The sequence below is a fragment of the Mycobacterium sp. pR1184 genome (genome assembly GCF_041287235.1).
GTDB lineage: Bacteria > Actinomycetota > Actinomycetes > Mycobacteriales > Mycobacteriaceae > Mycobacterium.
The window spans coordinates 1-209946 of the sequence record NZ_JBGGKR010000013.1; the positions used below are offsets into that span (position 1 = coordinate 1).

The window sequence follows — 209946 nt, forward strand, 5'->3', positions numbered from 1 at the left end:
TGGCCCGCAACACCGTGTCCACTCGACCCGGTGTCAGCGACGCGATCAGCCCGTCATCGAGCACCCCGGCAGCATGGAATACGCCCTTGAGCGGGTACCGCGCCGGCAACCCGGTGATTAACGCCGCCAACGCATCTCGATCCGCGACGTCGCAGGCCACCACCGACACCTGCGCCCCAGCAGCCGTGAGTCGATCCACCAACTCCGGCACGCCCTGGCCATCGGCCCCGGTGCGGCTGGCCAACACGACATGGGCCACCCCGTAGCGCGCCACCAGGTGCGCGGCCACCGCCGAGCCGGCCATCCCGGTACCGCCGCTGATCAGCACGCTGCCACCGGCCAGCCCGCCGCCGGCCCCGGTGAGGACCGAGTCGCCCGGGCCGTCGGGCAGCGTCAGCACCACCTTGCCGGTGTGGCGGGCCTGGCTGACGAAGCGATACGCCGCCGTGGCGCAACGCACGTCAAAGGTCTTGACCGGCAACGGCTTCAGTACGCCGAGGTCGAAGAGTTCGATCAGGTCGGACAGCATCGAGGCGGTGAGGTCGGGGCCGGCCTCGATCAGGTCGAAGGCGCGGTACAGCACGCCCGGTGCCATCGATGCCGGGTCGCGAAGGTCGGTCTTGCCCATCTCGATGAACCGTCCGCCGCCGACCAGCAGGCGCAGCGAGGCGTCCAGAAACTCCCCGGCCAGCGAGTTGAGCACCACATCCACCCCGGCACCGCCGGTGGTGGCCAGGAACTTCTCCTCGAAATCCACGGTTCGCGTGTCGCCGATGTGGTCGTCGTCAAAACCCATCGCCCGCAACGTATCCCACTTGCCCCGACTGGCCGTGACAAACACCTCGGCACCCCAATGCCGGGCCAGCTGCACGGCCGCCATGCCGACCCCGCCGGTGGCGGCGTGCACCAACACCTTTTCGCCGGCTTTCAGCCCGGCGAGCTCGGAAAATCCGTACAGAGCGGTCAAGAACACCACCGGCACGCTGGCGGCCTGCGGCAGCGACCATCCGGCCGGCACCGTGGTCACCAGCCGCGCATCCACCACGGCCTCGGATCCGACCACCCCCAGCAACCCCATTACCGCATCGCCGACGGCCAGCCCCTGAACTCCCGGACCAGTCTCGACGATCACGCCGGCGCCCTCGACGCCGAGTTCGCCGCCACCGGGATACATGCCCAACGCCACCAACACATCCCGGAAGTTCACCCCGACCGCGGCGACCGCCACCCGCACCTGCCCCGCGGCCAGCTCCGCGCGCGCAAGCGGGCGCACCACGAGATCTTCCAGGGTGCCGCCGCCACCCACGCTCATCCGCCACTGCCCCGCCGGCAACGTCGAGACCGACCGGGACGGGATCAGCCGCGCCGCGTGCGCGACGCCGGAACGCACCACCAATTGCGGTTCGCCGCAGGCAATCAACTCGGCGACGTCCAACGATCCGTCGGTATCGACCAGCAGCACCCGGCCCGGCTGCTCGGCCTGCGCCGAACGCACCAACCCCCACACCGCCGCACCCGCCAAATTCGTGACATCCTCGCCGGCCAGCCCCACCGCGCCGTGAGTGCGCACAACCAACGGCCCCGCATCGCTACCGGCCAGCCACGACTGCAACACACCCAACGCCTCATGGGTGGCCGCATACACCGACTCGACCGCAGCGCCCGGGCTCGGCTCCCACACCGTAACATCTTGTCCACCAACAGCATTGGACTCCAGGGCAACCGGCGACCAGGCGAGTTCGTACACTCCGCCACCGCCACCGGCGGCCGCGGCCAATGCGGCCGACAGCGCACCGACCGAGATCGGCCGAACCACCAGCTCGCGCACCGACAACACCGGCAAGCCCGTTCCGTCGGCCAGGTCCACCGACACCGCACTCACCCCGACCGGGGCGATCCGCACCCGCGCCCGGGACGCGCCGGCGGCATGCAAACACACGCCCTGCCAGGAGAACGGCAGCATGGTCTCGGCCTGGTCGCCGACCACGCCCATTGCATGCAACGCGGCATCGACCAGCACCGGATGGATTCCGAAACCGTCGACCCGCATCCCGGCGACCTCGGGCACAGCGACTTCAGCGAAGACCTCATTGCCGAGGCGCCACAGGGCTTGTAAGCCTTGGAACGCCGGACCGTATTCGTAGCCCCGCCGGTTCAGTTGCTCGTACGCATCGGCGACGTCCACTGCCGTCGCCCCGACCGGTGGCCATACCGACAAGTTCGCGCCCGCATTGTCCGCGCCGCGCAACGCACCCTCGGCGTGCAGCGCCCATTCGGAATCAGGTTGCATGCCAAGGGAATACACCGATACGGTCCGGCGGCCCGAGCTGCCCGCGGGCCCGACCACGACCTGCACCGCGACGCTGTCCGACGCTGGCAACAGCAGCGGGGAGGACAGGGTCAGCTCCTCGACCACCGAGCAGCCGACCTCATCGCCAGCCCGCAACGCCAACTCCACGAACCCGGCGCCGGGGAACAACACCACCCCGGCCACCGCGTGATCGGCCAGCCACGGCTGCGCGGCCAGCGACAGTCGGCCGGTCAGCACCACGCCGCCGGAATCGGGCCGCTGCACCACGGCGCTCAGCAAGCCGTGCTCGGCTCCGGCCAATCCCAATCCAGCGGGATCGCCGCCACCAATGCCCATCGGGGGCAACCAGAATCGTCGGCCCTGGAATGCGTAGGTCGGCAACGGCACCTGGTGGGCGCCGGAGAACACGGGGCGCCAATCCACCGTCACACCGGCGACGTGCGCCTGTCCCGCGGACAACCAGAACCGGTCCAGCCCCCCATCGTCGCGGCCCAGCGACGGAATGACCACGGCATCGTCGGCGACGCTGCCCTCGATGCCGGCAACCAACACCGGATGCGGGCTGGATTCGATGAACACCCGGAAGCCGGCGTCGCTGGCGGTGCGCACCGCAGCCGCGAATTGCACGGTCTGGCGGATGCTGCGGTACCAGTAATCGGCGTCCAGCCCGGCGGTGTCGAGGGGCTCACCGGTGACGGTGGAGAAAAAGGTGACCGCGCAGGATCGGGGCTCAATGCCGCCCAGGGCCTGCGCAAGTGGTTCACGAATCGCGTCGACCTGCGCCGAATGCGAGGCATAGTCGACGTCGATCCGGCGGGCACGCACACCGGCACCCTCACAGCGGCGCATCAACTCCTCGAGGGCGTCGACCTCTCCGGAGACGACGACGGCCGAAACACCGTTCACCGCAGCGATATTCAGGCGATCACCGGCGGGCGCCAACAGCTCGTGCGCCTGGTCCTGGCCGCACGCCAGCGAGACCATGCCCCCGGCCCCGGACAGTTGCACCAGCAACCGGCTACGCAGCGCCACCACGCGGGCCGCATCCTCCAGCGACAGCGCACCGGCCACATAGGCTGCCGCGATCTCGCCCTGCGAGTGGCCGATGACCGCGTCGGGCCGCACACCCATCGAGCGCCATAATTCGGCCAGCGACACCATCATCGCCCACAGCACCGGCTGCACGACGTCGACCCGATCCAGCCCCGGGGCACCCGCCGCGCCGCGGATCACATCGATCAGGGACCACTGCACGTACTCGCCGAGCGCCTTCTCGCACCGATTCAGCTGCTCGGCGAATACCGGTGCGGTGTCGAGTAATTGGGCTCCCATGCCGACCCACTGCGAGCCTTGACCGGGAAATACGAACACCGTCTTGCCGACGGCCTGTGCGCGCCCCGTCACGACGTTGGCGCCCGGCTCCCCGGCCGCCAGGCCGGCCAGCCCGGCCATCAGCTCGTCGCGGGCACCGACGACCACGGCCCGATGGTCGAACACCGAACGGGTCGACGACAGCGACCACCCCACGTCGGCAATGCCGAGCCGCGGATCTGCCTGCACATGTGCCAGCAGTCGCCGCGCCTGACCCGCCAGCGCCTCGGGCGACCGCGCAGACAACACCCATGGAGCTGCCGGCATGTCGCGTTCAGCCGCAACGCTTTCCACCACCGGAGACTGCTCCAGGATCACGTGCGCATTGGTGCCGCTGATCCCGAACGACGACACCCCCGCGCGACGCGGCCGATCCAGCGCAGGCCACGCCCGCTGCTCGGTCAGCAACGACACCGCACCCGCCGACCAATCCACATGCGGCGTAGGCACATCCACGTGCAGCGTCTTGGGCATCACACCGTGCCGCATCGCCTGCACCATCTTGATCACCCCGGCCACTCCCGCCGCCGCCGACGTGTGGCCCATGTTGGACTTGATCGAGCCAAGCCACAACGGCCGATCGGCCGGCCGGTCCTGGCCGTAGGTCGCCAAGATCGCCTGGGCTTCGATGGGATCGCCCAGCGTGGTGCCGGTCCCGTGGCCCTCCACCACATCCACGTCCGCCGTGGCCAACCGGGCACTGGCCAGCGCCGCCCGGATCACCCGCTGCTGCGCCGGCCCGTTGGGGGTCGCCAGCCCGTTGGACGCGCCGTCCTGATTGACCGCGGAACCGCGCACCACGGCCAACACCCGGTGACCCAGGCGCCGCGCGTCGGCCAGCCGCTCCAGCACCAGCGCGCCGACGCCCTCGGAGAAGCCGGTTCCGTCGGCCGCACCGGCATAGGCCTTGCACCGACCATCGACAGACAGCGCCCGCTGACGGCTGAACTCCACAAACATCGCAGGGGTGGCCATCACGGTCACGCCGCCGACCAGCGCCGCATCGCACTCACCCGAGCGCAGCGAACGTGCTGCCAGATGCAACGCCACCAACGACGACGAGCACGCCGTGTCCACCGATACCGCCGGGCCCTCCAGGCCCAGCGAATACGCCACCCGGCCCGACGCGACACTGAGCGTCGAACCGCGCAAGCCGTACCGCTCCAGATCCCCCGGGACGCGGCCCTGACCGCCATACGAACCGTGGAAGATACCGACGAACACGCCCGTGGCCGATCCCCTCAGCGTGATCGGGTCAATTCCGGCCCGCTCCAACGCCTCCCACGACACCTCGAGCAGCAGACGTTGCTGAGGATCCATCGCCAGCGCCTCACTCGGCGCGATCCCGAAGAACGCGGCGTCGAAATCGGCGACGCCGGAAAGGAATCCGCCGCAGCGGTTGTACGACTTGCCGGTCGCGTCCGGGTCGGGGTCGAACAGCTCGGCCAGATCCCAACCGCGGTCGGCCGGAAAGTCCGTGACGACGTCGCGGCCCTCGGCGACCATCTCCCACAGGGCTTCCGGTGAGTCCACCCCGCCCGGATATCGGCAGGCCATCCCGACGATGGCAACCGGCTCGGACGCTTCCTTGGTGAGCAAGGCCAGGTAATCGCGGTTCTCCCGCTTCAGCCGCTCGTTTTCCTTGAGCGACGCACGCAGCGCCTTGACCAGCTCATCAGGAGTGCTATTCATGGGGCTACGAGACGAGCCAGGATCCATACGCCCGCATCAGTGCCAGCGCAGCAAGACGAGCTCCGAGCAGAAGCCGGGCCCCATCGCGAGCATCAGACCCGGGCTTCCGCTGGGCGGTTTCTTGGCGATGGTGTCACGCAGCACGTGCAGCACCGACGCCGACGAGAGGTTGCCGATCTCGCCGAGCGATCGCCAGGTGAGTTCCAGGGCGTCCGGCGGCAGGCTGAGTGCCGCGGTGATCGCCTCGATGACCTTCGGACCGCCGGGGTGACTGACGAAGGCGCCGACATCGGTCGCGGTCAGGCCATGCGCCCCCAGGAAGCCGGTGACGTCGTCCTCGATGTACTGCTCGACCACGGCCGCGACGTCCTTGGACAGCACCAGCTCGAACCCTTCGGTGCCGACGTCGTAGCCCATGGTGCGCAGCGAATCGGGGTAGAGATGGCTGCGCGAATCCAGGACGTCCGGGCCGCCGGCCCCGATCTGCGCCGCGCGGTCCGCGCCGACGGCAACCACGGATGCGGCCCCGTCAGCAAACAGGGCGCTGCCGACCAGACCGGCCAGCGAGGGCTTGTACCCCGGGTAGGTCAAAGAGCAGAGCTCGACCGAGATCAGGGCCGCCACGCCGTCCGGGTCGCCGCGCAGATAGTCGTTCAGCCGGGCCACACCGGCCGCCCCGGCCACGCAGCCCAGGCCGAACAGCGGCACCCGCCGCACGTCGTCGCGCAGCCCGAGCCGCCCGGCGATCCGGGCGTCGATGGACGGGATCGCGAGTCCGGTGACCGTCGTCGTGAACAGCACGTCGACGTCGCGTGGCTGCAGGCCGGCATCGTCGAGCGCGCCGGCAAGCGCCTCACTGCCCAGCTCAACGGCATTGTCGATGTAGATCTGATTCGCGACGCCGAAGTCGGTCAGCCGGGGATAACGCTCCAGCGGGATGACCAGATGGCGGCTGTTGACCTTGGCGCTGGTGTGCAGCTGCCGAACGATGTCCTCGTAGTCCTCGAAGCCGGGAATGCTGAGGAAGAACTCGGTGAGCTCTCGCTGGGAATAGCGATACGGCGGCAACGCACCGAAAACTCCTGCGATGACGCTCATTGGTCCCACCCCTTGGTGACGAACATGCAGGTCGACGGGTTCAAGCCTGTGGTTACGAGCAGCAAGTTTATTCCTTTTGTGCCAGCACCGCCGCAATACGGCTCTGACCTGAGAGAATGGCCACAGCAAACCGCGGTTACGCGGGGTAAGTCATCTCTCGATCTGCGCGGCCAGCCGCGACCGCAGCTCCGCGCAGCTTTCCAGGACATCGCGTAGCTGGTCGGCGACCCGGTCGGGCGCGGTGCCACCGCGGGCGTCGCGGGAGGACACCGAGCCCTCGACGGTCAGCACCTCGCGGACGTCGGGCCGCAAGGTGGGGCTGATGGCCGCCAGTTCGTCGTCGGTCAGCTCCTCGAGGCCGACACCGCGGCCTTCGGCCGTGCGTACGGCCGCACCCGCGGCCTCGTGCGCGGACCGGAACGGCACCCCCTGCCGCACCAGCCACTCCGCGATATCGGTGGCCAGGGTGTAGCCGGCCGGGGCCAGCGCCGCCATCCGCTCGACGTGGAACGTCAAGCTGCCGACCAGCCCGGCCATCGCCGGCAGCAGCAGCTCCAGCTGGGCGACCGAATCGAACACCGGTTCCTTGTCTTCCTGCAGGTCGCGGTTGTAGGCCAGCGGCTGTGCCTTCAGCGTGGCCAGCAGCCCGGCCAGGTTCCCGATCAGCCGCCCCGACTTGCCGCGGGCCAGCTCGGCGATGTCGGGGTTTTTCTTCTGCGGCATGATCGAGCTGCCGGTCGACCAGGAGTCGTGCAGCGTGACGTAGCCGAACTCGGTCGAGCTCCAGATGATGATGTCCTCGGCGAGCCGGGACAGGTCGACTCCGATCATCGCGAAGATGAACGCCGCCTCGGCGGCAAAGTCGCGGGCGGCCGTCGCGTCGACGGAATTGGCGGCGGCGGTGGCGAAACCCAGGTCCGCGGCTATCGCGTCCGGATCCAGGCCCAGCGACGAGCCGGCCAGCGCTCCCGAGCCGTACGGCGACACCGCCGCGCGTTTGTCGAAGTCGGCGAGGCGGTCCACGTCGCGCAGCAGCGGGTGGGCATGCGCGAGCAGGTGATGGGCCAGCAGGATCGGCTGGGCGGACTGCATATGCGTCTTGCCCGGCATGATCGCCGTCGGATGGGCGTCGGCCTGGACGGCCAACGCAGCGACGACGTCCAGCACGCCGGCGGCGACGCGGCGGATCGCGTCGCGAAGCCACATCCGGAACAGCGTGGCCACCTGGTCGTTACGCGACCGCCCGGCCCGCAGCCGTCCGCCCAGCTCGGGGCCGACCCGGTCGATCAGTCCACGCTCCAGCGCGCCGTGCACGTCCTCGTCGGTGACCAGCGGGCCGAAACTGCCGTCGGCGATGTCTGCGGCCAGGCTGTCCAGGCCGGCCAGCAGCCCGTCGCGCTGTTCCTCGGTGAGCAGTCCGGCCCGGAACAGCACGATGGTGTGCGCGCGCGACGCGGTGATGTCGTAGGGCGCCAGCACCCAGTCGAAGTGCGTCGACTTACTCAGCGCGACCAGTGCATCCGACGGGCCGTCGGCGAACCGTCCGCCCCACAGGGATCCCTCGTTGGTGGTCACCGGGCGCTCACTCCGCCCTCACGCCGCGGCGAGTGTGAACCCTGCGACGGTTCGACGGCGTGTCTCGGCGTGAAATTCACACTCACGCCTCGGCGGCCAGGTCTCGGCGGGCCGACAGCTTGGACGACAATCCGTGCACGTAGACGAAGCCCTTGGCCGCCGACTGGTCGAAGCTGTCGCCCTCGTCGTAGGTGGCCAGGTTGAAGTCGTAGAGCGATTCCGAGCTACGCCGGCCGTTGACCGCAATGTGCCCGCCGTGCAACACCATTCGTATTTCGCCTGACACATGCTCCTGGGTCTTGGCGACGAAACTGTCCAGGGCGACCTTCAGCGGCGAGAACCACAGCCCGTCGTAGACCAACTCGGCCCAGCGCTGGTCGGTGTGGCGCTTGAATCGGCCCAATTCGCGCTCGAGGGTGACATGTTCGAGCTCGGCGTGCGCGGTGATCAACACCATCGCGCCGGGCGCCTCGTAGATCTCGCGACTCTTGATGCCCACCAGGCGGTCCTCGACGACGTCGAGGCGCCCGACCCCCTGGGCGCCGGCCCGTCGATTGAGCTCCACGATCGCCTCGAGCACCGACACCGGTTTGCCGTCGATCGACACGGGGACGCCCCGCTCGAAGCCGACGATCACCTCGTCGGGCGTGCTCCAGTTGAGGGTCGGGTCTTCGGTGTAGTCGTACACGTCCTTGGTGGGCGCGTTCCAAAGGTGTTCCAGGAAGCCGGTTTCCACCGCGCGACCCCATACGTTCTGGTCGATGGAGAACGGTGAGCGCTTGGTGACGTTGATCGGGATCGCGTTCTCCTCGGCGAACGCGATCGCCTTCTCGCGTGTCCACGCGTAGTCACGGACCGGCGCGAGCACCTCCAAATCCGGTGCCAGCGAACCGAATCCGACCTCGAAGCGGACCTGGTCGTTGCCCTTGCCGGTGCAGCCGTGTGCGACGATGCTGCCGCCGTACTCGCGAGCCGCCGCGACCAGATGCTTGGCGATCAGCGGCCGGCTGATCGCGGACACCAGCGGGTAGCGGTCCATGTACAGCGCATTGTTCAGCACCGTCGGCAGGCAGTAGCCCTCGGCGAACTCGTCACGGGCGTCGACGACGACCGCTTCGACCGCACCGCAGTCCAGCGCCCGCTGGCGCACGAGTTCCATGTCCTCGCCGCCCTGGCCGAGGTCGATTGCAACCGCTACGACCTCGCGGCCGGTCTCCTTGCCTATCCAGCTGATGGCCACCGAGGTGTCCAGACCGCCGGAATACGCCAGGATGACGCGCTCTGACATGAATCAATCTCCTAGATTTACTTGAGGTTTTCTAAAGTTCGGGCCAGCTCGGCGCCGGTCATCGGTTCCCGAGCGGCCACGAACAGAGTGTCGTCTCCGGCGATGGTGCCGACGACGTACGGTAACGCCGCGCGATCGATTGCGCTGGCCAAATAGTCAGCCGCGCCCGGCGGAGTGCGCAGCACCGCGAGGTTCGCGCTGGCATCGGTGGACACCAGCAGCTCGCTCAGCAGTCGCGACAAGCGCGCGGTGCCGCCGGAGACGCCCCGCACCGGACTGCCGTCCTCCGGGACGACGTAGACGCCGACGCCGCCGTCGGCGCCGCGCAGCTTCACCGCGCCGAGCTCTTCGAGATCGCGCGACAGCGTGGCCTGGGTGACCTCGATGCCCTCGTCGGCGAGCCTGGCCGCCAGCTCGCTCTGGCTGCTGATCGACGAGGACGACAGGATCGCGACGATGCGGGCCTGACGCCCGGCCCGGGTGATGTCGGCGGTGGCCTTGCTGCGCGTCATCGCGACCGCTCCAGCAACCACACCAGCAGCGCCTTCTGGGCGTGCAGCCGGTTTTCGGCCTCGTCGAAGACGACGCTGGCCGGCCCGTCCATCACCTCGTCGGTGATCTCGTCGCCGCGGTGGGCCGGAAGGCAGTGCAGCACAATGGCTTCCGGCTTCGCCAGCCCCAGCAAGCGGGCGTTGATCTGGAATGGCCGAAACGGTTTTACCCGGTCCAGCCCATCGGCTTCCTGGCCCATCGACGTCCAGGTGTCGGTCACCAAGACGTCGGCACCCGCGGCGGCCGCGTCGGCGTCGCCGCTCACGGTGACCGAAGCGCCGGTCACCGCGGCGCGCTGCTCGGCGGCGGCCAGCACGGCCGGATCCGGCGTGAAGCCCTCCGGCGCCGCGATCGTCACATGCATTCCGGCGGTGACCCCGCCGAGCATCAGGGAATGCGCCATGTTGTTGGCACCGTCGCCGAAGTAGGACAGCGACAACCCGCTCAGCGACCCTTTGTGCTCGGCGATGGTCTGCAGATCGGCCAGCACCTGGCAGGGGTGGAACTCGTCCGAGAGCGCGTTGACCACCGGCACCGTCGCGGTGGAGGCCATCGCCTCCAGCCGGTCCTGCCCGAAGGTCCGCCACACGATCGCGTCGACGTAGCGGGACAGCACCCGCGCGGTGTCCTGCAACGTCTCGTCGCGGCCCAGCTGGGTGTTGCTGCTGTCGACGACGACGGGGTGTCCGCCCAGCTGCGCGATACCCACCTCGAAGGAGAAGCGCGTCCGGGTGGAGTTCTTGTCGAACAACACCGCGACCCCGCGCGGCCCGTCGAGCGGGCGACGACTGAACGGGTTCTTCTTCAGCTCGGCGGCCAGCTCAAGGACCTCGGCCTGTTCGGCCGGAGACAGGTCGTCGTCGCGCAGGAAGTGCCTCACGCCGCGGCCTTGTCGAGGATCGCGGGCAGCGCGGTGAGGAAGCTGTCGATCTGGGCCTCGGTGATCACCAGCGGCGGCGCCAACCGGATGACGTCAGCTCCGGTGGCATTGACCAGGAATCCGGCCTCCCGCGCGGCGGCCTCCACCTCCTTGGCCTTCGGCGCGGCCAGCACCACGCCGCACAACAACCCGCGGCCTCGGGTGTGGTCGATCAGCGGGTGGCCCAGCGCTTCGATGCCGTGGCGCAACGTCTTTCCCAGATCCTCGGCGTGCCGGACCAGGTCGTCGTCGACCAGCACCCGCAGCACCGCGCGCGCGGCGGCGGTGCACACCGGGTTGCCGCCGAACGTGCTGCCGTGCAGGCCGGGGGTCAGCAGGTCGGCCGCAGGCCCGATGGCCAGCACCGCTCCGATCGGCAGCCCCCCGCCGAGCCCCTTGGCCAGCGTTACCACATCGGGGGTGATGCCGTCGTGCTGGTGGGCGAAAAAGGCTCCGGTCCGCCCGATTCCGGTCTGCACCTCGTCGAGCACCAGCAGGGCGCCGTGTCGTGCGGTGATCTCGCGGGCCGCGGCCAGGTAGCCCGGGGGCGGGACGACGACGCCGCTCTCCCCCATGATCGGCTCCAGGAATACCGCCGCGGTCTGGTCGTCGACGGCGGCCGCCAGCGCATCGGCGTCACCGTAAGGCACGTGCGTGATGTCGCCGGGCAACGGCTCGAACGGCGCCTGCTTGGCCGGCTGGCCCGTGAGCGCCAGCGAGCCCATCGTTCGGCCGTGGAAACCCTCTTGCGCGGCAACCAGATTGGTGCGGCCGGTGAGCCGCGACATCTTGAACGCCATCTCGTTGGCTTCGGTGCCCGAGTTACAGAAGAACACCCGGGTGGTGGCGTCGGCTCCCAGCAGGGCTACCAGTTCTTCGGCCAGCGCGACGCCGGGTTCGGTGGCATACAGGTTCGACGTGTGCCCCAGCGTCGAGAGCTGTTGCGTGACCGCCTCAATGACGGCCGGGTGGCCGTGGCCGAGCACGTTGACCGCGATGCCGGCGAGCAGGTCCAGGTAGCTCTTGCCGTCCACGTCGGTAACCACCGCGCCCTCGCCACTGGCCAGCGCGATCGCCGGGGTGCCGTAGTTGTTCATCATCACGGCTTCCCACCGCTGCCGCATGGTGTCAGTGTTACTCACGCCGCCACCACCTTCCCGAATGTCACGCCAGCGTGGCTTTCGGCGCCCAACGCCACGCTGGCGTGACGCTCGGCGACAGGAAAGGTCCTCACGCCGCCACCACCTTGGTGCCGGTCCCGGCGTGGGTGAACAGCTCGACCAGCACGCAGTGCTTGACCCTGCCGTCGATGACATGTGCGCTGGGCACGCCCGCGGTGACCGCCCGCAGACACGCTTCGACCTTCGGGATCATGCCCGCCTCCAAACTGGGTAGCAGTTGCGCCAATGTGGCGGTGTCGATTTCGCTGACCAGCGAATCGCGGTCCGGCCAGCTGGTGTACAGGCCTTCGACATCGGTGAGCATCAACAGCTTTTCGGCACCCAGCGCCTCGGCCAGCGCGGCCGCGGCGGTGTCGGCGTTGATGTTGTGCACCACACCCTCGGCGTCGGGCGCCAGCGTCGATACCACCGGAATACGCCGCGCCGCAATAAGATCCAGCACCGCGGCGGTGTTGACCTTATCGACGTCACCCACCAGGCCGATGTCAGTGGCCACGCCGTCGACGGTGACGCTGCGCCGCACCGCCGTGAACAGCTGGGCGTCTTCGCCGGTGATGCCGACGGCATAGGGTCCGTAGGCGTTGATCAGGTTGACGAGTTCCCGGCCGACCTGTCCGAACAGCACCATCCGGGCCACGTCGAGCACTTCCGGTGTGGTGACCCGGAATCCGCCTTTGAAGTCACCCTTGTCGATGCCGAGCCGGCGCAGCATCGCGGTGATCTGCGGGCCGCCGCCGTGCACGACGACGGGATGGATTCCGCAGTTGCGCAGGAACGCCATGTCGGCGGCGAAGGCCTGACGCAGCGACTCGTCGGTCATCGCGTTGCCGCCGTATTTGACCACGACGATCTTGCCGTGCAACTGGATGAGCCAGGGCAGTGCTTCGGCGAGCACTTGTGCTTTGACTTGAGTGGACAGTTCGTCGGTGCTGATGTTCGCCGTCATGTGCTGTAGGCCGAGTTCTCTTCGACGTAGGCATGCGACAGGTCGGTGGTCCGGATCGACGCTTCGCCGTCGCCGAGGCCGAGGTCGACGATGACGTCGATATCGGTCCCGGACAGATCCACGTCGCGTGAGCCCGGCGCCCCGGTCCCGTTGAGGCAGACGGTAAACCCGTTGAAAGACACGGTGATTCGATCGGGATCCACGAACACCCCCGGCGCCAGGCCGACGGCGGCCACCACCCGGCCCCAGTTGGGGTCCGAACCGAACATCGCCGTCTTGACCAGGCTGTCGCGGGCGACCGCGCGGGCGGCCGTCACGGCGTCGGCCTCGCAGGACGCGCCGGTCACCGTCACGGTGACGCGCTTGGTCACCCCCTCGGCGTCGGCTTGCAGCTGACGACACAGGTCGTCGCAGACCTGCCGCACGGCGTCGTCGAGCTCGGCCTGAGACGGCGTGATCCCGCTGGCGCCGGAGGCCAGCAGCAGCACGGTGTCGTTGGTGGAGCAGCAGCCGTCGATGTCGAGCCGATCGAAGGTGCGCGCGGTCGCGGCGCGCAGTGCGTGGTCGAGTGCCGCGGAGTCGGCGACCGCGTCGGTGGTCAGTACACACAACATGGTGGCCAGTGAGGGCGCGAGCATGCCCGCTCCCTTGGCCATCCCACCGACCGTCCAATTGCTTTGATGGTGCAGCGCAACCTTTTTCGGCACCGTGTCAGTGGTCATGATCGCCTGGGCGGCCTCGTCGCCACCGCTGAGCCCGCCGTGCATCTCGTGCACGATGTGCGTGACACCGTCGAGCACCTTGTCCATCGGCAGCCGGTCGCCGATCAGCCCGGTGGAGCACACGGCGATCTCCACGGCCCCGGTCTCGGTTCCCCAGTCCGACAATGCGCGAGCGACCGCCTCCGCGGTGGCGTGCGTGTCCTGGAAACCGCCGGGCCCGGTGCAGGCGTTGGCACCGCCGGAGTTGAGGATCACCGCACGCAAACGGCCGGTGGTGAGCACCTGCTGAGTCCACAGCACCGGCGCGGCCTTGACCTGGTTGCGGGTGAACACCCCGGCGGCCGCGTAGTCGGGTCCTTCGTTGAACACCAGCGCGAGGTCGCGTGCACCGGAAGCCTTGATCCCGGCGGCGATTCCGGCCGCCCGGAAGCCGGCGGCCGCGGTGACGCCCTGGGTGCGCACCAGCCGCGCAGCGGATGCCTCGGTGGGCTCTTCGGGAACGACGTCAGTCATGGCGCCACCCCGACCACCGAAAGTCCTTGGGTCTCCGGCCAACCCAGCGCCAGGTTCATCGACTGCACGGCGGCGCCGCCGGTCCCCTTGACCAGGTTGTCGATCGCGGCGATCGCAACGAGCGTCTCGGCGTCCTCGTCGACCGCGACGGCGACGTGCGCGGCGTTGCTGCCGATCACCGAGCCGGTGCGGGGCAGCTGTCCCTCGGGCATCAGGTAGATGAAAGGTTCGCCGTCGTAAGCCTTTTCGTATGCCGCCCGCACCTGCGACAGTGGCGCCTTGGTGCGCGCGGTGCAGGTGGCCAGGATGCCGCGGGAGGTGGGGATCAGCACCGGGGTGAACGACACCGTGACGTCGCGATCGGTGACGGCCCGCAGCCCCTGAGCGATCTCGGGCGTGTGCCGGTGAGCGCCGGCGATGTTGTAGGCCCGCGCCGACCCGATCACCTCGGAGCCGAGCAGGTCGGGTTTGGCGGCGCGCCCCGCTCCTGAGGTGCCGCTGACCGCGACCACCGTGACGGCCGGTTCGACCAGGTCCTCGGCCACCGCCGGCAGCAATGCCAGCAACGCCGCGGTCGGATAGCAACCCGGCACCGCGACGCGGCGGGTGCCGCGCAGCCGCTCCCGGGCGCCGGGCAACTCCGGCAGGCCGTAGGGCCAACTGCCCGCATGCGGGGATCCGTAGAACCGTTCCCACGCGGCGGGATCGGTGAGCCGGAAGTCCGCACCGCAGTCGATCACCAGCGTCTCGGGGCCGAGCTGTTCGGCCAGCGCCGCCGAATGTCCGTGCGGCAAGCCCACGAAGACCACGTCATGTCCGCGCAGCACGTCGAGCTCGGTGGGCTCGACCACCCGCTGAGCCAGCGGTGTGAGATGCGGGTGGTGCTCGCCCAGCGCGCTGCCTGCGCTCGCCGCAGCGGTCACCGAGCCGATCGTGAGCCGACCATCGGCATAGGCGGGGTGCCCGAGCAGCAGGCGCAGAATCTCCCCGCCGGCATAACCGCTGGCACCGGCAACCGCCACCCTTATTACGTCGGCCATTTCGTCGATTCTGCATGGTTATGCGAATCATTGCAAATTCATACTCAGCTGCCATGGGTTCGGGCACGACAACCGGTCGTTGCCTCGTCGCGGGGCCTGCAACTCGCGTCTCGTCTTCGCTTGTCGTGAACGTTGGCGTTACTCGGCGCGGGTATCTGGGATGGGTGCGCCTGCCGACCCCGGAGTCCGTGTCGCGGAACCCCAAGCTGCGCCGGCTCGTGGTGGGGCGCTTGCTGGCGACGGTCGCCGAGTGGATGTGGTACACCGTCACGACGGTGTACGCGTTCACCCTCTCCGGGGTGGGCGCGGTCGGGGCCATCAGCGTCGCCGCCGTGCTGCCGGCCGCGCTGCTGTCGCCGACGCTGGGCTACGTCATCGACAAGTACCCCCACGAACGCATCCTCACCGGGGTGTTTGCGATGCGCTTGGTCTCGATTGTGGTCACGGCGATCTCGGCGGCATTCTTCCCGGCGGTGTCCATCCTGGTCGCGGTGATCGGGGTCGAGGGCACCACCACCATGTTCGTGCGGCCGACGACCGCGGCGCTGCTGCCGTCCATCACCCAGCGACCCCAGGACCTGGTTCGCGCGCATGCGGCACTGGGCACCACCGACAAGATGGGCATCCTGATCGGGCCGGTCACGGGCGGCCTGATGCTGGCGTCCACGTCACCCGCCGCGGCGCTCAGCGTCTCCGCCGTCTTCGCGCTGGGTGCCGTGGCCGCGGTGATGGCCGTGCGGGTGGACCTCGCGGAGCGCCTGCACGGCGCCACCGGCAACGGTCCCCGGCATGCGCTGAGCGAAACCGCCAAAGGGGTCCGCACCGTCGCCGGACCCCACGTGCGTTCGATCGTCGTCATGACTGCGCTGGCGTTCCTGATGCTGGCCGCGAGCGAAGTTTTCGTCGTGCCGTTGGCGATCGACCTCCTGCACTGGGGCAAGGCCGGTCCCGGCGTGCTGACCGCCCTGATCGCCGGCGGCGGATTGCTCGGCGGGTTGGGACTCGGTGCGATCGGCAAGCGCCGGCTGGGCCCGTGGTTCGTCGTCGCCGGGGCCGTCATGGCCCTCGCGCTGACGCTGATGGCGGCCGCCCCGCACTATGCCGTCGTGCTGGCCTCCACCGTCGCGTTCGGCGCCGGGAGTGCCCTGGTGATGATGGCTGGCCAGGTGCAGATCCAAAGTCTGATCCCGCTGTCCGCGGGTGGGCGGGTGCTGGGCGCGGTGGAAGGCCTGAGCCAGTTCGCGATGGCCGCGGGCGCGTGGGCCACCACACGCGTGACCCAGGGCTGGTCGTTGCGCATCAGCCTGCTGGCCCTGGCCGTGCTGACGGTGTTGGCCATGCTGGCGGTCGCGCGCTCGTTGCTGCGCACCGACGCCAGGGTCGCGGCGACCCGTGAGCGGGTGGGTGCCCTCGACGAGATCGAACTGTTCGCTCCGCTGACCAACGTGTTGCGGGAACGGATCGCCACTCAGATCTACCGCGAAGAGGTCGGCGGCGGCGAGGTCGTCACTTACCAAGGTGAGTACGGCGACTCCTTCTACATCGTGGAGTCCGGCACCCTCGACGTATGCGTCGACGGGCGCCACGTCCGCTCGCTGACCGCGGGCGATTTCTTCGGCGAGCTCGCCCTGCTGCACGACACCACCCGCAGCGCTACCGTGCGCGCGACGTCGGGGTGCCGGCTGTGGGTGCTCCCGCGACGGGCGTTCCTGACGGTGCTGACCGGCTTTGACCCGACGGGTCAGACCATCGACGCGGCGTCCGCCGAGCGACAAGCGAACATGCCCGCGACCGCGAACGGCCGCGACGCCGCGCTGGCGAGTGCACCACTGCTGGCCGCGCTGCCCGCAGAGACCATCCGCGACCTGGCGGCCTCGGCGACCACCGAGGGATATGACACCGCCACCGTCGTCTTCGGCGAGAACGACCCCGCCCGCGACGCGTACTTCATCGTCGACGGGCGCGTCGATTTCGAGCGGGCCGGCGAACGCATTCGCGCGCTGGGCCCGGGCCGGATCTTCGGCGAGGTCGCCGTGTTGCGGCCAGGCGCGACCCGCGCGGCCACCGCCACCGCCGCCCCGGGCACCGTGTTGTGGCGACTACCCGGCGAGCAACTGCGGGCGGCCGTCAGCCAAAGCTGAAGCCTAGGCGCGCATTTCGGCGCCGACGGCCTCGGCGGCGCGGCGCACCGCGGCGTCGCGGGCCGCGCTGGCGTCGTCCTCGGTCAGCGTGCGGTCCGGGGCGCGGAACCGCAGCGCGAAGGTCAGCGACTTGCGATTCTCGCCGATCTGCGGGCCGGTGAACACGTCGAACAGCTGCATGTCTTCCAGCAGCTCGCCGGCTCCCTCGCGCACCGCGTCGGCCACCGCCTGGGCCGGTACGTCGGCGGCCACCACCAGGCTGACGTCCTGGAAGACGGCCGGGAACGGTGACACCCTGGGCGCCGGCAACAGCTCGCTGATCGGCAGCGCGTCGAGGTCGAGCTCCAGGGCGCAGGTCCCCTTCGGCAGCCCCGACCGCTCGATGACCGCCGGATGCAGTTGACCCGCGTGGCCGATGACGGTGTCGGCGACGACAACCTCGGCGCAGCGGCCGGGATGCCATGGCAGGTACTGCGCCGCACGCAAGGTGACGTCGATTCCGCTGGCGCGCGCGATGATTCGCACCGCCTCCAGGGCGTCGGCGGCGTCGGCGGCGCGGCCGGGGCCCCACGGGCCCCGGGGTTCGCGCAGCCCGGCCAGCACCGCGGCGACGTGCTGGGGCTGGCGGGGCAGCGATGTGTCCAGCGTCGCGATCTCGGCGTCGGTGGGCCGGCGGTGGACCGGGATCAACTCGACGCCGCGGGTCTGCTCGGTCGGCCGCACCACCTGCGCGATCGCATACAGCGCTACGTCGACCAGGCCCCGGGATACGTTGCGCCCCAACGCTTCCAGTAATCCCGGCAGCAGCGTGGTGGCCAGCTCCGGGCGGTCGGCGTCTAGCGGGTTGAGCACCCGTGTCGCGGTGCGCCGCGGATCGTCGGCCGGTAGGCCCCACAGGTCGAACACACCGGCCGGCAAGAACGGGGTCGGCAGGATCTCGACATACCCGGACTGCGCGAGCGACTTCCCGATCGCGCGGCGGCGCTTTTGCACCCGCGTCAGGCCGCGCCCGGCCGGCGCCGGCGGCAGCAGCGACGGAATGACCTCGAGGCCCTCGAGCCGCAGCACCTCCTCGACGAGGTCGGCAGGCTGCAGCAGGTCGGGCCGCCAGCTCGGCGGGGTCACGATCAGCGTGTCACCGTTTTCGGTTACCGCGGCACCGATTTGGGCCAACCGCCGGGTCGTCGTACCCGCGGCGTACGCCACACCGGCGAAACGGTCCGGCAGGTCGGCGGCAATCGAGATCGCCGGCTGCGACCAGTCGTCGCGGGGCGGATCCCCGCGCCAATCGGTCAGGGTCGGCGATACTTCTGCGCCGGTGATGTCGGCCAGCAGCGCAGCACAGCGGTCCAACGCGGCCACCGAAATGGCCGGGTCGACGGCGCGCTCGTAGCGACGCGCGGCCTCGCTTGGCAGGTGCAGTCGCCGCTGGGTGCGCGAAATGGCGGCCGGATCCCACACCGCGGCTTCCAACAGCACGTCGGTGGAGTCGTCGCGCACCTCGGTGCTCGCCGCGCCCATCACGCCGCCGATCGCCGTCGTCGCGACGTCGTCGACGATCAGCACATCAGCCGGATCGAGTTTGCGCTCAATGTCATCCAGCGTGACGACGGTCTCGCCGGGCTGAGCGAAGCGCACCTTGAAGCCCCCGGTGATGCGGTTGCGGTCGTGGGCGTGCATCGGGTGGCCAAGTTCGAGCATCACGTAGTTCGTCACGTCCACGGCCGGGGACATCGCGCGGATGCCGGACAGCAACAGCCGGCGCTGCAGCCACCATGGTGAGACCGCGGCCGGATCGATGCCGGTGACCGGGCGCAGCGCGAACCGCTGCACACCGGTCTCGGCCTGCACGGTCAGCGGCCACGCCTCGCCGTCGGCCGGCAGTGGCTTGACGGCGCTTTCGGATGCCGGGTCGACGAAATTCAGGTCGTAGGCGCAGGCGATCTCGCGGGCCAGGCCGCGCACCGACATGCAGTAGCCGCGGTCCGGCGTGATGGCCAGGTTGAAGACCACGTCGTCCAGCCCGAGCACCTCGGCGCCGCCGGCACCGGGTTCGGCGGTTCCCGGCGGCAGCACCAGAATTCCGGAATGGTCTGAGCCCAAGCCGAGTTCGGACGCCGAGCAGATCATTCCATCGGAGCTACGGCCGTAGGTTTTGCGGGCGGTGATCGCGAACCCGCCGGGCAGCGTGGTGCCGGGCAGCGCCACCAGCACCAGATCACCCACTGCGAAGTTGGTTGCGCCGCAGATGATTCCACGATCATCACCCTCGCCGACATCGACCAGGCAAGCGCGGATCGGCTTCTTGAATTCGGTGAGCTCCTCGATCGCGGTCACCCGGCCCACGGTCAATGGACCTTCGACCGGGCCCAGGGTGAGGACTTCCTCGACCTCGTGGCCGATGCGCACCAGCGTCTGCTCGAGATCGGCGGCGGCGACATCCCAGCCCGGCGCCCCAGCGGCAACCACCTCACGCAGCCAGCTATACGGAATACGCATTACAGCCCCACCCCGAACGGCAGCGAGAACCGGATGTCACCTTCGACCATGTCGCGCATGTCGGGGATGCCGTTGCGGAACTGCAGGGTGCGCTCCAGGCCCATCCCGAATGCGAAGCCCGAGTAGACCTCGGGATCAATCCCGGCGGCGCGCAACACATTTGGATGAACCATGCCGCAGCCGCCCCATTCGACCCAGCCGGCACCCCCCTTCTTGCCGACGAACCACACGTCGACCTCGGCGGAGGGCTCGGTGAACGGGAAGAAGTGCGGCCGGATCCGGGTGCGCGCCTCGGGGCCGAACTCCGCGCGCGCGAACGCATCCAGGGTCCCGCGCAGGTGCGCCATCGACAGGCCGCGGTCCACGGCGAGGCCCTCGACTTGGTGGAACACCGGCGTGTGGGTGGAGTCGAGTTCGTCGGTGCGGAAGGTGCGGCCGATCGAGACGATGTAGACCGGTAGTTCGCGCTCTAGCAGCGTGCGCACCTGAACAGGCGAGGTATGGGTGCGCAGCAGCTGGCGGGAATCATCCGGCGCGACGTAGAAGGTGTCCTGCTCGCTGCGCGCCGGGTGGTCGGGCGGGAAGTTCAGGGCGTCGAAGTTGAACTGCTCGGTTTCGACCTCGGGCCCCTCGGCCAGTTCCCACCCCATCGCGATGAAGGTGTCCGCGACGTGTTCGGCCAGGATCGTGATCGGGTGCCGGGCGCCGGGAGGTTGGCGGGTCGAGGGCAGTGTGACGTCGATGCTTTCGGCGACCAGCACGGCCGCGTCGCGCTCGGCACGCAGCACCGCCAGCCGTTCGTCGTAGGCACTTTGCACCTCGCCGCGAGCGGTGTTGACGCGCTTGCCGGCCTCGGAGCGCTCCTCCTTGGGCAGCGCGCCCAGCGACTGTCTCGCCAGTGCGATCGGCGAACGGTCGCCGAGGTGCTCGGTCTTGATCTGCGCCAGCGCTTCCAGACTGCCGGCGCCGGCCAAAGCCCCGCGGGCGGCATCGACGGCCTCGGCCAACGCTTCCGGCGACAGGTCGACGGGTTGATCACCCACGCGGCGACACTCTCCTTGCTGACGAGGCGGTAGGGGCTGCCCGTATTGCCAGCGCGCGGTGCTGAAAAACAGGCACGGGTCGAGTGCCGATCATATGTGACCGAGCCTGGTGAATTGAACGCGCTTCGCCGGGCAGCGATGGATTAGCCGACCAGGGCCGGCTGCAGCGCGGTGGGCGCTTCTCCGGCGTCTGCCGCCGAGACCGGCGCTGTGTTGCGCGACGCCCTGAGCTGGGCGAGCTTGTACGCCACGAAGGCGCCGAGGGACCCGACGACCGGAGCCGCGGCCATCGTTCCCCAATGGTGAGCCAGGACCAGGAAGCCGAACCCGGACGACGCCACCAGCATCGCGATCAGCACCGGCGTCCAGCGGATCGGTTGACGGAACCGGGCCGACACCAGCACGCCCAGGATCACGGCGACGGTGTGCCCCGCGTCGGTGAAGTCGGCACCGATGATCGCCGAGGCCAGGCCCGCCGAGATCCACCAGCCGATCCACGCCGGACGCCACCGCTGCGGTATCGCGGCCGTCATCGCGCCGAGCACCGCCAGGGCGCCATAGCTCATCCCGACGTCGCTGGCCCGCGAGATCGAAATCGGCAGCCAGCCGAACTCGACCGCGGAGGCGAGCGCGGCGGCCACCACCAACGTCGCGCCGATGTGACCGACTACGAACGCGATCACCAACCGGATGGTCTGCAGATGCAGCTCAGCCAGCGCCAGCAGGCAGGTCAGGAACGGCAACCAGAACCACAGCGGACCGGCGTCGACGACCAGCGCGCTGCCCAGCAGGGTGCCGATGTGTCCGTGCGCCAGATTGTGCAGGTTGGTGCTGGCACGCGCGACGATGACGTCGTGCGCATGCTGGCCGAGCATCAGGATGGCGCAGCTCACGGCAAGCAGCACCGCGGCATACCCCACGGTGAAACGGATCCGGCCGAGCCGGGAAAGGAATCCCCCAAGCATTGAATCCATTATGAGGGCTAAATTGTTTCGTCCTCGTGATGGGACGCTGTGACTTCGCTAATAGTATTCCAGGCGGTATATCGCCAAGTCCGGCGGGATGCCCGGGGTCTTGGGCGTAAACATGGATTTACGTGCGCGTTTAGCGACGACACCCAAGGCGTCCAGCTCGTTCTGCGGGATCAGATCCAGCGCCGCACCCGAGATCATGATGCCGCCCTTGGTGGCACGATCCATCACGCGAGCGGCGATATTGACGTCGACACCGAGCCAATCGGCGGCCAGCCGCTGCGGCCGCCCGGTGTGGATCCCGACCCGCATCCGGGGGCGATAGCCACCCACCTCGACCTCCCGCATCGCGGCATCGGCCTCGACCACGGCCCGCACCGCGACGTCTGGACGCCGGAACACCGCCATGATGCCGTCGCCCATCCGCTTGACGATGTGGCCGCCGGCATCGAGCAACGGCGGCTCCACCGCGCGGGCCACCTGGCGCAACAACGTGAGCGCCGCATCGTCACCGGCCTGCAGCGACCACGTCGAGAAGCCGACCAGGTCGGTGAAGACGAGCGTCACCTCCGGCTTCGCCGGCCGGCGCGACACCGCTTCGGTCAGTGCCTGCCAGACCTGCAGCACGCCGAGACTGACTTCGCGCGACACCGCGTCGCGATCCCCCAGCAGCCGATCGGCGGCGCGGGCCGCCGCCCGCGGGCCGCCATCGCCCGCCGTCGACAGCGGATCGCCGAATTCGGGATCGCCCGGCAACATCCGCCGCGCCCGCCGGATGAAGGCCACCGCGCCCGGGCTGCGATTGGCGGTCTGCCACCACTGGATCGCGGTGTCTTTCGACACCGGAGGTCGTCCCGAGGAAAAGGTGGAGCCGGGAGGCGTCACCGTCGTCACCGAATCCGAGTCCTCTTCATAGGACTCGCCCGGATCCGGATCGCGCGGCGCGAGTTCCACCTGGCAAGGGTAAGTAGTTTCGGGGAAGCCGGGCAATGACGCCTGTCCGGTTTGTGTCACACATCGCATCAAACTGACTGATCACGACGCTGCCACGCGTGCGTGGAATCTCGGTAACGGCTTCGCGTGGCGCGCGCCGAAACGCGGACAACACGCGTTGTCAGAGTTATCGTGAGCTCACTGCGCAAGTAGGAGGTCGTGATGACAACCGCATCGACCACACCCGCTGATCCTCTTGGGCCAGATTCCCTTACCTGGAAGTACTTTGGCGACCTGCGCACCGGGATGATGGGCGTCTGGATCGGGGCGATCCAGAACATGTACCCGCAGCTCGGCGCTGGCGTCGAGGAGCATTCGATCCTGCTGCGCGAGCCGCTGCAGCGGGTGGCCCGGTCGGTGTACCCGATCATGGGCGTGGTCTACGACGGCGATCGCGCGCCCCTGACGGGCGAGCAGATCAAGCACTACCACGACACCATCAAGGGGATTGATGCCGAAGGTCGTCGCTACCATGCACTGAACCCGGAGACCTTCTACTGGGCGCACGCCACCTTCTTCATGCTCATCGTCAAGGTCGCCGAATACTTTTGCGGCGGCCTGACCGAGGCCGAGAAGCGCCAGCTGTTCGACGAGCACGTGCAGTGGTACCGGATGTACGGCATGAGCATGCGGCCGGTGCCGGGGTCCTGGGAGGAATTTCAGGAGTACTGGGACCGGGTCTGCCGCGACGAGCTGGAGATCAATCAGGCGACCCTGGACATCTTCCGGATCCGCATCCCGAAGCCGAAGTTCGTCCTGATGCCCACGCCGATCTGGGACCAGATCTTCAAGCCGTTGGTCGCCGGGCAGCGCTGGATCGCGGCCGGGTTATTCGAGCCGGCGGTGCGCGAGAAGGCGGGCATGCGCTGGACGCCGGGCGACGAAATCCTGCTGCGGGTGTTCGGCAAGCTGATCGCGCTGGCGTTCCTGGCGGTGCCCGACGAGATCCGGCTGCATCCGCGGGCGCTGGCCGCCTACCGCCGCGCCGAGGGCCGGGTTCCGCTCGATGCGCCGCTGGTCGAGGCACCCGAGTTCATGGCGCCGCCACGGGACCGCCGCGGGCTGCCGATGCACTATTGCCCCCCGGGTTCCCTTCGCACTAAATCGCTGATCGAGCGGGCCGGGTCGCTGGTGCACACCACGCTCTCGCTGGCCGGGCTGCGCCCCGCCGGTGGGCGCAAAAGGGCCGCTTAGAAACCCTGCAGCACGCCCAACGCCTGGGCGCTCTGGTACAGGCAAATCGCTGCGGCGGCAGCCACATTCAGGCTCTCGGCGCCGCCCGACATCGGGATGCGCACGCGATGGTCCGCCTGGTCGGTGATCTCCTCGGGCAAGCCGTGCGATTCGGGGCCGAACAGCCATGCCGTCGGCCTGCTCAGCAGCTCGTCGGCCTCGTCCAGCCGCGTCCCGCCGTCGACGGTGGTGGCCAGCGCCTGGAGTCCGGCGGCGCGCACCGCGCCCAGCACCGCGTCGACATCAGGGGCGGCGACGACCGGAAGCGAGAAGATGCTGCCGGCCGACGCACGCAGGCACTTGCCGTTGTAGGGGTCGACGCTGTGCCCCGCGAGAATCACCGCCGCAGCGCCCATGGCGTCGGCGAGACGGATCAGCGTGCCCGCGTTGCCCGGCTCGCTGATCTCGACGGCAACGGCGACCAGCCGCGGTGAGCCGGCCAGCGCCTGCTGCAGTCCGGTTGCCGGCATGTCGCAGACCGCGACCAGCCCCGCCGGAGTAACGGTGTCGGACAAGGCTTTTGCGGCACGATCGGTGACCACGTGGACCGGACCTTGCTGGGCGGCCAGCAGGGTCGCGTGCCGCTGCGCGGCCAGTTCGGTGACGAACACCTCGCGGACCAAGCCGCGCGACGACGCGGCCTCAACCAGATTTTGGCCTTCGGCCAGGAACTGGTTCGCCCGTCGCCGCACGATGTGGCGATGCAATTTGACCGCCGCGGCCACCCGGGCCGAGCGCTCGGTGAGCACCGGGGTTAAGCAGCTTCTCCGGAGGGCGCGTTGACGTCCTTGGGCAATGCCGCCCGGGCGACATCGACCAGCGCGGTGAACGCGGCCGGATCGGTGATCGCGATGTCGGCAAGGTTTTTGCGGTCGACTTCCACGCCGGCGGCCTTGAGGCCATGGATCAGCCGGTTGTAGGTGATGTCGTTGGCGCGGGCCGCCGCGTTGATCCGCGAGATCCACAGCTTGCGGAACTCACCCTTGCGGGCGCGGCGGTCGCGGTACGCGTACTGCAACGAATGCAGTTGCTGCTCTTTGGCTTTGCGGTAGAGCCGTGACCGCTGGCCGCGATAGCCTTTCGAGGCCGTCAGGACGCTGCGCCTCTTCTTGTGGGCGTTGACTGCCCGCTTCACGCGTGCCATGGATGTTCCTACTCTCGTTCAGACGTAACTGGTCTTAGGTGCCGTGCCGGGTTCGGTGTCTGCCCGGCCGGCTCTCGGTGTGGCTGAGGTCAGCCGTTCAGCATCGCGTTGACACGCTTGGTGTCGTTGGCCGCAACCTCGGTGCGGCCGTCGAGCCGCCGGGTGCGCTTGCTCGGCTTGTGCTCGAGCAGGTGTCGACGATTGACTTTCTGGCGGACGATCTTGCCGGTCCCGGTACGCCGGAATCGCTTGCTCGCCCCGCTGTGGGACTTGGCCTTGGGCATGTTTCCTCTGGTTCTTACTGTGTTCGCGGTTTGGCTGTCAGGTCAGTTCGGTGCAGCTGCGTCGTCGCCGGTCTCGTCGGCGGCCGGCTCCGGCGCGGGTCTCGGGTCATCCGGGTGCTGCGCTTTGGCACGGGTTTTCGCGCCGCGGTGCGGTGCCAGCACCATCGTCATGTTGCGGCCGTCCTGCTTGGCCGACGTTTCGACGAATCCGTACTCGGCGACGTCCGCGCCCAGACGCTGCAGCAATCGGTAGCCCAGCTCGGGCCTGGACTGCTCGCGTCCGCGGAACATGATGGTGACCTTCACCTTCGATCCCGCCTCCAGGAAGCGGATTACGTGGCCCTTCTTGGTCTCGTAATCGTGATCGTCGATCTTGGGTCGCAGCTTTTGCTCTTTGACCACGGTCTGCTGTTGGTTCCGGCGGGATTCGCGCGCCTTTTGCGCCGCCTCGTACTTGAACTTGCCGTAGTCCATGATCTTGCAGACCGGCGGCCTGGCGTTCGGGGCGACTTCGACGAGGTCGAGATCGGCGTCCGCGGCGACGCGCAATGCGTCTTCGATGCGCACGATGCCTACCTGCTCCCCCCCTGGGCCGATCAGTCGGACTTCAGGTACGCGGATGCGCTCGTTGACGCGGGTCTCAGTGCTGATGGGGCCTCCCTTGTTGGGCTTTTCGTCGTCTCGCAACGACCGGTGACTCGGGCCCGTCGGGATTCAGTGGTGGAAACGCCACACCATCAGCAAAAAAGCCCTGCAGAAGCAGGGCCCAATGCCGACCGATCACGGCCGAAACGCATTCAGGCCGTTCGCGCCGTGCGCGAAACAGGCACCTTGCGGTGCCGGTGACCGGACCGCTACGCCTTGAAATACTTCGCGGCTAGCGGTGGGAGTGGGACTCCACTTAACTGTCCCAGGCCAAAGCCGGGATGGTCGCGGAGCAAGTCTAGCAGCCATCGGGCGTCTCCCTGCATTTCAGCTGCCGGAGACCACCCCGGGCGGGCGTCCGGAACCGAGCGATCGCGCCGGGCCCGAGACCGATAACTAGTCTCGACCTGATTGGCGCTTCGCCAGGCATTTCACGGTTTAAAGGCTTATCCTCGCGGTCTGTGACTCTCGCTTCTGCTGCTTCGGGGCCTCGTTCGGGCAGCCGGTCGAATTCCCGGTACCGGTGGGTACCGGCGGCGGCCGGCTGGACCGTCGGCGTCATCGCCACCCTGTCCCTGATCGGCAGCGTGTCACCCCTGATCCGGTGGTTGATCAAGGGCCCGCGGGAATTCATCAACGACTACCTGTTCAACTTCCCGGACACCAGCATCGCGTGGTCGTTCGTGCTGGCGCTGCTGGCGGCGGCGCTGACCGCCCGCAAACGCATCGCATGGTGGGTGCTGCTCGGCCAAATGGTGCTGGCCGCATTCTGGAATGCCGCCGACATCGCCGCCGGCGACAACACCGCCGCCGAAACGTTCGGCGAGAACCTCGGGTTCGCGATGCATATCGTCGTGATCGTCCTGCTGCTGTTGAGTTATCGGGAGTTCTGGGCCAAGGTGCGCCGGGCGGCGCTGTTCAAAGCGGCCGCCGTCCTGGTCGTCGGGGACGTGATCGGAATCCTGTTGTCCTGGGGTCTGGTCGAGCTCTTTCCCGGATCGCTGGCCCGGCAGGATCGGCTGGGCTACGTGGCCAACCGGGTCGTGGGGTTCGCGCTGGCCGACCCCGACCTGTTCACCGGCAAACCGCATGTTCTGCTCAATGCGATCTTCGGGTTGTTCGGCGCGCTCGCCCTGATCGCGGCGGCGATCGTGCTGTTCCAATCCCAGCGCGCCGACAACGCGCTCACCGGCGAGGACGAGTCCGCGATCCGCGGACTGCTCGAGCTGTACGGGAAGAACGATTCACTCGGCTACTTCGCCACCCGACGCGACAAGTCGGTGGTGTTCGCCCATAGCGGCCGCGCCGCGATCACCTACCGAGTCGAGGTGGGCGTCTGCCTGGCCAGTGGCGATCCGGTCGGTGACCCCCGGGCCTGGTCGCAAGCCGTCGAGGCATGGCTGGGGCTGTGCAAGACCTACGGCTGGGCACCCGGCGTGATGGGCGCCAGTTCCCAAGGAGCCCAGTCGTATCGGGAGCGCGGCCTCAATGCGCTCGAGCTCGGCGACGAGGCCATTCTGCGGACCGCCGATTTCAAGCTGTCCGGCCCGGACATGCGCGGGGTGCGTCAGGCCGTGACGCGGGCCCGCCGGGCCGGGCTGACGGTCCGCATCCGCCGGCACCGCGACATCAGCGCCGAGGAGATGGCCGAGACGATCGCACGCGCCAACGCCTGGCGCGACACCCAGTCCGAGCGCGGGTTTTCCATGGCGCTGGGTCGACTGGGTGATCCCGCCGACGGGGAGTGCCTGCTGGTCGAGGCACTGGATCGGGACGAGCAGGTGGTCGCGATGCTGTCGCTGGTGCCATGGGGAAGCACCGGGGTCTCCCTGGATGTGATGCGCCGCTCCCCCAACTCGCCCAACGGCACCAACGAATTCATGGTCAGCGAACTTGCCCTGAACGCCGAAGGGCTTGGTATCAACCGTGTTTCGCTGAACTTCGCGATGTTCCGATCGGCGTTCGAGCAGGGCGCGCAACTCGGCGCCGGCCCGATCGCGCGGCTGTGGCGGGGGCTGCTGCTGTTCTTCTCCCGATGGTGGCAGCTGGAGACGCTGTACCGCTCCAACATGAAGTACCAACCCGAATGGGTTCCCCGCTACGCCTGCTACGAAGACGCCCGGCTGATCCCGCGGGTAGGTGTCGCCTCGGCCATGGCCGAAGGCTTCCTGGTGTTGCCGTTCAGCCGGCGCGACAAGGTACACACCGGGCACCACTCGGCCGTGCCGGCCAGGCTCGCGGAATCGGGGTTGCTGCACGAAGACGGATCGACTCCCGACGTCAGTGGGCTCAAGCGGGGCGACGAAGTCGACTCCGAGGAGTACCGGCGACGGCTACCCGAACAGGTACGGGTCCGCCTAACCAAGCTGAGAACGCTGCAGCGCAATGGAATTGACGCCTACCCGGTGGGATCTGCGCCCAGCCACACCATCGCGCGCGCCCTCGACAGCGACGACCAGGACACGGTTTCGGTAGCGGGCCGGATCTTGCGAATCCGCGACTTCGGCGGCGTGCTGTTCGCCGAACTGCGTGACTGGTCGGGCGAAATGCAAGTGCTGCTGGACAATTCGCGCCTGGAGTCCGGCCGGACCGCCGATTTCACCGCGGCCATCGACCTCGGCGACCTGGTCGAGATGACCGGGCACATGGGATTCAGCAAGCGCGGAACCCGCTCATTGATCGTCAGCGACTGGCGAATGGTCGGGAAGTGCTTGCGGCCGTTGCCCAATAAGTGGAAAGGGCTGACCGATCCGGAAGCGCGGGTGCGCACCCGCTATGTCGACCTGGCGGTCAATGCCGAGTCACGCAATCTGGTGATGGCCCGCAGCAGCGTGCTGCGTTCGGTGCGGGAAACGTTGTTCGCCAAGGACTTCATCGAGGTGGAAACCCCGATCCTGCAGCCGATTCACGGCGGGGCCGCGGCCCGCCCGTTCGTCACGCATATCAACACCTACGACATGGACCTGTTTCTGCGCATCGCGCCCGAGCTGTATCTGAAGCGGTTGTGCGTCGGCGGCGTGGAGCGAGTGTTCGAACTGGGCCGGGCCTTCCGTAACGAAGGTGTCGACTTCAGCCACAACCCAGAGTTCACGCTGCTGGAGGCCTACCAGGCACATGCCGACTACCGGGTGTGGATCGACGGCTGCCGCGAGCTCATCCAGAACGCCGCCGAGGCGGCCAACGGCACACAGACCGTGCTGCGGCCGCACCCGCACGACGACGGCCGACTCGAGCCGGTCGACATTTCCGGGGAGTGGCCGGTGAAGACCGTGCACGACGCGGTCTCCGACGCACTCGGCGAACGCATCAACCCCAACACGTCGCTGAGCGCGTTGCGCAAGCTGTCCGACCGCGCCCGCATTCCGTATCGGGATCACTGGGACGCCGGCGCAGTGGTGCTGGAGCTCTACGAGCACCTGGTCGAGGGCAGGACCGAGGCGCCGACGTTCTACATCGACTTTCCGACGTCGGTGTCACCGCTGACCCGGCCACACCGCAGCCAGCCCGGCGTCGCCGAGCGGTGGGACCTGGTGGCCTGGGGTGTCGAGCTGGGCACCGCCTACAGCGAGCTCACCGATCCGGTGGAGCAGCGCCGCCGGCTGCTTGCGCAGTCGCTGCTGGCCGCCGGCGGTGACCCCGAAGCCATGGAGCTCGACGAGGACTTCCTGCAGGCCATGGAATACGCGATGCCGCCCACCGGCGGGCTCGGGATGGGTATCGATCGGCTCGTGATGCTCATAACTGGACGCAGCATCCGCGAGACACTGCCATTTCCGCTGGCCAAGCCGCATTAGCCCAGTTATCGGGGCCTGCGCGACGGCGGCGCCGGGAACATCGGTTGAAGATGTTCCGGGATGGTTAACAATCGATCACAATGGATCGCGTGACACCGCCGGCGCCGGATGCCACCGGACAGTTGTTGGCAAGTAGCCATACTTCCCTGATGCACGGCTGGGTGCCGCTCACGGTCCAGGTCGTCACCGCGCTGGTGCTGACGCTGGCTGTCGGCTGGCGTTCCCAGCGCTGGCGGACGGTCTGCCTGCCCCTGGCGGCCGCGACCGGTGTTGCCGTGGCGTACGGAACGCATTGGTACGTCGTCGATCAGGGTCTGTCTGAGGAACCCGCGCCGGCCGCGCTGTGGTTGTGGACCGCGGTCGCCGGCATGGCCGCAGCGGTGCTGCTGCTGGGCTGGCGCGGCGCTCCGGGCTGGCGGCGCGGCGCGGCGCTGGTCTCGGTACCGCTGTGCCTGCTGTGCGTCGCGCTGATGCTCAATCTGTGGGTGGGCTACTTCCCCACCGTGCAGGCCGCGTGGGGTCAGTTCACCTCCGGCCCGCTGCCCGACCAGACCGATCGGGCGACCGTTACCGCGATGGCCGCCAAGGGAACTCGGCCGGCGCACGGCAGTGTCGTGCCGGTGGTGATCCCGTCGTCCGCCTCGCACTTCAAGCACCGCGGCGAGCTGGTGTACCTGCCGCCCGAATGGTTCGCGACCAGCCCGCCGCCGGCGCTGCCGACGGTGATGATGATCGGCGGGCAGTTCAATACCCCGGCCGACTGGACGCGGGCGGGCAATGCGATCAAGACGATCGACGACTTCGCCTCGGCCCACCACGGCCAAGCCCCGGTGCTGGTGTTCGTGGATTCCGGCGGGGCTTTCAACAACGACACCGAATGCGTCAACGGCATCCGCGGCAACGCTGCCGATCACCTCACCAAAGATGTTGTCCCCTATATGGTTACCAGCTTCGGCGTCAGCGGGGACCGGGCCAACTGGGGCGTGACGGGCTGGTCCATGGGCGGCACCTGCGCGGTGGACTTGACCGTCATGCACCCGGACATGTTCAGCGCGTTCGTCGACGTCGCCGGCGACTTCTTCCCCAACGCCGGCAACAAGGCGCAAACCATCAGCCGGCTGTTCGGCGGAAACGCTGACGCGTGGGCGTCGTTCGACCCGAGCACGGTGATCAACCGGCACGGCCGGTATCACGACGTGTCCGGCTGGTTCGCGATCTCGTCGGACGACCGGCCTGCCACGCACGCGATCGCGGACACCGCGGCACTGCGGCTGGCGCAGCGCGATGCCGCCGCCAACCCGAGCGACCAGACCGCGGCCGCCTATTCACTGTGTGCGCTCGGCCGTGCCAATGGCATCGACTGCGCGGTGCTCCCCCAGCCGGGTAGGCACGACTGGCCATTCGCCGATCGGGCCTTCGCGGCCGCGCTGCCGTGGCTGGCCGGCCAGCTGGGCACGCCCGGCGTGCCGCGGGCTCCGTTGCCCGGCACGTCGCCTGGCGAGGCGACTCCGGTCGCGCCGGTGGTGGTCCCGGCCCAGCACGCCAACACCGCGCCAAGGTAACTGCCGGTGGCGTCTATTGCGCGGCTGCGGCGGGCGCTGTTCGCCCGGCACTGCAACCCCTGGAGTGCGTGGACGCGTTGGGCCAGCGCGCCGTTGATCCTGGTGCCGGCCTGGACACGGCGGCGCAGGCACGCGGTCTGGCTCGCGGTGTGGATGGCGGCCAATCCGTTCGTCTTCGGCAAGCCCCGGCAACTGCACGGTTGGTCGACCCGGGCGATGCTCGGCGAGGAATTGTGGATCAGCCGGCGTCCCCTCGACGGTGCCACCGTGGTCAGCGGGCTGACCTCGGTGACGGCACTGGTCGCGCTGGTAGCCGCCCGCCGCCATCGGTTGCTGCTCGCGGCGGTCGCCACCAGCCTGCAAATGTCGCTCACCCTGGTCTATTGGGAGCAAATGGTGCGTTATCTCGAGCGCCAGCGGCAGGACGCAGCCACGCCGCAGTAGCGTGGCAACATGCCCGACGAACCAGCAAACCCCGCACCCGATCCCGGGTACGACAGCGCGGGTGTACCGACCTTCGACTCGGTGCGTGAGAAGATCGAAACCCGCTACGCGGCGTCCCTGGGCGACGCGGAACTCGACGCCGAATCCCCGCCCGTCGACGAGCAATACGAGGAGCGCCAGCGCGCCGCGGCCGAACGGTTGGCACAGATCCGGGAGTCGATGCGCGCGGATGAGCAGTAGGGCTGTTGGCTTGACGCCGGGGGGACATCGATGAGTGAAACGCGCGTTGGTAGCCGGTTCGGGCACTACCAGCTGCGCCGACTGCTGGGCCGCGGCGGGATGGGCGAGGTCTACGAGGCCTACGACTCCGTCAAAGACCGGGTGGTGGCGCTGAAGCTGGTGTCCGCGCAAGTGAGCTCCGACGACGTCTTCCGCCGGCGCATGCAACGGGAGGCGCAGACCGCGGGACGGCTGGCCGAACCGCACATCGTGCCGATCCACGACTACGGCGAGATCGACGGTCAGCTGTTCATCGACATGCGGTTCATCGAGGGCGAGGACGTCGGCTCGGTGCTGCGCCGCAGCGGGCCGCTGCCCCCGCCGCGCGCCGTCGCCATCGTCGAGCAAATCGCGTCCGCGCTCGATGCCGCGCACCGCTCGGGTGTCATCCATCGCGACATCAAGCCGGAGAACATTCTGCTCACCGAGGGCGACTTCGCCTACCTGGTCGACTTCGGCATCGCCGCCGCTGCCACCGATCAGCGGGTCACCAAAACCGGTGCCGCCGTGGGCAGTTGGAACTACATGGCACCGGAGCGGTTCGGCAAGCAGGACCCCACCTACCGAGTCGACATCTACGCACTGGCCTGCCTGCTGTACGAATGCCTCACGGGCGCAACGCCTTTCCAGACCGACAGCCTCAGCAGCCTGATGGCCGCGCACATGATGGAGCCGATCCCGCGGCCCAGTCAGCGAAACCCGGCAGTCCCGGCAGCATTCGACGGGGTCATCGCCCGCGGTATGGCCAAGAACCCCGAGGACCGGTATGTCACCGCCGGCGATCTGGCGCAGGCCGCCTTGCACGCGCTCAGCACCCGTGACCAGGACCGGGCGACCGACCTGATCCACCACAGCCAGCACTTCGCCCCGCCGCCGCAACCATGGACCCAACCGGCAACCATGCCCCCGACCTGGGTCGCCAACCCGCCACCCTGGACCCCGGCCCCGCCACCCAAGCGCAGGCTGGGGCTGATGATCGCCGCGATCGCGGTCGTCGTCGCGGCCGTTGCCGGCACCGGGATCTGGGCGGCCGTGCGCAAGCCCGGCGCGTCGCATCCCGACACCGCGCTCAGCACCACCACCGCCGTCACCACCACCGTGACACCGACCACCGCGCCTACCAGCGCTGCACCGACAGTTACTCCCGCACAACTGAATTCAATCCTGGCGCCGATCGACCTGGTCAACGTTCTGATGGGCACCACCGGAATGATCGTCGACCACAGCGTCACAGAGATGGCAGACCACGGCCCCGACAGCACATTGTCGGATGACAAATGCCTGGGAGCACTCATCGGCTTTCAAACCAAGACCTACAAAGGCAGCGGCTATACCGCGATGCTTGCCCAGCTGCTGGAGAAGCCGCAGAGCGACCCCGGTTACGTCGTGGTGCAGGGCGCTGTGATTTTCGCGTCAGCCAACCAGGCCCAGACATTTGTGGCGGCGCAGGTCGATGCCTGGCGAAGCTGCGCCGGCCGAACCGTGACCCAGGTCAACAAGGGGGTCACGTCTGAGTGGACCTTCCGGGAGGTCAGCGGCAATCCGCCGGACATCGCCCTGCAGCACACGTTGGCCAACAGCCCGGTGGCGTGCCAGCACGTGCTGTCCGCGGTCTCCAATGTGGTTCTCGACGTCAACGGCTGCGCGCCCGGAATCATCAACCAACCCCGGCAGATCGCCAACGACATGGCGACACGGATGCGCGGCTAAACCGTTGCGGTGCAAGCGAACAGCGCGCCGGAGGACCTGACCGGCGGCAGACGCGATTGGCGCATCCATGGCCACTGGCGCAGTATTGGCTTATGAGACGAGACGTGGGCGTAGAACTCGAAGTCGAGATCACTGCGGCCACGACGTTGGAGTTTCAAGTCGCCGTTGCACCGCATCCACTCGCGCAGGTCTTCGAGTCGCTGCGCTTCGTCCTGAACGGGGAACAGGTTCACCCATTGGAAATCAGCGGTGTGCACGGAAACCGTATCCACAAGTTCGATGCGGCGACCGGCACGTTGAAGGTCGACTACTCGGCAACCGTAGTGGGCCAGACCAGCCCCGCGCCGGTGACCGAATACGACCAGTCGATGTATCTGCGACCCAGCCGCTATGCCGAGGCCGACAAGTTCTATGGTTTTGCCGCAACCGAATTCGGTAATTACCACGATTCGGCAACGCTGCTGGAGCACGTGAGTTCGTGGGTGGGTACCAGGCTGAACTATGTGCCCGGCTCCAGCGATCCGATTGACGGCGCGGTGGAGACGCTGCTGGCGGGCAAAGGTGTGTGCCGCGACTTCGCGCACCTGGTCGTGGCACTGCTTCGAGCGGTCAAGGTCCCCGCCCGCCTGGTATCGGTGTACGCACCCGGCTTGTCGCCCATGGACTTCCATGCGGTGGCCGAGGCTTTCGTCCGGGGACAGTGGCGAGTCGTCGATGCGACGCTGTTAGCGCCGCGACAAACCTTGGTCCGCATCGCCACGGGCCGCGATGCCTCCGACACCGCGTTCCTCGATAACCACAAGGGCGCGATCACACTCACCAAGCTGCTGGTGACCGCCGTCGTCGACGGTGACTTGCCCGGGGATTCGATCGATCAGCTGGTTTCTATCCTCTGATACCTGGGAAACAGACACCGAGCGAGCATCCGCAACTGCGCTGAGACCGGCATTCGTTCTGGATTGCTGTGCGCGACAATCACTTCCAGCGATTAGCGCTATTCGGCAGCCGGAATCGAAGTCACGCCGGGAAACCGGTGCCGAGCACACCTCGCGACCTTGCGGCGATTCGCGCCTTGTCCATGGACGTGAGGGAGTTATGCTCGTGGTGTCGTGGGTTTGTCGAGCACTGCCTCCTCGGGTAGCCGTCTGCGATGACAAAATTCGTAGACGGGAGCGTCACTGTGGCGCACGTTTCGCCGGTTCCCTCCAGCCCCAACCGATTGACACTGTGCGAACGCGACCTCACGCAGGGCGCCGTAGACGGCGTGTGGTGGCCGAAAAGCCTAGACCTGAGCGCAGAGCTACCCGACCTCGTTACGGTGTTCAACTTATGGCTGGACCGGGTGCGCCGAGTCGTCTACGACCCGACCGCATGGTTGCCCGCCCCGTCGCGAGTGATCCACCGCAATGAAACGGTCTCACTCGACCCCTACCGGCTGGTTTTCAGCGACACCATTTATCTGAAGGGGACCAGGTCTCGCGACGCCGTTCTTTTTGTCCTGTCGCCTTCCTGTTCGGGGGACCAGGCGAAGGACTTTCTCGGTGAGGTCGCGGCGTCAGCACAACCGAAGAATGCCAGTGTGTTACGGCAAATGGCTCCTCGGCGCGCAGTGAGTTCTGGTGGTGCGTTGAACGCATCTGCCGCCGAGTCAGCGCTGGATTGGACGCCCGGGCGCTAGGGCGCCGGGACGCCGGCGAAAGCCGCTGGCCCGAACGTGGCGTACACTGGAAAAATTGGGACCATACAGGCCCCCATTGAAGGGCCGTGATGTCTGCTGAGTCTTCCTCCCAAACCCTGACGAAAAATCGTTGAATCGATAGCCCGTCGAATTCCACCGACCGCTGTTGACGTGCGGCTTTACCTGCGCACACCACGGCCGGACCCGAATCATGGATGCATCCTCATTGCAGCCAGTTGAAAAGAGAGAAAAAGAATGACACAGGGAACTGTGAAATGGTTTAACAGCGACAAGGGCTTCGGCTTTATCGCACCGGACGACGGCACCAACGATGTGTTCGTCCATCACTCCGAGATCCAGGGCGGCGGTTACCGTTCCCTTGAGGAGAATCAACGAGTGCAATTCGAGGTCAACCAGGGGCCCAAAGGCCCCAAGGCCGTGCAAGTGACCGCCGTCTAACCTTTCAGCGCAGCACCCCTTGGGACGGAACGGATCTCGTCCCAGTCCGGCGGCCCGGCAACTGTCGCGGTCAACCCTTGGGGTTCGACCACAGCACGCCGACGCCATCGTCGGACCACTGCGAGCGCTGTCTTGAGGCCGCGGCGACGGCCGGTCGCTGGATCGGTGCCGGCGAAACCCGGCGCCAGTCCAGCGAACATCCGCTCGCTGCGCGTCTCCGCTGCGTTGTCGGCGGTATCGCGCAAGTAGCGGTCCGGCAGTGACAATTTCGCGATGGTGCGCCAGGTCTCGCCGCATTGCACCAGGAATGAGCCTGTGGTGTAAGGCAAATCGTACCTGTCGCAGAGCTCGCGCACTCGCACCGCAATCTCGCGCAACCGGTTGCTCGGCAGATCGGGGTACAAGTGATGCTCGATTTGGTAGCACAGGTTGCCACTCATGAACCGCAGTACTGGGCCGGCGTCAAAATTGGCACTGCCCAGCATCTGGCGCAGATACCAGTGCCCTCGTGACTCGCCGATCATGTCGGTCTTGGTGAACTTTTCTGCGCCATCCGGGAAATGCCCACAGAAGATCACCGCGTCGGCCCAGAGGTTGCGGATCACATTGGCCACGAGATTCGCCTTCAGCGTCGACTTGTAGCTCGCCGCGGGCGAAAGCGAGGTGAGCCCCGGGAACGCGAGATAGTCCTTGACCGCCTGGCGCCCCGCCTTGACCGCCGACTCCCGTATCTGCAGCGCGGTCGTATCACGGTCCGGGCCGGCCCTGAGCAATTTGCCGAATTCGATGGGCTGGAAGCCAATTCCCCACTCGAATCCGAACGCCAGAACCGCGTTGAAAACCAGGTTGCCGATGTTGTACGGCTTCCACGGCTGGTCACGAGTGACTCGCAGGAGTGCGTAGCCGACATCGTCGTCCATCCCGACGATGTTGGTGTATTTGTGGTGCTGATAGTTGTGGGTTGACCGCCAGTGTTTCGACACGCCAATCATGTCCCACTCCCACGTTGACGAGTGGATCTCGGAGTCGTTCATCCAGTTCCACTGGCCGTGCATGACGTTGTGGCCGATCTCCATGTTCTCGATGATCTTGGCCAACGCGAGGGTCACCGTTCCCGCCCACCACGCGAAGCGTTTCGAACTACCGGCCAGCATCAGTCGGCCGGCCGCCTCGACAACACGCTGTGCGGCGATGGTGCGCCGGATGTAACGCGCATCGCGCTCGCCGAGGGACTCCTCGACGTCCGCCCGGATCGCATCCAGCTCGGCGGCCAGTGCCTCGATCTCGGCGCCGGTCAGGTGAGCGAAAGCGGCGATATTGCTGATCGCCATGACTTTCCTTTCGGTTAGGGCAAAGCTGTGCGGCGCAGCCGGTATGTGCGGCCGGCGCCTGTCGGCAACCGGAACCGCTCCCGCGACGGCTTCATCGCGATACATTGCTGGGCGGCTGTCTGCGCCCAATTGATTTACACTCCAAGGCTATTCGTAGCCTCGGCGAAGAGTTAGTGGCGGCCGTCGCCGACCGCGAAGCCCATCAGATCCATCATTGCGACGAAAAGAAGGGCCTCCCGAACCAAAACGACGTGGGCTTGGTTCAAGTCTGGACAACCAGTACGTTACACGGCCCGGGCTTGATGGGCCGGACACGGTGGCGCACCATGACCGGATGGCTGCTATTGAAACGCTGGACGGGTGAACGCAGGATGACCGAATCTGGCACCACCCGCGTCGCGGTCTACCTCGACTTCGACAACATCGTGATCTCCCGGTACGACCAGGTGCACGGGCGCAACTCATTCCAGAAGGACAAAGCCAAGGGGCTCGAGACGGACCGGCTGCAGTCCGCGACCGTCGACGTCGGCGCCATCATCGACTTCGCGTCGTCGTTTGGCACACTCGTGCTCACCCGCGCCTACGCGGACTGGTCCGCGGACGTCAACGCCGCCTATCACGGTCAGCTGGTCGGCCGCGCCGTCGATCTCGTTCAACTCTTTCCGGCCGCCGCTTACGGCAAGAACGGCGCCGACATCCGGCTAGCCGTCGACGCGGTCGAGGATATGTTCCGGTTGCCCGATCTGACGCACGTGGTGATCGTCGGTGGCGATTCGGATTACATCGCATTGGCGCAGCGGTGCAAGCGCCTCGGCCGATACGTCGTCGGGATCGGGGTGGCCGGTGCCAGCAGCCGATCGCTGGCCGCCGCCTGCGACGAGTTCGTCACCTACGATGCACTACCCGGAATACCCACTGCTGCAGTGCAATCCGTCGATGATAAGAAACGCGGCCGACGGCAGGACACGCCCGAGTCCGACGACGAACAGCCACTTGCCGATGCTCAGGCCGCCGCCACCGGGTTGCTCGAACGGGCACTGCGCATAAGCCAGGAAAAGGACGACACCGAGTGGCTCCATAATTCCGCGGTCAAGGCCCAGATGAAGCGGATGGACCCGTCGTTCAGCGAGAAGGCGTTGGGCTTCAAATCGTTCAGCGACTTCCTGCGGTCTCGCTCCGAGCTCGTCGACCTCGATGAGAGCAGTACCACGCGGTTGGTCCGGTTGCACAGCCCGCCGAGCTAGCGCCTGTCATGTTCGGCGCCAAGCGGCAACGACTCAGACGCTGACTTTGCGCCGCCTGCTGGGCCGCGGCTTGGCCACCGACGGCGCACTGCGCCCGACCACCTCGGCGAGAAACTTACCGGTGTAGCTTTCGGGCACCGCGGCGACGTCCTCCGGAGTGCCTTGGGCGACAACGGTTCCGCCTTCGGCGCCACCCTCGGGGCCCATGTCGACGATCCAGTCCGCGGTTTTGATCACGTCCAGATTGTGCTCGATCACGACGACCGTATTGCCCTTGTCCACAAGGCCGTTGATCACATTGAGCAGCTTGCGGATGTCGTCGAAATGCAACCCGGTGGTCGGCTCGTCGAGGATGTAGATCGTGCGCCCGGTCGAACGCTTCTGCAGTTCGGAGGCAAGCTTGACCCGCTGCGCCTCACCACCGGACAGCGTCGGTGCGGGCTGACCGAGCCGGACGTAGCCGAGGCCGACGTCGACCAGCGTGCGCAGATAGCGGTGAATGCCGCTGATCGGTTCGAAGAAGTCGGCGGCCTCCTCGATCGACATGTCCAGCACTTCGGAGATGGTCTTGCCCTTGTAATGCACCTCAAGGGTTTCCCGGTTGTACCGGGCGCCCTGGCACACCTCGCACGGCACATAGACGTCGGGCAGGAAGTTCATCTCGATCTTGATCGTGCCGTCCCCGGTGCATGCCTCGCAGCGGCCGCCCTTGACGTTGAACGAGAACCGGCCCGGTTGGTAGCCACGGACTTTCGCCTCGGTAGTCGCGGCGAACAACGTGCGGATCTTGTCGAACACCCCGGTGTAGGTGGCCGGGTTGGACCGCGGCGTGCGCCCGATCGGCGACTGGTCGACGCGAACGAGCTTGTCCAGCTGGTCAATTCCGTTGACGCGGGTATGCCGACCCGGGACCTGCCGGGCCCCGTTGAGTCGGTTGGCCAGCACTGCCGCCAGGATGTCGTTGACCAACGTCGACTTGCCCGAGCCGGACACGCCGGTCACCGAGGTCAGCACGCCGAGCGGGAACGACACGTCGATGTCGCGCAGGTTGTGCTCGCGCGCCCCGACGACGGTGAGCTGACGCTTCTTGTCGACGGCACGCCGATGTTTCGGTGTGGCAATGCTTTCCCGGCCCGACAGGTACGCCCCGGTGATCGAGTCCTGGTTGCTCAGCAGCTCCTGGTAGGTCCCGCTGTGCACGATCTTGCCGCCGTGCTCGCCGGCGCCGGGCCCGATGTCGACGATCCAGTCGGCATGCGCGATGGTGTCCTCGTCGTGCTCGACGACAATCAGCGTGTTACCCAAAGCCCGCAGACGCGTGAGTGTTTCGATGAGACGACGGTTGTCGCGCTGATGCAGCCCGATCGACGGCTCGTCGAGCACGTACAGCACACCGACCAGACCGGAACCGATCTGGGTGGCCAGCCGAATGCGTTGGGCCTCACCGCCGGACAGCGTGGCCGCTGCCCGGGACAGTGACAGGTACTCCAGTCCGACGTCGAGCAGAAAGCCCAGCCGCGACTGGATCTCCTTGAGCACCTGCCCCGCGATCGCCTGCTCACGCGCGCCGAGGGTGAGCGCGTTGAGGAAGTCGGCACAGTCGGAGATGGACAGCTCGCAGACCTCGGCGATGGACTTGGCGCCCCGGTCGCCCCCAGAGCCTCCCGTCAGCGACACCGCGAGGATCTCGGGCTTCAGCCGCGTCCCCTCACACACCGGGCAGGGCACGTCGCGCATGAAGCCCTCGTAGCGTTCCTTCATCTGCTCGGACTCGGTCTGTTCCATCTTGCGCTGCAGGAACGCCAGCACACCTTCGAAATCGGCGTAGTACGAACGGGTTCGGCCGTACCGGTTGCGGTACCGTACGTGCACCTGATGGTCGGAACCCTCGAGGATCGCCTTGCGGGCCTTGGCCGGAAGCTTGCGCCACGGGGTGTCGACGTCGAATCCCAGCTCCTCGCCGAGCCCGGCCATCATCCGGGTGAAGTACTCCGCGGTGTGGCCGGCCGACCACGGTGCCACCGCGCCCTCGGCCAGGGTGCGCTCCGGGTCGGGCACCACCAGGTCGGGGTCGACCTCTTTGCGGATGCCCAGTCCCACGCATTCGGGGCAGGCGCCGTAGGGCGAGTTGAAGGAGAACGAACGGGGTTCCAGGTCGTCGACGGCCAGCGGATGCCCGTTGGGGCAGGCCAGCTTCTCGGAGAAGCGTTGCTCGCGCGGGTGGTCGTGCTCGTCGCGGTCGTCGGGGAATTCCAGCACCACAATGCCGTCGGCCAGGTTCAGCGCGGTCTCCACCGAGTCGGTGAGGCGCTGCTTGGCGGCGGTCTTGACGGTGAGGCGATCCACCACCACCTCGATGTCGTGCTTCTCCTGCTTTTTCAGCTTCGGCGGATCGGACAGCGGGTGCACCACGCCGTCGACCCGCACCCGGCTGTAGCCCTGCGCGTTGAGCTTGTCGAAGAGGTCGGCGAACTCGCCCTTGCGGGTGCGGACCACCGGCGCCAGCACCAGGAAGCGGGTGCCCTCCTCCATCGCCAGCACCTGATCGACGATTTGCTGCGGGGTCTGGCGGGCGATCCGCTCGCCGCAGATCGGGCAGTGCGGGGTACCGGCGCGCGCGTAGAGCAACCGCAGGTAGTCGTAGACCTCGGTGATGGTGCCGACGGTCGACCGGGGGTTGCGGTTCGTCGACTTCTGGTCGATGGACACCGCCGGCGACAGACCCTCGATGAAGTCGACGTCCGGCTTGTCCATCTGCCCCAGGAATTGACGCGCGTAGGCCGACAGCGACTCCACGTAACGGCGCTGGCCCTCGGCAAAGATGGTGTCGAAAGCCAGGGACGACTTGCCCGATCCGGACAACCCGGTGAAGACGATCAACGAGTCGCGCGGCAGGTCGAGATCGACACCGCGCAGGTTGTGCTCACGGGCACCCTTGACGATTAGGCGGTCAGCCACGCTGCCCCTCTCACTGAGTCTTTGCTCGCCTGACGGCGGTTACTGCGCACGGCGCATTCCATGCTAGGTGCCCCCACCGACAAGACACCCATCCCAGCCGACGGAGCAGTAACGTGGCCGTTATGACCCGCGCCGGCGACGATGTCCCGGCGCACGCCGGGACCGAGGAGTGGCGCGCGTGACGACCGTGGACGACAACTACACCGGACACGTCGAGCCTGGTAACGCCGCCCGTCGCACCCTGCCCGGGGCCACCATCGTCAAGGCGTCGGTCGGCCCGATGGACAACAACGCCTACCTGGTGACATGTTCCGAGACCGGGGAAACGCTGCTGATCGACGCCGCCAACGACGCGGACGTGCTGATCGACCTGGTCGAAACCTACGCCCCGAAGGTGTCGCTGATCGTGACCAGCCATCAGCACTTCGATCACTGGCAGGCGCTGGAGGCCGTCGCCGCCGCCACCGGCGCGCCGACCGCCGCCCACGAGATCGACGCCGAACCGCTGCCGGTCAAGCCGGATCGGTTTCTGGCTAACGGCGACACCGTGCAGATCGGCAAGCTGACGTTCCACGTGATCCACTTGCGCGGCCACACCCCGGGGTCGGTCGCGCTGGCGCTCGACGGCCCGGCGACGGGCGGCGTCACGCAGTTGTTCACCGGCGACTGCCTCTTCCCCGGCGGGGTGGGAAAGACGTGGCAGGAGGGCGACTTCGCCCAGCTGCTCGACGACGTCACCAGCCGGGTGTTCGAGGTGTATGACGATTCCACCGTCGTCTATCCGGGCCACGGCGACGACACGGTGCTGGGCGCCGAGCGCCCGCATCTGAGCGAATGGCGCGAGCGAGGCTGGTAATGGGCTGCGTGGGGCGCGAAAGCCCCGACATATGTGCACCCCACAACACGTACCACTTCCATTGCAGCTCTTCGCAATTCGCTTCTACTGGGGTTAGCTTCGGTGCATCACAACTGCTATGAGCTCCCTGCCCGTCTTCCGGCGAACCGCTGCCACCGTCGACTGCGGAACCTCCCACGTCACGCTTGCTGATGCTGTGCGACGACGCGTACGCCTGGCCTAGATCGACGGACGCGCGAAAACGGCAGACTGCGCATCCTCAGCTGCCGAGCACGAGCGGCGTCGGATGCCCCGCAGCTGTCCTGGGCCGGGATCATTATCTGGTCAATCCCCACCAGCTAGCATTCGTGTTTCCCCTACGGTGTGTCCATGACACCGACCGAGACGGTTCAACCCGCATCGATGCCCCTGGCTCGCAAAGTGTTGTGCGCCGTGTACGCGCTAATCGCGCTCTTGGCGCTTGTTGCGACATGGAGCCAGACCGTCGCTTACACACACAGCGGCGCCGCCTTCTTCGGCACCTTCTGGCAGGACACCAAGGTCAACGGTGCGTCGCGCAACATCACCGCCGACGTGCTGATGCTCAGCGTGTCCGTCGTCATCCTTATGGTTGTCGAAGCCAGGAAATACGGAGTGCGATACGTCTGGCTCTACATTGTCGGCGGATTCTTCGTCGCCATCAGTGTGACGGTCCCGCTTTTCCTTATCGCTCGCGAGATTCGGATCGGCGCTGCAGAATCTCCGCGGCTTCGCCCTTTCGATGTGGTCCTACTGGCCGTGTCCGTCGCTGGGGCTCTAGCCCTGACGACCTGGGTCGACATGGGCTGAATTTGCCCTCGGCCTCGGTCCGGGCGCCGGCGCGTTGCTGCCGGGCAGCTTGATGGCCGCGGCGGCAGGCGGCGGCGGCGCGGCGGGCGGTGGGTTCGCGGCCACCCGCGCCGGCGCGGCGTCCCAGCGCGGTGCGACGCCAGCCGATCGCGGGACGCCGGCTCGATACGAGATCAACGAGCTGCGCAAACAGATTTCGGACTTGGCGCTGGAGCGCGATGTGCTGATGCGGTCCCTGGCCTTGGGGGCCAGGGGATCCGCGGAGTAGCGAAGAACCCGTCCGTCAGGACGTGGTGTGCACGATCAACACGTCGACCTTGGCCCGACGTGACACGTTGGCCGGCACCGAGCCGAGCAAGCGGCCCGCGATCGTGCTCAGGCCCACGTTACCGACGACCAGGAGGTCGGCCTTCACGTCTTCGGCCAGGCTGACCAGGGCGTCAACGGGGGCGCCGACGATCGGGCGCTCCTCGACGTTCTTGGCACCGGCCTTGTGCGCCCGCTCCTTGGCGTCCTGCAAGATCGCGTAGATCGGGGCGGTGCCCGAAACCTTGTAGCTCTCGTCCTTCAGCACGTCGGCGGCCCGGCCGTCCTGGTGCTGCGGCAGATACGCCGACGCGACGATCAGCTTGGCATCCGCCCCGGCGATGGTTGCCGCCCGTTCGACGGCACGCAACGATGAGTCCGAGCCGTCAGTGCCGACCACCACGGTCCGATAAGCGGACATTTACCCTCCCAGGATCGTTTGCCAGGCCAACCTCAAGACAGTAGCGCGTTGTCCGATCTGGATGGGTCAGATTACCCACACCGAAGTGGTGTGGCGCAAGACTGCATTTACCGCGCCACGCTGCAGCAACGGCCTCGATTCTTGATAATGAGGCCATGGAAGGTCTCCGCCCCGGCCGGAAGGCCTTGCGTGGCGGCGCTTTCCGGAAACCGCGGACCCGGCACGGGCGGTCCGTCCGGGATGCCCGGATATCCCGGGCCGACCGGGCGTACCGCTGATGACCAGGTCGATCGGGTGCGCCTTACAGTGACAGGCATCATGGCTACGTCCGCCCTCGAGCAGCGCTCCCCGGATGTCAACGCCGAGTCCGGGACCGGGCCCGCGCGGGGCAGGTTGCTCGACCCGTGCGCGATCGCCGTGCTGGCTGCCGTCATCAGCGGCGCCTGGGCGTGTCGGCCTTCGCTGTGGTTCGACGAAGGAGCCACGATCTCGGCCGCGGCGAGCCGAACTTTGCCCGAACTGTGGCGACTGCTGGGCCACATCGATGCCGTGCACGGCCTGTACTACCTGGTGATGCACGGGTGGTTCGCCATCTTTCCGCCGACCGAGTTCTGGTCGCGAGTTCCCAGCGCGCTGGCGATCGGGGTGGCTACCGCCGGTGTCGTCGTATTCACCAGGCAATTCATCCCGGGACGCGGCACCGCGGTGTGCGCGGGCGTCGTCTTCGCCATCCTGCCGCGCACCACCTGGGCTGGTATCGAGGCACGCCCGTATGCCATGTCGGTGGCCGCGGCGATCTGGTTGACCGTATTGCTGGTCACCGCGGTACGGCGCAATCGGCGTGCTCTGTGGGTGGGTTACGCCGTAGCGCTGATGGTGTCGATCCTGCTGAGCCTCAACCTGGTGCTGCTGGTGGGTGTCTACGCGGTGATGCTGCCGCTGCTGGCGCCCAAGGGATCCCGGAAGTCGCCGGTCATCTGGTGGGCGGCCAGCACGGCCGTCGCGCTGGGCGTGATGACGCCGTTCATCCTGTTCGCGCACGGTCAGGCATTTCAGGTCAACTGGCTGTTCCCGGTCAGCTGGCACTACGCCTTCGACATCATCCAGCGGCAGTATTTCGACCACAGCGTTCCGTTCGCGGTGCTCAGCGGGGTGATCTTGGTGGCCGCGATCGTCGCCCGACGGTTCGGTGCGCCCGGCCCAGGCGGCGACGTGCGTCGCCTGTTGACCATCTGCGTCGTGTGGATCGTGTTGCCCACCACCGCCGTCGTGGTCTATTCGGCGATCGGCGAGCCGATGTACTTTCCCCGCTACCTGATCCTGACCACACCCGCGATGGCCGTGCTGCTGGCGCTCTGCATCGTCACGGTGGCGCGACGGCGGTGGGCCATCGTCGGTGTGGTGCTGCTGTTCGCGGTTGCCGCGGTGCCCGACTACCTGTTCGTGCAACGCTGGCCGTACGCCAAGGAAGGCTGGGACTACAGCCAGGTTGCCGACCTGATCAGCTCGCATGCCGCTCCCGGCGACTGCCTGCTGGCCGACAACACGGTGCCCTGGCGGCCCGGCCCGATCCGCGCACTGCTGGCCACCCGGCCCGCCGCGTTTCGATCGCTGATCGACGTCGAGCGCGGGGTGTACGGTCCCAAGGTCGGTTCGCTGTGGGACGGCCACGTCGCGGTGTGGCTGACTACGGCCAAGATCAACAAGTGCACCACGCTGTGGACGATCACCAACTACGACAACTCGTTCCCCGATCATCAGTCCGGGCAGTCGTTGCCGCCGGGCGCATTCGGCCGCACGCCGGCGTATAAATTCCCCAGCTACCTGGGCTTCCACATCGTCGAGCGCTGGCAGTTCCACTACTCGCAGGTCGTCAAATCCACCCGCTGACCAGGAATGAAAATTCCGTCACCGGGCAAGAAGCGCTGCACTGCTGGGTGGTGACGCACCGAACTCGACCCTCTCTGTCGCGCAAATGGGAACGGCGCCAAGCACTTTCGCCGAAATCGACGGCGTACTGGCCGTCCTGCGCGCCGAGGACGAGGTGGACTAGGTGTAGCGGTCGTCGCGGGCGGCGCGATACGACGCCACCACGCCGCTTGCGGCCAGCACCGCGAAAACGAGATACAACGCGCGGGCCGCCGCGGCATCGTCGGCCTCATTCAGGTTGACCACCACGCCCGCCAACCCGCCCCCGAACGCCGCGGAGACCAGCTGGACGGTGTTGATCGCCGCAGCCGCCGCACTGCTTTGCTCCGGGTCGTCGGAATCCATCGCACGAACCACCAGGTGCGGCCAGGCGATCCCGATACCGGCCCCGGTGATCAGCAGCGCGAGCGCCCACAGCGCGACAAACCCGAGCGGGGCGTACGCGCGCTGGGTCACCGCCGCCAGCGCCAGGCCCGCGGCCATCACCAACGGACCGGCGACGACGAGGCGCCGGATCACGCGTCGGTCGGTCAGTGAAGCGCTGATGATCTCGCTGCCGGTCCACCCGGTGGCCAGCGCCGCAGCGAGAAACCCGGACTCCACCGGGCTCAGGTCAGCCAATTTCTGGCCGAACAGCGGCACATAGATATTGGCCATCGCGGCGGCCATCTCCACCGCCATGACGATGAAGATCCACTTGGCCGGCCCCGGCCCAAATACGCTGCGCGGCAACACCGCTACCGGCATTCGCCCGTCGACGACGACGAAGACAAAGACCAGCAGCCCGGCGGCGAGCAGCAACCCCAGGTTCTGCACCAGGTGATGCGGAAGCGCCGCGATGCTGACGGTCAATGCCGCCGAAGCCATCAGCAGCAGCGACCAGATGGGCACCTTGCGGACCGGCGTCAGCGGATTGTGGACGACGTGGCCGGGCTCCATAACGGTCAGCACCACCACCGTCATCAGCACGGCCCCGATGCCTGTCGCGGTATGCCCCCACCGCCACAGCCCGAGTTGGGCGAAGAGCCCGCCCGCCACCGGGCCGATCAGCGTCGATACTCCCCACATCGCGGACACCAGCGCCGAGCCGCGGGTCCACAGCGAGCGCGGGAGGGCGGTATTGATCAGTGCGTAGCCCAAACCGGCCAACAGTCCGCCGGACAAACCTCGCAAGGTGCGCCCGGCGACAAGAACCGCCATGCTCGGCGCCAGCGCGTTCACCACGCTGGCGAGGGCAAACACGCTGAGCCCGATCAGGTAGGCCCGTCGCGCCCCGATGCGCTGCAGGATCGGGTGGACGGTCGAGGCGGAGACGACGGAGCCGATCAGATACAGCGTCGTCGCCCAGGAAAACAGCCGCGCTCCGCCAATGTCGGCGATGATGCTCGGAAGCATGCTGACGGTGAGAAATTCGTTGGTGGAGTACAGCAGAACGCCGCCCGCCAGAACAGTGGACATCCCGAGGTGCTCGCCGAACAGCTCGCGCCAACTACCGGTCTCATCCTTGGTGACGGTCACTGGTACACCGTATGGTGCCAATCCCCAGTTTCGTCAGCAAAGCATCAGTGCGGTGCGTGACGATCGCGCCGGCTGGCAAAAGTGGACGCGAGGACGGCCGACGCCGCTAGCACGGCGATGGCGGCATATAGCGATCGGGCCGCCGCGAGGTCCCCGCCCGCAGCGTTGTTGACGACCACGCCCGCTAGCCCGGCCCCGAAGGCCGCGGAGATCAGTTGGACGGTATTGATCGCCGCGGCCGCCGCGCCGCCCTCGGACGGATCGTCGACGGCGTCCATCGCACGCATCGAGAGATGCGGCCACGTCATCCCCATCCCGATACCGGCGATCAGGAATCCCACCGCCCAGACCATGACGACCCCCGCCGGTGCGTCAGCACGCTGAGTTATCGCGGCCAGGGCCAGACCCGACGCCATCACCAGCGGCGCCACCGCGATCACCCGGTCGACGATGCGAGGGTCAACCAGCGAGGCGCTGGAGAGCTCGGCGATGGTCCACCCCATGGCCAGCACGGCCCCCAGGAATCCCGCAGCGACCGGCGTCAGATGGGCCAACCGCTGACCGAACAACGGCACATAGGTGTCGACCATGACGGCGGCCATCTGCACCGCCATCGTCAGGTAGATCCATTTCAGCGGACCGCGCTTAAACACGCTGGGCGGCAATGCTTTTGCGTACATCCGGCAGTCGGCCAGCACGAATACAATGATCAGCACCACACCAGCGACCACCAGGCCCACCATCGCAAAGACGTTGCGCGGCAACTCCGCAACGCTGACCGCCAGCGCGGCGGCACCCATCAGCAGCAGGGACAGCACCGGCACCTTGGTAATCACCGTCTGCTCGCCCGGGCCGATGTCAGCGTTGGTGAGAACCCGCGGCACCAGCACCGCCATCAGCGCGGCGAGAATGGCGATGGCACCAAATGCCCACCGCCACAATCCAAATTGGGCAAAAAGGCCGCCTATCGCCGGCCCGATCAGGGTTGCTACCCCCCACATCGCCGACACTAGCGCCGAGCCGCGAGTCCACAGCGAGCGCGGGAGGGCGGTGTTGATCAGCGAATAGCCCAGGCCGGCCAACAGGCCACCGGCCACGCCCTGCAGGGTGCGTCCGCCGATCAATACCTCCATGTTCGGCGCCAGCGCGCATACGATGCTCGCGACGCCGAAGACGGCCAAGCCCCAAAGGAATGACGAGCGCGCACCTATGCGCAGTCGCAGTGTGTTCACGGTGGCGGCCGCGACGACGGAACCGACCAGGTACAGGGTGATCACCCACGCGTACAGCCGGCTGCCGCCGATTTCGGCGACGGTGCTCGGGAGCAGGCTGGCGGTCAGAAACTCGGTGGTGGCGTACAGCAGAACACCACCGGCCAGCACGGTCGACGTTCCGAGATAGCCGCCCAGCAGTTGGCGCCAGCTGCCGGTCTCGCTCGTCGTATTCGCCACCCCTACACCGTATTAGGCGCCGCGGGTCACTTCAGACCGGCGGCGTCCATTCCGCGCAGTTCCTTTTTGAGGTCGGCGATCTCGTCACGGAACCGGGCTGCCAGTTCGAATTGGAGGTCGCGGGCCGCGGCCATCATCTGCGCGGTGAGGTCCTTGATCAGGTCGGCCAATTCGGCGCGGGGCATGCTGGCGGTATCGCGGCCCTCGATGATGCCCGCGCTCACGGCGCGACCGGGCTCCCCCTGCGCGCGCCGGCCGCGCGACGCGTTGCGGCCCGACCCGCCGATCTGGACGTTTTCGGAGTCGTCGGCCTCGCGGTAGACCTGGTCGAGGATGTCGGCGATCTTCTTGCGCAGCGGCTGCGGGTCGATGCCGTTGGCCTCGTTGTAGGCGATCTGCTTGGCGCGCCGCCGCTCGGTCTCGTCGATGGCCTCCGTCATCGAGTCGGTCATCTTGTCGGCGTACATGTGGACCTCGCCGGAGACGTTGCGGGCGGCGCGGCCGATGGTCTGGATCAGGCTGCGCGCCGACCGCAGGAAGCCTTCCTTGTCGGCGTCGAGGATCGACACCAGCGACACCTCGGGCAGGTCCAGACCCTCGCGCAGCAGGTTGATGCCGACCAGCACGTCGTAGTCGCCGAGCCGCAGCTGGCGCAGCAGCTCCACCCGGCGCAGCGTATCCACCTCGGAGTGCAGGTAGCGCACCCGGATGCCCATCTCCAACAGGTAGTCGGTGAGGTCTTCGGCCATCTTTTTGGTCAGGGTCGTCACCAGCACCCGCTCGTCGGCCTCGGCCCGCTTGCGGATCTCTCCGATCAGGTCGTCGATCTGCCCCTTGGTCGGCTTGACCACGACCTTCGGGTCCACCAGGCCGGTCGGTCGAATCACCTGCTCGACGAACTCGCCGGCGGCCTGGCCGAGCTCATAGGGCCCCGGGGTGGCCGACAGGTACACCGTCTGCCCGATCCGGTCGGCGAATTCCTCCCAGGTCAGCGGGCGGTTGTCGACCGCCGACGGCAACCGGAATCCGTACTCGACGAGGTTGCGTTTGCGCGACATGTCGCCCTCGTACATGCCGCCGATCTGCGGCACGGTGACGTGCGACTCGTCGATGACCAGCAGGAAGTCCTCCGGGAAGTAGTCCAGCAGCGTCGCCGGAGGCGAGCCGGCGCCCCGGCCGTCGATGTGGCGCGAGTAGTTCTCGATGCCGGAACAGAACCCGACCTGCCGCATCATCTCGATGTCGTAGTTGGTGCGCATCCGCAGCCGCTGGGCCTCGAGCAGCTTGCCCTGGCTCTCGAATTCGGCGAGTCGCTCCTCGAGTTCCTGCTCGATGGTCGAGATCGCCTGCGCCATCCGCTCCGGACCCGCGACGTAGTGGGTGGCCGGAAAGATCCGCAGCGAGTCGACCTGACGGACTACGTCGCCGGTCAACGGGTGCAGGTAGTAGAGCGCCTCGATTTCGTCGCCGAAGAACTCGATGCGCACCGCGAGTTCTTCGTACGACGGGATGATCTCGACGGTGTCGCCGCGCACCCGAAACGAGCCGCGGGTGAAGGACAGGTCATTGCGGGTGTACTGCACGTCCACCAGCAACCGCAACAGCCCGTCGCGGGGCACCTCGGTGCCGACCCGCAGCTCGACCGAGCGGTCGAGGTAGGACTGCGGCGTGCCCAGGCCGTAGATGCACGACACCGACGCCACCACGACCACGTCGCGACGGGACAGCAGCGACGACGTAGCGGAGTGCCGCAACCGCTCGACGTCGTCGTTGATCGAGCTGTCCTTCTCGATGTAGGTGTCGGTCTGAGCGATGTACGCCTCCGGCTGGTAGTAGTCGTAGTACGAGACGAAGTACTCGACTGCGTTGTGCGGCAACATCTCTCGCAGCTCATTAGCCAGCTGGGCGGCCAGCGTCTTGTTCGGCGCCATCACCAGGGTGGGCCGTTGCAGGCGCTCGATCAGCCAGGCGGTGGTGGCCGACTTTCCGGTGCCGGTGGCCCCGAGCAGCACCACGTCACGCTCCCCTGCCCGAATCCGTCGCTCCAGCTCGTCGATGGCGGCGGGCTGGTCACCGGCGGGATCATGCGGGCTGACCACTTCGAACCGGCCACCCGCGCGCACGACCTGTTCGACCGCGCGGTACTCCGAATGCGCGACGACGGGGTGCTCAGTGGCAAAGGCCATGTCCCCAGGGTAGAGGCGTGCACCGACAAGTTGTGTCGACGCCGGTCTTAGGATCGATTCGATGACGGATTCTTCGGAGTTGGTAGCAGTCGATCTCACCGACAGAGAACGCGAGTTCGTTTGGCATGCGCTGCATGAGTGGCAGAACTCGGCGGCGTGGAAGCCATTCCCAAACGAGGTGCTGGGATAGTCGAATTGGGATGAGTTCGACCAACTAACAGGGCGTCTAGCTCGCGCTGTGACCGAAGGGCAGTCGCTGACTTCACTTGACGGGGCGCGGGTGCTATATCTAACCGAATCGTCCTGGGCCAGTGGCCTCGTTGGGGCGGCACTCGATTTTTCCATCGTCACAGGGTTTTCCGACGCCGAAGGACTGGCTTTGCTTCGTGGGCTGCAGCGGAAAATCGGCGGGATCGACAATGCTGACATCCTGTTCCCCGGTCGCGGGCGGTTCCGCCCCGTCGAGGAGCGGAAGCGCGAGAGCGAACGAATAATCCGCGAGCAGCAGGGCCGGCAGTATCCGCCTGGACTGTAAGCCGCGCACACCACGCCACCTGAATCTGATCTAGTCCGGCGGAATCCGCCAATAGTGCTGGCCACCGGTGGGACACGCACGAAATGCCACGACGCTGGCTTTAGAATCACTTCGATGACGGATCCTTCCGAGTTGGTGGCAGTCGATCTCACCGATCGAGAACGCGAATTCATCCAGCAGGCTCTGGAGCAATGGGCGTTGTCGGCAGCGGACGCGCCGTTTCCGTTTCAGGTACTCGGGTTGTCGACGTGGGATGAGTTCGGCCACCTCACTGTCCGGCTTAAGCGGGCAGTGACCGATGGCGAGTCGCTCACAGACCTGGACTGGGCCCGAGCACTATTTATAACCGAAATCACCTGGGCCAGCGGCCTGGTCGGCGCGGGCTTGGACTTCGCGACCGTCACCGGGTTCTCAGACAGCGAAGCGGTGAGCTTGTTGCGCGGCCTACAGCACCGCCGCAAGATCGGCGGGCGCATGCGCGCAAAGTTATTGTTTCCCGACGGGGGGCGCACCCGCACCGCCGCGGACATTGAGGAAGAAAATCTCTACTGGGAGAAAGTCCGCGCTGATCAGCAGGGGCGCCAGTATCCGCCCGGACTCTAGCGTCGTCCGGGACCTCAACTTCCCAGCCGTAGTTCACTCCCCGTGATCCCATGGGTCAGGGTCCATATCACCAAGCACTGGCGGGTGGTGATGACCGGCATGGGGCGGCTCGACCAATCTCGGTCCGAAAGGCGTCGCGGGTCCGCCGCCAAAGCCTGAGCCACCTTTTACGGGCGGCGACGGCTTCGGCACCTGAGGCGTCTCGACTGGTGCGGGGGCCGCGGGCCGTGCTGCGGGTGCTGTCGGTGACCCGGGACTAGGAGGTGCCATTTCTCCTGGCGTGAGCGGCGGTAAACGCCCTGGTGTGGGAGGCGGTAGGGGCTCAAACACTCTGGTGTTCCGCTCAAAGTATTCGGACGGGGTCCGCCACGAGTCGCCGGGAAGTGGTTTGGGGACGAACGCAGTTCCGTAATCCCCATCTTGCGGATTGATAAAAATCACCTGGCCATCTCGAAGAAGGGCTAATCCGCCCGATTTCGTGCTCGTGCCAACTCGAGTAGTCGGGTCATTCATAGCGTCGTATATCCACCTAGCCAGGTCTTGTGGTGATTTTCCCGGAAAGTGTTCCAAGGCATGACCGTGGGCAATCTCCGCTGCCACCTGAGCCTTTTGCTCCTCGGTCCAGCCCGCGAACGGGTTGCCCGGCGGTCCAGGTGGCGGTGGAGGGGCTTCTTTGAAGGTGTGGTTATCGACTGCTTGGATGTGTCCGTCTTTTGGAGGCGCATGGGACTCCGGATCTGGCGGGAAGGTATCGCGGACCCCGGCGATGGCCGCCGTAACTTTGCCAGCAACCTGTTGATCGAGCGCGACAAGTTCCGCAGCGCGTTGGCGGATATCGGCTGCCAAGGCTTGCGCCTGGACTTGACGGGCAGCTCGTTGCGCGGCCGACCCACCAGCCGAGCGATCGGTGACTGAAAGATCCTCTCCCACAACGAAACCTGCCGCACGAGCATCCTCGTCCACGTACCGCATCCGCGAGCGCCCCGCATACAGTTCGGAGGCGCCGCTGCGGGCCACTTTGGCCGCCACTTGCAGCTGGTCGACAGCCGCGCTGGTGGTTGACAAATCGGCGTGGGCTGCGGCGCGCATCGCGTCGGCGCCTTCCCCCTGCCAATCGATCGATAGCGCGTCCCGCCAAGTCTGTTGAGCCAAACCATAGCTCTGTTCGCCGACAGCCTCCCAATGCGCGGCGCCATCCGTGAGATGTTGCGTCGGCCAAGTCAGCAGCTGCGAGAGGCCGGGAAAGCCGGCGACCGCGGCCATCTACACGCCTATCACCGGCGGGGCGACAGCCTCGATCGCGTTGGCCGAGTGTGATTCGTTGGCGACGTAGCGAGTATCGGCTGCGGAGACGCCAGTTGCGCGGGTACTAATCCGTGCAGCCAGCGCGGATGCGAAAGCACCGACGTCAGCGTGGGCGGCGCTAATCGCCACGGCGCTGGCTTGACATGACAGCCCGAGCCCCGCCGGAGCTGTCATCCCGCCTAACTGGCCCGCCGAAGCGCCCCACCGACTGGCCATCGCTTGCAGAGCCGCGGTGTCCACACGCAACTGCTCCATGAGCGAAAGTTTAGGCCGACTGTCACGCAGCGAAAGTCAGTCAGATCACTGAACCACACCCGTCACACAGGCACCGTGGGGAACCACGACTCCGGCGCGCCAGAACCTCAGTGCCGGGTCCACATCCGGGTGACCGGGTCGCACTGCAGCAGATAACCGTCGTTCGACGTGGACATCGCGAACACCGGGACATCGGGTAGGTCGCATGAGCTGCCCGCAGCGTGCACCCCGGTCGCGATCGGCGCCTTGTCCCAGGTGTTGCCTTCGCACACGACCTGCTGATTGCTGGTCGGGTCGTAGGCGAGCTTGTCGACGTCGGTGCACAACCCGCCGAGCACGGCCGGCGCCGGGTGTGCGGGGGTGGTCGAGGTGCTGATCACCTGATTGGGATCGGCCACCGTGACGCCCGCCGGCACGCCACCGACCCGGGTCGCCACCACCGGGACCCGCACCACGGCGCCCTGCGCGGCGCACTCGTTGCTCAGCACCGTTTCGGTTTCGGTGCCCCGCAGCGTGCCGTCCGGTTGCGGCGCCAACGACCAGGCGACGGTCTCCTGTTGCGTCGCCCTGACTTGCCCATTGGGCTGGCGGCACCCGACGCGCTCCTGCTGCGGCGCGCCCTGCCAATACCCGCCCAGGTAACGCCAGGTGTCGGTCTCGCCGCCGTCGGCAGTGCTGGCCACTTGATGGTTGTTGTCGTCGAGCTTCGTTCCGCTGGCCGCGCACCCGTTGGTAGTGCACACGGAGCGGAACGCCCACCAGTTTGTGGCGGAGCCGTCGTGGCGGATCGGGACACCGTTGGTGGTCCGCTTGGTCCGGTCGTAGGTCAGTTGGTAGGTGCCGTCGAGCACCGGTCCCCCGGGCCTTGGCGCGACGCTGGCGGCGGGCGCGGACGGTCGCGAGGCCAACGCGGGATTGGGCTGCGGACTTGCCGGCGCGAAGGAGTACAGCGTCGACCAGGTTGCCGCGACGGCGATCAGCACCGCGCACACCAGCGCGGCCGACCAGCGAGCCCGTGACGAAAACCTATGGTAGGCAGCCGAAACGAGGCCACGAGCGCCCCGCCGGTGGTGCGGCAAGACGATGCCGTCGGCGTCCCGCACGGTTTCCGCGACGGCGTCGACCCGTTCGGCGACGGCGGCGGCGAATGCGCGACAGCGCTCGAAGCGCTCCGCGGGTTGCTTGCCAAGAGCTTTGAAGAACAGGTCGTCCAGGTAGGCCAGGTCCGGGCGGTAATCGCTGAGCCGGGGCGGATCCTCGTGCAGATGCTGACTGATCACCGCGATCGGATTGGCATGCTGGAACGGTGGAGCGCCGGTGAGGAGATGAAATGCGGTGGCGGCCAACGCATATTGGTCGGCACGCCCATCGATGTTCGATCCGGTCAACTGCTCGGGCGCCGCGTAAGCGACCGTGCCGACGGCGACGTTGGTCTCGGTGATCCCGCTGATGTTACCCAGGTGTCGCGCTACACCGAAGTCCGCCAACAGGATTCGCTGGTCGTCATCACCGGGATGGGTGAGCAGGATGTTGGCGGGTTTGACGTCGCGGTGCAGCAGGCCGCGATCGTGCGCGTAATCCAGTGCGCCCGCGACGGCTTGCAGAATCGCGCACACCTGCTCGATCGGCATCCCTTCGCAGTAGCGCTCTTTCACCAGCCGGGATGCGTCGGTGCCCTCGACGTAATCCATCGAGATCCAGAGCTGACCGTCGAACTCGCCGCGATCGTGGACGCCGACGATGTGCGGGTGCCACAGCGTGGCAGCGAGATCGGCTTCCCGGTTGAACCTTTCGCGGAATTCGCTGTCCGCGGTGACGGCCTCGGCGAGGACTTTGATCACGTCGCGACGCGGCAACCGCGGATGCAGAGCCAGATACACCTCGGCCATCCCCCCGGCGCCCAGCGGTCGCAGGATGGTGTAGCCCGCAAACGATGCGCCATTGACCATCGCCGGGCGTGAGCCGCTGACCTGCTCGACGGCGAGCTGGGGGTCGGGGTCCGGAATCGACGGGGGGACGCGGCGAAACAGGTGGGCGACGGTCATTGACGGCCGCGGATGAAATCCGGCGCGTAGTGCCGCACGGGCCTGTCGCGGATTAGTCAGCAGCCGCCGGCCGCTGCCGAGGCGCCGGGTCGGGCGCTTCAGCTCGTCCATGTGTGATGGCCCCCTCGTTAGTCAGCATTCGTGCGCGCGTCGGCACAACTCCCCGTCTCGCATCCTGCCGCACCCGGATAGGCGAAAGGCCGTTAGACGCTATGAGCCAGCTATGAAGCCGGCGGAGGAGACAAAGCTAAGTCACAGGCCAGTCCAATGGGAGGCACTGACTCCGTGCACCGATACTTGAGTAGTGAATCGACCCGCCCCTCCTGTCCTGACGATTCGGCACGACGGGTCTCAACGAACCTTCGCCGCAGGCCAAGAAGTGATCGTCGGACGCGATCAGCACGCCGATCTGCGCATCGCCGACCCGCGGATATCCCGGGCGCACCTGATCCTGCGCTTCGACCAAGGCCGCTGGCTGGCAATCGACAACGGGTCGCTGAACGGGACATACGTCAACGGCTATCGGATGCCGGTCGTCGACCTGCACGACGGCCAGAGCATCCACGTCGGAAATCCCCAGGGACCCCGGCTGACCTTCGCCATCGGACCGCAACAAGCCCACTCCAACCGGCCGCCCCGGGCCAGGCCGAATCCGGATTCGGGCCCGCCCACCATCGCCTGGTCCGCGATGCCCGACGCTGCGACCACCACGTCGCAGCCAGTCCCGCCGCCGCGCCAGCCACTCCGGCGTTCGCAACCTCAAATGCCGGGCCCGCCAAGGCATCCCGGCACACATCCGCGTAAGGCTCCGCCACGGATGCCACCGCCGCCGCGCGCGACACCTCCCGAGGAACTCACCGTCGTCAACGCCGAATCATTGCGCACGCCGGCCCCGGTGGACGAGGCACCGCCCGCCCAGTCCACCGTGATCGACGCCAAGACCGCCGACGTGTCCAACCTCGCGACACGGTTTGTGAAGTTGCTCTCACCGCGTTCGTCGTCGGCCGCGGGTACCGCCGGCGCGATGACGATCGGGCGCGCCCCCGAGAACGACATCGTCGTGTCGGACGTCCTGGCCTCGCGCCAGCACGCCACGTTGGTGCCGACGTCGCTGGGCCTGGAGATCCGGGACAACAGCATCAACGGAACCTTCGTCAATGGCACCCGGGTCGGCTCGGCCATCCTGAGCGACGACGACGTGGTCACCATCGGCAACGTCGACCTGGTGGTGCGCGACGGCACCCTGACCAAGCTGAGCGAGGCCGCGACCCGTTCCGGCGGCCTCGAGGTGCGCGACGTCAAGTACGTCGTCGACAACGGCAAACAGCTGCTGGACAACAACTCGCTGACCGCCCGTCCCGGGACATTGACCGCCGTCATCGGCGGATCCGGCGCCGGGAAGAGCACGCTGGCCCGGCTGATCGCCGGCTACACCACGCCCAGCTCCGGGTCAGCCACGTTCGAGGGCCACAACATTCACGCCGAATATGCGTCCCTGCGCAGCAGGATCGGCATGGTGCCGCAGGACGACGTCGTGCATCGTCAGCTGACCGTGAACCAGGCGCTGGGCTATGCCGCCGAACTGCGGCTGCCACCTGATACCAGCAAAGCCGACCGCGCCAAGGTCGTCACGCAGGTGCTCGAGGAACTCGACCTGACCAAACACGCCGAAACCCGAGTCGACAAGCTGTCGGGCGGCCAGCGCAAACGCGCCTCGGTGGCGCTGGAATTGCTGACCGGTCCGTCGCTGCTGATCCTGGACGAGCCGACGTCGGGCCTGGATCCCGCGCTCGACCACCAGGTCATGATGATGCTGCGCCAGCTGGCCGACGCCGGTCGCGTGGTGATCGTGGTGACGCACATGCTGTCCTACCTCGAACTGTGCGACCAGCTGCTGTTGGTGGCGCCGGGCGGCAAGACGGCCTACTGCGGCCCGCCGGACCAGATCGGTCCGGCGATGGGCACCACCAACTGGGCCAAGATCTTCACCAAGGTGGGCGCCGATCCCGAGGAGGCCAACCGGCGCTTTCTGGAACGCAGCGAGGCCCAGCGCCGGAAACCGGTGGCGGCCAGGGACGATGAGCCCGCAGCACTGGGCGAGCCGGTCCATACCAGCGTGCGGCGCCAGATCTCGACGATCGCGCGCCGGCAGATCCGCCTGGTCGTCGCCGACCGCGCCTACTTCGTCTTCCTGGCGCTGTTGCCGTTCATCCTGGGTTCGCTGTCGCTCACCGTTCCGGGCTCGAACGGATTCCATCTGCCCGGGACAAACGCGGGCACACCCGACGAAGCCGCCCAGATCCTGGCCCTGCTGATGCCCGCCGCGGCGTTCATGGGCACCGCGCTGACGATCCGCGACCTGGTCGGCGAGCGCGCCATCTTCCAGCGCGAGCAGGCCGTAGGTCTGTCCACGACCGCTTACCTGCTGGCCAAGACCGCGGTCTTTTGCGGGTTCGCGATCGTGCAGTCGGCGATCATCACCGCGATCGTGGTGATCGGCAAGAGCGCCCCGACGCGAGGCGGCCTGCTGCTGGGGCACGGTGCCGTCGCGGCCACCGTCGAGCTGTTCGCGACCGTCGCGGCGACCTGCGTCGCGTCGGCCATTCTCGGCCTGGCGATTTCGTCGCTGGTCCGCTCCAGCGAGCAGATCATGCCGTTGTTCGTGGTGGCCGTGATGGCGCAGCTGGTGCTGTGCGGTGGCATGGTCCCGGTGACCGGGCGGCTCGGGCTCGATCAGCTGTCGTTCGTGATGCCGGCGCGCTGGGGTTACGCCGCGGCGGCCGCGACGGTCGACCTGCGGCACCTGGTGCCGGATTCGCTGCTCTCCCAGGACCGCTTCTGGCAGCACACGGTGAAAACCTGGCTGTTCGACATGGGCATGCTCGGCGGCCTGTCGTTGTGTTATCTCGGTTTCGTCCGGTGGAAGATCCGGCTGCGACGCTGAGGGCCGCTATCCCGGTAAGGTGACGCCATCCACCCTCCGAAGCACGAAACGTTCGACCTGCGCGCCCGCACCAACACCGATCCCAAAGGCATTGTGCGGGCGGTCGACGAGTATGCGGTGCACCCGTGGGGGCTCTATATCGCCCGGCCGACCCCGGGCCGGGCCCAGTTCCACTACCTGGAATCGTGGCTGTTGCCGTCACTGGGATTGCGCGCCACGGTGTTCCACTTCAACCCGGGCCATGAGCGTGACCACGACTACTACCTGGACGTGGGCGAATATGTGCCCGGCCCCGACGTGTGGACCGCGGAGGACCACTACCTCGATATCGAGGTGCGCACCGGCTCCGGCGCGGCGTTGGCCGATGTCGATGAGCTGCTCGATGCCGTCCGGCACGGCCTGCTGGCTCCCGAGATTGCCGACCAAGCGGTGCGTCGCGCCGTGCACGCCGTCGAGGGGCTGGCCCGCAACGGCTATGACCTGCAGCGCTGGCTGGGCGGTGACGGCATCGAACTCACCTGGCGCCCGCGGCGCCAGTTTTCGCAGCGGGCACCGGGGTAACTCTGCGGTATGCCTTTGAGTGAGTACCGGCGTAAACGGCGCTTCCGGCGCAGCCCAGAACCGCGCGGGCGGCTGGGGCGTCGACGTCGTACCGGCACGACCGAGCCGTCCTTCGTGATCCAGCACCACGCCGCCCGCAGCGACCACTACGACCTGCGCCTGGAGATCCGGGGCGTGCTCGTCTCCTGGGTGATCGCCAACGGGCCGTCCGCGAACCCCAGAGACCGGCGGCTGGCACGCCGGACCGAGGATCACCCGCTGGACTACGCGGAATTCGAAGGCGTGATCCCCGAGGGCGAGTACGGCGCCGGCCCGGTGATCGTCTGGGACCGGGGCAGCTACACCAATGCGACCGGATACGAGATGGCCGAATGCCTGGATCGCGGCCATCTTTCGTTCCATTTGCGGGGCGAGAAGCTGACCGGCGGTTTCACCCTTACCAGGGTTCGTGACGGCGCGGACGAGACCTGGCTGCTGATCAAACGCAAAGACGAGGGTGCCGACCCTCGCCGCCAGCCGGTGAAGAGTCGACCCGAGTCGGTGTTGTCCGGCCGCACCCTGGACGACCTGGATGAATCGCCATGACCGATCTCGCCGGCCTGCCCGACTCGGTGCGCGAAGCGTTGCGCGACGAGTCGGTGCCGGACTGGCGAGCTCCGACGCTGGCCACCCTGACCGATAAGAGATTCTCCGACCCGAACTGGATCTTCGAGCGCAAGTTCGACGGCATGCGTTGCCTGGCGTTTCGCGACGGTGACCGCATCCGGCTGCTGTCACGAAATCGCCAGCCGCTCAACGGAACCTACCCGGAGCTCGTCGACGCGCTCGCCGCGCAGCAGACCACCCGATTCGTGGTGGACGGTGAGGTTGTGGCGTTCCAGGGACGCCGTACCAGCTTTGCCAGGTTGCAGGGACGGCTGGGCATCACCGATCCGGACGTGGCCCGGGCGTCGCGAATCCGGGTCTACTACTACCTTTTCGACCTGCTGCACCTCGACGGCAAGTGCACCACCGAGCTGTCGCTGACGTGGCGTAAACGATTGTTGCGCGAGGCGATCACCTTCGGTGATCCGTTGCGCAACACCGCCCACCGCGTCGGCGATGGCCTCGCCGCCTACCAGGCCGCATGCCGGCGCGGCGACGAAGGAGTGATCGCCAAGCTGGCCGACTCTACCTACGAAAGCGGCCGCTCGAAGAATTGGCTGAAGTTCAAGTGCGTTCGCGACCAGGAATTCGTCGTCGGCGGTTACACCAGTCCGAGCGGTAGCCGAATCGAGTTGGGCGCGTTGCTGATCGGCTACTACGACGGCAGCGACCTCGTCTATGCCGGCAAAGTCGGCACCGGCTTCGACGAGGCCACGCTGCGCAGCCTGCACCAGCGGCTCTCGCCGATCGAGCAGGACACTCCGCCGTTCACCCGAGGGTTGGTGCGCCAAAACGGCGCCCAGTGGGTGCGTCCGGAGTTGGTGGCCCAGATCGGGTTTACTGAGTGGACGCGCGACGGCAAGCTGCGCCATCCGCGTTACCAGGGACTACGGACCGATAAGGACCCCGGCGATGTGGTACGGGAGACACACTGATGCCACGCATTGACGTCGAGATCACCCATCCGGATCGCGTCTTGTTCCCCGAGACCGGTACCACCAAGCGGGAGCTGGCCGACTACTACGGCGAAGTGGCCGACGCGATGCTCCCGCACCTTAAGGGCCGCGCGGTGACCGTGCAGAGGTTTCCCCGTGGGATTGGTGAAACAGGTTTCGTACAACAAGATTTCGCTGACACCCTGCCAGAGTGGATGCCCGGCGTCGAAGTCGCCAAGGAAGGCGGCACCCTGGTGCACCCACTGGTCGAACGCCCGGAAGCCCTGCGCTGGCTGGCCAACCAGAGCTGCATCACGCTACATATCTGGCAGTCGCGCAAAGATCGGCTACACCATCCGGACCGATTGGTTTTCGACCTCGATCCGTCGGACACCGACTTCGCGGTGGTGCGCGCGACCGCCCGCGCGATGGCCGACGTGCTGGACGACCTGGGATTGGCACGCTATGTGCAGACCACCGGATCGCGCGGACTGCACGTCGTGGTGCCGCTGCGGCCCGAAGCCGACTTCGATACCGCTCGGCAGTTCGCCCGGGACGTCGCCGAAGTCGTCGTGGCCGACGACGACGCACACCGCACCGTGGAAGCCCGAAAGGACAAGCGCGGCGACCGGGTATACCTCGACATCATGCGAAATGCCTACGCGCAGACTGCTGTTGCGCCGTATTCGGTCCGAGCTCGACCCACCGCCCCGGTGGCAACTCCGCTGGAGTGGGACGAACTGGACACACGCGGCCTGCGAGCGGACCGGTTCACCATCCGCGACCTGCCCAAACGACTGAGCGGCCAAGGCGATCCGTGGGCAGACATGTACCGGCACGCCCGTTCACTGACCGGACCGCGAGAGCGGTTGGCGAAGCTGCGTGCCTGAACTACCCGACGTCGAGGGGTTCCGGCGCGAGTTGGCAAACACCTTGCCCCGCCGCCGTATTCAGCGCGTGCAGGTCCGCGACCCCGGCATTCTGCGCAACACATCTGCCGCGGCACTCGGCCGCCGCCTCGACGGGCACCGCTTCCGCACACCGCGTCGCCACGGCAAGTGGCTGATACTGCCCACCGACGGCCCGACGCTGGTTATCCACAGTGGTATGACCGGGCACCCGTACTTCGCCGACGCCGGGACCGAGCGTGAGAAGTACGAACGCCTGGTGATCTCGCTCGACAAAGGCGAACTGCGCTACGCGGACCTGCGCAAACTGCGCGGGGTGTGGCTGGCCGACAACGACGACGATCTCGCGGAGATACTCGGCCGGCAGGGTCCCGACGCGCTGGGCATGAGCCTGAGGGTCTTTCGCGACGTGCTCGGCGCACGGCACGGCCAGTTGAAGCCGACACTGATGGACCAGTCGGTGATTGCCGGCCTGGGCAATCTGCTGACCGACGAAATCTGCTGGCGGGCCAGGTTGCGACCGACCCACCCGGTCGCCGGGCTCGCGGCCGGCGAGGTGAAGCGCCTGCATACCGCGATGACCCAGGTGTTGCGCACCGCCGTCCGGCACGGCCGGGTGCCGGGACTGCCCCGATGGCTGACCAGGGTGCGTGACGAACCAGATCCGGCGTGCCCGCGCTGCGGGACGCGCCTGTGCCAGCGCCGGGTGGGCGGCCGGATGTCGTTGTGGTGCCCGAACTGCCAGCGTTAGCGGCTGGGCGTAATCTCTGCAGCTATGACCCCTCGTAAGCGCTGGTCTATGCCGGTGGTCGCGGTCAGCGTCATCGGCTCGCAGCTGATTCCCGTAACGGCCCATGCCGACCTGCACAACATCACCTATCGCGCCAGGATCGACGCCCTGACGACCGGCAGTCAGGCCACCTTTGTCACCAACGGCGGCCAGACCAACACCACGAACCTTCCGTCGATGCCGGGCAACGCGTTCGAGGCCAACACCGTGTTGCCCGACCCGGCCCAGGCCGGCCTGCGGATCGTGCTGCACTTCCCCTACGCGGCGAACGTGCACTGCGAGATCGACGTCGACGACACCGTTTTCGTTCAGGCCGACCAAATGGTCCGGCCCACACCCGGCAATTCCGACCCCAATAACGGTGCGCTGCAATGTGGAGCACCGCTGCCGACGTAGCAGCTACGGCCGCCAGCCGGTGAAATCCGCCCACTCCCAGGCCCGGCGGTAGGCGTCGGCAAACCATGGCTCCTTGGCCTCGACGTAGATCGCCGTGTCACCGTCGGCGGGCTTTTCGGCCTCGTGTTTGACGGCCAGGTAATCAGCCCGTTCCTCGGGGTTGGCGGCCAGCCAGTCGACGAACAGCAACGCGAACTGCTGATTGGGCCAGCCGGCCACTCTGATGTGCACATTGGTGGGGCGCCCAGGATCGGCCGAAGCATGAATGCGCTTGCGCCACAGTGTCGGATCGTCGCTGTGGTCGTAATCGCTGACCGTGCTGCGCGCATCGGCCTTGACGTCGTCCTGCTCGATATGCTCGATGCGCGGGTAACCAGCCGTGAGCAAGGCGTCGGTGAGTTCATCTGCCACCGCGAGGGATTCGACGGTGATCTGGATGTCGATCACGTCCTTGGCGTCGAACTCCGGCACCGCGGTCGATCCAATGTGGTCGACACGCAACGCCTTATGGCCGCAGGACGCCGCCAGCCGGTTGACGATGCGGCGCGCCTGGTCCGGCCAGGTCGGATCGGCCGGCACCACGCGCGCCGGTGCACGAACGAACCGCCGCTCGGCCAGATTGTGCGCGAACGGCACAATCCGGTCGTTCCACACCTCATGGGCCCGCTTGACCAAATCCTCTTGACTGCCGGAGTTATCCAGCCAGATGTCGGCGACGGCCTCACGCTGCTCGTCGTTGGCCTGAGCCGCGATCCGGGCCCGGGCATCGTCCTCGGACATGCCGCGCTGCTCGACCAGCCGGCGCACCCGTAGTTCCACATCGGCGTGCACGATGATCACCAACGGAAACAGCGGCGCCATACCGGATTCCACCAGCAGCGGAATGTCCTCGACGACAACCGAATCCTCCGGGACCGAGGCGATGATCTCCTCGCGCCGCTTGCCCACCAGCGGATGAACAATCGAATTCAGCTTCTGGCGAGCCTCGTCGTCGGCAAAAGCCTTGGCGGCCAACGCCGGACGATCCAACGATCCGTCCGGCTGCAGGATGTCCTCACCGAACGCCTCGACGAGCGACGCCAACCCCGGGGTGCCCGGCTGGACAACCTCCCGGGAGATGACGTCGCCGTCGACGATGATCCCACCGCATTGCGCGAACGTGGCGGACAGCGCCGATTTCCCGGCGCCGATGCCACCGGTCAACCCGATGCGCAGCATCGAGAGTTAGGCGTTGCCGGCGAGCTTTTCGCGCAGCGCGGCCAGCTGAGCGTCGCTGGCGAGCGAGCCGCCCGCCTCCTTCTGCGAGGACGCACCGTTGCCCGGCGCGTGATCGCTGTCGGCGTGCCCGGCGGCTTCGGCAGCGGCGAACTTCTCCATCTGCGCGGTGTGCATCTTGTGCCGGCGCTCGGCCTCGGCGTAGCGGGCCTCCCACTCGTTGCGCTGAGCGTCGAAGCCTTCGATCCACTCGTTGGTTTCGGAGTCGAAGCCCTCGGGGAAGATGTAGTTGCCCTGCTCGTCGTAGCTGTCGGCCATGCCGTACTTGGCGGGGTCGAACTCGTCGGTGTAGTCCTCGTTGGCCTGCTTGAGCGACAACGAAATTCGGCGGCGCTCCAGGTCGATGTCGATGACCTTGACCATCGCGTCGTCGCCGACGGCGACCACCTGGTCGGGCACCTCGACGTGGCGCTCGGCCAACTCCGAGATGTGCACCAGGCCTTCGATGCCCTCCTCGACACGCACGAACGCGCCGAACGGCACCAGCTTGGTCACCTTGCCGGGAACGATCTGACCGATGGCGTGGGTGCGGGCGAAGTGGCGCCACGGATCTTCCTGAGTCGCCTTGAGCGACAACGAAACCCGCTCGCGGTCCATATCGACGTCGAGCACCTCGACGGTGACCTCGTCGCCGACCTGGACGACCTCGGACGGGTGATCGATGTGCTTCCAAGACAATTCGGAAACGTGCACCAGACCGTCGACACCACCGAGATCGACGAACGCGCCGAAGTTGACGATCGACGACACCACACCCTTGCGGATGGTGCCCTTCTGCAGCTGGTTGAGGAACTCGCTGCGCACCTCGGACTGGGTCTGCTCCAGCCAGGCGCGGCGGCTCAGCACCACGTTGTTGCGGTTCTTGTCCAGCTCGATGATCTTGGCTTCGATCTCCTTGCCGATGTAGGGCTGCAGATCGCGCACCCGGCGCATCTCGACCAGCGAGGCGGGCAGGAAGCCGCGCAGGCCGATGTCGAGGATCAGGCCGCCCTTGACGACCTCGATGACGGTGCCCTTGACGGCCTCGTCCTTTTCCTTGAGCGCTTCGATGGTGCCCCAGGCGCGCTCGTACTGCGCGCGCTTCTTGGACAGGATCAGACGGCCTTCTTTGTCCTCCTTGGTGAGAACAAGGGCCTCTACCTCATCGCCCACGGTAACGACCTCGTTCGGGTCGACATCGTGCTTGATGGAGAGTTCGCGGGCGGGGATGACCCCTTCGGTCTTGTAGCCGATATCGAGGAGCACCTCGTCCCGGTCCACTTTGACGATCGTGCCTTCGACGATGTCGCCATCGTTGAAGTACTTGATCGTTTTGTCTATTGCGGCGAGAAAGTCCTCGCTCGAGCCAATGTCGTTGACGGCTACTTGCGGCGAGGTGACGGCGGGACTCGGCATATTGTTGGGGTGCTCCGGACAGGTTGGGTCGTAGGGATAAAACTGGGATTTAACTGATAAGGCTACTCGACAGGGCACACGCTGGACAAACTCGACCGGCGCGCCACGTCGGGCCACGCCTAATATTCGGCCTGCGGCACCCTTCGCGCAACCCCGACTTTGACGTCGATTGTTGTCATCATGCCGGTCCCGAATACTCGCCGGGCCTGCGCGGGGACGGCTGGTGCGCCATTTCGCCTTGTCAGAACTTGGCGATCAGCACCACTCCGCCCACCATCAGCACGCCGCCCAGGGCCCGCGGCAACGTGATCGGATGATGATCCAGCCGTAACCAGCCGAAATGGTCGAGAAGCAACGACATGATGAGCGCCGACGTGACGGTGAAGGCCATGAAGGTGCCGGCTCCGACCCGGTTGACCAGGGTGAGGCCGGCATAGACCTGGACCGCTCCGACCAGTCCACCGATCACGGCCCACCACGGCATCGACGCGATGTCCCGGGCGGTGGGCAGCGGCTTCGGCATCAGCAGGAACGCGGCGATGAAGAAAACGGTGATGACCGCGAACGAAATCGCCGACGCCAGCCATGGGTTGATCATGTGCTTGTAGAGCTGGCCGTTCATGGCGGCACCACAGGTCTGAAGCGCACCGCCCAGGATGATGAAAGGGATGATCCAGGCGGCGTTCATGCCACTCCTTCTTCTGGTGAGCGCTTCTAGTGCGCGGCGGCGTCCCAGGAACGGCCGTAGCCGACGGAAACCTCCAGCGGGACGTCCAGCGAGTAGGCGGAACCCATCTTGTCGCGCGCCAGCTTCTCGACCTGTTCCCGCTCGCCGGGCGCGATCTCGAACAGCAATTCGTCGTGTACCTGCAACAACATTCGGGATTTGAGCCCGGCCTCTTTGATCGCCTTGTCGACCTCGATCATCGCGACCTTGATGATGTCGGCCGCGCTGCCCTGAATCGGCGCGTTGAGTGCCGCCCGTTCGGCGGCCTCGCGCACGTTGCGGTTACTGCTGTCCAGCTCGGGCAGGTAGCGCCGGCGGCCGAACACCGTGGAGGTGTAACCGTCCTTGCGGGCCTGTTCGACGACGTCGCGCAGGTAGTCGCGGATGCCGCCGAATCGGGCGAAGTATTGGTCCATCTGCTCTTTGGCTTCTTCGGTGGAGATCTTGAGCTGGGCGGCCAATCCGTAGGCGCTCAATCCGTAGGCCAGCCCGTAAGACATCGCCTTGACCCGACGGCGCAGCTCGGGGGTGACTTCCTCGATCGGCACTCCGAAGGCCCGAGAGGCGACGAAGGAGTGCAGGTCTTCGCCGGTGTTGAACGCCTCGATCAGGCCTGCGTCCTGCGACAGATGCGCCATGATCCGCATCTCGATCTGGCTGTAGTCGGCGGTCATCAGCTCCGCGTAACCGTCACCGACCACGAACGCGTCGCGGATGCGCCGGCCCGCCTCGGTGCGGATCGGAATGTTCTGCAGATTCGGCTCGGTCGACGACAACCGGCCCGTCGCGGCAATGGTCTGGTTGAACGTCGTGTGGATACGTCCGTCGGAGGCCACCGAATTCAGCAGCCCGTCGACGGTGACCTTGAGCCGGGTGGCGTCCCGGTGGGCCAGCAGATGCTGCAGGAACGGATGGCCGGTCTTGTCGAACAGCGACTGCAGGGCGTCCGCGTCGGTGGTGTAGCCGGTCTTGGTGCGCTTGGTCTTCGGCATGCCCAGCTCGTCGAAGAGCACCGTCTGCAACTGCTTTGGCGAGCCCAGGTTGATCTGCTTGCCGATCACCTCGTAGGCCGCTTCGGCCGCGTCGCGGATCTGGTGCGCGAAATCACTTTGCAGCTCGGACAGTTTCGGCAGATCCACCGCGATGCCGACGTGCTCGAGCCCGGCCAGCACGCGTTGCACCGGCAGCTCCATGCCTTCGAGCAGTGCGGTGGAGTTGATCCGGGCCAGCTCCTCGTCCAGCGCATCGGCCAGGTCCAGCACCGCCACGGCGCGCAGGATCAGCGTCTGCACCGCCTGGTCGTCCACGCCTTCGGAATCGTCGAGAAGCGAAAGCTGTTGCTGCTCAGCTGTTTCCGCGCGCAGTTCGCGGCGCAGATAACGCAGCGACAGGTCGTCGAGGGAGAAGCTGCGCTGCCCGGGCCGCACCAGGTAGGCCGCCAGCGCGGTGTCGGAGGTGACACCGTTTAACGTCCAGCCCCGCCCGGCGAGGTCGTGCATCGCCAGCTTGGCTTCGTGCAGCGCCTTGGGCGGGCCGGGATCGGCCAGCCAGGACGCCAGTGCCGCCTCGTCGTCGGGATCCAGCGCCGAGGTGTCGATGTAGCGGCCCTCGCCGTCGGCGGACACGATCGCCAGCGCGGTGGCGTCGGCGTCGTAGGCCAGGTGGGTGCCGACGACGGCCAGGCCGAACCGCTTGCCGGAGCTGTGTTCGGCCAGCCACACGGCCAGCTGACCGGGTTCGAGCGCGCCGCCGCGAACATCGAATCCCTCGTCGACTTCGGGGTCCACCGAGGCCAGGGTTTCGAACAGCCGGTCGCGCAGAACCCGGAACTCGAGGTCGTCGAAGAGCCGGTGGATCTGGTCGCGATCCCACGGCAGCATCCGCAGCGTGTCCGGGGTCTGCGCCAGCGGCACATCCTTGACGAGGTCGGTGAGCTCGCGGTTGCGGATGACGTTGGCCAGGTGGGTCCGCAGCGCGTCGCCGACCTTGCCGCGCACCGAGTCGACGTTGTCGACCAGGCCCTGCAGCGACCCGTACTCGACGATCCACTTGGACGCGGTCTTCTCCCCCACGCCCGGGATGCCGGGCAGGTTGTCGCTGGGATCGCCCCGCAGGGCGGCGAAGTCGGGGTACTGCGCAGGTGTCAGCCCGTACTTCTCGACGACCGCCTCCGGAGTGAAGCGGGTGAGCTCGCTCACTCCCTTGCGCGGATAGAGCACCGTCACGTCGTCGCTGACCAGTTGCAAGGAGTCACGGTCGCCGGTGACCACCAGGACCCGGTAGCCCTCGTTCTCCGCCTGGGTGGCCAGCGTCGCGATCAGGTCGTCGGCTTCGAATCCGGGCTCGGCGAGCACCGTGATGCCCAGTGCGCCCAGCACTTCCTTGGTGATGTCGATCTGGCCGCGGAACTCGTCGGGCGTCTCCGACCGGCCGGCCTTGTACTCCGGGTAGCGCTCCAGCCGGAACGTCTGACGCGAGACGTCGAACGCCGCGGCGATGTGCGTCGGCGCCTCGTCGCGCAGCAGGTTGATCAGCATGGCGGTGAAGCCGTAGACCGCGTTGGTGGTCAGGCCGCCGCGGGTCTTGAAGTTCTCCGCGGGCAGCGCGTAGAACGCCCGAAAGGCCAGCGAATTGCCGTCCAGCAACATCAGTGTCGGCTTGGTCTGTTCCTGGCTGGGAATTGTGGTCGCGACGGGCACGGCTTTCACTCTAGGCATCCGCTGTGACGAGTCACCCGCCCCGGCGGAACTGCAACACGTTTCAGTTTTGTGTTTGAGCTGGGTAGTCTGGCCCAGTGCCAGAGGTCACCAGTACACAACCCGCGATCGACGGGTGGTTCGCCACCGACTCGACCACTGACGGGGCCGGAATTACCCATCTGATCGGCAGCAAGTGCCCAGCGTGCGGGACGTATGTCTTCCCGCCGCGGGAGAACAACTGCCCCAACCCGGCCTGCGCCAGCGACAGCCTGGACCCCGTCCCGCTGTCGACCCGCGGAACGCTGTGGAGCTACACCGAAAACCGGTATCCGCCGCCCGCGCCGTACCCCGCCGCGGATCCCTTCGAGCCGTTCGCGATCGCCGCGGTGGAGCTGGCCGACGAGGGAATCATCGTGCTGGGCAAGGTGGTCGAGGGCACGCTGGCCGCCGACCTGAAGGTCGGCATGCAGATGGAACTGACGACCATGCCGCTGTTCACCGACGACGACGGTGTCGAGCGCATCGTGCACGCGTGGAGGATCGCATCCGGCGGCGACGATGCAGAACGCAGCGATGAGGAGGAGCGCCGATAATGACGACGAGCACACCCGAACCGCTCTACATCCTCGGCGCCGGCATGCACCCCTGGGGCAAATGGGGCCGCGACTTCACCGAGTACGGCGTCGTCGCCGCGCGCGCCGCGCTGGCCGAAGCCGGGCTGGACTGGCGGCAGATCCAGCTGGTCGCCGGCGCGGACACGATCCGCAACGGCTACCCGGGCTTCATCGCCGGGTCGACCTTCGCGCAGAAGCTCGGCTGGAACGGTGTGCCGGTCAGCTCGAGCTATGCCGCCTGCGCCAGCGGATCGCAGGCGCTGCAGAGCGCACGGGCCCACATTCTGGCCGGGTTCTGCGACGTCGCGCTGGTGATCGGGGCCGACACCACGCCGAAGGGGGCGTTCGCGCCGGTCGGCGGCGAACGCAAGAACGACCCCGACTGGCAGCGGTTCCACCTGATCGGCGCGATGAACCCGGTGTACTTCGCGCTGCTCGCACGCCGGCGGATGGACCTGTACGAGGCGACGTCGGAGGACTTCGCTCAGGTGAAGGTCAAGAACTCGCAGCACGGCCTGCAGAACCCGAATGCCCGCTACCGCAAGGAATCTTCGGTCGAGGACGTGCTGGCCAGCCCGGTGGTCTCCGACCCGCTGCGGCAGCTCGACATCTGCGCCACCTCCGACGGCGCCGCGGCGCTGATCGTGGCGAGTGCGGACTTCGCGCGCAAGCATCTCGGCTCGCTCGACGGTGTGCCCTCGGTGCGCGCGGTCAGCACGGTGACACCGCAGTACCCGCAGCATCTGCCCGAATTGCCGGACATCGCAACGGATTCCACCGCCGTGGTGCCCGGACCCGAGCGGGTGTTCAAGGATCAGATTCTCGACGCGGCCTACGCCGAAGCAGGCATCGGACCCGAGGACGTCAGCCTGGCCGAGGTCTACGACCTGTCCACCGCGCTGGAACTCGACTGGTACGAGCACCTGGGGCTGTGCCCCAAGGGTGAGGCCGAGCAGCTGCTGCGCAGCGGCGCCACCGCCATCGGCGGTCGGGTGCCGGTCAACCCGTCCGGCGGCCTGGCCTGCTTCGGTGAGGCCATTCCTGCTCAGGCGATCGCCCAGGTCTGCGAGCTGACCTGGCAGCTGCGTGGCCAGGCCACCGGCCGGCAGGTGGAGAACGCCACGGTCGGCGTCACCGCGAATCAGGGCCTGTTCGGCCACGGTTCGTCGGTGATCGTGGCCCGCTAGGGCTCGTCAGCCCTATGCCCGTCTCGTCGGGTGTGCGTCCAGGGTTTTCGGTGTGCGCTAAGAGCGGGTGTCGCGGCATGCCGCCGCCCTGAGCGCACACTCAACGCCGCGGCGGCACACTCGCCGCCGTCCCCGCTCACTCGACGGCACCGGGGTCCCGAGCGGCTAGCTGGACTCCTCGTCGGACTCGCCGCCGAGGGTTTCCAGCACGACCTCGGCCACCCGCTTCATCGTGGTCCGCCGATCCATGGCGGCCCGCTGAATCCACTTGAACGCCTCGGGCTCGGTCATGCCCTGCTTGGACTGCAGCAGGCCCTTGGCGCGCTCGACGACCTTGCGTGTCTCCAGCCGATCCGACAGCGTCGCGACTTCGCGTTCCAGCTCGGTGATCTCGCTGAAGCGACTGACGGCCAGCTCGATGGCCGGGATCAGATCGCTGATCGTGAACGGCTTCACCAGGTACGCCATCGCGCCGGCGTCGCGCGCCCGTTCGACGAGGTCGCGCTGGCTGAACGCGGTCAGCACCACGATCGGCGCGATGCGTTTGCTGGCTATCTCGGACGCGGCGTCGATGCCGTCACGGCGCGGCATCTTCACATCCATGATCACGAGGTCGGGCTTATGAAGCTCGGCCAGCTCAACGGCTTCCTGGCCGTCGCCGGCCTCGCCGACGATGTCGTAGCCCTCCTCTCGCAGCATCTCGGCCAAGTCCATTCGGATCAGCGCTTCGTCTTCCGCGATCAGGACCCGGCGCGGCACAGCGGCGTCGGTGTCGGTCTTGGGGCCTGTCATGACGGACATTCTCTCGTGGATCGCGACAACCAGCGACATCGGGGGCGGTGAGAGCGAACGACGGCACCGATCCTCTATGGTGGGAGGCCGCAAAAGGTAAACACCAAGTAGGCCCTCGTATCCCAACTGGCAGAGGAAACGGATTCAAAACCCGTCCAGTGTGAGTTCGAATCTCACCGAGGGCACCATGCCTGACCCGGTGCAGACCGGAGCCAAGATCGCGTTTGCGCAACGCCGCAATAACGCGTCAATCCCGAAAGCAACACGCTTGGTTCGCGACACGTTGTTCGCTTGTTCAACAGACGTACAGTAAGCACGCTTTGCCCCGTTCACTCAGAATGGAGTTTGTCGTGTCGCGTTTTAGCAAACTGTTTGTTGCCATCGTTATCGTGCTGACCCCGCTCACCACTTCGGGATGCGGAAGCTTCTGCATTCCCGGCGGATCCTGCATCAGCATTTAGGCTCGGCGACTATCCACCCCTGTTCCGCAGGGGTGGATAGTCATGTCACGGGCCGCCGGTCGACAACCGGGATCGCCTGTGCACCAACATATTTAGTCAAACCCCAGGTTACATAACCCGACCTCAGTAGTATTCGGGCGTGCCGTGACAAGCGGTGCCTTCTCGTGTGGGAGGTTGTGGCGTGGACCTGCGACGCGATCGCCAGGAACCGTTGGCGGACATCGTCATTGAATTGGACGATCCCACCGAATTGTTCGCCGTCGACCCGCGAGCTCTGTTATCCGGCGCGCACCGAATCGACAGCGGCATCGACGAACTCGTCGAATTACTACTGGCCCAAAAGAGGCACTCCCGCATTCAGCGCATCGTGCTCGACATCGCCGGAGAATGCTCGCAGGACGAGGCCGAGAATTTGGTGGCGTCGGTCCGCCGCTACGGCGAGTTATCCGTGCGCCGGGCCAACCGGCAGCACGACCTGATTTGGCGCCAGGGAATGCGATCGCTGATCAGCGGCTCGGTGCTGTTCGTGGTCGGCATCGGGCTGTCATACCTCTTCACGCGCCCGATGGTGGGCGAAGTCGCGAGCGAACTCCTCGGCAACGGCGTGTTCCTCGTGGTGGCCTGGGTCGGCCTGTGGTACCCGCTCGACGTGCTGTTCATCGCCCGGGAACAAGCGAAGCGCGAAGCCCGGGTGTCGGCCACCATGGCGACCATGCCGGTCGTGGTCCGAACCCACGCCGGAGCGGTGCATGTCGCCCACCTGCCCGCGTTGCCGACGAAGCCGCCCACGGGGCATCGATCGGGCCGCCTTCGTGACAAGCACATCCACTTGCGCGGTGCGCCGTCGGCCGGGGCACCCGGCCACAGTTAGCTCACCGCAGCGTTGGGGAATGCCCTGGCAAACGGTTACGCTCTTAACGTGGTGCCTAGGAAATGCGGGGCCCCGCCAAACTCCTCAGATGGCTCGGCGCGACCGGACTGCAAAGCGGCGGTGCGGGCCGAGAATCGCGCCCGCAAGGAGCACTACGCGGATAGCCACGACCGTCGCGCCCGGGTGCTCAACATCAACGCGATGATGGCGGTGGTCGTCAGCCTGCTCTTCGGGATCCTGGGCATCTGGGCCGGATCCTTTGCACAGCAAACCCAGGTGATCACCCTGGTCGCCGCGATGATCTTTCTCACCGTCCCGTGGCTGCACCGCTTCGGGGAATTGGTTGCGCCGCTGACCTACATCGTCTCGGCGTATCTGGTCATCTTCGCCATCTGCTGGGAGGTCGGCACGGGCTCCGGCGTCCAGTACTACTACATCGCCAACGCGAGCCTGGTGGTGTTGCAGCTCGGCATCGAACGAATCGGCCTGGCCGCGCTGCTGGCAGGCATCGGCGCCGGGCTGGTGATCACCCTGCAGTTCCTGGTCCCCCGCTCGACCGGGCTCGAAGAGCCCTGGGCCGAGCGGACGAGCTTTGTCATCACGACGATCTCGGCCTGCACAATGGCGGTGGTGACGGTGTGGTTCGCGCTGCGCGACACCAAGCGCGCCGAAGCCGTCATGGAGTCGGAGTACGAGCGATCGGAAGCCTTGTTGGCCAACATGTTGCCGACCAGCGTCGCGGACCGGCTCAAAGAACCCGAGCGCAATGTGATCGCCGACCGATACGAAGAGGCGTCGGTGCTGTTCGCCGACATGGTCGGTTTCACCGAGCGCGCCAGCTCAACCGCGCCATGCGACCTCGTCAAGTTCCTCGACCGCGTCTACAGCGCTTTCGACGAATTGGTGGACAAGCACGGGCTGGAGAAAATCAAAGTCAGCGGGGACTCCTACATGGTCGTCAGCGGAGTCCCGCGGCCCCGGCCCGACCACGTGCAAGCACTGGCCGACTTTGCCCTCGACATGGTCGCGGCCGCCGCGAAAATCAAAGATGCACAAGGTCTTTCGGTGCCGCTACGAGTGGGCTTCGCGACGGGCACCGTGGTCGCGGGTGTCGTGGGATCGCGACGCTTCTTCTACGACGTGTGGGGCGACGCGGTCAATGTCGCGGCCCGGATGGAAGCGACGGACTCGGTGGGTCAGATTCAAGTGCCCGAGGACGTGTACGAGCGCCTGAAGGACGAGTTCGTGTTGCGCGAGCGTGGCCGCATCGAGGTCAAAGGTAAAGGCGTGATGCACACCTGGTACCTGATCGACCGCAAGCCGGCCGCGGCCGAACCCGGTGAAATGACGGCCGAGGAACCGCGAACGACGCACGGCGCCACGGTCTAAAGCCCCTATTTTCGGCTGCGCGGTTGTGCCACAGTGAGGCTATGCAGCCCAGCTCTGTTCCAAGCATGTTGCCGCATCTGTGGAAATCCACGCTGATATCGGGCGTCCTGACGCTGATCCTCGGTGCCCTGGTACTGGCGTGGCCGGGAATCTCCGTCCTGGCCGCGGCGATCGCTTTCGGTTTCTATCTGCTGATTACCGGTGTCGCGCAAGTCGTATTCGCTTTCAGCCTGCATGTTTCGGCGGGCAGTCGCATCCTGCTGTTCGTCAGCGGCGCCGCATCGTTGATCCTGGCCGTGCTGGCATTTCGCCACTTCGGCCAGGGATACGCGGTCCTGTTGCTGGCCATCTGGATTGGCATCGGATTCGTCTTCCGCGGAGTTGCCACAACGGTTTCCGCGATCAGCGATCCGACGTTGCCGGGACGCGGCTGGTCGATTTTCGTCGGCGTGATCACACTGATCGCCGGCGTTGTCGTACTGGCCTCTCCGTTCGCGTCGATCATCACGCTGGCGATCGTCGTCGGCATTTGGCTGGCCGTCATCGGCGTCTTCGAAGTGATCGCGTCGTTCGGAATCCGCAAGGCCTCTAAAGAACTCGGGAATGGCGCCGGAAGCGCCTAACTACTACACTGTGTCGTAGAACGCTGCAGTCACGGGAGATGACGGATGAATGTCGTCGACATTTCGCGGTGGCAGTTCGGTATCACCACCGTCTACCACTTCATCTTTGTGCCGCTCACGATCGGTCTGGCCCCGTTGGTGGCCGTCATGCAGACCGTCTGGGTGGCCACCGGTAACACCGCCTGGTACCGCCTGACCAAGTTCTTCGGCAAGCTGCTCTTGATCAACTTCGCGATCGGGGTGGCGACCGGGATCGTGCAGGAGTTTCAGTTCGGCATGAACTGGAGCGAATACTCGCGGTTCGTCGGCGACATCTTCGGCGCCCCACTCGCGATGGAAGGCCTGGCCGCCTTTTTCTTCGAATCCACCTTCCTGGGCTTGTGGATCTTCGGCTGGAGCAGGTTGCCGCGACTGGTGCACCTGGCCTGCATCTGGATCGTCGCGATCTCCGTCAACGTGTCCGCGTTCTTCATCATCTCGGCGAATTCGTTCATGCAGCATCCGGTTGGGGCGCACTACAACCCGGCGACCAAGCGCGCCGAGCTGGACAGCATCGGGGCGTTCCTCAGCAATAACACTGCCCGCGCGGCCTTTTCACACGCGGTCAACGGCTCGCTGCTGACCGCCGGCACCTTCATCGCCGCGGTGAGCGCCTGGTGGCTGATTCGCGCACAAAAGACAGGCAATGTCGATCTCGGCACCGTGTTTCGACCCGCGGCGATCCTCGGGTGCTGGGTGGCACTGTTGGCCACCGTCGGGCTGTTCTTCACCGGTGACCAGCAGGGCAAGTTGATGTTCCAGCAGCAGCCGATGAAAATGGCATCGGCGGAATCGTTGTGCAACACCGAAACCGATCCGGACTTCTCGATCCTGACGGTGGGCTCGCACAACAACTGCGACAGCATCACCCGCGTGATCCAGGTGCCCTACGTCTTGCCATTCCTGGCGGAGAGCAAATTCACCGGCGTGACCCTGCAGGGCGTGCGCAACATCCAGCAGGACTCTCAGCGCAAGTTCGGGCCAAATGACTACCGGCCCAACCTCTTCGTCACCTACTGGTCGTTCCGCATGATGATCGGGTTGATGGCGATCCCGGTGTTGTTCGCGCTGGCCACCTTATGGCTGACCCGTGGCGGCCGCACTCCCACCCAATCGTGGTACTCCTGGTTCGCGCTACTGACCATCCCCACCCCGTTCCTGGCCAACAGCGCCGGATGGGTGTTCACCGAAATGGGCCGCCAGCCATGGATTGTGGTGCCGAATCCGACCGGCGATCAGCAGGTCCGGCTGACGGTCGGCCAAGGCGTATCGGATCACGCGTCCGGCATGGTCGTCACCTCGTTGGTGACATTCACCCTTGTCTACGCGGTGCTCGCGGTCATCTGGTTCTGGCTGCTGAAGCGCTACGTCGCCGAGGGGCCGATGGAACACGATGCGGAACCCGCACCGCCGAAAGCACCCGGCGATGACGAAGTGGCCCCGCTGTCGTTCGCCTACTAACCCGGGAAGGAGTTGACCAATGGCGCTGCAAGAGTTGTGGTTCGGCATCATCGCCGTACTGTTCCTGGGTTTCTTCATCCTGGAGGGTTTCGACTTCGGCGTGGGAATGCTGATGGAGCCGTTCGCTCGGGTAAGCAGCGGCGATCCGGAAGTCCACCGGCGCACGGCACTGAACACGATCGGCCCGGTGTGGGACGGCAACGAGGTCTGGCTGATCACCGCCGGCGCCGGGATGTTCGCCGCGTTTCCCGGGTGGTACGCGACGGTGTTCTCCACCCTCTACCTGCCGCTGCTGGCGATCCTGTTCGGCATGATCGTGCGAGCCGTGGCGATCGAGTGGCGCGGCAAGATCGACGACACAAAATGGCGTACCCTGGCCGATTTCGGGATTGCGGCGGGGTCCTGGCTGCCCGCGGTGCTCTGGGGTGTCGCGTTCGCGATCCTGGTGCGCGGCCTGCCGGTGGACGCTAACGGCCACGTCCAGCTTTCCATCGGCGACGTGCTCAACGCCTACACACTGCTGGGCGGGGTGGCCACCGCCGGGCTGTTCTTGTTCTACGGCGCGGTGTTCGTCGCGTTGAAGACGGCGGGCGCGATCCGCGACGACGCGCACCGATTCGCCAAACAACTGTCACTACCGGTCACGGGACTCGTTGGCGCCTTTGGGCTCTGGACGCAGCTGGCGTACGGCAAGGACTGGACCTGGCTGGTGCTGGCGGTGGCGGTCGTCGCACAGCTTGCCGCGGTGGCGCTGGTGTGGCGCCGGGCGTCCGACGGCTGGGCGTTCGCCAGCACCGCACTGGTTGTGACGGCGGTGGTGATTCTGTTGTTCGGCGTGCTGTATCCCAATTTGGTGCCCTCCACGCTGAACAAGCAGTGGAGCCTGACGATCTACAACGCGTCGTCGACGTCTTACACACTGAGGATCATGACGTGGGTGACCGCATTCTTCGCCCCACTGACGGTCGCGTACCAGGCTTGGACGTATTGGGTTTTCCGGCAACGGATTTCGACTGACCGGATACCTCCGTCGATCGGGCTGGCAAGGCGTCCGTCCTGAGCACACGCACCTCCCGGGCCCCCCTGGACCCGCGACTGTGGCGGGCATCGAGCGCGTTGCGTCGCTACCTGGTCGCCACGGTGAGCTGCGGAGTGGTGATCTCCGGCTGTGCGATCGGATCGGCGATCGTGCTGGCCGGCATCGTCGCGAAAATCATCACCGATCCCTCGGCTCATGGCCTGCGGGGCTGGCTGGGACCGCTGTCGATCCTGTTGGCGCTGTGGGTCGTTCGCACGGTGACGCATTGGTGGCAGGCGCGCCTGGGCCAGCGCGGCGCCAGCGCGGTGATCGCCGATCTCAACGATCAGGTGCTGACGGCGGTCACCGCCCGGCAACCCAACGAACTCGACGCGCAGCGAGATGCGGCCGCGGTTGTGGTAACCCGCGGCCTGGACGGCTTACGTCCGTATTTCACCGGTTACGTGCCCACCTTGCTGCTTGCCGCGATCCTGACTCCGGCGACCGTGGCCGTGATCGCGCTCTATGACCTGAAGTCGACGGCGATCGTGGTGATCACGCTGCCGCTGATACCGATTTTCATGGTGCTGATCGGGCTCGCGACAGCGGAGCGATCCGCGGCCGCGCTGGCCGCCATGACCACGCTGCAGGGCCGGCTGCTGGACCTGATCGCGGGCATCCCCACGCTGCGGGCGTTGGGCCGCGCTTCGGGGCCCGAGCATCGCATCGCCGAACTCGCTGCGGCTCATCGCCGCTCGGCGATGGCGACGCTGCGCATCGCATTCCTGTCGGCGTTGGTCCTCGAATTGCTGGCCACCTTGGGCGTCGCGCTGATCGCGGTCGCTATTGGTCTGCGCCTGGTGGTCGGCGAGATGACGCTGAGCACCGGATTGACCGTGCTGCTGCTGGCACCCGACGTGTACTGGCCGCTGCGCCGCATCGGCGTGGAATTCCATGCCGCTCAAGACGGCCGGACCGCCGCCGACGAGGCGTTCGCGCTGATCGGCGATTACCCCGTGGCCGCACAGCGCGACCGAACGGTGGTCGCGAGCGGGACGGAGATCCGGCTCGAGCAGCTCAGTGTCGCCGGCCGAGACGGCAATTCGCCCTGCGAGCTGACGGCGGTGATCCCGCCGGGCCGCGTGACGGTGCTGACCGGGCACAACGGCGCCGGCAAGAGCACCACGCTGCAAACCATCGCGGGACTCACGATGCCCTCATCCGGTCGGGTCCTGGTCGACGGGGTCGACGTCGCGGAGTTGGAGCGCAGCGCGTGGTGGCGACAACTGTCCTGGCTGCCGCAGCGCCCGGTGCTGGTCCCCGGCACGGTCCGCGACAACCTGGCCCTGTTCGGCGAGCTGAAGGACCCCGAACATGCCTGCGCGGCAGCAGGATTCGATTCGGTTCTGGCTGAGCTGCCGGACGGGCTGGAGACCGTGCTGGGGCGCGACGGCGCGGGGCTGTCGCTGGGACAGCGCCAGCGGCTGGGCTTGGCCCGCGCGCTCGGCTCACCGGCTCCGGTGCTGCTGCTCGACGAGCCCACCGCCCACTTGGATGCCACCACCGAGCAGCGGGTGCTGCGGGCCATTGTGGAGCGGTCACGCGCGGGGTCGACCGTCGTGGTCGTCGGCCACCGGCAACCCGTCGTGGCAATCGGTGACCACGTGGTCGAGGTGGTTTCGGACGGCGAGGTGCGTTGTGCGCGAGTCTGATCCGCTCGTTGCGGCGTCAAGTCTGTTGCGGCCGCGGCTGCCCCGCATCCTGGCCGCCATCGCGTTGGGAGTGCTGTCGCTGGGCAGCGCGCTGGCCTTGGCCGGGGTGTCAGCCTGGCTCATCACGCGGGCCTGGCAGATGCCGCCCATCCTCGACTTGTCGGTCGCGGTCGTCGCGGTGCGCCTGTTGGCGATCTCGCGCGGCGTGCTGCACTACTGTGAGCGACTGGTCACCCACGACACCGCGCTGCGCGCGGCCGGCTCCGCGCGGTCCCAGATCTATCACCGGCTGGCGCACGGACCCGCCGCGGTGGCCGTCCGGCTGCACAGCGGTGAGCTGGTGGCGCGCGTCGGCGCAGATGTCGACGAACTCGCCGACGTCCTGGTGCGCGCCCTGATCCCGATCGGTGTCGCATCCGTGTTAGCGGTGGCCGCAACGGTCGCGGTCGCGGTGATCTCGCCGGCGGCCGGGGCGGTGCTGGCGATTTGCCTGCTGATCGCCGGCGTGCTGGCTCCCCTGCTGGCGGGCAGGGCGGCGGCCACGCAGGAAGAGGTTGCCCGTCAATATCATTCGGAGCGCGACACCGCGGCAATGATCGCCCTCGAGCACGCGCCCGAGCTTCGTGTCGCCGGCGTCCTGCCCGGCGTCATCGCAGAATCACATCGTCGCCAGCTCCGCTGGAGTGATGCGCTGGACGCGGCCGCCAGGCCGGCCGCCCTGGCCGAGGCCATGCCGACCGCCGCGGTCGGAGCCAGCGTGCTCGGCGCGGTCGTCGCCGGCATCGGGCTCGCACCCGCGGTGGCCCCGACCACCTTGGCGGTCTTGATGTTGTTGCCGCTGTCCGCATTCGAGGCGATGACTCCCCTACCCGGGGCCGCCATTCAGTTGACGCGTTCACGGATCGCCGCGCGCCGTCTGCTCGATCTGGCGCCGTCGGTCCGCAAGGCCGAATCCGAATCCCCCGCGCCGATACCGGCCGGCACCGCGAGGTTGTCGGCCGACGTGCGATCCGGCCACACGCAGGCGTTGTCGCACCGGGTGACCGTCGACCTCGAGCCGGGCGCACGGTTGGCCGTCACCGGCGCCAGTGGCGCCGGGAAAACGACGCTGCTGATGACACTGGCTGGGCTGGTGGCGCCACTGCACGGCCACGCGATGTTGAACGGAACTGAGGTGAGCCGGTTCGACGAGCATGAATTGCCCAGCGCGGTCTGCTTTTTCGCCGAGGACGCGCATATCTTTGCCACCACGGTTCGAGACAACCTCCTGGTCGCCCGCGGCGACTGCGACGACGACGAACTGCGAGCAGCGCTGGACGCGGTCGGCCTCGGTGACTGGCTCGCAAGTCTTCCCGAGGGACTGTCGACGGTGCTGACCGGCGGCGCGCAAGCGGTCTCGGCGGGTCAGCGACGCAGGCTGCTGCTGGCCCGGGCGATGCTGTCGCCGGCCCGCATTGTGCTGCTCGACGAGCCCACCGAACATCTCGATGCGGTTGACGCCGAACGGATTTTGACCGATCTGCTGGCCCCGGCGTCCGGGCTGATCAGCAGCGAGCGAACGGTTGTGGTGGCCACGCACCACCTGCCCACGGCAGTGCGCTGTTCCGAGCTGCACATCGGGTAAGCGCAGATGGTGACGTGCATGGCCCACTGGTATTCGCAGGCGGAGCCACTCGCCCCTGCCCGCGGGACTGCTACGAGCCGGCCGGCAGCGCGGCTGTCGGACGCCCCAGTTCGTGCCAGTGCACGATCAGTACGTTGTCGCCCGTCACTGCCACCTCGCGCCTCCATCAGTCGCCGCGACCGCGGCCTTTTTCCGGCACCCGCGAATCAGGCCGCCGTCGCACCCTCGCTCGGAATGTCCGCGGCATCCTCGACTACGTCGGATTTCAGCAATGGCCAACCCTTACGCAAGACATAGTCGAGCCACGCGCCGGCAAACTGCGAAGTGAGGACCGCCGCGACCACGAGCGTGGTGTAGAACTTTGAGCTGATGATGCCGGCGTCGAATGCAACGCTGGCCAGAACAATTCCCGGACCGCCACGGGCGTTCGTGGTGATACCAAGGTTGACCAAATCGAGTCCCCGAAATCCCGCAAAGCGTCCTGCGAGTGATACCGCCAGTACTTTGACCGCGCACGTCGCAAGGATAAAGATGACGATCATGGGCACCGAGAGGCCCCGGATGAGATCCAATTTCAACCCGACGACCGCGAAGTAGATCGGCACAAAAAAGGCGAACGATACTTTACTGATTGCGTCGAGCGCGTCGGCGAAAACGTTGTGCTGCTTGTCCACAACTGCGAAGCCGGCAAGAAATGCGGCGAAGACGAGGTTGACGTCGAGTGCTCCGGCAACCGCGCAATACGCGAGCAGGACCCCGATCGCATAGCCGGTGGGTGAATGTTGCGCGAAAGTATTCCAACGAGCCACATTGATGCGTTTGACGATCCGCGGGACGAGCGTGAGGCCCAACAGGAAATACGCCAGGGTCACTATCAGGTGCACCGTGAGTTGCTCCGCATTCAAAGACGCGTGCGCTGCGACTGACGTCGCAACAGCCAGCGCCAGCCACAGGACGATATCCTCGAGCACAGCGACACCGAGAACGAGCCGCGCGAACCGGGTGTCCAGAATTTCCAGGTCAGCGAAGATCTTCGAAACCACCGGCACCGAGGTGACGGCGATACCGACCGCGAGAATGATGATGAGCGAGACGCGATTGCCATGCGGACCAGCCAAACTCGGGCTAATCAAATGTGGGCCGAAGATCAAGCCGAGCATGAACGGGATTCCTGTCCCGACGACGACAAGCCAACTCACCGAGCGTCGTTCGCCCCGGCCGAACAACTGCTGCGTCTCGGCGCCGGAAACAAACATCAGCAGCAACAGGCCAAGCCAATACACGAACGTCAGGATGTGATTGGCATGCCTGGCGCTGTCGAAGGTGTGCGCGATAACGGGCAGCCGGCCGAGCAGCGCGGGACCCAATACGATACCGGCCAAAATTTCACCAACCACTTTAGGTTGGCGAAGCTTCATGAAAAGATACCCTAGAAGTTGGGCCAAACCCACAAGTAGCAACAGGGTCATAATTACTGCGGTTAATTCACTGTTCGACACCAGGCACTCCTCGTGTTATCAGGACATCGTTTCGGCCAGCGGCCGGTGCCGACACCATCGTCGGTAAATCAGAAAGCTGAGCGTTAGAGCCACTGTCCCGACGGTCACGGCGACAGGGTATTTCAAGCCGGGGGAATTGATGATCAAGGGCAGGATCCCGATTGCCAGCGCCGGAGGCATGTGAATTTGCAGAAGGCGAAGAATCATTATGCCGGCCGTCATGCTACATCCGGCCGCAAGACCACCGATTCCCAGAAGGCTCACAGCCAGGCAACCTACGGAGGAGGTCAGAAAGCATGCAATCGGAAATGCGACTGGCTTGCGGGCCCACGGACATGATGTGGGATTGGAAAACATCTCGTATGCGATGACGACAAGTGGTGGAATAAGCAGGAGGCGAAGGCCAAATGCTGTCGCACACAAGGCCATGAGCACAACGAACAGCGCGAATGGTACAACCCACCGGTATCCGACCGGCGGTGTTTCAAGCACGTCATCGATCCCGTCAGTGGCATCTTCGAGCACGGCGCAGTACCTATTGCGATAACACCAGCGCCACGGCAAAAACACGATGATCAACGCGGACAGCCCTACCATGACCAATATCGGATAACGCCCGCTGGTGATATCCAAAACGAGCGGAAGCATCCCGGCGGCGATCGTGGGCGCAATATTCGATTTGAGCGCGAACAGCAGAATCAAACATAGTGCAGTGACGACACATACCGCGACAACCCCATAACCGAATTGTCGTGCGAACATTGTGCCGATACCAGCACCAATGGTGGGCGTGATAATCACCCGTCCGGGTTGACTGGCCCATTTCCCCCACGGTCGCGTCAAGACGTCAGCTGAAAGCGCGGCAAGTGCAGGGAAAAGTAGATAATGCCAACCGCTGTGCTGTGCCACCGCCGCGATTGCGACGACGTACAGCACCGCGGCGGCTTCCATTGCCATACGATCGCGGGGCGTGAGAGCTGCACGAGTCATCGATCCTCAAATTTCGATGCGGGGAACTGGAAATTTCATTGTGGCGACTCCGCGATGAACCGCTCCGTGACTTCAGGCAGCAGCAGCGGCGGCTCTCGGTTGGCTGGCAGTCTGTTCGGCCTGGCCTGTGGTAGCGCTGAACCAACCCGCATACGGTACGACGGGCGCAGCCATCGCTGCCGACGTCGGACCGCGCCATCCAAACGTCAACGCCGACACCGCCGACGAATAGAAAGAAGCAACTGGATCCAGCTCTGCGGCCAAGTCCTCCCAACCTCCCGCCAAGGCCAGCATCGGCCTCGTTCCCGGGACCGCGTAAATGCGACCGGAGGTGATCTCCGGCGGAAGCATCCCGAAATCGATTGTCATCTATACCTCCTCCCCGCCTCCCGCCGTATCAATGAGCCCAGTCCACAGTCGCTCTACCAGATTCGGACTAACGGTTGTGCAGACAATCTCCAAATCGACTAATTTGCGGCGTATTTCGGCTGTTGCACCGTTGCGAAGCCCACCTCACTTCGCAACGGTGCAGCGGCAGTTAGCTCGTGACCGGAACTTGACCCGTCTCCAGCCACTGGGCACATTCCGCACCCAGTTTTTCCAGGGCCACGCGATCGAAGCGCTCGGCCTGCGCCGGCGTCAGTTCGCTGCGGTAATCGCGCTTGGGCCCTTTGTGGAAGAAGGCTTTGGCACTGGACATGTGCTCGCCGTTGAACGGCGCCATCTTCTCGGCGCGGCCACTCATGTACTCGAACGAACTGTGTTTGACGATGTCATCCATACGTAGCGACGCGGGATCAATGCCGAAGAATTCTGCGAGGCGGACGATTTGACCTGCCAAGTCATCCTTCAACTGCTGATAGTGCAGCAGCAATACGTTGGGCTCGTCTCGGAGCTTCCACCACGACTGCATGATGTCGAGCAGGTCGCAGCAACCGTAACCGCCCGTGTCGAGCCACAAATCGAAGAATGCCTGCATGTCCTCGGGAATCACGAGCGGAGTCGAGTCTCCCGACCACTCGGCGTGGATCCGGTTGATCGCCGACATCGTCGATTCAGAAAAGTTGTAGAGGTAGTTGTGGAAGCTGATCCCCAAGTCTTTGCCGTTCCTGCCGACGAACACATAGCGCGCCTCCGGGCCGATAGGCAGGGCATCGGCAGGCAGATGGGACTTCATCACTCGTCGGTTACCAGCTTCGCGCTGTTGCTTGAGCACGTTCAGCATGCCGGCATGGTTGCCCCAGCTGGAATCGAGCCAAGGTGAAGTGTCTGAGAGTCCACCTTCATTCTCGACCCCGTTGTGCAATATCTGCTGGACGATGCGCTGGGTCCAGGTCGTGCCGGCCTTGAACGGGTCGGCAACCACGATGTCCCCCTCGACGAAGCCGCCCTGCGCCAGGAAATCCGCCCATACCGAAGAGTCGGACAGGTAGTCCCGCAGAACTCTTGTCGGAGCAATCAGTTGTTTTGTCATACAAACCACCTTTCTATTCGAAATTTCGACACTTCGCGTTTAGCGTTGAACTTATTTGCAAACTTCAAACATGTGAGTTAACGAATCCCCTAGATGACGACAGCTTTCTTTTCGGTTTGACGATGGCCGATTGTCCGGGTGATACCTATTTTCTCTAGGTAAGAGATCACTTCGTCCGCTAACGAATCAGCACTCTTGTTTGCCCCATCCAGATGCAACTCCGGCTTCAGCGGGGCCTCGTAAGGAGCGTCAATACCGGTGAATCCCTTGATGGCTCTCGCGTGCACTTTCTTGTAGAGACCTTTAGGATCACGCTGCTCACACACCTCGATCGGAGTGTCAATAAATATCTCGATGAAATCGCCAACGGCAAAAGTAGCGCGAACCGCATCACGATCGCGTCGGTACGGACTGATGAAAGCCGTCAATGTCACGATGCCTGCTTCGCAAAATAGCTTGGATACCGCTCCAATCCGTCGAATGTTTTCCTTACGGTCTTCGGCCCCGAATCCGAGGCCGAAGCGCTTAGCGAAGTCCTCACCGTGGCGTTCTTCAAGAAGATCAGGACTGGCATTGAGTTCGCACCGAACGTTGTCACCATCCAATAGGAAGCTGTGCACCCCCCGCTCATAGAGTTTTTGGTCAACGAGATTAGCGACCGTACTCTTACCGCTGGCGCTGAGCCCGGTCAGCCAGATAACACGACCCGGGTGGCCATTTAAGCTTTCTCTCTCGTCCCGCGAAACTCTGTGGTCGTGCCAAGCAACATTAGAAGTCATGTTCCATCCTCAATACCGACCGCATTCGGACTTATGCGCCCAGGAGTTTGCATTGATATTTCTAATCGTGCCGCGGCCCCAAAGCTGCGCCGCACTCATTTGATTTTGGAGTTGGCGGGATGAAAGGTTCCGCGGCAGCGGAAACGAAACACCTAAGCCGGAGCTGTTGCCGAGCGGGTCGGTCCCCATGGCATCCGACGCTGGTAGCCGCCTGCATAGACTTTTACTCATTGTGATTTTAATTATCGGCACCTTACCTTACAGTGAGCTGTACTTCATCTACCTAATTGCTGGTTATTATTTAGTTATGCTCCGGATTATGAGCGGTTTCGCCAGAGCACAGGAAAAGGCGTAGCCGTAGGTGCTGGAACCGTGCGGCTACATGAAGCCCAACACAAATCCCTCATTCTTCAACTCAGGCTTGTTGTAGGTTATCGATGATTTACGCTGAGCCTTCCTGAGCGAGTTTCGGTAGATACAATCGCCTGCCGCCACGTCCCACTCCATCGTGGGATTCAACCGTGGGTAAATATCAGCAAGGCCCTCCGCAACAAGACAGAATTTCAGCGAACTCCCCGCCGCGAGACGATCTTTGACAAGAAAATCCTTCAAGTAGAAGTTCAGCTCCGGGGACGGATGCGATTTACTCTCGACGACCGTGATACCTCTAGCGAGATCCGGCAGCGAAGAAAATATTCTGACGGGTGGGTGTTCCCCCACCTGTTTCCAGCTTCCACGTCCCTTTTCTGCATAGTAGAGGAGGTCTTTCTCCGGGACATAGACCACCCCGGCAACCGGCTCTCCATTCTCGATGAGGGCTATGTTGACAGTGAACTCACCGCTGCCGCGTACGAACTCTTTAGTCCCGTCCAGGGGATCAACCAGCCAGAATCGATGCCACTGCTTTCGGACCTCATAGTCGGGAAGTTCCGACTCTTCCGAAACTATTGGTATCCCGGCATCTAAAAGCTTCAGATGCTTGGCTATATATTGGTTTGCTGCCAAGTCGGCATCAGTGACCGGTGACGTGTCGTTGTCGTGATCGCCCTTTTCTGCGCTGCGAAAATTGTGGCGATAGGTCAGAATCAGCTTTCCTGCTTCGACGGCGATAGCTGTCACCTCAGCCAGATCTGGGATGCCTGAAGACTCGCCAACCAGTTGAGTCTTTCCGTCTGCCATCTTCTTCGCCCTCCGATTACTCCACGACTCGTGCCATTACTCAGAAACTCCAGATGACCCCCTCGCCGGGTCAGTCACGTCTTGACCGACTCCCCTGCAATGGATGGCGTCGGTATGTTGATTGACACCGGCGTTCTCCGCGGCCGCACATATCGCGTCCAGGTCAGCAACGCCGCCGCCACGTAGCACATCAAGAAGATCCATAACGCTGGTGTCGCAGTGCCGGCGCTCGAATACGACTGCCGCAGCGCCAGATTGATCCCCACACCACCCAGTCCCCCGAACGCACCCGCAACGCCGATCAACGCTCCCGACCTGACCCGCGCCCAATTGCCACGTTCGGGGTCGCTTAGGTCAAGATCGCGGCTGCGCACTTCAAAAACTGCCGGAATCAGCTTGTACACCGGGCCTTTCCCGGCGCCGCAGAAGATGAAGAGCGCCATGAAGCCCACGATGTAGCCCGTCATCGTTAGTGCTGTCACAGCATCACCGCGGCCGCGGACGTGATCGTCATGTGTGCTCACCGCGACAAGCAATCCGCCGGCCACTATCGCGCCCAGGAAGACACTCAAAGCCACGCGACCGCCACCGAAGCGATCGCTCACCTTGCCGCTGATCATGCGCGCCAACGATCCCAGCAGGGGACCGATAAAGGCGATTTCGGCGGCGTGCAACGACGCCTGCGCATGAGTTTGTCCACCGGCGATGAAGTTGTGCTGCAGGACCTGGCCGAACGCGAAGGCAAAACCCAGGAACGACCCCGACGCACATAGATAGAGGAAGGACAGTGCCCAGGTGTCAGGCACCGAGAGAACTGCACGCACGTTGGTTAGGGACAATCCATTCCGATGCGCGACGATGTCGTCCATGAACAGCGCGGCGCCAGCCCCGCCGAAGGCCAGCAGCACCAGATAGATCGCACACACCCAATAGGGCGCCGCATGGCCCGCGGTGGCGAGCGCTATGAGCCCGACGGCCTGGATCGCCGCAGACCCCAGGTTAGCCATGCCACCGGTGAGCCCCAACGCAAAACCCTTGAGCCGCTGCGGAAACAACCCGTCCACCTTGGCGAGCGACGCTGAGTAGTTGCCGCCGCCCAGACCCGTGAAGGCAGCGCACACTAGGTATGGCCACAGCGGCAGGCCGGGATTAGCCAGCAAGATGATGGTACCCGCGGTGGGTATGAGAAGCACCAGCGTTGAGAAAGTCGTCCAGGTGCGGCCGCCGAACCAGTTGGCGGCCATCGAATAAGGGATGCGCGCAAGTGCGCCAACCAGTGACGCCGTCGCGTCCACCAATAGTTTGTCACCGGTCGAGAAACCGTAGATGGACTCCGGCATGAACAGCACCATCACCGACCAGAGGTACCAAACCGAAAAGCTGATATGCACATTCACGATTTGCCACAGCAGGTTGCGCGACGCGATGGCGTGGTTGCCGCCATACCATGTCTCGGCGTCCTCTACATTCCAATCTGCGATGCGCATTCGCGCCATGCGGTACAACCTTTCACGGATGAGAGTTGGCGTCACTACGGACCCAGCCGCAGGTGGGGAAGCGGAATGCGTTGGACTTATTAGCAATTCATTGGGCCTCGATCAGACGAACGACGCTTCTATGTTGCCCAAGTGCCCGATGGGTAACGGACCGTCGCCAGACACCGCCCGCTCTGTCAGGTAAGTGATCGCCCCGGAGCCCCGCAGCGGTGACCCGCAAGTGCTAGGACGATGCCGTTCAGACGCGCACGCCCTCCTCGTCCGCACCCGCCGATCTGTCCTCGGCCCGTCGGCACGTACCCTGACCCTGCGTCGCCACGAGTACCCGAAATCGTCTGCCTTACAGCTCAACTCGTCTGGATCTAGCTTATCGGGCGATACGTGCAGGAGCACACCCGGGCACACTGGTCTGGCATCAGCTGAATCCGCAGAAGCCGCCGAGGCGGCTGGGCTACCGGATCCAGTGATGTCGATCGTGGATATCGCGCAATATTCAACGGCCACGTACGGTCCTTTGCGTCGTATTCGACTGGACGGTCGCCCAGACGATTTCCGATCTGCTCCGCAGGGACCGTTGGCCGTCGATTACGTGACGCGCAGTTATGGCGAGCCCCACCGCCTGGTCGCACCGGCATGGCGATGCAACCTTAAAAACTCGTCTGATGTGATTGTTTGACAGTCAATCCGACTTGCGATCGGACCGCAACGCCAAGGCGCCGATGTACAGTAACTTTCCAGCTACCGCGCGGCCGGTTGGCATTTTCCAAATGGTTGACGAGGCGGGCGGGGACAACACAGTCTTGTGTGTACCGGCCGACGACCCACGATGGGGACCACATCAAAGACATTACCGATGTGGCGAGCCCCACCGCCGTGATGCGCTGAACTCGACAGCGCAATTCATGCTTCCACGACTGGATATATCGACCGTAGAACTCACTCATGGGCGGTCACAACCTAAACCGTTGCTGTGCAGGAGATTGCCGGCAGAAGTCGCCGATACTCACAGCCGGCGTCCTCTCCTCTGAACTGTCGACGAGCGACTGCTACGTCGCCCAACCAGCTGTCCCGCAGCGACGGAGTTGCCGAACCCGAACTGCGCGCGGACTCGGCAGGAACATCACTGATGCACAGGATATTTCCAGGTGGCTTCACTGGCAGGCGGAGTTGACCGTGTGGCTTTGTCATGATGCGGTCCAACACCCTGAGTCAGGGACACACGAGCTGCCCATGTCAGCTCAGAAGGGCCCATCAAAAGCGAGAATTGAGGACTCCATTGCGTAGATCGGTGAAACGCCAACGACCGCTTGCCTACTGGAGCTTCCTGTTCGGTCAGAACACCTGCCGCGAATACCGGCCACAGAACCTTCGCCCCACCCGTCGGCATCACATGGTCACCCATCACGTCCACGCAGCGAGTGGTTGTGGAACTTGCTGCTCGCCGACGTCGAGGAGCAGCCATGGATGAAGACTGCCTGAAGCTTACCGTCTATGTAGCTGAGCGCCGACGGACCGGCGATGGGTTTGTCTCCGATTCACTGCTCAAATTGTTTGAACAACAGCGCATTTCCAGCAGCGTCGTGCTTCGTGGCATTGGCGGCTTCGGTACAGGCCGTCACCTTAGAACCGATGAGTCTTTGACACTCTCTGAAGACCCACCCGTGGTCGTGGAAGCCGTCGACGCCAGATCAAAGATCGAAGCACTGTTGGACGACACGTTAACCATCAAACAACGAGGCCTGGTTACCCTGGAACGCGCCCGGTTGTTGCGCGAGGACATCATGCCCGTCGAGTTGCCAGACGAGTTGAATGAAGCCATCAAGCTGACTGTCTATGTAGGGCGTAAGGAACGCGTATACGGAGTGCCCGCATTCATCGCGATCTGCGAGCTGATGCACCGGCGCGGACTGGCCGGCGCGTCGGTATTCCTGGGCATCGACGGCACCTCCCACGGACATCGCCAACGCGCCAAATTTTTCAGCCGCAACCCCGACGTCCCGATGATGATCGTTGCCGTCGGCTCTGGCCACCTGATCGGGCGGGTGTTGCCCGAGATCGGCGGATTGCTTCGGCGGCCGCTGATTACTGTTGAACGAGTTCGTGTTTGCAAGCGCGACGGCGAATTGCTCAAGCGACCACACGCTTTGCCGGGAACCGATGAACATGGCCTACCACTGTGGCAGAAGTTGATGATCTATACCTCCGAATCGGCTGTCCACAACCGCATGCCGATTCACCGGGGGCTGATCTACCAGCTTCGCAAACAGAAAGCACCCGACGGTGCGACCGCGATACGCGGAATCTGGGGCTTCCACGGCGATCACCAACCCCACGGCGACAAACTATTCTCGGTCACCCGCGACGTTCCGGTGGTTACGGTGATCATCGACACCCCGGCCAACATTGCCGAATCCTTCGACGTCGTAGACGAATTGACCCAATGCCAGGGATTGGTCACCAGCGAAATGGTGCCGGCGTTGGTGTCCGACAGTGACGACGATCAGGATGGGCTCCCGATCGCCAAGTACCGCTACTAGCGAGCGTGGTGAGAATCGTGAAGCACGCGTTAACCACCGCGCCGTAGGTGGCGCCGGCGTGGCGTGAATTCCAGTGTCAGCAAGGCGAATGCCAGCGGCATCAGCTGCGTCAGTGATATCAACGCATAGCGGCGGGCGTCCAGCGCATGGAACTTGTGCACGTACCGGTACAGCGACTCGAGCGCGATCAACGGGTCGAGCAGATGGATCAACCGGTAGAACACCCATTGCAGCCAGCCGCGATCCTCGTCGTCGAAGATCTCCGGGAACGCTGCAAAAGACAGCGAAACCCGTTGGGCACCAGCCTCTTTACCGGTCATGATCATGTCGACGCTGAGCCGCTCGTCGATCCCGTTGGGCGCGCCGCGCCGGCGCCACGGCACATCAAGGGTGATCTCGCTGCCACCCCCCGCCGTTGCATATCGATGAAAGCCCTGGACCCGCCCTTGGGCGTCCCTGGCGATAATCAGGTATATCCCGGGGAATCGGCCCTCCAGCACGCCGTCGAGGTTCATGTGGAAGCCGCGATCGGCGTGCGCCCCGCTGGGCGATGCGCGAACGACATCGATCAACTCGGCCCGCAGCTGGTCGTCTAGTTCTTGCTCCGCAACGATTTCCGTGGTGATGCCGGCGTTGTGGGTGCGCTGCACCGCCTGACGCAGGTTGCGGAACTTGCGGCCGACCATGTCGAAACCGGACACCTCGACGACGACATCGCGGCCGATCGGCACCGCGTGCAGCGATTGCCGCACCACCGCGCGATCATGCCACAGCGCGAGCCGGCGCTCGCTACATCCCATTACCGCGATGCGCCAACCGTGGGCGTGACACATCGCGGCGAAATCGGCTATCAGTTCCGGGAATTGGGTCTCGTCACCGATCGGGTCGCCACCCACTACCGCAAACCCCAGCCGGGTCCGGTAGGCCAGCGCGGCGGTGCCGTCGGCGGTGAAGTGATAGCTCTTGCCCGTTTGCATCGCGAACGGGGCCAGCGGGTCGTCGGTGGTGGCGTTGATCAATGCCCATGCCCGCGCCAGATTTTCGGGTTGCGGATGAGATGAGGTGGGCCACATCAGCACCAACCCCGAGGCGGCGATCAGCACGTCACCAATCAGGTCGAACCCCACCACATGTGAGCCCAGGCCCGCCACCACGCACAGCGCGGCCATGGCCGCATGCATGGTCGTCACGGGGCGGCCCAGGAAAATTCCGCGGGCGATCAACGCCACCGCGGCCAGTACCGTCAACGACCAGCCCAGCCGATCGGAGTAATGCCATTGCGGCTGATAGCGATGATGGACGACGATCGCTACCAGCCAGCACCCGGCGCACAACAGGGCCAGGGCGCCGATACAGCGCGCTGCGAGCGAATCGACGTGAACCACAACACGTTCGCGCGCGCGCAGGGTGGGGAGAAGATCTGCTGACGAGCCCTTCATAGTTCACCTCCCGATGGGCGTAGCGCTGTCCCATCGAATACCCGGCTCAATCGAAGTTACGCTCGATTGCGGCCCCGCAGAACCGAAATCGGACGGATGCCCGGTAACTATTCGATAACCGTTATCGGTTAGGCGACGGAAAGTACTTCAGCACACCCTCTTGCGCCACCGTGGCGACGATGTGGCCGAAACGATCAAAGAAATGGCCGGTGCCCAGACCGCGGGAATCCGCGGCCACCGGCGACGACGTCGAATACAGCACCCAATCGTTGAAGTCGACCTGCCGGTGAAACCACACCGAATGATTGGCCGACGCGGCGAAAATGCGGTCGAAGCCCCAGGACAGCCCGTGGGTGGTGATGACCGAATCCAGCACCGTGGTGTCCGAGGAGTACACCATCGTCGCGGTGTGCAGCACCGGATCGTCGGGCACCACGCCCAACGCCTTGAGCCACACCCGATTGTGCGGCAGCCGCTCACCCTTGTCCCGCATCACCCACGCGGGATCGTTGGTGTAGCGCCATTCGATCGGCTGCAGCGCGTTGACGAAGTGCGGGACGGTCTCCTCGTAGCCGCGCAACAGGTCACCCAGGGGCGGCTGCGCGTCTGCGGCGCCGACTTGAGGTGGTTGGACCGCATGCTCCAGACCGGGGCCCCCGGACATATAGGTGATCATCGCCGAGGACAACAACACCCCGTCCTGTACCGCATCGACGCGCCGGTTGGCGAAGCGCCGCTCGTCGCGCAACCGGGAGACGTGGAATTCGATGTCCTTGCCGGTGTCGCCGCCGTTGATGAAATGCACCGACAGCGCACTGGGCGGCAAGTCCTCCCGGACCAGGCTGCGGCTGCTGGCGACGAACGATTGCGCCATCAGCTGTCCACCGAACGTTCGCATCGGGTTCTTGCTGGGATGCGACCCGAGGAACAGGTCGTCGCCCGCGCGATTGAGGTCCAGGACCGCCAGCAGTTCCTGAAAATCAGGCGAGCAATCGGTATTCGGCTCTCCGTCAGACTCGAAGCCGGCCGGCACGGGCTCTCCTTGCGCTTAGAGGTCGTCCTCCCCGATGCGGTGGACGTGGATCAGGTTGGTGGACCCTACTGTGCCAGGTGGCGCACCGGCGACGATCACCACCAGGTCTCCCCGCTTGTATCGGCCCAGCTCGAGCAGCGATTTGTCGGCCTGACGGATCATCTCGTCGGTGGAATCCATGATGGGGACGATGAACGTCTCGGTGCCCCACGTCATGGCCAGCTGGCTGCGCACCTCGGGCCACGCGGTGAACGCGAGCAGCGGCAGCGGCGTGTGCAGGCGTGCCAGCCGCTTCACGGTGTCGCCGGACTGGGTGAACGCGACCAGCGCCTTGGCGTCGAGCCGCTCGCCGATGTCGCGGGCGGCATACGAGATCACCCCGCGTTTGGTGCGCGGCACGTGGGTCAGCGGCGGCGCGGCCGTGGAGTTGTCCTCGACCGCGGTCACGATGCGGGCCATGGTGCGGACGGCGGCCAGCGGGTACTTGCCGACCGAGGTCTCCCCGGACAGCATTACCGCGTCGGCACCGTCGAGCACGGCGTTGGCGACGTCGGAGGCCTCGGCGCGGGTGGGCCGGGAGCTCTCGATCATCGACTCAAGCATCTGGGTGGCGACGATGACGGGCTTGGCGTTCTCGCGGGCCATCTGAATGGCTCGCTTCTGCACCAGCGGAACCTCTTCCAGCGGAAGCTCGACGCCGAGGTCGCCGCGCGCCACCATGATGCCGTCGAAGGCCAGCACGATCGCCTCGAGGTTGTCGACGGCTTCCGGCTTCTCCAGTTTCGCGATCACCGGTACCCGGCGGCCGATCCGATCCATCACCTCGTGCACGAGTTCGACATCCGACGGGGAACGCACGAACGACAGCGCGACCAGGTCGACGCCCAGGTCCAAGGCGAAGGTGAGATCGTCGATGTCCTTGTCCGACAGGGCCGGTGCGGACACGTTCATCCCGGGCAGCGACATGCCCTTGTTGTTGCTGACCGGGCCGCCCTCGACCACGGTGCAGACGACGTCGTCGCCGTCGATGGCTGCGACGACCAGGCCGACCTTGCCGTCATCGACCAGGACCCGGTCGCCGACCGCGGCGTCCTTCGACAACGTCTTGTAGGTGGTCGATACCCGGTCGTGGGTTCCTTCGCAGTTCTCGACGGTGATGCGGATCGTTTCGCCGTCGGCCCAGTAAGTCGAGCCGGTGGCGAAACGCCCGAGCCTGATCTTCGGGCCTTGCAGGTCGGCGAGCACACCGACAGCGCGCCCGGTGGCATCCGAGGCGGCACGTACCCGCTCGTATGCCGCCTTGTGGTCGGCATAGTCGCCGTGGCTGAAGTTCATTCGGGCGACGTCCATTCCGGCCTCTACCAGCGCCAGAGTCAACTCGTCCGATTGGGTTGCAGGGCCAAGGGTGCAGACGATCTTCCCGCGTCTACTCACGCCGATCAGCTTAGTCGTGCCGTCGGCTGTCGGGGTGACCCGAAGGTAGCCGCGCGTTGAGCCACCGGAAAATGGTCACCACGGGCGAACCGGCGATTTTGCGGCCGCCTACCCGCTGAGCATGGTCGGGACCAGCGGAAACCCCGGCATATTGCGCAGCACCGTCCACGCGATCGCGGCGACCGTGATCGTGATCACCGCCGCGATCGGTAGCCCGCGCCGGCCCTGCCGCCATCGGACCAGCAGCCAGACGGCCAAGACCGGCAGGCCGACGAGCACGAAAACGTTGTCGTTGATGCTGGCCGCCAGGTGGCCGTGCAGCAGGTCATGCGTCATGCGCAGCCCGCCGCAGAACGGGCAGTTCCAGCCGGTGAGCCACTTGAACGGGCAGAGCGGGTAGGCCGAGTTCGCGTTGTGCGGGTCGACGGATCCGACATAGCCGAGTGCCCCGGCGAACAGGACGCCGGTGCCGGCAGCGATATAGCGGCCGTGGCGGTGACGCTGGACTCCCGCGCGGGAGGCCGAATCAGGTTCCATCGCGCAGTGGCCGGCCCTGCGGGTCGTTGACCTTGTCGGTCAGGATCAGGACCGCGTCGATGATGCTCCAGATCAAACCGATTCCGCACAAGCCCAGAAGCAGTTGTGCCACACCGATGCCGGTGTCGCCGATGTAGAAGCGGCCGATGCCGCCGATGCCGACCAGGCTGAGCAGCTGCAGCAGACCGGCGATGGTTTTCGACTTGTCCGAGTACGGCAGCCCCGTCACCGGGTGACGGCCGTAGGGTGCCGACGGGTCGTATCCGGCGGCCCCGGGATACGGCTGGTATTGCGGGTACGGCGGTGGATATCCCGACGGCTGCGGAGGCGGTGCGCCGGGGTCCGGGGCACTGCCCCACGACGGTTCGGTCACGGTGTTCAGCATGCCAGATGAACTGGGTGTACCCCAGCCTCGACGAGTCGTTTGCTAGCTGCCGGGGCGCCGGGTGCGGCGGCGCAGCGCCCAGCGGCGCCGAGTTTGCTGGTCGTCCGTGCTGGGCATGGTCTCCGACGCAGGCTGCTCAGCCACGGGTTCCTCGTCGACGGGCGGGGTCGACTCCGGCTCGCTCGCGTCGGTTTCCGCCGCTTCGACGGCATCCTCTCCCGGTTCGCCGGCCTGCGCCTCGGGTGCGTCTTCTGCCGTCTCCTGCGCCTCAGGCTCTTGCGCCTCAGCGGCCTCCGGCTCCTGCGCCTCGGGCTCTTGCGCCTCAGCGGCCTCCGGCTCCTGCGCCTCCGCTATTGCCTCTTCGATCCCCGGTTCTTCGGCTTGCGGCTGCTCGCCCTCAGGTTCCTCGACCGTCGCCTCTTCAGACTCTTCGGGTTCCTCGGCCTCTACAGTCTCCGGCTCTGCCTCGCCGACTTCCGGCTCGTCGGCTTCAACGGCTTCGGCTTCTTCCGCCTTCACCTCCACAGGCTCTTCGGCTTCGGGTTCGGGTTCGGGTTCCGCAGCCTCTTCAGGCTCGTCGGATTCGGCTTCGGGTTCGGGTTCGGGTTCCGCAGCCTCTTCAGGCTCGTCGGCTTGGGGTTCCTCCGCCGCTACCGCCTCTGCCTCCGACTCCTCGCCGTCCGGCTTCTCGAGCGTCGCCGTTTCGACTGACGCTCCCGAACCCGCCGGGTCGGCGGCGTCGTCGTCTGCACTGGCCGTGGTCGCCGCTACGGTCGAAGCCGCCGCGACACCGGCGAGTTCCTCCGTCGGTTCGGCTTCGGCCTCGGATTCCGCGTCGTCCGGGTGAGCCTTGCCGCGCAAACTCTCGGGATCTTCGCGGCCCTTCGGTGCCAGAACGATGTAGACGACGGCGCCGATGAACACGAAAGTCGATGTAAACGAGTTGATCCGGATGCCGGCGATGTGGGTGGCGGTATCGTCACGCAGCAGCTCGACCCAGAAGCGCCCGACACAGTAGAGCGCGACGTAGGCGGCAAAGAGCCGTCCGTGACCGATCTGGTAACGCCGGTCGATGTAGATCAGGATGGCGAAAACCAGGACGTTCCAGAGCAATTCGTACAGAAACGTCGGTTGCACCACGACCGCGAGCTGTCCGGTCGACACGCCGTCGAGTGAATGCGGGTCGATGTATCCCGAAGGATCGCGGCGATAGAAGATTTCCAGGCCCCACGGCAGCGTGGTCTCCCTACCGTAAAGCTCCTGGTTGAAGTAGTTCCCGAGCCGACCGATCGCCTGCGCCAAGATGATGCCCGGGGCGACCGAATCGAGGAAGGCCGGCAACGGAATTCCCAGCCGCCGGCAACCGATCCATGCTCCGAGCACGCCGAGGGCCACCGCACCCCAGATGCCCAGCCCGCCGTCCCAAATGCGGAACGCCGCGCCGAACCCGGCACCGCCCGGGCCCCAATACGTCCGCCAATCGGTGGCCAGGTGATACAGCCGGCCGCCAATCAAACCGAACGGCACCACCCACAGCGCGATGTCGTAGATCACCCCGCGCTGCCCGCCGCGAGCCGCCCAGCGCCGATCGCCGATAATCAGCGCGACCACGATCCCGGTGATGATGAACAGCGCGTACGCGCGAATCGGCAACGGACCCAGGTGCCAGACACCTTGCGGAGGGCTGGGGAAATACGTGGGCAACATCGTCATGATGACGACACTCGCACACCTTCGGCCAATTCCTGGGTCAACGCACGCAAGCTCGGCAGACCGTCGGCGAGTGCCGATACCAAGGCCGAACCGACGATGACGCCGTCGGCGTAACTGCCGATCTGTGCGGCCTGCTCACGCGATCGCACGCCGAGGCCGACGCCGACGGGGATGTCAGACACCGCTTTGACCCTGCTGACCAATTCGGGGGCGGCGTTCGACACCGCGTCGCGTGCCCCGGTCACGCCCATCGTCGAGGCCGCGTAGACGAATCCCCGCGATGCCTCGACCGTGCTCACCAGCCGCTCCGGCGTCGACGAGGGTGCCACCAGAAAAATGCGATCCAGCCGGTGCTCCTCGGACGCGGTCATCCACTCGTGGGCTTCATCGGGGATCAGGTCCGGCGTGATGAGACCGTGTCCGCCTGCCGACGCGAGGTCCCGTGCGAACGCATCAATCCCGTAGCGCAGCACCGGGTTCCAATACGTCATGACCACCGCACGACCGCCCGCCGTGCTGATCGCCTCGACCGCGGCCAACGTGTCACGCACGCGCACTCCCTCGCGCAACGCGGCCTCGGTAGCCCGGGCGATCGTCGGGCCGTCCATCCCGGGATCGGAATAAGGCACCCCGACCTCGATGAGGTCACAACCCGATTCGACCAGGGCGATCATCGCGTCCACCGAAGTCCGCACGTCGGGATAGCCCGTGGGCAGGTAGCCGATCAGCGCGGCACGGTTTTCGGACCGGCACGCGTCGAAAAGCGGTGCCAGCCTGCTGGCTTGACTCTGCTCTACCGTCATTTCTCGTCCATCAGGCCGAACCATTTCGCGGCCGTCTCGACGTCCTTGTCACCGCGGCCCGACAGGTTCACCAGAATGATTGCGCCGCTGCCCAATTCGTGGCCGAGTTTGAGGGCACCGGCGACGGCGTGAGCGGACTCGATGGCCGGGATGATGCCCTCGGTCCGGCACAGCAGCCCAAACGCGTCCATTGCCTCGGCGTCGGTGATCGGCCGGTATTCGGCGCGCCCGGTCTCGCGCAGCCACGCATGCTCCGGACCTACTCCGGGGTAGTCCAAACCCGCTGAAATCGAATGTGATTCGATCGTCTGGCCGTCCTCGTCCTGCAGCAGATAAGAGAACGACCCCTGGAAGGCCCCCGGTGACCCGCCGGTGAATGTCGCCGCGTGCCTTCCGGTTTCGACGCCGTCGCCCGCCGCCTCGTAGCCGATCAGCCGCACGCCCGGGTCGTCGATGAAGGCGTGGAAGATGCCGATCGCATTGGACCCGCCGCCGACGCAGGCGGTGACGGCGTCGGGCAACCGGCCGACCTTCGTCTGGATCTGTGCGCGCGCCTCCAGCCCGATGATGCGCTGGAAATCGCGGACCATCGTCGGGAAGGGGTGCGGGCCCGCCGCGGTGCCGAAGCAGTAGTACGTGTTGTCGGCGTTGGTGACCCAATCCCGGAACGCCTCGTTGATGGCGTCCTTCAACGTTTGCGAACCCGAGTCGACCGAGACGACCTCGGCGCCCAACAGCCGCATCCGCGCCACGTTGAGCGCCTGGCGCGCGGTATCGACCGCGCCCATGTAGATCACGCACTCCAGGCCGAGCAATGCGCAGGCGGTGGCCGTCGCCACCCCGTGCTGCCCGGCGCCGGTCTCGGCGATCACCCGGTTCTTGCCCATCCGCTTGGCCAGCAAGGCCTGGCCGAGCACGTTGTTGATCTTGTGAGAACCGGTGTGGTTCAAGTCTTCTCGCTTGAGGAACAGGCGTGCTGAACCGGCGTGTTCGCTCAGGCGGGTGGCCTCGTAAAGCGGCGACGGCCGGCCCGCGTAGTTCGCCTGCAGGTCGTCCAGCAGGTCCAGGAATTCCGGATTGACGCGTTCCTTCTCGTAAGCCGCGGTGACCTCCTCGATCACCGCCATCAACGCTTCGGCGACGTAGCGGCCACCAAACACACCGAAATGTCCACCCGCATCAGGGTCGTGCCGGGTGGGTTCGGAAATGGCCGCGCTCGAAAGCGGCAGGGCGGGGCGAGTGGGGTCTACCATCACCAATGCTCAACGCGGGGATGGCTCATGGGGTTCAACGCAGAGGCTCTGACTAGCGAGCCGGTTTCGGACAGGACGGATGGGTACCTGCGGTCACCAGATCGGCAACCGCGGCACGCGGATCGCCACTTTTGACCAAACCCTCGCCGACGAGGACGGCATCGGCACCCGCCCCGGCGTACGCCAACAGGTCCGCGGTACCCCGCACGCCGGATTCGGCGATCCTGATCACGTTGCTGGGCAGGCCGGGCGCGATCCGCGAGAAGCTGTCCCGGTCCACCTCCAGCGTCTTGAGATCGCGGGCGTTGACCCCGATCACGTTGGCGCCGGCCTTGAGCGCGCGGTCCGCCTCTTCTTCGGTGTGGACCTCGACAAGCGCTGTCATGCCCAGTGATTCGGTGCGGTCGAGCATCGCCGCCAACGCCGACTGCTCCAAGGCGGCGACGATCAGCAGCAGCATGTCGGCGCCGTGCGCACGTGCCTCGTGGATCTGATATGGCTGCACCACAAAGTCTTTGCGCAAGACCGGAATCGACACTGCTGCCCGAACCGCATCCAGGTCGTCGAGCGAACCGTTGAAACGCCTCTCCTCGGTCAGCACACTGATGATGCGGGCACCGCCGTCTTCGTATGCCTGAGCCAGTTTCGCCGGATCGGCAATGGGCGCCAACGAACCTGCTGACGGACTCGCGCGCTTGACCTCGGCGATGACGCCGATCCCCGGCTCGCGCAGCGCGGCCATCACATCCAGGGGTGGGGGTGCCGCGGCGGCCGCCGCTTTGATCTCGGGAAGAGGGATACGCGCTTCGCGCGCGGCAACATCGGCCCGGACTCCCTCAAGGATGGAGTCAAGGACTGTCGCCGGACTCATACCTGTCGTTTCCCTTCTACAGCCATACAGACCGTCACCTAACCGGTTCCGAACCGATTTCGACGACGTCAATGAAGGGTAGCGACCGTCGGCTCGCGACCCGTCACCGACCCTCGGTGTCAGACTCGCGGGGCCGATCGGTCGGGTCGTTCCCCTCATCGAGTGCGTCCCAGATCATCCGCTCCGACATCTCTGGCGCCCCCGGCTCCTCCAGCATCGCCCCGTCGGCACCTTCGCGTCTCGCGATTGAGCGGCGGGTCGCCGGCGCGGCGTATTTTTTCGCCCCGGCCCGGGCCGTCATCGCCGACCGCATCAACAAGACGGCGGCGATCAACGTACATACCGCCGCACCCACCGCGATCCCGGCACCGACGTACCGCCGCTCGCTGCCCACCAGCGTCAGCAGCGAAATGTGGGCCAGTTCGGACCCCCGCACCGCCACATCCGGCAGCACCCACAGGCTGACGCCCAGATAGCCGATCGCCAGGCTGATCACGGCGAGCAGCCCGGCCAGCGCCCGCAGCGCCCAGCCACGCACCGCGAGTGCCGCGACGGCGGTGGCCAGCATCAGCAGCGCCAACGGCAGCAGGGCCGTCGACCAGGTCGCGCCGGCCAGGATCACTTCCTTGGGCGGCCCCAGCCCGTCGAACGACCGGATCACCACCCACGGCAGTCGCGAGGCCGTCCACAGCAGGCCCGCGGCGATGACCAGCAGCAGCTGGGCGATGCCGATCGTCAGCCGGGCCCGGCGCTCCGGCGGTGGGTCAGCCATTGCGGGTGGCGTCCGGGGCGCTGAGCGTCTGCGCCGCGGCGATGGCGTTGAGCACCGCGCGCGCTTTGTTGCTCGCCTCGGTGTACTCGTAAGGACCGTTGGAGTCCGCCACGACCCCGCCACCCGCCTGGACATAGGCGGTGCCGTTGCGCATCAGCGCGGTGCGAATGGCGATGGCGAAGTCCGCGTTGCCGGCGAAGTCGAGGTAGCCGAGCACCCCGCCGTAGACGCCGCGGCGCGTCTTCTCCACCTCTTCGATCAGCTCCATGGCCCGCACCTTCGGCGCCCCGGACAGTGTGCCGGCCGGAAAACAGGCCGTGACGGCGTCCAGGGCGGTGCGGCCCTCACCGAGCAGACCGGTCACCGTGGAGACCAGGTGCATGACGTGGCTGTAGCGCTCGATGTGGCTGTAATCCTCGACGCGCACCGTGCCGGGTGTGCAGACCCGGCCGAGATCGTTGCGGCCGAGGTCGACCAGCATCAAGTGCTCGGCGCGTTCCTTGTCGTCGGACAGCAACTCCTTTTCCAGCAGCTGATCTTCTTCCTCGTTCTGTCCCCGCCACCGGGTACCGGCGATCGGGTGCGTCGTCGCGCGGCCGTCGGCGACGGTGACGAGTGCCTCGGGGCTGGATCCGACGATCGAAAAGTCCGTTACACCAGCACTATTCGGCACATGAAGCAGGTACATGTAGGGGCTGGGGTTGGTCACTCGCAGAATCCGGTAGACGTCGATCGGGTCGACGTCGGTGTCCATTTCGAAGCGCTGCGAGGGCACCACCTGGAAGGCTTCGCCGGCCGCGATCTGGTCGACGAGGTAGTCGACGATCTTGCCGTACTCCTCGACCGTGCGCTGGGCGCGGTATTGAGGCTCGGGCCGGCTGAAGGTGGCCACCGTCGACGGCAGCGGCTGGCCCAGCGCCTCGGTCATCACATCCAAGCGCGCGACGGCGTCGTCGTAGGCCTCGTCGACCCGCTCGTCGGTGCCGTTCCAGTTCACCGCGTTGGCGATCAGTGTGATCGTGCCCTCGTGGTGGTCGACCGCCGCCACATCCGTGGCCAGCAGCATCAGCATGTCCGGCAGCTGCAGATCGTCGACGGCCATTTCCGGCAGACGTTCCAGGCGCCGCACCATGTCGTAGGCGAAGAACCCGACCAGGCCGCCCGACAACGGCGGCAGCCCCGGCTTCGACTGGCTGGTTTGTCGGGTGGACAGCAGCTCCAGGGTGGCCTGCAGCGCCTCGAGCGGGTCGCCACCGGTGGGCGCGTCCTGCGGGACCGCGCCCAACCACACCGCTTCGCCGTCGCGCACGGTCAACGCTGAGGGCGCCCCGGCTCCGATGAACGACCATCGCGACCACGACCGACCGTTCTCGGCAGACTCCAGCAAGAACGTGCCGGGTCGATTGGCGGCCAGCTTGCGATATGCCGACAGCGGCGTCTCGCTGTCAGCCAAGACCTTCCGGGTCACCGGGACAAAGCGGTGCGCCGCCGCGAGCAGGCGAAATTCCTCCCGTGAGGTCGTGTCGGCGAGGTGTGGGTGCACCAAACCATCCTCGCAGATGCGTTCGCCCGGATCGGGCGGTCCCGCGAGCCGGGGGCACCTCCGGCTTGCGGAGGAACGACACGGCGACTTTTGGCCCGATTTTCGCGGTGCCGTCACGCTCGCACCCGGCACCGCCTGGTGGGCGATTGGGCGTAGCGTGACGGCCATGAAAACTGGTGACACAGTGGCCGATTTCGAACTTCCCGATCAGACCGGAACGCCCCGCAAGCTCAGCGCCCTGCTTGCCGACGGTCCCGTGGTGCTGTTCTTCTACCCCGCGGCAATGACTCCCGGGTGCACCAAGGAAGCCTGCCATTTCCGGGACCTGGCGGCCGAATTCGCGGCGGTCGGGGCCAGTCGCGTCGGCATCAGCACCGATGCCGTGCAGAAGCAGGCCAAGTTCGCCGACAAGGAAAGCTTCGACTACCCGCTGCTGTCCGACACCGACGGCACGGTGGCCACGCAGTTCGGCGTCAAGCGCGGCCTGCTCGGCAAGCTGATGCCGGTCAAGCGCACGACGTTCGTGATCGACACCGATCGCACGGTGCTCAACGTCATTTCCAGCGAGTTCAGCATGGACACCCATGCCGACCAGGCACTGCACACACTGCGAGCGCGTTCGTCGGCGTAATCGGTTGTGCTGCTTGCCGTTACGGGACGATCGCCAGGAACACGAACGCGGCCAGCAGCACCAGATGCACCTCGCCCTGCAGCCGCGTCGCCCGGCCGGGAATCACGGTGAGCATGCTGATCACCACGGTCAACGCAAACAGCACCAGCTGCGTCGAGCCCAGCCCGAGAATCAGCGGTCCCTTGATCCAGATCGACGCCAGCGCGATGCCGGGAATGGTGAGCCCGATACTGGCCATTGCCGAGCCATACGCGAGGTTGAGGCTGGTCTGAATGCGGCCCTGTCGCGCCGCTCGCACCGCCGCCAGCGTCTCGGGCAGCAGCACCAGGCCCGCGATCACCACGCCGACGAACGAGTGCGGGAATCCCGCGACTGACACCAGTTTCTCGACGGCCGGCGACTCCTGTTCGGCCAGGCCCACCACCGCGACCAGCGCGCCCACCAGTAGCGCGAGGCTGCGCAGCGCCGCGGCTTGGCTCGGCGGTTCCGCGTGGCTTTCCTCGTCGAGCATGCGCTGCTGACCGCGCTGCGCGACCGGCAGAAAGAAGTCGCGATGCCGCACCGTCTGGGTGAAGACGAACAGCAGGTAGACCAGCAACGAGGCGACGGCGGCGAATTCCAGCTGTCCGGGCGAGAACTCCTGACGGCCACGAGTCGTGGTGAAGCTGGGCAGTGCCAGGCTCAGCGTCGCCAGCGTGGTGAGCGTCGCCAGCGCCGCACCGCTGCCCTCCGGATTGAACAACGTCACGCCGTAGCGGTGCGAACCCAACAGCAGTGACAGCCCGGCAATGCCGTTGGTGGTGATCATCAGGGCGGCGAACGCGGTATCCCGGGCCAGCGTCTCCGCTTCGTTTCCGCCCGAGGCCATCAGCGCGATGATCAGGGCCAGCTCGATGACGGTCACCGCGGTGGCGAGCACCAGCGACCCGAACGGCTCACCGACCCGGTGTGCGACCACCTCCGCGTGGTGCACCGCGGCCAACACGGCGCCGATCAGGACGATCGCCTCGAGCGCGGCCAGCCACGGCCCCGGCTCCGTGCCCCAGGTCAGTGCCAGCATGACGAGAGCGACCAGCGGCACCACGACGTTCCACGACATCCGTTCGCGCATCGCCTGCCATTCTGATCGAAATCGTCGGCCGGTGCCGCCTCGAGCGCGCCGCGTGCGGCGGCCCCGCACGGCCGCGATTTGCCGGCCGCCGCAACCATCGTCTCAGTAGCATGCTCACATGCCGCAAAGCGATGGGTTACCCGAAGGCGCGCTGTTCGCCGGATTCAGGATCATTCGGCGGCTGGGGGCAGGCGGTATGGGTGAGGTGTATCTTTTCCGGACTACTGCCGGCAGCTGCATGCTATCTCGTTTCTAGACAACCGAGACGCCTCACATCCTGTCTTGTACCGCGTTACAACTTGAGGGTTGGCTGTAATTCTGACGCTGAGTCGCGTCGCTAGCGGTCCCAACAACGGTGTGCTGGGTCCCCCAGACATTGGTGACACGGATGGTTGAACATTCTTGGGCAATAAACTTCGACCCCCGGTGGCACACCTTGCGAGCCGACAGGCAGCGGCAAGGGCAAAGGTGGCGGCGATGGCGGCGGATCGTTCAGTAGTGGCGCCGCTACCTCGGTGGCAACGAACGCACCGACGCTGAGGGGCGCGTGAGCTGTGGCCGCCACGAGATAAGCGGGCAGCGATGGCCGCTCCGCGCAGGCCGGCGCGGGTACGAACACTAGTGCTGCCATAGCCATCGCGATAGCGGCGAGCTTGATCCCCTTCACCCGCTGGCCTTAGATACTGTTGCCAGACACAGGCTTTGGGCGGTTGGCGTTGTACCAGGTGTTGTCCATCGCGGTCTTTGCGGTGTCGTGGGTGATGAGCCAGTGCCCACCCTGGTTAGTCAATACGATCGGCCCGGGCGCGCTGCGCTGGTAGTAGGTGCCGGTGGAGGTGATGGTGGCTCCGGCAAAGTTATTCGGTGCAGGCTGGATGTCGGTCACGACCCAATTCAGGGGCAATAACCCTCGCGCATTCATCTGGTTCAGATGGTCATCGATGGTGGCGGCTTCCTCGGGGGTGAATCCGGGGGTGACGATGTTGTTCTTGTTCGCGGCAGGGTCGGTCAGTTCGGTTAAAACGGCGAGCACCTGATCGGTGGTGGGAACCGGTCCGGTGCAGGGAGGTTGACCGGGGTCGCCGCAGTCCGCGTGAGACGTGGCAGGTGCCGCGATGAGGGTGACCGCCATTGTCACTGTGGCGGAGAAACACTGCGTCAGCTGGGTTTTCACTGAGGTCTCTGCTGATCCTGCTGGCTCTGGCATTGCTGAATACAGTTGCGGCGTGCACCGGGCAGTCCGCCGCAGATGCAGGACGGCGGTGGTTGCGCATCGCCGGGTGGTTGCGGTGTGGGCGCTGGGTCGTCTGCGAGGTAGCTCAGAGAGGGCGAAACGGCCGTGGCACAGTCGGGTGGCGCCACGCTCGCAATTGATGCGGCGAGCAGCATCGCTGCGGCGACCGTCTTCATGTCAGGAATGTAGCGGTATTTGCTGACGACCATCTGTGCATCCGCTTACACCTGACTCCAAGTCCTGTCAGGTCGCTGGCAACGCTGCCAAAGTCTGAACGGTGTCTCATTTATAAACAACTAAGACGCCTCAGATCCTGTTTCGCGGTGCCAGGACCTTGCGGCGGGCGAGAGTGGCGGCGGCAGGCCGAATCACGCAACGCCCAGCAAACGTGGATTAAGCGCCAAGTTCCTTCACAGTTCGTAGGCGGGGCTCGTGCGATGCGTCGGTGGTTACGCTGGAATGGTTCGCCGACTGGTGTCAGAAAGAAGCCGCCGATGCTTCGCACGATGTCTTGTGGTGTTGCCGGGGTTGCGCTTCGTGTTGTCGCTGGCGTAATTGGTGCGGCAGTGGCCGTCTGGGCGGTGGTGGTTGTTGGTCTTGCGTCGGTGGGTCAAGACGGTTCTTCGTGGGTCTCGTCGCAGATGCGGCCCAGGATTGAAGCAATCGGCGGTGGGATTGGTCCGCACGCGTGTCGAAACGCCGCCTTGCATGTACGCCAAGATCCAGCGTATGCGCCGCCAGCGCACTGTTTGACCACCAAATGGTTCCAGGACCCGACAGCACCAGATGACGGTTCGCAGCCGCGAGATGAGAACCCGCCGCCGACGTCGCCCTAACCCGGCGACATCCATCGTGGGCACATCTGCAGCACCGTCTTACGGGGGCAAATTAGCAATGATTCCAACGACATTCGCCGACATCGCGACAGCGATGACTACTGCGACAATAGTTTGCGCCCCCGCAATGGCCTCCGCGGACTGCGGCGACCCTGGGCAACCGGCCTGCACGGGACCCGTTCCCAGCACAGATCAAGTGGCCGCCGTGCTCAATAGACTGACCGCACCGGGCGTTCCGGCTAAGAGCAAAACTGACGTCGTCACCCCGGGCTTCGCGCCAGATGAAGCCGGAACAATTGACAACCATCTAGACCGGATGGAGGCCTTCGGCGGGCTGCTACCCCCGGACTTCGTCATCACCAATATCGAACCGGCGCCCGCCAACTTCGCCGGCGCCACCGTAGCCACCACCGGCGGATACAAGCACGCCATACATCCCCGCCCCGTCGTGCTGGTCGACCAAGGCGGGCACTGGCTGATCAACCACGACAGCGCGATGGATGTCTTGAACGCTTTATGGAACGCCGGCCAACGCGTGCCCGCCTACGGCCCGGCGATTTAGCAACTGCGGGGTGTCTCGTTTCTAAAGAATCGAGACGCCCTAGATCTTGTCTCAAGCAGAACTGGGTGTTATCGACGATGGGCATAGACGCCCGCTCGCCCCCGGGGGCCTCAATTGGTGCGGGCTAGTCTGAGTCATATTGCCGCATTAGGGACCCAGTGCGGCTTAAAAATGATCCCGGGTGGGGGCGGGGGTGGTTGGCATGTTGGGTCCGGAGAACCTGTGTCGCACCCTGGTGGGGCTGGGGGCGATGGCGGATCGTCGCTGAGATAACTGATTTGGGCCGGCGCGCCCGTAGCGGTGACAAAGCCGGATGGCGCTTCTCCTGCGGCGACGGTCACACCCGCGAGGAATACGACGAGCGCCATCGCTCCGCCGGAAATGGCACGATTCCCGAACATCAATGGTTCTTTCAGCAGGCAGTTAGAAGATATCGCCGACACTAGTTTCGCCGCACTGTGAGACCGCTGAGATTCGCGCACCTGCAGTTCGTGATGAAGGCAACTTCAGTACGACGCGGGCTCGCAACTGTCGTCGGCGAAGACCCGCATGGTCGCTGTCTCCGAGCTGAGCCAGCTCGGCGCGTCGGCGAGCTGATCAGCGTGATGACGCGCCGCTACCTGTACCTGCGACGCCAACGCCACTATTGGCTCACCCGCAGCTAACGCCTCGTCGATAAGATCAGCGGCTTTCACCTTCGCCTGCTTCATCGCCTGCGGGATAGCAAGCCGCAGCCGCTCGACCTCGACATCGTCCTCAGTCGACGAACGCCGCTTCTCAAGTAGTTCCCCCATCATCGGGAACACATCCATGGCCGACAACATTCTCCGGTTGTTGACAACCAGTTCGCGATACGTGCCTGCGGGAAGCTGATACCAGCCTGCGCCCATGCTCTCCAGCGTATCGACGCTCGTCTCATTTCTAGACAAACGAGACAGCAGGCTGGGAATTATGGTTTGCACTGTTTCCCCAGCTCATGGTGTCTCATTTCTTGTCTCCTGTGCGATGGTTCGAAATCATGGGTGATGCGCCGGCGACGACTGGGATGCCAAGGAGGGCCGGCTCGGCGGCTGCCCCACTGGCCTGGGCGATGGTGCGGCCGAGGGCGACCAACTTGTTGGCCGCCGCGTCGCGGCTGGTCTGTAGGCCCTGGACTTCGCCGAGCCATCCGTTGAGGCGGGCTTCGGTGATCCGGTCGTCGAGGTTGCGGATGATCTCGAGGAGCCGATTGTGCTGCTTGGGGTCGACCCGCAGCATCGGGCACCTTACGCACGCGTGTTCGTGTTTGCATGGCGTGCCGTAGGGACGACTGCAGGTGCCGAGCTCGACCTTGCGTAGTTCGAAGTGCTGCTGGAATTCATCCCATTCCGGTTGTGTCGGTTCGCGGTATTCAGCTTCGGGCCTCAGGGCGCGTCGAGTATCGAGGAATGCCCGGTAAGTGCGAACGAGTCCTTCATCGAACACCGCGGTGTATCCCTGGGTGGTGTTGATGTCCTTGTGTCCCAGTATTTTCGCGGCGATGTGGATCGGGAGCCCGCCGGCGACGGCTTCGGTGGCGAACATTCTTCGAAAATCGTGCGGCGTGTAATGCAGCGTGTTGCCGGCCGAGTCAGTTAGGCCTGCACGCTCCAAGATTTGCGTGAGCCATCGCTGAACGGTGGTGGGCGCGGGGACCATCCACTTCCAACCGCTGCGGTGCTGGAACAGGTGCGGCAGAGCTGGCCCGGTTTCTTTTTCGTAGCGATCGTAGCGGCGGGTCAAGGGCACCATCCCTTTGTTCTCAGCGCGCAAGCGACTGATGACCGTAGCTAGGACGCTGGCCAGCTCGGGGCTGACCAATAACAGCCGTTCTTCGTTTGTCTTCGAGGGCACGATCTGCAGCATCGGCACGACTTCGCCGGTCTTCGGCAACCTGTAGGAAACCAGCCCGAGATGGGTCAATTCCAACAACTCCTCGACCCGAACCCCAGTGTGGCGCAACGTCTCAATGACAGCCCACGACCAAAACGCTTCGTGTTCGGCCCGGCCGATGTCAATCACCTCGCCTGCGGTCAGATCCTCGATCCTGTTGGCCGGCTTTGGGTGCCGCTTCACTCCGCCTTTACCGGTGCCGTGCCATTCGATGCGCCGGTACTGTCGACCGGCGTGTTCGAATGGACGGCCGAACGGTGCGGCATTTGTCGCGGCGAGCAACGCGGCTTGCTCAACTCGGTGACGTTCTGCTGCATCGACGAGGGCGGGAAGATGCGAGAGTTGCTCGCGCACACGCTGGTGCATCCGAGCGGTCCTGCGCCGCTTCGCTTTTGCATATCCAACGGTCTCGGCTCGGCGGATCGGGTTGGGGAAACTCCATTGAACCCAGGCCGGGTCTTGCAGGGCCCATTCCTGGAGGTCACGGTAGAAACCTCGGACGCAGATCAGGACTGAGAGTCTGTTTTCACGGGGTCGTGTCCCGCCGTCCGGGTTGCTGATCGTGCGTATCCGTTCCTTCCATGCCTGGGCGACGTCGGCGGGCAGGTTCAGGGTGTCGAGGTCTGGGTGGTGGCGTTCGATATCAGACCAGAACACGCCGGCGAGGATCGAGGCGAGGCTTTGGAAGCTGGTGTAGTCCAAGGCGGGGCGGCGTTCATCGAGGTACTTGACAAGCACTTCGCGGACATCGAGGCTGCGGATTTGGTAGGCATCGACGAGTTCGTGGGTAGGTCGTTGTCCCGGCCGCAGCGCGTCTCTCATCGTGGAATGCTCACCAAGATCAGCGATTCCGTGCAGGGCTGTCCAGGCAAGGTTGGCTCCGCGGGCTTCGTCCTTGCGACCCTTCCGATGACGCCAAGCCCGATAGGTGAGTAGATCATCGGCAGTCAGTTCATTGACGTCACGGCCCGTGTGCAGCACGATTTTGCTGATCACGATCAACGCGTGTCTCGACGTGACAGTGGTACCGACTGCTGCGTCAAGCCGGCTTTCGATGACAGCAAACAGGTCCGGCCGAAACACCTGCCGCACAGTCGAATACAGCGTCAGCGCACGGTATGACGTCAGAAATTCATAGCTGGGAAAGACGATCCGGCACAACAGGAGCCTGGGCAAGGCTTCCACGAGATCTCGCCGGAGTGTTTTCCCGTGCGGAGTGTCGATTCCCTCCAGCGACTCTAGCCATTGCGCGCCACTGTCGGCGCCCGATGCGACCCATCGTTGTTGCCAGCCCGCACCCGGATAGGTGGCAAGGAACTCCAGGATCGCTCTGGCATTGGAGAGCACCTTGGCGCCATGGCCCTGCCGCCCCGGCGGCGGCCAATTCGGCAGCGTCTGAAGTATGTCGAGAACTGCGTTGATGCTCAGCTGGTCGCGCGCCCCACCGGGAACAACGGCGTCGACCAAGTCGTCATAGCGCTGCGCCGCCTGGATGCGGGACGCGCTGTGTTCGATCGCATCGATGAGCGCCGGAGTAACCGTCATCGCGATGTCTGTCCTAACAGGATGGCCAAGTCCGCGGCGTCGTACCCGGCCGCAACGTCGGGCTGCGGACTGAAAGGTTGTTGTTCCCGTTCGATGAGATGGCGAGCAACGCGGCGCACCACCTCGGCCTGGTCTTCGACCAAGTACGTGTCGACTGTGGTCGACAGGTGCGCGTGGCCAAGGATCGTCTGGATATCACGGGCCGAAAGCGTGTCGTTACGCGACATCCGCAGCGCGCATGTGTGGCGGAGATCGTGCATCGTCCAGTTCGTCCCTAAGTCGGCGTTCGCCCTCGTCACCACCTTGCGGAGGGCGTCGTAGGACATGGGCTGACGCTTAGGGCCGTCGCCGCGGTCTCGCCGCCGCAGCGTCCACCAGAGCGGTTCTTGCGGCTTGAGCGGTTCGGCGAGGTCCGCCAGATACAGGCGCAGCCAGACGAACGCGTCAGGGCTAGCCGGTAACCATTGCTCGGCGCGAGTGCCTTTGCGCACGACCCGAACCAGTTGTTCGCCCCAGTCGAGGTCGACGATGCGAACCCCCAGGATTTCCGCGGCACGAGCACCGTTGCTGAGCGTCAGGGAAAGCAGCGCTCGATCACGATCGGATCGCAACGCACCAAACAGGGCCAGCCAGTGCTCGTCTCGAAGTTCGCGCGGCTGAGCCTTGGGCAACTTCGGGTTGTAGCGGATGCGCCCTTCGGGACGGAATGGTTTGGCGGGATCATGGTGGGCATTTGCACGGCGCCCATGCGGATCCAGGGGCATTGGGTTGACCAATGGTCCCAGGCCCAGTTCGATCCAGTACTCGTAGAACGCTCTGATCACCGCGTTGGAGTGCCGAATCGTCCGCGCTCCGTACCGGTCGCCGAGAGAACGCTTGCCGGTGATTGGATTCACCATTCCCGCAGTCGATTTCGATCTCGAGCGCGCTCGCGCTATCGGCTTCGTTGCCCGCATCAACCACAGCACCAGATCACGTCCCTCGGCCGGAGTAGCCCTATGCCACTCCACGTCTACTGCCATAAGCCACCGCCACCACCTCAACAACTCGAATGCGTAGCTGCGGGCCGAGGCCGCGCTGTTCCCCTGCGCCATGAAGTCAGCCAGATACTGCTTGATCGGGCCTATCGGCTGCCCGGCGTCGTCAAAGACCAGCCACGGAACGACACCCGCCGCCTCGGCTACTTTGCCCCAGCTCGGCAGCTGGACCGCCGCGATGTCGCGCTCCACGTCATCAAACATTTCAGGCTCCTTGATTCGGACAATCGATGTCTAACAAGTGCCAACGACAATTCACCGAAGCCCGCCGTGTGTCGGCTGCGTAGTCCGGTCAACAGATCTGGCGCAGCATCCACGGCTGCCGCGCCGTGACGCGCTGAAGATCTTGCCCGGTGAGCTCACCGACAACCTCGAGTTTCGGCAGCGCTTCAACCGCGAGGCCGATCTCGCCGCGAGCCTGTACAACGAACACATCGTCGGTATCCACGACCGCGGCGAATACGAAGGGCAACTGTGGATTTCGATGGATTACGTGGAGGGTACCGACGCCGCGCAGCTGTTGCGCCAGTACCCATCGGGGCTGCCGAAAGCCGACGTCGTCGAGATCATCGCCGCCATGGCCGACGCGCTGGATTACGCGCACTCGCGCGGCCTGCTGCACCGCGACGTCAAACCCGCGAACATCCTGATCAGTGATGCCGCGCCGCGACGGCGCATCCTGCTGGCCGATTTCGGCATCGCTCGCGAGCTGGGTGACATCAGCGGCCTGACAGCAACCAACATGATGATGGGCACCACGGCCTATTGCGCGCCCGAGCAGCTGCAGGGACTCGACATCGATGGACGCGCCGACCAGTACGCGCTGGGGTGTACCGCGTTCAACCTGTTGACCGGTGTCGCCCCCTTTCACAATTCCAATCCCGCGGTGGTCATCACACAGCATTTGTCCGCGCCGCCACCGCCGGTCAGTGAGCGGCGGCCCGAACTGGCGGATCTCGACGGCGCACTCGCCAAAGCCCTGGCCAAAAACCCCGCCGATCGTTTTGCGACGTGTTCGGATTTCGCGGCCGCGCTCGGCAGCCAGCTCGGCACCGCGACCGAGGCCGTCGGTCCGACCCGAGCGGCCCCGATCGCGGACACCGAAGTAATCGCCAAGGCCCAAACAGCTTCGCCCGCAAGACCGCCCGCGCGCAGCACCCGGCGCACGGCGGTGGTGGTCGCCGCGGTCGTCGGTCTGGCCCTGGTCGGTCTCGGGGTCCTCGTCGGCGTCCGCGTGTTCGGCGGCTCGCACCAACCTGGCAACGCGAAACCTGTCGCGCCGTCGAGTAGCCCGGCGCCGGCGCCGGCGAAACCCGGGATCAAGCTCGCTCGCCAGCTCACCGACCAAGCGGGTGTACTCGGACCGGTCGAATACGACACGGTGAACCGGGCACTGACCAAGCTCTACAAAACGCGCCGCACCCGGTTGTGGGTGGTGTATGTCAGGACCTTCGACGGCCAAAAGCCGCTCAAATGGGCCGAGGAAGCCATGCGTGCCAATAACTTCACCGACAACGACGCCCTGCTAGCCGTCGCCACCGAGGAGCCCGCGTACTCGTTGCGGGTGCCCAACGCGGTGACCGCCGGAAAAGCTATTGACCTTGAAGTCGTTCGACGAGATCGCATCTCACCGGCGGTCTTCCGGCACGAATGGACGCGCGCCGCACTCGAAGCAGCCAATAGCCTCGACGTCGCGCCGCGCTAATTCTCGGGTTCGAGCAGCACGTCGGCATCGAAGCAGCTGTGATCTCCGGTGTGGCACGCGCCGCCGACCTGGTCGACCATCAGCAGCACGGTGTCACCGTCGCAGTCCAGGCGCACCGAGTGCACATGCTGGGTGTGTCCCGACGTCGCGCCCTTGATCCACTGCTCGCCGCGGGATCGCGAAAAGTAGGTCGCTTCACGGGTTTTCAGCGTGCGGGCCAGCGCCTCGTCGTCCATCCAGGCCACCATCAGCACGTCACCACTGCTCCGCTCCTGCACGACGGCGGTGAACAGGCCGTCGGAATTGCGCTTGAGGCGTGCGGCGATGCGGGGATCGAGTGTCATCGTACCGTGATCCCTGCTGCGGCCATCGCGGCCTTCACCTGCCCGATCGTCAACTCCCGGAAGTGAAAGACGCTGGCCGCCAACACCGCATCGGCACCGGCTTCGACCGCGGGCGCGAAGTGGTCCACCGCGCCCGCGCCCCCGCTGGCGATCACCGGAACCGTGACCGCGGCGCGCACGGCGCGCAGCATCGCCAGATCGAAACCGGCCTTGGTGCCGTCGGCGTCCATCGAATTGAGCAGAATCTCGCCCACCCCTAGGTCGGCGCCGCGAGCCGCCCACTCGACGGCGTCGATGCCGGTGCCGCGGCGGCCGCCGTGCGTGGTGACCTCCCAGCCCGACGGCGTGGGCGCCGAACCCGGCGGCACCGTGCGGGCGTCGACGGACAACACGATGCACTGCGAGCCGAATTGTCTTGACATCTCGGCTAATAGGTCGGGGCGCGCGATCGCGGCGGTGTTCACCGAGACCTTGTCCGCCCCCGCCCGGAGCAGGACGTCGACGTCGGCCACGGCGCGGACGCCGCCACCGACGGTCAGCGGGATGAACACCTGTTCGGCGGTGTGGCGCACCACGTCCAGCATCGTCGCCCGGCCCGACGAGGACGCGGTCACGTCCAGAAAGGTCAGCTCGTCGGCGCCCTCGGCGTCATAGGCCGCGGCGAGTTCGACGGGGTCACCCGCGTCGCGCAGGTTCTCGAAATTGACTCCCTTGACCACGCGCCCGTCGTCGACGTCCAGGCACGGAATCACCCGCACGGCAAGGTCGGTAGCCGACTGCATCTCAGTAGTCCTCCGGTCGGCCGGCACTGCGCAGAATCTCGAGGATCTCCTCATACGCTCCGGGGGCGGCGGCCAGCACCGAACGGGACTCGGGGGTCCAGGGTTGACCGAGAATATCGGTGACGGTGCCGCCGGCGGCGCGAACCTGCGCGACCCCGGCGGCGTGATCCCACACCTGGCCGCCGAAATGAACCGCGCACGAGAGGATTCCGTCGGCCACGTAGACCAGGTCGAGGCCGGTCGAGCCGTGCATGCGCAGCCGCGAGGACACCCGGCTCAGCTTTTCCAGCACCGCGAGTCGGTAGCGCCCCGGGAACCGTCCCCGCGAGTCGGCGTTGAAGGTGCCGACACCGATCAGGGTGTCGGCCAGCGGCGTGTGATTCAACGGCGCTTGCGCGACATCGTTTTTCATCAGCGGCCCCTCAGCGACGGCCAGGTAGCGATCGTCGGTGAACGGTATCCAGGTCAGGCCGGCCACCGGTTCGCCCTCGTGCAGCAGGCCCAGCAGTATCGCCGCCATCGGTGATCCGGCGGCGTAGTTGAAAGTGCCGTCGATCGGGTCCAGCACCCACACCCATGGCGAATCGACCGGGGTGCCACCGAATTCCTCGCCATGCACTCCGATTCCGGTGGCCGCTTCCAGCGCAGCGACAACCTGCCGCTCGATCGCCAGATCAACCTGGGTGGCGAAGTCGTTGCCCTTCTTGCGAACCGCCGAGTCGGCGCGATGGCCGGCTACGAACGGCGCCACTGCTGCATCGAGGATTGTCGACGCCTCGGCCAGCAGTGCGTGCAGATCCATCGTTCTACTGCCGTACCGCGTCCAGCGCCTGCGGCAAGGTGAACCGCCCGGCGTAGAGCGCCTTACCCACGATGGCTCCCTCGACGCCGCGGTCGGTGAGCGTGGCGATCGCCCGCAGGTCGTCCAGGCTCGAGACGCCACCGGAGGCGATGACGGGGGCATCGGTGCGTTCGGCGACGCTGGCCAGCAGGTCGAGGTTGGGGCCGGCCAGCGTGCCGTCCTTGGTGACGTCGGTGACGACGAACCGCGAACATCCTTCGCTGTCAAGGCGTTCCAGCACATCCCACAGGTCGCCACCATCGGTTTCCCAACCTCGACCACGCAGTCGGTGCTCGCCGTCGACGATCTGGACGTCCAGTCCGACGGCGACCTTCTCACCGTGCTCGGCGATCGCCCGTGCACACCACTGCGGATTCTCCAGCGCCGCGGTGCCCAGGTTGACCCGAGCGCAGCCGGTGGCCAGCGCCGCGGCCAGCGAATCGTCGTCGCGGATCCCGCCGGACAGCTCCACCTGGACGTCGAGCTTGCCCACCACCTCGGCGAGCAATTCGCGGTTGGAGCCGCGGCCGAACGCGGCGTCGAGGTCCACCAGATGAATCCAGTCGGCGCCGTCGCGCTGCCAGTTCAGCGCCGCGTCCAGCGCCGAGCCGTACTCGGTTTCGCTGCCGGCCTTGCCCTGCACCAGGCGCACGGCACGGCCTTCGACGACGTCGACAGCGGGTAACAAAATCAACAAAGCTCCTCCTGAGCGCCGAGACTGCAACTAGCGACGCGGTCTCTCGGCGTTTGCGTCGTGGAATACAGTTTCGCGGAAATCGTCACAGGGCGTGGACCCAGTTGCTCAATACGGCCGCACCGGCATCCCCACTCTTCTCCGGGTGGAATTGAGTGGCGGCCAGCGGCCCGTCCTCGACCGCCGCCAGAAACGGCACCTGATGGGTGGCCCACGTCAGCACCGCCTCCGGCGAGCCTTCCCACCGCTGCGCGGCGTAGGAATGCACGAAGTAGAACCGGGCGGATGCGTCCAGCCCCTTGAAAAGCCCACTGCCCGGACCGGATTGGACGATATTCCAGCCCATGTGCGGGATCACCGGGGCATCAAGCCGCGTCACGGATCCGGGCCACTGCCCACACCCCGACGTCTCGACCCCGAACTCCACGCCGCGCGTGAACAGGATCTGCATGCCGACGCAGACCCCGAGCACCGGGCGCCCGGCGGCCACCCGTTCGGCGATGATCCACTCCCCCGCGATCTTGCGCAGTCCGGTCATGCAGGCCTCATACGCGCCGACCCCGGGCACCACCAGCCCGTCGGCTGCCGCGGCCGCACGCGCGTCGGCGGTGACCTCCACCGTGGCGCCGACCCGCTCCAGCGCACGCTGCGCGGACCGGAGATTGCCTGAGCCGTAGTCCAGCACCACGACTGATTGTCTTGTCACAAAACACCTTTGGTGGACGGCACACCCGACACCCGGGGGTCGGGCTCGACGGCCTGGCGCAACGCCCGTGCGACGGCCTTGTACTGCGCTTCGGTGATGTGGTGCGGGTCGCGTCCATACAGCACCCGCACGTGCAGGGCGATGCGGGCGTTGGCCGCCAATGATTCGAACACATGCCGGTTGATCACGGTGTGATAGGGCACCGAGTTTCCGGCGATCGTGGTGTGCTGCAGGTGATCCGGCTCGCCGCTGTGCACGCAGTACGGCCGGCCCGACACGTCGACGGCGGCGTGCGCCAGCGTCTCGTCCATCGGAATGAACGCGTCCCCGAACCGGCGGATACCCTTCTTGTCGCCCAGGGCCTCCCCGAGAGCCTGGCCCAGCACGATCGCGGTGTCCTCGATCGTGTGGTGCCCTTCGATTTCCACGTCGCCCTTGGTGCGAACGGTCAGGTCGAAGCTGGCGTGACTGCCCAATGCGGTCAGCATGTGGTCATAGAACGGCACACCGGTATCGACGTGCACCTGACCGGTGCCATCGAGGTCGAGCTCGACGACGATGTCGGATTCCTTGGTGCGGCGCTCAATTCGCGCGCGACGAGTCGCAATGGTTGTCACGAGGCTCCTAATACATGGTCGCGACCCGCCGCACGCGGCGTCGTCGCGCTTGCGATCGCTGCGACCGGACGGGAATCGGCTGGGGCCAGCTCGGTGGCGGCGATCTGGGCACTCGCCTCGAGGAACGCGTCGTTCTCCCCGGCAAGTCCGATGGTGGTGCGCAGGTAGCCGGGGATGCCGACGTCGCGGATCAGCACACCAACCTCCAGGTAGCGCTGCCAGGCGGCGGGCGCGTCGGCGAATTCGCCGAACAACACGAAGTTCGCGTCGCTGGGGATCACCCGAAAGCCCAAGCGGCTCAATGCCGCCACGACTCGTTCGCGTTCGGCGATCAACGTGGCCACGCTGCCCAGCGTGTCGTCGGCGTGGCGCAGCGCGGCCCGGGCGGCGGCCTGGGTGACCGATGACAGGTGATAGGGCAAACGCACCAACAGCATCGCGTCGATGAGCGCCGGCGTGGCAACCAGATACCCCAACCGGCCGCCGGCGAACGCGAACGCCTTACTCATCGTGCGGCTGACGACCAGGCGGGTCGGGTACTCCTCGATCAGCTCCACAGCGCTGGGCTGCGACGAGAACTCGCCGTACGCCTCGTCGACGATCAGGATGCCCGGTGTCACGTCGAGCAGCCGGCGCAGATCCGGCAGCGGAATGCTTTGTCCGGTCGGGTTGTTCGGGCTCGTGACGAACACCACGTCCGGTTTGCGCTCGGTGATGGCGGCGACGGCCGCGTCGATGTCGAGGTTGAAGTCGTCACCGCGCGGGGCCTCGATCCATTCGGTGCGGGTGCTGTCGGAAATCAGCGGGTGCATCGAATAGGACGGAACGAACCCGATCGCGCTGCGCCCCGGCCCGCCGAACGCCTGCAAAAGCTGCTGCAAGATCTCATTGGAACCATTGGCGGCCCAGAGGTTTTCGTAACTGAGCAGGGTGCCGGTCTGCGCGGTGAGGTAACTCGCCAGATCGGTGCGCAACGCCACCGCGTCGCGGTCCGGGTACCGGTGTAATTCGGTGGCGACCTCCTGCACGGACCGGACGACATCGTCGACCAAAGCCTGGCTGGGCGGGTGCGGGTTCTCGTTGGTGTTCAGCCGCACCGGAACCGCCAGTTGCGGTGCGCCGTAAGGCGATTTGCCGCGCAAGTCGTCGCGCAGCGGCAGGTCGTCGAGGGTGACCTGTCGTTCGGATGCGGTCATCGTTCGAACCTCCGCCGGACCGCCTCGCCATGGGCGGGCAGATCCTCGGCTTTCGCGAGCGTGACCACGTGTCCGGAGACGTCCTTGAGGGCCGCCTCGGTGTAGTCCACCACGTGGATGCCACGCAGGAAGGTCTGCACCGACAGACCGCTGGAGTGCCGGGCGCTGCCCGCGGTCGGCAGCACGTGGTTGGACCCGGCACAGTAGTCGCCGAGACTGACCGGCGAGTACGGGCCGACGAAAATGGCTCCGGCCGAACGTATTCGGCCCGCAACCTGCGGGGCGTCGGCGGTCTGGATCTCGAGGTGCTCGGCCGCGTAGGCGTTGACCACCTTGACACCGGCGTCGAGGTCGTCGACCAGGATGATCGCCGATTGCGGGCCGCTGAGTGCGGTCGTCACCCGTTCGCGGTGGACCGTGGTCTGCAGCTGCGCGGCGACCTCGGTGTCGGTGGCCGCGGCCAAGTCTTCGCTCGCGGTCACCAGCACGCTGCCGGCCATCTCGTCGTGTTCGGCTTGGCTGATCAGGTCGGCGGCTACGTGCGCCGGGTCGGCGGTGTGGTCGGCGAGGATGGCGATCTCGGTCGGCCCGGCTTCGGCGTCGATGCCGACCAGCGAGCGGCACAGCCGCTTGGCGGCCGTGACGTATACGTTGCCGGGCCCGGTGATCAGGTCGACCGGCGCCAGTTGCGTGCCGTCGGTGTCGACGCCGCCGTAGGCCAGCAGCGCCACGGCCTGCGCCCCGCCGACCGCCCACACCTCGTCCACGCCGAGCAGCCGGGCCGCGGCCAGGATCGTCGGGTGCGGCAAGCCGTCAAATCGGGCCTGCGGCGGACTGGTCACCACCAGCGAGTCGACCCCTGCCGCCTGCGCGGGCACCACGTTCATCACCACGCTGGACGGATACACCGCGTTGCCGCCGGGCACGTACAGGCCGACCCGCTCGACGGGGACCCATCGCTCGGTGACGGTGGCCCCGGGCCCGAGCACCGTGGTGGTGTCGGTCCGGCACTGGTCGGCGTGTACGGCGCGGGTCCGCTCGATCATCACCTGCAGCGCGTCGCGGACGTCGGCGTCCAGCCCGTCCAGCGCGGCCCGCAACGCGGCCTCGGGTACCCGGACCGCCGCCGGGCGTACACCGTCGAACGACTCGCCGTATTCCAGCGCCGCCTCGGCCCCCCGCTCGGCGACGGCCGCAACGATCGGCTGCACTTTCGACAACACCGACTCCACATCGGCCCCGCCGCGCGGCAACGCCGCCCGCAGCCGGGCAGCCGTCAGCTCCGCCCCCCGCAGGTCGATGCGGGCCAGCACAGCAGGGGATGGGGCAGTCACAGCGTCCATTGTCCCAGAGGAACTCAAATCAATATCCGACCGGTACAGTGCCGATAATCAGCGCACAGACGTTCCGCAAGGGAGTGGGCATGTCCACCAAGGATCACCCGAACAACGCCCCGGGCATCCCGATGGTCTATCCGACCTGGTTTGAGAACTTCCAGGTCAAATACGTCAACCCGGCGTTGAAGCCGATTGCGCGCTTCCTGCCCGGCACGGGCACGATCGAACATCGCGGCCGCACCTCGGGCAAGACGTACCGGACCATCGTGACGGCCTATCGCAGCGGCAATGTGTTGGCGATTGCACTGGGCCACGGCAAGACCGACTGGGTGAAGAACGTGCTGGCCGCCGGGCAGGCTGACCTGCACTTTGCCCGCAGCGTCGTGCACATCACCAATCCCCGGATCCTGCCCGCGGGGTCCGACGGCACGGGCCTGCCCCGGCTGGTGCGGCTGCAGTTGCGCCGGATGGCGGTGCTGGTCAGCGATATCGCCTGAGCCGCCGCGCCGCGGCTTGAGTGTGCACCCAGGGTGTTGAGTGTGCGCTCAGGGCGAGATTCGGGCGATTCTTCCGCCCAGGACGCACGCTCGACGGCCAGGACGCACACTCGAACGGGCTACGCCCGGGTGAAGACGGTCTTGCCGATCATCGTCGGCCACACCGAGGGCGCTTCGGCCCACGGCACCACCCGTTCGACGACCGGTGACAGGTCACACCCCCCGGCCAGCAACTGCAGGACCTGCGGAATCGCCGACCGCGCGTTGACCCGCCCGGTGACGAACCTCACCCCGCGGGTGTACATCGGCAGCAGCGGCATCTCGACGGTGGGCTGGTAGTAGATCCCGGTGTCGGTGCACACGCCGTCCGGCCAGGTCGCCCGCAGCGTGGCGGCCAGCAGCGACGGATCGGCGGAGGTGTGCACCGTGACCGGATACGGCTCCCAGGTCTTATCGGGCTTCACCCGATCATGGACCACCGCGCCCAGCTTCTCGGCAGCTGCCAGCCGGCGCACATCGTGGTCGACGTAGTCGACGCGGGCTCCCAGCGCGGCCGCGAACGCGGCGGCGTACAGCCCGATCGACAGCTTGCCCACCACCAGCACGCGGCGATCGGCCGGATCGAGCGCGGCCAACTCTTCCGCGTACGGCCCCACCGCCCGCCAGCCGTCGGGAATGTTGTCCGACAGCGAGGCGATGGCGTTGGGCTGCACGCCATCCGGGACGGGGAGCAGCATCGCGTCGGCGTAGGGCACCAGCACCTCGTCCGACATGAAGCCGCCGCCGTTCAGCCCGGCGAGCGGGCCGAGACCGTACATCGCCATCAGCGGCACCGACCCACACGAGCCGGTCACGCCGCGGCGGCAGGCCGCACAACTGCCGCAACTGATCTGGAACGGCACGACGACCCAATCGCCCGGCCGAACGGTGCCCACGCCATCGCCGACGGCCACCACCTCGGCCAGTCCCTCGTGCCCGACGGCGTAACCGGGCGGCAGCGGCGCAGCGCCGTTGGCAACCGCGATGTCGAGATCGCAGCAGGCCACCATCAACGGCCTGACAACGGCTTGTTCCGGAGCGCTGATCTCCGGCTCCGGCACGTCGCGCCAGATATAGCGTCCGGTGTCTTCGAAGGTCAGCTGCCGCATCTGGGCCAGCCCTACATGTCCAGCCCGATATCGAGCACGCGTACCGAGTGCGTCAGCGCGCCGACGGCCAGGTAGTCCACTCCGGTGCCGGCGTAGTCCGCCGCGGTCTGCAGGCTCAGCCCGCCCGACGACTCCAGCAGCACCGCGGGCGCGCGGGAGTCACGACGCTGCACGGCGATCTGGGTCTGCCACACCGGGAAATTGTCCAACAGGATCAACTCCGGCTTCTCGGGCAGGACCTCGTCGAGCTGTTCGAGCGAGTCGACTTCGACCTCGCAGGGCAGATCGGGTGCGGCCTCGCGTACGGCGTGCAACGCCGCGACGACTGATCCGGCGGCCGCCACGTGGTTGTCCTTGATCAGGGCGGCGTCGCCCAGACCGAGGCGATGGTTGACCCCGCCGCCGATCCGAACCGCGTACTTCTGCAGGGCGCGCAGGCCGGGCAGCGTCTTGCGGGTATCGCGGACCTGCGCCTTGGTGCCGCTGACAGCGTCCACCCAGGCCGCGGTCGCGGTGGCGATCCCCGACAGGTGGCAGATCAGGTTCAGCATCGTCCGCTCGGCGGTCAACAGCCCACGGTTCTCGGCCCGCACCGTCAAGACCGCCTGGCCGGGTTGCACGCGGGCGCCGTCGTCGACGCGGTCGAGCACCTGATAGCCGTCGGCACCGAGCACCTCGTCGAGCACCAGCAGGGCGACATCCAATCCGGCGATGACGCCGGCCTCCCGGGGCACCATGGCCGCCGTCGCTTCGCCGGCGGGCACCGTTGCGAGCGTGGTGATGTCGGGCCCGTAGCGCAGATCCTCGTCCAGACCGCGCCGGACGGTGTCGAGCGCAACGGCCACCTCGGCGTCGGACAACGTCATCAGGACACCGCCGCCAGGTCTTCGGCGTACACGGTGTCGGCCGACCGGACCATGATGCTGCGGGCCTTGTCCGGTGCGGACGCCGGGTACTCGGCGCGGTGGTGGCAGCCGCGGCTTTCGCTGCGGGCCAACGCCGCAGCGGCCACCGCGCGGGCGGTGAGCGTCAGCGCGACGTCCTCGAAGTCGCGACGGCCTTCGATCGCGCGGACCCGCGCCCGGGACAGCGTCTCGGACAGCCGCTGCAGCCCGGAGGCGTCCCGGACCACCGACGCGTCACGAGTCATCGCGGATTGCAGTTCGCGGCGTTTCGACGCGGTGTGGACGATCGGCTCGGGCGGTATCGCCAGCGCCCGTCCGGTCGCCAGCGCGTGTGTCGAAGCGGCCTTCCCGGCGCGACCGCCCACCACCAGACCTTCCAGCAAGCTGTTGGACGCCAAGCGATTCGCCCCGTGCATGCCGGTGCGGGCCACCTCACCGGCGGCGAAGAGCCCGGGCAATTCCGTCCGGCCGTGCACATCGGTGACCACGCCACCGCAGCTGTAATGGGCGCCCGGTACCACCGGGATGGGTTGGCGGACGGGGTCGACGCCGGCGGCCCGGCACGCGGCGGTGACGTTGGGGAACCGTGCTGCAAAACCGTCGATGCCACGCGCGTCGAGGAAGACGCATTCGTCGCCGGTGGCCCTCAGCCGTGCGTCGATGGCCCCCGCGACGACATCGCGTGGCGCCAGGTCTCCCATCGGGTGCACTCCCGCGGTGACCGAATTGCCTTGCCGGTCAATCAATACCGCACCCTCCCCGCGGATGGCTTCGGTGATCAGCGGCCGACGACCGCCGGCCTGGCCACCGAACAGCATGGTGGGGTGGAACTGGATGAACTCGAGATCACTGACCGCGACACCGGCCCACAACGCCAAAGCGATTCCGTCGCCGGTGGATCCGTCCGGATTGGTGGTCGCGCTGTAGAGATGCCCGAGGCCTCCGGAGGCCAGGATCACCGACGGCGCACTGATGATCCCGATGCCGTCCGGATTGCCCACGGCCACGCCGGTCACCGCCGCGCCGTCATGCAGCACCTGCAGCGCCACGTGGCTGCTGCGGATGTCCAGCATCCGGGCGGCATCGTCGAGTGCCCGCTGTACCTCGGCGCCGGTGGCGTCGCCGCCGGCATGAACGATGCGCCGCCGCGAGTGCCCGCCCTCGCGGGTCAGCGCCCACTGGCCGGGCATCGATTCGTCGAATCGCGCACCGTCGGAGACTAATTCGCTGACCGCGCGGTAGCCGTCGGCGACGATCGAGTAGACCGCGTCGGGATCGCACATCCCGGCACCGGCGGCCAGGGTGTCGGCGACGTGTGCCTCGACGGAGTCGTCGTTGTCCGGCAGCACGACCGCGATCCCGCCCTGCGCGTAGTGCGTAGCGGTGACCCCGTGGGTTTCCTCGGCCTTGCTGAGAACGACGACGGTGCGGCCGGCACGGTGAGCCGCCAGCGCGGCGGCCAACCCCCCGACACCCGTGCCGATCACGACGACGTCGGCGCTGTCGGTCCAAGCGGGACGGATCATCATTCGCCGCCGCCCGGCTGGCCGATCTCGATCATGCGCTGCACGCTGCGCCGGCCCGCCGCCGCGATTTCCGGGTCGACGTGAACCTCGTCGGCGCCGTCGACCAGGCAACGCAACAACGCTGCGGGTGTGATCATCTTCATGTACTTGCAGGACGCCCGGTCATTGACCGCCTGGAAGTCGACTTGCGGTGCGGCGCGGCGCAATTGGTGCAGCATGCCGACCTCGGTGGCGACCAGGACCTTGCGGGCCCGCGTCTGGTGCGCCGCGTCCAGCATGCCGCCGGTGGAAAGAATCTTGACCCGCTCGGCGGGGAAGGCGCCCTCGCCGGCGAGGTACAACGCCGAAGTCGCACAACCACATTCGGGGTGCACATACAGTTCGGCGTCGGGATTGGAGCGGGCCTGGTCGGTGAGCTCGTCGCCGTTGATTCCGGCGTGCACGTGGCATTCACCGGCCCATACGTGGACGTTCTTGCGGCCGGTCACCCGGCGGACGTGGGCGCCGAGGAATTGGTCCGGGCAGAACAGCACCTCACGGTCGGGATCGATCGACTCGACCACGTCGACCGCGTTGGACGAGGTGCAGCAGATGTCGGTGAGCGCCTTCACGGCCGCGGTGGTGTTGACGTAGGAGACGACCACGGCGCCGGGGTGCTCGTCCTTCCAGGCGCTCAGCTCCTCGGGAGTGATCGAATCGGCCAGCGAGCAACCCGCCCGCTGATCCGGGATCAGCACGGTTTTGTGCGGGCTCAGAATCTTGGCCGTCTCAGCCATGAAGTGCACGCCGCAGAACACGATGGTGTCCTCCCGTGCTTCGGCGGCGATGCGCGACAGCGCGAGCGAATCGCCGACGTGATCGGCGACGTCCTGAATCGCGGGCAGCTGATAGTTGTGCGCGAGCACGGTGGCGCCGCGCAGGTTCGCTAGGCGGCGAATCTCGCTGGCCCACTGCTCATCACCGTCCACGCCGCCGAAGCCGGCGGGCGAGTCGGTGATGCTGGCAACCATGTCTTCGGCGAGCGTGTCCATGCGATTCATGACCGTCACGGCGGCTCCTTTCGGCCGAGCAGGTTTTCGACTTACAATCGAAAACATGCCCAATGGTAGCACCGCGCATGAAGTGCTCGCGGTCGTGTTCCAAGTTCGCCAGGCGACCGAGCAGGTTAAGGGAGCCTCCCGAAAGGGAAAACCGCAGCTTAACGTGCTGTTATGGCAGCGTGCGCGCGATCCGCAACGCGGCTCCTGGTCGCTGCCGGGCGGACGGTTGCGCAACGACGAGGATATGACCACCTCGGTGCGACGACAGCTGGCCGAAAAAGTGGATCTGCGCGAACTGGCTCACCTCGAACAGCTCGCCGTGTTCTCCGACCCGGGCCGGGTGCCGGGCGCGCGGGTGATCGCGTCGACATTCCTGGGCCTGGTGCCCTCCCCCGCCACTCCGGAGCTGCCGCCGGACACCCGGTGGCATCCGGTGAGCGCGCTACCGCCGATGGCGTTCGATCACGGCCCGATGGTGACGCACGCGCACGCCCGGCTGGTCGCCAAGATGTCCTACACCAACATCGGATTCGCCTTAGCGCCAAAGGAATTCGCGCTCTCCACACTGCGCGACATCTACAGCGCGACCCTGGGCTACCAGGTAGACGCGACGAATCTGCAGCGAGTGCTGGCCCGTCGCGGCGTGATCACGCAGACGGGCACCATCGCGCAGTCGGGTCGCAGTGGGGGGCGACCGGCGGCGTTGTACCACTTCACCGACGCCGCGCTGCGAGTCACTGACGAATTCGCCGCGCTGCGGCCGCCCGGCCAGCCTTGATCCGCCTCACCGGCGCCCGCTTGACGAGTAATCGCTCACAAACTGGCCATTACAGTTTGGTTACCGGCTGTTCATGCGCGAAGATGCCCGATGGCCTAGAAGGGATCCTGAATTGGTTGAACTCGGCAATTTGGCAGGTACCGACGGGGCGGAATGGATCGGTCGGCCGGCACACGAGGCATTGCAGCCCAAGGCGCGTCCGCTGCTCCCCTCCGACGACCCGTTCTATCAGCCGCCGTCCGGCTTCCAGCACGCCGCGCCCGGCACCGTGCTGCGCTCCCGCGACGTCGAACTGGCCTTTCTCGGCCTGATTCCACAATCGGTGTCGGCCATCCAGCTGCTCTACCGGACCACGGACATGAACGGCGCCCCCGAGGCGTGCGTGACGACGGTCCTCGTCCCGGCCGAACGCGTGGTGGGTCAAAAGACCCCGCTGCTGTCCTACCAATGCGCGATCGACGCGATGTCGGCGCGCTGCTTTCCGTCCTATGCGCTGCGCAGACGATCGAAGGCCCTGGGGTCCATCGCCCAATTGGAGCTGTTCCTGGTCGCCGCGGCCGTCGCCGAAGGTTGGGTGGTCTCGGTTCCCGACCACGAAGGACTGCTGGGCATGTGGGGTGCCCCCTACGAACCCGGCTACCGCACCCTCGACGGCATCCGGGCCGCCATCAACTCGTCCCGGATCCCGACGTCCACATCGGCGCCGATCGGCCTGTGGGGCTACTCCGGCGGCGGGCTTGCCAGCGCCTGGGCCGCCGAAATGTGCGCCGACTACGCGCCCGAGCTGGACGTCGTCGGGGCGGTGCTGGGATCGCCGGTCGGCGATCTGGGCCACACCTTCCGGCGTCTCAACGGTGGCTTCCTGGCGGGCCTACCCGCGATGGTGGTGGCCGCGCTGGCACACATCTACCCCGACTTGAACAGGGTCATCGAAGAGCACACGAACGACGAAGGACGCGCCCTGCTGGACCGCCTGGAGTCGATGACGACGGTCGAGGCCGTGCTGCGAATGGCCGGCAAGAACATGGGCGACTACCTTGACGAGCCGCTCGAGGACATCTTGTCGACCCCCGAGGTGTCCTATGTCTTCGACAACATCAAGCTCGGCGTGGCGACACCCGCACCGCCGGTCCTGATCGTGCAGGCCGTCCACGACTACCTGATCGACGTCCACGACATCGACGCGCTGGCGGACGCCTATTCGGCCGGCGGAGCCAGCGTCACCTACCACCGCGACGCATTCAATGAGCACATGCTCCTGCACCCGCTGTCGGCGCCGATGACGCTGCGCTGGCTCACCGACCGCTTCGCCCGCCGGCCGATCAACGAACACCTGATCAGGACCGTTTGGCCGACGGCGTTCAACCCCATGACCTACGCCGGCATGATGCGACTGGGCGTAATCGCGGCCAAGGTCCTCACCGGACGAAAGATTCATCGCCGTCCGCTGTGACCCGTCGCTAGGAGACGGAGGCTTCAGGCTCCATCGGACGCGGATGGGCCGGCTGATCGGTCAGCCCTGAGCTGCCCAGGTCGTCGTGGGCGCTTCCGGCCGCCAGCAGGGCATAGACCAGAGCGGCGATGGCGGCGGGCCACAGCAGCGTGATGGCGATCTGCAGCGGGCCGGGCCCGAAGAACACCGGCGGCGCCTGGATGACGTAGGACACGGCGGGGCTGCCCACCACCGGCACCTTGTCGACGTCGAGGGCGCCGTAGCGCAACAGGGCCAGCACCGCCCCTACCGCCGATGCCGCGCTGGCCGCACCGACCATGCCGAGCGTCAGGCCGACGAGCATGCCCGGGCCCCGCCGCCGGCGCCACTGCCACGCCAGCACCGACGCCACCACGGCCAGCACCGTCAACAGGCCCAGCATCAGGCACGGCACGTCGAAGAAGTGTTCAGACTCGGTGCCCAGGTAGTCGTGCACTCGCTCGCCGGAGCGGGTGATCGCCACCACCAAGTGAATCGGCGGGGCCATCCATGCCCACAGACCACCCACCAACACCCCGGTCGCCGAAAGCCCGAGGACCGCAACGATCATCGCGCGCAGCGGCGGCCCAGCGGGCTGCACAGCCGCCGGTACCGCGGGCACGGGAACCGCGGACGCCCAGGGTTCGGTCACCGCTGAGTCTCCAGATCCGCCGAGTCGACCTCGCCGTGCCGCGAACAGCGCGCGCGCCAGCCGTCGGGGCGAACCTGGACGATCATCCGGCGTCCGCATTCGGCGCAGAAGCGCGGCGGCTCAAGGCCCAGCTGGGCCGCGGTAGGCACCGTCGTACCTCCCCGTTCGCCGGTGTAGACGTTGTAGACGCCGGCGCTGACGGGAGCGCCCAGATCTGGAACCACAAGACTCAAACCTAGCCGCTACAGAGTGGCTTACAAGCTGGCATTGAGCGCCTTGATCGGCATCTGCAGATCCTCGAGCAGCTCCAGATCGGATTCTGCGGGACGGCCCAGGGTGGTCAGGTAATTCCCGACGATCACGGCGTTGATCCCGCCCAGGATGCCCTGCTTGGCGCCGAGGTCGCCCAGGGTGATCTCCCGGCCCCCGGCGAAACGCAGCATCGTGCGCGGCAATGCCAGCCGGAAGGCGGCCACCGACTTCAGTGCTTCGCTGACCGGCATCACCTCGAGGTCACCGAACGGCGTGCCGGGCCGCGGGTTGAGGAAGTTCAGCGGCACCTCGTCGGGGCCGAGCTCGGCGAGGTCAGCGGCGAATTCCGCGCGCTGCTCCAAGGTTTCGCCCATGCCGAGGATGCCGCCGCAGCACACCTCCATGCCCGCGTCGCGCACCATCGTCAGGGTCTGCCAGCGCTCTTCCCAGGTGTGGGTGGTGACGACATTGGTGAAGAACGACTTGGCGGTCTCCAGGTTGTGGTTGTAGCGGTGCACGCCCATCGCGGCGAGCTCGTCGACCTGCTCGGCGGTCAGCATGCCCAGCGAGCACGCGACGTTGATCTCGACCTCGTTGCGGATCGCCTCGATGCCGGCCGCGACCTGGGACATCAGCCGCTTGTCCGGACCGCGTACCGCGGCCACGATGCAGAACTCGGTGGCACCCGACTTCGCGGTTTGCTTGGCGGCTTCGACCAGGCTCGGGATGTCCAACCAGGCGCTGCGCACCGGCGAGGCGAACAGCCCGGATTGGGAGCAGAAGTGGCAGTCCTCGGGACAGCCGCCGGTCTTGAGGCTGATGATGCCCTCGACCTCGACCTCGGGGCCGCACCAGCGCATCCGCACCTCGTGGGCCAGCGCCAGCAGCTCCTCGAGCCGGTCGTCGGGCAGTTGCAACACCTGCAGAACCTGGTCCCGGCTCAATCCCTCGCCGCCCTCGAGCACCTGCTGGCGGGCTACCGCCAGGATGTCTGCTTCGTCCCCGGCTTCGGTGGTGGGTCGAGTTGCCGCTTGCGTCACCAAGTACTCCCCTGCATCTTTGTCGCGTCCGCGTCTGCGGTCACCGCCGCCACCACGTCGTGGCAGCCTGAACGAAACGGTGTTCAAGGTAGGGTAACGGCCCGCACGTGCGCGCCCGCGACGCGGGCGCGCCGGGGCCGTGGATATGGCGACTTCAGGGGTATACGGGAACCATGGCCACCGCGCATGTCGAGTACTTGGCGCACCACATGCTTCTGCTGGCGCTGCCGGCCTTCTTGCCGGCCGTGATCGTCGTCGCTGTGATCCTCTACGCCGCGTTGAAGGACCGTCGCACCGGGCAAACCGACGACGCCCGGGGCCAACCGGGCGCCACTGACGACGCAGCTGACCGATAGGTCCACACCAGTTCGACTTTCAGGTGGCCGCCGCTTCGGCCTCCCGCTCCTCCGAGTCCGTTGCAACTGTTCACCAACATGCCATTTCCTGACACATTAGCCCAGCCCAAAGGCTTCAGGGACAAAACCAGTGCTGTATACGACCGTTCACTAACCCTTGCGGGAACGGGCTACTTACCGGTAACCTGCGCGGTAGTAGGGCCTGGCCAGTGGCATACGCAGGGGGATGTCTGAGCTACCCGAAAATCCGCACGGACCTGGTGATTGACCGGCCCGCAATCGGGGCATTACACACAGGATCGTGCACCTTACCTGACGGTAATAAGTGACTGTCGGAGCAAACGTCGACGGTCCGCGCAGTAGGAGGACATGACGATGGTGTCAACTGGGCTGCCGCTGCTGGCCGAGCCGTCGGCTCGCGGAGCGGGACTCAACCAGGTGATCGGCCTGACGCTGGCCGCGATGGTCATCACGCTGGTCATGTTGTGGGTGGGCTACGCGCACCGCTCCCATCGCATCACGTGGTTGACCCGCCTCGCCGACAAGCTCGGCGAGAAATTCCACCGACCGAACTGGGTCGCGCTGCCGGTCCTGGTCTTCACGACGTCGATCATCTGTGCGCTGTTCGGCTTCATCTGGGACGTCAGCTGGCACATCGGCAACGGCCGCGATCCCGGGCCGTTGGCCAACCCGGCGCACTACTTCATCATCATCGGCCTGTTCGGGGTGTTCCTGGCCGGCATGATCGCGGTCGTCATCCCCTACGAGAAGCCCGGGCCGGCGTCGGTGCGGATCACCCGCAACTGGCACGCGCCGGTCGGCGGCGTGCTGATGGCCGGCTGCGGACTCTACGCGATGATCGGCTTCCCGCTCGACGACATCTGGCACCGCATCTTCGGCCAAGACGTCACTCTTTGGGGCCCAACACATCTGATGATGATCGGTGGCGCCTGCTTTTCGCTGTTCGCGGTGCTGATGCTGGAACGTGAAGGCGAGGCCCAACAGGCGGCGGAGGCCGCCAAGGGCGCTTTCATCACCTTCCTGCGCTACTTGTCCTTCGGCGGCATGTTCATCGGGTTGTCGGTCTACCAGATCGAATACGACTTCGGTGTCGAGCAGTTCCGGCTCGTGTTGCAGCCGATGATGATCGCCTTCGCGTCCGCACTGGCCGCCGTTGCCGCCCGCGTCACGATGGGCCGCGGCGCCGCGATCATCGCGGCGTTGTTCGCCATTGCGCTGCGCGGCGGGGTCGCGTTGCTGGTGGGCCCGATCCTGGGCGCACCGATCAACTGGTTCCCCCTGTATCTGGGCCCCGCGCTGGTGGTCGAACTGGTGGCGCTGACGCCGCTGTTCAAGCGCCCCATCGCTTTTGGCGCCGTGTCTGGGCTGGGCGTGGCCACGGCCGGGCTGTGGCTGGAATCTCTGTGGATCGCGGCGGTGTACCACTACCCGTGGCCGGTCAGCATGTGGGGCGAGGCCCTGGCGATGGCGGTTCCGGTCGGGGTGCTCTCCGGAATGTGCGGGGCGCTGTTCGGCATGGTGCTGACCGGGCAGCGGCTGCCGCAGCGCTGGATCGGGATCTCGACGGTCGTGGCCACCGTTGTGGTGATCGGTGGCGCAGTGGCCAACGGTCTGCACATCGTGGTGCCCGAGCATGGCAAGGCCGCCATCACGCTGACCGAGCTGCCCAGCGCCGCAGGCCAGCGCATGGTATCCGCCGACGTGCAGCTCACACCGCCCGATTCCGTTGGCCCGCAACCGGATTGGCTGACTATTCTGTCCTGGCAGGGCCGCATGGAAAACGGCCGGGGCCTGGTTATCGACCGGCTCGAGAAAGTCGGACCGGGCCACTACCGGTCCACGCAGCCCGTCCCGGTCTGGGGATCGTGGAAGACGCTGCTGCGGATTCAGGACGGCTACACGATGACGGGCGTGCCGATCTATGAGCCGGCCGACGACGCCATTCCCGCGGCCGAGGTTCCCGCGCTGTCCTCGATCGACCGGCCGTTCGTGCGCGAGATCACCATCCTGCAGCGCGAACGCGACCAGAACGCTCCCAGCTGGCTGTACAACGCCGGTTCGCTCGTGGTGCTGGTGCTGACGCTGATGGTCATCGCCGGTCTGACCTGGGGTGCGGGCCGCATCAACGATGCGCTGTCCGAACCCGAACCGGTCGAGGAAAAACAACCGCTGCCGCGGGCGGCATGAGCCGATGACATTGCGCGGCACGCTCAATGCGGCGTGGATGACGGTGTTGATGTGCGGCCTGATCGGCTGCGGCGGCCCCAAGGGCCAACCCGCGCCGGGCGCCTTGGACATCGACGTGAAGATCGTCCAAAAGCAGGTCACCCCGACGAACGCGGTACTTCAGGCGAAGGTCAAGCAACAGATCGTCCTGCACGTCACCAGCGACGCGACCGATGAACTGCACGTGCACTCGGTGCCCGATCACAAGTTTGCGGTCGCCGCCGAACCCAACCAGACGTTTCAGTTCAGCGTCGACGTCCCCGGCAATGTCGAAGTGGAACTTCACCATCTGGACCGGACGATAGCGACGATTCAAGTCCAGCCGTGACGCGGCTGCTGGCGCACGGTCTGGGCGGATCGAGCGATCTTCCGGTCCCCTACGCGTACGCGATGGTCGGCGCCGCGTGGGCGCTGACGTTCACGTTCGCGTTGGTCGCCTTCGCGTGGCGGCGACCCCGATTCGACCCGGATGCGCCCGGCCATCCGCTACCCGCGTGGGTGACGACGCTGGTCGACGCCCGGGCGACGCGCTGCACGGTTGCCGGCGTGGCGCTGGCCTTCGCGATATGGGTGGTGCTGGCCGGGATCTTCGGTCCGCAGACGCGCGCCAACGGTCTGCTCGGCACGTTCTACGTGCTGCTGTGGGTCGGGCTGGTCGCGCTATCGCTGGCGCTCGGCCCGGTGTGGCGGGTCATCTCTCCGGTGCGCACGGTGTACCTGCTCGCGCGGCGCGCCGTGCCCGAGCGGCTGAGCCGGCCGCGACTGCGCTACCCGCAGAGCTGGGGTTACCGTCCGGCCGCGGTCGGACTGTTCGCCTTCGTGTGGCTGGAGTTGGCGAGCCCGGACTCGGCGTCGCTGCCCTGGGTGCGGGGTTGGCTGCTGATCTACGCATCTGTGCTGCTGGTCGGGTCGTGGCTGTGCGGGCAACGCTGGCTCGCCCGGGCCGACCCATTCGGGGTGTACAGCATGGCGGTGTCGCGACTGTCTCCGTTTTGGCGCTCAAAAGCCAACGGGCAGATCGTCATCGGCAATCCGTTCGACCACCTGCCGTCGCTGCCGGTGCGGCCCGGGGTGGTCGCGATGCTGGCGGTGCTGCTCGGGTCGACGGCGTTCGACAGCTACTCGTCGTCGCCGACCTGGCGCAACTTCGCCGATCGGCTTTCCCGGCTGGCGCACGACGTGCCGCCGACGCTGATGTCGTCGGCGTTGCGGACCGTCGGGCTGCTGGTCTTCATTTCGGTTGTCGCGCTGACATTTTCGCTTGCGGCCCGGGCAACCGGCGGGGTGGACCGCGAGCAGCGACGCGCCCTGCCCGGTCAGCTGGCACACTCGCTGATCCCGATCGTGGTGGGCTACATCTTCGCGCACTACCTGTCCTATCTGGTGGAACGCGGGCAGCAGGCCGTGATCGCGCTGGCCGATCCGTTCGGCCGCGGCTGGAACCTGTTGGGGCTGGCCCATTTACCGGTGAACTATGTGTTGTCCCAGCACCCGCCGGTGCTGGCCGGCATCAAGGTGGCCTGCGTGGTGACCGGGCACATCGTCGCGGTGATCGCGGCGCACGACCGGGCGCTGCGGCTGTTGCCGGCCGGCCATCAGCTCACCGGGCAGCTCACCATGATGCTGGTCATGGTCGGCTATACGTTCACCGGCCTGTACCTGCTCTTCGGCGGCTAGAGCAGGTGATCGACGCGTTCGTCGCCGTCCCAGCGCCGTAACCCGGCGAAGTGTCCGTCGAGCTGCGCCGGCTTGGCCGCGATGTTCAGCGCCGGCCCCAGATGGGAGGCATCGATGCGCCGGGCCAGCGTGACGTGGGCCGTCCACTGACCGGGAAGACTGTTCGGCAGCGGCGCGGGCAGTAGATGCGCGGCGGCCAGGCGGTGAACTTCGGCGTGCAGATCCAACAACTCGGTGCTGGGCACGATCAGCCGGGCGAACACGATGTTGGACCGGCCGAACAAGACCGGCGCTCCGACCGCACAGCGCAACGGCAGCCGCCGCAGCACTGGCCGCAGCGCCTCGTCGACGGCCGGGTCGATGCGTTCAGCGACGGCGACCGTCACGTGTGGACGTCCGGGCGGTACCCGGCAAGGCAGGTCGGCGGCGGCCAAGTCGTCCCAGATCCGCCGCAGCGCGGCCTCGGTGTCGCCGTCGAACAGCAACTCGATCGAATGGACCATCAGCCGGCCTTCAACCAACCACAGCGCTCACCCAGTCACGGTCGAAGGCCGCGGCGCTCATCGTGGCGAAGTCGTCGACGCTCAGCACCCCGGCTCCGGCGGGCAGCGCGGCCCGCACCGGCGCCATCCGCTCCAGGGCACAACGGTTGGACGTCTCCACCAAGCTCGGCTGCGACGGCCAGCTGCCGATCACCAGACCGGCACATGAAAGCCCTTGTCCGGCAAGCGATTCCAGAGTAAGCGCGGTGTGGTTCAGCGTGCCCAGTTCCACGGTGACGGTGACCAGCACCGCGGCACTTAACTCGACGGCGAGGTCGCGCAGGGTGACGCCGCCATGACCCTCCCGTCGGGCGAGTTCGACCAGCAGCCCGCCGGCACCCTCGACCAGGGTGAGCCGGCCAGGGCGGTCCAGGTCGCGGATGAGCCGCAGCATCTGCTCACCGGTGGGCAGCGGCATCCCGGCCTGCTCGGCGGCGGCCACGGGCGCCAGTGGCAGCGGATACCGTGCCAGGCCGGCGGTCTCGGTCACGCCGGACAGCCGCGTCACTTCGGCGAGGTCGTCGTCGCCGGAATCGGTGCCGGTCTGCGCGGGTTTGCACACCGCGACGTCGATCCCGGCCAGCCGCGCGTGGCAGGCCAGCGCCGCGACGGCGATCGTCTTGCCAACCCCCGTTCCGGTACCGGTAACGGCGAGGACGGTCAACGGCGCGCCATGGCAAGGACATCGGTCAGCACCCGCCGGGCGACCTGCAGTTCGCCGGCGTCGAGCGACGCGCGCGCCGTCAGCCGCAGTCGCGACGTCCCGGGGGCCACAGTGGGCGGCCGAAAGCAGCCCACCCGCACCCCGGCGTCCAGGCAGGCGGTTGCGGCGGCCACCGCCACCTCCGGGTCGCCCAAAATAACCGACACCACCGCCGATTCCGGGTTCTCGGACACGCCGCAGATGTCGGCCAACTCGCGGGCGTGGCGCAACACCGCCCCGGGCCGCCAGGGCTCGGTACGCAGCAGGTGCAGTGCGGCCATCGCGGCACCGACGGCAGCCGGAGCCAGACCGGTATCGAAGATGAACGGTCGGGCCGCATCGATCAGGTGAGCGCGCACCTCGGCGGGTCCCAGCACCATGCCGCCCTGGCTGCCGAGCGCCTTGGACAGCGTCGTGGTCATCACCACGTCGGGCGCACCGGCCAGTCCCAGCTCGTGCAGCAGCCCGCGGCCGCCGCCGCGCACCCCGAGACCGTGTGCCTCGTCGACGATCAGCAGCGCGCCGTGGTGGCGGCAGACCTCGTGCAGCTCGCGCAGCGGGGCCAGCACGCCGTCGGCGCTGAAGACCGATTCGGTGATGACGACGGCGCGTTCCTCGTCGCGGGTTCCCAGGGCCGCGTCGACGGCATCCACGTCGCGGTGTGGCGTCACCACGACCCGCGCGCGCGACAACCGGCAGGCGTCCACCAGCGACGCGTGCGATCGCTCCTCGGACACCAGCAGCGAGCCCGGGCCGGAGAGGCCGACGACGGTACCCAGGTTGGCGGTGTATCCGGAGGAGAACAGCAGGCCGGCGGCGGCGCCGACGTAGTCGGCGAGCTCGGCCTCGAACTGCTGGTGCAGTTCGGTGTCGCCGGTGACCAGGCGGGATCCGGTGGCGCCGGCGCCCCAGATCCGCAGTGCCGCGACGCCTCCTTCGATCACGTCGGGGTGCTGCGACAGGCCGAGGTAGTCGTTGGACGCCAGGTCAAGCTCGGTGGCGACCGGCGGGCGCGGCCGCAGCGAGCGGCGCAGTCCGGCCTCGCGGCGCTGCTGTTCCACCGCCTCCAGCCAGGCCAGCGGGGAAACCTCGATCGGTGCCTTCATCGCCTTAGAGATTACGAGAGCCGGTGAGTCGGCTGACCTCGACCATCGCCGAGGTGATCCGGGCGATCTCGTCGGGCCCACAGATGTAGGGCGGCATCGCGTAGATCAGGTTGCGGAACGGGCGCAGCCAGATGCCGTGGTCCAGCGCTGCCGGGGTGGCGACCGCGAGGTCGACCGGGCCGGCGCATTCGATGACGCCGATGGCGCCGCACACCCGCACATCGGTCACACCGGGCAGGTCCCGGGCCGGCTCGAGTCCCGCCGCGAGTCCGGCCGCGATGTCGCCGACGCGCGACCGCCAATCCTGGCCCAGCAGCACCTCGACGCTGGCCACCGAGACCGCACAGGCCAGCGGGTTGGCCATGAACGTCGGGCCGTGCATCAACGCGCCGGCCTGCCCGGAGCTGATCGTGTGCGCGATATCTTGGGTGCACAACGTGGCGGCCAGGCTGAGGTATCCGCCGGTCAGCGCCTTGCCGACGCACATGATGTCCGGGCTGACGCCGGCGTGGTCGGCGGCGAACAGCTCTCCGGTCCGGCCGAACCCGGTGGCGATCTCGTCGAAGATCAGCAGCACGTCGTGGCGGCTGCAGATCTCGCGCAGGTCACGCAGGTAGCGAGGGTCGTGGAAGCGCATGCCGCCGGCGCCCTGGACCACGGGTTCGACGACCACCGCCGCCAACTCGGTCGCGTGGCGGGTCAACTGCTCCTCGAACGCCACGGTGTAGGCGGCGTCGTAATCGCGGGGCACCTGCGGGGCAAACACCTGGTCGGCCAGGATGTCGGTCCACAGCGAATGCATGCCGCCGTCGGGGTCGCAGACGCTCATCGGGGTGAAGGTGTCGCCGTGGTAGCCGCCCCGCCAGGTCATCAGCCGGTGCTTGCGGAATCGACCGCGGCTGCGCCAGTACTGCAGCGCCATTTTGACCGCGACCTCCACCGCTACCGATCCGGAGTCGCTGAAGAACACCGTCTCCAGCCCGGCCGGGGTGATCTCCACCAGCAGCTGGGCGAGCCGGGCCGCCGGTTCGTGGGTCAGCCCGCCGAACATCACGTGGTTCATCGAGCTCAGCTGGGCCGTCAGCGCCGCGTCCAGCACCGGATGACCGTGGCCGTGGATAGCGGTCCACCAGGAACTCATCGCGTCCAGCACGTCGACCGGCTGACCGTCTCTGACCAGCGTCAACCAGGCGCCGCGGGCGCCGATGGCCACCACGGGAGGAATCGCTTCACGGCCGATGGTGCTGTAGGGGTGCCAGAGATGAGCGGCGTCGATCGCGCTGATTTGCTCGGGCGTCAACCCGGATCTCGCCGCAGGCATAGAGACCGAGCGTAAAGCAGCCGGCTCGCACAAAAGCCAACCATCGGGAAGCATCTATCGGCATGGCGTTGCCGTACCCGTTCGAAGACCCGCATCGCGGCGGTCGTCCCGAGTCCCAACAGCAGACCCACGAGGCCGAAGTGCCGGGCGACTTCCGGCCAATGACCTACGGCGACAACGCCTCTGCCGCTAAGCCGCATGTCATTCGGCTGCGGGTAGCCCCCTGGGATCTGGTTGCCACGCTCACCCTGGTGACGCTGCTCGTCGTGCTGGCCACGGCGACGACATGGCCGACGCGGCTCTACGGCTTCCTCGGCGAGGTGTGCTCGGACGAGTCGTGTGGCCTGGTTCCGTTCCAGCTCGACGTGTATATCTACCCGGTGGTCTGGGGCGGGATCGGCGCCGCGATCGCCGCGGCGGGCATCGGCCCGTTCGTCTCCCTGCTGAAGGGCTGGTACATGTCCTTCTGGCCGGTGTTGTCGCTCGCGATCATCATGGTGAGCTCCGTGATCGGCGACGCGCTGACCGTCTTCAGCGCCCGCTACTGGCGCTGATCCCGCACTGCTGCGTCCGCTGGTAGGACGTTGCGGCCGAGCACCGGCCTGAGACCGAAATCACAACTGCCGATAAAGATTTGGGATCGGCAGTCACCATCCGGTCACGGTCGGGCAGCAAATCTTTCGTGGACCTCACCAGCCATGTTCCGGGCGCGATTTCTGTTGTAAAAGTTTCTGTAGTGACTGGTGTGACTCAACGGGCCCAACCGACTGATTCACGTCCCTGCAAAGAGGCGGCGGCCGATCCCCACCCCGGGGGTCGTCGCGAGTCATCGCACGGTGGCCGGGGCGCCCACAGCGCCGCGGCCTTAACCCGACAGAGTTCAGGAAGGCTGGAACTCCAATGAAGCGCATCTACTCGTTTGCCATCGGTCTCGCCATGTTGGCGGCCCCGATGGCGGCCGCCCCGGAGATCGCGGCCGCCGACCCCGGCGCCCGGTCGATGGACTACCAGCAGGCCACCGACGTCGTCGTGATGCGCGGTCTGTCGCAGCGCGGTGTGCCCTTCTCGTGGGCCGGTGGCGGTATCAACGGCCCTTCCCGCGGCACCGGCACCGGCATCAACACCGTCGGCTTCGACGCCTCCGGTCTGATGCAGTACGCCTACGCCGGCGCCGGCATCAGGTTGCCCCGGTCGTCGGGCGCGATCTACCGGGCCGGCCAGAAGGTCCTGCCGCAGCAGGCCCAGAAGGGCGACATGATCTTCTACGGCCCGGAAGGCACGCAAAGCGTCGCGATGTATCTCGGCAACAACCAGATGCTCGAGGTCGGCGATGTCGTGCAGGTCTCGCCGGTGCGTTCGGCCGGTATGACGCCCTATCTGGTCCGCGTTATCGGCGTCCCGCTGCAGCAACTGCCCGCGCAGCCGGCCCCGGCGCAGCAGGTCCCCGGCCAGCAAGTGCCGGGTCAGGCCCCGCTGCAGCAGCCGCCGACCCAGCAGGCACCGTTGCAGCAGCTGCCCGCCCAGCAGGCACCGCTGCAGCAGGCACCGCTGCAGCAACTGCCCACCCAGCAGGCCCCGCTACAGCAGGCACCGCTGCAGCAACTGCCTGCTCAGCAGGTGCCCGCGCCACAGCCGGCGCCCGCCCAGCCGGCGCTGCCGCAACTGCCGAACCTGCAGACGCTGCTGCAGCCGGCGCCTGCGCGGTAATCGCCGCGACCCTTCACCAACGCCACCTGCTCCGCTGAGCAGTCTCGCCGCCAGGCGAGCACTGCGGGGCAGGTGGCGTTTTTGGGTAAATTACTGGTGATCATGCAGACCACACCGCGTCAGACCCCTGCCGCCACGGCGAATCCGGGCAGGTCAGAGGCGCGCCGAACCGTGTCTGCGGGGTTCTACCGCTACGATCTCGACGGCTTGCGCGGCATCGCGATCGCGCTGGTCGCCGTGTTCCACATCTGGTTTGGCCGGGTCTCCGGCGGCGTGGACGTGTTCCTGGCGCTGTCCGGGTTCTTCTTCGGCGGCAAGATCCTGCGGGCCGCGCTCAACCCGGCCGTCTCGCTGTCGCCAGTCGCCGAGATCACCCGGCTGATCCGACGTCTGGTGCCCGCGCTGGTCGTGGTGCTGGCCGCGTGTGCGGTGCTCACCATCCTGGTGCAGCCGCAGACCCGCTGGGAGACCTTCGCCGACCAGAGCCTGGCCAGCCTCGGCTACTACCAGAACTGGGAGCTGGCGAACACCGAGTCGGACTACCTGCGGGCGGGCGAAGCCGTCAGCCCGCTGCAGCACATCTGGTCGATGTCGGTGCAAGGCCAGTTCTACGTCGCCTTCCTGCTGCTGGTCGCGGGCTGCGCGTTCCTGTTCGGCCGCCCGCTCAAGGCCCACCTGCGCACGCTGTTCGTGGTGCTGCTGAGCGCCCTGACGATCGCCTCGTTCAGCTACGCGGTCTTCGCTCACCTCGACGACCAGTCGGTCGCCTATTACGACAGCTTTGCCCGCGGCTGGGAGTTGCTGCTGGGTGCGCTCGTCGGCGCCGTCGTGGCCCGCGTCCGATGGCCGATGTGGCTGCGGACCGTCGCCGCCACCGTCGCGTTGGCCGCCGTCGTGTCCTGCGGGGCCCTGATCGACGGCGTCGACGAGTTTCCGGGCCCGTGGGCCCTGGTACCCGTCGGGGCCACGATGCTGATGATCCTGGCCGGGGCCAACCTGCCCGGCGATGCGGACACCAGCGGGCGCATGCCGCTGCCGAATCGGCTGCTGGCCAGCCGACCCCTGGTCGAGCTGGGCGCCATCGCGTACTCGCTGTACCTCTGGCACTGGCCGCTGCTCATCTTCTGGCTGTCCTACACCGGACACAAACACGCCGACTTCGTCGAAGGCGCGGCCGTGCTGCTGATCTCCGGTGTGCTCGCGTACCTGACCACCCAGCTCGTCGAGGACCCGCTGCGCTACCGCGCGCCGCAGAACTCGGTCGCCGCGCCGGCAGTGCCGTTGTGGTCGCGGTGGCGCCGGCCGACGATGGCGCTGGGTGCGGCGGTGGTGCTGCTGGGCGTCACGCTGACCGCGACGTCGTTCACCTGGCGCCAGCACGTCACCGTCTTGCGGGCCGCGGGCAAGGAACTGTCCGTACTCAACCCGCAGGACTATCCCGGCGCGCGCGCCCTGACCGAACACGTGCGAGTCCCGACGCTGCCGATGCGGCCCAGCGTTCTCGAGGTCAAAAACGACCTGCCGGCCTCCACCCGGGACGGCTGCATCAGTGACTTCGTCAACCCGGCGGTGGTCAACTGCGTCTACGGCGACCTCGCCGCGACCCGGACCATCGCGCTGGCCGGCGGGTCGCACGCCGAGCACTGGCTGCCGGCACTGGATGTGCTCGGACACGCCCATCACTTCAAAGTTGTGACATATCTCAAGATGGGCTGCCCGCTGTCCACCGAACAGGTCCCACTGATCATGGGTAACAACGCGCCCTACCCGCAGTGTCGGGAGTGGGTGCAGGCGACGATGGACAAGCTGGTCTCCGATCGCCCTGACTACGTCTTCACCACCACCACCCGGCCGTGGAACATCAAGAGCGGCGACGTAATGCCCGCGACTTACATCGGGATCTGGCAGACGTTGTCCGACAACAACATTCCGATTCTCGGCATGCGCGACACCCCGTGGCTGGTCAAGAATGGCCAGCCGTTCGATCCCGCCGACTGCCTGGCCAAGAAGGGCGGCAACGCGACGTCGTGCGCGATCAAACGCTCCGACGTGCTGTCCGACCGCAACCAAACCCTGGACTTCGTCGAGCAATTCCCGCTGCTCAAGGTGCTCGACATGTCAGATGCCATCTGCCGCACCGATGTTTGCCGCCCGGTCGAAGGAAACGTGCTGATCTACCACGGCGCTCATCACCTGACCCCCACCTATATGCGAACCCTGGCCCATGCGCTGGGCCTGCAGATCGCGGCTGCCACAGGCTGGTGGTAGCCCGGACAGGACCGTCCGCCGCGGATAAGGTCAAGTGGTGCCGTCAACCAACCCGGCTTCCCGACCGGCCGCAGCATCGGGTGCTGCCACGCCGGACGAGGCCATACCCACGCTCCCCACCGTCTGGCCCGGAGGCGCCTATCCCCTCGGGGCCACCTATGACGGCGCGGGCACTAACTTTTCGCTGTTTTCCGAGATCGCCGAACAGGTCGACTTGTGCCTGATCGACGACCGCGGCAACGAATCGCGGATCCCGCTCGACGAGGTCGACGGATACGTCTGGCACGCCTATCTTCCGAACATCACCCCCGGTCAGCGCTACGGATTTCGGGTGCACGGACCGTTCGATCCGGCGGCCGGCCATCGGTGCGATCCGAGCAAGCTGCTGCTCGACCCCTACGGGAAGTCGTTCGACGGGGATTTCAGCTGGGGACAGGCGCTGTTCTCCTATGACTTGGCGGCCGTCGACCCGAACGGCGACACCGCGGCCACCGGCACTCCCCCGATGATCGACTCCCTGGGCCACACCATGACCAGCGTGGTGATCAACCCGTTCTTCGACTGGGCCTTCGATCGCGCACCGCTGACCCCGTACCACGAGACGGTCATCTACGAGGCCCACGTCAAGGGCCTGACCAAAACCCATCCCGGCATACCCGAGGGACTGCGCGGCACCTATGCCGCGCTGGCCCATCCCGCGATCATCGATCACCTGAAGTCGCTCAACGTCACCGCGCTGGAGCTCATGCCGGTACACCAGTTCATGCACGACGAGCGGCTACTCGACCTCGGGTTGCGAAACTACTGGGGCTACAACACATTCGGGTTCTTCGCCCCGCACTACCAGTACGCATCGAATCGGCAGGCGGGCGGCGCGGTCGCCGAATTCAAGATGATGGTGCGCAGCCTGCACGAAGCCGGCATCGAGGTCATCCTCGACGTGGTCTACAACCACACCGCCGAAGGCAATCACCTGGGGCCGACGATCAATTTCCGCGGCATCGACAACAGCGCCTACTACCGGCTCGTCGACGAGGATCTACGGCTGTACAAGGACTACACCGGCACCGGCAACAGCCTCAACCCGCGCCACCCGCACGTCCTGCAGCTGATCATGGACTCGCTGCGCTATTGGGTGATCGAGATGCACGTCGACGGGTTCCGCTTCGACCTGGCCGCCACCCTGGCCCGCGAGCTGCACGACGTGGACCGATTGAGCGCGTTCTTCGATCTGGTGCAACAGGATCCGATCGTCAGCCAGGTCAAATTGATCGCCGAACCCTGGGATGTCGGCGAAGGCGGTTATCAGGTCGGCAACTTCCCGGGTTTGTGGACCGAGTGGAACGGGAAGTATCGCGATACTGTGCGCGACTACTGGCGGGGCGAGCCCGCAACTCTGGGCGAGTTCGCTTCCCGGCTGACCGGGTCGTCGGACCTGTATGAGTCAAGCAGCCGGCGCCCCAGCGCCAGCATCAACTTCGTCACCGCGCACGACGGGTTCACCCTCAACGACCTGGTCTCCTACAACGAGAAACACAACGAGGCCAACGGCGAGGACAACCGTGACGGGGAAAGCCACAACCGGTCCTGGAACTGCGGGGTCGAGGGTCCCACCGACGACCCCGAGATCACCGAGCTGCGCTGCCGGCAGATGCGCAACTTCTGGGCCACCCTGATGGTCAGCCAGGGCACGCCGATGATCGCGCACGGCGACGAGCTTGGACGTACCCAGCTCGGCAACAACAACGTGTACTGCCAGGATTCCGAATTGGCTTGGATGGACTGGTCTTTGGTGGACAAGAATGCCGACCTGCTGGCCTTTACCCGCAAGGTGACCAAGCTGCGCAGGAAGCACCCGGTGTTCCGTCGGCGCCGCTTCTTCGACGGCGAGCCGATCCGCAGCGGGGACGAAGTCCGCGATATCGCCTGGCTGACGGCAAGTGGCCGGGAAATGACGCACGACGACTGGAACCAGGGTTTGGACAAGTGTGTCGGGGTATTCCTCAACGGTGAGGCGATCACCGCGCCCAATGCCCGGGGGGAACGAGTTGTGGACGATTCATTCCTGTTGTGTTTCAACGCCCACAGCCGCGACGTGGAATTCGTCACGCCGCACGACGACTACGCACAGGAATGGACCGTGGAGCTGGATACCAATCACCCCGCCGGCAAGGCCGATCTGGTTGTTGCTGCCGAAGAAAAGATCACGGTGCCTGGGCGCTCGGTGCTGATCCTGCGAAAGACCGCCTAACACATGCCATTTCCGGTGCGCGCTACCTACCGGTTGCAGTTGCGCGGAGCCTCCAGTGGCAGCGCCTTCACTTTCGCCGACGCCGAAAACCTGCTGGACTACCTCGACGAGCTCGGGGTGTCGCATCTGTATCTGTCCCCGATCCTGACAGCGGTCAGCGGCTCGGGTCACGGATACGACGTCACCGACCCGACGACGGTGTCGCCGGAGCTGGGCGGCGCCGAAGGACTGGCACGTCTGTCGGCCGCGGCGCGGGCGCGCGGCATGGGGCTGATCGTCGACATCGTGCCCAACCACGTCGGCGTCGACCAGCCCCAACAGAATCCGTGGTGGTGGGATGTGTTGCGGCACGGCCGATCGTCGGACTACGCAACGTTTTTCGATATCGACTGGGATCTCGATCCGCACGGCCGCATCGTGCTGCCGGTGTTGGGTTCCGACGACGACGCCGCGGATCTGACCGTCGACGGAGACCTGCTGCGGTTGGGCGACCTGGCACTGCCGATCGCCCCGGGCACCGGCGAGGGCACCGGCCCCGAGGTACACGAGCGCCAGCACTACCGGTTGGTGGGCTGGCGTAACGGCATCGTCGGCTATCGGCGTTTTTTCTCGATCACCTCGCTGGCCGGGCTGCGCCAGGAAGATCGCGCGGTGTTCGACGCCAACCACGCGGAGATCGCCCGCTGGGTTCGCGAAGAACTTGTCGACGGGGTGCGCATCGACCATCCCGACGGATTGACCGATCCCACCGGGTATTTGGCGTGGCTGCGCGAGCTACTCGGACCTACGGCGTGGATCGTGATCGAGAAGATCCTGGCCGTCGACGAGGCGCTGGAACCGACGTTGCCGATCCAGGGCACCACCGGCTACGACGTATTACGGGAAGTCGGTGGGGTTTTCGTCGACCCGGCCGGAGCCCCCGCGCTGACCGAGCTCGTCGAGTCCGCCGGCGTGGACTATGACGGTATCCCACAGCTGCTGGCCGACCTCAAAGTTGAGGTGGCCACCGAGACGCTCGGCAGTGAGCTGGGCAGGCTGCGGCGGGCCATCGCGGCGACCGCCGGGACGGATCACCCGCAGCTGCCGGAGGCGGTGGCCGCACTGCTCACCCACATCGAGCTCTACCGGAGCGACTACCGGGGCCTGAGCGCCGTCCTGCCGACCGCCCTCGCCGAAACCCAAGCCGCGCAACCGGAACTGGGACCGGCACTGCAAGTGCTCACCGCGGCGCTGGCACACGGTGGCGAGCCCGCCGCGCGCCTGCAGCAACTCTGCGGCGCGGTCACCGCCAAGGCCGTCGAAGACTGCTTGTTCTATCGCGACGCCCGGCTGGTCTCGCTCAACGAGGTGGGCGGCGAACCACATCGGTTTGGCGTCGGCGCCGCGGAATTCCACCAGAGTGCGGCCAGCCGCGCCCGGCTGTGGCCGCAGGCGATGACCACGTTGACCACCCACGACACCAAACGCGGCGAGGATGTGCGGGCCCGCATCGGCGTGCTGTCCCAGGTGCCTTCGCTGTGGGCGGAGTTCGTCGCCCGTTGGGAAACCGAGACCCCCTCCCCCGATGCCGCGACCGGACAGTTCCTGTGGCAGAACATCTTCGGCGTGTGGCCACTTCGCGGCGAAGTCACCGCGCAGCTGCGCGACCGGTTGCACGGATACGCCGAGAAGGCCATCCGGGAAGCGGCGCTGCACACCTCGTGGAACGAACCGGACTCCGAGTTCGAGGATGCTGTGCACGGATGGCTAGACGCCGTGCTGGACGGACCGGTAGCGGGCCAACTGACCGAGCTTGTCGCCCAACTCAATCCACACGCCGCCAGTGATGCGCTGGGCCAGAAGCTACTCGCGCTGACGGTGCCCGGCATCCCCGACATCTACCAGGGCACCGAGCTCTGGGACGACAGTCTGGTCGATCCCGACAACCGCCGGCCTGTCGACTATGCCGCGCGCAGAGCCGCTCTCGGCGAGTTGCAGCACCCCAAGCTGCGCGTGGTCACCACCGCACTGCGGGTGCGCCGTTCTCATCCGGAGACCTTTCGGCACGGCGGTTACTTTCCGGTGCTCGCCGACGGTGATGCCAGTGAGCACGTGCTGGCCTTCACCCGGGGCGACGACATCGTGGTCGCGGTGACTCGCTGGACGGTGCGCCTGACCGAAACGGGTTGGGGCAATACCGTTCTGGCATTGCCCGCCGGCACCTGGAAAGACACACTCACCGGCGCCGTCGCCGACGGTCCGACGTCGGCCGCCCAGCTGTTCGCAGACCTGCCCGTCGTCTTATTGGAGCGCCACCATGGCTGATTTCCGGGTCTGGGCCCCCAAGCCCGCACAGGTACGCCTCGACGTCGACGGCGCGGTGCACGCGATGACGCGCACGCAAGACGGCTGGTGGCACGCGACTGTCGACGCACCGCCGGATGCCCGCTACGGCTTCCTGCTCGACGACGACCCCAAGGTGCTGCCCGACCCGCGATCACCGCGCCAACCCGACGGCGTGCACGAGCGTTCACAACTGTGGGAGCCGAGCCACCCGTGGACGGACGGCGACTGGGCGGGCCGGTCGGTCGAAGGTGCGGTGATCTACGAGCTGCACATCGGCACCTTCACCGTGGCGGGTACCTTCGACGCCGCGATCGAAAAGCTGGACTACCTGGTCGATCTCGGGATCGATTTCGTCGAGCTGATGCCGGTCAACTCGTTCGCCGGAACCCACGGCTGGGGATACGACGGCGTGCTGTGGTACAGCGTGCACGAACCCTACGGCGGCCCGGACGGTTTGGTCCGATTCGTCGACGCCTGCCACGCACGAGGTTTGGGCGTGTTGATCGACGCGGTGTTCAACCACTTCGGCCCGTCGGGAAATTACCTACCGCGGTTCGGCCCGTACCTGTCCTCGGGAAGCAACCCGTGGGGCGAGGGCGTCAACATCGCCGACGCTGACTCCGACGAGGTACGCCGCTACATCATCGGCTGCGCGCTGCGGTGGATGCGCGACTTTCACGCCGACGGACTGCGGCTGGACGCGGTGCACGCGTTGGTGGACACCACGGCCGTCCACATCCTCGAAGAGATGGCGAGCGAAACCGATTGGCTGTCACAACAAGTGGGCCGACCGCTGTCGCTGGTCGCCGAAAGCGACATGAACGATCCGCGGCTGATCACCCCGCGTGATCACTACGGCTACGGGATCACCGCGCAGTGGGACGATGACATCCACCACGCCATCCACACCGCGGTGTCGGGCGAACGCCAGGGCTACTACGCGGACTTCGGTTCACTGGCCACGCTCGCCGACACCCTGCGCGGGGGCTTCTTTCACGCCGGCACCTATTCCTCATTCCGCCGGCGTCGGCACGGCCGGCCGCTGGACACCAAAGCCATCCCGGCGAGCCGGTTACTCGCCTATACCTGCACGCACGATCAGGTCGGCAATCGCGCACTCGGCGACCGGCCATCGGCACACCTCACCGGTGGCCAGTTGGCGATCAAGGCCGCCCTGGTTCTCGGATCGCCCTACACTGCAATGCTTTTCATGGGCGAGGAGTGGGGAGCATCGACGCCGTTTCAGTTCTTCAGCTCGCATCCCGAACCGGAGCTGGCCAAGGCGACCGTCGAGGGCCGCAAGGCCGAATTCGCCGAGCACGGCTGGGACGCCGACGAAATCCCCGACCCGCAGGACCCGCAGACCTTCCAGCGCTCCAAGTTGAACTGGGGTGAGGTCGATGCCGGCGAACACGCACGGCTGCTCGCGTTCTATCGGGATCTGATCGCCTTGCGGCACAACGATCCCGACCTGGGCGATCCCTGGCTGGAGCACCTCACCGTCGACTACGACGAGGAACAGCGCTGGATCACGTTGTCGCGCGGGCAGTTACGCATCGCGTGCAACCTCGGCGACCAACCGGTGACGGTACCGGCCGCGGGCGATGTCGTCCTGGCGTGGGGTGAGCCGACCGCCGGCGATGGCGCAACCGTGCTTCAAGCGCATTCGGTCGCGATCCTGCGGCACGGGTAAGACCTTCCGAACCCTGCTCGGCTAGCGCTAACATCACCGCACCGACGACTGCAACGGAGCAGAGATGGCGCAAAAGGTGCAGATTCCGCCCGATCTGATCGGCGGCGACGTCGACGAGGGATACGGCAAGGTCGCCGATGCCTTCCGGCGCAACCTCAGCAGCGGTCAGGAGATCGGCGCCGCGGTCGCGGTCTATCGGGACGGACAGAAGGTCGTCGACCTGTGGGGTGGCTATCGCAACGGCGCCACCCGGGCGCCGTGGCAAGAAGACACCCTGGTCAACGTCTTCTCGACCACCAAAGGCATTGCCTCCCTCGCCGTTGCAGTGGCGGTCTCGCGGGGCCACCTCTGCTACGACACCAAGGTCGCCGACTACTGGCCGGAGTTCGCCCAGGCCGGCAAAGAGTCGGTCACGGTTCGCCAGCTGCTGGCGCATCAGTCCGGATTGCCGGTCGTCAAGCCGCCGCTGACGTTGCAGGAATTGGCCGATCTGCCGAAGATGTCCGCCAAGCTCGCGGCGCAGGTGCCGGCGTGGACGCCCGGCACGCGACACGGCTACCACGGCATCACGCTCGGCTGGTACGAAGGCGAGCTGATCCGTCGCACCGACCCCGCCGGGCGGACGCTGGGCCGGTTCTTCGCCGACGAGATCGCCGGCCCGTTGGGGCTGGATCTCTATATCGGGCTGCCGGAATCGGTGGACCGCGCCCGCGTGGCGCACCTGGATGCCTGGTCGTTCCCGCAGCTGTTGCTGCATCTGAACACGATGCCGCGGCGTTTCGTGCTGGCGTTGTTCAACCCGTTCGAACTCGCGGCTGCGTCGCTGACGGTCGCCGAAGGCATCCAAGGCCTCGGAATGTTCAATCGTGACGAGCTGCGCGTGGTCGAGATGCCCGCGGTCAACGGCACCGGCACCGCGCGCTCGATCGCCAAGCTGTACGGCAGCGCCGCCACCGGTTCACCCCAGCTCGGGCTGACGGCCGCCACCCTGGACGCCCTGCACAAGCCGGCGCTGCCACCGACAAAGGGACTGCGCGACAAGGTGTTACACGTCGACACCACGTTCTCGCTCGGCTTCAACAAACCCATCCCGATGTGCGTCTTCGGCTCGTCCGAAAACGCCTTCGGGACGCCGGGGGCGGGCGGCTCGTTTGGCTTCGCCGATCCCGACACCGGCATCGGATACGGCTACGTGATGAACAGACTGGGATTCCACTTGATGAGTGATCCGCGCGAACTCGCCCTGCGCAACGCGCTGTTCCACGAAACCCTGGGCACCAGGCGGCAGGTCTAGGCGCTGGAACGGCCGGTGGTGCGCATCGACTCGGCGATGCACTCCGCCAGCGAATCGATCTCGGCGTCTGCCAAATCGGCGATGGTGACCCGGATTCCGGCCGGGGCGCCGATCCGGAACCGCGAGCCGGGAGCGGCCGCCCAACCCGAATTCATCAGCCGGGTAATGGCGACCGTCTCGTCGGGCACCGGTATCCACACATTGAGCCCGGAGCGGCCGTGCGCGGTGATCCCACGATCGGCCAGCGCGGCACACAGCCGGGTGCGGTTGTCGGTGTAGCGCTGCTCGGCGTCGTGGATCAGACGCTCGGCGACGTCGTCGGACCACAACCGCACCGCAAGATCCTGCAGTAGATGACTCACCCATCCCGGCCCCAGCCGCAGTCGTCCGTGCACGCGCTCGACGGTGCGCTGATCCCCGGCAAGGACGGCCACCCGCAGATCGGGGCCATACGCCTTCGACGCCGACCGCACGAATGCCCAGTGATCGCTCGATCCGGCCAGCGAATGCAGCGGCACACCGGAAATGCCGGCGCAATGGTCATCCTCGACCACCAGAACGTCGCGGCCACGCAAAAGCGCGCGCAGCTCCCCGGCGCGCTGCGCGGACAGCGCCGCACCGGTCGGGTTCTGTGCACGCGTGGTGACGACCAGCGCACGCACCCCGCGGCTCAGCGCCTGCCCGACGTCGGCAACCAATGGACCGTCGTCGTCCACCCGTACCGGCTCAACCGAAAGTCCCAGCGCGCCAATCAGATCCAGCAAGTTGGCCCAGCCCGGATCCTCGACGGCTATCCGGTCGCCGGGACGCAGATGCGCGGTGAGTGCCCGCTCGATGCCGTCCAGCGCCCCGCTGGTCACCGCGAGATGGTCGGCCGCAACGCCGTCGGCACTCAGCGCGGCACGGGCGGAGTCGACCAGCTCCGGTGCCATGGCCGGCTCGCCGTACAGTACCGGGTGCTCCCGCGAATTATCAAGTGGCACAGCGGCAATGGGCAACAACGCGGGATCCGGGTTGCCGGTGGACAAGTCGCGCACGCCGGCCGGGATGTCCAGGCCGGCCAGCGACCGCGGAGTCGTGGCAGGACGGTGCCGCACCCGGGTGCCGCGCCGGCCCGACGTTTCGACAGCGCCGCGATCGCGCAGCAGACGGTAGGCGGCGGCGGCCGTGTTCGGGTTCACACCGAGTCGGGCGGCCAGTTCGCGCACCGGGGGCAACGAGTCGCCGGGCGTCAGGGCGCCGCTGGAGATTCCCTGTTCGATGTTGGCGGCTATGGACTCCGCTCCCGTCCCCGCTATGCTGTATTGCACTGGCACAGTTAAGATTATGTACTAGCACAATAGCAAAGGCAACCCGATGGACTATCTCCGCACGTCTCGCACGACGCCCACCCGCTACCGGGAACGCGCCCGATACGACCGCGACACCGTCCATCGCATCCTCGATGAGGCCCTGATCTGTCACCTGGGCTACCTCAACGCCGGGCGGCCGGTGGTGTTGCCGACCACGCACGCCCGCCTCGGGGAAACCCTCTACCTGCACGGTTCGACCGGCAGCCGGCCGATGCGCAGCGCCGGCGAGGGTCTGCCCGTATGCGTCACCGTCACCCTGGTCGACGGGCTGGTGCTGGCCCGCTCGGCGCTGCATCATTCGCTGGTCTACCGCTCGGTGATGGTGGTCGGCGACGCCCGCCTGGTCGACGACCCGGCGGAGAAGGCGCGCGCACTGGCTGGACTGCTGGACCACATCGCGCCCGGACGGGCCGCCGACTGCCGGGCGCCGAATGCCAGGGAGCTTGCGGCGACGGCGGTGCTCGCCCTCGAGTTGGTCGAGGTCTCGGCCAAGGTGCGCGACGGCGGGCCCGTCGACGAGCCGCAGGATTACGCGCTACCGCACTGGGCCGGCGTGGTTCCGCTGAGCATGACGGCCGGTGCACCGATACCGGCCGACGACCTCGACCCCACTACCCCGGCGCCGGGCTATCTGACGTCCTACTCGCGCGCCTAGAGCAGCAGGTAGCGGTAGGCCGGCGAGCCCGGCTGCAGCGTCTCGAAGTGAATCTCGGTCTCGCGCATCCGGTCCAGCAGGTCGTCCAGGTCGGCCGAGGAACCCAGCTGGATGCCGACCAGCGCCTCGCCGGTCTCGCGGTTGTTGCGCTTGACGTACTCGAACAGGGTGATGTCGTCGTTGGGCCCGAGTACGTCGTCGAGGAACCGGCGCAAGGCACCCGGCTCCTGCGGGAAGTCGACCAGGAAGTAGTGCTTGAGGCCGAGGTGCACCAGGGAGCGCTCGAGCACCTCGCCGTAGCGCGACACGTCGTTGTTGCCGCCCGAGATGAGGCACACGACGGTGGACCCGGGCTCGACGTCGGTTTCCAGCAGGCCGGCCACGGACAAGGCGCCCGCCGGCTCGGCGATGATGCCCTCGTTCTGGTAGAGGTCTAGCATCGCGGTGCACACGGCGCCCTCGTCGACCGCCGTGATCGACACCATGTCACCCGCGGCGGCGAGCGCGGCATGCGTCAACGTTCCCGCCCGCTTCACCGCGGCGCCGTCGACGAACTGGTCGACATGGTCCAGCGTCACCGGCTCGCCGGCGGCCAGCGCTGCCATCATCGCCGCGGCACCGGCGGGTTCGACACCAAGCACCGCGGTGTTCGTCGTGCGTTCGGACAGGTAGGTCGTGATACCCGCGATGCAACCCCCGCCGCCCACCGGGACCACCACCAGGTCGGGCTCCGCCAAACCAAGCTTGTCCAGCTGGTCGAGCAGCTCGACGGCGATCGTGCCCTGGCCGGCCATCGTGCGCGGGTCGTCGTAGGGCGGCACCAGCGTCGCCCCGGTGCGTTTGACGTCCTCGAGAGCGGCCTCGGCGGCCAGGTCGTAGGTGGATCCGCCCACGATCAGCTCGATAAAGCCGTTCCCGTGGTAGCGGATCCGGTCGCGCTTCTGCTTGGGCGTCTTGGCCGGTACGTAGACGCGGCCCCGCACGCCCAGGGTCTTGCAGGCATAAGCGAACCCCTGCGCGTGGTTGCCGGCCGAAGAGCACACCACGCCGGCGCCGATTTCCTCCTCGGACAGCTGCACCAGCAGGTTGTAGGCGCCGCGCAGCTTGTAGGAACGCACAATCTGCAGGTCTTCGCGCTTGAGGTAGACCTGCGCACCGGTGATCGCCGACAGCCGGTCGCTGTATTGCAGCGGGGTCGGGGTGACCACCGCGGCGATTCGCTGAGCAGCGCTGTCAATGTCGGCCGCTGACAGTGACGTCAGCGGGGACATGCTCGGGCTCTGGCTCGGTTGTGCGGACACCGGTTAATGGTGCCACGCACCCCCCGCCACCTGCCTAATCGGCTCAGCTCACTGGCGTCAGCACGAACACCGGAATCTGGCGGTCAGTCTTCGTCTGGTATTCGGCGTAGTCCGGCCAGGCCGCCACGGCACGCTCCCACCACACGGCCTTCTCGTCCCCGAACACCTCGCGAGCGTCGTAGTCACGAGTGACCGACCCGTCCTGCAGCTCGACCCGCGGGTTCTTGACGATGTTGTAGTACCAAACCGGGTTCTTCGGGGCCCCGCCGAGCGAGGCGACGACGGCGTACTCCCCGTTGTGCTCGACGCGCATCAGCGGCGTCTTGCGCAGCTTGCCGGTCTTGGCGCCGATGGTCGTCAGCAGAATGATGGGCTTACCCTTCATGTCCGCTGCCTCGGCGCCGCCGGATTCGGCGTACTTGTCGGCTTGTTCGCGGGACCAATCCCAGGGGCTGGGTGCGTATTCACCTTCTAGTGGCATGGCCACCACTGTATGCCCGAGTCAGACCTGCGCCCGGGCCAGTTCGGCGATCGCGTTGACACGCCGGGTCGCCGTCGCGATCTCGTCCGCGAACTCCTGGCGGCGCTTGGCGAGTTGCTCGGAATCCGAACCGTCGACCAGCTCACGGTGGCGGGCCAGCCGCAGCGCGGTCTTGAACAGCTCCATCGACCTCGACTCGGCGCTGGCGATTCTGCGCTGCAGCTCCCACTGCTTGCCCAACTCCAGACATTCGGCGAGGAAGGCGTTTTCGTCGAGGGACTCGTCCTCGAGGGCGGCCAGCCGGTCGGCGACGATGTGATACGCGTCGAGGAACGGCCGCAACACCAAGTGCGCCAACAGCACATCGGCCGACGCCAGCAGCCCACGCACGTCGGCGGCGGCCGCGGCGTGGCTGGTGTCCACCGCCCCGATCAGGCGAACCTCGTCGGCGAGCTCCTTTTCGAACTGGGCACGGCCGGAAAAAAGGAACTCGAACTTCAGCAACTCCCGCAGACTCAGCGCCTCGTCGCGCACCGTCACCGGTGACACCATTCCATCGGCGGAGTTCTCGGCGTTTTCAGCGGCGGCCAGCAACGCCGTCTCGGCGATCGCGCGATCGACCAAGATGTGGATCGCGGTATTGCGGTAGAACGCCGCGACTAGGTGCTGGTCCTCGCCGATACCCCAGACCGCTTCGGTGCCGGCGTCGTACACGCTGACCACACCGGAGGCGACGAGCTGGTGCAACGTCCACCGGATGGTGGAGCGATTCGTCAGATCCGCCGCCCCCGCGACCGACCAGTGTCGCGCCGTGATGTAGCTGGCCAGCGGTCGCACGGTGGCCAGCACCTCGCTGATCGACAACGACCGGTCCGCACCCAGCAACGACAGACTCACCACCGCGGTGGGAGTGACCGGCGTCGCGCGGTTGATCCGGTGTTCGACGTCGAGTGCGATACGTTCGATTTCGGTCCCGGTCCCGGCTTCCTCGCCGCGCATTTCCTCGAGGCGTTTGCGCAACGGCAGCGGTTCGCCGAAGTCCAGGTACGCGCGACCGAGCCGCTTGCCCTGCTGGCGCGCCAAGCCGACCAGGAAGCGCAGATCTTCGGGCCGTTTCACCGCCCCGTAGGCTTCGGTGGTCATCGCCTCGACCTCGTGCAGCTGGTCGTAGACGATCGAGGTCGGCACCAAATACACTTCGGGACCGTCGATTTCGTCGACGGCGTCGGTGAGGTAGCGCAGGATCCCGAACACCGGGGGCCGCAGCTTGCCGGTACGGGTGCGCCCCCCTTCGATCGACCAGGTGAGGTTCGTGTGGTTCTGCACCAATTGAGCGGTGTACGCGCGCAACACGAACCGGTAGACGGGAATGTCTTTGGTCTGGCGCCGGATGAAGATCGTCCCGGTGCGCTTGGCGAAGGCGCCCATCGGGAAGAAATTGAGATTGGCCCCGCCGAACGTGAACGCTGGGGAGAGGCGGTTGTCCTGGATCTCCTCGGGCAGCAGCATGCCGTCCAAGTACGACCGGTGCGAAAAGGCAAAAGCCAGCGTCGCTTTGCGATCCAGTTTGCGCAGTTGCGCGATCTGGTCCTCGTCGACCAGCACGTCGTAGGCCCGCATCAGCCAGCGGCTGAACCCGCGCCAGCCCTGTACGGCCCGTTCGTCCAGCGAGGCGGCCATCTCGCGCAGGTAGCCGGCCGCCTCGGCGCGCACGTCGCCGGCGTCGCGGCCCAGCTCGTCGGCCAGCCCGGTCAGCCGCTCGTCGTACCACGGCGCGCCCAGCAATTGGGCCACGGCAACGGGATCGCCGGGTAGCGGCGTCACCGATTCTTCGATAATTCCGCTGCGCTGCAACATCTTTCGAACCCCGACGCGACCGAATTCACGCGTTGTGGCCAGCCTCCCGCCGGTCACGCGCCTCGCACCGTTCTCGTCATTGGCGTTCTCCTTCAGGTGTCGCCGGGCGGCGCGACCGGCTCCGCGCGTTGCCCACATCCCTTCGGTGAGCGTACGTCCGCCGTTGGGTGGCACGGAACACAATTCGCGATTTGGCGGGTGGACCGACCTGCCCGATCGACGGGCGCCGAGTACGTTCGGAGCATGCGGCCCCAACCCGGTCTCGGCGCCAGCGACCTCACGCCGCTCGAGGAGACCGCGTTGCTGACCCAGTACGCCCGAGCGCTGGACAGCCGATGGCCGCGACCCATTCTCGCGGACCCGCTGGCCGCCGACATCGTCGACAGGATCGACTACGACTTCGCCGGGCTCGGCGTCCCGGCGAGTGTGGTGTGCCAGACGGCGCTGCGCGCCAAGATGCTCGACGAACGGGTGCGGGCCTTCACCGCCAAGCATCCCGATGCCGTCGTCGTCGATCTGGGCGCCGGGCTGGACTCGGGCCCGTTTCGGGTGCGCCCACCGGCCACCGTCGACTGGTACAGCGTCGACCTTCCGGGTGTCAGCGCGCTGCGCCGCCAGTTGTTGCCGCCCAGCAGGCGAGCCCACGTGGTGACCGCTTCGGTGGCCGATCAGAGCTGGCCCAACACCATCCCCTGCGATCGGCCGGTGATAGTGATCGCCGACGGGCTGTTCGCGTTCTTATCCGAACCGGTGCTGATCGCCCTCTTTCGGCGCATCACCACGTATTTCCCGTCCGGGGAACTGGCCTTCAACGACTACGGCCGCATCGGCTGGTTCACCCGGCTGGCGGTGAAACTGGCCCCGCAGCGGATGTTCAGCACCGTAGGCGCCCAATGGGGTTTTCCCGGGTTTGCGGACCCGCACGTGCCGCAGACGTGGAACCCGTTGCTCAAGCTCGTCGAAGAGGTCAGCCTCGCACACGCTCCCGAGGTCGAGCTGTTTCCGGGCTGGATTCGCTTCGCCACCAAGGTTTCCGGGATGTTCGAGGTCTCCGCCCGCAAAGCGCGGATCTTGCGCTACCAGTTCTAGGCCGGGTGGATGCCGCAGATACAGGCATCGATCGACGGACAGGTGCAGCTCATCCCCCACTCGATAACAGCCCGTGCCCGTGCCAGCGACGCCATCTGGTCGTCGATCTCGGCGAGTTTCGCCTGCGCCAACGCGCGGCTGGCGGGGCGACCCGGCGCATCGTCGGCGAACAGCAGCTGGATTTCTTCCAGCGCGAACCCGGCGGATTTGCAGAGCCGGATGACCTCCAGCCGGGGCAGGATCGAGTCGTCGTAGCGGCGCCGGCCCGACAACCGCGCGGGTGAGGGCAGCAGCCCGATCTGCTCGTAGTAGCGCAGCGTCGTCGCGGCCACCCCGGTCTCACGCGCGACGTCGCCGATCGTCAGCGTTGCCCGCACGGCAGCGGCAGCCATCGATCCTCCCGGAATCCCAGCACTTGACTTCGAGTCAACTCTAAGTCGTTGACTGGGACCATGCAGCACAGTGCACTCGCCGACGCCCGCTACGCCCTGCTCCGGTCCTTCCGGCGCGACGGCACACCCCGCGACACTCCGATCTGGTTCGCGATGGACGGCGACGCATTGGTGTTCCGGACCAAGGTCGGGCCCAAGACCAAACGGCTGACGGCCCGCCCCGACGTCGAACTGCGGGCGTGCGATCACCGCGGCCGGGTGCGCGACGGGGCGCCGACGGTGGCCGGGCGCGCCACCCTGCTGTCGGGCGCCGACGCCGAGCGGGCCAATCGAATCCTGCACCGGCGCTACGGCTGGCAATGGAACATCGTCCCGCTGATCAAGGTGCCGGGCGTGACCAACGTGCACCGGGATCTGGGGCTTCGGGAGAAGCTGCGCCGGGCCCGCGATCGCGGAGTCTGGTCCGACAGCGTCATCGTCCGGGTGGAGCTATGACGCCGTTTGAGTGTGCGCCCACGGTTTCGAGTGCGCGTTTAGGGCTTCGAGTGTGCACTGGGGGCGGGAAATTCGTCGAAACCCCGCCCTGGGCGCACAGCCAAAGCCCTGAATGCACACTCGATCCGCTCGGCGGTGGCTAGCTGTCGAGCGGCTTGAGGCGTTCAGCTGCCCAGGCAGCCCGGGCCGAGCAGTTCCTTCAGGTCGCCCATCAGCGCCGGCGACGGCGTCACCCGTAGCGACTGATCGAGCTCCAACGTCGTGATCCGGTCCCCGCTGATCAGCCGCAGATGCACCTGCGAGGTGCCCGGATGCCGCGCCAGCACCTGCTTGAGTGCGCTCACCTTGTCGATCGTGCACTGCCGCGTGGGCAGGCTGACCGCGATCGGCCGGTTCGGCTGGGCGTTGGAAAAGTCCGGCACCACAAGCTCATTGGCGATCAGGGAGATCCGGTCGTCGCGGATCGCGACCTTGGCGTTGATCAGCACCACCGCGTCGTCGACGATGTCGGCACCGTAGGCAGAGTACGCGTGTGGGAAGAACATCACCTCGATGCCACCGGTGAGGTCTTCCAATTGAGCTGACGCCCAAGGCATTCCATTCTTGTTGACGCGACGGTTGACCGAGGCCAGGATGCCGCCCACCCGCACCTGCGTCTCGTTGCCGACGTCGCCGTCCAGGATCGCGGGAATCTGCGTGTCCACCTGCGCGGACAGCAGATGCGCGACCCCGTTGAGCGGATGCCCGGACACGTAGAGCCCCAGCATTTCTCGCTCGAGGGCGAGCTTGTGCTTGTCTTCCCATTCGTCCTCGGGCACCCGGATGGTGAACACCGCGTCTCCGCCGGCATCGCCGCCGCCGAACAGGTCGTACTGGCCCATCGCCTCGGCCTTCTTGGTGCCCAGCACCGAGTCGACGGCGTCGGTGTGCACCAGGAACAGACCCTTGCGGGCATGCCCCAGCGAATCGAACGCGCCGGCCTTGATCAGCGATTCAGTGACCTTCTTGTTGCACGCCGAGATGTCGATCTTGTTCAGATAGTCCGAGAAGTCGGTGAATTTGCTTTTCTCGCTGCGGGTTTTGATCAGCGAGCCCACCACATTGGCACCGACATTGCGCACCGCGCCCAAGCCGAAGCGGATGTCCTTGCCGACCGACGCGAAGTTGACCAGCGACTCGTTGACGTCCGGCGGCAGCACTGTGATGCCAAGCTTGCGGCAGTCGGCCAGGTAGACCGCGGCCTTGTCCTTGTCGTCGCCCACCGACGTCAACAGCCCGGCCATGTACTCGGCCGGATAGTTGGCCTTCAGATACGCCGTCCAGTACGAGACCAGGCCGTAACCGGCGGCGTGCGACTTGTTGAACGCATATCCGGCGAACGGAAGAATGGTGTCCCACAACGCTTTTACCGCTTTTTCGGAAAAGCCGTTGGCGGTCATACCTTCGTAGAAGCCCTTGTACTCAGCCTCGAGCACCTCGAGCTTCTTTTTGCCCATCGCCTTGCGCAGCGCGTCGGCCTTACCCATCGTGTAGGAGGCGACCTTCTGGGCGATGAACATGATCTGCTCTTGATAGACGATCAAACCGTAAGTCTCGGAGAGGATTTCGCGCAGCGGCTCCTCGAGCTCCGGGTGAATCGGCTTGATCGCCTGGCGAGCGTTCTTGCGGTCGGCGTAGTCGTTGTGGGCGTTCATGCCCATCGGTCCCGGCCGGTACAGCGCCAGCACTGCGACGATGTCGTTGAACTCGGTGGGCTGCATGCGGCGCAGCAGGTCGCGCATCGGCCCGCCGTCGAGCTGGAACACACCCAGGGTATCGCCGCGGCCCAGCAGTTCGTAGGTAGCCTTGTCGTCGAGCGGCACCGACTCCAGGTCGAGTTCAATTCCCCTGTTGGCCTTGATGTTATCCAGCGCATCGCCGATGATCGTCAGGTTGCGCAGGCCCAGGAAGTCCATCTTCAGCAGGCCGATGGCCTCACACGACGGGTAGTCCCAGCCGGTGATGATGGCGCCGTCCTGCGGGCGCTTCCACAGCGGGATCGCCTCGGTCAGCGGCTCGCTGCTCATGATCACCGCGCAGGCGTGCACGCCGGCGTTGCGGATCAGGCCCTCCAGCCCGCGCGCCGTCTGGTAGATCGTGCGCACATCCGGATCGGTTTCGATCAGGCTGCGAACCTCGGAGGCTTCCTTGTACCGCTCGTGGTTCGGGTCGGTGATGCCGGACAACGGGATGTCCTTGGCCATGATCGGCGGAGGCAACGCCTTGGTGATCCGGTCGGCGATCGCGAAGCCGGGCTGCCCGTAATGGATCCGCGCCGAATCCTTCAGTGCCGCTTTGGTTTTAATCGTGCCGAAAGTAATGACCTGCGCGACGCGGTCGGAGCCCCACTTGTCGGCGGCGTAGCGCACCATCTCACCGCGGCGACGGTCGTCGAAGTCGATATCGATATCGGGGGCCGACGGACGCTCCGGGTTGAGGAACCGCTCGAACAGCAGACCGTGCGGAATCGGGTCGATGTTGGTGATGCCCAGCGCGTAGGCGACCAGTGAGCCCGCCGCCGAACCACGCCCCGGCCCGACCCGGATGTCGATCGACTTCGCGTGGTTGATCAGGTCCGCGACGATCAGGAAGTAGGCCGGAAAACCCTTGTCGCAGATGACCTTGATCTCGTACTCGGCCCGGTCGATGTAATCCTGGCCGACACCGCTGGGAAAGCGCCGCTGCAGGCCCGCCATCACCTCGTGGTGCAGCCAGGTCGCCTGGTCGTGTCCCTCGGGCACCGGGAAGACCGGCATCCGGTCGCGCGGCGTCCACACGTCGGCGTAGGACTGCACCCGCTCGGCGATCAGCAGGGTGGAGTCGCAGGCGCCGGGCACCTCGCCGTCCCAGATCTGACGCATCTCGGCGGCCGACTTCAGGTAGTAGCCGTCGCCGTCGAACTTGAAGCGGTTGGGGTCCGACAGCGTCTTGCCGGTCTGCACGCACAACAGCGCCTCGTGGTTGTGCGAGGCGTCGCGGGTGACGTAGTGGCAGTCGTTGGTGGCCAACGGCGGGATGTTGAGCTTACGGCCGATCTCGAGCAGGCCGTCGCGGACCCGCGTCTCGATCGAGAGCCCGTGATCCATCAGCTCCAGGAAGAAGTTGTCGGCGCCGAAGATCTCGCGCCACTTGGCGGCCGACTCCAGCGCCTCGCGTTCATGTCCCAGCCGCAGCCGCGTCTGCACCTCGCCCGACGGGCACCCGGTGGTGGCGATGATGCCCTCGGCGTGCTCGGCGATCAGCTCGGCGTCCATGCGCGACCACTTGCCGAGCTGCCCCTCGAACGAGGCCAGCGAGGACAGCTTGAACAGGTTGCGCAGCCCGGTGGCGTTCTCGGCCACCATCGTCATGTGGGTGTAGGAGCCGCTACCGGAGACGTCGTCGGACTTCTGGCTCGGGTCACCCCACAGGATCCGCTTGGTGTCGAAGCGCGAGCCCGGCGCGATGTAGGCCTCGACGCCGATGATCGGCTTGATCCCGACCTTGATCGCCGCGTTGTAGAACTCGCTGGCGCCGAACATGTTTCCGTGGTCGGTCATGCCGACCGCGGGCATTTCCAGCCGCTGGACCTCGGCGAGCATCGGCGTGATCTTCGCGGCACCGTCGAGCATCGAATACTCGGTGTGGTTATGCAGGTGCACGAAGGACTGGTTCATAGGCACGCCAGTCTATGACCGACTACCGACGCATCCTCGGCGTGTCGCGCAAGTGTGTCCGCAGTATTTATCCGTAGAGCTCGACGAAGTTCTGCAGTGACTTCTCGACGTCGCCCTTGACGGCGCGCGCCGCCGCCGATCCGACCGGGCCGAACAGCGCCCGACCGCCCAGCTCCAGGCGCAAACCGAGGGTCGATCCGTCGCCGGCGGACCGTACGGTCAGCGTGACGCCGTACTTGGTGCCGCCCTTACCCGAACCCGACATCGCGACCTCATGCGGCGGGTCCCACCTGGTCACCGTCCAGGTCACCCGGTTGCGCATGCCCTTGGCGCGGGCCACGCCGATGATCTGGGTGCCTTCGGCGATCTCGTCGGGCAGCTCGCTGCGCCACCCCTCGTGCATCGTCAGCCAGTCCCCGAGGTCCGACAGGTCCGAGACGTGATCCCACATGTCCTGCGGGGTCATCGGGACGTCGGCGGTCAGCTCCACAGCGGCCATCACCGGAGCCTAATGCCCGCGAACGCCACGCTGGCGTGATGCTCGGCGCTCAACGCCACGCAGGCGTGACGCTCACGAGCGGGAGGTGCCCCAGTTCGACGCACGCTCAGTGGCTGGGGCCGCCGCGGAATCGGTTGCCGATGCGGATCGCCGGGAGCAGCAGGCTGCGCGGTAGGTACCTGCCGCCGCTGCTTGCGACCTTGGGCACCACGCCGGGCACGACGGTGCGCTTGCCGGTCAGCATCCCGTCGATGGCGGCCTCGGCGACATCGGCCGGCGAAACCTGCGCAAGAGGCACGCTGAACCGCGTGGCGTTGGCAATCTCGGCCCACTCGGTGGGTACCGGGCCCGGGCACAGCACGGTGACCGACACCCCCGTCCCGTGCAACTCTTCGTGGACGGCTTCGGAGAAGGTCTGCACGAAGGCCTTGGTCGCCGAGTACACCGCCATGTAGGGCAGCGGCTGAAACGCGGCGATCGACGCGATGTTCATCACGGCTCCGGCGCCTCGCTCGACCATGCCGGGCAGCGCCGCGTGGGTGAGTTCCATCAACACCAGCGCATTGAGGGTGACCTCTTCGCTCTCGCGTTCGACCGGCAACTCGTAGAACACTCCGCTGGTGCCGAACCCGGCGCTGTTGCACAGACCCGCGATCGGTTCGCTGCGCAGCCGGGTGGCCAATTTCGCGCGCCCTTTGCTGTCGCTGAGGTCCAACGGCATCACCTCGACCGCGACCGAGTGTTCTTCTCCCACTTCGTCGGCGAGCTCGTCGAGACGCTCGCGCCGCCGCGCGACGAGCAACAGCGGGAAGCCGCGGCGGCCCAGGCCGCGAGCCAGTTCGGCGCCGATGCCCGAGGAGGCGCCGGTGATTACGACGGTCGTCTGGTTGCCGGCTTTGGGAAGACTCATCGCGTCACCAGTGGATTCCGCGCGTCGCCTGCAGGAACGTCGAGCTGCGTCTATCGAGTTCCGATGCGGCGGTTGAGTTTTCGTCTCCCCTGGCGGCGTGGGAGTCGTCGAACATGCCGAACGCCCGGTTGCGCACCCGATCCATCACCGCCGGGTTGACGGCGTCGGCGACGGCGGCGAACTGCCCGAACGGCGAGCTGGCGCGGCGCGGCCGGTGCACGATCGCGTCGGCGATCACCCCGGCCGCCTGGTCCGGCGTCAGCGCGGGGAATTTGTCGTACATCTTGGTCGGGCTGATCATCGGGGTGCGCACCAACGCCATGTGCACCGTGGTGAAGCGCACGTCGTCGTTGACGACTTCGGCTTGCAGTGCGTCGCAGAGACTGTCCAGCGCGGCCTTGCTGGCGATGTAGGCACCGAACCGCGGAGCGCGGGTCTGCACACCGACGGACGAGACGTTGATGATCTGGCCGAAACCGCGCTCGCGCATGCCGGGGATGAACTTCAGGATGAGCTGGACCGCGCCCAGGTAGTTCAGCTGCATCGTTCGCTGATAGTCGTGAATCCGGTCGTAGGACAGCGCCAGCGACCGTCGAATCGACCGGCCCGCGTTGTTGATCAGGATGTCCACTCCCCCAAGCTCATTGAGCACTTTGTCGGCCATCGCGGCGATGGCGTCCATGTCCGAGAGATCACACGGGTAGACGTGGGCGACACCGCCGTCGCGCCGAATGTCAGCGGCGACCTTCTCCAGGTTCTCCGGCGTGCGGGCCACCAGCACCACCGTCCCGCCGGCCTCGGCGATCTTCTTCGCGGCGGCCTCCCCGATGCCCGACGATCCGCCGGTGATCAGGACGATCTTGCCGTCGACGGCGTCGTCGAGGCTGTGCCCTTGCACCGCGTCGAGCAGATTGCGCAGATAGAACGGTCGATATCGCCCGGCGGAGTTCGGGGTGTTGATGATGTTGGAGACCACCGCGAATGGCTTTTCCACCAAGTTCGTCAAGTCACCAAGGTTCATCGGTTGTCGCTCCTCACGGCGGATGGTGTGACGTGGGTCATACTGCCAACCTAGGGCATGACGCGGCGGCGACGCACGGATGACCGTCATCTGAACGAGGCCAACCGTCTCACCGAGCGGCCGACGATGCGGCTACCTGCCGGCAATCGGCTTGTTACGTTGGGCAATCCGAGCGTGATCGCGGACTAACTGAGGGGCAACGCCGCAGTGGTCCGCTGGTTACATGAAACTCTTGGCCACGTTCCGCAAGCCGGAGCCGACAACTATCTACGCCCGGATCGGCGGGCACGAGGCGCTCGAAGTCGTCGTTGAGGACTTCTACGTTCGCGTGCTCGCCGACGATCAACTGTCCGGCTTCTTCACCGGAACGAATATGAGCCGCCTCAAAGGCAAGCAGGTGGAGTTCTTCGCGGCCGCCCTGGGCGGCCCGGAGCCCTACACCGGCGCCCCGATGAAACAAGTGCATCAGGGCCGCGGCATCACGATGCATCACTTCAGCCTGGTGGCCGGGCATTTGGCCGACGCGCTCGCCGCAGCGGGAGTTCCGCCGAAAACGGTGACCGACATTCTCAGCGCCATCGCGCCGCTCGCCCCCGAGATCGCATCGAGCGAAGCCGGCACCGCCACGCTCTGAGCCGGCCGGATATGAATTTGCCGGCGCGCGGGCGTGTCGCGCCCGGTGATCGCGACGCAGCCGGTAGTCAGCACGTATGAGGCTCATCGCAGTCATCGCCGCGGCATTGATGGTGGGCGCGTGCAGCTCCCCGAACCCCCAGCCGTCCGGTTCGGGGATGCCTACCGTCACCAGCAAGGCACCGGCGTCGGTGGCGGTCGACTGCGGCAAACCCGCGAACGCCGTGCAGCAGCTGGTCTGCAGTGACCCACACCTGACCGATCTCGACCACCGCCTGCAAACCGCCTACCAGCAAGCGCTTGCCCGCACGGGCGCCGATCCCGCCGCGCTGGCGGAGGCCCAAACCGGCTGGACGACGGCCCGCGACGACTGTGCCCGCAACGCCGATGTCCACACCTGTGTGCTGGAGGCCTACCAGACCCGGCTCGTCCAGTTGGCCATCGCCGACCCCGCCACAGTGGCTCCGCCGGTCATCACCTACCACTGCCCGACCGACGCCGGCCCGCTGACCGCCCAGTTCTACAACCAGTTCGACCCGCACACCGCCGTGCTCAATTGGAAAGGCACGCAAGAGATCCTGTTCCTGCTGCCGTCGGGCAGCGGGGCGAGGTACGGCCGGCAGGGCTCCGAATACTGGGAGCACCAGGGCGAGGTGACAATTGACTTCAACGGCACGAAGTTCGTCTGCACCACGTCTTGATGCCCCACAATGCCTAGCGTGGGCCGCACATTCGAAGATCTCGTCGCAGAAGCCGATTCGGTATCCGTCGACGGTTGGGATTTCTCGTGGCTGGACGGCCGTGCCACCGAGGAACGTCCGTCCTGGGGCTACCAACAGCTGATCAGCCGCCACTTCGCGAACGTGTCGTCCGCGGTGGATCTGCAGACCGGTGGCGGCGAAGTCCTGGCCGGCGCCGGGCCCTTCCCGCCCACCATGGCGGCCGTCGAGTCCTGGCCACCGAACATCCCGCTGGCGACCAAGCTCCTGCACCCGCGCGGCGTGGTCGTGGTGGGCACGCCCGACGAGTCGGTCCTGCCGTTCGCCGACGAGGCCTTCGACCTGGTCACCAGCCGCCATCCGCACACGCTGTTCTGGTCCGAGATCGCCCGGGTGTTACGGCCCGGCGGCACCTACCTGGCTCAACACATCGGACCCGCGACGGTGTCCGAGCTGATCGAGCACTTCATCGGGCCACAGTCCGAAGAGTCGGACCCGCGACACCCGGACAACGAAAGCGCGGCGGCGCGGGCAGCCGGCCTGGAGATCGTCAAGATGCGCCCGGAGCGACTGCGACAGGAGTACTTCGACATCGGCGCGGTGGTCTACATCCTGCGCAAGGTGATCTGGTGGGTGCCGGACTTCACCGTCGAGCGCTACCGCGACCGGCTGCGCGAGCTGCACGAGCGCATCGAATCCGACGGCCCGTTCGTCGCGCACGCCACGCGGGTTCTCGTCGAGGCTCGCAAGCCCGATGGCAGCTGAGCCCGGCATGCGACGGTCGTTCGACGAGCTGATGGCCGAGGCCTGCGCGGCGCCCGTCGTGGGCTGGGACTTCTCCTGGCTGGACGGCAGGGCCACCGAGGGGCGCCCGTCCTGGGGATACCAGCGTCAGCTCGGCGCTCGGCTCGCCACGGTGTCGGCCGCCCTGGACATCCACACCGGAGGCGGCGAGGTGCTCGACGGCGTGCCGTCGTTCCCGCCCACGATGGCGGCCACTGAGTCGTGGCCGCCCAACGCCGCACTGGCCACCCGGCGATTGGGTGCGCGCGGCGTGGTGGTCATCCGGACCCGCGGCGAGCCCCCACTGCCGTTCGCCGCCGAGGCCTTCGACCTGGTGACCAGCCGGCATCCAATTGCCGTGTGGTGGAACGAGATTGCCCGCATGTTGCGGCCCGGTGGCACCTACTTCGCGCAGCACCCCGGCCCGGCGACGGTGTGCGAGCTAATCGAGTTCGTGATGGGGCCGCACCCCGAGTTGGGTGCCCACCTGGAGCCCGCCGTGCAGCGCGCCGACGCACAGGCCGCCGGGCTGCAGATCGTAGACATCCGGATGGAGAAGCTGCGCGCGGAGTTCTTCGACATCGGTGCGGTGGTCTATTTCTTGCGCAAGCTGATCTGGACGGTGCCGGACTTCACCGTCGAGCCCTACTACGGGCGACTGCGTGCCCTGCACGACATCATCGAGGCGGACGGCCGGTTCGTCACGCACCCGACGCGGGTGCTGGTCGAGGCCCGCAAGCCCGGCTGATCAGCCCTCGTCGCGCAGCACGTCCAATGCGTGCTGCAGGTCGGCCGGATACGGGCTGACGAATTCCACCCACCGCCCGTCGGCCGGATGGGCGAACCCCAACGACCGGGCATGCAGCCATTGACGTTCCAGGCCAAGCCTTTTCGCGAGCTTCGGGTCGGCGCCGTAGACCAGGTCGCCGCAGCAGGGATGGTGCAGCGCGGCGAAATGCACCCGAATCTGATGGGTGCGACCAGTTTCCAGGTGCACGTCGAGCAGGCTGGCGGCGACGAACGCTTCGACGGTGTCGTAGTGGGTGACGCTGTGCCGACCGTTCTGGGTGACCGCGAACTTCCACTCCCCGCCGCGATGCCGTCCGATGGGCGCGTCGATGGTCCCGCTGGACGGGTCCGGATGTCCTTGCACCAGAGCGTGATAGCGCTTGTCGACGGTGCGTTGTTTGAACGCCCGCTTGAGCAGGGTGTAGGCCCGTTCGGAGATCGCGACCACCATCACCCCGGAGGTGCCCACGTCGAGGCGGTGCACAATGCCCTGCCGCTCGTGCACCCCGGATGTGGTGATCCGGTAACCAGCGGCGGCCAGGCCACCGAGCACGGTCGGCCCGCTCCAGCCCACCGAGGCGTGCGCGGCCACCGCCGCCGGCTTGTCGACGACGACGATGTCGTCGTCGGAGTACAGGATGGCCATGCCCTCGATCTCGACGGGCGTGTTCTCTGGCGCTGCCGGCGCCTCGGGCAGCCGCACCTGTAACCAGGCACCGGGCGTCAGACGATCGGACTTGCCCGCCTGCACACCGTCGAGTTCGACGCCGCCATCCTCGGCGATGGCCGCCACCGCGCTGCGGGACAGGCCCAGCAGGCGCGACAGCCCGGCATCGACACGCATGCCCGCCAATCCCTCCGGAACGGGCATCGAGCGGTTGGTCATTTGGCTGGGTCGGGCTTGCGACGACCTACCGAGTCGAAATCGAATCCGAACACCGAGAGCACGACCAGCAGGATCGCGCCGCCGACCACGGCCGGGTCCGCGACGTTGAACACCGGCCACCAGCCGATCGACAAAAAGTCCACGACATGGCCCCGAAGCGGTCCGGGCGCGCGGAAGAAGCGATCGACCAGGTTGCCGGTGGCGCCGCCGAGAATCATGCCGAGGCCCACTGCCCACCAGGGCGATACCAGCCGCCGGCCCATCCAGAAGATGCCGATCACCACGCCGGTGGCGATCAGGGTCAGCACCCAGGTGTAGCCGGTCGCCATCGAGAACGCCGCCCCCGAGTTGCGCACCAGCGTCCAGGTCACCGTGTCACCGATGATCGACACCGGCTGCCCCGGCGGCAGCAGCCGGACGGCGAGCACCTTGGTCACAATGTCGAGCGCCAGCACGACGGCCGCGACCGATAGCAGCAGCCGCAGCCGCCGCGGAGCGGACGGGGGCGCGGGGGCTTCGGGTTCTGCCACTTCCCCGGACGTCGCAGCCTCCCCGGCTGACGTCACCGGCTCGGCCGATCCTGTTGGTTCTTCGGGCACCTCCCCATCATCCCCTAGCACCCGGCTCGATTGGGTGCGGCCTCGCCGCCCCGGCGCATGCGGAATGATTCGGCTATGGGCCGCATCACCGTCATCACCACCGGCGGCACGATTTCGACCAGCACCGGCGCCGACGGCGTGCGCCGTCCCAGCCGCAGTGGCTCCGATCTCACCGCCGGCCTCGACGTCGACGTCGTCGATCTGATGGCGGTGGACAGCTCGGAGCTGACGACGGCCGACTGGGACCGGATCGGCGACGCGGTGCGGGCCGCGGTCGACGGCGGCGCGCAGGGCGTGGTCGTCGCGCACGGCACCGACACCATGGAGGAGAGCGCGCTGTGGCTCGACCTCACCTATGCGGGCAGCCCGCCGGTCGTCCTGACCGGCGCGATGCGCAGCGCCGACGCCCCGGACTCCGACGGGCCCGCCAACCTGCGCGACGCGGTGGCGGTGGCGGCCAGCCCGGCCGCGCGCGGCCTCGGTGTGCTGGTGTCCTTCGCCGGGCGGGTGCTGCAGCCGCTGGGCATGCACAAGGTGGCCACCCAGGACCTGAGCGGATTCGCCGGCGAGCTGGTCGGCACGACGCCGGGCGGCGTCGCACTCAGCGGCGCCAAAATCCGTCCCTACCTGGGTGAGCTGCGGGCCACCGACGCGCCGCGAGTCGACATTGTCGCGGCCTATCTGGGCAGCGACTCGGTGGCGCTGGACGCCTTCGTGACCGCCGGAGCACGGGCCGTCGTGCTGGAGGCGCTGGGCTCGGGCAACGCCGGGGCCGCGGTGGTCGACGGCGTGCGCCGGCACTGCGCGAACGGGATCGTCGTCGGGGTGTCCACCCGGGTCCCCGGCGGCGGGGTCAGCGCGGGCTACGGTCCCGGCCACGACCTGGTCGAAGCCGGCGCCGTGATGGTGCCGCGGTTGCGGCCGCCGCAGGCCCGGGTGCTGCTGATGGCCGCGCTGGCCGCGCAGTCACCGGTCGGCGACGTCGTCGCCCGCTGGGGCTGAGACCTGCGCGGTGTCCTCGGTGCGCAACTCGCCCAGATAGTCACCCCAGTCCAGCGAATCGATCGGGTTGGCTGTCACCAGATCGGCGGTGTCGGCGGGGAACGTCCGGGCCGGGCCCGGGCCGCTGCTTCGGGTTTCGAACCGCACGGTGACGACGCCGTGGCCGGCGCCCTGCACCCAGCCGTGCCCGAGTTCGCGGTGCTCGACGTCGAGGCCCACCCGCCACGGCGAGGCCTCGGGGGCCGGCGCGAACATGGCGTCAGTCGCGGTTTCGACAGAATGCTGCGCCTCCGGTTCCGGCGCCGCGAGCTCGAGATCCGGGAACAGCGACTCCTGGCGCACGTCGCTCAACCCCGAAAACCCAACGCCGAGTAGACGAATCGGCCCGATCTCACGCGGATCAAGCAGCAGGCGCCGGGCCAGCGCGACCAGCGGACCGGCCTCCGTCGTCGCGTACGGCAAGGTCGCGGACCGGGTCAGCGTGCTCATATCGGACTTCTTCAGCTTCACCGTGACGGTGCGGGCGCCGCGGCCGTCGCGCAGCAGCCGCTGATGCGCATGCTCGGCGATCGGAGCGATCGCGTCGTGTAACTGCTCGAGGCTGGTCAGGTCGACGGCGAAGGTGGATTCGGCACTGATCTGCTTGGCTTCGGCACGCTCGGCGACGGGCCGATCGTCGATGCCGCGGGCCAGCCGGTGTAGCGCCAGGCCGACCGTCGCGCCCAGAATGTTGGCCACCTCGGCGTCGGTCAGCGCGGCCAGCTGTCCGATCGTCTCGATGCCGAGCCGATTCAGCTTCTCCTCGGCGACCGGGCCGATTCCCCACAGCCGGCGCACCGGCAACCCGTCGAGCAGCAACCGTTCCTCGGTGCGCCCGACCACCCTGATGCCGTCGGGTTTGGCCAGCCCGGAGGCGATCTTGGCGATCTGCTTGCCCGAGCCGGCGCCCACCGACGCGATCAGCCCGGTCTCGTCGCGCACCCGTCGTCGCAACCCTTCGCAGAACTCCTCGACGTCCTGCGCGGACGCCCCGGCGAGCTGCGACGGCTCCCCGAACGCCTCGTCGAAGGACAGCTGCTCGACGACGGGCACCACGGCCCGCACCACGTCGAACACCCGCCGGCTGGCGACCCCGTACACCACGCCGCGTGGTGGCAGCACCACCGCGGTCACCCCGACCATCCGGCGGGCCTGGTGCATCGGCATGGCCGATCGCGCCCCGAATACCCGCGCCTCGTAACTCGCCCCGGCCACCACTCCGCGGCCGCCGAGCCCGCCGACCAGCACCGGTCGACCTCGCAGCGTCGGGCGGCTGAGCTGCTCGACGGAGGCGAAGAACGCGTCCATGTCCAGGTGCAGGACCCAACGCGACTCCATCCGATAAATGCTATTGCGCTACTGGGCTAACGTTTTCCACATGGCCATGAACCTCGCGCACCGACGGATCTGCAGCTCGGACCGCTGGGCCAAAGCAGTCGAAGACGATCTGCTGCCCTGGGCGCTGGCCGACGTAGACCTCGGCGACAACACCCTCGAGATCGGACCCGGCTACGGCGCGATCCTGCGGGTGCTGGTCGACAAGACGCGCAAGCTCACCTCGGTGGAGATCGACACCCCGATGGCGCAGCGACTGCAGCGCCTCTACGGCGACCGGGCGCGCATCATCAACGGCGACGCCACCAACACCGGGTTGCCGGCCGACGAGTTCAGCTCGGTGGTGTCCTTCACGATGCTGCACCACGTCCCGACCGTCGAACTGCAGGACAAGTTGTTCGCCGAGGCCTTCCGGGTCCTGCGCCCCGGCGGTGTCTTCGCCGGCAGCGACAGCGTGAATTCGCTGCGGTTCCGGATCCTGCACTTCCGCGACATCTGCAACACCGTCTCGCCCGACACGTTGCCGGATCGCTTGCGCGCAGCGGGATTCGGCGACGTCGAGGTCGAGGTCCGCGGTGGCAGGCTGCGCTGGCGCGCCGTCAAACTAGCCGGCTAGTTGTTGGGGCTGCTCTTTCGCCCACGTGATGTAGCGGTCAATGCCTTCCCAGATGTCAACCTTCGGCGCGAACCCGATGCTGCGCGCCAGGGAGATGCTGGCGGGGAACCGGCTCACCTCCCCCGGTCGCGCGGGTCCGTTGACCACCCGAGCGTCGAATTTCGCGGCGATGTATTCGGCGATGTCGCGTACCCGGGTATTCGTGCCGCTGGCGAAGTTGATCGCCCGGCCTTGAAGATCTGGGGTGTCGAGCACCAGCAGGTAGGCATCCACCGCGTCGCTGACGTGGAGGTAGTCCCGGGTCGCGGAGCCGTCGCCGAAGACGGTGAGGTCTTCACCGGCGATGGCGCGGCGCACCAGGATTGGAATCAGCGCGCCGAAGGCTCCGCTTTTCTGTCGCTCACCAAAGATGTTGAATGGACGAACAATAGCGATGTCCATGCCGTAGGAGCGGAAGTACGAGTAACACAGCCGGTCGGCGGCGACCTTCGACGCGGCGTACGGGCTGTTCGGTCTCGGCTCGGCCGTTTCGTCGAGTAGGGCATCCGGGGCGAGGCTGTGACCGTCTCCGTACACCTCACAGGTCGAGGCGAAGATGACTCGTGACCCGTATTCGCGTGCGGCCTCGAGGACGTGATGCGTGCCCATCACGTTGGTCTCGAGAAAGCTTCTCGGATCGTCAAGTGACTTGTCCACGTTGACATTTGCCGCCAGATGGAAAATCACGTCGTGGTCGCGCGCCGTCTTGCTGACCAACTCCCAATCGGTCACGGAGCCGAATACGACGTCCGCCGATTCGTTCATCTGGAAAGTACGAAGATTTCCCTTGGCGGCAACGGAAAACGTGTTGAGCACGGTCACGTGGTGTCCCATGGCGAGCAGGGCCTCGGACAGATGGCTGCCCTGGAAGCCCGCCCCGCCAGTTACGAGAATTCGCACTACTTTCCGCTCTCCCGTCATACGCGTGTTGTGGCGCATCCTAGCCACTGCGCGGACCGGATTTGTCGCTAATGCAAATTCCGTGAAGTGCGCGGTGGGTGCCGCGGATTGGCGGTACGTTGTGAATCGCCCAACGAGCGCCCAGCTTTCGAAGGGAGCCACATGTGCTCGTCACATGCCGGGTCTGCCGCGATCGACACCTGCGAGCTCGAGCAGCAGGTCGCGTCGTGGTGTGCCCGACCCGCGCTGGCGCAGCTCGTCGGGGTGTTCGGCGGTGTCATCCCCGACGGACTGAGCCTGAGTGACCGGCTGGCGTTCCTCGACGAGTTCAGCGACGCGTGGGATTACCGGGGCCGGGCCCGCGCAGCCGCCGCGGAACGGCTCAGCAGCCAGGATGCCGCCGGCGCGGCCCGCTGGCTGATCCCTCGATTGACCCTGCCCGCCGCGCAGCTGGACAGGATCGAGGCGGCGACTGCCGCGTTGGGCATGACGGGCGAAATCGCGCCCGAGGGAACGGATTTCGATCACATCCTGGTGATCGGCGGGGCGCGCTACACCAACCTGCTGCGCGCCCGGTATGCGCGCGAGATCGCCTCCGGCCGACGCATCGGCCACGTGGTGCTGGCCGCCGCGTCCCGGCCGGTGCTCGAGTCCGAGCAGGACGCGATCCACGCGTGCGCGCCGGGCGCCCGCACCGAATTCGAGCTGATGATCTACGGCGCGGCCGACGCGTTCGGGCTCGACATCCGCGAGCTGATGGAGCACGTGCGCGGGCGGGTCGGCAAGCCGCAGGGCGACCAGACGGTGTGGCGCTTCGCACCGGAGCGCAACGAGCTCGGCGTGCCGATCACGCTGCTCGAGACCCCGTCGCCGGACCCGGACCGTCGCCGGGCGAACTCGTCGGACACCTACACCTTCGCCGCTCGGACGGTGGGCATGAGCGGCTCGTCATGCCTGATGGTGACCGGCCAACCGGTGGGCCACTATCTGCACTTCGAAGCGCTGCGATCGTTGGCGGTGCCGTTCGGAATACGAGTGGAATCAGCAAGTTTCGGCGTCGAGCGCTACAACCGGCTCGGCGAATTGGACGAGCAGCATCCCGCCAAGGTGCTGCAGGAGGTCCGCTCGGCGATCCGGTCCGCCCGCGGACTGGTCGACGAGCTCAGCCGGTAATGGTGCACGGCGAGGACGCCGGGAAGGTCCCCGACACCGGTCGCGGGCGCCCCGCCGGAGGCCACGGCTGCAGCCCCAGGTTGGCCAGATAGCGCACCGGACTAGTGTGCGTGCCGTCAACGCGAACCTCGAAATGCAAGAAGCCGTCCCGGGATTGGGTTTCTGGTCCCAGCGTGCCGAGCCGCGCGCCCGCGGCGACCTGGTCGCCGACGGCGAGCCGGCTCGCGTCGCCCGGGCGAAACACGTAGACGGTGTCGAGGTCGCGGCACGAGACGGTCACCGACCGAAGTCCACTGGCGTCGACAGCGTGCGCGGCCGAGACGGTTCCCGACGTGACCGCGTGGACCGGGGTGCCGGGATCCGCGGCGAAATCGACGCCGGGATGAAACGCCGCGGCCCGGCGCCCGTAGCCGGAACCGAGCGCCAGGCTGTCGCGGTCGATGGGTAGGCGGGTGCCCGGCTCGGCCGGGTCGAAGTCGCCGCGCACCCGGCGCTGGTAGTCGGCCTTGAGCAGGTCGATCTCCTCGTAGGCGTAGCCGAACAGCAACGCGCGGTCATACGGCACGCCGTAGTTCATCTCGGAGTCGGGATCGATCTTGCGGTAGTGCTCGACCTTGCCGATCCGTTCGGCCAGGGTTGCCCACCCGGTGTGGTGCAACCGGATCTCGTTGACCAGGCCGATGCGGCCGTGCTCGGTGATGTTGGCGGGCCAGTGCGGGTTGTGAATCACCCGGGTTCCGGCCCGCAGCCCGGGTCGCCACCGCCAGAACGGCCCGCGTACCGATTCCGCCGTTCCCATCACCGGGATCATCTCCGGATAATCCTGGTCGTTCCAGGCCGGGATCATCGGGCACATCAGCGCCGCGACGTCGTCCGGCGTGCCCGCCAACACCTCGCGGATGTCGACGTCGGCCTCGACGATTTGGTCGGAGTCGATCATCACGACCCAATCCGGCCGGCAGAAATCGGCCATCCGGTACAGCAGTTCCAGGCCGGGCGGTTCGGGGATCAGCCACGGCGTTCGCGGCAGGTCGGAGCGGGCCCGCACCAGGTTGGTCACCGCCGGATGCCGCCGCAGGATCTCAGCACTGTCGTCGGTGCTGCGGTCGTCGATCGCGTAGATGTCGTCGCACCAGCCGGCCAGCGCGTCCAGGACCCGGGGCAAGACGTCGGCACCGTTGTGCACCCGGAACACACCCAGAATCCGCAACGACGCCTCCATGTGATGGTTTCCGTAACCGGACGCTACCCGAATCGCTTGCTGACAACGGGCTCGGCAGCCGCAGCCTTACTTTCTCCGCGAGAGTGCAACTAGGGTCGGTCGCTCTCGAGAGATGTGTTCCCAGTTGCACTCTCGCGGTCACAAGGGGCAGCCTGCGGCCAGCAACGCACTCCGGACTCGGTCCACGACGACGTCTGGCCGGTGACGTAGCAGCTCAGCACTGACCCGGACCAGGCGCCATCCCCGTCGTTCCAGTTCTGCAGTGCGGTCGATGTCGTTGGCGCGGATGCGCGGGTCCGTCCAGTGCTGGGCCCCGTCGTACTCCACGCCGACGAGCCATTCCTCCCAACCCATATCGATGCGGGCCAACACCGCACCCCAAATGTTTCGCACCACGATCTGTGTCTGCGGCCGGGGCAGACCACCGCGAATCAACGCAAGTCTGGTTCTCGTCTCTTGCGGCGATTCCGCGCCCGCGTCGATAAGCGGCAGCACCCGCCGCAACTGCTTCATCCCCCGCGCACCGCGGTGAGTCTCGATTAAGGGGTACACCTCGGCGGCCGTGACGCCCGTGGCTCGTGCCAGTGAATCGATCCGTATGACCGCGGCATCAAACCCGGGCCGCCGACCGAGGTCAAACGCGGTGCGGGCAGCCGATGTCACCGGCACGCCACTGATGCGCACGCTCTCACCGGCAAGCAATGTCTCGTTGCGCACCACGATCAGCGGTGGTGGCCGCTTGCGATCCGTGATCAGTTCGGCCGGCGATTGTGGGTCGACCCACTCCGCGCCGTGCAGTGCCGATGCTGAGATCCCCGCAACTACGGCTTTCTTTCCCGACCACAGCCACGCGGCGACAGCCCGGTCTCGCGCCGTCAGCGCGCCGGCGCGTCGCTGATACACGTCGCGGTAGACGCGGGTACATGAGCGCCGTAAATCACGCTTCGTCCAGACGCCCGCGCGGACCGCCTCACTCCCGACAAACGGTGCCTCACTCACGACCGCACCCTGCCATCGACCTCCGACAAGGCCGCGAGAGTGCAACTAGGGACGGTCCTTCTCGGGAAATCCGTTCCCCGTTGCACTTTCGCGGTTCACGCCCGAGCGATCGAGACCCGAACCCCGTCGCCGATGGCGACGGCCTCCGGTGCTGGCTCGCCAAACTGGAAGCTGGTAGCCAGGATTTCACCCGCGATCAGGTCTTGGTGCTCCCGCGCCCAGGCCTCGCGTTCGGCGGGCACCGCCATCACCACCCGGATACGGTCGGAGACGTCCAGCCCGGTCGACTTACGCAGCTCCTGCAGCTCGCGGATCCGGTCCTTGGCCCAACCTTCGGCCTCCAGCTCGGGGGTCACCGTGCCGTCCAGCACCACCAGCCCCGCTCCCCCGGGCAGCGCCGCAGTGAACTCCGGGTCGGCGGCCACCAGCCGCGAGCTGTACTCCTGCGGCTGCAGCACCGCGGGGCCGGCGGTCAGGGTGCCGTCGGAGTTGACGACGCCCTCGCCAGCCTTGACCGCCTTGATCGCGGCCTGCACGTCCTTGCCGAGCCGCGGCCCGGCCACCCTGGCGTTGACGGTGAGCTCGAAGCGGCCGTAGGTGTCGATCGCGTCGGTCAGTTCCACCTTCTTGACGTTGAGCTCGTCGGCGATCAGGTCGGTGAACGACACCAGTTGCTGCGGATCCTCGACCGCCACAGTCAATTTCGGCAGCGGCAGCCGCACCCGCAGTTTCTTGGCCTTGCGCAGCGACGACCCCGCCGAACATACGTCGCGCACTTGATCCATCGCGGCCACCAGGTCGGGGTCCTGGGGCAGCGTACCGGCGTCGGGCCAGTCGGTGAGGTGCACCGAACGCTCGCCGGTCACCCCCCGCCAGATGATCTCGGTGGTCAGCGGCAGCAGCGGCGCGGCCAGGCGTGTGACCACTTCCAGCACGGTGTGCAGCGTGTCAATCGCGTCGCCGTCTTCGTCCCAGAACCGCGAACGTGACCTCCGCACATACCAATTCGTCAGCGCCTCGGTGAACTGACGCAGTTGTTCACAGGCCCCGGAGATGTCGCAGACCTCCAGCGATTCGGTGAGCTCATCGCGCAGCACGGCCAGCTTGGCCAGAATGTAGCGGTCCAGCACGTGTGCCGAATTGGTCCGCCAGGTACCGACTTTCGGCGCGTAGAGCGACAGGAAGCTGTAGGCGTTCCACAGCGGCAGCAGCACCTGGCGCACGCCGTCGCGGATGCCCTGCTCGGTGACGATCAGATTGCCGCCGCGCAGGATCGGTGAGGCCATCAGGAACCAGCGCATCGCGTCGGAGCCGTCGCGGTCGAACACCTCGCTGACGTCCGGGTAGTTGCGCAGCGACTTGCTCATCTTCTGGCCGTCGGAGCCGAGCACAATCCCATGTGCCACACAGGTTTTGAAGGCGGGCCGGTCGAACAGCGCGGTGGCCAGCACATGCAGCGTGTAGAACCAGCCGCGGGTCTGGCCGATGTACTCCACGATGAAGTCACCGGGGTAATGGGTGTCGAACCAGTCCGCGTTCTCGAACGGGAAGTGCACCTGGGCGTACGGCATCGACCCCGAGTCGAACCACACGTCGAGCACGTCGGGGATGCGCCGCATCGTGCTGTTACCGGTGGGGTCGTCGGGGTTGGGCCGGGTGAGCTCGTCGATGTAGGGGCGGTGCAAATTGGTGGGCCGCACCCCGAAGTCGCGCTCCAGTTCGTCGAGGCTGCCGTAGACGTCGATGCGCGGGTAGGCCGGATCGTCGGATTTCCACACTGGAATTGGGCTGCCCCAGTAGCGATTTCGTGAAATCGACCAGTCGCGCGCACCCTGCAGCCACTTGCCGAATTGGCCGTCCTTGACGTGTTCGGGGTACCAGGTGATTTGCTGGTTGAGTTCCACCATGCGATCCCGGAATTCGGTGACCGCGATGAACCACGACGAAACCGCCCGGTAGATCAGCGGATTGCGGCATCGCCAGCAGTGCGGGTAGGGATGCTCATAGGTCTCGTGACGGATCAGTACCGGCTGGTTCACCGCCGCCGGACCGCTCTGGTTCTTCAGGTCGCGGATGATGTGCGGGTTGGCGTCAAAGACGTGCTGTCCCTGGTAGTCCGGGACCGTGACGTCGAAGCGGCCTTTGGAGTCGACCGGGGTGACCGGCACGATGCCCACCTTGTCGGTGGTCGCCATGTCGTCCTCACCGTAGGCCGGTGCCATGTGCACGATCCCGGTGCCGTCGTCGGTGGTGACGAAGTCGCCCGGCAGCACCTGAAATGCCTTGGCCCTGTCCATGAAATACGGGAACGGTGGCAGGTAGCGGGTTCCCAGCAGGTCGGCGCCCGAGTAGGTGCCCAGCACCTCGGGCTCTTCCCCCAACTCACGGGCGTAGCCGGCCAGCCGGGCCTCGGCCAGCACGAACCGCCGCTCCCCCACCCGGACCTGCAGGTAGGTCACCTCGGGATTGACCGCCACCGCGAGGTTCGACGGCAACGTCCACGGCGTGGTCGTCCACACCAGCAGGTAGGCGCCGTCCAGCTCACCACCGGTCACCTTGAAACCCACCGTCACGGCCGGGTCCTGACGACTCTGATAGACGTCGTCGTCCATCCGCAACTCGTGGTTGGACAACGGGGTTTCGTCGCGCCAGCAGTACGGCAGCACCCGGTAGCCCTCATAGGCCAGGCCCTTGTCCCACAGCTGTTTGAACGCCCAGATCACCGACTCCATGTAGGGCAGATCGAGCGTCTTGTAGTCGTTGTCGAAGTCGACCCAGCGTGCCTGCCGGGTGACGTAGGCCTGCCATTCGTCGGTGTAGCGCAACACCGATTCCCGGCAGGCCTCGTTGAACGCGGCGATACCCATGTCGTCGATTTGCGACTTGTCGGTGATGCCCAGCTGGCGTTCGACTTCGAGTTCGGCGGGCAGCCCGTGGGTGTCCCAGCCGAAGCGGCGGTCCACCTTGTGGCCACGCATGGTGCGGTAGCGCGGGACGATGTCTTTCACGTATCCGGTCAGCAGGTGCCCATAGTGGGGCAGGCCGTTGGCGAACGGCGGCCCGTCGTAGAACACGTACTCTTCGGCACCCTCGCGGTTAGCGATGCTGGCCCGGAAGGTGTCGTCGCGGGTCCAGTAGTCCAGGACCTCGAGTTCCAGCGCCGGAAAGTCGGGAGCTCCCCCGGCCAGCTTGGGATAAGCCCTGGCGTCAGCGTTTTCGGTCACGGTGCGCGTCGTCTCCTGCGTGCCTACGGTCAGGCCGGGGACGAGGTCGCGCAACCTGCGCGAGCACCGCGGTACCACCCCGCTTGCCGTGCTGGCGCACGACCGCTCGATTCGGGCTGTGACGGGCCTACCCGTTCGGGTCTACTAAGCCGTGCGGGCTGTTCTTCCGAAAGCTCCCCGGTGATAGCCGGATCGACGCGGACCCACTCTACCGCGAGACTGCAACTGCCTACTCAAACGCCGAGTAAAGCCGTACGCAGCTACAGTCTCGCGGTAGGAATCTCAGGCCGTGACCTCGATGAACCCCACCCGCCACAGCACCGCGTAGAGGTGGCGGACGGGGACGCTCAGCAGGCGGGCGGCACCGGTCACCAGCGGGTCGCCGGCGCCGAAGTATCCGGCCTCGGCCGGACGGGCCGCCTTCGTGGGCGCGGTGGCCTGCGTGGGCGTGGTGTCGCGCACGACGCGCAGGTTGCGGACGGGCGCTACGGCAACTACTTCGTCGAAGAGTACTGCGGTCATGATCGTCTCCTAACCGGAATTGCAAACGGGTTCTGATTGGACTGATGTGTCCCGACCCGTCAGGGTTCCGATCCGAGAACGCTTGAGCGCTAAGTCGATTCGCTAGCTCGAGGCGTCGGACCGGAGGTCGGATTGGGACGGAGCTTGTCCTGGATATCCATCCGGACTGCCACTGGAACTCATACGTCCCTCACCTCCTCTACGGCCACGACGCGTGCGGTTACCCGCGCCTATTTGCGCGCACCAAAAGGAGTTCAGAATCCGGCGACCGCCGGAAATCCGCACCCCTCTCGTCAGAGCTTTGGCACCACACGACGTGTCCGGAACTCCGGAAGCCACTTGGACTCAACCCTTAAGCCGGGAGGAGCTGTCCTGACCCGGGGCGTCTTTCGACGTTCGGGGTCAGTGGCCTGTGTTCGTGTAGCCGCCTCACCTAACGAGGTGCTGCTGTAGATACTCCACGAGGTATCCGGCCCGGTCAATGTGATCTGAGCCGTGTCGCGCCACTTTATGGGTTTATTACGCCGCTTCACAGCTTTCGGTCAGCTTTGACGCCCCTGACCTGGTTGAACGCGTCGCTGTGGCATGGTTCACACCCGTCCGAACGTGCCCAGGCAGTCAGTTCTCAGCTAAGTCTTCCAGCCGTCCGATCGTGTCGGCGAACTCCTCGATCATGTCGAGCACGACCGCACGGGTCGGCCGGACCCGGTCGAGCGAACCGACCACCTGGCCGACGAAATAGGTTGCCAGCTCACGTGCCTTCGCACCGGGATGGGCGGCCGCTTGGTTGATGCGTAACTGCGGTTCGGTGACGAGGTTGGTCTGCAACGGCATACCGAGCGGAGCCGGGTTCCCGGGCCGCTCCCACTCGTCGGTCCAAGCCGTTCGCAGCATCCGCGCCGGCTTGCCCGTCATCGACCGCGACCGCACGGTGTCCGAAGAACTGGCGGCCAGGAACTTCTCCTTGACCACCGGGTCGGTCTCGGCTTCCTCGGTGGTCAGCCAGACCGAGCCACACCAGACGCCCTCGGCGCCCAGGGCCAGGGCCGCCGCGATCTGGCGCCCGCGGGCGATCCCGCCCGCGGCCAGGACCGGGACCGGCGCGACCGCGTCGACGACTTCGGGAACCAGGACCATGGTTGCCACCTCGCCGGTGTGGCCTCCGGCCTCGGTGCCCTGCGCGACGATCAGGTCGACGCCGGCCGCGGCATGCCGTCGCGCGTGCGCGGTGGTGCCGGCCAGCGCGGCCACCAGCACGTCGCGGCTGTGCGCGCGTTCGACGAGGTCGGCCGGGGGCGGCCCGAGCGCACTGGCGATCAACCGAATGTCATGTGCGAAGGCCACTTCCAGTAACGGCTCGTACCCCTTGGGCGAGACGTTGAGACCGCCGACGGATGCCCGCGGCGGTTCGGCCGGAGCCGTGATGCCGTACCGGGCGAGCAAGTCTTCGACGAACGCACGATGCTCCTCGGGCAGCAACTCCCTGACTTGCTTCGCGTCGATGCCGCCCTTTTCCGCTCCGACGTATTTGGGCGGCAACAACAGGTCGACCCCGTAGGGTTTGCCGCCGGTCTGCTCCTCGATCCAGGCCAGTTCGTTCTGCAGCCGTTTCGGACTGTGTGCGACGGCGCCGAGGACTCCGAATCCGCCCGCGTTGGTGACCGCGGCGACGACGTCACGGCAGTGGCTGAAGGCGCATATCGGGAACTCCACACCGAGCATCTCGGCGACTCTGGTCCGCATGCCTCGACGCTAGGAGTTATCGCCTGGCATGGCAATCAACTCGCCGGTGCACGCCCGTCCGGCGGCCAGCCCGCCACACCATCCTCCAATGGGACCTCGAGGCTCTGCAGGATCGACGAGATCATCCGCCAGGCGCTGATCGCGGTGACGAGTTCGACGAGAGTTGTTTTGTCGCCTTGTAATTCGCGCTCGCAGGCGGCCCAGCTGTCGGCACTGACCGCTCCGTTGCGCACCACGTCGTCGGTAGCCGCCAGCACCGCTCGCTCGCGGGGCCCGAAACCTGCGTGCTGTTGCCAATCGCGCACAGCCAGCAGGTCCTCGGTCGTGACACCCAACCGGGTGGCGACGCGCCAGTGCTGGGTCCATTCGTATTCGCACGCGGTGAGCCAACCGATCCGCATGATTACCAGCTCGCGCAACCGCGCGTCGAGCGAACCGTGCCACAGCATCGTCGCGAGCAGATCATTGACCGCGCGCGCCAGCTGCGGATGGTTCAACAACACCTGGAAAATACTGAGTTCGGCCATGTAATCGGGTACCGCCGCCTCGTCGGCGGCGGCCTTGGCCTCGCCGAGCGGCAGTCCGGGCACGCGGGCTGTCGTCATCGGGCACTCCGATCAACTGGCGGAACGTCTGTCATCGTAGTCAGCGGGTACCGGCGCGATTTCATGGCGCGGCGGGCAACCGGGCCGCAGCGCAGATAGACATGTGTTGAACAACGAGCGGTCACCGGTGAACGTTCTACCAAGATGCGGCTATTCACCCCGATACGCCAACCCGATCAGCACTACGGTTTAACGGAATAGGGCGCTTTGAATTACTCGCCCTCGCAGCTGAATTCGGGGCCGGTTGTCTACGGCGCTGGCCGACCCCACATGTCCCAGATTGGGTGTAAGCCATGGCGCAACAGCCCTCGGTCGCGATTGTCATTCCCGCCTACAACGAAGAACGCTTCATCGGCAATTGCCTGGAATCGTGCATCAACCAGACCTCGGCACCGGACGAAATAATCGTCGTCAACAACAGGTCGACCGACGCCACCGCGTCGATTGTGCGCGAATATCAAGCAGCGGCGCCGCACCTGGACATACAGCTTCTCGACCAAACCGTCTACCAAGGCGCCGCCCCGACCCGTGACTACGGATTCGATCATGCCCGGTGTGACGTGTTGGGCCGCATCGACGCCGATACCGTCATTCCGCCGGATTGGGTCGAAAAGGTTCGCGGTTACTTCGAGGATGCCGACATCGACGCCGCGAGCGGTCCGATCGCCATTTACGACCTGCCATTGCGGACATTTCTGTTCTGGGTCGATTCCACGCTTCGCTACCACCTGCACCAGCACGTCAAGAGCGAACGGTTTCTACTCGGCTGCAACATGGCAATTCGCGCGACAGCATGGAAAGGCGTGCGGCTTCAGACACAGCTGGACCCAGAGGTGCTCCTGCACGAAGATATCGACCTGGCGCTGACGCTGTTCGAGAACAATTTCAGAATTTCCTACGAGCCGTCCATGGTCGCCGCCATCTCGGGCCGCCGGGTCGAAGACTCACCGCGCGATTTCTACCGATATGCCACGCGTTACACCCGGACGACCAAACTGCACGGCATCAAGAGCCCCACGGCCCACACGACGATCGCCACTCTGCTGGTGCTGTATTACCCGTTCCGCACGATGCGGTTCTTCTATGACGCCGACCAACAACAGTTCACCTTGGCACGGCTGCGGAACCGCATCCAGAAAGTCGGCCTATCCGCCACGATGCGGACGCGGATAAGCGTTCGGCGCGGACCGGCCCCAGCGGAGCCGCCGGCCGCCTAGAGCAATCCGACCAACTGCAAGTCGGTGACGTACTTGATGATGACCGCCGGTGTGATGTGCGGGATGTCGTTGTCCGCACCGATTTTCGCTTCCTGCACCGCGGCACGGAACCGGTCGGTAGGCGCGAACGACCCACGGGTCGGCTCGAGCGGCTGAATCTGCTCGGGGTTGTGCAGCATCAGCTGCAGCATCTGCAGCACCGAGTGCTGGCGCTGCCGATCCGGCAGGGCCCGCAGGCCGATCTCGAATTGCCGCACCCACTCCGCGAAGTCGTCGATGCGCTGGATCGGATAGCCGGCCTCGATCAGCCAGTCGACACAGGTGTCGACTCCGATGCCGTCGTCGTGCGGGTTCATCACGTGGTAGGTCTCGAACCCGTCGACCACTTGGGCCCCGAGGGTGGCAATCGACTCGGCGACGAACTCGACCGGCAGCGCGTCGTAGTGCGCCCGCTGCCGGTTGCCGTTCTCGTCGCGCTTGTAGAACGAACCGGGCGCGACGCCCGTGGCCACCAGGCTCAGGATCATCCGGGTGACGACGTCGGTCATGTTGAACTGGCCCGCGTAGCTGACGTCGGACAGGATCATGCCGCTGCGGAACACCGAAACCGGAAGCCCGAACTGCTCATTGGCCTCCCGCAGCAGCACCTCGCCGGCCCACTTGCTGTTGCCGTAGCCGTTGGCGAAGCTGCCGTCGAGGACGCGGGTCGGACTGATCACCCGGATGTCGGCATCCTCGGTGAACAGCGCCGGCTCGACCTGGCGGCCGAGGTCGGAGGTCGATACGTAGGTGTACGGCTTAATCCGCGAGGTCAGCGCGAACTTGATCAGTTCGCCGGTGCCAACGACGTTGGGCCCGAACAGCTCTCGGTAGGGCAGCACTTGGTTGACCACGGCGGCCGAGTCGACGATCAGGTCGACGGTGTCGGCCAGTCGCTGATAGGTCTGCTCGTCGAGACCCAGGTTGGCTTCGCCCTTGTCGCCGGCGACGACCTCGAGATGGTCGGCGGCCAGCTGGTGGAAGTGGTCCACCAACCGCGGGTCGCCGCTGTCGAATGCCTTCTCCAGACGACGCCATGCCTCCTGGTCGGAGCCGGCGCGCACCAGGCAGATCAGCTTGCCGTCAACACGTTTCAGTTGCTTGAGCCACTCCAGGGCCAGGTAGCGCCCCAGGAAGCCGGTCGCCCCGGTCAACAGCACCGTGCGCGCTTCGGCGCTCGGGCCCGGCAGCGTCGGAGCGCCGAGCAGCGTCGTCTCGTCGATGAACTTGTCCAAGGTGAGGTCGCTGGCACGCAACCCCTCGGGGTCGCGGCCGTGCACCGCAACGTAACTCGGGCCGTTGGCGTCGGTCTCGTCGGCGTCGGGGTCGCTGTCCAGACGCTGGCTCATCGCGCGGACCGACGGCGCCTCGAACAGCGTGCGCACCGACAGGTTGGCGTCGAACGCCGTATTGATCGCGGCAACCACCCGCATCGCCGACAGCGAATCGCCGCCCAGGTCGAAGAAGGAGTTCTCCACGCCGACCCGCTCGATACCGAGTACCTGGCCGTAGATCCCGGCCACGATCTCCTCGGTCGGCGTCGCGGGCGGGGTGTAGCGGACCGCACTCTGGTATTCGGGTGCGGGCAGCGCGCGTTTGTCGAGCTTGCCGTTGACGGTCCGCGGCAGCGTGTCGAGCACGACGATCGCGGTCGGAACCATGTAGGCCGGCAGCCGCTCGCCCAGCACGCCGCGCATCTGCGCGGTGTCGACTTCACCGGTGACGGTGACGTACCCAACCAGCCGCTTGTCCCCCGGACGGTCCTCGCGAGCGATCACCGCCGCGGCCTGCACCCCGTCGAGGGCGGCCAGCGCGGCCTGCACCTCACCGAGTTCGATGCGGTAACCGCGGATCTTGACCTGCTCATCGGCGCGGCCCAGGTACTGCAACTGCCCATCGGCGCCCCAGCGCACCAAGTCGCCGGTGCGATACATCCGGGCGCCGGGCCCACCGAACGGGCACGCCACGAACCGCGACGCGGTCAGGCCGGCCCTGCGCAGATAGCCCACGGCCACACCCCGGCCGGCGATGTACAACTCACCGACCACGCCCTCGGGCGCCGGGCGCAGCCATTTGTCCAGCACGAACAGCGCCGCACCCGGTACCGGCACGCCGATCGGCGCACCCTCGCCGGCCTTCATCGGCGCACTGATCGCCGCGTAGATGGTGGCTTCGGTCGGGCCGTAGGCGTTGATCATCACCCGTCCCGGCGCCCACTTGTCGACTATTTCATTCGGGGATGCCTCCCCCGCCATCACCAGCGTCGCGGACTCCAACCCCTCGCCCGGCATCATCGCCAGCGCCGACGGGGTCTGGCCCACCACGGTCACCTGCTCGGCGACCAGCAAGTCGCGTAGCTCGTGAGCCGATGCCGCCGCCGAATCGGGCACCACGACCAGCCGTGCACCGTGCAGCAAGGCATTGAAGATCTCCCACACCGAGACGTCGAAACTGTAGGAGTGCCACTGCGACCACACCTGGCCAGGGCCGGTCGGTGCGCCGGGGTCGGGCGCTTCCAGCAACGACGTCGCGTTGTGGTGGGTAATCGCCACGCCCTTGGGCACCCCGGTGGTCCCCGAGGTGTAGATCGTGTACGCCAGGTCCTCCGGCGTCGGCACCGGGAAGGTGATGTCCGACGGAATCGACAGGTCTGGGTCGTGGACGTCGATGACCGGCAGATCGGCCCCGTCGAACCGGGACCGCATGGTCTCGTCGGTCATCGCGGCGACCGGCGTGGCATCACCGAGCATGAACTCCAGTCGCGCGTCGGGCATCGCCGGGTCGATCGGCAGGTAGGCCGCTCCGGACTTGAGTACCGCCACCATCGCGATGATCGCCTCGGCCGACCGGTTGAACAGCAACGCCACACATTCGCCCGGACGCGCGCCCTTGCTGACCAGCACCCGCGCTAACCGGTCGGCCGCCTCGTCGAGCTCGCGATAGGTCCACGACCGCTCGCCGTCCACCAGCGCTACCCCGTCGGGGGTCCGGGCCACCTGCGCGGCGAACATCGCCGGGATCGTCGTGCCCTCCGCCGGCTGGGTCAGCACGGCGCGGTTGCCCCACTCGTCCAGGCGGGCATGCTCACCGGCATCCAGCACGTCCATCGACGACAGCCGCTGGCTCGGGTCGGCGGTCATCGCTACCAGCACCCGCTGGAATCGCTGCACCAGCGTTTCGATGCTCGCCGGGTCGAACACGTCCGTGTCGTACTCGACGCGGATGCCCAATTCGTGGCCCGGCAAGGCCATCACGGACAGCGGGTAGTGGTTGTATTCGCGGTTCGTGACGTCGGTGATGGCCAGCTCGTGCACACCCACCGGCACGTTCGTGTCGATCGGGTAGTTCTCGTACAGGAACAACGTGTCGAACAACTGGTCGTGGCCGGTGGCGCGGTGAATGTCGGACAGCCCCAGGTGCTCGTACTCGAGCCGGTTGTTGTGGGCGGTCTGCAGCTGGTCGAGCAGCTCGGCGACCGTGGTGGCCACGGTCGTGTTCGCCCGCACCGCAACGGTGTTGATCAGCAGGCCGACAATCGATTCCGAACCCAGCACCTCGGGAGGCCGGCCCGAGACCGCGGTGCCGAAGGCGACGTCGCGCTGGCCGGTCAGCCACATCAGCAACTGTGCCCAGCCGGCCTGCAGCACCGTGTTGACAGTGGTGTGGCAGGACCGGGCCAGCGTGCTCAGCTCGCGGGTGGTCTCGGCGGACACCCGGTAGGAGTCGACGCGTCGCCGCCCGAGCCCTATTCGCGTCGCGGGACCGACCAGGGTCGGGTTGTCGAAGCCTTCGAACATCTGGCGCCATGCCGCCTGGGCCGCCGGGCGGTCCTGTTCGGCGAGCCAGGTGAGAATGCTGCGGTAGGACGCGGGCGCGGGCAGGCGCTCGCCGTAGTAACTGGCGAAGATTTCGCGCAGCAGGATCGGCAACGACCACCCGTCCATCACGATGTGGTGGTTGGTGATCACGAACCGATGCTTGTTCTCGGTGGTCCGGATCAACGCCGCACGGAAGGCCGGCCGGCTCAACAGGTCGCTGACCGCGTCGCGCTCGTCGGCGCACAGCTGCTCGATTTGCTCGTCGTGGCCGGCTTCGTCGCTGTCCAGCTGGATGTAGCGCCAGGCCATGACCGGCTCGGCGGGGATGATCTGCACCGGCTCGTCGAATTGGGCGGAGAACCGGGCCGCCAAGTTGGGGTGCCGGTTGACCACCGTCTGCACCGCTTCGCGCAGCCGCTGCGGGTCAATGGCCCCGGCGATCGTGATACCCAGCTGCACCGCGTAAACGTCGTCGCCGTTGTCGCCGCCCTGGGCAACGCTGGCGTGGAACAGCAGACCCTGTTGCACCGGGGTCAGCGGCAAGACGTCGGCGAGGTGGTACTGCTGCTCGAGTTGGTCCAGCTGCTGCTGGGTCAGCCGTGCCGGCGCCAGGTCGGACGGCGTCAGGCCGCCACCGCCGTTGCGCACGTGCGCACAGATGCCGGTCAGGGCCTCGAACCACAGCGTGCTCAGCCGGCTGATCTGCTCGCCGTCCAGCGCCGAGGGCGCCCAGGTCCAGTTGGCGTGCAGATGCGGGCCCGCTTCGGTGTCCATCGTGCCGGCGTTGAGGTCGACGGTGTGCATCAGCGGCAGCGGCACCGCGGTGGCCGCGCCGGCGATCGACAAGCCTTCTTCGGAGATCCGCCACAGATCACCGGCAAGCTCCGCGGCCGTGCCTGCGCCCAGCCGGCCGAGGTAGTTGAACCCGATTGCCGGGTCACTGCCGTGCAGGTCCACCTCGTCGTTCGTGTAGCGCAGCAGTCCGTAGGTCAGTGGATCGGGCAGGCCGCGCAGCTGTTCCTTCGCGTCCTTGATCACCCGTCCCAGGGCCGCGTCACCCGCGACCACCTGCGACCAGTCCAGTCCGGCGACGGCCAGCGACACCGGGTACTTGGTGGTGAACCAGCCGACGGTGCGCGACAAGTCGACATTGGGAGCCAACTCTTCGTGGCGGCCGTGGCCTTCGACGCCGATGCCGATCGGCGAACCGTTCCCCAGGAACTCCGCCCAGGCCAACCCGAACGCGATCAACAGAATGTCTTGCACCCCGGCGTGAAACGCCGCCGGCACCTCACCCAACAGCAACCGCGTCGTCTCGACGTCGAGTTCGGCCGACATGTGCTCGGCGCTGACGTAGGTGTCCACCTCGGGACGCACGGCCGGCAACGCGGCCGGCACCGATGCCACGCGCCGCCACGCCTCGGCCTGCTCCACTACCTCGGGGCGCTGGGCGTACTCCTCGAGCAGCGACGACCAGCGGGCGAAGGACGTCCCGCCCGGGGGCAACTCGATCGGTTGTCCGCTGTGGTGCTGAGCCCAGGCAATGTTCAAGTCTTCCAACAGGATTCGCCACGACACGCCATCGACGGCCAGGTGATGAATGATCAGCACCAACTGCGACGCGGAGCTCACCCACAGCGCGCTGAGCATCACACCGGCGGCTGGGTTCAGCCGCGACCGCGCCTCGATGAGCGCCTCGTCGGACAGCACCTCGACCGACTGCAGCAGACCGGCGGCATCCACGGTGCCTACTTCGGGTACCTGAAGCGACCACTCACCCGCGTCGTCGTCCTCGACCCGCAGCCGCAGGGTGGCATGCCGATCGATCAACGCCTGCAGCACGGGTGCGACGTCGGATTCGGTCACCCCGGACGGAGCCTGCACCACCATGGTCTGGTTGAACTGCTCGACGGGACCCACCACGCCCTGCAGCCACCGGATGATCGGGGTGGCGACCACGTCGCCGATGCCCTCGTCGACGACGCCGTCGGCGCCGTCGGTCATTGTGGCTACCCGGGCCAGCCGGGCCACCGTCTGCTCGACGAAAATGTCACGCGGACGGCACATTACGCCGGCCGCCCGGGCGCGCGCCGACACCTGCATCGACAGGATGCTGTCACCACCCAGGTCGAAGAAGGAGTCGTCGACACCGACCCGTTCGACGCCGAGGACCTGCGCGTAGATTCCGGCCAGGATTTCCTCGACCGCGTCCGACGGCGCGCGATATTCGCCGCCGCCGGCGTATTCGGGTGCGGGCAGGGCACGTTTGTCGAGCTTGCCGTTGACGGTCAGCGGCAGCGTGTCGAGCACGACGATCGCCGTCGGAACCATGTAGGCCGGCAGCCGCTCGGCCAGCGCGCTGCGCATCGACGCGGTATCCACGTCTGCGGTGACGGTGACGTACCCGACCAGCCGCTTGTCGCCCGGGCGATCCTCGCGAGCGATCACCGCCGCGGCCTGCACCCCGTCCAGGCCGGCCAAAGCCGCTTGCACCTCACCCAATTCGATGCGGTAACCGCGGATCTTGACCTGCTCGTCGGCACGGCCCAGGTATTGCAACTGCCCATCGGCGCCCCAGCGGACCAGGTCCCCGGTGCGATACATCCGGTCGCCCGGCTCGCCGAACGGGCACGCCACGAACCGCGACGCCGTCAGGCCGGCCCTGCGCAGATAGCCCACGGCCACACCACGACCGGCGATGTACAACTCACCGGTCACCCCCTCCAGCGCTGGCCGCAGCCACTTGTCCAGCACGAACAGCGCCGCACCCGGCACCGGCGAACCGATCGGCGCACCCGTGTCCGGGGTCAACGGCGCGCTCATCGCCGCATAGATCGTGCCCTCGGTCGGACCGTAGGCATTGATCAGCACCCGCCCGGGCGCCCACCGATCGAGCACCTCGGACGGGAGCGCCTCGCCGGCCACGAACACCGCGGTCGACTCCAAGCCGTCCGACGACAACATCGCTGCCGCAGAAGGGGTTTGGCACAGGACATTGACCTTTTCGGCGATCAGCAGTGCATGCAGATCGTCCGGCGAACTGGCCACCGTTTCGGGAACGATCACCAGCCGCCCGCCGTGCAGCAGGGCTCCGAAGATTTCCCACACCGAAACGTCGAAACTGTAGGAGTGCCACTGCGACCACACCTGCCCCGTACCCGCCGGCACCGCCGAGTGCAGCTTCTCCAGCAGGGACGTCGCATTCTGGTGAGTGATCGCCACACCCTTGGGCACCCCGGTCGTCCCCGAGGTGTAGATCATGTACGCCAGATCCTGCGGCGCGGGCGCGGACAATTCGGTGCCGGGGTCCTCGCCGGGCTCATCGAAGTCGACGACGAGCAGGTCGGTCCCGTCCAACCGCGCCCGGTGGGCAGCGGTGGTGAGCGCCGCGACCGGCGTGGCGTCGCCGAGCATGAATTCCACCCGCGCGTCCGGCAGCGCGGGATCGATCGGCAGGTAGGCCGCTCCGGCTTTGAGTACCGCCATCATCGACACGATCGCCTCGGTCGAACGCGAAAACAGCAGTGCCACAGTCTGTCCCGGGCCCGCACCGTGGGCGGTCAGCACCCGCGCCAACAGCTCCGCGGTCTCATCGAGCTCGCGGTAGGTCCACGACCGGTCCCCGCACACCAGCGCGACGGCCTCCGGGGCGTTGGCGACCTGCGCCGCAAACAGCTCGGGAATCGTCACGCTCTTCGCCGAGCGGGTCAGTACGGCGCGGTTGCCCCACTCGTCCAGCCGCGCGACTTCACCCCCGTCGAGGAGATCAATCGATAAGAGCCGCCGTTTACCGTCGGCCATTACTCATCCCCTGAATCGTCGGTCATGGCTACCAGCACTCGCCGTAACCGCTCGACCAACGTTTCGATACTGGCTTTGTCGAAGACATCGGTGTCATATTCGACTCGAAGGCCCAGTTCGTGGCCCGGCACGGCTTGCACTGACAGCGGGTAGTGGTTGTACTCGCGGTTCGTGAACTTGGTGATCGTCAGATCCTGAACCCCCGACAGCGCTGCGGTGTCGATCGGGTAGTTCTCGTAAACGAACATAGTGTCGAACAGTTGGTCGTGCCCGGTGATTCGGTGAATTTCGTTCAACCCCAGATACTGATGCTCGAGTGTTTCGGTGTACGAGCGTTGCAGTTGGTCCAGCAGATCGGCGATGGTGGTGGCCGAGTTGATGTTGGCGCGGACCGGCACCGTGTTGATCATCAGGCCGACGATGGATTCCGCACCGGGTAGGTCGGTCGGCCGTCCCGAGACCGCGGTACCGAACGCGACATCCGGCTGACCGGTCATCCGCATCAGCAGCTGGGCCCACGCCGCCTGCAGCACGGTGCTGACGGTGGTACGGCAAGACCGGGCCAGCTCGCTCAGCGCGGCGGTGGTCTCGGCGGACACCTGGAATTCTTCGACACCTCGCTGTCCAAGCCCCATCCGTTGGGGCGGGCCGACCAGGGTCGGGGTGTCGAAGCCGTCGAACACCTCGCGCCACGCCGCTCGGGCCGAGCTGCGATCCTGGTCGGCCAGCCAGGTCACGAACTTGCGGTAGGACACCGCCGCGGGAAGCCGGGCACCGTAGTAGCCGGCAAAAATCTCTTGCAGCAGAAGCGGTTTCGACCAACCGTCCAGCACGATGTGGTGGTTGGTCAGCACGAACCGGTACTGGCCTTGCGCGGTGCGCAGCAGCGCGGCCCGGAAGGCCGGCTTACCGACGAGGTCGCAGACGGCGGCGCGTTCAGCCGCGGATACCTGCTCAACCTGCCCGTCGACATCGGCGTCGTCCAATTCGAGGTACTGCCAAGTCAATTCGGGCTGAGCCGGCAGAATTTGCAGTGGCTCGTCGAAGTCACCGCTGAAACGGGCGACCAGGTGCGGGTGCCGGGTGACGACCGTGTGCACCGCATCGCGCAGCCGGTCCGGGTCGACGGCACCGGTGATGCTGATGTCGAGCTGCACCGCGTACAGGTCGTCGCCGCTGACGCCGAGGTCCTCGGCGGTGCTGGCGTGGAAGAACAGGCCCTGCTGCAGCGGGGTCAGCGGCAACACGTCGGCGATCTGCTCGGTCTGTTGCAGTTCGTCGATCTGCTGCTGGCTCATCCGCGCCGGCGCGACGTCGGACGGCGTCAAGCCACCGCCGCCGCCCCGGACGTGCTCGCAGATGCCCGACAGTGCGTCAAACCACAACTGGCTCAACCGGTTGATCTGAGCCTCGTCAAGCGCCGAGGTCGCCCACGTCCAGTTGGCCTGCAGCTGTGGGCCACCCTCGGTGTCCATGGTGCCGGCGTTGAGCTCGACGGTGTGGGCCAGCGGCATGGCGACGGCCGTCGCCGCCGCCGCGGCCGGCAGGTCGTCCTGGGAGAGCTGCCACAGGTCACCGGAAAGGTCCGTCGCACCTGCGCCGAGGCGGCCCAGGTAGTTGAAGCCGATCGCCGGGTCGGATTTGTCCAGCTCGACATCGGGGTTCAGGTAGCGCAGCAGACCGTAGGTCAGCGGGTCGGGCAAACCTCGCAGCTGCTCCTTGACGTCCTTGATCACCGGGCCCAGCGCGGTGTCACCGGCGACCACTTTGGTCCAGCCCAACTCGCCGACCGCCAACGACACCGGGTACTTGGTGGTGAACCAACCGACCGTGCGCGACAGGTCAACGTCGGCGGCCAATTCCTCGTGACGCCCGTGACCCTCGACGTCGACACCGATCGGCGAGCCGTTCCCCAGGAACTCGGCCCAGGCCAAACCGAACGCGATCAACAGAATGTCTTGCACCCCGGCGTGAAACGCTGACGGCACCTCGCCCAGCAGCATGCGGGTCGTCTCGACGTCCAACCCGACCGACAGTTGTCCGGCCGTCGCGAACGTGTCCGAGGGCTGCACCGCCGGCAGCGCGGCGGGCACGGCGGCGACCTGCCGCCACGCCTCGGCCTGGGCGACAACCTCGGGGTCGCGGGCGTGCTGGTCCAGCAGCGACGACCAGCGGGCGAACGACGTGCCCGGTACCGGCAACGCCACCTCTTGCCCGCTGTGATGCTGCGCCCAGCCGATGTTCAAGTCTTCCAACAGGATTCGCCACGACACACCATCGACCGCGAGGTGGTGAACGATCAGCACCAATTGCGACGTGGAGTTGACCCACAGCGCACTCAGCATCACACCGGCTGCCAGGCTCAGCCGCGACCGCGCCTCGACGAGCGCCTCGTCGGACAACACGTCGACCGAGCGGAGCAGCGCCCCGGCATCTACCGCGCCGACCTCGGGCACCCACAACGACCAACCACCGGCGCCGTCGTCGTCGACCCGCAGTCGCAGCATCGCGTGCCGATCCACCAACGCCTGCAGCACCACCAGCACGTCGGGTTCGGTCACACCGTCGGGCGCCTGGACCACCATCGTCTGGTTGAACTGCTCGACCGGGCCGTCGGTTTCCTGCAGCCAGCGGATGATCGGAGTGGCGATGACCTCGCCCAGACCCTCGTCGGCTGCGCCGTCGCCCTCGGCGCCCATCCTGGCCACCCGGGCCAGCCGTGCCACGGTCTGCTCGACGAAAACGTCACGGGGACGGCACATCACACCGGCCGCCCGGGCCCGGGCCACCACCTGCATCGACAGAATGCTGTCGCCGCCCAGGTCGAAGAACGAGTCGTCGACACCGACCCGCTCCACACCCAGCACCTGGGCATAGACCCCGGCCAGGATCTCCTCGATCGCGTCCGTCGGTGCGCGATAGCTATCGACGTCGGAGTACTCCGGCGCCGGCAGCGCGCGGGTGTCGAGCTTTCCGTTGACCGTCAGCGGCAACGCGTCCATCACCACCACCGCGACCGGCACCATGTACGACGGGAGCCGCTCGGCCAGCTGGCTGCGGATCTCGGTCGGGTCCGCGGTTCCGGTGACGTAGCCGACCAGGCGCTTGTCGCCGGGACGGTCCTCGCGCGCGATCACCGCGGCCTGTGAGACCCCGTCCAGACCGGCCAAAGCCGCCTGGATCTCGCCGAGTTCGATGCGGTAACCGCGGATCTTGACCTGCTTGTCGGCACGGCCCATGTACCGCAGCTGTCCGTCGGTACCCCAGGACACCAGGTCGCCGGTGCGATACATCCGCGATCCGGGTCCGCCGAACGGGCAGGCGACGAATCGCGTCGTGGTCAGGTCCGGGCGCCCGACGTATCCGCTCGCTACGCCGGCGCCGGCCACGTACAGCTCGCCGACCACGCCGGGGGCGACGGGTCGCAGCCAGCCGTCCAGCACGAAGAAGGCGAGATGCGCCAACGGCACCCCGATGGGGCTGTTGTTGCTGTCGACGTCGGCGTCGACGATCTCCCGGAACGAGGCGTGCACGGTCGTCTCGGTGATGCCGTACATGTTGATCATGCGCGGCAGCCCCGGGTGGTTGTGCAACCACGTCTGAAGGCGTTGCGGCTCAAGCGCTTCGCCACCGAAGACCACGGTCTGAAGCTTCAGCTGCTGTCCCAGCTCGGGTTGCAGCGCGTCGGCGGCCTGCAGCGCGTAGAACGCCGACGGCGTTTGGCTCAACACGCTGACTTGTTCGCTGACCAGCAGGGCGTGCAGGTCTTCCGGTGAGCGGACCACCGCGTCGGGCACCACGACGACCCGGCCGCCGTGCAACAGCGCGCCCCAGATCTCCCAGACCGAGTAGTCGAAGGCCAGCGAATGGCATTGGGTCCAAACCTGTCCCAGCTCCATCTCGGCGTCCAGGGACTCCAGCAGCTGGGTCACGTTGCGGTGGGTGACGGCCACGCCCTTGGGCTTACCGGTAGTGCCCGAGGTGTAGATGATGTATGCGACGTGGTCGGCCGCGGGTGTCGGCAATGCGGTGTGGGGCGCCGCGCTGATGGCCGGGTCCTCGACATCGATGACCAGCAGGTCGGCGCTTTCCAGCCGCGAACGCAGGTCCGCGGTGGTCAGAGCGGCGATCGGCGCCGAGTCCGACAGCATGAACTCCATCCGCGCCGTCGGGTGCGCGGGATCCATCGGCAGATAAGCCGCACCCGTCTTCAGCACCGCCAGCAGCGACACGATCGCCTCGGCGGATCGGTTGAGCAGCACCGCAACTCGCTCGCCCGGGCCGGCGCCACGGTCGGATAGCCAGTGCGCCAACCGGTTTGACGCCTCGTCGAGCTCGCGGTAGGTCCACGACCCGTCCCCGCTGTTGACGGCGACGGCCTCCGGAGCGCGCGCGACCTGCGCGGCGAACAGTTCCGGAATCGACACCGGCGCGCTCGCGGGCAGCGTCAGCACCTCGCGGTTGCCCCATTCCTCGAGCCGAGAGTGCTCATCGGCGTCAAGCAGGTCGATCGACGACAACCGCCGGGTGGAGTCGGTGGTCATCGTGACCAGCACCCGCCGCAACCGCTCGATCAGCGAATCAATGGTGGCGATATCGAAGACGTGGCTGTCGAATTCGACGCGCAGGCTCAGTTCGTGGCCCGGCGTCACCACCACCGACAGCGGGTAGTGGTTGAATTCGCGGCTGCTGAAATCGGTGATGGCCAACTCTTGGACGCCGAACAGCGCACCCGCGTCGATCGGGTAGTTCTCGTAGAGGAAAAGCGTGTCGAAGAGTTGATCGTGGCCGGTCACGCGGTGAATGTCCCGCAGCGACAGGTGGTCGTACTCGAGGGTGTCGTTGTGGAACCGCTGCACTTGGGCCATCAGGTCGGCGATCGTGGTCGTCGCCGTGGCGCTGGCCCGCACCGGCACGGTGTTGATCAACAGGCCCACCAGCGCGTCCGCACCGGGCAACTCGGTCGGCCGGCCGGAGACCGCGGTGCCGAACGCGACATCGTGATGCCCGGTCAGCCACATCAGTACCTGCGCCCACGCCGCCTGCAGCACGTTGCTGACGGTGGTGTGGTTGGAGCGCGCCAGGTCGGTCAGGGCCTGGGTGACGTCGGCAGGCACCCGATACGACTCCACGCCACGCTCGGCCGCCTGCCCCGGCGGGCTCACCAGCGTGGGGGTGTCAAAGCCGGCCAGCACTTGGCCCCACGCCGCTTGCGCCGCGTCGCGGTCCTGCTCGGCCAGCCAGGTGACAAAGCTGCGGTACGACGGCGGCGCGGCCAATCGCTGCCCGTAGTAGAGAGTGAAGATCTCCTGCAGCAGGATCGGCAGCGACCAGCCGTCGATCACGATGTGGTGGATGGTCAGCACGAACCGGTGCCGGTTGTCCCCGGTGCGGATCAAGGCCACCCGGAAGGCCGGCTGGTCGGCGATGTCGCACACCGCGGCGCGCTCGTCGGCGCACAGCTGCTGGACCCGCTGATCGACTTCGGCTTCGCCGCCGGCCATTTCGACGTACTGCCACGCCATGACGGGCTCGGCCGGAATGATCTGGATCGGCTCGTCGAACTGCTGGTTGAACTGCGCCGCCAGGTTGGGGTGGCGGTTGACCACCGTCTGGACCGCCTCGTGCAACCGTTTCTGGTCGAGCGGACCGGTGACGGTGATGCCCAACTGCACCGCGTACAAGTCGTCGCCGGAGCCCTCCGCGAGCGCGGTGTGGAACAACAGCCCCTGCTGCACCGGGGTCAGCGGCAGCACGTCGGCAATGCGGAGCTGGCGGGACAGGTCGTCGATTTGTTGCTGGGTCAGCCGCGCGGGGGCCACATCGGACGGCGTCAGCCCGCCGCCGCCGCGGCGGACGAGCGCGCAAATACCGGCCAGGGCCTCGAACCACAGCTGACTGAGCCGGTTGATCTGGGTGTCGTCGAGCGCCGACGGCGCCCAGGTCCAGTTGGCGTGCAAGTGCGGACCGGCATCGCTGTCGACGGTTCCGGCGTTGAGTTCTACGGTGTGCGCCAACGGCATCGGGATCGACGCCGCGGCGCCGGCCAGGGCGAGGCTCTCCTGGCTGACCCGCCACAGGTCCTCGGAGAGTTCGGCCGCCGAGGCGCCCATGCGGCCCAGGTAGTTGAAGCCGATCGCCGGGTCGGTTCCGGCCAGGTCGACGTCGGGGTTCAGGTACCGCAGCAGGCCGTAGGTCAGCCCGTCGGGCAGGGCGCGCAGCTGTTCCTTGACCTCTTTGATGACCGCGCCGAGGGCGGGGTCGCCGTCGGCCACTCGCGCCCAGTCCAGGCCACCCACGGTCAGCGCCACGGGGTACTTGGTGGTGAACCACCCGACCGTGCGCGACAGGTCCACGTAGGGGTTCAGCTCTTCGTGGCGGCCGTGACCCTCGACGTCGATGGCGAGCGGCTTGCCCGCAGAACCTAGGAATTCCGCCCAAGCCAAGCCGAACGCGATCAACAGAATGTCTTGCACCCCAGCGTGAAACGCGGCCGGGACCTCACCCAGGATCTGGCGTGTCGTGTCGACGTCCAGGTCCACCGACAACCGTCCGGCGTTGGCGTGGGTGTCCACCGCCGGCTGTACGGCCGGCAATACGGCCGGCGTCGACGCCACCTGGCGCCAGGCGTCCGCCTGCGCCACCACGGCCGCGTCGCGGGCGTGCTCTTCGAGCAGCGATGACCACCGGGCAAACGACGTCCCCGGCGCCGGCAGCTCTATCGGTTGCCCGCTGTGGTGCTGAGCCCACGCGATATTCAAGTCTTCCAACAGGATTCGCCACGAGACACCGTCGACGGCCAAGTGGTGGATGATCAATGCCAATTGCGACGTCGAGGTCACCCACAGCGCGCTGAGCATGGCCCCGGTTGCCGGGTTCAGCCGCGAGCGGGCTTCGGCGAGCGCCTCGTCGGTCAACACGTCGACCGAACGCAGCAGACCGGCGCCTTCCAGCGACTCCACTTCGGGCACCCACAGCGACCAGCCACCGGTGCCGTCGTCGTCGGCCCGCATCCGCAGGGTGGCGTGCCGATCAACCAGTGCCTGCAGTACCACCGCGACGTCGGCCTCGGTCACTCCGGCCGGGGCTTGCACCACCATCGCCTGGTTGAACTGCTCGACCGGGCCCTCGACGTCTTGCAGCCAGCGGATGATCGGGGTGGACACCACCTCGCCGAGCCCCTCGTCGACCGCCCCGATCTCGCCGGTGGCCACGCTGGCCACCTGGGCCAGCCGGGCCACGGACTGCTCGACGAAGACGTCGCGCGGCCGCAGCAGCACACCGGCCGCCCGGGCCCGCGACACGACCTGCATGGACAGGATGCTGTCGCCGCCCAGGTCGAAGAACGAGTCGTCGATGCCGACCCGCTCCAGGCCCAGGATTTCGGCGTAGATCCCCGCCAGCACCTCTTCGACGGCGGTGGTCGGGGCACGGTAGGCGCCACCGACGTTGTGGTATTCGGGCGCCGGCAGGGCGCGGGTGTCCAGCTTGCCGTTGGGCGTCAACGGCAGCGTCTCCAGCACCACCACCGCGGCCGGCACCATGTATGCCGGCAGCCGCTCGGCCAGCCGGGCCCGCGCCGCGGCGGGGTCGACGGTGCCGGTGACATAGCCGACCAGGCGCTTGTCCCCGGGGCGGTCCTCACGGGCGATGACCGCGGACTGCTTGACCTCGTCCAGCGCGGCCAGCGCGGCCTGCACCTCGCCCAATTCGATGCGATACCCGCGGATTTTGACCTGCTCGTCAGCGCGGCCTAAATAAAGGAGTTGTCCGTCGTCGCCCCACGAGACCAGGTCTCCGGTGCGGTACATCCGCTCCCCCGGCTGCCCGAAGGGGCATGCGACGAATCGCGACGAGGTCAGCCCGCCCCGTCGGATGTAGCCGCACGCCACACCGGCACCGGCCACGTACAACTCACCGACCACGCCGGGCGGCACCGGCTTCAGCCAGCGGTCCAGCACGAACAACGCCGCGCCCGGGACCGGCGAACCGATCGGCACCACACCGGATCCGGGCACCAGCGGCGCGCTGATCGCCACACACACCGTGGTTTCGGTGGGGCCATAGCCGTTGATCATCACCCGGCCGGGCGCCCACTGATCCATGACCTCGGGCGGGCAGGCCTCGCCGGCGACCACCAACGCGGCGGTCTCCAAGCCCTCGGGCGAGAGCATCCCGACCGCCGACGGGGTCTGGGTGAGCACGCTGACGTGTTCGCCAACGAGTAAGGCGTGGAAGTCTTCGGGCGAGCGAGTCACCGACTCCGGCACGACCACCAGTCGCCGGCCTCCCAGCAGGGCAGCCCAGATCTCCCAGACGGAGAAGTCGAAGGCCAGGGAGTGGCATTGCGACCAAACACCGGTCCGCGGCAGACCCGCATCGAAGCAGGCGAACAGTTGCGTGACGTTGTGATGAGTAACGGCAACACCTTTGGGAGTACCGGTGGTGCCGGACGTGTAGATCACGTGGGCGAGGTTGTCCGGGTCCGGCATCGGCAGTGCCGTGCTGGGCTGAGCCGCGATGCGAGGATCGGCGACGTCGATGACCACCAGATCCTGTCCGTCCAGCCGCGATCGCAGGTCCGCGGTGGTGACCGCAGCCGTCGGCGCGGCGTCGGAAAGCATGAACTCCGTGCGTGCTGCCGGGAGTGCCGGGTCGATCGGCAGGTATGCCGCACCGGTCTTCAATACAGCCAGGATCGCGATGATCGCGTCGGCGGAGCGAGAGAACTGAAGTGCCACAACGTGGCCCGGGCCGACGCCCTCGCTGACCAGCAGGTGCGCCAACCGGTTGGCGGCCTCGTCGAGTTCCCGATAGGTGGTGGAACGTCCTTCGAAGGTGACCGCGACCGCCTCGGGGGTGCTCTCCACGTGCTTGGCGAACGTCGCCGGAATCGACACCTTGGCCGGCGCGGGCTCGGTCAGGACGGCACGGTTGCCGAATTCGCCGAGGCGGGCCGTGTCATCGGCATCGAGCGCCTCGATCGACGACAGCGTCGCGGTGGGGTCCTCGACCATCGCCAGCAGCACCTGCTGCAACTTCGCCGCGAGATCGGCGACGTCGAAATTCGCAAACGGTTGCCCGGGGCCGGCCGTGCTCAGGAAAAGCTGATCACCGGCGCCGAGGAAGAAGAACCCGAAGTGACCGACCGGGCCGTGGTTCGTGTACCCCGCATGTGCCGGTGCGCCAGCAAGATTCAGGGTCAGACGGGACGGGATGAAGTTCACGCCCACCCGGTTTGCGCCTTGGCGGGCGCCGCCTTCGCCCTCGAGGGCGTGAACCGGGTAGCGCTGATGCGCCAACAGCTCCCGGATCCGTGTGTCGACGTGGGCGACAAAGTCGCCAACGGTTGTTTCCGGTGACGTCGTCAATACCAATGGGACGACGCCGGCAAGCATCGCGGGCAATTTCTTCGACTCTTCGGTCACCCGGCGGCTGACCGGGAAGTCCAGCGTCACCTCGTTGGCGTTACCGGACCATCCGCGCACCAGCAGCGCGCACGCGGCGGTAATGGCCGAATACCGGCGGACCCGCAACTGTTTGGTCAACTGCTGCATTCGACCCACTACCGCCGGGTCCAACTGGACCGACGCAGACGTCAGATACGGGTCGCGCTCCTCGGTGACCTGGGGTAGCCGGTAATGGAATCCGCTTTCGGTCGGCAGGTGTTCCCGCCAATAGGCCTCGTCTTCTTGGTAGTCGGCGGAGGCCTCGTAACCGGACTCGCAGTCGATCAGGTCCTGCAGGGACCCGAAGTACGCGTCAGGCACCGGATCACCAGCGACAAGTGCCGAGTAGACGGTGGCGACGCGGCGGCTCACCAGCGCCATGCCCATGCCGTCTACGGCGATGTGGTGGCAGCAGGCGAACAAATAAAATTCGTCGTCTTGCGTCTGGAATAAGGTAAAAATGAAAAGCGGACCCGAGAATGGCATGGGGGTGCGCTGAATTGACGATGCCATTTCCCGGACTTTTCGCACGGGATCATCCGAGCCCCGGAAATCATAGAAGCCCAGCTCGGTATCGGGATAATCGACAGCCTTCTGCAAAACAACGTGGTCGTCGGCCTCGAAGAACGCCACGCGGCCCGACTCGGACTCGGCAACCACTTGCCGGATCGCCTGCTGCAGCAAATCGTGATGGACGGCGCCCTCGATCAACACCAAAAGGCCAAGCTGCCACTCGGTACCCGCGAAACCGGTTTCCTGCGAGAGCCAAATATCGAGCTGCCCACGCGTCAACGGGTGCGCCCGCTCACCACGTTCCATGTGAGTCCCCCAAGGCTCCACCCGAGTCCCCATACCCAGGCGGTTTACTTATCAAAACTCCGACCCGCTGCCAGCCGCTCGCGCAGACTCTTCGGCCGGATATCCGGCCAGTTCTGCTCGATGTACTCGAGACACGCCGCTCGGTCGGCCTCGCCGTATACCACCCGCCATCCAGCGGGAACATCGGCGAAGGTCGGCCACAGGCTGTGTTGCTCCTCGTCATTGACCAACACGAAAAAACTGCCATTATCGTCGTCGAACGGATTGGTGCTCACAGTTCTCCAGGCGTTCTCTCGATATAGGTGGGATCGTTCCAAACCATACTGGAGGCCCACAGGCTCGGTCGGAGGTTTCGACAAAGTTCCTGGTGTGATCTGTTAAGCACTCGCGGCACCTGTCGGCAATTCGGTGCCAGGCGCAACGCTCCGACGTTGGCGCCGTGAAGTGCAGTGACCTGCAGCGACGGTTCGGGCTGTCTGCCGACCGCCAAGAGTACGTTACCTACGGGTAGAAAACGACCAAGTTACGCTCTCGTTGCTCGTTAGTTGCCGCACCGGAATACCGTCCCGCGGCCTCGGCGGTGGACCCGCAGATCAGAGCGGAATCGGCGGCGGGTCGACCACAGCAAACACTGGCAAGGCGCGGTAGCTGCCAGCGTCCAGGACCCGATGGCATGGCACGACTACACCGTTCCGCTTTGCCGCTCGGGCGGATCACCCGCTGCTGATCCGATGACGACAGATCGCGCGCTCAGACCCCTATGCATGCGGCTTCGACTTCGCTTGGTGGCCACGCGCGCACGTTTGGCGGATCATCACTTCCGCGCGGGATCTCCGGGGTATGTAATATGCATCACGATTGGCCGGGGACAATGACGCATACAACACCTGCCGCGGGGGCGGATTCAGCGCATTGATAGCGTCCTCTTACGCACACGATACGAGTTACGATCCCATATCGGGTTACCAAAGATCTGATGTCGGGGGCAATGGCATGGTTTACTCATCAAGACCTGGTTGCACTCGCCGAACGCCGCTCGTTTGAGCTGACCGCCGCAGGTCTGGCGTGGTGCGATCGAGGTTTGGGTAGTGTCCGAGCGGTTGAGGTAAGCGAGTCCGTGAACGGGTTGAAGGGGGTGCGGTGGTCGAACATGACGTTCGAGCCCGGTCCGACGTCGCCACCGAAGGTAGCCAGGGCGTGAGCCAGCCCCCCGGCCGCTTCGGGAGGTTCGGTCGTCAGTCCGGATCCCAAGCTCCCAATGGTGCTCGGAAGGAAAAAAGGCGGGGCGCGGGGGCTGGGGCGCTCAAGCTTCTTGGGCGGCTGTGGATTCCGCTGCTGATCGTCGCGGTACTCACCGCCGGCGGGTTCACGGTGTCGCGGTTACACGGGATATTCGGGTCCGAGAAGCGCCAGTCCTACGCCGACTCCCGAGTCAAAGACAGCAAGCCGTTCAATCCCAAGCATCTGAAGTATGAGGTGTTCGGCGCGCCGGGGACCGTCGCCGACATCAGCTATTTCGACGTCAATGCCGACCCGCAACATATCAACGGCGTCACCCTGCCGTGGTCGATGGATCTGTCGACCACACTGCCGTCCATCGTGGGAAACGTGGTGGCACAAGGAGATACCGACACCATCGGCTGCCGCATCATCGTTGATGGCACAGTCAAGTCCGAGAAGGTCTCACACGAGGTGAACGCCTTCACGTACTGCGTGCTGACGGCGGCATGACCGACGAACACATTGGCACGGAGCAGCCCCCGCGAGGCTTCACCGCGCGGTCAATCCGCCGGTTTTCAATACCCATCATCCTGGGGTGGCTCGGTCTGGCCGTCTTCTTCACCATCGGCGTCCCCCCGCTAGAGGTCGTCGAGCAAGGACATTCGGTATCGCTGAACCCCGTCGACGCACCGTCGTTCAAGGCGATGGCGCGCCTCGGACAGGATTTCAAGGAATCCAATTCCGGAGCCTTGGCGATGATCGTCTTGGAGGCGGACCGCCCCCTCGGCCAGGAAGACCATAAGTACTACGACGAATTGGTCCGCCGGCTCGAGGCCGATACCAAGCACGTTCAGCATGTCCAGAACTTCTGGGGAGATCCGGTCACGGCGGCCGCCGCGCAGAGTATCGACGGTAAGGCCGCGTATGTGCAGCTGAACCTTGGTGGCCTGCAGGGCGCATCCGCGGGCGACGAATCGGTGGCGGCCATCCGGGGCATCGTGGCGGGACTGCCCACACCGCCTGGGCTCAAGGTCTATGTCACCGGCCCGGCGGCGACGGTCGCTGATATGAACAAGGCGGGTCAGGAGACGGTTACGACCGTCACCCTGGCCAGCCTTTCCGTCATTTTTATTATGTTGCTGCTCGTCTATCGCTCGATTTTTACCGTCATCCTCCTGTTGCTGATGGTCGGGTTGCAATTGACGGTCGCTCGTGGAGCGGTGGCATTTCTCGCCTATCACGGGTTTATCGGTCTGACTACTTTCGCCGTCAACCTGTTAGTGGCCGCGGTCATTGCCACGGGAACTGACTACGGAATTTTCTTCGTCGGCCGATATCAGGAGGCACGGCAGGCCGGCGAAGACAAGGAAACGGCCTTCTATACCACTTTCAGCAGTGTCGCCAAAGTCGTGTTGGCTTCCGGCCTGACAATCGCGGGTGCCGTTCTGTGCCTCAGCTTTACCCGGCTCCCCTATTTCCAGCCGCTCGGCCTGCCCAACGCGGTGGGCATCGCCATCGCCGTCCTGGTTGCGCTAACGCTCGGGCCGGCGCTTATCGCGGCAGGAGCTCGTTTCGGCCTGTTCGAGCCCAAACGGAAGCTGCAGGTGCGCGGGTGGCGAAGGATTGGTACGGCAATCGTGCGCTGGCCCGTGCCGATTTTCATAGCCACATTGGCCGTTGCCTTGGTCGGGCTGCTCACTCTTCCGGGATATAACCCGAGCTACGACGACCAGAAATTTATCCCCGAGGACATTCCCGCCAGCGTCGGAAATGCGGCTGCAGGGCGACATTTCCCTGAATCGCGCATGATGATGCCGGAAATCCTCTTGGTCGAAGCCGACCACGACCTCCGCAATCCCACGGACATGCTGGTGTTGAACCAATTGGCCAAGGGAATCCTTGCGGTCCCAGGCGTTTCCACGGTTCAGAGTGTGACCCGGCCCGAGGGTACCCCGCTCGCGCACACCAGCATTCCGTACATCATGAGCATGTCGCAGTCGAACCAGCTGACGAATATGGCGTTCCAAAAGGACCGCATGAATGACATGATGAAACAGGCCGAAGTCATGGGCGAAATGATCAAGTTGATGCAGCACATGCTAGGCCTGATGAAAGAGCTGACCGCTACGACCCACGACATGGTCGCCCGGACGCATGATATTCAGATAACGACCGCAGAGTTGCGGGACCGAGCCGCGAATTTCGAAGATTTCTTTAGACCGTTCCGTAGCTATTTCTACTGGGAAAAGCATTGCTACGATATTCCGGTCTGCTATGCGATCAGATCCGTGTTCGACGCGATCGACGGCGTCGACGAGGTCAATGACAAGTTCACTGAATTGGTGGCAGACCTCGATAAGCTAGATGTGCTCTTGCCGCAAGTCATGATGCAGATCCCGCCAATGATCGAAACCATGCAGAGCATGCGGACCATGATGCTGACAATGCACAGCACCATGGAAGGAACTCTCGGCCAGATGGAAGTCAACGGAGGCCAGAACCCGAACGCCATGGGGCAGGCATTCGACACCTCCAAAAACGACGACAGTTTCTACATTCCGCCGAGCATTATCGACGGCTCCGATACTTTTAAACGGGTCATGAAGATTTTCCTGTCGCCGGACGGCAAGAACGCTCGCATGCTCATTGCGCAAAAGGGCGACCCGGCAACACCCGAGGGGCTTTCCCGCGTCGAGCCGATCAGAACGGCCGCCGAGGAGGCGCTGAAGGGCACCCCCTTGGAAGACGCGAAGGTTTATCTCACCGGGACCGCGGCAGTGGTCAAGGACTTGGTCGAGGGCGCCCAATACGATCTCTTGATCGCGGGCGTCGCCGCGCTCTGCCTTATTTTCATCATCATGCTGATCATGACGCGGAGTTTCCTCGCCGCGCTGGTTATCGTCGGTACGGTATTGGTGTCATTGGGCGCGTCCTTCGGAATGTCCATTCTGGTTTGGCAGTATCTGCTGGGGCTGCAAATTCACTGGACGGTCCTCTCGATGTCGGTGATCGTGCTGTTGGCGGTGGGCTCTGACTACAACTTGTTGCTGGTTTCTCGGATGAAGGAGGAATTGGCGGCCGGTATCCACACCGGGATCATCCGGGCCATGGCGGGCACCGGAAAAGTCGTCACCAACGCGGGCCTGGTATTCGCGTTCACGATGGCGTCCATGGCGGTCAGCGACCTGCGCAGCATCGCCCAATTGGGCACCACGATCGGGATGGGCCTGCTCTTCGACACCCTGGTGGTGCGGGCCTTCATGACACCCGCGGTCGCGGCGATGCTGGGGCGCTGGTTCTGGTGGCCGCAACAAGTGCGCACCCGCCCCGCAAGCCAAATGCTGCGCCCCTTGGGGCCGCGGCCGTTGGTGCGCTCGTTGTTGCTGAAAGAAACGCGGTGAGGCGCGCATGACCACAGAACCGATCGCCACGCAAGCTGCCGAGACTCCCGTCCAGAAGCCGTTCGCAGCTCGGACCCTTCGCGGTTTGTCGCTGTTTATCATCCTGGGATGGGTGGCGCTGACGTTGCTGGTCACCTTCGCTGTTCCCTCGCTGGAGCGGGTGGGCCGGGAGCACTCGGTGCCGTTGGCCCCCCAAGACGCGCCGGCCGTGCAGGCCATGATGCGGATGGGCAAGGTCTTCAAAGAGTCCGACTCGGACAGCTTCGTGATGCTGGTGATCGAAGGGCAGAACGAGCTCGGGGACAGCGCACACAAGTACTACGACAAGTTGATGCGGCTGCTGAAGGCCGACACGAAACATGTCGAGCACGTTCAGGATCTGTGGGGCGACCGACTCACCGCGGCGGGTGCGCAAAGTGCCGACGGTAAGGCCGTATACGTCCAGATGAATCTGGCCGGCAACCAGGGCACGACGCAGGGTCAGGACTCGATCGCCGCCGTCCGGGACATCATCGCGAAGAATCCGCCCCCGCAGGGGATCAAGGCTTATGTCACCGGTCCGTCAGCGCTGTTCTCGGACATGCAAGAGGCCGGTGACCGATCGATTCTGAAGATGACCGCGGTCGGCGCGGCGATCATTTTCGTGGTGCTGCTGTTCGTCTATCGGTCGATCACCACGGTGATCCTGTTGTTGATCACCGTCGGGATCGAGGTGCTCGCGGCCCGCGGAATCGTCGCGTTTCTGGGCGACCACAGCCTCGTGCAGCTATCGACATTTGCCGTCAACCTCTTGGTCGCATTGGCGATGGCGGCCGGAACCGACTACGGGATCTTCTTCTTCGGTCGATATCAGGAGTCGCGTCAGGCCGGCGAGGACCGAGAAACCGCCTATTACAACACTTTTCGTGGGGTCGTCCCCGTCGTGTTGGGGTCCGGTTTGACGATCGCCGGCGCCATGCTGTGCCTGAGCTTCACCCGGATGCCCATCTTCCAGACCATGGGTGTGCCGTGTGCGATCGGCCTTGTCATTTCTGTCGTGATCGCGCTGACGCTGGTTCCGGCCGTCCTGACCCTCGGCGGTCGGTTCGGGTTGCTCGATCCCACCCGAGCGATCCGGTTCGGCCGGTGGCGGCGGATCGGCACGGCAATCGTGCGCTGGCCGGTGCCCATCCTGGTCGCGACCATCGCCGTCGCGCTGGTCGGTTTGGTCACGCTGCCGGGCTACCAGACCAGCTACAACAACCGGCTCTACATGCCCGACGACATTCCCGCCAATGTCGGCTACGCTGCCGCCGACCGGCACTTCTCCCAAGCGCGGATGCTGCCCGAAATTCTGATGATCGAGTCCGACCACGACATGCGCAATCCAGCCGACTTCATCGTCCTGCACCGGCTGGCCAGGGCCATCTTCAAAGTTCCCGGAATTGCCCGCGTTCAGGGCATAACGCGGCCCGAGGGAACACCGATCGAGCACACCTCGATCCCCTTCATGCTGGCCATGCAGAACTCGGCCCAAACACAAAACATCAAATACATGAAGGCTCGCATGGACGACATGCTCGAGCAGGTCCACATGATGGACATACAGATGGCCTCGATGAAGCGGCTCTACGAATTGCAGAAGGAACTGACGAAGCTCACCCACGAGTCGATCACCAAGACCTATGAGATGACCGATCTTTTGCACGAGTTAAGAGATCACTTCGCCGACTTCGAAGATTTCCTCAGGCCGATTAAAAGCTATTTCTACTGGGAAAAGCATTGCTATGATATTCCGATTTGTTTTGCGTTTCGGTCTATCTTTGACCTTCTGGACGGGATCGACGAACTGAGCGACAAACTCGGCGATCTGCTAATTGATTTGCACAAAATGGACGTGCTGCTGCCTCAGCTGCTCGAGCAGTACCCGCAGTTGATTGCGTCCTTGCAGTTCTTCAAGACAACCACGCTAACCATGCACAGCACGATGGCCGGAATCATCGGCCAGGTGGATGTCGACAATAAAGACGCCACCACCATGGGGCAGGCGTTCGACAACTCCAGGAACGACGATTCCTTCTATCTGCCTCCGGAGATCTTCAAGAACGCGGACTTCCAGAAGGCGATGAATCAATTCCTGTCCCCCGACGGGAAAGCGGCCCGGTTCATCATTTCGCACAAGGGTGACCCCGCGACACCCGAAAGCGTGGACCGGGTCGACAAAATCAAGACGGCAGCCGAAGAGGCCCTCAAGACCACACCGCTCGAAGACGCCAAGATTTATCTCGCCGGCACCGCGTCGACCTTCAAGGACTTCAAAGACGGCTCGAAATTCGACCTACTGATCGCGGGAATTGGCGCGCTCTGCCTGATTTTCACGATCATGCTGATCATCACCCGCAGTTTTGTGGCCGCGATGGTCATCGTCGGCACGGTGGCACTTTCGCTCGGATCGTCGTTCGGGCTTTCGGTGCTGATCTGGCAGTACATTTTGGGCATCAAGTTGTACTGGATGGTCCTGCCGATGTCGGTGATCGTGCTGCTGGCGGTGGGATCTGACTACAACTTGCTGCTGGTTTCCCGGATGAAAGAAGAAATTGGCGCCGGTATCAATACCGGCATCATTCGGGCAATGGGTGGTACCGGCAAGGTCGTCACCAACGCGGGTCTGGTGTTCGCTTTCACGATGGCGTCGATGGCGTCCAGCGATTTGCGGATCATCGGCCAGGTCGGTACGACGATCGGTCTGGGTCTGATGTTTGACACTCTGATCGTGCGCTCTTTCATGACCCCCACCATTGCGGCGCTACTCGGACGTTGGTTCTGGTGGCCACAAGTAGTCCGCCCGCGGCCATCGAGCCAGATGCTGCGTCCCGAAGGTTCGCGTCCGCTGGTGCGCGCTTTGCTGGGCCGCGAATTCCCCGACGACGCGCCTACGGCCGAGATCCCAAGGCAATCGGTCTAATTGGCGAAGCCGATTGCGAGCGCGGAGAATTCCGAGCGCTTTTTGGCTAAGAGTTTGCAGAGGGTTGCGCACAATAGCATCGCGGCCGAGATCGAAAAGCATCGTCCCGGAACATCTAACACCAATACCGACAACATACCGACACCCACCATGGAATACTCCCTACCGTGAGTTCACTGGCGATCGAAGTCGACGGCCTCTCTAAGACATTCGGCCGAAACACGCCTGCGCTCAATGGCGTCAGCTTCTCTGTCCCCGCCGGAACAGTTTGCGGTCTGCTCGGCCACAACGGCGCGGGTAAGACCACCACAATCAATATCCTGTCCACGCTGATCCGTCCGACTTCAGGCCGCGCCGCTGTCGCCGGATACGACATTGCTCGCCAAGCTGCTCAGGTGCGTTCCAGCATCGCGATGACCGGTCAGTTCGTCACGTTAGACATGTTGCTAACAGGCAGGGAGAACCTGGTCTTGTTCGGCAGGTTGCGGGGCATGCGGCGCAGTGAAGCCAAGGCCCGCGCGGACGAACTGCTTCAACGGTTCGACCTCGTCGCCGCCGCCGACCGCGCGTTGGCCACTTATTCCGGCGGCATGCAGCGCCGCACCGACCTCGCCGCCGCCCTGATGGTGTCGCCGAAGGTGCTGTTCCTCGACGAGCCGACCGCCGGATTGGACCCGCGCAGTCGACGGGACGTGTGGGCCCTCGTGAGCTCATTGGCCGAGCAAGGAGTCACAGTGTTGCTGACCACTCAGTACCTCGAAGAGGCCGACATGTTGAGCGACTCGATCGTCGTCATCGACCATGGGCAGGTCATCGCCAGCGGCACTGCCGAGGAACTCAAGCGTCGCGCCGGCACCGGCTATTGCCAAGTGAGCCCGGCAAACCCGGCCGACCTGCCCCAGGTCGCGGCGGCACTGACGGGACTAGACGGCGTCGACGTCGACACCGACACCAACTCGGTGTCGGTGATCGCTCCTGGCGGGGTGGCCACCTTGTCCGATGTGTTTCGCCGCGTCGACGCACTCGGCATCGAACTGGCCGACATTTCGCTGCGTAAGCCGTCGCTGGACGAGGCGTTCCTCCACATCACCGAGCGGACCGTCGCCCAATCGTGAGCGCCCTAGCCGCCCTCACCGAACGCTCGCTGCTATCCGCGGCGCGCGACGGCGAGATGATCTTCGAAATAGTTTCTCCTATCGCCTATTTGGCGGGCTTTAGCGTCGCACTGCACGGCCTGATCGACACCGGACAGCTGAGTTATTCGCAATATCTGGTTCCCGCGGTGGTCGTCCAGTCGATGATTTTCGTCGGGCTGCTCACCGCGGACCGCGCTGTGCGTGACCATCTAAGCGGCCTCGGCCGGCGGTTGCGGACGCAGCCGATCTCCGCGGCAACCCCGGTGACTGCCCGCATGGCGGCCACCCTCGTCCGCGCGGCGCTAGCGCTCATCGTGGCGATGGTCGCCGGTTATTCATTCGGATTCCGGATGACTGGCGGTCTGGTCGACGACATAGCTTTCGTCCTTCTCGCGCTGCTGTTGTGTCTGGCCGTTGGGCTAGGCGCCGATGCGCTGGGATCGAGTTCGAACAGTCTGCAGGGCGCCAGTTACATGCTGTTCGTCCCCCAGTTGCTGTTGTTTCTGTTGTCCACCGGAATTGCCCCCGAGAAGACGTTTCCAAGCTGGTTGCGTCCGTGGGTACGCAATCAGCCGGTGTCCCAGGTCATCGAAACGCTGCGCGGCCTGGGTAGCGGGCACGTGTTGGTCGACAACTTGGCCGTCAGCCTGGCCTGGTGTGTGGGCATGGTGCTGGTCTTCGGCGCCATCACGATACGGATGCAAAGGCGCGGCTCGTGACCTCTCAGACCCACGCGCCGAATTCGCTGCTGACCGAGAGCTGGTTGCAAGCGAGTCGCCTGCTGATCCGGTGGCGACGAGATCGAGCCGTGCTGATGGGTTCGCTGCTCTTCCCCATTTTCCTGCTGGTTCTTTACCAAGTGGTGTTGGGCGAGCAGGTGCACAGGGTCACCGGTGCGGAGAGCGTCTACGGCCTGGTCCCGTTCTGCGCCGTGCTGTCCGCGCTGTTCGGCACGCTGGGCAATGCGATCGGCATCACGATGGACCGCCAGTCGGGCGTACTGAGCCGGATGTGGGTACTACCCGTTCACCGGGCGAGCGCACTGACGGGGCGGCTCGCCGCGGAGGGCATCCGGGCGCTCGTCGGGACGACCCTTATCACCGCCCTCGGCATCATCATGGGATTGCGATTCGCGCATGGCTGGGTCGCGTTACTGGTGTACATCCTGGTGCCATCCATCGTGGCGGTCGGATTTACAGCGCTGATCATGGCACTCGTCATCCGTACTAACGGCCGCACCATCATGACCTGGCTGGTGGGCGGTACCGTAACGCTCGCCTTCCTCAACCCCGCGACCACTCCGATCAGCCTCTACCCGAGTTGGCTGCAGCCGTTTGTGCGCGTGCAACCGATATCACCGCCCGTGGAAACGATGCGAACATTGGCGCTTGGCGGACCTGTGCTATGGCCGCTCACCATGACTCTCGCGTGGACGGTCTTGCTGCTCGCGGTGTTCGTCCCCTGGGCGGTGCGCGGTTATCGGCGCGCCGCGGAGTCAAGCGTCTAGCGTGACGAGCACGACTCTCGCGCGGCCTAGCCCCTGGCTTTGAACCTGACCAGCCACTGACGAGCCACGGCTTGTCGAATTTCCTTTTGCTTGAACAACGCCAGCGTGCGGCCCGAAATCTCAACGGCCGCAGCCCAAAAGAATATTGGCAGCCGCTTTCTGAACTCTTTGTCGACCGCGCTGCTGATGCCGGTGACGTCGTTGTACAGCGTGACGACAATGTCCATGTAGCTAGTGACCAGCACCGGGTTGGAGAAGCACCGGATATTGAAGTCCCAGTCAGCCCAGATGCGATACCTGAGGTTGTAGGGACCGATGCCGGCAAAAAGCTCGCGGCGATAGAAAATTGCCTGATGGCACATATTCGTCTCGAACAGCAGACGGTCGAGATTGTCCGTTCTCATTGATTCTGGGGCATTCTCATTGAATCTGGGGTAAGTGCGTGTCTTTCTCATTGAATCTGGGGCACG

163 protein-coding genes, 1 tRNA gene, 3 pseudogenes and 1 riboswitch are annotated in these 209946 nt (G+C 66.3%); of the genes and pseudogenes, 72 read left to right on the plus strand and 95 right to left on the minus strand.

All coding sequences use genetic code 11. The features are described 5' to 3' along the window. The 10 genes and pseudogenes from ACAG21_RS21225 to argC form a co-directional block, all read right to left on the minus strand. Window positions 1-5374: acyltransferase domain-containing protein (locus tag ACAG21_RS21225; protein WP_370498243.1), on the minus strand; the 5374-nt coding region annotated here is incomplete at its 3' end. A gap of 36 nt (window positions 5375-5410) precedes the next feature. After that, window positions 5411-6472 (minus strand): type III polyketide synthase, encoded by a 1062-nt coding sequence (locus ACAG21_RS21230; protein WP_370498244.1) that lies wholly within the window; start codon window positions 6470-6472, stop codon window positions 5411-5413. Window positions 6473-6622: 150 nt separating this feature from the next. Next, window positions 6623-8047, minus strand: coding sequence for an argininosuccinate lyase (argH, locus tag ACAG21_RS21235; RefSeq protein ID WP_370498245.1), 1425 nt, complete (start codon window positions 8045-8047; stop codon window positions 6623-6625). A gap of 82 nt (window positions 8048-8129) precedes the next feature. Continuing rightward, window positions 8130-9335 (minus strand): argininosuccinate synthase, encoded by a 1206-nt coding sequence (locus ACAG21_RS21240; RefSeq protein WP_370498246.1) that lies wholly within the window; start codon window positions 9333-9335, stop codon window positions 8130-8132. A gap of 17 nt (window positions 9336-9352) precedes the next feature. Beyond that, window positions 9353-9847, minus strand: a complete 495-nt coding sequence (locus tag ACAG21_RS21245) for an arginine repressor (protein ID WP_370498247.1) — start codon at window positions 9845-9847, stop codon at window positions 9353-9355. Then, the gene (gene argF, locus ACAG21_RS21250) at window positions 9844-10767 is read right to left on the minus strand and encodes an ornithine carbamoyltransferase (protein ID WP_370498248.1); all 924 of its coding nucleotides are present in this window, start codon (window positions 10765-10767) and stop codon (window positions 9844-9846) included. Before argF ends, ACAG21_RS21245 begins: the two co-directional genes overlap by 4 nt. Next, window positions 10764-11930 carry an acetylornithine transaminase gene (locus tag ACAG21_RS21255; protein ID WP_370498391.1) on the minus strand — a complete coding sequence of 389 codons (1167 nt, stop codon included), beginning with the start codon at window positions 11928-11930 and terminating at the stop codon, window positions 10764-10766. The genes argF and ACAG21_RS21255 overlap by 4 nt, the downstream gene beginning before the upstream one ends. A 106-nt stretch (window positions 11931-12036) precedes the next feature. After that, on the minus strand, window positions 12037-12933 hold the full coding sequence (gene argB, locus ACAG21_RS21260) for an acetylglutamate kinase (RefSeq protein ID WP_370498249.1): 897 nt from the start codon (window positions 12931-12933) through the stop codon (window positions 12037-12039). Further along, complete coding sequence (gene argJ, locus ACAG21_RS21265) at window positions 12930-14168, minus strand: bifunctional glutamate N-acetyltransferase/amino-acid acetyltransferase ArgJ (protein ID WP_370498250.1); 1239 nt, start codon at window positions 14166-14168, stop codon at window positions 12930-12932. Before argJ ends, argB begins: the two co-directional genes overlap by 4 nt. After that, window positions 14165-15224, minus strand: a pseudogene (gene argC / locus ACAG21_RS21270) (N-acetyl-gamma-glutamyl-phosphate reductase). Before argC ends, argJ begins: the two are co-directional and overlap by 4 nt. Before the next feature lie 172 nt (window positions 15225-15396). Here argC and ACAG21_RS21275 point away from each other — a divergent pair. After that, window positions 15397-17349: an MFS transporter gene (locus ACAG21_RS21275; RefSeq protein WP_370498251.1), complete on the plus strand. Its 1953-nt coding sequence runs from the start codon at window positions 15397-15399 to the stop codon at window positions 17347-17349. A 3-nt stretch (window positions 17350-17352) separates the two neighbouring features. On the opposite strand, the gene pheT is transcribed toward ACAG21_RS21275, so the two are convergent. The 4 genes from pheT to ACAG21_RS21295 all read right to left on the minus strand — a co-directional run bounded on the left by pheT (window position 17353) and on the right by ACAG21_RS21295 (window position 22816). Continuing rightward, window positions 17353-19848 carry a phenylalanine--tRNA ligase subunit beta gene (pheT, locus tag ACAG21_RS21280; protein ID WP_370498252.1) on the minus strand — a complete coding sequence of 832 codons (2496 nt, stop codon included), beginning with the start codon at window positions 19846-19848 and terminating at the stop codon, window positions 17353-17355. Beyond that, window positions 19848-20891, minus strand: coding sequence for a phenylalanine--tRNA ligase subunit alpha (gene pheS, locus ACAG21_RS21285; RefSeq protein ID WP_370498253.1), 1044 nt, complete (start codon window positions 20889-20891; stop codon window positions 19848-19850). The genes pheT and pheS overlap by 1 nt, the downstream gene beginning before the upstream one ends. Before the next feature lie 143 nt (window positions 20892-21034). Then, window positions 21035-21856 carry a rhomboid-like protein gene (locus tag ACAG21_RS21290; protein ID WP_370498254.1) on the minus strand — a complete coding sequence of 274 codons (822 nt, stop codon included), beginning with the start codon at window positions 21854-21856 and terminating at the stop codon, window positions 21035-21037. 57 nt (window positions 21857-21913) lie between these two features. Then, complete coding sequence (locus ACAG21_RS21295) at window positions 21914-22816, minus strand: adenylate/guanylate cyclase domain-containing protein (protein WP_370498255.1); 903 nt, start codon at window positions 22814-22816, stop codon at window positions 21914-21916. 201 nt (window positions 22817-23017) lie between these two features. Here ACAG21_RS21295 and ACAG21_RS21300 point away from each other — a divergent pair, with 201 nt between their 5' ends. Next, window positions 23018-24049, plus strand: coding sequence for an oxygenase MpaB family protein (locus tag ACAG21_RS21300; protein ID WP_370498256.1), 1032 nt, complete (start codon window positions 23018-23020; stop codon window positions 24047-24049). On the opposite strand, the gene ACAG21_RS21305 is transcribed toward ACAG21_RS21300, so the two are convergent. From ACAG21_RS21305 to infC, 4 genes are all read right to left on the minus strand, one after another. Beyond that, complete coding sequence (locus tag ACAG21_RS21305; RefSeq protein WP_370498257.1) at window positions 24046-24837, minus strand: TrmH family RNA methyltransferase; 792 nt, start codon at window positions 24835-24837, stop codon at window positions 24046-24048. The two genes, ACAG21_RS21300 and ACAG21_RS21305, sit on opposite strands and share 4 nt — an antisense overlap. 5 nt (window positions 24838-24842) lie before the next feature. After that, window positions 24843-25232, minus strand: coding sequence for a 50S ribosomal protein L20 (gene rplT, locus ACAG21_RS21310; RefSeq protein ID WP_370498258.1), 390 nt, complete (start codon window positions 25230-25232; stop codon window positions 24843-24845). Between the two features lie 89 nt (window positions 25233-25321). Further along, window positions 25322-25516 carry a 50S ribosomal protein L35 gene (gene rpmI, locus ACAG21_RS21315; RefSeq protein WP_090601731.1) on the minus strand — a complete coding sequence of 65 codons (195 nt, stop codon included), beginning with the start codon at window positions 25514-25516 and terminating at the stop codon, window positions 25322-25324. Between the two features lie 42 nt (window positions 25517-25558). Then, on the minus strand, window positions 25559-26167 hold the full coding sequence (gene infC, locus ACAG21_RS21320) for a translation initiation factor IF-3 (RefSeq protein ID WP_370498392.1): 609 nt from the start codon (window positions 26165-26167) through the stop codon (window positions 25559-25561). Between the two features lie 455 nt (window positions 26168-26622). On the opposite strand from infC, the gene lysX reads away from it, so the two are divergent. The 8 genes from lysX to ACAG21_RS21360 all read left to right on the plus strand — a co-directional run bounded on the left by lysX (window position 26623) and on the right by ACAG21_RS21360 (window position 36087). Then, window positions 26623-29955 (plus strand): bifunctional lysylphosphatidylglycerol synthetase/lysine--tRNA ligase LysX, encoded by a 3333-nt coding sequence (gene lysX, locus ACAG21_RS21325; protein ID WP_370498259.1) that lies wholly within the window; start codon window positions 26623-26625, stop codon window positions 29953-29955. Window positions 29956-30104: 149 nt separating this feature from the next. Then, window positions 30105-31517 (plus strand): alpha/beta hydrolase, encoded by a 1413-nt coding sequence (locus tag ACAG21_RS21330; RefSeq protein ID WP_370498393.1) that lies wholly within the window; start codon window positions 30105-30107, stop codon window positions 31515-31517. 6 nt (window positions 31518-31523) lie between these two features. Beyond that, window positions 31524-31961: a DUF6653 family protein gene (locus ACAG21_RS21335; protein ID WP_370498260.1), complete on the plus strand. Its 438-nt coding sequence runs from the start codon at window positions 31524-31526 to the stop codon at window positions 31959-31961. 9 nt (window positions 31962-31970) lie between these two features. Further along, window positions 31971-32201: a hypothetical protein gene (locus ACAG21_RS21340; protein ID WP_370498261.1), complete on the plus strand. Its 231-nt coding sequence runs from the start codon at window positions 31971-31973 to the stop codon at window positions 32199-32201. A gap of 30 nt (window positions 32202-32231) precedes the next feature. Beyond that, window positions 32232-33950 (plus strand): serine/threonine-protein kinase PknH/PknJ, encoded by a 1719-nt coding sequence (locus ACAG21_RS21345; RefSeq protein WP_370498262.1) that lies wholly within the window; start codon window positions 32232-32234, stop codon window positions 33948-33950. 92 nt (window positions 33951-34042) lie between these two features. After that, the gene (locus ACAG21_RS21350) at window positions 34043-34846 is read left to right on the plus strand and encodes a transglutaminase family protein (RefSeq protein WP_370498263.1); all 804 of its coding nucleotides are present in this window, start codon (window positions 34043-34045) and stop codon (window positions 34844-34846) included. A gap of 254 nt (window positions 34847-35100) precedes the next feature. Next, entirely contained in the window at window positions 35101-35628 is a 528-nt protein-coding gene (locus ACAG21_RS21355) for a DUF5994 family protein (RefSeq protein ID WP_370498264.1), read from the plus strand. A gap of 255 nt (window positions 35629-35883) precedes the next feature. Then, window positions 35884-36087: a cold-shock protein gene (locus ACAG21_RS21360; RefSeq protein WP_370498265.1), complete on the plus strand. Its 204-nt coding sequence runs from the start codon at window positions 35884-35886 to the stop codon at window positions 36085-36087. On the opposite strand, the gene ACAG21_RS21365 is transcribed toward ACAG21_RS21360, so the two are convergent. Beyond that, a complete protein-coding gene (locus tag ACAG21_RS21365; protein ID WP_370498266.1) occupies window positions 36084-37418 on the minus strand; it encodes a fatty acid desaturase in 1335 nt (444 codons plus the stop codon). The two genes, ACAG21_RS21360 and ACAG21_RS21365, sit on opposite strands and share 4 nt — an antisense overlap. Window positions 37419-37789: 371 nt before the next feature. On the opposite strand from ACAG21_RS21365, the gene ACAG21_RS21370 reads away from it, so the two are divergent. Continuing rightward, window positions 37790-38662 (plus strand): NYN domain-containing protein, encoded by an 873-nt coding sequence (locus tag ACAG21_RS21370; protein WP_370498394.1) that lies wholly within the window; start codon window positions 37790-37792, stop codon window positions 38660-38662. A 33-nt stretch (window positions 38663-38695) separates the two neighbouring features. Here ACAG21_RS21370 and uvrA read toward each other — a convergent pair whose 3' ends face one another. Further along, complete coding sequence (gene uvrA / locus ACAG21_RS21375; protein ID WP_370498267.1) at window positions 38696-41620, minus strand: excinuclease ABC subunit UvrA; 2925 nt, start codon at window positions 41618-41620, stop codon at window positions 38696-38698. 178 nt (window positions 41621-41798) lie between these two features. Between uvrA and ACAG21_RS21380 the strand changes: the two genes are divergently transcribed. The 3 genes from ACAG21_RS21380 to ACAG21_RS21390 all read left to right on the plus strand — a co-directional run bounded on the left by ACAG21_RS21380 (window position 41799) and on the right by ACAG21_RS21390 (window position 43572). Next, on the plus strand, window positions 41799-42476 hold the full coding sequence (locus ACAG21_RS21380; protein ID WP_370498268.1) for an MBL fold metallo-hydrolase: 678 nt from the start codon (window positions 41799-41801) through the stop codon (window positions 42474-42476). A 369-nt stretch (window positions 42477-42845) separates the two neighbouring features. After that, window positions 42846-43304 (plus strand): DUF2834 domain-containing protein, encoded by a 459-nt coding sequence (locus ACAG21_RS21385; RefSeq protein WP_370498269.1) that lies wholly within the window; start codon window positions 42846-42848, stop codon window positions 43302-43304. Window positions 43305-43356: 52 nt separating this feature from the next. After that, window positions 43357-43572, plus strand: coding sequence for a hypothetical protein (locus ACAG21_RS21390; RefSeq protein WP_370498270.1), 216 nt, complete (start codon window positions 43357-43359; stop codon window positions 43570-43572). Window positions 43573-43587: 15 nt separating this feature from the next. On the opposite strand, the gene ACAG21_RS21395 is transcribed toward ACAG21_RS21390, so the two are convergent. Next, window positions 43588-44031 carry a universal stress protein gene (locus tag ACAG21_RS21395; RefSeq protein ID WP_370498271.1) on the minus strand — a complete coding sequence of 148 codons (444 nt, stop codon included), beginning with the start codon at window positions 44029-44031 and terminating at the stop codon, window positions 43588-43590. A 240-nt stretch (window positions 44032-44271) separates the two neighbouring features. Between ACAG21_RS21395 and ACAG21_RS21400 the strand changes: the two genes are divergently transcribed. Continuing rightward, entirely contained in the window at window positions 44272-45921 is a 1650-nt protein-coding gene (locus ACAG21_RS21400; RefSeq protein ID WP_370498395.1) for a hypothetical protein, read from the plus strand. Window positions 45922-46080: 159 nt separating this feature from the next. Here the strand turns inward: ACAG21_RS21400 and ACAG21_RS21405 are convergent, their stop codons facing one another. The 3 genes from ACAG21_RS21405 to uvrB are packed head-to-tail and all read right to left on the minus strand — an operon-like array spanning window position 46081 to window position 51115. After that, a complete protein-coding gene (locus ACAG21_RS21405; RefSeq protein ID WP_370498272.1) occupies window positions 46081-47478 on the minus strand; it encodes an MFS transporter in 1398 nt (465 codons plus the stop codon). Between the two features lie 44 nt (window positions 47479-47522). After that, a complete protein-coding gene (locus tag ACAG21_RS21410) occupies window positions 47523-48929 on the minus strand; it encodes an MFS transporter (protein WP_370498273.1) in 1407 nt (468 codons plus the stop codon). A gap of 26 nt (window positions 48930-48955) precedes the next feature. Beyond that, complete coding sequence (gene uvrB / locus ACAG21_RS21415; protein ID WP_370498274.1) at window positions 48956-51115, minus strand: excinuclease ABC subunit UvrB; 2160 nt, start codon at window positions 51113-51115, stop codon at window positions 48956-48958. Between the two features lie 61 nt (window positions 51116-51176). Here uvrB and ACAG21_RS21420 point away from each other — a divergent pair, with 61 nt between their 5' ends. From ACAG21_RS21420 to ACAG21_RS21435, 4 genes are all read left to right on the plus strand, one after another. Further along, window positions 51177-51305: a hypothetical protein gene (locus ACAG21_RS21420; RefSeq protein ID WP_370498275.1), complete on the plus strand. Its 129-nt coding sequence runs from the start codon at window positions 51177-51179 to the stop codon at window positions 51303-51305. 48 nt (window positions 51306-51353) lie between these two features. Continuing rightward, window positions 51354-51650, plus strand: coding sequence for a hypothetical protein (locus tag ACAG21_RS21425; RefSeq protein ID WP_370498276.1), 297 nt, complete (start codon window positions 51354-51356; stop codon window positions 51648-51650). Window positions 51651-51764: 114 nt separating this feature from the next. Further along, a complete protein-coding gene (locus tag ACAG21_RS21430; protein ID WP_370498277.1) occupies window positions 51765-52253 on the plus strand; it encodes a hypothetical protein in 489 nt (162 codons plus the stop codon). 723 nt (window positions 52254-52976) lie between these two features. Further along, a complete protein-coding gene (locus ACAG21_RS21435; RefSeq protein ID WP_370498278.1) occupies window positions 52977-53168 on the plus strand; it encodes a hypothetical protein in 192 nt (63 codons plus the stop codon). A gap of 752 nt (window positions 53169-53920) precedes the next feature. On the opposite strand, the gene ACAG21_RS21440 is transcribed toward ACAG21_RS21435, so the two are convergent. Continuing rightward, the gene (locus tag ACAG21_RS21440) at window positions 53921-55969 is read right to left on the minus strand and encodes a serine/threonine-protein kinase (protein WP_370498279.1); all 2049 of its coding nucleotides are present in this window, start codon (window positions 55967-55969) and stop codon (window positions 53921-53923) included. 193 nt (window positions 55970-56162) lie between these two features. Here ACAG21_RS21440 and ACAG21_RS21445 point away from each other — a divergent pair, with 193 nt between their 5' ends. The 7 genes from ACAG21_RS21445 (at window position 56163) to ACAG21_RS21475 (ending at window position 63037) form a co-directional block, all read left to right on the plus strand. Beyond that, entirely contained in the window at window positions 56163-58802 is a 2640-nt protein-coding gene (locus ACAG21_RS21445; protein WP_370498280.1) for an FHA domain-containing protein, read from the plus strand. 93 nt (window positions 58803-58895) lie between these two features. Then, the gene (locus tag ACAG21_RS21450; RefSeq protein WP_370498281.1) at window positions 58896-59363 is read left to right on the plus strand and encodes a DUF402 domain-containing protein; all 468 of its coding nucleotides are present in this window, start codon (window positions 58896-58898) and stop codon (window positions 59361-59363) included. A gap of 9 nt (window positions 59364-59372) precedes the next feature. After that, window positions 59373-59948 carry a DNA polymerase ligase N-terminal domain-containing protein gene (locus tag ACAG21_RS21455; protein WP_370498282.1) on the plus strand — a complete coding sequence of 192 codons (576 nt, stop codon included), beginning with the start codon at window positions 59373-59375 and terminating at the stop codon, window positions 59946-59948. After that, complete coding sequence (gene ligD, locus ACAG21_RS21460; RefSeq protein WP_370498283.1) at window positions 59945-60943, plus strand: non-homologous end-joining DNA ligase; 999 nt, start codon at window positions 59945-59947, stop codon at window positions 60941-60943. Before ACAG21_RS21455 ends, ligD (ACAG21_RS21460) begins: the two co-directional genes overlap by 4 nt. Continuing rightward, window positions 60943-61833, plus strand: a complete 891-nt coding sequence (gene ligD, locus ACAG21_RS21465; protein ID WP_370498284.1) for a non-homologous end-joining DNA ligase — start codon at window positions 60943-60945, stop codon at window positions 61831-61833. Before ligD (ACAG21_RS21460) ends, ligD (ACAG21_RS21465) begins: the two co-directional genes overlap by 1 nt. Continuing rightward, on the plus strand, window positions 61826-62602 hold the full coding sequence (locus ACAG21_RS21470; protein WP_370498285.1) for an Fpg/Nei family DNA glycosylase: 777 nt from the start codon (window positions 61826-61828) through the stop codon (window positions 62600-62602). The genes ligD (ACAG21_RS21465) and ACAG21_RS21470 overlap by 8 nt, the downstream gene beginning before the upstream one ends. 24 nt (window positions 62603-62626) lie before the next feature. Beyond that, window positions 62627-63037, plus strand: coding sequence for a hypothetical protein (locus tag ACAG21_RS21475; RefSeq protein ID WP_370498286.1), 411 nt, complete (start codon window positions 62627-62629; stop codon window positions 63035-63037). A 3-nt stretch (window positions 63038-63040) separates the two neighbouring features. Here ACAG21_RS21475 and coaE read toward each other — a convergent pair whose 3' ends face one another. The 4 genes from coaE to polA all read right to left on the minus strand — a co-directional run bounded on the left by coaE (window position 63041) and on the right by polA (window position 69151). Further along, on the minus strand, window positions 63041-64255 hold the full coding sequence (gene coaE / locus ACAG21_RS21480) for a dephospho-CoA kinase (protein WP_370498287.1): 1215 nt from the start codon (window positions 64253-64255) through the stop codon (window positions 63041-63043). A 6-nt stretch (window positions 64256-64261) separates the two neighbouring features. Then, window positions 64262-65707 carry a 30S ribosomal protein S1 gene (gene rpsA / locus ACAG21_RS21485; RefSeq protein WP_370498288.1) on the minus strand — a complete coding sequence of 482 codons (1446 nt, stop codon included), beginning with the start codon at window positions 65705-65707 and terminating at the stop codon, window positions 64262-64264. Between the two features lie 241 nt (window positions 65708-65948). Then, window positions 65949-66395 (minus strand): DMT family transporter, encoded by a 447-nt coding sequence (locus ACAG21_RS21490; RefSeq protein ID WP_370498289.1) that lies wholly within the window; start codon window positions 66393-66395, stop codon window positions 65949-65951. Between the two features lie 26 nt (window positions 66396-66421). Beyond that, window positions 66422-69151 (minus strand): DNA polymerase I, encoded by a 2730-nt coding sequence (gene polA, locus ACAG21_RS21495; protein ID WP_370498290.1) that lies wholly within the window; start codon window positions 69149-69151, stop codon window positions 66422-66424. 77 nt (window positions 69152-69228) lie between these two features. Here polA and ACAG21_RS21500 point away from each other — a divergent pair, with 77 nt between their 5' ends. Both ACAG21_RS21500 and ACAG21_RS21505 read left to right on the plus strand, forming a co-directional pair. Continuing rightward, window positions 69229-69726, plus strand: a complete 498-nt coding sequence (locus ACAG21_RS21500) for a Zn-ribbon domain-containing OB-fold protein (RefSeq protein WP_370498291.1) — start codon at window positions 69229-69231, stop codon at window positions 69724-69726. Further along, complete coding sequence (locus ACAG21_RS21505) at window positions 69726-70934, plus strand: lipid-transfer protein (protein WP_370498292.1); 1209 nt, start codon at window positions 69726-69728, stop codon at window positions 70932-70934. Before ACAG21_RS21500 ends, ACAG21_RS21505 begins: the two co-directional genes overlap by 1 nt. 165 nt (window positions 70935-71099) lie before the next feature. Here the strand turns inward: ACAG21_RS21505 and ACAG21_RS21510 are convergent, their stop codons facing one another. Further along, window positions 71100-71726, minus strand: coding sequence for an ANTAR domain-containing response regulator (locus ACAG21_RS21510; RefSeq protein WP_370498293.1), 627 nt, complete (start codon window positions 71724-71726; stop codon window positions 71100-71102). Between the two features lie 111 nt (window positions 71727-71837). Between ACAG21_RS21510 and ACAG21_RS21515 the strand changes: the two genes are divergently transcribed. The 8 genes from ACAG21_RS21515 (at window position 71838) to cydC (ending at window position 80924) form a co-directional block, all read left to right on the plus strand. Next, window positions 71838-71914: transfer RNA gene (locus ACAG21_RS21515), tRNA-Leu, on the plus strand. 454 nt (window positions 71915-72368) lie between these two features. Then, window positions 72369-73058 carry a hypothetical protein gene (locus ACAG21_RS21520; protein ID WP_370498294.1) on the plus strand — a complete coding sequence of 230 codons (690 nt, stop codon included), beginning with the start codon at window positions 72369-72371 and terminating at the stop codon, window positions 73056-73058. A gap of 48 nt (window positions 73059-73106) precedes the next feature. After that, window positions 73107-74447, plus strand: coding sequence for an adenylate/guanylate cyclase domain-containing protein (locus ACAG21_RS21525; RefSeq protein WP_370498295.1), 1341 nt, complete (start codon window positions 73107-73109; stop codon window positions 74445-74447). Window positions 74448-74470: 23 nt separating this feature from the next. Beyond that, window positions 74471-75070: an HdeD family acid-resistance protein gene (locus ACAG21_RS21530; protein ID WP_370498296.1), complete on the plus strand. Its 600-nt coding sequence runs from the start codon at window positions 74471-74473 to the stop codon at window positions 75068-75070. 45 nt (window positions 75071-75115) lie between these two features. Continuing rightward, a complete protein-coding gene (locus ACAG21_RS21535; RefSeq protein ID WP_370498297.1) occupies window positions 75116-76570 on the plus strand; it encodes a cytochrome ubiquinol oxidase subunit I in 1455 nt (484 codons plus the stop codon). A gap of 19 nt (window positions 76571-76589) precedes the next feature. Further along, a complete protein-coding gene (gene cydB / locus ACAG21_RS21540; protein ID WP_370498298.1) occupies window positions 76590-77630 on the plus strand; it encodes a cytochrome d ubiquinol oxidase subunit II in 1041 nt (346 codons plus the stop codon). Window positions 77631-77710: 80 nt separating this feature from the next. Continuing rightward, entirely contained in the window at window positions 77711-79300 is a 1590-nt protein-coding gene (cydD, locus tag ACAG21_RS21545; RefSeq protein WP_370498396.1) for a thiol reductant ABC exporter subunit CydD, read from the plus strand. Continuing rightward, a complete protein-coding gene (gene cydC, locus ACAG21_RS21550; RefSeq protein ID WP_370498299.1) occupies window positions 79245-80924 on the plus strand; it encodes a thiol reductant ABC exporter subunit CydC in 1680 nt (559 codons plus the stop codon). The genes cydD and cydC overlap by 56 nt, the downstream gene beginning before the upstream one ends. A 206-nt stretch (window positions 80925-81130) precedes the next feature. On the opposite strand, the gene ACAG21_RS21555 is transcribed toward cydC, so the two are convergent. From ACAG21_RS21555 to ACAG21_RS21585, 7 genes are all read right to left on the minus strand, one after another. Further along, the gene (locus ACAG21_RS21555) at window positions 81131-82393 is read right to left on the minus strand and encodes a cation:proton antiporter (RefSeq protein ID WP_370498397.1); all 1263 of its coding nucleotides are present in this window, start codon (window positions 82391-82393) and stop codon (window positions 81131-81133) included. Window positions 82394-82441: 48 nt separating this feature from the next. After that, window positions 82442-83374, minus strand: coding sequence for a hypothetical protein (locus ACAG21_RS21560; protein WP_370498301.1), 933 nt, complete (start codon window positions 83372-83374; stop codon window positions 82442-82444). Window positions 83375-83485: 111 nt separating this feature from the next. Then, the gene (locus ACAG21_RS21565) at window positions 83486-83782 is read right to left on the minus strand and encodes a PPE family protein (RefSeq protein WP_370498302.1); all 297 of its coding nucleotides are present in this window, start codon (window positions 83780-83782) and stop codon (window positions 83486-83488) included. A gap of 169 nt (window positions 83783-83951) precedes the next feature. After that, window positions 83952-84887, minus strand: a complete 936-nt coding sequence (locus ACAG21_RS21570) for a sulfotransferase domain-containing protein (protein WP_370498304.1) — start codon at window positions 84885-84887, stop codon at window positions 83952-83954. A gap of 89 nt (window positions 84888-84976) precedes the next feature. Next, entirely contained in the window at window positions 84977-85666 is a 690-nt protein-coding gene (gene cysC, locus ACAG21_RS21575) for an adenylyl-sulfate kinase (protein WP_370498306.1), read from the minus strand. A 378-nt stretch (window positions 85667-86044) separates the two neighbouring features. Further along, entirely contained in the window at window positions 86045-86845 is an 801-nt protein-coding gene (cysQ, locus tag ACAG21_RS21580; protein WP_370498307.1) for a 3'(2'),5'-bisphosphate nucleotidase CysQ, read from the minus strand. 74 nt (window positions 86846-86919) lie between these two features. Beyond that, window positions 86920-88341, minus strand: coding sequence for an MFS transporter (locus ACAG21_RS21585; protein ID WP_370498308.1), 1422 nt, complete (start codon window positions 88339-88341; stop codon window positions 86920-86922). 743 nt (window positions 88342-89084) lie between these two features. Here ACAG21_RS21585 and ACAG21_RS21590 point away from each other — a divergent pair. Both ACAG21_RS21590 and ACAG21_RS21595 read left to right on the plus strand, forming a co-directional pair. Further along, a pseudogene (locus ACAG21_RS21590) lies at window positions 89085-89205 on the plus strand (inorganic diphosphatase); the annotation flags it as partial. A 596-nt stretch (window positions 89206-89801) separates the two neighbouring features. Continuing rightward, window positions 89802-90878 carry a DUF190 domain-containing protein gene (locus ACAG21_RS21595; protein ID WP_370498309.1) on the plus strand — a complete coding sequence of 359 codons (1077 nt, stop codon included), beginning with the start codon at window positions 89802-89804 and terminating at the stop codon, window positions 90876-90878. Window positions 90879-90907: 29 nt separating this feature from the next. Here ACAG21_RS21595 and ACAG21_RS21600 read toward each other — a convergent pair whose 3' ends face one another. From ACAG21_RS21600 to ACAG21_RS21650, 11 genes are all read right to left on the minus strand, one after another. Next, complete coding sequence (locus ACAG21_RS21600; protein WP_370498310.1) at window positions 90908-92317, minus strand: bifunctional lysylphosphatidylglycerol flippase/synthetase MprF; 1410 nt, start codon at window positions 92315-92317, stop codon at window positions 90908-90910. Between the two features lie 121 nt (window positions 92318-92438). Continuing rightward, a complete protein-coding gene (locus ACAG21_RS21605) occupies window positions 92439-93350 on the minus strand; it encodes an acyl-CoA thioesterase II (protein ID WP_370498311.1) in 912 nt (303 codons plus the stop codon). Between the two features lie 15 nt (window positions 93351-93365). After that, window positions 93366-94784: a pyruvate kinase gene (gene pyk, locus ACAG21_RS21610; RefSeq protein ID WP_370498312.1), complete on the minus strand. Its 1419-nt coding sequence runs from the start codon at window positions 94782-94784 to the stop codon at window positions 93366-93368. A 108-nt stretch (window positions 94785-94892) separates the two neighbouring features. Next, complete coding sequence (locus ACAG21_RS21615; RefSeq protein ID WP_370498313.1) at window positions 94893-95321, minus strand: DUF2752 domain-containing protein; 429 nt, start codon at window positions 95319-95321, stop codon at window positions 94893-94895. Then, entirely contained in the window at window positions 95311-95706 is a 396-nt protein-coding gene (locus ACAG21_RS21620; protein WP_370498314.1) for a TM2 domain-containing protein, read from the minus strand. Before ACAG21_RS21620 ends, ACAG21_RS21615 begins: the two co-directional genes overlap by 11 nt. Window positions 95707-95748: 42 nt before the next feature. Continuing rightward, window positions 95749-97419: a prolipoprotein diacylglyceryl transferase gene (locus tag ACAG21_RS21625; RefSeq protein ID WP_370498315.1), complete on the minus strand. Its 1671-nt coding sequence runs from the start codon at window positions 97417-97419 to the stop codon at window positions 95749-95751. After that, a complete protein-coding gene (gene trpA, locus ACAG21_RS21630) occupies window positions 97416-98222 on the minus strand; it encodes a tryptophan synthase subunit alpha (protein ID WP_370498316.1) in 807 nt (268 codons plus the stop codon). Before trpA ends, ACAG21_RS21625 begins: the two co-directional genes overlap by 4 nt. After that, window positions 98219-99475 carry a tryptophan synthase subunit beta gene (trpB, locus tag ACAG21_RS21635; protein ID WP_370498317.1) on the minus strand — a complete coding sequence of 419 codons (1257 nt, stop codon included), beginning with the start codon at window positions 99473-99475 and terminating at the stop codon, window positions 98219-98221. Before trpB ends, trpA begins: the two co-directional genes overlap by 4 nt. Before the next feature lie 52 nt (window positions 99476-99527). After that, the gene (trpC, locus tag ACAG21_RS21640) at window positions 99528-100346 is read right to left on the minus strand and encodes an indole-3-glycerol phosphate synthase TrpC (RefSeq protein WP_342928636.1); all 819 of its coding nucleotides are present in this window, start codon (window positions 100344-100346) and stop codon (window positions 99528-99530) included. 103 nt (window positions 100347-100449) lie between these two features. Beyond that, window positions 100450-101118 carry a TIGR02234 family membrane protein gene (locus ACAG21_RS21645; protein WP_370498318.1) on the minus strand — a complete coding sequence of 223 codons (669 nt, stop codon included), beginning with the start codon at window positions 101116-101118 and terminating at the stop codon, window positions 100450-100452. Further along, window positions 101111-102661, minus strand: a complete 1551-nt coding sequence (locus tag ACAG21_RS21650; protein ID WP_370498319.1) for an anthranilate synthase component I — start codon at window positions 102659-102661, stop codon at window positions 101111-101113. The genes ACAG21_RS21645 and ACAG21_RS21650 overlap by 8 nt, the downstream gene beginning before the upstream one ends. 166 nt (window positions 102662-102827) lie before the next feature. Between ACAG21_RS21650 and ACAG21_RS21655 the strand changes: the two genes are divergently transcribed. Then, window positions 102828-103292, plus strand: a complete 465-nt coding sequence (locus ACAG21_RS21655; RefSeq protein WP_370498320.1) for a peroxiredoxin — start codon at window positions 102828-102830, stop codon at window positions 103290-103292. A gap of 19 nt (window positions 103293-103311) precedes the next feature. On the opposite strand, the gene ACAG21_RS21660 is transcribed toward ACAG21_RS21655, so the two are convergent. Together ACAG21_RS21660 and ACAG21_RS21665 are read right to left on the minus strand one after the other, a co-directional pair. After that, window positions 103312-104403, minus strand: a complete 1092-nt coding sequence (locus tag ACAG21_RS21660) for a calcium:proton antiporter (protein WP_370498321.1) — start codon at window positions 104401-104403, stop codon at window positions 103312-103314. 676 nt (window positions 104404-105079) lie between these two features. After that, a complete protein-coding gene (locus ACAG21_RS21665) occupies window positions 105080-105577 on the minus strand; it encodes a hypothetical protein (protein ID WP_370498322.1) in 498 nt (165 codons plus the stop codon). A 1101-nt stretch (window positions 105578-106678) separates the two neighbouring features. Between ACAG21_RS21665 and ACAG21_RS21670 the strand changes: the two genes are divergently transcribed. Then, window positions 106679-107035 (plus strand): hypothetical protein, encoded by a 357-nt coding sequence (locus ACAG21_RS21670; protein WP_370498323.1) that lies wholly within the window; start codon window positions 106679-106681, stop codon window positions 107033-107035. 506 nt (window positions 107036-107541) lie between these two features. On the opposite strand, the gene ACAG21_RS21675 is transcribed toward ACAG21_RS21670, so the two are convergent. The 3 genes from ACAG21_RS21675 to ACAG21_RS21685 form a co-directional block, all read right to left on the minus strand. Then, window positions 107542-107925, minus strand: a complete 384-nt coding sequence (locus tag ACAG21_RS21675) for a hypothetical protein (RefSeq protein WP_370498324.1) — start codon at window positions 107923-107925, stop codon at window positions 107542-107544. Window positions 107926-108019: 94 nt separating this feature from the next. Further along, a complete protein-coding gene (locus tag ACAG21_RS21680; protein ID WP_370498325.1) occupies window positions 108020-110491 on the minus strand; it encodes a tyrosine-type recombinase/integrase in 2472 nt (823 codons plus the stop codon). Next, a complete protein-coding gene (locus ACAG21_RS21685) occupies window positions 110488-111732 on the minus strand; it encodes a tyrosine-type recombinase/integrase (protein ID WP_370498326.1) in 1245 nt (414 codons plus the stop codon). The genes ACAG21_RS21680 and ACAG21_RS21685 overlap by 4 nt, the downstream gene beginning before the upstream one ends. Before the next feature lie 37 nt (window positions 111733-111769). Between ACAG21_RS21685 and ACAG21_RS21690 the strand changes: the two genes are divergently transcribed. Further along, window positions 111770-113233: a serine/threonine-protein kinase gene (locus ACAG21_RS21690; RefSeq protein WP_370498327.1), complete on the plus strand. Its 1464-nt coding sequence runs from the start codon at window positions 111770-111772 to the stop codon at window positions 113231-113233. Here ACAG21_RS21690 and hisI read toward each other — a convergent pair. The 8 genes from hisI to hisD all read right to left on the minus strand — a co-directional run bounded on the left by hisI (window position 113230) and on the right by hisD (window position 119726). After that, a complete protein-coding gene (hisI, locus tag ACAG21_RS21695) occupies window positions 113230-113577 on the minus strand; it encodes a phosphoribosyl-AMP cyclohydrolase (RefSeq protein ID WP_370498328.1) in 348 nt (115 codons plus the stop codon). The genes ACAG21_RS21690 and hisI overlap by 4 nt on opposite strands. Continuing rightward, window positions 113574-114359 (minus strand): imidazole glycerol phosphate synthase subunit HisF, encoded by a 786-nt coding sequence (gene hisF / locus ACAG21_RS21700; protein WP_370498329.1) that lies wholly within the window; start codon window positions 114357-114359, stop codon window positions 113574-113576. Before hisF ends, hisI begins: the two co-directional genes overlap by 4 nt. 1 nt (window position 114360) lies before the next feature. Then, the gene (locus ACAG21_RS21705) at window positions 114361-115161 is read right to left on the minus strand and encodes an inositol monophosphatase (RefSeq protein WP_370498330.1); all 801 of its coding nucleotides are present in this window, start codon (window positions 115159-115161) and stop codon (window positions 114361-114363) included. A 4-nt stretch (window positions 115162-115165) separates the two neighbouring features. Beyond that, entirely contained in the window at window positions 115166-115897 is a 732-nt protein-coding gene (gene priA, locus ACAG21_RS21710; protein WP_370498331.1) for a bifunctional 1-(5-phosphoribosyl)-5-((5-phosphoribosylamino)methylideneamino)imidazole-4-carboxamide isomerase/phosphoribosylanthranilate isomerase PriA, read from the minus strand. An 82-nt stretch (window positions 115898-115979) separates the two neighbouring features. Next, a complete protein-coding gene (gene hisH / locus ACAG21_RS21715; RefSeq protein ID WP_370498332.1) occupies window positions 115980-116600 on the minus strand; it encodes an imidazole glycerol phosphate synthase subunit HisH in 621 nt (206 codons plus the stop codon). Further along, window positions 116597-117217: an imidazoleglycerol-phosphate dehydratase HisB gene (gene hisB / locus ACAG21_RS21720; RefSeq protein ID WP_370498333.1), complete on the minus strand. Its 621-nt coding sequence runs from the start codon at window positions 117215-117217 to the stop codon at window positions 116597-116599. The genes hisH and hisB overlap by 4 nt, the downstream gene beginning before the upstream one ends. After that, window positions 117214-118413 (minus strand): histidinol-phosphate transaminase, encoded by a 1200-nt coding sequence (locus tag ACAG21_RS21725; protein WP_370498334.1) that lies wholly within the window; start codon window positions 118411-118413, stop codon window positions 117214-117216. Before ACAG21_RS21725 ends, hisB begins: the two co-directional genes overlap by 4 nt. After that, window positions 118410-119726, minus strand: a complete 1317-nt coding sequence (gene hisD, locus ACAG21_RS21730) for a histidinol dehydrogenase (protein WP_370498398.1) — start codon at window positions 119724-119726, stop codon at window positions 118410-118412. Before hisD ends, ACAG21_RS21725 begins: the two co-directional genes overlap by 4 nt. Window positions 119727-119836: 110 nt before the next feature. Here hisD and ACAG21_RS21735 point away from each other — a divergent pair, with 110 nt between their 5' ends. Further along, complete coding sequence (locus ACAG21_RS21735; protein ID WP_370498335.1) at window positions 119837-120247, plus strand: nitroreductase family deazaflavin-dependent oxidoreductase; 411 nt, start codon at window positions 119837-119839, stop codon at window positions 120245-120247. Between the two features lie 119 nt (window positions 120248-120366). Here the strand turns inward: ACAG21_RS21735 and ACAG21_RS21740 are convergent, their stop codons facing one another. From ACAG21_RS21740 to nadA, 4 genes are read right to left on the minus strand one after another with little or no spacing between them, the layout of a single operon-like run. Next, on the minus strand, window positions 120367-121395 hold the full coding sequence (locus tag ACAG21_RS21740) for an alcohol dehydrogenase catalytic domain-containing protein (RefSeq protein ID WP_370498336.1): 1029 nt from the start codon (window positions 121393-121395) through the stop codon (window positions 120367-120369). An 11-nt stretch (window positions 121396-121406) separates the two neighbouring features. Beyond that, window positions 121407-122261 (minus strand): carboxylating nicotinate-nucleotide diphosphorylase, encoded by an 855-nt coding sequence (nadC, locus tag ACAG21_RS21745; protein WP_370498337.1) that lies wholly within the window; start codon window positions 122259-122261, stop codon window positions 121407-121409. Further along, window positions 122261-123826, minus strand: a complete 1566-nt coding sequence (locus ACAG21_RS21750; RefSeq protein ID WP_370498338.1) for an L-aspartate oxidase — start codon at window positions 123824-123826, stop codon at window positions 122261-122263. Before ACAG21_RS21750 ends, nadC begins: the two co-directional genes overlap by 1 nt. After that, window positions 123826-124875 carry a quinolinate synthase NadA gene (gene nadA, locus ACAG21_RS21755; protein ID WP_370498339.1) on the minus strand — a complete coding sequence of 350 codons (1050 nt, stop codon included), beginning with the start codon at window positions 124873-124875 and terminating at the stop codon, window positions 123826-123828. The genes ACAG21_RS21750 and nadA overlap by 1 nt, the downstream gene beginning before the upstream one ends. Window positions 124876-124921: 46 nt before the next feature. On the opposite strand from nadA, the gene ACAG21_RS21760 reads away from it, so the two are divergent. Both ACAG21_RS21760 and ACAG21_RS21765 read left to right on the plus strand, forming a co-directional pair. Then, the gene (locus ACAG21_RS21760; protein ID WP_342928654.1) at window positions 124922-125644 is read left to right on the plus strand and encodes an NUDIX domain-containing protein; all 723 of its coding nucleotides are present in this window, start codon (window positions 124922-124924) and stop codon (window positions 125642-125644) included. 112 nt (window positions 125645-125756) lie between these two features. Continuing rightward, window positions 125757-127097, plus strand: a complete 1341-nt coding sequence (locus ACAG21_RS21765; RefSeq protein ID WP_370498340.1) for a lipase family protein — start codon at window positions 125757-125759, stop codon at window positions 127095-127097. 7 nt (window positions 127098-127104) lie between these two features. Here the strand turns inward: ACAG21_RS21765 and ACAG21_RS21770 are convergent, their stop codons facing one another. Genes ACAG21_RS21770 through bioB form a run of 3 tightly spaced genes read right to left on the minus strand, consistent with a single transcriptional unit; the run spans window position 127105 to window position 129059 of the window. Continuing rightward, a complete protein-coding gene (locus ACAG21_RS21770; protein WP_370498341.1) occupies window positions 127105-127767 on the minus strand; it encodes a DUF2567 domain-containing protein in 663 nt (220 codons plus the stop codon). Then, the gene (locus ACAG21_RS21775) at window positions 127764-127991 is read right to left on the minus strand and encodes a hypothetical protein (RefSeq protein ID WP_370498342.1); all 228 of its coding nucleotides are present in this window, start codon (window positions 127989-127991) and stop codon (window positions 127764-127766) included. Before ACAG21_RS21775 ends, ACAG21_RS21770 begins: the two co-directional genes overlap by 4 nt. A 30-nt stretch (window positions 127992-128021) precedes the next feature. Beyond that, window positions 128022-129059, minus strand: a complete 1038-nt coding sequence (gene bioB, locus ACAG21_RS21780; protein WP_370498343.1) for a biotin synthase BioB — start codon at window positions 129057-129059, stop codon at window positions 128022-128024. 173 nt (window positions 129060-129232) lie between these two features. Here bioB and ACAG21_RS21785 point away from each other — a divergent pair, with 173 nt between their 5' ends. The 4 genes from ACAG21_RS21785 to ACAG21_RS21800 all read left to right on the plus strand — a co-directional run bounded on the left by ACAG21_RS21785 (window position 129233) and on the right by ACAG21_RS21800 (window position 133339). Next, complete coding sequence (locus ACAG21_RS21785) at window positions 129233-129415, plus strand: hypothetical protein (RefSeq protein ID WP_370498344.1); 183 nt, start codon at window positions 129233-129235, stop codon at window positions 129413-129415. A gap of 369 nt (window positions 129416-129784) precedes the next feature. After that, window positions 129785-131623: a hypothetical protein gene (locus ACAG21_RS21790; protein ID WP_370498345.1), complete on the plus strand. Its 1839-nt coding sequence runs from the start codon at window positions 129785-129787 to the stop codon at window positions 131621-131623. Window positions 131624-131627: 4 nt separating this feature from the next. After that, window positions 131628-131990, plus strand: a complete 363-nt coding sequence (locus ACAG21_RS21795) for a hypothetical protein (protein ID WP_370498346.1) — start codon at window positions 131628-131630, stop codon at window positions 131988-131990. After that, a complete protein-coding gene (locus tag ACAG21_RS21800; RefSeq protein ID WP_370498347.1) occupies window positions 131987-133339 on the plus strand; it encodes a hypothetical protein in 1353 nt (450 codons plus the stop codon). The genes ACAG21_RS21795 and ACAG21_RS21800 overlap by 4 nt, the downstream gene beginning before the upstream one ends. Here the strand turns inward: ACAG21_RS21800 and ACAG21_RS21805 are convergent. Genes ACAG21_RS21805 through ACAG21_RS21820 form a run of 4 tightly spaced genes read right to left on the minus strand, consistent with a single transcriptional unit; the run spans window position 133336 to window position 137011 of the window. After that, window positions 133336-133842: a 2'-5' RNA ligase family protein gene (locus tag ACAG21_RS21805; RefSeq protein ID WP_370498348.1), complete on the minus strand. Its 507-nt coding sequence runs from the start codon at window positions 133840-133842 to the stop codon at window positions 133336-133338. The genes ACAG21_RS21800 and ACAG21_RS21805 overlap by 4 nt on opposite strands. 10 nt (window positions 133843-133852) lie before the next feature. Beyond that, window positions 133853-134545 (minus strand): dethiobiotin synthase, encoded by a 693-nt coding sequence (gene bioD / locus ACAG21_RS21810; protein WP_370498349.1) that lies wholly within the window; start codon window positions 134543-134545, stop codon window positions 133853-133855. After that, complete coding sequence (locus ACAG21_RS21815; protein WP_370498350.1) at window positions 134542-135690, minus strand: 8-amino-7-oxononanoate synthase; 1149 nt, start codon at window positions 135688-135690, stop codon at window positions 134542-134544. Before ACAG21_RS21815 ends, bioD begins: the two co-directional genes overlap by 4 nt. A gap of 4 nt (window positions 135691-135694) precedes the next feature. After that, complete coding sequence (locus ACAG21_RS21820) at window positions 135695-137011, minus strand: adenosylmethionine--8-amino-7-oxononanoate transaminase (RefSeq protein ID WP_370498351.1); 1317 nt, start codon at window positions 137009-137011, stop codon at window positions 135695-135697. Window positions 137012-137172: 161 nt separating this feature from the next. On the opposite strand from ACAG21_RS21820, the gene ACAG21_RS21825 reads away from it, so the two are divergent. From ACAG21_RS21825 to ACAG21_RS21855, 7 genes are all read left to right on the plus strand, one after another. Then, on the plus strand, window positions 137173-137565 hold the full coding sequence (locus ACAG21_RS21825; RefSeq protein WP_370498399.1) for a hypothetical protein: 393 nt from the start codon (window positions 137173-137175) through the stop codon (window positions 137563-137565). Window positions 137566-137911: 346 nt separating this feature from the next. Further along, on the plus strand, window positions 137912-138718 hold the full coding sequence (ripD, locus tag ACAG21_RS21830) for an NlpC/P60 family peptidoglycan-binding protein RipD (RefSeq protein WP_370498352.1): 807 nt from the start codon (window positions 137912-137914) through the stop codon (window positions 138716-138718). A 102-nt stretch (window positions 138719-138820) separates the two neighbouring features. Further along, a complete protein-coding gene (locus ACAG21_RS21835; RefSeq protein WP_370498400.1) occupies window positions 138821-140986 on the plus strand; it encodes an acyltransferase family protein in 2166 nt (721 codons plus the stop codon). A gap of 103 nt (window positions 140987-141089) precedes the next feature. Further along, a complete protein-coding gene (gene glgX / locus ACAG21_RS21840) occupies window positions 141090-143237 on the plus strand; it encodes a glycogen debranching protein GlgX (RefSeq protein WP_370498402.1) in 2148 nt (715 codons plus the stop codon). A gap of 3 nt (window positions 143238-143240) precedes the next feature. After that, the gene (treY, locus tag ACAG21_RS21845) at window positions 143241-145541 is read left to right on the plus strand and encodes a malto-oligosyltrehalose synthase (protein WP_370498353.1); all 2301 of its coding nucleotides are present in this window, start codon (window positions 143241-143243) and stop codon (window positions 145539-145541) included. After that, entirely contained in the window at window positions 145534-147255 is a 1722-nt protein-coding gene (treZ, locus tag ACAG21_RS21850) for a malto-oligosyltrehalose trehalohydrolase (RefSeq protein ID WP_370498354.1), read from the plus strand. Before treY ends, treZ begins: the two co-directional genes overlap by 8 nt. Window positions 147256-147319: 64 nt before the next feature. Next, a complete protein-coding gene (locus ACAG21_RS21855) occupies window positions 147320-148549 on the plus strand; it encodes a serine hydrolase domain-containing protein (protein ID WP_370498356.1) in 1230 nt (409 codons plus the stop codon). Here ACAG21_RS21855 and ACAG21_RS21860 read toward each other — a convergent pair. Further along, on the minus strand, window positions 148546-149865 hold the full coding sequence (locus tag ACAG21_RS21860; protein ID WP_370498357.1) for an aminotransferase class I/II-fold pyridoxal phosphate-dependent enzyme: 1320 nt from the start codon (window positions 149863-149865) through the stop codon (window positions 148546-148548). The two genes, ACAG21_RS21855 and ACAG21_RS21860, sit on opposite strands and share 4 nt — an antisense overlap. A gap of 40 nt (window positions 149866-149905) precedes the next feature. On the opposite strand from ACAG21_RS21860, the gene ACAG21_RS21865 reads away from it, so the two are divergent. Continuing rightward, the gene (locus ACAG21_RS21865; protein WP_370498358.1) at window positions 149906-150556 is read left to right on the plus strand and encodes a pyridoxamine 5'-phosphate oxidase family protein; all 651 of its coding nucleotides are present in this window, start codon (window positions 149906-149908) and stop codon (window positions 150554-150556) included. Here ACAG21_RS21865 and ilvA read toward each other — a convergent pair. The 3 genes from ilvA to ACAG21_RS21880 are packed head-to-tail and all read right to left on the minus strand — an operon-like array spanning window position 150553 to window position 154237. Next, window positions 150553-151857: a threonine ammonia-lyase gene (gene ilvA / locus ACAG21_RS21870; protein ID WP_370498359.1), complete on the minus strand. Its 1305-nt coding sequence runs from the start codon at window positions 151855-151857 to the stop codon at window positions 150553-150555. The two genes, ACAG21_RS21865 and ilvA, sit on opposite strands and share 4 nt — an antisense overlap. Window positions 151858-151900: 43 nt before the next feature. Continuing rightward, window positions 151901-152338, minus strand: a complete 438-nt coding sequence (locus tag ACAG21_RS21875) for a nitroreductase family deazaflavin-dependent oxidoreductase (RefSeq protein ID WP_370498360.1) — start codon at window positions 152336-152338, stop codon at window positions 151901-151903. Between the two features lie 21 nt (window positions 152339-152359). Then, window positions 152360-154237 (minus strand): lysophospholipid acyltransferase, encoded by a 1878-nt coding sequence (locus ACAG21_RS21880; RefSeq protein WP_370498404.1) that lies wholly within the window; start codon window positions 154235-154237, stop codon window positions 152360-152362. 201 nt (window positions 154238-154438) lie between these two features. On the opposite strand from ACAG21_RS21880, the gene ACAG21_RS21885 reads away from it, so the two are divergent. Beyond that, window positions 154439-155284 (plus strand): class I SAM-dependent methyltransferase, encoded by an 846-nt coding sequence (locus tag ACAG21_RS21885; protein ID WP_370498361.1) that lies wholly within the window; start codon window positions 154439-154441, stop codon window positions 155282-155284. Here the strand turns inward: ACAG21_RS21885 and ACAG21_RS21890 are convergent. Then, a complete protein-coding gene (locus ACAG21_RS21890; RefSeq protein ID WP_370498362.1) occupies window positions 155281-155676 on the minus strand; it encodes a MerR family transcriptional regulator in 396 nt (131 codons plus the stop codon). The genes ACAG21_RS21885 and ACAG21_RS21890 overlap by 4 nt on opposite strands. A gap of 60 nt (window positions 155677-155736) precedes the next feature. On the opposite strand from ACAG21_RS21890, the gene ACAG21_RS21895 reads away from it, so the two are divergent. Next, the gene (locus tag ACAG21_RS21895; RefSeq protein WP_370498363.1) at window positions 155737-156171 is read left to right on the plus strand and encodes a PPOX class F420-dependent oxidoreductase; all 435 of its coding nucleotides are present in this window, start codon (window positions 155737-155739) and stop codon (window positions 156169-156171) included. Window positions 156172-156335: 164 nt separating this feature from the next. Here the strand turns inward: ACAG21_RS21895 and dnaE are convergent, their stop codons facing one another. The 4 genes from dnaE to ACAG21_RS21915 all read right to left on the minus strand — a co-directional run bounded on the left by dnaE (window position 156336) and on the right by ACAG21_RS21915 (window position 162296). Beyond that, complete coding sequence (gene dnaE, locus ACAG21_RS21900) at window positions 156336-159866, minus strand: DNA polymerase III subunit alpha (protein WP_370498364.1); 3531 nt, start codon at window positions 159864-159866, stop codon at window positions 156336-156338. A gap of 67 nt (window positions 159867-159933) precedes the next feature. Further along, on the minus strand, window positions 159934-160365 hold the full coding sequence (locus ACAG21_RS21905; RefSeq protein ID WP_370498365.1) for an SRPBCC family protein: 432 nt from the start codon (window positions 160363-160365) through the stop codon (window positions 159934-159936). Between the two features lie 106 nt (window positions 160366-160471). Beyond that, window positions 160472-161275 carry an SDR family NAD(P)-dependent oxidoreductase gene (locus ACAG21_RS21910; RefSeq protein WP_370498366.1) on the minus strand — a complete coding sequence of 268 codons (804 nt, stop codon included), beginning with the start codon at window positions 161273-161275 and terminating at the stop codon, window positions 160472-160474. 4 nt (window positions 161276-161279) lie between these two features. Beyond that, window positions 161280-162296, minus strand: coding sequence for an SDR family NAD(P)-dependent oxidoreductase (locus tag ACAG21_RS21915; RefSeq protein WP_370498367.1), 1017 nt, complete (start codon window positions 162294-162296; stop codon window positions 161280-161282). 223 nt (window positions 162297-162519) lie between these two features. Between ACAG21_RS21915 and ACAG21_RS21920 the strand changes: the two genes are divergently transcribed. From ACAG21_RS21920 to ACAG21_RS21935, 4 genes are all read left to right on the plus strand, one after another. Continuing rightward, the gene (locus ACAG21_RS21920; RefSeq protein ID WP_370498368.1) at window positions 162520-162930 is read left to right on the plus strand and encodes a group 1 truncated hemoglobin; all 411 of its coding nucleotides are present in this window, start codon (window positions 162520-162522) and stop codon (window positions 162928-162930) included. Window positions 162931-163006: 76 nt separating this feature from the next. Next, entirely contained in the window at window positions 163007-163630 is a 624-nt protein-coding gene (locus ACAG21_RS21925; protein WP_370498369.1) for an MliC family protein, read from the plus strand. Between the two features lie 18 nt (window positions 163631-163648). Next, complete coding sequence (locus ACAG21_RS21930) at window positions 163649-164413, plus strand: class I SAM-dependent methyltransferase (RefSeq protein ID WP_370498370.1); 765 nt, start codon at window positions 163649-163651, stop codon at window positions 164411-164413. Between the two features lie 7 nt (window positions 164414-164420). Then, window positions 164421-165179, plus strand: a complete 759-nt coding sequence (locus tag ACAG21_RS21935) for a methyltransferase domain-containing protein (RefSeq protein WP_370498405.1) — start codon at window positions 164421-164423, stop codon at window positions 165177-165179. Here the strand turns inward: ACAG21_RS21935 and ACAG21_RS21940 are convergent, their stop codons facing one another. Both ACAG21_RS21940 and lspA read right to left on the minus strand, forming a co-directional pair. Further along, on the minus strand, window positions 165180-166106 hold the full coding sequence (locus tag ACAG21_RS21940) for an RluA family pseudouridine synthase (protein WP_370498371.1): 927 nt from the start codon (window positions 166104-166106) through the stop codon (window positions 165180-165182). Beyond that, the gene (gene lspA, locus ACAG21_RS21945; RefSeq protein ID WP_370498372.1) at window positions 166103-166705 is read right to left on the minus strand and encodes a signal peptidase II; all 603 of its coding nucleotides are present in this window, start codon (window positions 166703-166705) and stop codon (window positions 166103-166105) included. Before lspA ends, ACAG21_RS21940 begins: the two co-directional genes overlap by 4 nt. 75 nt (window positions 166706-166780) lie before the next feature. On the opposite strand from lspA, the gene ACAG21_RS21950 reads away from it, so the two are divergent. Further along, entirely contained in the window at window positions 166781-167707 is a 927-nt protein-coding gene (locus ACAG21_RS21950; protein WP_370498373.1) for an asparaginase, read from the plus strand. Here ACAG21_RS21950 and ACAG21_RS21955 read toward each other — a convergent pair. Next, entirely contained in the window at window positions 167672-169084 is a 1413-nt protein-coding gene (locus ACAG21_RS21955; RefSeq protein ID WP_370498374.1) for a DNA polymerase IV, read from the minus strand. The genes ACAG21_RS21950 and ACAG21_RS21955 overlap by 36 nt on opposite strands. 40 nt (window positions 169085-169124) lie before the next feature. Here ACAG21_RS21955 and ACAG21_RS21960 point away from each other — a divergent pair, with 40 nt between their 5' ends. Then, the gene (locus tag ACAG21_RS21960) at window positions 169125-169697 is read left to right on the plus strand and encodes a class I SAM-dependent methyltransferase (protein WP_370498375.1); all 573 of its coding nucleotides are present in this window, start codon (window positions 169125-169127) and stop codon (window positions 169695-169697) included. Here ACAG21_RS21960 and ACAG21_RS21965 read toward each other — a convergent pair. Beyond that, window positions 169686-170636 (minus strand): NAD-dependent epimerase/dehydratase family protein, encoded by a 951-nt coding sequence (locus ACAG21_RS21965; protein ID WP_370498376.1) that lies wholly within the window; start codon window positions 170634-170636, stop codon window positions 169686-169688. The genes ACAG21_RS21960 and ACAG21_RS21965 overlap by 12 nt on opposite strands. A gap of 162 nt (window positions 170637-170798) precedes the next feature. On the opposite strand from ACAG21_RS21965, the gene ACAG21_RS21970 reads away from it, so the two are divergent. Beyond that, window positions 170799-171809, plus strand: a complete 1011-nt coding sequence (locus tag ACAG21_RS21970; protein WP_370498377.1) for a hypothetical protein — start codon at window positions 170799-170801, stop codon at window positions 171807-171809. On the opposite strand, the gene ACAG21_RS21975 is transcribed toward ACAG21_RS21970, so the two are convergent. From ACAG21_RS21975 to ACAG21_RS22000, 6 genes are all read right to left on the minus strand, one after another. Next, window positions 171799-173019, minus strand: a complete 1221-nt coding sequence (locus ACAG21_RS21975; RefSeq protein WP_370498406.1) for a peptidoglycan DD-metalloendopeptidase family protein — start codon at window positions 173017-173019, stop codon at window positions 171799-171801. The two genes, ACAG21_RS21970 and ACAG21_RS21975, sit on opposite strands and share 11 nt — an antisense overlap. A gap of 150 nt (window positions 173020-173169) precedes the next feature. Then, the gene (locus ACAG21_RS21980; protein ID WP_370498378.1) at window positions 173170-174030 is read right to left on the minus strand and encodes a DUF559 domain-containing protein; all 861 of its coding nucleotides are present in this window, start codon (window positions 174028-174030) and stop codon (window positions 173170-173172) included. Window positions 174031-174125: 95 nt separating this feature from the next. Further along, a complete protein-coding gene (ileS, locus tag ACAG21_RS21985) occupies window positions 174126-177254 on the minus strand; it encodes an isoleucine--tRNA ligase (protein ID WP_370498379.1) in 3129 nt (1042 codons plus the stop codon). A gap of 282 nt (window positions 177255-177536) precedes the next feature. Next, window positions 177537-177776 (minus strand): Rv1535 family protein, encoded by a 240-nt coding sequence (locus ACAG21_RS21990; protein WP_370498380.1) that lies wholly within the window; start codon window positions 177774-177776, stop codon window positions 177537-177539. A 278-nt stretch (window positions 177777-178054) separates the two neighbouring features. Then, window positions 178055-178224, minus strand: a riboswitch (M-box (ykoK) riboswitch). A 170-nt stretch (window positions 178225-178394) separates the two neighbouring features. Next, entirely contained in the window at window positions 178395-179519 is a 1125-nt protein-coding gene (locus tag ACAG21_RS21995) for an NAD(P)H-dependent flavin oxidoreductase (protein WP_370498381.1), read from the minus strand. A 35-nt stretch (window positions 179520-179554) separates the two neighbouring features. After that, a complete protein-coding gene (locus tag ACAG21_RS22000; protein ID WP_370498382.1) occupies window positions 179555-180124 on the minus strand; it encodes a carboxymuconolactone decarboxylase family protein in 570 nt (189 codons plus the stop codon). Between the two features lie 293 nt (window positions 180125-180417). Here ACAG21_RS22000 and ACAG21_RS22005 point away from each other — a divergent pair, with 293 nt between their 5' ends. After that, window positions 180418-181341 (plus strand): glycosyltransferase family 2 protein, encoded by a 924-nt coding sequence (locus ACAG21_RS22005; protein ID WP_370498383.1) that lies wholly within the window; start codon window positions 180418-180420, stop codon window positions 181339-181341. On the opposite strand, the gene ACAG21_RS22010 is transcribed toward ACAG21_RS22005, so the two are convergent. From ACAG21_RS22010 to ACAG21_RS22020, 3 genes are read right to left on the minus strand one after another with little or no spacing between them, the layout of a single operon-like run. Continuing rightward, entirely contained in the window at window positions 181338-188999 is a 7662-nt protein-coding gene (locus tag ACAG21_RS22010) for an amino acid adenylation domain-containing protein (RefSeq protein WP_370498384.1), read from the minus strand. The genes ACAG21_RS22005 and ACAG21_RS22010 overlap by 4 nt on opposite strands. Beyond that, window positions 188999-199267 carry an amino acid adenylation domain-containing protein gene (locus ACAG21_RS22015; RefSeq protein WP_370498385.1) on the minus strand — a complete coding sequence of 3423 codons (10269 nt, stop codon included), beginning with the start codon at window positions 199265-199267 and terminating at the stop codon, window positions 188999-189001. Before ACAG21_RS22015 ends, ACAG21_RS22010 begins: the two co-directional genes overlap by 1 nt. Before the next feature lie 44 nt (window positions 199268-199311). Beyond that, window positions 199312-199542: an MbtH family protein gene (locus ACAG21_RS22020; protein WP_025735785.1), complete on the minus strand. Its 231-nt coding sequence runs from the start codon at window positions 199540-199542 to the stop codon at window positions 199312-199314. Window positions 199543-200587: 1045 nt separating this feature from the next. Between ACAG21_RS22020 and ACAG21_RS22025 the strand changes: the two genes are divergently transcribed. The 6 genes from ACAG21_RS22025 (at window position 200588) to ACAG21_RS22050 (ending at window position 209476) form a co-directional block, all read left to right on the plus strand. Continuing rightward, window positions 200588-200998, plus strand: coding sequence for an MmpS family protein (locus ACAG21_RS22025; protein WP_096291064.1), 411 nt, complete (start codon window positions 200588-200590; stop codon window positions 200996-200998). Then, window positions 200995-203889 (plus strand): RND family transporter, encoded by a 2895-nt coding sequence (locus tag ACAG21_RS22030; protein ID WP_370498386.1) that lies wholly within the window; start codon window positions 200995-200997, stop codon window positions 203887-203889. The genes ACAG21_RS22025 and ACAG21_RS22030 overlap by 4 nt, the downstream gene beginning before the upstream one ends. Before the next feature lie 7 nt (window positions 203890-203896). Continuing rightward, window positions 203897-206833, plus strand: coding sequence for an RND family transporter (locus tag ACAG21_RS22035; RefSeq protein ID WP_370498387.1), 2937 nt, complete (start codon window positions 203897-203899; stop codon window positions 206831-206833). Window positions 206834-207000: 167 nt separating this feature from the next. Continuing rightward, window positions 207001-207948, plus strand: coding sequence for an ATP-binding cassette domain-containing protein (locus ACAG21_RS22040; protein ID WP_370498388.1), 948 nt, complete (start codon window positions 207001-207003; stop codon window positions 207946-207948). After that, entirely contained in the window at window positions 207945-208688 is a 744-nt protein-coding gene (locus ACAG21_RS22045; protein WP_370498389.1) for an ABC transporter permease, read from the plus strand. Before ACAG21_RS22040 ends, ACAG21_RS22045 begins: the two co-directional genes overlap by 4 nt. Next, entirely contained in the window at window positions 208685-209476 is a 792-nt protein-coding gene (locus ACAG21_RS22050) for an ABC transporter permease (RefSeq protein ID WP_370498390.1), read from the plus strand. The genes ACAG21_RS22045 and ACAG21_RS22050 overlap by 4 nt, the downstream gene beginning before the upstream one ends. Window positions 209477-209502: 26 nt before the next feature. Here the strand turns inward: ACAG21_RS22050 and ACAG21_RS22055 are convergent. Next, window positions 209503-209946: pseudogene (locus ACAG21_RS22055) on the minus strand (hypothetical protein); the annotation flags it as partial.

Bases quoted from the DNA above. Each gene is read 5' to 3' on its own strand.
- ACAG21_RS21625 (WP_370498315.1), bottom strand. From the start codon at position 97,419: ATGACGATGTTGCCCACGTATTTCCCCAGCCCTCCGCAAGGTGTCTGG.
- ACAG21_RS21705 (WP_370498330.1), bottom strand. From the start codon at position 115,161: ATGGATCTGCACGCACTGCTGGCCGAGGCGTCGACAATCCTCGATGCA.
- ACAG21_RS21620 (WP_370498314.1), bottom strand. From the start codon at position 95,706: ATGCTGAACACCGTGACCGAACCGTCGTGGGGCAGTGCCCCGGACCCC.
- ACAG21_RS21300 (WP_370498256.1), top strand. From the start codon at position 23,018: ATGACAACCGCATCGACCACACCCGCTGATCCTCTTGGGCCAGATTCC.
- ACAG21_RS21740 (WP_370498336.1), bottom strand. From the start codon at position 121,395: ATGCGGCAGCTGACCTTCGAAGACACCGGACGCTATATCTGGCGCGAC.
- uvrB (WP_370498274.1), bottom strand. From the start codon at position 51,115: ATGGCCTTTGCCACTGAGCACCCCGTCGTCGCGCATTCGGAGTACCGC.
- ACAG21_RS21955 (WP_370498374.1), bottom strand. From the start codon at position 169,084: ATGGAGTCGCGTTGGGTCCTGCACCTGGACATGGACGCGTTCTTCGCC.
- ACAG21_RS21990 (WP_370498380.1), bottom strand. From the start codon at position 177,776: ATGACCGCAGTACTCTTCGACGAAGTAGTTGCCGTAGCGCCCGTCCGC.
- ACAG21_RS21595 (WP_370498309.1), top strand. From the start codon at position 89,802: ATGGATGAAGACTGCCTGAAGCTTACCGTCTATGTAGCTGAGCGCCGA.
- ACAG21_RS21490 (WP_370498289.1), bottom strand. From the start codon at position 66,395: ATGAACGCCGCCTGGATCATCCCTTTCATCATCCTGGGCGGTGCGCTT.
- trpC (WP_342928636.1), bottom strand. From the start codon at position 100,346: ATGAGTCCGGCGACAGTCCTTGACTCCATCCTTGAGGGAGTCCGGGCC.
- ACAG21_RS21505 (WP_370498292.1), top strand. From the start codon at position 69,726: ATGACGACGAGCACACCCGAACCGCTCTACATCCTCGGCGCCGGCATG.
- ACAG21_RS21935 (WP_370498405.1), top strand. From the start codon at position 164,421: ATGCGACGGTCGTTCGACGAGCTGATGGCCGAGGCCTGCGCGGCGCCC.
- ACAG21_RS21660 (WP_370498321.1), bottom strand. From the start codon at position 104,403: ATGCGCGAACGGATGTCGTGGAACGTCGTGGTGCCGCTGGTCGCTCTC.
- trpA (WP_370498316.1), bottom strand. From the start codon at position 98,222: ATGACGGTAGAGCAGAGTCAAGCCAGCAGGCTGGCACCGCTTTTCGAC.
- ACAG21_RS21400 (WP_370498395.1), top strand. From the start codon at position 44,272: ATGCCCGGATATCCCGGGCCGACCGGGCGTACCGCTGATGACCAGGTC.
- ACAG21_RS21435 (WP_370498278.1), top strand. From the start codon at position 52,977: ATGGGACTCCGGATCTGGCGGGAAGGTATCGCGGACCCCGGCGATGGC.
- ACAG21_RS21645 (WP_370498318.1), bottom strand. From the start codon at position 101,118: ATGGCTGACCCACCGCCGGAGCGCCGGGCCCGGCTGACGATCGGCATC.
- argJ (WP_370498250.1), bottom strand. From the start codon at position 14,168: ATGACTGACGTCGTTCCCGAAGAGCCCACCGAGGCATCCGCTGCGCGG.
- ACAG21_RS21365 (WP_370498266.1), bottom strand. From the start codon at position 37,418: ATGGCGATCAGCAATATCGCCGCTTTCGCTCACCTGACCGGCGCCGAG.
- polA (WP_370498290.1), bottom strand. From the start codon at position 69,151: ATGCCTAGAGTGAAAGCCGTGCCCGTCGCGACCACAATTCCCAGCCAG.
- ACAG21_RS21725 (WP_370498334.1), bottom strand. From the start codon at position 118,413: ATGACCGCATCCGAACGACAGGTCACCCTCGACGACCTGCCGCTGCGC.
- ACAG21_RS21510 (WP_370498293.1), bottom strand. From the start codon at position 71,726: ATGACAGGCCCCAAGACCGACACCGACGCCGCTGTGCCGCGCCGGGTC.
- cysQ (WP_370498307.1), bottom strand. From the start codon at position 86,845: ATGGCAGACGGAAAGACTCAACTGGTTGGCGAGTCTTCAGGCATCCCA.
- ACAG21_RS21245 (WP_370498247.1), bottom strand. From the start codon at position 9,847: ATGACGCGCAGCAAGGCCACCGCCGACATCACCCGGGCCGGGCGTCAG.
- rplT (WP_370498258.1), bottom strand. From the start codon at position 25,232: ATGGCACGCGTGAAGCGGGCAGTCAACGCCCACAAGAAGAGGCGCAGC.
- ACAG21_RS21820 (WP_370498351.1), bottom strand. From the start codon at position 137,011: ATGCCTGCGGCGAGATCCGGGTTGACGCCCGAGCAAATCAGCGCGATC.
- ACAG21_RS21675 (WP_370498324.1), bottom strand. From the start codon at position 107,925: ATGGGCGCAGGCTGGTATCAGCTTCCCGCAGGCACGTATCGCGAACTG.
- ACAG21_RS21785 (WP_370498344.1), top strand. From the start codon at position 129,233: ATGGCCACCGCGCATGTCGAGTACTTGGCGCACCACATGCTTCTGCTG.
- treZ (WP_370498354.1), top strand. From the start codon at position 145,534: ATGGCTGATTTCCGGGTCTGGGCCCCCAAGCCCGCACAGGTACGCCTC.
- ACAG21_RS21440 (WP_370498279.1), bottom strand. From the start codon at position 55,969: ATGGACGAGCTGAAGCGCCCGACCCGGCGCCTCGGCAGCGGCCGGCGG.
- ACAG21_RS21370 (WP_370498394.1), top strand. From the start codon at position 37,790: ATGACCGAATCTGGCACCACCCGCGTCGCGGTCTACCTCGACTTCGAC.
- dnaE (WP_370498364.1), bottom strand. From the start codon at position 159,866: ATGAACCAGTCCTTCGTGCACCTGCATAACCACACCGAGTATTCGATG.
- ACAG21_RS21750 (WP_370498338.1), bottom strand. From the start codon at position 123,826: ATGATCCGTCCCGCTTGGACCGACAGCGCCGACGTCGTCGTGATCGGC.
- ACAG21_RS21330 (WP_370498393.1), top strand. From the start codon at position 30,105: ATGCACGGCTGGGTGCCGCTCACGGTCCAGGTCGTCACCGCGCTGGTG.
- ACAG21_RS22035 (WP_370498387.1), top strand. From the start codon at position 203,897: ATGACCACAGAACCGATCGCCACGCAAGCTGCCGAGACTCCCGTCCAG.
- ACAG21_RS21905 (WP_370498365.1), bottom strand. From the start codon at position 160,365: ATGGCCGCTGTGGAGCTGACCGCCGACGTCCCGATGACCCCGCAGGAC.
- hisF (WP_370498329.1), bottom strand. From the start codon at position 114,359: ATGCAGTCGGCTACCGACCTTGCCGTGCGGGTGATTCCGTGCCTGGAC.
- ACAG21_RS21920 (WP_370498368.1), top strand. From the start codon at position 162,520: ATGAAACTCTTGGCCACGTTCCGCAAGCCGGAGCCGACAACTATCTAC.
- ACAG21_RS21360 (WP_370498265.1), top strand. From the start codon at position 35,884: ATGACACAGGGAACTGTGAAATGGTTTAACAGCGACAAGGGCTTCGGC.
- pheT (WP_370498252.1), bottom strand. From the start codon at position 19,848: ATGCGTATTCCGTATAGCTGGCTGCGTGAGGTGGTTGCCGCTGGGGCG.
- ACAG21_RS21815 (WP_370498350.1), bottom strand. From the start codon at position 135,690: ATGAAGGCACCGATCGAGGTTTCCCCGCTGGCCTGGCTGGAGGCGGTG.
- argB (WP_370498249.1), bottom strand. From the start codon at position 12,933: ATGACGGCGAACATCAGCACCGACGAACTGTCCACTCAAGTCAAAGCA.
- ACAG21_RS22030 (WP_370498386.1), top strand. From the start codon at position 200,995: ATGACCGACGAACACATTGGCACGGAGCAGCCCCCGCGAGGCTTCACC.
- ACAG21_RS21805 (WP_370498348.1), bottom strand. From the start codon at position 133,842: ATGGTCCATTCGATCGAGTTGCTGTTCGACGGCGACACCGAGGCCGCG.
- ACAG21_RS21835 (WP_370498400.1), top strand. From the start codon at position 138,821: ATGCAGACCACACCGCGTCAGACCCCTGCCGCCACGGCGAATCCGGGC.
- ACAG21_RS21565 (WP_370498302.1), bottom strand. From the start codon at position 83,782: ATGACAATCGATTTCGGGATGCTTCCGCCGGAGATCACCTCCGGTCGC.
- ACAG21_RS21760 (WP_342928654.1), top strand. From the start codon at position 124,922: ATGCCCAATGGTAGCACCGCGCATGAAGTGCTCGCGGTCGTGTTCCAA.
- ACAG21_RS21925 (WP_370498369.1), top strand. From the start codon at position 163,007: ATGAGGCTCATCGCAGTCATCGCCGCGGCATTGATGGTGGGCGCGTGC.
- ligD (WP_370498284.1), top strand. From the start codon at position 60,943: ATGCCACGCATTGACGTCGAGATCACCCATCCGGATCGCGTCTTGTTC.
- rpsA (WP_370498288.1), bottom strand. From the start codon at position 65,707: ATGCCGAGTCCCGCCGTCACCTCGCCGCAAGTAGCCGTCAACGACATT.
- ACAG21_RS22000 (WP_370498382.1), bottom strand. From the start codon at position 180,124: ATGACGACAGCCCGCGTGCCCGGACTGCCGCTCGGCGAGGCCAAGGCC.
- ACAG21_RS21790 (WP_370498345.1), top strand. From the start codon at position 129,785: ATGACGATGGTGTCAACTGGGCTGCCGCTGCTGGCCGAGCCGTCGGCT.
- ripD (WP_370498352.1), top strand. From the start codon at position 137,912: ATGAAGCGCATCTACTCGTTTGCCATCGGTCTCGCCATGTTGGCGGCC.
- cysC (WP_370498306.1), bottom strand. From the start codon at position 85,666: ATGACTTCTAATGTTGCTTGGCACGACCACAGAGTTTCGCGGGACGAG.
- ACAG21_RS21230 (WP_370498244.1), bottom strand. From the start codon at position 6,472: ATGAGCGTCATCGCAGGAGTTTTCGGTGCGTTGCCGCCGTATCGCTAT.
- treY (WP_370498353.1), top strand. From the start codon at position 143,241: ATGCCATTTCCGGTGCGCGCTACCTACCGGTTGCAGTTGCGCGGAGCC.
- ACAG21_RS21350 (WP_370498263.1), top strand. From the start codon at position 34,043: ATGAGACGAGACGTGGGCGTAGAACTCGAAGTCGAGATCACTGCGGCC.
- ACAG21_RS21395 (WP_370498271.1), bottom strand. From the start codon at position 44,031: ATGTCCGCTTATCGGACCGTGGTGGTCGGCACTGACGGCTCGGACTCA.
- ACAG21_RS21855 (WP_370498356.1), top strand. From the start codon at position 147,320: ATGGCGCAAAAGGTGCAGATTCCGCCCGATCTGATCGGCGGCGACGTC.
- ACAG21_RS21535 (WP_370498297.1), top strand. From the start codon at position 75,116: ATGAATGTCGTCGACATTTCGCGGTGGCAGTTCGGTATCACCACCGTC.
- ACAG21_RS21735 (WP_370498335.1), top strand. From the start codon at position 119,837: ATGTCCACCAAGGATCACCCGAACAACGCCCCGGGCATCCCGATGGTC.
- ACAG21_RS21655 (WP_370498320.1), top strand. From the start codon at position 102,828: ATGAAAACTGGTGACACAGTGGCCGATTTCGAACTTCCCGATCAGACC.
- ACAG21_RS21890 (WP_370498362.1), bottom strand. From the start codon at position 155,676: ATGGCTGCCGCTGCCGTGCGGGCAACGCTGACGATCGGCGACGTCGCG.
- ACAG21_RS21915 (WP_370498367.1), bottom strand. From the start codon at position 162,296: ATGAACCTTGGTGACTTGACGAACTTGGTGGAAAAGCCATTCGCGGTG.
- ACAG21_RS21910 (WP_370498366.1), bottom strand. From the start codon at position 161,275: ATGAGTCTTCCCAAAGCCGGCAACCAGACGACCGTCGTAATCACCGGC.
- ACAG21_RS21950 (WP_370498373.1), top strand. From the start codon at position 166,781: ATGGGCCGCATCACCGTCATCACCACCGGCGGCACGATTTCGACCAGC.
- ACAG21_RS21680 (WP_370498325.1), bottom strand. From the start codon at position 110,491: ATGACGGTTACTCCGGCGCTCATCGATGCGATCGAACACAGCGCGTCC.
- ACAG21_RS21475 (WP_370498286.1), top strand. From the start codon at position 62,627: ATGACCCCTCGTAAGCGCTGGTCTATGCCGGTGGTCGCGGTCAGCGTC.
- ACAG21_RS21420 (WP_370498275.1), top strand. From the start codon at position 51,177: ATGACGGATTCTTCGGAGTTGGTAGCAGTCGATCTCACCGACAGAGAA.
- ACAG21_RS21885 (WP_370498361.1), top strand. From the start codon at position 154,439: ATGCGGCCCCAACCCGGTCTCGGCGCCAGCGACCTCACGCCGCTCGAG.
- ACAG21_RS21825 (WP_370498399.1), top strand. From the start codon at position 137,173: ATGACCTACGGCGACAACGCCTCTGCCGCTAAGCCGCATGTCATTCGG.
- ACAG21_RS21385 (WP_370498269.1), top strand. From the start codon at position 42,846: ATGACACCGACCGAGACGGTTCAACCCGCATCGATGCCCCTGGCTCGC.
- ACAG21_RS21390 (WP_370498270.1), top strand. From the start codon at position 43,357: ATGGCCGCGGCGGCAGGCGGCGGCGGCGCGGCGGGCGGTGGGTTCGCG.
- ACAG21_RS21255 (WP_370498391.1), bottom strand. From the start codon at position 11,930: ATGCGGCAGCGGTGGGAAGCCGTGATGATGAACAACTACGGCACCCCG.
- ACAG21_RS21875 (WP_370498360.1), bottom strand. From the start codon at position 152,338: ATGCCACTAGAAGGTGAATACGCACCCAGCCCCTGGGATTGGTCCCGC.
- ACAG21_RS21940 (WP_370498371.1), bottom strand. From the start codon at position 166,106: ATGACCAACCGCTCGATGCCCGTTCCGGAGGGATTGGCGGGCATGCGT.
- ACAG21_RS21895 (WP_370498363.1), top strand. From the start codon at position 155,737: ATGCAGCACAGTGCACTCGCCGACGCCCGCTACGCCCTGCTCCGGTCC.
- ACAG21_RS21570 (WP_370498304.1), bottom strand. From the start codon at position 84,887: ATGACAAAACAACTGATTGCTCCGACAAGAGTTCTGCGGGACTACCTG.
- ACAG21_RS21995 (WP_370498381.1), bottom strand. From the start codon at position 179,519: ATGCGGACCAGAGTCGCCGAGATGCTCGGTGTGGAGTTCCCGATATGC.
- ACAG21_RS21970 (WP_370498377.1), top strand. From the start codon at position 170,799: ATGTGCTCGTCACATGCCGGGTCTGCCGCGATCGACACCTGCGAGCTC.
- rpmI (WP_090601731.1), bottom strand. From the start codon at position 25,516: ATGCCCAAGGCCAAGTCCCACAGCGGGGCGAGCAAGCGATTCCGGCGT.
- cydB (WP_370498298.1), top strand. From the start codon at position 76,590: ATGGCGCTGCAAGAGTTGTGGTTCGGCATCATCGCCGTACTGTTCCTG.
- ACAG21_RS21685 (WP_370498326.1), bottom strand. From the start codon at position 111,732: ATGTTTGATGACGTGGAGCGCGACATCGCGGCGGTCCAGCTGCCGAGC.
- ACAG21_RS22015 (WP_370498385.1), bottom strand. From the start codon at position 199,267: ATGGAACGTGGTGAGCGGGCGCACCCGTTGACGCGTGGGCAGCTCGAT.
- ACAG21_RS21615 (WP_370498313.1), bottom strand. From the start codon at position 95,321: ATGGAACCTGATTCGGCCTCCCGCGCGGGAGTCCAGCGTCACCGCCAC.
- ACAG21_RS21795 (WP_370498346.1), top strand. From the start codon at position 131,628: ATGACATTGCGCGGCACGCTCAATGCGGCGTGGATGACGGTGTTGATG.
- ACAG21_RS21340 (WP_370498261.1), top strand. From the start codon at position 31,971: ATGCCCGACGAACCAGCAAACCCCGCACCCGATCCCGGGTACGACAGC.
- ligD (WP_370498283.1), top strand. From the start codon at position 59,945: ATGACCGATCTCGCCGGCCTGCCCGACTCGGTGCGCGAAGCGTTGCGC.
- ACAG21_RS21585 (WP_370498308.1), bottom strand. From the start codon at position 88,341: ATGGCGCGAATGCGCATCGCAGATTGGAATGTAGAGGACGCCGAGACA.
- ACAG21_RS21355 (WP_370498264.1), top strand. From the start codon at position 35,101: ATGACAAAATTCGTAGACGGGAGCGTCACTGTGGCGCACGTTTCGCCG.
- ACAG21_RS21345 (WP_370498262.1), top strand. From the start codon at position 32,232: ATGAGTGAAACGCGCGTTGGTAGCCGGTTCGGGCACTACCAGCTGCGC.
- ACAG21_RS21600 (WP_370498310.1), bottom strand. From the start codon at position 92,317: ATGAAGGGCTCGTCAGCAGATCTTCTCCCCACCCTGCGCGCGCGCGAA.
- ACAG21_RS21430 (WP_370498277.1), top strand. From the start codon at position 51,765: ATGACGGATCCTTCCGAGTTGGTGGCAGTCGATCTCACCGATCGAGAA.
- nadC (WP_370498337.1), bottom strand. From the start codon at position 122,261: ATGACGTTGTCCGACGCCGAGGTGGCCGTTGCGCTCGACACCGTCCGG.
- hisI (WP_370498328.1), bottom strand. From the start codon at position 113,577: ATGACACTCGATCCCCGCATCGCCGCACGCCTCAAGCGCAATTCCGAC.
- coaE (WP_370498287.1), bottom strand. From the start codon at position 64,255: ATGCTGCGCATCGGGTTGACCGGTGGCATCGGCGCCGGGAAATCGGCG.
- ACAG21_RS21560 (WP_370498301.1), bottom strand. From the start codon at position 83,374: ATGGAAGCCGCCGCGGTGCTGTACGTCGTCGCAATCGCGGCGGTGGCA.
- ACAG21_RS21960 (WP_370498375.1), top strand. From the start codon at position 169,125: ATGGCCATGAACCTCGCGCACCGACGGATCTGCAGCTCGGACCGCTGG.
- ACAG21_RS21455 (WP_370498282.1), top strand. From the start codon at position 59,373: ATGCCTTTGAGTGAGTACCGGCGTAAACGGCGCTTCCGGCGCAGCCCA.
- ACAG21_RS21865 (WP_370498358.1), top strand. From the start codon at position 149,906: ATGGACTATCTCCGCACGTCTCGCACGACGCCCACCCGCTACCGGGAA.
- ACAG21_RS22010 (WP_370498384.1), bottom strand. From the start codon at position 188,999: ATGGCCGACGGTAAACGGCGGCTCTTATCGATTGATCTCCTCGACGGG.
- ACAG21_RS22005 (WP_370498383.1), top strand. From the start codon at position 180,418: ATGGCGCAACAGCCCTCGGTCGCGATTGTCATTCCCGCCTACAACGAA.
- ACAG21_RS21290 (WP_370498254.1), bottom strand. From the start codon at position 21,856: ATGCTTGGGGGATTCCTTTCCCGGCTCGGCCGGATCCGTTTCACCGTG.
- trpB (WP_370498317.1), bottom strand. From the start codon at position 99,475: ATGGTAGACCCCACTCGCCCCGCCCTGCCGCTTTCGAGCGCGGCCATT.
- ACAG21_RS21555 (WP_370498397.1), bottom strand. From the start codon at position 82,393: ATGACCCTGTTGCTACTTGTGGGTTTGGCCCAACTTCTAGGGTATCTT.
- ACAG21_RS21240 (WP_370498246.1), bottom strand. From the start codon at position 9,335: ATGTCAGAGCGCGTCATCCTGGCGTATTCCGGCGGTCTGGACACCTCG.